Below are 230686 nucleotides of genomic sequence, written 5' to 3'. Positions count from 1 at the left end.
TCAGCCTCAAATATGTCATTGCGACAGCGCTAATCCATGGCAGCGTACGCATGGCGGCATATGAGCCAGTCCGCCTGGACGATCCTGTTGTACGTGCATTCATGCAGCGTATCGACGTGACGGTGGACCCAGAACTTGACGCCCTGTTTCCACGACAGCGCGCGGCACGGGTCGAGATTGAAACCAGTAACGGCAAACGCCTTCATTACTTGCAGCCAAATCGCAAAGGCGATCCGGAATTGCCCTTGAGCGACGAGGATATCAGCGGCAAGTTCATTGAACTGGCTGGTCCTGTGATCGGTGAAGCGCAAGCGAAACCGCTGCTGGCGCGACTGTGGCGGGTTGAACAAGCACCACAGATCGATTGGTGAATGAAAGGCACTACCTGCCAAAAGCCCCTTCTTACTATCTGGAGTAAATGATGATGCACCAAGCCTTTATCTGTGACGCCATTCGTACCCCTTTCGGCCGTTTTGGAGGTGCGCTTTCTTCTGTTCGGGCCGACGACCTTGGCGCGGTGCCGCTGAAGGCGCTGATGGATCGAAATCCAGGTGTTGACTGGGAGGCCATTACTGACATCATTTTCGGCTGTGCCAACCAGGCCGGGGAAGATAATCGGAACGTAGCGCGCATGAGCGCACTGCTGTCCGGCATGCCGGTGAGTATTCCTGGTTCAACGGTGAACCGCCTTTGTGGCTCAGGTCTGGATGCGCTCGGCACAGCGGCCCGCGCCATCAAGAGCGGAGAGGCGGCGCTGATGATCGCGGGGGGTGTTGAGAGCATGAGTCGAGCGCCGTTTGTAATGCCAAAAGCGGCAAGTGCATTTGCACGCGACAACGCACTCTATGACACCACCATCGGCTGGCGCTTTGTCAATAAACTCATGCGGGAACGGTACGGCGTCGATTCAATGCCAGAGACCGCAGAAAATGTCGCCAGGGACTTTGGGATTGACCGGCAATCGCAGGATCGGATGGCCGTTGCGTCTCAGCAGAAGGCATTGGCTGCCCAGAAGAATGGCTTCTTCGACGCAGAGATTACGCCTGTTGCCGTTCCACAGAAAAAAGGGGACCCGACGATGGTCAGCAAGGACGAGCATCCTCGCGAGACAAGCCTGGACGCATTGGCAAAACTGAAGGGGGTGGTCACACCAAATGGTTCGGTCACTGCCGGCAACGCAAGCGGCGTCAACGACGGGGCATGTGCCTTGCTCCTGGCAGACGAAGCAGCTGCAACCCGTCATGGCCTGACACCGCGCGCACGCGTTGTCGCCATGGCGACCGCAGGCGTCGCGCCACGCATAATGGGCTTCGGTCCTGCACCCGCGACGCGCAAGGTACTGCAACTCGCTGGACTGACGCTTGATTCCCTGGATGTCATCGAGCTTAACGAAGCGTTTGCAGCACAAGGCCTGGCAGTGCTTCGCGACCTTGGTCTTTCAGACGATGACCCGCGCGTCAACCCAAACGGTGGCGCGATTGCGTTAGGCCATCCCTTGGGCGCATCGGGAGCCCGGCTTGCCACAACCGCCGTAAATCAATTACATCGCGTCGGCGGTCGCTATGCGCTGTGCACCATGTGCATCGGCGTGGGCCAGGGTATCGCGGTCGTGCTGGAACGCGTATAGCCGAGTTCAGATCGGGAGACAGACTGCGAGGCAGGCCGCATGTGGCACGGGACACAAACGCTTCCATGTTCGTCCGAAGACGCCTGCCCGACTTACGATCCCAACAGGACGGGATCATCTATTTCCATTGGATGGAATTAGCTCACTTTGGATGCGCCGCGTTCCGAATACACTGTTCCAAACAAAAACAGGAAAGCCGCGGATCGCCAATTCGGGCATTCGCTTCGTTTCAGCCCATACATCTACAGAGACATGCCATGAACAAATCCATGAAGTCATTCCTTCGCCAGTTTGGAGCGATCGTGACGCTTGCTGCAGTAAGTGTTGCCGCTTCGCCGTCGTTCGCCGCTTATCCCGACCGGACCGTACGCATCATTGTTCCCTTTGCGCCAGGTGGCGGCACGGACCTGATCGCCAGGTCGATCGGGACCGGCATGTCACAAGCGCTCGGTCAAAGCGTGATCGTTGAAAACAAGCCCGGCGGTGGCACGATTATAGGAACGGACGCGGTGGCAAAAAGCCCCGCCGATGGATACACCTTGCTGATTGCAACGTTTGCCCACGCCGTCAATCCGAGCCTGCAGCCGAAACTGCCGTACGCAACGGACAAAGCGTTTACCCCTGTGATTTTGGTCGGCCGTTCTCCTAACATTCTGGTGGTCAAGCCGGACAGCCCCTATAAATCGGTGAAGGACCTGATAACAGCGGCCAAAGCGGCGCCAGGCAAGCTCAACTTCGCTTCGCAAGGTAACGGCACATCAGCCCACTTGGCTGGCGAGCTCTTTAAAAATCTCGCAAAAGTGGATCTTACCCACGTTCCTTATCGAGGCGCTGGCCCGGCGATAACCGATCTGTTGGGTGGCCAGGTGGATATGATGTTTGCCACGGCCGCTGCAGTAACGCCGTTCCTCCAAAGTGGAAAGCTGCGCGCATTAGGCGTTACAACCGCCCAGCGCTCACCGGCATATCCCAACGTCCCGACGATTGCCGAGAGCGGCGTTTCAGGGTATGCCGCCGAGAGTTGGTATGGCCTGTATGTGCCGGCGGGTACGCCTTCCGATGTGATCAGCAAATTGAATGCTGCCGCCAAGAAGGCTGTAGAGAGCGATACATTTCGCAAGCGGGCACACGATGAGGGTTTGATCGTTTCTGCGGGCGATCCGACTGAACTTGGCAACTATGTTCGCGCGGAAGAGACGCGGTGGACAAAGATTGTCAAGGACAACAATATTACGCCGGAGTAAGACTGGCAGCTGAAATTGGTGAAGCAACGGGCAGTTGGCGTACCTGCTGAATGGCATTTATATGATGCACTGGCAATGCTAATAACAGAACGAATGACTACGCTATTGCCCTGCTTACACCATTCTGTGTCTGCTTCTGGTCTTGAAGCAGACTGGAAGACCAGGCAACTGACAGGCTGGTTTTGGCCGGCTGCCGTCGTAGCCCGAACGGGTGAAATCGACCCATTGCTGACCGTCACTCCAACTTGTCGTAAGGCTGCGATAGCCCCTATACCAGCCTTTGCCAACACTCTAACGCCGTAGCGCTTGCTACTGGCCAGATTGGGCCGGTTTTGAGCACAGGCATGCCGCTGGCGATTGCCTAGAATTGGTTCGGCTTGCCGCCGTCCCAGCTTCAGCGATGCAAGCCCGCATCCGGCCAACCGAAGGAGGATATTCCACCATGAAAGTGCCGCAGACATCGCATACTGAGATCCAGGTCGAAAACACCATTTACCGCTTCGCCAGTCCGTGCGAGGCGGCGTCTTTCCGGGATTGCGTCGCTAGCCGCTCATTGCAGGAGTGCATGGTTTCTCATGCCTCGATTGAGACCCGTCCTGCGCCCCCGGGACCGTCGCCGCAGGAATAGCGCCGGCCGCCTTCCTGGACCGCATGCCATCCGCTTACGAGCAGTCCGGGAAGGCGTGGAAATCAGGAAGCGACGATGCGTGCATACTCCCCGGTGGGCAGGCGGGGCGACTTCGAAACCCTGCTTGGAAACGCGCAATGATCGGCTGCGAGTCGAGCCTTTTCGATCAAAATAACAAATGACCGTCGCTGAAATAGAGATTGGAATGCTCTAGGAAAGCAATTCACTCTATATAAACTTCTTCTTTTTCGAACTAAATCATCGATAAACTTCGGTTTATATATTTTCTTTTTTGGTTATCATTGCCCTTTAAACACAACAGCTCACCAGTATCCAATCACATGAAACGTGTCATTCTTTTCCTTGCCACCAACCTTGCTATTATGGTGGTCCTTGGTATATCGGCAAGTCTGCTGGGTGTAAACAAATACCTCACGTCCAATGGACTGAACCTTGGCACCCTTCTAGCCTTTTCCGGGTTAATGGGATTCGGCGGCGCATTTATCTCCCTGTTTCTGTCCAAGCCGATCGCAAAATGGTCTACCGGCGCACAAGTCATTGAGCAGCCAAGCAACTCTACTGAGCTGTGGCTCATGGATACAATCGCCAAGCAGGCGCAAAAAGCAGGAATCGCCATGCCAGAAGTGGCTGTGTATGAGGGTGAACCGAATGCTTTTGCAACTGGTGCGACAAAGAACAGTTCACTAGTAGCCGTCTCCACTGGGTTGCTAACATCGATGACCCGTGAGGAAGTGGAAGCCGTACTCGCGCATGAAGTTGCCCATATTGCTAACGGTGACATGGTCACACTCACGCTTATCCAGGGCGTGGTCAACACTTTCGTGACATTCCTTGCTCGAGTTGTTGGCTACGCGGTTGATCAGTTCCTGCGCAAAAACGATGAACAATCATCTGGTCCCGGCATCGGCTATACCGTGACAGTGATTATCTGTGACATCTTATTCGGTATCCTTGCAAGCATCATCGTGATGTATTTTTCGCGCCAGCGTGAATACCGGGCCGACCGTGGTGCAGCGCAGCTGCTCGGCACTCCTCGTCCAATGATTGCGGCCCTGCACCGTCTTGGAGGCTTAGCCCAAGGTGACCTGCCGAAGAATATAGCTGCTTCCGGTATTAGCGGTAATGGCGGATTGATGTATCTGTTTAGCAGCCATCCACCAATTGAAAATCAGATTGCTGCCTTACAAAGCTGACTATCTGGCAAAGGTTGCTACTACTTAATAGCGCCGGTTATTCTTTTGATCATGAGAATAACCGGGCATGAAAGGGGCCGGACAACACATCTACCTCTCTTAGCATTTCAGTAAATCCGCCTCTGTATTGCACTCACACATTCGAGAAGTTATAACTCCGTTGCCCTTTCTGTTACCTGCGACTCGGGGTCTGTCGCCTTGGAGACAAGCAGTCGATCAATACGGTGCCGGTCCATGTCCATGACTTCAAACCGGTATCCGCTCCACTCAAAATGATCTGAAACGTTGGGTATGCGGCCCAGCTGGGTGAGCACGAAACCGGCCAGCGTGTGGTAGGCGCCCGTTGCCTCGTCCGGGAAGCGCACGTCCGGGCTGAACAGGTCACGGAAGCGGTCTAGCGACACGCCGCCGTCGATCAGCCACGAGCCGTCTTCACGCTGCACTGCGTCGGCTTCGTGCGCTTCATCATCGATCACCGATACATCGCCGACCAGGGCGCCCATCACGTCGCTGAGCGTGACCATGCCTTCGATGTCGCCGTATTCGTCGACGACCAGCGCGATCTCGGCACGGTTCTTCTTCAGCGTCTCCAGCAGATCCATCGCACTCACGCTCTCGGGCACATAAAGGGCCGGCTTCACCGACGCCTCGATATTGATGGCGCCCAAGCCGTTGTTGCGAATTGCCTGCTCGAACAGGTCGCCTGCATGGACGATGCCGAGGATGTTGGAGCGGTCGCCGCGGCACACCGGGAACCGGCTGTACGGACTGTCGGCGATTTTCGCCAAGTTCTGCTCGACGTCGTCCTCGAGGTCGATCAGCTCGACGTCGGTGCGCGGCGTCATTAGTGCCCCGAGCCGCTGGTCGTCCAGCCGCAGAGCACGGGTGACGATGTCATGCTCGGTCCGCTCGAAGACACCGGCATCAGCCCCCTCCCGCAGCATGCCCGTGATCTCTTCTTGAGTTACCGCATCTTCCTTCGGCTTATGGAGCCCTAGCAAGCGGATGATGGCGTCGGTGGCGACCGACAGCACCTTGACAAAAGGCGACACGATCTTCGACAGCCCCTGCATAGGTGCAGCAATCAGGGTGGCTACCGTCTCAGGATATTGCATGGCAATCCGTTTAGGTACGAGTTCGCCGAGCACAATGGAGGCAAAAGTAATACCCATGACAACGATGCCAAGCGCGATTTCCCTTGCATACTCGGCGAGCATGGAAACACTTGCGATCTGCGGTGTCAGCCGCGCCACTAACGAGGCTTCGCCGAACGCACCGTTAAAAATGCCAATTAGTGTGATACCAACTTGAACGGTGGAAAGAAAACGGCTTGGGTGATCGGCAAGTTGCAAAGCAGCTTTTGCGCCCCGGCTTCCGTTATCAGACAAGTTTTGCAAGCGGATTCGTTTTGAGGACACGACAGCCAGTTCAGACATGGCAAAGACGCCATTGATCAGAATGAGCGCCAGGATGATTAATATATCCACTCTTGCGGAACGACACGGTTTTCCCGCTGCTCCTGTTGTTTAAGGAAGGTCATTGTACTAGCCGTCAATCGCAAGTCAGCCGTCAGCAACTTAACTGATACCGGACGTTGACCTTTGTCACAGGAATGACTGAAAGTGGCCGGTTGCAGACATTGAAGCCAATAGTTTATTTCTACGCACCTTGATCTACGTAATTCTCTGGGAAAAAATGGCGCTCAATTAGTTCGATAAGGATATGAAGTATTTTGATGCGAAATTCTTGTACTCGATCGGCAAACTTGCCACCGGGCGTATTAACATATATGTCGCTCATTTCTGCTAGGGCTGAATTCTGTTTGCCGGACAGTATGATCACATGCATCCCGAGAGACTTTGCAGCAGTTGCGGCTCTAAGAATGTTTTTACTGGTTCCGCTTGTGCTGAGTGCAACCAGGCAGTCTCCAGGGCGACCATGAGCATCAATATAACAGGAGAAAACTTGTTCATATCCCAAGTCATTGCCTACACATGTCAAATGTCCTGTGTCACTGATAGCAGTGGCCGCCAAGCCTCCACGATCAAGCCGGTAGCGTCCGGTTAGTTCTTCAGCAAAGTGCATTGCATCGCACATCGAACCGCCATTTCCGCATGCATAAACACGGCCACGCCTTGAAAAAACGTCGATTAGTAATGTCGCAGCCTCTTCAACCTTCTTCAGTGCATCAGCATTTTTTAGCAGCGAATTCAAGGCAGATTGTGCCTCTGACAAGCTAGCCATTATGTGTTGCTTCAATTGACACTCCGAAAGTTATATTTATGCTAGTTTACAAGATGCTGTGCATTGAGCTGCCTATATCGACCCTATGCAGACATCCGTGGCGAGGAATTCCGAATCAATCAAGAATCAAGCGCTTACCCATGCTGATGACTTCATCGATTTCATAGCCAAGCGTTTGGTAGAAGGCAATAACGGCAGCATTGGTTGAGCGAACCTGCAAATTGATTTTCGGGCACCCGCGAGCGATCAAAAGCCTCTCCGCTTCGTCCATCATGGCCCTTCCATATGCAAGCCCTTGATGCGTAGGTAGAACGCCGAGGTAGTGCACCCATCCTCTATTGCCATCGAAGCCGATCATCGCAGTAGCCACGAGCTTGTCTCCTTCTATCCCTACGAGGAACAGCTCAGGCTGAGTTGTGAGCTTTCGATTGATATCGCTTTTTGGATTATTCCAAGGGCGAGTCAATTCACATTCTTGCCATAGTGCGATGACAAAAGTTTCGTCCGATTCTTGGTACGGTCTGATGTGCATGCTGAAGATGTTTGCTGATCGAAAAGTTGCTCATAGCATAACAGAATGAGCATATAGCAAAGGTCCGCTTTTCGCGAGCGGTCCTAGACTGACGCGTGGTTGTTAAATTCTTCAGCCCATATTGGATCGTGTTGGATGCCGTATATAAATTTCCTATGGATGGCTTGTTCAAGCCTTTATTAGTGAAAACACAGCCAACGGCACAAAGGAGCGCTGGGTTGTTCAATACTTGAACCGCTATCGGTTCGTGATAGATGCTGCATAAGGCTTTGACTTTATATGAATAGCCGTTCAAGCCTTTATTGGCAGGAAACATATCCGCCGTCGCTACGGGCGCGGATGCCGAGGCGTAAGATGATTGCCGCAATCCATTTCTTATAGCACCAACACAACAACAAGGAGACTTGCATGAGAACCACCCACCGCCTCTTCGTAATGACGATACTCGCTTCGGCCGCATTGAGCGCCCGGGCCGAATACCCGGAAAAGCCGATCCGGTTCATCGTGCCCTATGCAACCGGCGGCACGACCGACCTGGTGGCCCGGGTAGTCGGCGAGAAGGTTGCGGCCCGCCTCGGCAAGCCCGTGGTGATCGAGAACAAGCCGGGCGCAGGCGGCAACATCGGCATGGATGCAGTGGCCAAGGCCGCCCCCGACGGCTACACCGTCGGCATGGGCGCGATCTCCACCAACGCGCTCAATCCTCATGTCTACAAGAGCATGGCGTTCGACCCGCGCAAGGACTTCACGCCGATCAGCATGCTCGGCACTTCCACGATCGTGCTGCAGGTGACGCCGTCGTTGCCGGTGAATAACGTGGCGCAGCTAGTCGAGTACCTGAAGAAAAACCCGGGCATGACCTACGGAACGGCAGGGACCGGCACCTCGATGCATCTGGCCGGTGCGCTGTTCTCCCAGCGCACCGGCACCAGCCTTGACCATGTCGCCTACAAGGGTAGCGCCCCGGGCATTAACGACATGCTGGGAGGACATATTTCCATGATGTTCGACAACCTGCCTGCTTCGCTTCCACATATCAAGAGCGGAAAGCTGCGTGCGCTGGCGGTCGCCGGCAAGAGCCGCTCGCCTTCGCTGCCCGACGTGCCCACCATCGCCGAAGCAGGCGTCAGGGATTATGCGGTCGAGCCATGGTTTGCTGTCTATGGCCCGGCTGGGATGCCGCCAGCGGTAGTGCAGGCCTTGAACAAGGCTTATATCGAAGCGCTGGCCATGCCCGAGGTGAAGGAAAAGCTGACCCAGGCCGGATTCACGCCGCGCGGCTCGAGCGCTGCCGAGCTGGCCGCGCTGGGCCAGTCGGAGTACGAACGCCTGGGTAAGGTGGCGCGCACCGCCGGCATGAGCATGGACTGACGGGATGGCGGCATGCGTTGCCGCTCGCCCTGTTGCAGGTGCCCGGCCGCCGGGCATGCTGATAAATCTTCATCACGACCCGGTCGTTGTGGGAATGGGTAAGTGCTTGCCGTCTTCAGCTGGTAGGTAGCGTCGTTGACCGCCGGTTCGGCACTGCGGCCGCCCGGCACGCCGCTTTTTGCAGGACCAGGCATGCGCTGGAATGTTTATTGCTATGCATTCCGGGTTTGCACGCCGCGCAACTTCAATATGTCTTCGTGCCGACCGCCAGCCACATCCATCAAGGGGCTTCACATGGGTTTTGGGCAATCAGCATTGAGCCCGGCAGAAGCCGGGCACCTCGCCAATTTCGATACAGGCAGGGAGGACACACTGTTGCAGGAATGGCGCAGCCGGGCGCTGGCCATGGAGGAATCGGTAGGCCGCGCAGTAATTGGCCAGTCTGAGCCCATCAGGCTGATCAACGTCGCCCTGTTCGCTCGCGGCCATGTGCTGCTGGAAGGCGATGTCGGCGTCGGCAAGACCACCGTGCTGCGCGCTTTCGCCAGGGCTGTCGGCGGCAAGTTCGAGCGCGTGGAGGGGACAGTTGACCTGATGCCGGGCGACCTGGTCTATCACACTTATGTGGATGCGGAGGGGCGGCCGCGCATCGACCCGGGGCCGCTGCTTCGCCACGGCGAGGAACTGGTCACTTTTTTCTTCAATGAAATCAACCGCGCACGGCCACAGGTGCAATCGCTGCTGCTGCGGGCCATGGCAGAGCGCACGGTATCGGCTTTCAACCGCGAATACCGTTTTCCTTCGATGACCGTGTTTGCCGACCGCAATCGTATCGAACGGGAAGAAACGTTCGAACTGGCCTCCGCCGCACGGGACCGGTTCCTGTTCGAAGTCCAGATGAGCACGCCCACCGCGCGCGAGGTGCGGCGCGCGCTTGCGCTCGACCCCGTTTTTCATGATGCCGACGCACTGGTCGACAAAGTCGAGGCTGGCATGCTGCCATGGACCGAGTTGAATGCGGTCGCGGCGCTGGTGCAGCGCCGGGTGTCGGCCAGCGAGGCACTGCAGGATTATGTGCTGGATCTGTGGCAGGCCACCAGCGCGCCGTCCCAATACGGCATACGGCTGGAAAGCGTGGACATGGACAGGCTGATCCTGGCCGGTGTGAGTCCGCGCGGCATCAGCGCACTGATACGTGCTGCCCGTGTGACGGCCTGGCTGAACGGACGGTTGTATGTGACGCCCGAGGACGTGCAGGCAGTGCTGCGGCCGGCATTTTCTCACCGCATCTTCCTCACGCCCGTGTACGCATTGCGCCAGGCGGAAATTGTGGATGCACTCCTCGGCGAGATGATTTCCCGCATCGCCGCGCCTTGAGACCAGGCGGCAGGCATGATGGACGATATCGGTTTTATTTACCGCATCCCTGGACGCAGCGGCGCGCACCGGCCGGGCGCCCACCAGGCCAGCACCAACGGCGCAGGCAATGCCTTCCACAGCCACGCCCGGCTGTTCGACCATCCCGATCCCCGTCGGCTGGACGTGCGCGCCAGCCTGCGCGCGGGCCGTGGCGAATGGCTGGTGCGTGCCTACCGGCAGCGCGCAACCGTTTCGATCCGGCTGGTGGTGGATGTTTCCGCTTCCATGCACGTGGGCGCGCCGCTGCGCAAGCTCGACATTGCCGCCCGATTCGCCGAGTCCGCCGCATACAGCGCGTTTGGCGTCGGAGACACGGTCGGCATGCTGGCGTTCGATGCGGCGCACCGGGAAGACCTGTACTTTCCGGCCATCCACAGCCGCGGCGCCGGACAGGCGATGCGCTCGGCCCTTGCCGCTTGCAGGCCGGGACGCGAGGCCGGTTGCGGCCTGGTGGAAACCGCGCGTCAACTTGCCGGACGACGCGAGCTGGTCTTCCTGGTATCGGACTTCCACTGGCCACTGGCGGCGACGGCCGAAGCGATGAACATGCTAAGCCATGCATGGGTGGTGCCGCTGGTGGTGTGGGATCAGGCCGAGATGGCGCCGCCGCCAGTGGACGGCCTTGTCACCCTGCGCGATGCCGAGACCGGTTCCGCGACGCCGGTCTGGGTCAATGCGCGGCTGCGCCAGCGCTGGACGGCGCAGATTGCAAGCCGTCGTCACGCGCTCGACCAGCTGTTCGGGGCATGCAGCCTGCTGCCGGTTTATCTGCATGGCGGCTATGACGCGCAAGCGCTGTCGCGCTATTTCCTGGAGCTGGCACCATGATGCGCCGACGGCACACCGCCCTGCTGGCTGCGGCATGTGCGGCATGGCTGGCGCTGTCAGCAACGGCCACGGCCGAGGACCTGCCGCCGGCGCCACGCACCTTCGGCTACACGCTGGGCGACATCATCGTTCAGCAGGTGCCATTGGTGCGCGACGGCAAGGATTTCGAGCTTGAGTCCTTGCCGCCGCCAGGCCGGGTCGGACGTTCATTCTGGCGCCGCGCAGCGCGCACCGCGCAGGATCCCGAGGGCCGCCGCTGGCTGCTGGTGGAATACCAGATCATCAATGCGCCGCCAGCGCTGGAAGTGTGGTTCCTGCCGCCGCTGCAGCTCAAGGGCGTCGGTGCCGGGGTGCTCGATGTGGAGCCATGGCGGTTTTCCATCGCTCCGCTGACGCCACCGGAAGCATTCGACGCCCCCGGCCTTGGCGCCATGCGCGACGACCTGTTACCGGCGCCGGTGCCGCTGGCGCCGCTGGTGCGCCGGACCTGGCTGGCTGCCGCTGCGCTCGGGATGACGCTGCTGCTGTGGGGGACAGCGCTCTACTGGCGGCGCCGGTCGCTGCGCGACCGCCTGCCGTTTGCGCGCGCGCTGCGTGATCTGGCGCACATGCCCGACGATGCGCCGCAGGCTTGGCGCCGCCTGCAGCACGCACTCAATGACGCAGCCGGGCAAGTTGTCCGGAGCGGCAATGTCGACCGGTTGCTGGCAAGCGCGCCCTATCTCGCGCGGGAACGTGACGCCATCGAGCAGTTTTGCCGCGAGGCCAGCGCCCTGTTCTTCAGCGGTGCGGCGCCTGCGCCGGCAGGAAGTGTGCGCGCGCTGGCGCGGCGGCTGGGACGCCTGGAAAGGCAGTACGCGGCATGAGCGGCGTCGGCTTCGTCCAGCCATGGTGGCTGCTGCTGTCGCTGCTGGCTTTGCTTCCCTTGCTGCGCCGGCCGCAGGATGAACAGTTGTTTGCCTGGAACGCGCTGTTGCCGCCCGATCCGGCCGGACGCTGGCGGCAGCGCCTGGAAAAGTCGCTTGCCGTCGCGGGCCTGCTGGCGCTCGCGCTGGGCATGGCGGGCATCGGCCTGCCGAAGACCACCGCCACGCGCCAGGGCAGCGGCGCTGAAATCCTGGTATTGCTGGACCGCAGCGCCAGCATGGACGCAGCCCTGGTGCCACGCGGGCAGACCCCACGCGCAGATAAGTATGCTGAGCCGAAAAAACGCAAGATTGCACGCCGCGCGCTGGCGGAATTTGCAGCCGCCAGGCCGCATGACGTGTTTGCGCTGATGATGTTCAGCATCAATCAGTTTCAGGTGCTGCCCTTCAATTCACAACCGGAAATGATACAGGCCGCCATCCATGCCGGCGGCGTCGGCTCCGGACTGAGCGACACGGATATCGGCAGCGCGCTGCTGGCGGCGATTGCCCGCTTCGACGACCGGCCCGTCAATGGCAACCGTATCATCCTCCTTGTATCGGATGGCGGCGCGCCGATCACGCCGCAGGCCCGCGAGGAAATTGCCGCCAACCTGCGGCGCAATAACATCACGCTGTACTGGATCTACCTGCGCTCTTTTAACCAGCCGCCGCTGGCCGAAAGCGCCGACCCCGCCTATGACCGCAGCGTCGAAGTGGCCATGCACCGCTTCTTCAGCAAGCTCGGCACACCGTATCGTGCGTTTGAGGCAGAAAGCCCGACGGCAATGGAACAGGCCGTCGCAGAACTGAGCCGCCAGCAAATGCTGCCCATCAGCTACCAGGTCAAGGTACCGCGCGCCGATGGCGCGTGGCTGGCCTTTTTGTTCGCCGCGCTGGCGTTTGCGCTGCTGCTGGCGCTGCGGATGCGCCACCTGCCGTCGCTCACCCGGCTTCACCCCCCGTCGCCACCGTCATGAAGACCCGAACCATACACTGGATCTTTGCCGTGCTGGCCCTTGCCTGCATTGCAGCACTGGGCCAGGCGCTGCTGGCGCAGCGTACGGCCGCTGCCTTCAACCAAACGTTGGCTGACCCGCAGCCATCTGACGGCGTTTCGCCCGCAGCGATGCTGTCGCGCGGCGTGCGTCTTGCCGCCGCCGGCGATGTGAGTGCTGCGCAACACGCATTTCAACTGGCCTTGCAGCAGGGTGACGCCGCGTCGCGCCGGATGGCGCGTTACAACCTGGGCAACCTGCATTTGCGTCAGGCGCTGGCCATGCGGCGCGGCGATGTGGAAGCGGTCCCGCTGGTCGAACTGGCCAAGCAATACTACCGGCAAGTGCTGGCCGAAGAACCATTGCATCCGGATGCCCGCTACAACCTTGAGCGCGCGCTCTGGCTCCAGCCCGAAAGCGTGACCTGGCGCAGCGTCAAGGACAAGGCGGAAGCCCGCGAACGCCGGGTGACGGCATCCAGGATCGAACCGGGGGAGCTGCCATGAGGGCATGGTCGCGCGACTGGCTGCTGGCGCTGGCCGTGCTGCTGCTTGCGCTGGCTGCGCTGCTGCCGCCGGTATCCATGGAGCGGCGGGTCTTTTCGCATCTGCTTGTCTTCGATATTACCCAGAGCATGAACGTGGCTGACCATGCTGTCGACGGCGTCAGCCTGAGCCGCCTGGCCTGGGGCAAGCGCCTTGCCTCGCAGGCATTGGCGGACCTGCCTTGCGGATCGCGGCTCGGCTTGTCGGTGTTTGCCAGTCGCCGCACGTTGATGCTGCTGGCGCCGGTCGAAGTCTGCGCCAACTACGATGAACTGGAGCAGGCCATCAGCCAGGTCGACAGCCGCATGGCATGGACCCAGGCCAGCGTCATCGCACGCGGACTCTACACCGCCATCGAAGCGGCGGCCGAACTGCCGCAGCCGCCGTCGCTTCTGTTCATCAGCGATGGCCATTCCGCGCCGCCGGTGGACGAGGATAACCTTCCCGAATTCTCTGCGCCGTCGGCATCCATCCGTGGCGTGGTAATGGGCGTGGGAAGCCTGACGCCCCAGCCCATACCGCGCAGCGACAGCAGCGGCCGTTTCATTGGCTGGTGGGAGGCTGCCGACGTGGTGCAGCGCCACCGCAGCGAGGATGCACCGGACAGCCAGGAGCATCTCTCTGCGCTGCATGAAAAGCATCTGCAGGGGCTGGCCCGCGTCACCGGCCTGTCCTATGCGCGCATCGATTCAGCCCAGGCATTCCGGCGCGCCTCCCAAGACCCTGCCCTGGCCCAAACCTTGCGCGTTCCGACCGACGTGCGATGGATTCCGGCTTTGGCCGGCGCGCTGCTGCTGATGGTTTTCTTTATGCCCCAACGGAGCCCTGCCTCTGCCTGGAATGAATAAGGTAGAAATTGTCTTCATTTCCATTAGCCCAAGCGGCCGGGCGAAGCCGGTGGGAAGGATTTACAGGCGGGACGCAATAAAGCGGCCAAGCGCGCCAGCGTGATAAAACGGGTCAGCATCAGGAAATAAAGCACTTTGCGGGCACGACATTCCTGCGGAGGACGCGCGCAACGCGACATCGAACGGCATCTGCAGCGAGTGCTACCTGACATGCGTGAACGGCTTGAAGAATTGTTGGGCGTACCCGGCCGCCTCCTGCAGCAGCGCCCCAGGGACGGGAACAAGGTGGACGGGTGGGGTTAAATGCCTGGCCCGCACCTAGCGGCACTCGGCAGTTCAAGCTTGACTCAAACTCTCGAGAGCAAAGCGACTCATTTTCGCATCCGACCTAGAGATATCCGGTTAAGCGTGGCTCTGTGGAATCCGAGTGCCTTCGCTGGGTTTACCCTTCCCCGGCTGCACAGCGCGCCACGTTCGCGATATCGAGATAAACCTTGCGGCGCCGGCTTACGTCGAATTCAACAGCCCTGCCGGCCTGGCCGATACCCGTAGGCCAAAATATCTGTCCGGAGCACCGTGCCGACTGTCTTCAACGCCTCGTGGCGCGTCAACCGGTGGATAGCTGGTGTGGGAAGTGAATAGACAAAATGAACGCGCACAAGCTTTTCCTTAGGTGTTCGCGCTTGACCAGCGCATAAAGAGTTGCTGCGGCATTCGAGCGTAATCCGGTTTCCATGCGTTTAAATTTGTTTCCTTCTTGCGTCGGGAGGTAAGTCCGGTAGCGCATGGGCTTCCTGTCGTTTTTAACGCCACCGATGGAAGACAAGGCGTCAGGAGAAGCTCCGCGCCGCAGGATGTCGGCAGTCGAACGTTCGATATCCATCATGAAACCATAGTAAAGAACAAGCTGCTTTTACCGGCTCAGGCAAGGCCATGCCTTTGCTCTTTCCGCTTGTTCAACCACCTTGCAATCGCCTCACTAGCTGCATTACAAACTTGGGCAAGGTCATGGTTCCCCATGCATTTGCTGGAGGTCATGGAAAGCGCAGGTTGCACTTGCCTGGACGATCGCTTGGGATACGCTAATGAACTCGTTACCGGGAAAACGCCATGGACCAACATATTCAGTGGAAAACCGAGGAATATCATCAGCATGATATTCATGTCCTGACGCAGCACCGCGCGCTTGAGAACCCAGACCTTCCTGGCCATGGAGCCCAATGGGACTTCACCGTAAAGGTAACGCTACACGGACTTGGACATGAAGCCGCTGGCGCGGAAAGCTTCAGGTCGGATCCGGATATCTTTTATTCCACACAAGCCATTGCAGAAAACATGGGTTTTCTGAAAGGGCGGGAAATCATCGACGGCCGTGTCAAGACTAGTGACAGTGCTGGGCACGGCGGCCAGACACTCTGACCGAATCTTTCCACGAGATTTCTTGCCCATTGTGACTTTATAAACATGCGGCAGCGTCATATTGGCGACGTTGTCCCATGTGTTGGATTGATCACTTTGCTTGAGCTGATTCAACATCATTGCCTTGCCAGAGGCCACGGCCGTCAGTGCAGCAACCTCACTTGATGATGGCGACGATTTCTTCGAGGAGCTTGACTACGTGCGGCTCTCCGACATGCATTCATAACCCAGGGCTCGCAACAGCCCATTGTCTGAAATTCAACCAGCCTGGAATAAGACAGGACCCTGATGTCGCAAAGAGACAGGGCTTAAACGGTTGTTGACGGCATAGCGCGGCAGGCTTGCGTTGTGGGTCAACTGCAAGCGCGGCATTCTTCTCCAACCTTGTCCCTGCCCGCCAATAATTGCTTAATGTGAAACGACGCATTGACTGACAAGACGTTTATTGCGAACGAAGAACCCAATACAATGGGTTCATCGATGAGCACACAGCCAAACCGGTGCGACTCAGCGAGGACCCGACGGGCAGCACTTTCGCCTGAACCGCCGAGCCCGCAGTCCCCTTCTAACTTTGGAGAACATTATGAACGCCAAAAATCTGATCGCCGCTGTTGCCGTGTTTGCCGCTGCCGGCTCCGCTTTTGCCCAACAAACTGAATTCGTCGCTCCTGACGCAGGCTTCCAATCCAGCCTGACCCGCGCAGAAGTGCGCCAGGACCTGGCTCAAGCAGCCGGACAAGGCGCAATCGTACAGCGCCAGCATGACGGTCAAGACACTGTCTATGCAGCGGGCGGACGCAATCGCCAGGACGTACGCGCCGAAGCTATCCGGTCGGCCCGCCTGCACCGCGCAGGCGATGTGAACGACCTGTATTTCGGCGCCTGAGCCGGGTTCTGCTACAGGCAGAGCAGTTGGAATCTTTAGCGCTTGTTAAGTGGGCGCTTGTGAAGTGGGCCCCTGTTATTCACGATTTGCATATGCTATATGCGCAATCGAAATTGGTGCCATACAGCAAGGTCCGATAAAGTAACACCTGTCTCCTCCACCCTCCCAAAGGATGGATTTTAGCCCTCTCCAAACGAGAGGGCTTTTTTTTGTCTGGCATTCAGGCGGAAGAAATCCCGTGATCTTTCGATGCGGATTCACCAGACGCCTGGACATTCGGATGGATACGGATTCTTGTGCTGCGACGACAATATCGACGTAGTGCTCATGCTGACAATGTTGCTTGAAGCAGCCGGGCATAATGTGCTGATGGAGCATGGCGCCTATGGCGTGTTGGAACGCGCCAAATTCGAAAGGCCCGAGGTCTGCCTTATCGATATCGGCTTGCCTGATCAAGATGGCAACCAGCTGGCCCAGCGACTGCGAAGTTCGCCGGAAATGGGCAAACAGGTCTTGATCGCAGTAACAGGATATGAGCAGGAGAGTGATCGAAAAAATGCCTTGGCTTCCGGGTTCAACCACCACCGGGTCAAGCCGGTGGATATCAGGCGGCTGGCTGGAATACTGAACGACATCGCGATCGGGTGAAAATGTTTCATGGACTGGTTTTTTCGTTCAAGCTTCGTAGACGGTCGGCTACGACGGGACAGGGAGACAGTGATATTTCCGAGGCAAGCTGGATTGGTAGCAGGTAATCCCCACGCCAGATGAGCGTAGCGAGGCTGGAAACGGATATCCCATGACCTATGGCCGCGTTCAGACTGTTACCTGGCTTTCACATCAACGTCAGCAGCATCGCTTGAACGCCAATGCGCTCGCCGTCCTATCTGAAAGGCGCATGGTCGCTGCACGATTCGGATTCTGAGCGCCTGCTTGGCCCATTCGTTCTGCACTGTCTATGGCGTGAGGCTTGATTCCGGCCTAGGCGATTTGGCACACCTGGTTGCGTCCCGCTGCTTTGGCCGCGTACAGCGCCTTGTCAGCGGCGGTGACGAGCGCCTCGCGGGATGATCCATCCTGGCCAGGGCGGCATGCGGCGGCACCGATGCTGACTGTCACCACGCTTTCAGGATTGCCGGCGTGGGTAATGGCCCGTGCAAGTACGGCATGGCGAAACCTTTCCCCCATGGCGACCGCCCCTTCCTCGTCCGTGTCAGGCAGGAGGACGGACAGCTCCTCTCCGCCATAGCGCACCGCCACATCGCCGGGCCGGCAGCCGGACTCTGCCAGCGTCTCGCCGAGCTGGCGCAGACACTCGTCCCCGGCTGGATGGCCATAGAGGTCGTTGTACCTCTTGAAGTAGTCCACATCAATCATGAGCAGTGCAAGAGGCGTTCCCGCACGCCTGGCCCGCTGGAATTCGTCAATGAGCGCCGTGTCGAAAAGGCGGCGGTTGCCCAGGCCCGTCAGGCTGTCCTGCAGCGTCAGTTGCTCAAGGGACCGATTCATCTTTTCCAATGAGGTCTTTGTCTTGCGAAGTTCGATTTGCGCGCGCTCCCGCTCCCTGATCAGCCGAACAAGCCTGTAGCCCAATACGCATAGCAGCATCAGCAGCAGCGTTTCGACGGCGACGATCCGGATTGTGTCGCGGCGCCAGTCTGCCAGTACATCGGTCAGGGCCAAGGCGCTTGCCATGATGAGCGGATAGTGCGCCAGCTGCTGGTAGGAGTACATGCGCGTGATGCCATCGATCTTCGCCGTCAACACGGCGCTGCCTTCTTTTCCTTTTGTGAGGTAGGTCCGGAAAACGGGGCCGCCGCTGATGTCCAGGTTGACCTGGGACTCGGTGAATGGCCGGCGCGCGATGTTCCTCCCCGCACCGGACATGAGGATGATCGTTCCATTCCGGCCGATGTCGAAGCTGTTATGAAATTCCTGGAAATACGCCAACTCGATTGTGGCGACGGCGACGCCGCCGAAGGAACCGCTTGCATTGTTGAGGCGCCGCGATACCGGCAGGATCCAGCGCCCGGAAGTCCGGCTGCGCACCGGGGAGCCGATGTGAACTTCACGGGTCGCGTTGCCAGCGTGATACTTGAAATAGTCGCGATCGGCGATATCGAAGGTACCCGTGACCCGCATCCGGGAAGTGATCAGCCCACGGCCCCTGCTGTCATAGACTGACAAGCTGTCCAGGCCGGGTCCCTTGTCGACAGTGAGGCGCAGCACGTGATGTAGACGCGCCAAAGAGTCCGTATCCGTCCCTTGATTTTCGGTGTGGTGCACGACGCTCACCAGAGCGACTTCCGCTGCCCGAATCGTGTCATCGGTATGCTGGGCAAGGGCGCGGGTCATGTTGCCGGTGGCGACTCGGGCTGTCTCGATTTGCTTGTCCCGTGCCTGGTACAGGCTCCAACCCTGCAGGCTCACGAACGAAACAACGACCAGCAGGACAAAGACGACAGTGGCCGCTTGAATGGTGCGCGGACGAAGAAAGCGAAGGCGGCGCAGCAAGGCGAGAGGAAAAACCATAGGTGAAAGGGAAGCCGAGACAGCGCCTGCGTATAGTCAAAAAAGACTATGAATGTACTTTCGGCAAATAATTTCCCAATTTCCACAAAAACATATAAAAAAATTGGAAAACATCTCAACGCTCGTGAAGCAAGCCTTTCATGGTCGTCTTTTCCATGTGTCAGCGAGAGTTGCTCCCTACACTCAAGACTAGAGCGAGCTAATAGAGTACTGGATCACAGACCGATGCCAGCGACACGGGCTTGTCGGGCAAGAGCGCTTCCCACCCAGGCAGTGGCTGAGGGCAGTTGCCCAACAGATCTGAAAGGCCTGAACCCGGGCGACCATGAGGTCAAAAGCTCGATTACGTCTGACAATCGCAGTCAAACGTGGTTTGAGCCACTTCACTTCAAGCGCTAGGCTAGCCGCTTTTGCGTTGATTGACCCACTCCACCAGGGTCTGCGGGGCCATAGGTTTTGCAAAGTAATACCCTTGCGCTTCATCGCACCCGATCGAGCGCAGGAAACCCAGCGCTTCGTTTGTTTCCACCCCTTCCGCGACCACGCGGTAATCGAGATCGTGCGACAAGTCGACCATCGCCTTGACAAGCATCTGCTTGCGCTGGTCGATGAACAGGCTCCGGACGAATGTCTGATCGATCTTCACAACGTCGGCTGGCAGGCTCTGCAGGTAGGCCAGGCTGCTGTATCCGGTACCAAAGTCGTCGATAGCCAACTTGATGCCGGCGGCGGAAATCGCCTTGAGCGTTGTCTGTGCTCTGTCCGGCTGAAGCATGATGGCGCTTTCGGTCACCTCCAGTTCCAGGCGACCGGGAGCAACGGCATATTTGTCCAGCGTCGCCATCAACCTTTGGACGAAATCAGGCTCGGTCAGATTTGATGCCGAGATGTTGATCGAGAGCTGAATGGAGAGCCCTTCCAGTTGCCACCGAGCGAGCTGTGCAATTGCAGCGTCGAGCACCCATGCGGTGGTCTCACGCGCCATTGAGCTTACTTCAACAAGGGGGATAAACTCGGCTGGCGAGACGGACCCCAGTTCAGGATCGGTCCATCGCAGCAAGGCTTCAGCGCCGATGCATGTCCCGGATACGATATCGATACGTGGCTGGTAGACCAGGCTCAGCTGCTGCGGAGCCTGCAGCGCGTCATTGAACTTGCTCAGCAGGGAGAATCGCCTGAAATGCGCCGCATCCTGCTTGGTCGAATAGACACTGACATTGGCATCCGTCTGAAGTGCTTCCTGGGCCGCGCTGTGCGCCATGCGAAGCAGCTTGCCGTAGCTGATTTGTCCGGGCACGAACGGCACGATGCCAACCGACGGCGTAACGACAAGGCGGGCACGGTGACGGTCATGACAGCTCCGCAGATACCAGGCAACCTTCTCGCAATACGCATGCACCTCCGCACCAGACGGCGCAAAAAATGCGAATTGCGTTTCGGCGACGTGGTAAAGAGTGCGCTCCTTGCCTAGAAAGCCGCAAAGCAGTTTGGCAACCTGGCAAATGTACTCCTCGATCACGGTAGCGCCCAGTACACGCACGCTGTCGCCCAATTCCTCGTACTTTGCCAAATTGACCATGACCAGCAGCCGCTGCTCGCCGTTGCCGCCATCCCGGACAAGATCGTCCAGGTCTTCCTTGAACTGCTTGCGATTGGGTAGCCCGCTGATAGGGTCAATGCGGCCCAGCGCGTGCTGAAGCTCAATCTGCGACATGACCATGCTCGCCAAATCACTCAGTGTGGCGACTTCCCTGGCGCTTACCTCCCGCGGCTCGGTGCCAAGGACACACATTGCGCCCAAGCTCAAGCCACTGTCCGTCATCAGTGGAGCCCCCGCATAAAAGCGAATCCCGCTTTTCGCCAGATGACTCTCACAATAGAAATCATCCGCCAGCAAGTCAGGAATGATCAGCACCTTGGCCTGTCCTGCCACCTGTGAGCAGGGAGCCCGCTCGCGCGGGATCGACGTATGCGGCACCCCTACCCGGGATTTGAACCATTGCCTGTCTATATCGGTAAGCGACACCGCTGAAATCGGCAGATCAAAGAACTGCGCAGCAAGGCGCGTGATGCGGTCGAAAGCTTCAGACGGCGCAGTATCGAGCAGATTCAGCTTGTGCAGCGCTTCTATGCGCTCAGCCTCATGCGTTAGGGCGAAATGGTTTGCCTGGTCAGATGCGGACATAATGGTCTTAATGTTAAGGTCTAGCTGAGCAAACCCGCTGCCCGGTAATGGCCCTGGACGAAACGGTGTTGCAACTTGCTCTCGCAACGATAACAGAGCTAAAGGGTGACCGCTCGATGTTGCGTGCTGACCGGCTGATTAACCTTGAGGACGATGGTCCGCAACGCTGGAGTCCTGCAATTATAATGCACAAAGGAAATATCGGCGGCTGGCATTCAGGCGGTAAACGCGGCGAGCCTGACGCAATTGCTTTTGTAGTGCGTAACAATCGGAGGACTCTCAATAGCGCTGGGACCGAATGTGTTGAGTCCCGGTTTCTCCCGAGCCTCCCGCAGAGTTTGGGGCAACGTATTTTTTGCGGCGAGCCTATACGAAGCAAGAAAACGAAGGCGGCGCGGGTGACATGGCTGGCTGCCATCCTCCGGAGAGCGGGCAGGAACGATCTGGAAGGGCCGCCCGGGATGCATTGAAAAAGGTTCTTGGCCTTGCAGTTCTATTTAAAACTATCCGGTCTATTCTTTTTTATCAGCAGAAGGAGTCTGTAACATACGCTCCATCGTCTCGGCGAGCACCGGTGCCAAAAAGAAGAAACCCTGTCCATAGTCGCATCCGGCATCGGCTAATAATCTTGCTTGCGCTTGCGACTCAATGCCTTCCGCAATGACTTTCATCCCCAGCTTGTGGGCCATCACAACGATGGTCTCGACGATCGTGCGGCTGTCCTGGTCCTTGTCAATGTCATGAATGAAAGACCGGTCGATTTTCAAATAGTCAATCTTGAACTTCTTCAGGTAAGCCATGGATGAATAGCCAGTGCCGAAATCGTCGATGGCAATCTGGATGCCGGCACTGCGGAATTCGAGAAGCCTGTCCATTACGCGGGAAGAGGCATGCAGCAGCATGCCCTCCGTGATTTCAATGACCAGGCTATCGCAAGGAATATTCATGTTTGCAAGATAGGTCAGCCAGTCGCTCTCGATATCGCGCTCCATGAATTGCACCGGTGACTTGTTGATACTGACCTGGAAGTTCTCTCCGGTCAGCTTGCTCCATTGCCTGGACTTGAGCGCCGCTTCCTGAAATATCCATGTACCAATCTGGCCGATGAGGCCATTTTCTTCGGCGAGCGGTACGAATGCTGATGGCATGATGTCCCCCAGGCTGGGATGCTGCCAGCGAAGCAGCGCCTCGGCTTTGGCGATGCGGCCATTTCTCAGATTTACAATCGGCTGGTAGTGGATCGACAGCTGGTCCAGAGGGAGCGCGTGGTGCAGCGCGTTCGACATGCGCAAGCGCGTGTGGGCGGTTTCATCCATTGCACGAGTGAAGTAGCAGAACTGGTTTTTTCCTGCTGCCTTGGCGGCATACATGGCGTGATCTGCCTTGCGGCCCAATTCATTGCCTTCCAGGCCGTCGACCGGATATAGCGCAATGCCGATACTGGCGGTGACATGGGCAGAGTTGGCACCGATGTTGAAGGGCTGTGCGAGTACCGTCAGTATTTTTTCGCAGAGGAAGTCGAGGTGGCCCTGGTAGTCCAGGTTGCTTAAAACTACCGTGAACTCGTCGCCCCCCAGACGTGCAACGATGTCGCTTTCGCGTACGCATCCCTTGAGGCGCAATGAAGCTATCGCCAGCAGTTGGTCTCCGGCCTCATGGCCGAACAGGTCGTTGACCTGTTTAAAGCCGTCCATGTCGAGGTAAAGCACTGCCAATTCCTTGCCGCTTCGATGCGCCTTGCGTATCTCGGCATCGAGCTGATCGCGAAACATTCTTCGATTCGGCAATCCCGTAAGCGGGTCGATATTGGCATGTCGCCATATTTGTTCCGCCGACTCTTTCCTTGCAGTGATATCGCAGATCGTGCCCGTCATCGCTGTAGGAGCACCACTACAGTCCCACGCAACCACGACGCCGCGCCCCAATACCCACTTCCATCGATCTTTTGTGTCCTTCAACCTGAATTCGCATTCGTATATGCGCGTTTCTCCCCTGATGCAGGAAAAAAGTGCGGCGTTGACGCGGCGGAAATCATCAGGATGAATCAACTGGCACCAATTGATATGTTCAGTCTCGTGATCCGTGTCCGTCCACCCGAACATGTGCTTGAGACTGTCGGAAACCGAGTATGTATCGGCGACCAGATTCCAGTCCCAGATGCCTTCACCAACGCCTTCTATCGCGAGCTTGAGCCGTTCGCTGGTAATGCGCAGCTGGTCCTGCAGTTGCTTGTGCTCGGTAATGTCGCGCACGGTGATCTGCACGGCGGGCCGCCCCTCCCAAACCACTTTCCCGAACGTCGCCTGAATATAGGCATGCTCTCCATCCGCTCGCTTGGCAGCCAGGGTTGCCAACGGCGCCTCCAGGCCCTGCTCCAGCAGCAGGTGCAGGTTCTCATGCAATGCTCTGGCAGCTTCGGGCTCGAAAAAGTCGGCAGCGGTGCGGCCGATCAGCTCGGACACTCGGCCGACGCGAAAAATGCTGGCCGCCGCATGATTGGCATAGGCACAGCGATCTTCCTGGCATACCAGAATGCCGTCGGGATTCAAGTCAGTGAGCGCGCGGTATCGTTGCTCACTGGCCTGTGCCGCCTCCTCGGCCTTTTTCCGATCGGTAATGTCGACGGAAACACCCGTCACGCGAACAGGATTTCCATGCTGGTTGAGAACGAATGTCCCGCGCACGAGCAGCCACACGATGCGGCCATGACGTGTCCTTACCCGGTACTCCAGGCTGAACGGCTGATCGGAGTCAATGAAAGCGGTGACGGCACTCTCCACGAAAGGGAGATCTTCCGGAAGGATCATCTTCCGCCATTCGTCTGCGTGAAGTGAAGCAGCATGCGGGGGCAGATCAAGCAGTCGCGCCATCATGGGACATATCGTCACCACGTCGGTAGCAAGCACCCGGTCCCACGCTCCCACGCCGGCAGCTTCGATTGCGAGCTGATAGGTAATGGCATCCGGCTTCCAAACCAGATCCTCGCCTGCCTTCGTATAGTCAGCTGAAAAACTGCCCGTTGCGCCGGCCGGCGCATCGTCGGGGCTGGACAGCACGCCACCTCTGATGCGCTTGGAATTAGACTTTTTCATTGGCTTATTGATATTAGCTTCGTAAGCAACCGTACGACTCCGGACAAACAGAAAATTGTTATCACTCAATGCCACGGAGGTTTCACAAAGCGGCTTTGCCAACATGTGTCAAGGAAAGGTTCTACGCCGATCCGGCGGTTCGTGGGGCACGCAGCGCTCGCAATCTTTCTCAGCGAAAGCGGGAAGCTCGATCCATCTCGCTTCAATTCCATGACAGCCATTGGGTTCATCTGATTGAGGGTCGCGAACTACACGGTCCGCTGCATATATCAGTCAGCCGCGCCATCCACAGAGACGCCCTGTTTCTGCTAGCAGGAAATCTCTTGGTGTACCATTCCGACTTCGCGCTGACTGCACCATGCTGTCGGGCTTGACGTATTCCACATCGCTCTGCATTAATACAAAGCTTCGCCCTTTTAAAGTTTCCTGATGAACAAAACGAACAAATTCAACCCTGCGAAGAAAGGTCGCCAGAAACACAAGAAAACCCATCTCAGGACCGGAAAACCCGCCCGGCAACCGAGTCTTGCGCAGCCAGTTGGGACAATAGAAGCAAAGGCATTCGCTGCCACGGCGTCCCGGGCCCCGGTACGACGCACGCAGGGCGACCCATTGAAGGATGAGGGAAAGCGCAAGCTGTGGGACCAGAAACAGGCGCTCCTTGAAGCGCGATGGCTAGAGGCCCAAGAACGCCAGAAAGAGGAACGCATCGCTTATAGGCGCAAGTTACGCATTGCCTACAGCGTCGCTGGTATCGCTTCCATCCTGCTGCTGGGCGCCATCGCCTGGAATTATGCGTAAGCAGCGCCTCAGACCTTGAATGGATCGTCGCCGTCGTCCAGACGGCGTAAGCAGCAGCCGCTGGATAATTTTCTACGCAATTCGGGCTATGCCCTACCGCGATTTCGTTCGGGTGGGGGCCGCACATTCCAGTGCACATTCCCGCGCGCCTCACGTTCCTGTAAGGCGGTGCCGCAGCGCTCACTCGGTTCCCGGCAGCCAGCCACAGCCTTGCAAGGCCAACGCGCCCGACAGACGCAGCACCCGGCATCTGGCGCTGTAAAGCGCGATGGCGGTCCGATGCGTGATATTTTTCCGTATCGGCCTGCCTGAGCTCAGTGCTTCTCTACCTGTTCTGGCGGCATGGAGCAGGCTGACATCGCGGCAGGCGCGGGTTCGACAGGGAACTGGCGGAATCGCCTGGTGTGTCCATCAATGTGCTGCACCTGAATTTTCCCGAGAACGCGCCACACGTGTTTGAACGTACTTTATCCCGCGGATCATTGCAGCAATTTCAGCGCCATGCGGAGACGGTTGGAAGGAGACCTCACGAGAATTTTGAACCAGCGTTCCGTTGTCACAGACGGTATAGGACGCGCCCCAGCGGCGATCGCCAGAGAGAACTGAAAGAGCAGAAATGGTATGCCCATGAAAAGTCACAATCTTCAGCATGCAGGCCTCGGCGATTTGAACGGTTAAAGCGCAACGCATCTATTGACAATGCGGCAATAGTCGAGAGTGTAAGTGCGCGCGATTTCTATATATACGAATACATCAAATGTGTGACAGCTTCAGGAGAAGGATGGAAAGACTTCCGAGCCGCCGCCGTCATGAAGCCTAAACGGAAACCGTTTTCAAGGCGCGCGTGCAAGTATGAAAGATCCGCATCATGAGCGCAGTCGTCGAATGTGCTGACCGGGCAAATGCAGCCATTGATTCCCGTCGCCATGGACTTTTGCGACATCCCCATATTGGCGCAGTCCCCAAAGCGCGATACCAAGGTGGTCGATGCTGTCGACTCGCGGCTTCGCCAGGCACAGCCTAGCCCAATGCGCCGGTTGCGGCCTCGTCGTCATCCCGCTTCCGCGGGATTGCGGAAGATGAGGGAGCACATGCGGGAAAAATCAATGTAAAGCGCGTTTCATGGGAGTCGCTGTGAACGGACACGCTGCCGCCGTGCAGCTGCGCAATGGTGCGGACGATTGCCAAGCCCAGGCCACCGGAATCGCCACGCTGGTTGCGTGACGCGTCGCATCGATAGAAGCGCTCGAACAGGTGCGGCAAATGCTCCGGCGCGATCGCATGGCCCTGATTGCTGACGCTGATTTCCACCTGGCCATTTCGTAATGCACTATCGATGAGGACCGGCGTTTTCTCCGTCCCGTAGCGCAGGGCGTTGGCTAGCAGGTTGGCCAGCGCCCTGCGGAGAAGCTCCGGGTCGGCGCTAATCATGCCTTGGGCGCGGTTCATCAACCGCATCCCGCGCTCCTCGGCAAGGCCTTCGAAGTAGTCGCACAACTGTTCTCCCAGATCATGGAGATCAATGCCGCTGCACCTGGCCACGACGGTAGGCTGCTCGCTGCGCGCCAGGAACAGCATGCTGTCTATCATGCGCGCCAGACGTTCATATTCTTCCTGATTCGACGCCAGCAGGCTCTGGTATTGATCGACGGTGCGTGCGCGCGCCAGGGCCTGCTGGGTCTGTCCCATGAGGTTGCCAAGCGGCGTGCGCATCTCATGCGCCAGGTCCTCGGAAAAACGCGAGAGCTGGCCGAAGCCTGCCTCCAGGCGCGACAGCATCTGGTTGAAGGCGGCCCGCAAGGCGCGCAACTCTGTCGCTTCACTCGCTTCGTCCAGCCGCAAATGGAGATGCTGCGAATCGATGGCGGCCGCCCGTTCAGCCAGTTCGCGCACCGGCCGCATCCCGGTCAGGCTGATAGACAGGCCCAGCCCAAAGGCAAGCAGCGCGCCCGCGCCCAGTGCCAGCCACAATTTCATCCGGTACACGGAAAGCATCTGGTTCCTCTCGCCCAGCAGCTTGCCGGCGATCAGGGTCAGGCTGCCTTCGCGACCTGGCACGCGCATCCAGGCGAGCCTTGCCGGCATGCCCGTGCGCTTGGTTTGCCAGCGTACGTCCGCGTCCCCGCGCGGCAGCGCCGGTACAGGGAGGCCGGCCGGATTGATTTCGATGTGCACCTGGCCGCGATCGTCGACAATCCACAGCATGCTGTCGCGATTGCCGAGCATGTTGCCATAGAGCTGGGGGCGGCTGCGCAGCGCCTCCAGGCTCTCGGTGTCATCGATCAGGGCACGCATGCGGTCGACGTGTCCTGCGAGCGCCTGATCATCGCGCCAGGCGATTTCCTTTTCCAGGGACTGATAAAGATAGAGTCCGATTCCGCCCAGCAGCAGCCCGCTACTCAGCGCGAACAGCAACGCGAGCCGCAGGCTGAGCGCGCCTGGCCAAAGCTTCAAGGCTGCACCTCGAGCGTATAACCCACCCCACGCACGGTGTGGATCAGCTTCACCGGATAAGGATCGTCAATCTTGGCTCGCAGGCGGCGGATGGCGACGTCGACCACGTTTGTGTCGCTGTCGAAATTCATCTGCCAGACTTGCGAGGCGATATAGGTGCGCGACAACACTTCGGCTTCGCGCGATATCAGCAGGTGCAGCAGCGCAAATTCCTTGTTCGTGAGCGCTATACGCTCGCCCTGACGTGTGACGCGCCGCCGCAGCACGTCCAGGTGCAGATCGGCGACCTGGAAAAGCTCGACCGCGCGCGGCGGGCCACGGCGCAACAGGGTGCGCACCCGCGCCAGCAGCTCAGCATACGAAAACGGCTTGATCAGATAGTCGTCCGCTCCGAGTTCAAGTCCCCGTACCCGGTCTTCCACTGCATCACGGGCAGTCAGAAAAAGCACCGGCACGGACGACTTGCGTCGAATGAGCGGCAGCAGCTGCCACCCGTTTAGCCCCGGCAGCATCACGTCCAGGATGATCAGGTCGAATTCCTGCTCCTGCACCAGGTGCTGGCCATCGGGCCCGGTCAGAGCCACTTCCACCAGGTAACCGGATTCGCTGAGGCCCTTTTGCAGATAGTCCGCCGTCTTTTCTTCGTCTTCAACAACCAGAATACGCATGAGTTCTTCCCAATGAAGCAACGCAGCTTACCTTGCCCGCCCTGTTTTTCCCATTACAAATCTGTAATGCAAAGGTAACCGGATTGACGGGACGAAGCCGATAGCATGGCGCCACTACGTCAAGTCATCCGTTCAGCCAGGGGAAACCATCATGTCATTCTTATCAGTACGCCTGTTCACAGCCGGGTTGGCCTTCGGCATGTCATCGGCTTTTGCCGCGTCTTCCCCGCAGCCTGCGCAGCCGCTGCAGCATTCGGAGGTATCGCTGGCACTGGCCATGCAGCTGGTCGACGGTGCGCTGGCGGCCTGCCATGCAAAGGGCCGTACTGCCGTGGCTGCGGTGGTCGACCGCGGCGGCAATCTGGTGGCGCTGCTGCGCGACGACAATGTGGGTCCGCATAACACCGCCGCTGCACAGCGCAAGGCCTATACCGCGCTGTCGACCAGGACCACGACACGACTGCTGGCCGAGCGTGCGCGCAACGATGCCGACAGCGCCAACCTCAATACCATCGATGCATTGCTTCTGCTCGGCGGCGGCGTGCCCCTGGTCGCGGAAAGGCAGGTGATCGGCGCCATAGGCGTGGCGGCGGCGGGCGGCGCCTCGATGGACGAATATTGCGCGATGCAGGCAATAGCACAATTTTTACCTCCCACAAACTAAGCAAGGAAGACCTCCATGAAACCTATCTATTCAGTGATCGCTGCTGTCGCCCTGTCGAGTTCGCCGGCCCTCGGGTTTGCAGCCGCCGCCACCGCAAGCAATCCATTGAGCGTGCACGTCCTCAACCTGCAGGACGGACTGCCGTCGCCCGATGTGGACGTTGTGCTGGAGAAGCAGAACGGCACGCAATGGGGCACATTGAACAGCGGCGTGACCGATGCGCAAGGCAGGGTGCCAGCGCTTTATCCGGAAGGTATGAAGCTGGAAACCGGCACATACCGGGTCACGTTCAAAACCGGGAAATGGTTCGCCAGCCAGAAGGGCGTGACCTTCTTTCCGGAAATTCCCGTGATCTTCAGCGTGGATGGTTCAGTTGCGCACTACCACATTCCTCTCTTGCTGAGCCCTTACGGCTATTCGACATATCGTGGCAATTAGTATGGATTGAAGCCTGTCAAGGCGATGGTTCCCCATCAGGGGGAGGCAACGCCGAGCCGTTCAGGGGTCGCCCGCCTTGCAGCCAAACCTGGTGCATGGCCCGTACCGGCGGCAATGTCGATGGCATGCATGCAGCTTTGGCGTGGCGTCATTGTGCCTATCGGGGCGCCGTTGAAACAGGTTCAGGCCTGGCATCGGTCAGCCGCTCTCCCCCCATCGCGACAAAGAACTGCGCCGTGTCAGCGTAGCGCTGCCCGCTTGCGCGGGCCATCCCGAGACGCGACTCAAGGTAGAGCCGCTGCGCCGTCAGCAGTTGCAGCAGGCTTGCCTGCCCCGCCTCATAGCTCTGTTGCGTCAGGCCGAGCGTGGCGCGCGCGATTTGCAGCGCCCTTGCCTGTGTGGCCAGCAGGCTGCCATCCTGCTCCAGCGCTTCCAGCCGGTCGGCCACCTGGCCGAATGCCTGGAGTATTGCCTGCGCATAGTTTTCCAGCGCCGCTGCATAAGCATGTATCGCAGCGTCGCGCTGCGCCGCAAGGGCTTGGCCATTGAACAAAGGGGCCAGCAGATCCGCGGCCACGCTGGTGAAAGACGCGCCGCCGAACAGCCCGGCCGGGCTGTTGGCGGTCTTTGCCCACGATGCATGGAGCGTGACGTTTGGATACAGCTGCGCAGCGGCGACGCCGATTGCCGCGTTGGCTGCCTGCAGCAGCGCTTCCGCGCCTTGTAGATCAGGCCGGCGCCGGACCAGATCGGAAGGCAGCGACAGTGGCAGCTTGTCTGGCAAATGCAGCATGCTGAAGTTGAACTCCGGCGGCGTCCACTCACCAGAGGTCTTCCCCGCCAGCACCGCCAGCGCATGCCGCGCAATGCTTGCCTGCTGCAACAAGGGCGCCAGCAGCGCCTGATCGGCGGCAAGCTGGCTGCTGGCGGTCAGCACATCAAGCTGCGCCGTTTTCCCGGCGCTGGTGGAAATGCGGACCAGTTCGAGATTTCGTTCGTCGACCGCGACGATGTCCCGCACCGCGGCAATCTGCTCCAGCGCCGAGGCCAGCGCAATTGCCTGCAAAACGAGATTGGCGACCAGGCTGAGCCGTGCGGCTTCCCACTGGGCCTGCTGATAGGCAAGTTGCGCCTGCGCCAACTCGATACGCCGCCGCGTGCCGCAAAACAGATCGGGAAGGAAGCTGATCGCCGGCCCGCTGCTGTAGCGGTTGCCCTCCGTGCCTCTTGCGCTCGCCGTCATATTGCTGTGCTGCCCGCTCAACGTGAACTCCAGCACTGGATACATTGCTCCGCGCGCCGCGTTCAGGAGGCTGCGCGCCTGCTCCACCGTGGCGCGTGCGCTGTTGACAGTGGGACTGGCCGTCAGGGCGGCGGCCACCAGGCTGTCTAGCTCGGCCGATCCGAAGGCTTGCCACCATAAGGAAGGCATCGTGATATCGCTTCGTATCTGCTGCGCCGGCGCGTCGCCGGCCATGATCTGCCGCTGGTCATCGGGCGTGTAGCGCATCTGTACCGGTGGCGCGGGCGCTTCGTAGTCCGGACCGACGGCGCAAGCCGACAGCATCAGCGCCGCGGCCATGACGGCGGCAAGGATGTTAATGCGGGAGGCCCTGCATGCAACGGCTTCATTCATAGCGCAGCGCCTCGATCGGATTCAGGCGCGCCGCCTTGCGCGCCGGGTAGTAGCCGAAGAAGATACCGACCAGCACCGAAAACAGGAAGCCGCCGGCGATCGACGCCGGCGAGATGAGCGTGGGCCATTTCGCCAACGTCGAAATTATTATGGTTGCCGCAATGCCGGCAAGGATGCCAGCCAGGCCGCCGACCACACTCATGAACACGGATTCGGCCAGGAATTGCAATAGCACATGGATGCGGTGCGCGCCGATCGCCATGCGCAGGCCTATCTCGCGGGTGCGTTCCGTGACCGAGACCAGCAAGATATTCATGATGCCGATGCCGCCGACCAACAGCGATATCGACGCCACCATGGCCAGGAGCGCCGCCATGACCCTGCTGCTGCCTTCCGCTGCATCCGCGATCTGGCTCAGGTTGCGCACGTTGAAATCCGGCGTGTCCCCCGGCCTGATGTGGTGCCGGCGTGTCAGCAGCGCATTCACTTCGGCGATGGCGGCCTTGAGCTGCAGAGCGCCCACAGCCTGGACCTGGATCTGATTCACATAGCCGGTCAGCCGCGGCTGCAGGCCGAACGGATTCGCCGCTTGCGGGTACTGCGTATTTGCGGCAGAGGAGGTGCTGGGCGTGGCCACGCCCAATACCCTGCGCTCGGCGGTGCTGAACGGAATCATCACCACATCGTCCTGGTCCTGCCCGAACGCGGTCTGTCCCTTTGCCGCGTAAAGCCCGACCACGCGCAGCGGAATGCCGCGCACCAGGATGGTGGCGCCGACCGGGCTGACCGCCGGTCCGAACAATTGGCGCCGCACGGTCTCGCCGATCACGGCCACCAGCCTGGCTAACTGCTGGTCATCGTTACCCAGCATCCTTCCTTCGGCGGCGTGCCAGTTGGTGATGGGCGGATAGGAAGGGGTCACTCCCTGGATTGCCGTTGTCCAGTTCTGTTCCCGAAACTGCACCTGGCCCGACTGGCGGATCAGATAGCTGACCGCATGCACATTGCGGCTTTCGCGCAATATCGCATCGGCATCGGCGACCGTCAGCGTCGACGCGCTGCCGAAGCCGCCACGCACGCCGCCGCTCAGGGCCGCGCCCGGCACTACCACGAACAGATTGGTGCCCAAGCTTTCGATCTGCTTGCGCACTGCTTCCTTGGCGCCCTGCCCGATCGCAATCATCGTGATCAGTGCGGCCACCCCGATGAAGACGCCGAGCATCGTCAACGCCGAGCGCGTCTTGTTGCGTCCCAGCGCCTGCATCGCCGCCGATAGGATCATCATGGCGAATGCCCGATGGGAGGCAGCGCGTCCCGCCGGGCGCTCCGCTGCCTCTAATGCCTGGCCGGCCGGCGCCTCCTGCCGTTCGTCCGCAGCGCCGCCTTCCGTTCCCACCTTGCGCTGGTCGGATACGATGGCGCCATCGCGCATCGTGACGACGCGCCGGCAATAGCTGGCAATGTCCGGCTCGTGGGTCACCACAACCACGGTGACGCCCTCCTCCCGGTTCAGCCGCAGCAGCGTCTGCATGATCTCGCGCGAGGTCTGCGTGTCGAGGTTGCCGGTCGGTTCATCGGCCAGCAGCACCGCCGGCGCATTGATCAAAGCGCGCGCGATCGCTACCCGCTGCTGCTGGCCGCCAGATAATTGTGCCGGCGTATTCTGTTCCCGTGCTGCCAGGCCCAGCATGGCCAGCATCGTGCGTGCCCTTGCAGTACGCTCGGCGCCATCGGTAACCGAGGACCCGGCATAGAACAGCGGCAAGGCGACATTGTCGATGGCGCTGGTTCGCGCGAGCAGATTGAAGCTCTGGAATACGAAGCCGAGCCGCTCGCTGCGTATCGTGGCCAGCTCCGGCTCCGTCAGGCGCGCCACGTTGATGCCTTCGAACCGGTAGCTGCCGCTGTCCGGACGGTCCAGGCAACCGAGTATTGCCATCAGCGTCGACTTACCCGAACCTGAAGAACCCATGATGGCCACGACTTCCCCGTGCTCTATCGTCAGGCTCACATCGCGCAGCGCATGCACATCGACATCGCCGACATGGTAGGTGCGGCTCACATTCTTGATCTCAATGCAGGCGGTTTGCATCGTTTCACCTTGCGGGCGCAAATATACCGGCTGTCGGCGGCCTGCCGCCAGCAGGCAGCGTCGGCTGCTCGGACAAGATCACCTGCTGGCCCTCCTGCAATGCGCCGCCTAGTACCTGGCTGTACTGGTCGTCATCCAGCCCCAGCTGCACAGGGACGCGCTTTGGATGGCCATCGGCCAGCACCCAGACCGTGCCGGTGCGCGCCCCTCGCGTCCTGCCGCCATCCTCGGCGTCCGCGGCATGCCGCGTGTCGCCATGACCGGCGCCGGCATCTGCGGCCTGGGATGCCTGCGCCGGCCGGAACCGCAGCGCCTGGCTCGGGACCCGCAGCGCGTTGTCCACCCGGTCGGTGACGATGCGCATCGACGCGGTCATCCCGGGTTTCAACGTCAGATCCGGATTGCTCACGGCCACCACCACATCGTAGGTGACGACGTTTTGCACGGTCAGCGGCGCTTGCCGTACCTGCTGCACCCGGCCCCGGAACTGCCGGTCGGGATAGGACTCCACGGTAAAGGCGGCCTCATTGCCGACCGTGATCCTTCCAATATCGGATTCGCTGACGTTGGTGTCGACCTGCATCCTGGTCAAGTCAGCGGCGATGAGGAATAACGTCGGCGTCTGGAAGCTGGCGGCGACGGTCTGGCCCTGGGTCACGTTACGTGATACCACGGTGCCGTCCACCGGCGAGGCAATGTCGGTATAGCCCAGATTGATGCGGGCCGCTTTCAGTTGGGCGTCGCGCTGCATCAGCGTCGCCTTGTCCAGCGCAAGCTGGGCCACGGCTTGCAGGTAAGCATTGACCGACGTATCGACCGTCTCCTGGGATACGATGCCGCGCCTGAGCAACTCGACATTGCGGTCCCGGATCTGTTGCGAGTAAGTCAGGTTCGCGCGGTCCTTGGCAACCTGCGCGCGTGCGGTCGCCAGCGCCGCGTCGGCCTGGTCGACAAGGCTCTGATAAGGGCGCGGGTCGATCTTGGCGCACAACTGGCCTGCCTTGACGCGGGTATTGAAATCGCAGGAAATGGTCTGGATCACGCCCGACACATAGGTGCCGACCTGTACCGTGGTTACCGGATTGACCGTGCCGCTCGAAATCACAACCGGGGCAACCGTGCCGCGCTCGACAGGGACTGTCTCGTAGTGCGGCATGGCCCTGGCCTTGCCACGCAACAGGTAGGCCGCACCGGCCGCGACGACGACTGCGGCAATGATGACTGCGGCAATCCGCATGAACCGCGCTGCAGGTTTCGCCGAGCGGCGCTGCGCGCTTGACTCTGTTGCCTGGGATGATGCCGAGGTGCTGTCCATGGCTTTGTCGTACCGGAAATCACCGATTATTCATGCCGCTTCTGCGAAATGTGATGACCTATGTCTGGAAATCGTCAAAGGGCAAGGCACTCCGGACGGTTTGGCAACCGGCAGGGTCCCATGTGTTTTCCCGGATTCGGCTGACGCATCGCATCTGCGTCTTCAGCCTTGCCTTGCGTGACGAAGGTGTTGCGCGACGGCCATGGATACCGTCAGGCACCGCGTGGCTTCATTGCATCCGGCACTGCTGGCAGGCTCATCCGCCTGGTCACGAATCCCCCGATAAGGCGCGCGTCAAGAAGACGAACGCAGATTGGGCGGATGGGACGGCAGCCTGGATGGCCTATCCGGCCGCTCCCATTCGCCTTGAGGCCCGTAACGAGTATCGGCAGCAGTCACCGATCAATATTACGGCGGCCTTCTGTCCTGAATCGCAGGCAGGGCTGCGATCGCGTGAAATGACGTTACGCGGCCCGTCCCGATGGACCCGAGTTCCATCGGGACGACGTGCTTATTCCGTTCCGCAATGCCTGTTTCGGGTTGAAAGAACATTGATGGCTGTTGCACAAGCCATTCGGCAGTGCAGGTACCTCAGAACTCTTCCCATTCGCCAGCGGCAGATGGCTGCGTCCTGGCACTTGCGAGGGAGGGTGCCTCGGCTGGCAAACCCTTTACCGGCCTGCCTGTGGCGGGGCGAACTGTCGCCGACGCTAGGGCTCTTGTGACTGCAGCAGCAGGAGATGTCAGAACCTGCTCCGCGCCATCGAGACGGAAACTACTGACCGATTTCGCCAGAGCACCTGCTTGCTCCTGCATCGAATCGGCTGCGGCCGCCGCCTGTTCGACCAGTGCCGCATTTTGCTGGGTAACCTGATCCATCTGCGCGATCGCCTGATTAATCTGCTCGATGCCAGCGCTCTGCTCCTGGCTGGCGGACGTGATTTCGCCCATGATGTCGGTAACCCGCTGCACGCTGACCACGACTTCCGCGATCGTATCGCCCGCCTGCCGTACCAGCTGATTGCCGGTATCGACCTTGGCCACCGAGTCGCCGATCAACACCTTGATTTCCCGCGCTGCTGCCGCGCTGCGCTGCGCCAGGCTTCGCACTTCGGTCGCAACGACTGCAAAGCCGCGGCCTTGTTCCCCGGCCCGGGCGGCTTCCACCGCCGCATTCAGCGCCAGGATATTGGTTTGAAAGGCAATGCCATCAATGGTGCCGATGATGTCGGCGATCTTGCGCGAAGCAGTATCGATGTCACCCATTGTGCTCACGACCTGCGACACTACTGCGCCGCCGCGTTCGGCAATTGCGGAAGCGGCCACGGCGAGCTGGTTGGCCTGCCGGGCATTGTCGGCATTCTGCTTCACGGTGGAAGTCAGTTCTTCCATCGACGACGCCGTCTCTTCCAGCGAGCTGGCCTGCTCTTCGGTACGCGAGGACAGGTCCATATTGCCCGAGGCGATCTGGGCCGAAGCGGTTGCAATGGATTGGGTACCGGATCTGACGCCGCCGACGACCTTGCTCAGCGAAGCGGTCATTTCACGCAGGGCGCGCAGCAGATCGCCGGTTTCATCACGCGAGGTCGAGGCGATGTTCGTGGTCAGATCGCCGGCCGCGACCTGTTGGGCTGCTTCGACAGCGACCTTCAGCGGCCGGGAGATCAGGCGCGCCACCCACCAGGACAGAAGCAGGCCCAGGCCAATCGCCACGCCCAGCACGGTCAGCACGATGACGCGCGACTGAGCGACCACCGAAGCGGCATTGGCAGCGGAGGCTTCGCTTCCTTCGGCATTGATCTTGACCAGCTTGGCAAGGCGCGCATTGACCTCGCCCAGCATCTTGGCCGATCCTTCGCTGGCAGTCTGCTTGGCCTCTTCCTTGTCATTCTTTCTCGACAGTTCCATCAGCTTGCCGTGTTCAACCATGAAGCCTTCCCACTGCTTGAGCAGGTCTTTGTGGATTTCCCGCTCTTCATCGCTGGAAATGAGCTTGCCGTAAGTGGTGTCGATGGCCTTCATCGCAACAAGCGTTTCCTCCATACGTTTTTCATACATGTCCATCTTGGGCGCTTCGGGCGTCAGCAGATGCGCCAGTTCCCAGCGCCGGAAATCTCCTACTTTTGTCTGCAGTGTTAGCACCGCCTGCACGCTTGGCAGCCAGTTGTTGGCCATGTTCTCGGTAGAGCGGTTGATGTTGGAAATCGCGGTGATGGATGTCGCACCGAGCACGACAGTAAGCAAGAGCACTGACGCGAAGGAAACGAAGAGCTTGGTAGAAATTTTAAGATGTTGAAACCAGGACATGGTGAACGTTAGCAGTGATTGCGATTAAGAATTGGCGTAGGAACAGGGATTAGGAGCCGGCAATGGTGCTCAGGCAGCCATCCTGTCGACGAGACCCATTTTGCTTGAAGACAGCAGCTGGTGGATAGCAAACCGGCTCGGCATGGGCTTGCCGGCTATGCCCATAGCCCGCAGACAGTCGGTGTCGACGGCGCTTCCCACCTCAGGCGCAACCCATGCCTGAGCTTCTTGCAGGGACGCCCCGTCAGCGACACTGTCGACAGGCGAAGCAGTGTGCATTTACTGGCTTCTATTCAATGGAAAGACGTCGATCAGGAACGGGCTCGGTCTCAATAGCCAGCGAGGTAATCCTCGCAAGGGTAAACGACCTTTCCGGTCAAAACTTTAGGAAGAATAAGCAAACAAGGGGCAATTCCTTAGTGATGGTTATTGTGGCAAGCGCTGACCGGCCGCGACATCGGGATCGAGTGCGCCGTGGTCATGACGGGCATGGTTACCTGTGAAGAAAGGAAGTGTTTATCTGCCTGTCCAGCCCGAAAACGCTGACCGCCTGGGACAATGATTCGGTCTGCTTCCGCAGCGATGCTGTGGCCTGCTCCATCAGCGCCGCATTCTGCTGGGTGACATCGTCCATCTCGCCAATTGCCCTGTTCACCTGCTCGATGACGATGCTCTGCTCCTGGGATGCCATCAGGATTTCGCCCATGATCGTCGTGACCCGCTTGATGCTATCGACGATTCCTTCCATGGTGGCGCCGGCTTCGGTCACCAGCTTGCTGCCGGCGCCGATCCGTTCGACCGAATCATCGATCACGGTTTTGATTTCCTTTACCGCGGCCGCCGACTACTGCGCGAGGCTGCGCACCTCGTTGCGACGACTGCACATCCCCGGCCCTGCTCGCCAGGGTTCGCCGCCTCAACCGCCGCGTTCAACGCCAGACTATTCGTCTGGAAAGCGATTCCATCGATTACGCCGATGATGTCGGCAATCTTTTTCGCGGACGGGTTGATCGATCCCATCATGCCGACAACCTGGCTCATGACTTTACCGCCCCGCATGGCCACCTGCGACGCCGCGATGGCGACTTCGTTGCCTTCGCGGGCATCTCCAGCCTTGTCGCGGTGGAGTGCGCGGTCCTTTTTTTATCCCGGTTACGAAAACCATTGACTGGCCGTCGCGCCCGCACGCAAGCCAAACTCGGCTGCGCTGTTGTTCAATTCCGTGAATGCCAGGTCCGCGTCCCTGCGCTTGACACCATATCAAACGACTCAGATAATGAACAATAACAGAACATGTGTTCTGCCTGCCAGAACGGTCGAAGTAAGAGCTTGGTTCGCTAGGGAGAGTCCTTGAATGGATTCCCCAGCCGCGATGGACCTTCGTGCCGCCATGAAAATTACCTTATGCATTGGAGCAATAGCGTGCCGAACTCGTTGAGTACCTCCGTCAAATCGTTGCTGATCGATGGAAAGAACGTCTGCAATCAGGAAAACACCTTTGACTCAATCAACCCGGCGACAGGTGAAACCAACTACCGGGTCTCGATTGCAGACGAGAGACATGTGGCTGTCGCGGTAGCATCGGCAAAGGATGCGGTGTCAGAGCCGGCATGGCGCACGATGCTCCCTCACATCAGGGCGCGCATTCTTGCTCGCATGTCGGCAATCATGGAATCGCGGTCAGACGAGCTGGCTCGTCTTCAGATGATTGAAAATGGCAAGGTCTGGTCGGAATGCAAGGCGCAAGTGGCAAGCGCGGCTGCGACGTTTCGCTATTACGCGGCAGTATGCGAGACGCTGGGATCCGAGGTAACGCCCTCGCGTGGTGATTACCTGTCGATGACCGCCTATGAACCCTACGGCGTTGTGGCAGCAATCACGCCATGGAATTCGCCCCTGACCATGGAAGCGCAAAAAGTGGCACCTGCGCTCGCGGCGGGTAATGCCGTCATCCTGAAGCCATCGGAAGTGACGCCGTCAGTCGGCTTGATGCTCGGCGAAATTGCGCTTGAGGCAGGATTGCCTCCGGGCTTGCTCAATGTGCTGACGGGCGATGGCGCGGTAACCGGCAACGCGTTGATCAACCATCCCGATGTACGGATGATCTCGTTTACCGGAGGCACTGCGACAGGACGCAACATTGCCGTCACCGCAGCGCAGCGCCTGATTCCCGTTGCCCTGGAACTCGGCGGCAAATCGCCGCACATCATCTTTGCGGACGCCAATATCGACGCTGCTGTCGAAGGCATCGTGGGAGGTATCTTTGAAGGGAGCGGCCAGTCCTGCGTAGCTGGGTCGCGCTTATTTGTTCAACGGTCAGTGTACGGCAAGGTGGTCGATGCGCTCGTAGCCCGGGTATCGAAATTCCGCGTCGACTTGCCAGATGCCGAAGGAGCGGAAATGGGTCCGCTTGCGAGTTTCCCGCATCGCGACCGTGTTGAACGCTTTGTCGCCATCGCCAAAGACGAAGGGGGAAAAGTCCTGGTCGGCGGAGAGCGTCCTCAGGGAAGCCAATTTGACAAAGGCGCCTTCTATCTTCCGACCATCATAGATGGCCTCACCAATCAAGCGACGGCAGTACGCGAGGAAATCTTCGGGCCGGTGCTGTGCGTCCTTCCCTTCGAGGACGAAAGCGATCTGGTTGCACAGGCCAATGACACCAACTTCGGGCTTGCATCAGGCATCTGGACCGCGAACTATCAACGTGCCTGGCGGGTTGCACGCGCCCTGGAAACAGGCCTGGTCTGGATCAATACATACAAACAACTCTCGATCTCGACGCCATTCGGCGGATTCAAGGATAGCGGTATCGGCCGGGAGAAAGGCATCAATGGCGTTCGTCTTTATCAACAAAGCAAAGGGATCTACTGGAGCATGAACCCGTTGAACATGCCGCATTGATGACTTCGAACTCCGCTATCTTAAAGAAGGAAATGTCCTATGCAAAAGAATGATCTGATTGGATTTATTGGCGTCGGCGTCATGGGCGAGCCGATTTGCCGGCACATTGCAGTCAAGAGCGGCGCCCAGGTGTTGGCACACGATCGCGATTCGGCACCGCTTGGCCGTCTTGCTGAATTTGGCGTCCAGAGCGTTGACCTGAGCAAGATCGCGGCGGAAGCAAGCCTGATCTTTTTGTCCCTCCCGTCCGGCGAGGTAGTCGAAAAGGTAGTGCTGGGAGAAGGCGGACTGCGCGAGCAGGGTCGCCATGGTCAGACAGTTATTGATCTGAGCACTTCACCGGTGGATACCACCCGCAAGATAGCAGCGGCACTTGCAGAGCGCGGCATGCAATTCGCTGACGCGCCTGTCATGCGCACACGAGCGGCTGCCGAAGCCGGCACGCTCGCCGTTCCCGTTGGCGCAGACGATGCCCTGTTCTCGTTGATTGAACCCTACATCAAGATGTTTGCATCCGATGTGCTTCATGCCGGAGGCATAGGAGCCGGGCAAGTCGTGAAGATCCTGAACAATATGGTGCTGTATGAAACAGTACTGGCCCTGGCCGAAGCCAGGGCCATTGGCGTACGAGCCGGAGTCGATCCCGAAAAATTGTTCGCGGCATTATCCGTCGGCTCTGCCGACAGTTTTGCACTCCGCAACCACGGAATGAAGGCAATTGCGCCACAGGTGTTCCCTGAGCGAGCTTTTCCTGTCACGTATGCAAAGAAGGACCTGCAATACGCGATTGCGCTTGCCGACCAGGTCGGCGTTGACGCGACGGGCGCGAAGAACCTCGTGTCGTGCTTCGATCAGGCGATTGCAGCGGGACACGGTGAAAAGTACGCACCTGCGATCAGTCTGGTGTTTGAAGGGAAGTGAGGTCCGCGAGTGCCGACGGACAGATGGATTCGATAGACAAGAATAGTTATGGCCGAACAATTACCAAGCAATGACGGCGTAGCCGCCGTCGACCGGGCTCTTGCGATTGCCATGGCCCTTGAAAGAGCGCGAACGCCATTGTCGCTGGCAGAGCTTTCGCGCGTGACAGACCTGTACAAAAGTACGCTGCTGCGGCTCCTGATTTCACTGGAACGTGCCGCGCTCGTTATTCGACGTACTGACGGACGATATGTGCTGGGTCCGATGGCTGCTCGGCTCGGACGCGCTTTCGATGAGACACATCAGCTGCGCGAACACATCGTTCCAGTGCTGGAACAGCTGGTCAATGAGGGCACGGAGAGTTCGTCTTTCCATGTGAAATACGATGATGAACTGCGACTCTGCCTTTTTCGCGTGAATTCTCATCACTCCACGCTGGACAGCGTGCATGAAGGAGATTTGCTGCCGCTGCAAAGCGGCGCGGCGGCAAAGGCACTCCTCCACTACGAGCGTTCAGACAGGGCGCCGCATGAAGAGAAAGATCACCCGCCAATTTTTTCGTCCTTCGGTGAAAGAGATCCATCATGCGCGGCGATTGCATGTCCGGTATGGGGAGTAGGCGGCCAGCTGCTTGGCGCGCTTTCACTGTCCGGTCCCAAGGAGCGCTTTACTGAAGAATCGGTTGAGCGCATGTCCAACCTATTGCAGAAGAAATGCAGGGCACTCACCCTCGCTCTGGGAGGCACATGGCCTGAAGCATAAGTCGGCATCAAGATGGATCACCAAGAGCGCCTCACAAAACGCCCCTGGCGTCGTTGCGCCGGCGCGCCTGGCCAGAGGCTGCCACGCTCATTTTGTTAATCGCTTCAAAGCAAAACAATCAAATAAGGAGATATGAATGAACCTGTCCAAACTGTGCGCCTCTGTGCTTGTCACATTCGGCGTGCTTTCCGGCACCCAGGCATTTGCGCAAGCCTATCCAACAAATCCCGTGACCATCGTTGTACCTTATGCGGCGGGCGGTGCGACCGATGTCATAGCGCGAATGGTAGGACAAAAGCTGAGCGACAAGTGGGGACAGCCTGTCATCGTCAACAACCGGCCAGGTGCCGGCACGGCGATTGGCGCGGAATCGGTTGTACGTGCCCCTGCGGATGGCTATACGCTCTATATGACCACGGCCGCGCATACGATCAGCGCAAGCCTGTACAAGAAGCTCAGCTACGACCCGATCAAGGACTTTGCCCCAATCAGCCTTACGTCCGTTGTGCCGCTGGTGCTGGTCGCATCCCCAAAACTGCCGGCACATACCCTGCAGGAGTTGATCCAGTACGCGAAAGCCAATCCCGGCGTCACCTATGGATCGCCCGGCAACGGATCACCGCAGCATCTGACCGGCGCCTTGTTCAAGTCACAAACCAAGCTTGATTTGATTCATGTGCCTTACAAGGGGGATGCGCCAATGCTGAACGATTTACTTGGCGGGCAAGTGCAAACGGCGTTTGTCACCCTGTCCGCTGCGATTCCGCATATTAAATCCGGGAAGATCAATGCGATCGCTCTGGCTCATCCGAAGCGGATCGATGCCATCGACAAAGTGCCGACATTTACCGAAGCAGGAATGAGCGGCTTCGAAGCAGCCACCTGGTTTGGATTGTTCAGCTCCGCATCTGTCCCTGCGGACCTGCAAAACAAGATTTATCAGGACGTCTCGACCATCGTTGCCACACCCGAAATCCGAGGAAAAATCCAGGACATCGGCGGGGAAATCGTTAACAGCTCTCCCATGAATTTCAGCGCATTTATTCAAAAGGAATCCAAGCGCTGGGCGGAAGCTGTTCAAATCTCCGGCGCTCAAGTCGACTGACAAGTCGAAACCTGGCTGCTGGCTGGCGCATCAACCGGAAGACCGGAAACGATGCGAGCAGGAGGTCGGACATCGTCTCGGCGCGGGCATTGGAGTTGCACTGGCAAACGAAAGACATCCGGTCGTCAGGATGAGCGTGCAATGCGCCCGGAAATGCGTAAAAAAACACCGCAGGCGATTGCTCGCCGCGGTGTTCTTCTGACTGCTACCCGCTGAGCGCGATCAGCGAGGCCGGCATCATGCCATTACTTGTGCTCTTTGTGAACCTTGTTGCCAGCGTCAACCTGGGCTTCAGCCACATCCTTTTTCGCAGCAAGAATTTTCCTGTCAGCCTTGGCCTGTGCATCCGCTTTAGTCTTGGCGGCCTTGGCATCGGCTTTGGTGTCGGTCACGGCCTGATCGGCCACAGCCTTGTTGATCTTTTCGGTTGCCTTGATTTCAGCCTTTTCGACTTTCGCAGCGGCTTTCACATCGCCCTTGGTGGCAGGTTCGGCGACCACAGCAGGCGCCTGGGCAAAGGCAACACCAGCGAACAGGGTAGCGGCGATCAGAGCAGACAGTTTTTTCATGTGGACCTCAGTGGTTATTGAACAATCGAAGTGCAACGGCTTGCTGCGTTCTTCTAGGCAGCACCATAGCTAACTCTGAGCCTGGTGGGTGTAAGCAATTGTATGAACCGACCGGAACATGTAACCAATATCGTGAATGAGAAGAGCCTTCTTCAGGAGTGGCGCCGCGCTGGGTGATGGATGGACGCACGATGCCGCGGTTTAACGCCTTGCCGAAGCGGCGGCCGCAGCATGCGCTGAAACAGCCGCCCTGACTTGTGCGATGCGCCCATCGGTCCGATGCCTGGCAAAGCACGCTTCCAACGCGTTATAAGCCTATGCGCCATGGCATGGCCACAGAATGACAAGTTGCGACTCTGCCTGACTTGCGTCCAGGCGATACAAGGTTGCCTACCTCCCTCTAATACTATTTGCACCGCTAAAAAGCGCGATTTCACGAAAGACACGCCACATGCGCGCTTCCGTAAACATGCCCTGCAATTCATCCTTCATCCGAATGTGCGCTGCCGAACCGACATCGCAGCGAAACTATGATCAATGTAAATTAGTTCTGTCGAGATACTTTACATTCAGGAAATCATTGCATATCCAACAACTTCTAAGCCCTTGATTTTGTTCATTTGACAACTATTGGCACGGTTCCTGCTGTTATGGCTATCGAGGGCACTACCTCATCACATAACTAAATGGAATCGGAAAAATGAAAAACGCAGTTCGCAAGACCCTGATCGCATGCGCAGTCACCGCCTCTTTCGCCGCCAGCTCGGGCGCAATGGCCCAGACCTTCCCGGACTTCACCGTTAATGAAGGCGCCATTGCCGGCGCCCTTGGCCAGACCTTCACCGCCGACAAGATCACCGGCAACTACGTGGAAGTCATTACCTTCGCCGGCTCGGAAACCAGCGGCACCTTCAACGTATCGCTGAAATGGAATGCCGGCCAGTTCGTTGCAGACAATGGCGCCACGCCGGTGGCCAGCCAGCTGGGTTCGGTTACCTCGAACCAGTACGGGCTGTATGCGCTGTATCAAGGCACTGGCACGTACAGCACGTCCCAATCCGGCACGGTCTTCAACTTTGCGCCTGGCGGCAGCCTGAGCCTGTTTGCCGACGCCAATTCCAATACCCAGTTCGTTCAGCCTGAGAATGGCAATACCGCCTTCGGCACCACCGGCAACAGCGACGACGTCCTGATCGCCAACGGCGTTCCGACTTCTGGCCAGGGTGTGCTGGATCCGTCTCTGAGCACTTGCGGCAACGGCGGCATCAACTGCGGCAGCTTCGGTGCATCTTCGACATTCAACCTTACCGCTGCCGGCAGCGAATACTTCGTTGCGCCTAACCCCTTCTACAACATCTCGTTCCAATCGGGCCAGCTGAACAACTTCACCCCGACTGGCACGCAGGTGATCAACGGTTCGCTGGACGTCATTTTTGGCGGCACCAGCGAAGTGCCCGAGCCGGCAAGCGTCGCCCTGCTGGGCCTGGGCTTCGCCGGCCTGGCGCTGAGCCGCCGCCGTCGCGCAAAACAGGCCTAATCGCCAGCGCCCTCAAGGCGTTGTAGGAAAAGCCCACCTCGCAAGAGGTGGGCTTGATGAAACAAGTTAAAACACGATTCAGCAAACATAGCGCCGGCTTGCTCTCCACGGGCTCGCGGCCGGCGCGCATCATTCGGTTGAAAACCCGCCCTGCAATCATCGTAAAGCGAGGGTCGAAACATGCTGCCGGCGAGCCAGAAAACATCGGTCAGCGAATTCACCTGCATTATCATTGCATGCATCCTATTTCCAATTCTTGTTCCGGGAATGCATGACTTTCGATTCCATTAATTATCAGCAGTCGATTCGCGCGCTGTCGCTGCCGGTCCCTGACTCCCATACCCTGTTCGATATCTTCGAAATCGAAGGCGACTCCATCGTCCAGGCCATTGATGCGTTCAAGTCCGGCAACGAAAGAGCCCAGAATTATCTGAAGGGGATTTTGTATGCCGTCACGCCGGCGACAAAAGAGAGGCTTGAGCGCCGCGGCCTAGTCGTGCCCCGCGTGGCGGTGCTGATTTCCATCGGACGTCACGAAGGGCCGAATTTTGCCCTTAAGCTCAAAGCGTGGGATGAGAGTGGCCTGGACAACTGCGACGAAGCTCGCTACGTGCGCCTGGCGTTGGCGCGGCACCTGGAAAGAACATCGGCAGCTGGCGCGGCGCCTGCAGCAGCAAATCCGGTAAGCAATCGTCCATCTTCTGCCGTGGCCGAGGCCGCGCCATCGCAATCGCGGCCATCCGTGTCGGCGGCGAAGCAAGGCGCCGCTGCCATTGACAGACAGGCAGGCCGGCCTCCCGCCCAACAGCGCGCAGAACCGCTGCAAACAGCCGAGCCGGCTTCGTCAGACACCGCCTGGCCTGACTCCGATAGCGATGCAGGTGCGGGCACGGATGGCGACTACTACAAGTCGTTTCATGTGTACGGAGGCAGGTTCGCTGCATGCTTTTCCGAGGACACAACGCAGCGCGGGATTCATACGATTCGTGTTGAAGCCACCGAGGCCAGTGGCCAGCGTACGTACAACTGGAAAAACAAGGTGGCCATCCAGCTCTCACAGAGGGAGTTGCCGCTCATGCTTGCAACGCTGATGCTTTGGACCAGCAAATTCGAAGCCAAAGGTCACGGCCAGAATAATGAAAAGTGGATGACGCTGGAAGCGCAGCCCGGCAAGCTCTACCTTTCGGTCCAGAGCAAGGGAACCGGCGCCCGCGGCGTGGCGATCATGGCTGGCGACGCGTATCCGATCACGACGATGATTGTGAAACAGATGCTGGCAAATGACCCATTCCTGACCGCCGACCTGGTATTCAAGCTGGCGAGAAAACAGATCGAGATCATGCAGCAAGGCATATAGCAGGTTGCGATGGACGCCCGATTGCTTACGTCTGGTTGCAGTATCTTTGTTTGTGGGAGACATCAGCGAAAAGCGCCAAGAATAAACCTGAAGGCATCGGAGCGATCGCTGAACAAGCCAGCGTGACCAGAGCGCTGGCCAGTCAAGCAATGAAACGGCTGATTTGATTCATTCAAACTGCGGGCGCAAGGAAAGCCGATGCAGGGTGCCGGGCCGGGCCACTTTCTCAATTGCCGATAGCGAACCAGCCTCCACGAGGTAACGCAGTTGGTGCCGCACGAGTGCGTGGCGCGCATGGACTTCAGCATCGACCGCCTGGCACGCTCGACCAAGGGCGGCAAGTTCTGCGCGTTTCCGCTCCGCATTGGCCGCAGCAGCTTGTGTCCCTGCGCTGCTTCTTCCTGCGCCCTGCCCGCGCATCCGCAGCTGCCAGGCGTTCCTGCCCTGACAGCACTGAGGCTTGACCATGTGGGGGCAGAGCCTCCGGAATCGGCGTAATGGCTTCCCTGCAAGTCCCTTGAGCATGCTCAAGCAGGGCATCTCCTACCCGGTTAGCTTGTCGATTCAGGGGCGGGAACAAGGGCGATTCCTGCCAGCTCGCCAGCCGGCTGAAAGGGCTTGCGGCACGCCGTGCCGCGGAAACGAACGCCGCTCTGGTAACGCAGGCACCTCGCCTGCTTGGCTCACGCCATTGCTGCCATGACGTACTACGATGTGTTCAACGGCGATGCCGACGGCCTGTGCGCGCTGCACCAGTTGCGCCTGGCCGAGCCGGCGCAATCGGTTCTGGTAACCGGCGTCAAAAGCGATATTGCCCTGCTGCCGCGCGTGCCGGCGGGTGCCGGCGACAAAGTGACGGTTCTCGACATTTCGATCGACGCCAACCGTACGGCGCTGCTGGCCATGCTGGCCAGGGGCGCCGCCGTTCTGTATGTCGACCATCACAGCCATGCGGGCGTGCCCTTGAACCCGCTGCTGCACGCCCACATTGATCACAGTGCCGACACTTGCACCGGCATAATCGTCGACCGTTACCTCGCCGGCCGCTTTCGCATCTGGGCTGTCGTCGCCGCATTCGGCGACAACCTCGACGCGCAGGCCGAAGGGCTGGCTCGCTCGCTGGCGCTTGATGCGCAGCAAACGGCAGCGCTGCAGGAACTCGGCAGGTGCCTGAACTATAACGCCTACGGGAACGCCGTTTCGGACCTGAACATCGACCCGGCCGCGCTGTATCAATGCCTGCACCAGTATGCAGATCCATTCGAGTTCATCCGCTCCCAGCCGCTGTTTCAACGCCTGCGCGGCGCACTCGCCAGGGATCTCGACCGCGCCGCCCGCCTGGCCCGGCGCCTGCCATCGTCGGCGGGCAGGATCATCGTGCTGCCGGATGCGCGTTGGAGCCGCCGCGTGCGCGGCGTCTATGCCAACCAGCTTGCCCGCGCTGCGCCCGCCCAGGCGCATGCGCTGCTGGTGATGCATCCGGACGGAACCTATACCGTGAGCGTGCGGGCGCCATTGGAAGGCATCGGTGCGCTGCAGGGCGCGGACCGCCTGTGCCGGCAATTCGAGCATGGCGGCGGCCGCACGGCAGCCGCCAGCGTTCCCCGCTTGCCCAAGTGTAGGCTTGCCAGTTTCATCCAGGCTTTCGAGGCTGTGTTCGGCATGCACCAGGCACCGTGACCGCCGCGGCCCGTTTGCATCGGCAGACGGTCCTTTGCTCCTTAGACATGGCCTGCGACAGGCTTGCACTGTTAGGGAATTGAATGGCGACATACGCGGGCGCCGCACGGCGGGCCAAGCCATGGCCCGCCGCGCCTTTCCATGCGGGCTCGATTGGGGTAGTGTCGAACAGCGCTATGAATTGCCTGGCAAGGGCTTGCATTTTTCCCGGACGCCGATGCGTCCGCTTGCTGACGCCGCCCATCTTGCAGGAGGAAACCCGCAGTGTCTTCCGCGTTACCACGCTTGCCCGAGATTGCCCTTGAATCCAAGGTGGCCTTCCTGCGCCAGCCCATGAGTTTCCCCGACCGGCCCTATCGCATCGAGGCGATCGAAACGCACATGTCATGGGTATTTCTTACGGAAAAATACGCCTACAAGCTGAAGAAACCGGTTTGCCAGGAAGCACTCGACTTCCGTTCCATCGACGCGAGGCGCCATTATTGCGACGAAGAGATACGCCTCAATCGCCGCCTTGCAGCGGATGTCTATCTCGGCATCGTTGCGATGTCGATCAATTCCTCCGGCCATCTGCGCCTCTGTGAGGACGGCACCAGCGTCGAGGGCGAGGCCATCGTTGACTGGCTGGTGCAGATGCGGCGCCTTCCGGCAGAGCATATGCTCGACTATGCCCTCAAGACCAGGAGGGTGAGCGACGAGGACATCGGCCGCGTCGCTGCCCGGCTCGCCCTTTTTTACCGTGGCTGTGGACCGGCTTGCAGCAGCGCGTCGGCTTATCGGGCAGTTATCCGGCATGGCATCGACCGCAGCCAGCAAGTCCTGGCCAGGCCCGGATACGGACTCCCTGGCGGCTTGATCCGTCAACTCTGCTCAACCCAGCGCAGGGTGTTGAATCAACACCGGGACGTGCTCGATGCACGGGTGCGGGCGGGAAGAATTGTGGAAGGCCATGGCGACCTGCGGCCTGAGCACGTCTGTCTGCAGCCAGAGATCGCGGTAATCGACTGCCTCGAATTTTCAAGCGCATTGCGCATCGTCGACCCGATCGATGAACTGGGCTACCTTGCCCTGGAGTGCGAACGGCTGGGCTCGGCGCATGCCGGCGCCCTGCTCCTGAAAGCCTATGGCGCGTTCTCGGGCGATCAGCCGGACGCGCTGCTGGTGCATTTCTACCAGGCCTACCGCGCACTGCTTCGCGCCCGCCTGGCGATTGCCCATCTGGATGAGGAAAAATTCCGTCATTCCGAGGAATGGCACCGGCGCGCCATGAGCTACCTGCGGCTGGCTGAACAGGCTCAGAATGCGCTCAACGCGGAAACCGAGCCGCCGGTATGAAACCGATGGATCGCCTGGGCAAGCAGTTCCGCGCAGCTGACGACAGTGACTTTCGATCTCGCTGCGCTGCCTTCGAGCCGAAAAGCCGGAACAGTATCCGTCACGACAATTTGCTGCAGCGGGCTGCCTGCCAGGACGGCAGGCGCGCTGCCCACGAACAGGCCGTGCGTCGCTGCTGCAAACACCCGCGCTGCACCATGTTTCAGGCATGACTCCGCCGTGCGGACCAATGTCGTGCCGCTGCCGATCAGGTCATCGACGATGATCGCGTCCTTACCGCCGACATCGCCAACCAGCGCATTGCCGCTGACCACGCCTTCGCTGCGGTACTTCTCTGCGAAGGCCGCGCCGATGCCCTTGCCGCTGATCTTGCCCAGGCACTGCCTGAATTGCTCGGCGCGCTTGACGCCGCCGGCGTCCGGCGCGACCACGACGATTTCCCTGTCCGTCAGCAAGGGCAGGAAATGCGCGGCAAACAACCTTGTTGCCTCCAGGTGCTCGGTGCGGCAGCGAAAGGCGTTCTGAAAGGCTGCCAGGTTATGCACATCGATGGTCACCACTGCGTCCACGCCGGCCGCCTCGAACATGGCGGCGACATAACGCGTGATGACGGGATCGCGCGGCTTGCTCTTCCTGTCCTTGCGGGCATAGGCCAGGTAAGGCGCCACGGCCGTCACGCGCGCTGCCGAAGCGTCTTTCAGCGCGCCGACAAAGAACAGCAGGCGAATCAGCTTGTCGTTACCGCTCTCGCGCACATCGCCATAAAGGGAATGCAGGACAAAAACATCCCGGTCACGGACGTTCACCAGCGGCCGCGCCTTGTGTTCGCCATCCTCGAAGTTCCTCTCTTCATGCATGCTCAGCGGAATGCCCAGCCTGTGAGCGACGTCCCGGGCGAAGTCCTGGCTCCCAGCCAGCGCAAACAGCAAGGGATCGCCATGGTGCATGGAAGCGGGAACAGGCGCGGTCTCGTTCATCGGTTTTCCTCCGGCAGCGCATCGGGCAACCGTTGCATGATTCCCTCAGTGCTGCCTTGTCCGGCATCAGATGAGTGATCAACCCGAGCGCGATTCATCCTGCCCAGCGTGTCTGCAACGCTTTGCAGGATCGGGGAAGCTGCGCCATCCCGCACGCTTGCCGAGGTTGGCGCGCCTGCACGACATGCGGTCAAGAACGATATGGTCCCGGTTCTGCTTGACCTGCATCAGGCTGCTGACCAGTGCTCTTTTTAAGATGGCAAGGGTGACGGCGGATACGGGAAGCGCCCGTCCCTACCATGCAAGGAAACAGTCATGTTCTGTGGGCACCGATGAAGACCAGCCACCAGCCGCCTGCCAGCCAAACCGCGCTGGTTGCAGCCCTGATGAAGCACCTGGCCGCAGGCGCTCAGCACGTGGAACGGTTCGACACCCATATCTCCTGGGTGCTGGTTGCCGGCGACCATGCGTACAAGATCAAGAAGGCCGTTGCACTGGACTTCCTGGATTGTTCAACACTGGCATCGCGGCGCCGGTTTTGCGAAGAAGAACTGCGGCTCAACCGTCGGCTGGCGCCGGGCCTGTATATCGATGTTGTCAAGGTGACCGGCGATGCAGCCGATCCGCACCTGGACGGCGCTGGCGAAGCCATCGAGTATGCAGTGCACATGCATGCCTTTCACCAGGACGCGCTGTGGAACCGGCGCGTGGCAGGCGGCCAGTTGTCTGCGCAGGAAATGGATGCATTTGCCGACCTGCTCGGACGCTTTCACCAGCACGCGGCAATGGCGCCGCCCGCAAGCGCCTGGGGCTCCATGGCGGGCTTCGCAGCGGATGTCTCGCTCACCTTTAACGCGCTGGAAAGGCTGGCGCTATCGCCCGAAAGCCAGTCGACGATAGCGCGGCTGCGCCTCTGGGTTTCCGGGCAGAGCCAGAAGCTGGCGCGCGTCATGGGCATGCGCCAGCGCGCAGGCAGGGTGCGCGAATGCCACGGCGACCTCCATCTCGGCAACATCCTCACTACGGAACGCGGCATCGAAGCCTTTGACTGCATCGAATTCAGCGACACGCTGCGCTGGATCGACGTCATCGACGACCTGGCCTTCTGCTGGATGGACCTGGCCCGGCATGGCCGCCGCGACCTGGCGACCCGTTTTCTCAATCGCTATCTGTCGCTGACAGGCGACTATGGCGGACTTCCCCTGCTCCGCTTCTACAGCGTCCACCGTGCGCTGGTACGGTGCCTGGTGCTCCTGCTGCGCGCCGCGCAAGCCACGCTGCCGTGCGCCGCTGATGCGGCCAGCCGTGAAGCGCTGGCCTACCTGGCCTTTGCCGGCCGGCTTGCTGCGCCAGGCAGGCCAGCCATCCTGATCACCCACGGCTACTCCGGCAGCGGCAAGACCCACTTTTCCCGGCAGGCCGCGGATCTGCTCGGCGCGGTGCACCTGCGCTCCGATGTCGAGCGCAAGCGCCTCCATGGCCTGCGTCCAGGCGACCGCAGCGGCACCGGGGCCGATGCGACGCTGTACGGTCCGGCAGCCAGCCGTCGCACCTATAACCGCCTGCTGGCATTGGCGCGCATTGTGGTGCAGTCCGGCATGACCGCGCTGGTCGATGCTGCCTTCCTGTCATACGCCCAGCGGCAGCGCTTTGCCCGGCATGCCGAACGGCTGGGCGTGCCGTTCCGGATTTTCGAAGTGCGGGCAAGCCATTCCGTGATGACGCAGCGCATCGCCCTGCGCACAAAGGCCGGCGCCGATGCGTCCGATGCCGATCTCGCCGTGCTGGCGCAGCAGTTGCAAGCCGCACAGCCGCTGTCGGAACGGGAGAGGGAGCAGGCCATCGTCGTGGACACGGACGATGGCCTGCCGCCAAGCGAGGTGGCCCGATTGTGCAGGCCTCTCGAGGCAATGCTGGACCCTGCTTGCGGCGCCGCGCCGGCCAGCTTGCCTCCGGCGCCCCGGCAAGGCTAGAGGCCGGAAGATCAGTGCGGAGATTCTCGGCAACACCACTTCTTCCGCATGCGCCGCCCTTGATGGCGACACGGGGTCAGAATGCGTGGCTGTACTGTAGCCCCAGAATGTTCACATCATTGCTGTACGTGCCGATGAGCCTTCCGTTCAGCGGCAGATCGGCCCGGTTGATCGATGCATCCTTGATGAAGACATGCGCAAAACCAAGATCCCACGCGCTTTGCGGTGTCGGCTTGTACTGCAGCCCGAATGCCAGGATGGTGCGGCCGGCATCGGGAATACTGGGCGTGCGAAACGCGTCCTTCACCGGCGAACGCTCATAGGACAGGCCGGTGCGCAGCGTCCAGGCATCGTTATAGCGGTAGTTCAGGCCTGCGCCGATGCGGGTCGTGTTGCGCCATGCTTCCCTTACCACGCTGTCGGGCGAGCCATTGGCGAACTTCACGCGCAACTCATCGAAGCGGCTCCACCTTGTCCAGTTGATATCTCCCAACAGTGCCCATTTCGGGTCGAGTTCCATATAAGCGCTGAAGTTGAGCGTTTCCGGCAGGTCCAGCGCCGCGGTGACGCCGTTGTTGGCAAATGCCGGATTGGAAGCAAGCAGCGCTGGCAGTCCTGCGGGCTTTTCGTACCGCGCCTCGCCGCCCGACAGCGTGTGATGAATGCTGGAACGGTAGGCAAGCCCGAAGCGCGTGGTTGGGGTCGGCATGTACAGCATGCCCAGGTTAAAGCCGAAGGCCCAGTCATCGCCATCGAGCTTTACCTTGCCGTCCCTCGATTGCGGCAGCAAACCTGCAGGCGCACAGCGCGCCACCCCCAGCGCGCCGGCGCAGATCGTCCCGAAGTCAATCGCGCGCGACAATGACACTTTCGCGTACTGGGCGCTGATGCCTGCGCCGACCGACAAGCGCTCGTTGACCGCGTAGGCCAGCGTGGGATTGAGATTGACCGTCTGCAGCTCCGACTTCAAGGCCTGGTAACGGCCGACCCAGCCGTTGTCGTATTCGGTCTTCAGTCCGAATGCGGACTGCAGTCCGATGCCGAAACGCAAGGCGGGCATCACGTCGGTCGCGTAATAAAGTGCAGGGACGGCGCTCCAACTGCCGGCGTCGCCCCCGTTGCCGCCGCTCAGCCGCGCGCCCGTGGCCGTGACCGACCCGCCATTCCTGAAGTCGATGGAGGGTCGGATCGCCGCGCCGCCGACGGTGAACTGCTGCCCCGACATGCGCGACAACCCGGCCGGGTTGTAATAGATCGTGCTGGCATTGTCTGCCGTCGCGCCCACGCCGGCGAAAGCATTGCCGATGGCCGCCGCACTCATTTCATTGAGCGCGAACCCGGCCGGATATGCCGCGCCGCATGGCAGCAGCCCGGCCGTTACCATGCACACGGCTGCGCCGGCTGGAAAATGTAAGCGTCGCATAGTGACCTCCTGATGACCAGGTCTGCAAGACGGTGATCTCGCGAAGACGGGTGGCCGGCGCAATCGCAGCTGGGTTGCCCTGCCATTGCGCCGCATCGATTGAAACGGTGCTTGCAGATGGAGTGTGCTGGCTGGTACGTCGCTGTGGTTTGATAATGATCACGGACGGCATGGCTGTAATACCGCTACAACGGCGTTCTGGCAGAAAGGCCATGCCGCACAACAGGCTGGCGTTCGCAGCGTTTCTATTCTTCGTTGAAAGGAGTCCCCCATGACCCAAACCGTCCCGCACGACGCCGCTCTGTCAGCCATGTTCGAGACGCTGCGCGCCCAGTCCCGCAAGGACGGCATGGTGTCGTGGCAGACACGGGCGGACCGGCTCAGTCGCCTGCGCTCCTTGGTGCGCGATCACCGCGGCACGATCGGCGCCGCCATCAGCGCCGATTTTGGCCAGCGCTCAAGGCACGAAACCGAGCTTCTGGAAATCAACCATGTCCTTGATGGCATACATCATTCGCTGCAGCATGGCCAACGCTGGATGCGGACGCAGGACAGAAAGCGCAGCTACAAGTACTGGCCCGGCCGGGCATCCATATTGCCGCAACCGCTGGGCGCGGTGGGCGTGATCGTGCCGTGGAACTACCCGCTCGACCTGTCGCTAGGGCCGGCCAATTCAGCGCTGACCGCCGGCAACCGGGTGATGATCAAGCTGTCGGAACTGACGCCGCACTTCGGCGCGCTGCTGGCCGAACTGGCTGCGCGTTATTTTGCGCAGGACGAACTTTGCATCGTCAATGGCGGCGTTGACACCGGGCGTGCTTTCTGTGCGTTGCCCTTCGACCATCTGCTGTTTACCGGTTCGACCGCCGTCGGGCATCAGGTGATGCATGCAGCCAGCGACAACCTGACGCCGGTCACGCTGGAACTCGGCGGCAAGTCGCCCGCCATCATCGGACCCCGCGCCGGACCGGCCGGCGATTTCGACAAGGCCGTGATGCGGCTCGTGATGGGCAAGACCTTGAATGCCGGCCAGACCTGCATCGCGCCGGACTACGCCTTCGTGCCACGCGGGCAGGCGGCCCGCTTCATTGCTTCGGCCAGGCGCGCCGTCGCCGCGTTTTACCCCTCGCTTGCGACGACGTCCGACTACACGAGCATCATTTCAGACCGCCATTTCCAGCGCCTCCAGGCCATGGTGGACGATGCCGTGGGCCGCGGTGCGCAGGCATCTCCGCTGTCGGATGCCGCCAGTGATCCGGCGCGGCGTCGGTTCGCGCCGCTCGTGCTCTCCAATGTGGCGCCTGGCAGCAGGGTGCTGGAGGAAGAAATCTTCGGGCCGGTGCTGCCTCTGCTCGAATACGACGACCTGGAACAGGTGATCGACTACATCAACCAGCGTCCGCGCCCGCTCGCGCTCTACCTGTTCGAAAGCGACAGGAAGAAGGTGGAGCGGGTACTGACTGCCACGGTGTCAGGCGGCGTCACGGTCAACGACGTCTTTTTCCACGTGGGACCGGACACGCTGCCGTTCGGCGGTGTCGGCGCGTCCGGCATGGGCGCCTATCACGGCGAGACCGGCTTCAGGACATTCAGCCATGACAAGCCGGTGTTCCGACAGCCGGCCTTCAGCCTGCTGTCATGGGTCTACCCGCCCTATGGCCGGCGCGCCGAGCGGCTGCTGCGCATGCCCGACTGAGCCAGCCAGCGCCTGATGCGCGCATACACCTCGCGACTGCTGAGCAGGTCCAGATGGTGCACGCCGTAGGCAATCCAGGTGCGCGACCTGGGAAAACCCAGGGCGCGTCGCCCATGCACGTGCCTGCCCAGCGCCGTGTCGAGCGGAATCAGGCCGTCGCCGAGCAGCTTGCCGCGCAGGTCGCCGCGGCGCTTCCCGACGGTGCCGGCAATGGCGAAGCAGCGCACGCCATGAGGCAGAGGCACGGGCTTGCGCAGGTCGCCGGCATGCGCGAATCGATCCATGCCCTCCCAGTCTTCATCGAGCAGGTTGCCGTAGCGCAGGTCCGTGATGCCGGCGCTGCGGATGCGTCCCAGCCGCGCGAAAGGCGCCGTGTACCCGCTGCGTCCAAGGATGGCGGTAAGCCAGGCGCCGCCGCGTTCCAGCGGCGCTCCATGGTGCGGCGTACCCAGAAAGATCATGTTCTTCAGCTGCGCCAGCCAGCGGTGCCCGGCCATGCCGCCGTAATGGCATGCGCTGCGAGCGACCAGGCCGCCCATGCTGTAGCCGATCAGGCTGATTTCCTCCACCGGGACCGGCCATTCCCGCGCCAGGGTTTCCAGCAGCGCGGCGAACTGGCGGCCATTGCTGGAAACATGCAGGCCGCTGTTATAGCTCAGGTAGAGCGCGGTATAGCCCAGATCGCGGGCCAGCAGCGCGCCATGGTCATGGTGATTGCGGCGCCATTGCAGATCAGAGCAGCACAAGCCATGGACCAGCACCAGCAGCTTGCCGCGCGCATCCGGAAATGCGGCGGCGAGCGCCTGCCGCTCCAGCGCCAGCGGCCTGCCTCCGGTGCGCAGCCGCATCGTTATCTGCAGCGGGTTGTCCGACGCAGCAAGGTGGTCGCCCACCAGCCCGTTCAACGCCGCCAGCACCGCTTCGCGCTCTGCGGTGGAGCGCCGCTCGGCTTGCTGCTGGTCATGCGCTGGCAGCAGCGCTGCCAGGCAGCGATGCAGGCCTTGGGTGGAGCTTCTCGCCCTGCGGTACACGAAGGCAGTGATGGCGCCGACCGGCTGAATGCGCAGCAGCGCACCGGCCACGGCACCATGAAATTCCTCGACCAGGTGCAGCGCCTGTTCCACCGCGGTAGCGGCCAGACGGCCGAGGCCGTGCAGGTCGGACGGGTGCAGGTGGCATCCCCTGAGCAGGATGGGGCGGCGGTCCCTGCCCTGCCTGCGGTGCGTGGTCCCGCCCGCCGCAGACCGTTTGCCGGCTGCCATCGGCCTGGTTTTGGATCTGCTGTTTTGCGAGTTCAATAGCCAGCCTTTCCATTGCGTCTTGCGGCTGCATCAGCGACGCCTCCCGGCACAGCTGCCTTGCCCGCTCCAGACCCTCTTTGCCATCGGGCAGCGCTCATGCCTTCGCAAATTCGACGCGGGCGATCGCGCAGGCTTGCACCAGGCTGCCGGCCTTTGCATAGCGCTCCGCGTCGCTGGCAGTTAGCGCTTTCCTGCTTTCCTCGGGGAAGCCGGCGTGTATTCATAGGCCTTGTCCGGATGGGAAAATCTGCTCCATGCCATGGTCTGCCTGGCCCCTTTCGGTCGTGATGCGCCGCAGTGGGGCCGCGACGCCGACTCCCTCAAGCCTGGTCTGCAACCGGCTGCGCCTTTTCCCGCGATGGCCGCCGGGTTGGCGCCGCCGCCTGCTTGGCCGCCGCCTTTGCGCGGGTTGCTGCGGGGCTTTGCTTGACCGTGCGCTTCGCCGCCTGGCGCGGGGCCGGGGCGGAAGACGCCGCCAATTGTGCGATGGTGCGGTTCAGTTCCTCAATCTGCCGGCCCAGCGCTTTGAAGTCCTTCTGGGTTGGCACGCCCAGGCTGTGCAACGCGCGGCCGACCCTGTCCTCGAACACCTTTTCCAGCTTTTCCCACGATCCGCCTTCTTGCGCGTGCGCGGAGTCGCCCGCACCGCGCGCCGCGATGCCCGGAAGCCGTTCGCCAGCGGCGTGTTCGATCTGCTTCTGCAGCCTGGCCCCGTCAGCCGCCAGTTTTGAAAACAGGGTATCCCCCTGTTCCTGCGCGGCCGCGAACGCGCCCAGCCCTGCCTGCCAGATCTGGTGCGCGGACTGGCATACCGCGTCCATCAGCGAAGCGTCCTGCTTCGTCGCGGCGATTTCCTTGCGCTTTCGTGCCATGAAACACCTCCCGATCAGAGTGAGAAGACAACGGCCCCAAAGGCGGCACGGCCAAGCCAGTTGCGCCTGGCGTGTCCTAGGCCGACATCGAGGACAGCGGGCCGTGCGTGCCGCCATGGGACGCGTGCGCCCGGTCCTCCTCCTCCCGGACCACCCGCCGCAACACCTTGCCGATGGCGGACTTGGGCAAGGCGCCATCACGGAACACGACGTAGCGCGGCACCTTGTACCCGGTCAGATGCCCGCGCATATGCGCAATCAGCGCCTCGGCGCTAAGCGCCTGGTTCCGCCGCACGACGACCAGCTTCACAACTTCCTCCGAATGGTCGTCCGCGGCGGGAATGGCGGCGGCCTCGTACACGTCGGGATGAAGCATCGCGGCATCCTCGACCTCGTTGGGAAAGACCTTGAAGCCGGATACGACGATCACATCCTTCTTGCGGTCAACAAGGCGAAGGTAGCCCTGGCCATCGACGGTGCCGATATCGCCGGTGCGCAGCCATCCGTCGGCGCCCAGCACTTTCGCGGTTTCATCCGGCCGATGCCAGTAGCCCTGCATCACCTGCGGCCCGCGCACGCAGATCTCGCCTGCTTCGCCGCCGCCGAGTTCATTGCCGGCTTCGTCCATGAGGGCGATGTCGGTCGATGGCAGCGGCAAGCCTATGGTTCCGGTATATGCCGCGATGGTCAGCGGGTTGGCACTGACGATGGGCGACGCTTCGGTCAGCCCATAGCCTTCGATCAGCGGCACGCCAAACAGGCGATGCCAGCGCTCCGCCACTGCCCGCTGCACCGCCATGCCGCCTGCCACCACGATCTTGACCGTACCCTGATTGACCTGCTCGATGTGTGGCGCATCGAGCAGGGCGTTGAACAGGGTATTGACGCCGATCATTGCGGTGAAACGGGTATGCCGCAGCTCGCTGACCAGGGCATCGACGTCGCGCGGATTGGTGATCAGCACGTTGCGCGCAGCCAGCCGGAAGAAAGCCAGCGTGACGGTCAGCGCGAAGACGTGATACAGCGGCAGCGGAATCACGGCCGTTTCCTCGCCTTCCACCAGCACGCCGCTGACCCAGGCCACCGTCTGTTCCAGGTTGGCCAGCATGTTGCCGTGACTGAGCACGGCCCCCTTGGGCACGCCCGTGGTGCCGCCGGTATATTGCAGAAACGCAGTATCGTCCGCGCACAGCGGCACCGGAGCAAGGGCCAGCTGCCGCCCTTCATGCAAAGCGTCCATGAACTGGTCGGCGCCATCGATGTGCCATTCCGGCACCATGTGCTTCACATGCTTCACCACCAGGTTGACGATTTGGGCCTTGGGGAAGTGCAGCATGTCGCCGACTGCGGTGACGATGACCTGCCGTACCCGGGTGCGGGGCAGCACGTGCTCCAGGGTGCGGGCAAAGTTGTCCAGCACCACGATGGCGCTGGCGCCCGAGTCCGCCAGCTGGCGCTCCAGTTCCGGCGCGGTGTAAAGCGGGTTGGTATTGACCACCACGCAACCGGCCCGCAGTGCGCCGAACAGCGCGACCGGATACTGAAGCAGGTTGGGCAGCATGATGGCCACCCGGTCGCCCTTCCGGAGGCCGGCCACCTTCTGCAGGTAGGCGGCAAAGGCCAGGGACAGGTGATCCAGGTCGCCATAGCTGATTGTGGCGCCCTGATTGCTGAACGCGGGCCGTCCGGGATAGCGGCCGCATACCCTTGCCAGCAAGGCGGGAAGCGAATCGGACGCGTCGGTGTCGATGTCGGCCGGCACGCCGGGCGGATAGCTCTTGAGCCAGGTTCTTTCCATGATCTCTCTCGCAATAAACAGGAGCCGTCTGCAGCTGCGCCAGCAGTGCGCGCCGCGGCCGGAGCCCGCGGCGGCGCATGCGCAAGACGGCATCAGGTCCATGGCCCATGGTTGGCGCAGCAGACTGCCCGCGCCATGACCTGCATCAAATCCGCTGGACTGTGCGAGGAACACAGTACGCCCATCCTCACCGCTTCAGCTTCATCCCCCATTGTCTGTTCCTGTCTCGCAAGGCCGGGGATGAGGAGAGGCCACGCCGCGGAGCGGGCAGGCAACCGTTCATTCAACGTGCGCAAGCAAAAGGAGACATGATGGCTACCAGACAAGGCAAGACCGAACCCTCACATCCGACCCATCCGGTCCAGCGAAAGGCCGACGCGGCTGCCGCTGGCACGCCGGCATCGCTCGAGCATGCGGCCGATGCGATCAGGAAGGGCATCGTCACCAGCCTTTCCAGCCTCGACACCATCGAGTCCGACATAGTCGACCTGGTGCGCAAGACGGTATCGGACACGCTGCGCACCGGCGCCGCCGCCGGCACCGACAGCGTGCATGTCGTCAGCCACGTGGTGATGGCGGCCATCGAAGCCGCCGAACAGGTGGGCACCGGCCTGACGCTGAGCATCAAGAGCGTTACCAAGGGCGCCATCATGGGCGTGCATGACGTCGGCGGCGATGCGGTCGCCGCGTCGTTCGAGATCATGCGCTCGGTCATCCGCCATGGCGCCACGGTGGGCGCCGATATCGGCGGCGTGACCCGGCGCGCGGTGGACGGCCTGGTCGAGGCCGCTGCCGAGACCGGCGGAGACGTGGCCGGCATAGGCAGAAAGGCGGTCCAGGGCGCGATCGAGGAAGCCGGCAACATCAGCAACCTGACCGTCAAGACGGTGAAGGAAGTGCTGATCGGCCTGGCCGGCAGCGTTGGCGAAACCCTGCAGGCAGCCACGCCGCAGGCAGCGCTGCATCCCGGCAGCCTGTTGCACAGGCCCGATACCGGAGGCAAGCGGCCGCACCATAGCTGACAGGGCCGAGGCTGGCGCGGCCGGCTCAGCGCGTGCGGCGGGGCGCCGGCCACGGCATCATCAGCAGGGTCAGCAGCAGCGTCTCGAAATCGGCGTTGAAGTGGCGGGCGATGCTGGCCGGGTCCGGTATCCGCCGGGCGTCCGCCATCACGCCGAAGGCCACTTCGCCGGCATAGCTCAACAGGCTGATGCCCAGGGCGACGCCGCCTGACTGCGGCACCCAGAAAAGCTGCCGCGCGATGCGCTGTCCGGCGAAGTAGCGCGGCTGCTCCACGCCGTGCACGTTGCTGATCACCATGCTGGCATTGGCGGCCAGCGCGTCCACCAGGCGGTCATTGAGATAGCCGGGCGCCATGCCCATGGCGTTCAGGATGGCAAGCGAGACCGCCGGCTGCTTCGAGCCGCGCAGCGCCGCCATGCGCCTGTGTACCTCGTCGACCCGGCCGAGCGGCGTCGCAATCCCAAGCGGCAGGCCCAGAAATACCAGCCCGAAATGATTTCCCAGGTCCGTGAGCGGTCCGGCCGGCCGCATGTTGACCGGCACCAGCGCCCGCACCTCCGCCTGCTCCAGCGCATCGCCCCGTTCCAGCAGATAGCGCCGCAGGGCGCCGGCAACGCAGGCCACCAGCACATCGTTGACCGTGCAGGCCAGCGCGGCCGCCACCGCCTTGACTTCGGGCAGCGGCAGGGGCGCCGCCCAGGCCACCCGCTTCATTGCGCCCAGCGGGCCCTTGAAGCGGGTCGGACTGTCGGGCGGCATGCCTGCAATCGTCGCCACAGCCTGGGCGTAATCGGCGCCGGCAGCCGCATACCCCAGCGCATGCAGCGGATGGGCAAGCAGGTCGCGGCCCAGGCCGGCCGCAGACACGGCGGTGCGCACGGCCGCGCCGGCAAGCTGCGTGACGGGACCGAACACCCGCTCCAGCGTCGTGCCGGACGGCGCCGGACCGGCGAGATCGCACGGCGCGGGATGAGGCCGGCGCGGGCCTTCGTCCGTCATCGATGCAATCACATGCGTCAGCGCAAAGCCGTCGCCGTAACAGTGATGGATGCGCAGCAGCACCGCGCTTCCGCCCTGCCTGTCGTCGATCAGGTGGTATTGCCACATCGGCCTGGACCGGTCCAGCGGCGTGCTGACGAGGCCGCTCACCATGTCTTCCAGCGTGCCGCCCCGGCCGTCCTCCGGCAGGGCGATGTGCCGCACATGCCAGTCGAGGTCGAATGCCTCGTCATATTCCCAGCGCGCCCCCGGGCCGGAACCGGCCACGCGCTGGCGAAAGCGGTGGAAGCACAGCATGCGCTGCTGCACCGCCTGCTTGACCGCCTCCAGCGGTAGCCTGTGCTTGAACAGCATCATGCCGCAGATGACCATCAGGTTGGTCGGCCGGTCCATGCGCAGCCAGGCGCTGTCCACTGCCGACAGCGGCTCAGGCGTGCTCATGCGAGGGCATCAGATGTGGATGCCATGCAGCAGCTGCTGCATGGCCAGCAGTTCGGCGGACGGCGCGTGGGCTGGCTGCTGTCCTTCCTGTGCTTCTGCGGCGCCGGAATCGGGCGAGAGCCGGTAAGCCGTGTTGAGCGCCGTCTGCGCCAGGCGCGGGGTGAGCGCATGCAAGGTCTGGCCGGCAATGCCAACCCTGGTGGCTATGCGCACCGGCCGCCTGACGATCGCCTGCACCACCAGGTCGGCCGCGTCCGCCGGCGTCAGCGCCTGCACCTCGTCGTATACCCGGCTGGGCGCAATCATCGGCGTACGCACCAGCGGCATGTTGATGATGGTGAAATCCACGCCGACATCGGCGAACTCGGCCGCGGCGCACAAGGTCCAGGCGTCGAGCGCCGCCTTCGAGGCAACATAGGCCGAAAAGCGCGGGGCATTGGTCAGCACGCCGATCGACGAGATATTGATGACCTGGCCGGATTGCCTGGCCACCATTGCAGGCAGCAGGCCCATGGTCATGCGCAGCGCGCCGAAGTAATTGAGCTGCATGGTGCGCTCGTAGTCGTGGAAGCGGCCGAAGGTGGCTTCCACCGAGCGCCGTATCGAGCGGCCTGCGTTATTGACCAGGATGTCGACATGGCCATGGTCAGCCAGTACCCGGGCGATGAATCGGTCGCAGTCCGCCATGTCGGCCAGGTTGGCCTGATAGCAGTGGACTATGCCGCCGCCGGCCTCGATCAGCGCGCCGGCGGCGGCGAGCCGGGACGGGTCGCGGCCGCAGATCAGGGTGACGGCTCCCGCCTCGGCCAGCTTTTGCGCGGTGGCCAGGCCGATGCCCGACGAGCCGCCGGTCACCAGCGCGACCTTGCCGTCCACATGCGCGCGCAGGCTGCGGTTGATGAAGAGCTCGGGATCAAGGTGGCGTTCCCAGTAATCCCAGATCGCGGCGGCATAGCTGTCCAGCGGCGGACAGACGATGCCGCTGCCCTTCAGCACGGCCGCCGCCTGGCGGTCGTCGAACCGGGTCGGATAATTAATGAACTGCATGATGCTGTCCGGAAGTCCAAGATCGTTCATCACCGCGTCCACCAGCCGCCTGACCGGCCCGAGCGCCGCCAGGCCGCGCCGCACGGCGTGCGGCACCAGGTCGAGCAGCGCGGCATTGATGCGCAGGCTCATGGCTGGCGCATGGGCCGCATGGGCAAACAGGTTCAGCACATCGCCTACCCGCTTCGGCGCCGGATCGGTGAGATGGAAACAGCGGCCATCCTGGCCGGGCGCAGCGGCAATCCAGGCCATGGCGTCAACGACGTAGTCCACCGGAACGATATTGAGGCGCCCGCCCTCGATGCCGATCGCCGGCATCCAGGGCGGCAGCACCGCGCGCAGACGCTGTATCAGCTTGAAGAAGTAGTAGGGGCCATCGATCTTGTCGGTCTCGCCGGTCCTGGAATCACCGACCACCAGGCCGGGCCGGTAGATGCGCCACGGCACCGCGCAGTCTGTGCGGACCAGCTTTTCGCTGTCGTGCTTGCTCCTGAAATACGGATGGCCATAATTCTCGGCCTCTTCGAACATGTCCTCGCGAAACACGCCGTCATACAGGCCCGCGGCGGCAATCGAGCTGACATGGTGGAAACACCCGGCCCGCAGCGCGCCAGCCAGGTCCAGCGCGTGGCGGGTGCCTTCTATGTTGGTTGCCAGTTCCTGCGCCGGGTCTGCGCGCAGGTCGTAGATGGCGGCCAGGTGAAAGAAATGGTCAACCTTCCCCTCCAGCATCCGGCGATCGGCATCGGATACAGCGCAGTTCCCGGCGCAGATGTCCCCGAACACCGGCATGGCGCGCGCCTGCGCCGCGCCCCAGAAGTCGCGCAGCGCGGGCAACTTCGTCTGGCTCGATTCGCGGATCAGAAACCATACCGTGTTGTCCTGCGATGCCAACAGCTTTCTGATCAGCCGCCGGCCAATGAAGCCGGTGCCGCCGGTCACAAAATAGCGCATGCTCCTATCCTCCATCCCCGCAATCAGCGGCCATGCCAACCCGGGCCACGCAGCCTAGCCAGAAGCTGGCAGGGACCTCGGAAAGGACCTGGAAGCCGCCATTGCCAGGCTCCGCGGGTGTTCGCAGCTTCTTACTCCAAGCCTGCTCCAGCCCCTTCGCAGCACCTTGCATTCGGCCGGTTACGGCAACGGCCAGAACCGGCCGAATAGCCGTCATGGCCTCTAGCGGAACTGGGCCGCCGCATTCGCTGCAAGATGCGTCCCGCCTGAACAGCCATTCGCCCGCCCCATGATCAGGTCAGCCGCCTTCTCTGCAATCATCACGGTCGGGGCGTTGGTATTGCCGCCCACCAGCGCCGGCATGACGGAGGCGTCGACCACCCGCAAGGCCTCCAGTCCATGCACCCGCAGCATCTCGTCCACCACTGCCATGTCATCCTGTCCCATCCTGCAGGTGCCGACCGGATGGTAGATGGATTCTCCGCGGGCGCGGACGAAACGTTGGATCTCCCGGTCGCTGCGCGCCTGCGCACCCGGCTGCCGTTCCGGCCCGCGGTAGGGATCGAATGCATGCGCGGCCAGCACCCGGCGCGCCGCCTTCACGCCATCCACCATCGTCGCCATGTCTTCCGGGTCGGACAGGTAGTTCGGGTCGATCAGGGGATCGGCCGCCGGGTCGGCGCTCCTCAGGCCCACATGACCGCGGCTGAGCGGCCTGAGCTTGCACACATGCAGCGAGTAGCCATGCCCGAACAGCGTTGCCGCCGCGCTGCGCAGGTTGCGCGCATGGTCGACCAGATGGGCCGGCGTGAAATGAAATTGCAGATCGGGAAGCGCGGCGTCGGGCGTGCCCCTGATGAATCCGCCCGCCTCGGCGCCATTGGTGGTCAGCCCGCCCGTACGGTTGCGCAGGTAGTCGATCACATGCCTGAGCTGCAGGGGCAGCGTCGCCAGCGAAATGCCGCTCGACACGGGCAGCAGGCAGTGGTGGATGATCAGCACGTCGAGATGATCCTGGAGATTCCTGCCGACGCCGGGCAGGCAGTGCCGCACCGTGATGCCATGCCGTCCAAGTTCCTCCTTCGGCCCGATGCCCGACAGCATCAGCAATTGCGGCGAATTGACTGCGCCCGCTGCGAGGATGACTTCGCGCCGCGCGGCAACCGCGGTTGCATTGCCGCGCCGCGTGCAGGCAACCGAGACCGCGCGCTTGCCGTCGAGCAGGACCGCGCTGGCGCGCGCCCCGGTCAGCACGGTCAGGTTGGAGCGTGCCAGGACCGGATGCAGGTAGGCCCGCGCCACGCTCCAGCGCTCCCCGTTCTTCTGCGTCACTTCATACAGCCCGACCCCCTCCTGCCTGGCGCCGTTGAAGTCATCGTTGCGCGCATAGCCGGCCTCGACGGCGGCCTCGACGAAGAGGCGCGAAAGCAGGTTGGGCGAGCGCTGCGCCGATACATTGAGCGGCCCGCCGACGCCATGAAAGGCGGAAGCGCCAGCTTCATGATGCTCCGAGCGCAGGAACAGCGGCAACACATCGGCATACGACCAGCCGCGGTTGCCCAGCGCCGCCCATGCGTCGTAGTCAGTGGCGTGCCCGCGGGTGTACACCATCGCGTTGCTGGCGCTGGATCCGCCGAGGGTCTTGCCGCGCGGCCAGAACAGGCGCCTGCCGTCAAGCCAGCGCTGCGCTTCGGTGACATAGCGCCAGTTGTGCCTGCGGCTCATCATCATGTAGATGATGCCGATGGGCAGGCGGATGAATGGACTGCGGTCCGGCGGGCCTGCCTCGATCAGGCAGACCGTGGTCGCCGGATCGGCGGACAGCCGGTTTGCAAGCACGCAGCCGGCCGATCCGGCTCCCACAATCACATAATCCGCCGTAAGCTGGTCCATTGCTCGTCATCCTGCTTCGCGATATCTGCTGCCGCTGCTGGTCCGATGCCCCTTTGCAGGGCCGGGCGCGGCCGCTTCGACCTGGCAAAAATAGCAGGGCCTGAAAGGGTTTGCAGGCCGGGACTGATATACATCCAGCTTGCCACGTGAACCGGCCAGAATGGCAAGGTGCGCTTTGACGTGGGTCAAGAATGCCGGGCCATGGCATGCCTCTTAATCGTCCGCGAGACCGCTGCCGGCCCGAGGACCGCCACTGCTCAGCGCAGCATGTTCTCCACCTGCTGCCGTGTCACGGCACCTTCCGTCACCGACACTTGCCTGCCGGTCTTGTCGAACAGGATGCTGGTGGGGTAGCCGCGCGCCTTGAATTGCCTGGCCATCGCCTCGTTGCCGGCGATGACGGGATAGCGGACGTGCAGCTTTTCCGCGAACTGCGCGACCCTTGCGGGACTCTGCGCGTCCACCGCAAGGCCCAGCACCACCAGGTCGCTGCGCGACTGCTGCAAGGCTTCCAGCTCCGGCATTTCATTCAGGCAGGGTGCGCACCAAGTTGCCCATAGATTGAGCAGCACCCATTTGCCTTGATGGGCTTCGAGCGTATGGTTCCTTCCCTGGGTGTCGGTCAGAGAGAAAGCAGATGGCGAAGCGGCGCACAGCAGCGGCGCCGCCACCAGCGTGATGCCCATCAGTCGTTTCATCATCGCCATCATCATCTCCCGCGTATGGTCGCCTGCACGCCGTGCGGCGCGCTCAGAAGCGCCCGGCCAGGCCCACCATGAACGCGCGCCGTGCAACCAGCTGTACGCCGTTGACGTTCTGATAGATCGGCTGCTGGTAAAAGCCGTAGATCTGCATGGTCTCCGCCAGCGCATAGCTCAGCCCTGGGCTGAGGAAGGCTTGGCGACTGCCGCTGTCTTCCGGTTCGGCCTCGTTGCCGCTGTCGCGCCGCTTTACCACCATGTTCAGCTGCAGCAGCGCGCCAAGCTTCTCGCCGATCGCCTTGCGGATGCCGACATCGACACCGAGCTGCGCGCCGGGCCGGAATTCATCATGCTGGTTCATCGCATGCTGGTACTGGCCCTGCGCGAACCACGACAGATCCTGTGCCGGAAGCTGCTGGTAGTAATAAGCGCCGACGATCATGTCGGTGGTGCCGGTCCCCGGCTGCAAGCTGCGCTCAGCCACGGCGCCGGCGCCGTTGGCGACATCGGTCTTCCCGGTGGGAAGCTTCAGGCCGAACAGCAGGCCGCCGCTGGCTGGCCGCATCGGATCGCCCAGCACCGGCAGCTGGTAGCGCCCCACAACGCGGACATCACCCAACCGGGTGAAATTCCATTCCTCCGGCAGCTGGCCGCCGTGATGGTTATGCAGGTGCAGATGATCGCGGTCGACCACTGGCGCCGTTACAGACAGGCCCCATCCGGATGCGAAGTTGTGGCTGAAGGTGGCCACCAGGTTCTGGTTGGTGGTCCTCACCTCGTCGTGATGGCGAGGAATCTGGCCGCGCCGGATGTCGTCGGTGCCAGCGCGAAGCTGGTCCAGGCGGATCGATTCATGGCGAAGGTCAAAGGTGGTGCCGGCGTCGACCATGGCACTTTCAGACGTCCAGTTGGTGTTGACAGTACAAAAGGCAGAACCACAGCTGGCCCATGCGGCAGCGGAGAGCCAGGGCAGGCATGCTGCGCATGTCAGCAGCATCGGGAGCGTTCTTCTCATCATTGTTCTCATTGTCGATACGTCAGGGTCAGGCGTGATGCGGCATGCCACCCACCCGATTCCGGCTGCAGCTTGTCCGCAGGCCTGCAAAGTCACAGGCGTTGCCTGTGGTCCGGTGAAATCATACATTTCGAAAGAATCTTTGCCGGTTGACCTACCTCAAGTTTTCAGACGTGCCGTTGTTCCGGGCAGGTAATCAAGCACCCGAACGGGATGCAAGACGCGACCGTCACCAGCCATCGGCTGGCACTGCGGCGCCTCATGAGGTCCATTGGGGCCAGAGCGGCTCGCCGCATTCTCCGTTTGCAACCCAAAGTATTTTTTTGACCTAGATCATTTTTTAAACATATATTTAAAATGTATGATTTGTTGCAACTGAGCCGGCACATCCCGGTCGCCGGCCAGATTCATAAGTGATCAAGAACATGAACCCCAGACCGCTCTCCTACGCCATCGCCTGCCTGATGTTCAGCGCCGCTGGCCTTTCCTCTGTCCATGCCGCTGCGAATAAGGAAGGCGCCGCTGCGGCGCCGGCGCCCATGGCGACCCACGAACATGGCAGCAGCGCCGTCAAGTACCGCCCTGACGTGACCTATACCCTGCGCACCGACATCGCCGATGGCAAGCTGGTCTTTGTCGGAGAGGCCGGCGTCATCAAGGGCAAAGTGAATCCGCAGTTATCGGTGCCAGAAGGGGCAGTCGTGCAGATCAATCTGGTCAATGGCGATGGCGCCACGCATGACATTTCCGTGCCCGACTTCCAGGCAAGGTCCAACGAGCTGAAGGAAAAAGGCGCGAGCACGGCGATTGTGTTCAAGGCAAACAAGAAAGGCGAGTTCACATATATCTGCTCCCTGCCAGGCCATGTGCAGGCCGGCATGATCGGCAAGATCGTGGTCGGCGATACCGTCGCCAAGGCGGCGCCAAAAGGCGCGGAAATCTCGCGCAGCCCGTTCGAGGTGGGCGAGCCAGTGGGCAAGCGCGGGCCGCAGAAGCTGACCGTCAATCTTGAAACGACCGAGGTGCTGGGCCAGCTCGCCGATGGCACCACCTACAAGTACTGGACCTTCAACAGCAAGGTGCCCGGCCCCTTCGTCCGCGTCCGCGTCGGCGATACGGTGACGGTGAACATGGCCAATGCCAAGGACAGCCACATGATCCATTCGGTCGACTTCCACGCAGTCACCGGGCCCGGCGGCGGCGCGGCGGTCACCCAGGCCGCTCCCGGCAGCACCAAGAGCTTCACGTTCAAGGCGCAGAACCCCGGCCTGTTCGTGTACCACTGCGCCACGCCGATGGTGGCGCAGCATATCTCCAACGGCATGTACGGCATGATCCTGGTGGAGCCCGAAGGCGGCCTGCCCAAGGTCGACCGCGAGTTCTATGTGATGCAGGGCGAGCTGTACACTGCGCAGCGCCACGGCACACCGGGCGAGAATGAATTCTCGCTGGAGAAACTCCTGGACGAAAAGCCGGAACACCTGGTTTTCAATGGCACGCACGACGCATTGACCAAGACCCACAGACTGGAAGCCAAGGTCGGTGAAACCGTGAGAATCTTCTTCGGTGTCGGCGGCCCCAATGCCACGTCCAGCTTCCATGTCATCGGCGAAGTCTTTGACCGCGTGTTTAACCAGGGCGACCTGACCTCGCCGCCGCTGAAGAACATCCAGACCACCTCGGTGGCTCCCGGCGGCGCAACCATGGTCGAGTTCAAGGTGGATGTTCCCGGCCGGCTGATCCTGGTCGACCATGCGCTGTCACGCATGGAAAAGGGCCTGGTGGGCGTGATGAATGTCGTCGGGCCGGACAATGCCGACACCTTCCGCTCGAACAGCTCCCCGGATGCCGCATCCGGCCATTGAGCTTCCTCCCACCGCGCGCAGGCCGGAACGCCCGTCCCGGCCTGCGCGGCGCTACCGCCCCTGCCTCCTTGCCAGCCATGCCTGCCTAGAAAGTCGCGCCACGGGAATTGCTGAACCGCCTGGCGCCGTTGGCCGATGTCACCCATGCTGAACTTGACCGGATCGCCGCCGTCACCACCGAAGTCCATGTGCCGCGTGGAACAGTGATCTTTCGATGCGGCGATCCGTGCCGGGGCTTCCATGCGGTCGTTTCAGGCCAGGTCAAGCTGGGCTTCGCATCGACCGACGGCGCTGAGAAGGTGGTGGAGATTATCAGCGCAGGACAAAGCTTTGCCGAGGCGATGATGTTCATGGAGCGTCCTTGCATCGTCGATGCGCAGGCTCTGACCGATTCCCTGCTGCTGCATATCGGTAGCCATGCCGTGTTCGATGAACTGGACCACAATCCCGGCTTCGCGCGCAGCATGCTGTCTGGCCTCAGCCGTCGCCTGCACGGCCTGGTAACGGACCTGGAAGCCTATTCCCTGCGTTCCGGAAGCCGGCAGGTGATCAGTTACCTGCTCAGGGCAGGAGCCTGCGAAAACGGCGATCGCGTCACGCTACCGGTCAGCAGGAAGCTGATTATCCGGCAAGTCTGGCACCGCATCTGCTGACTTGCATGCACGCCGCTCGGGTGCCGGCGTCATGCGAACAAGCGCGGGTTCTTGGTTACCGCCACGCCGACGATATAGCCGAAGGCCACCAGCGCGGCGACGTAGGCTGCTGCGCGCACCGGCTTGCTGCGGCCGCGCTTGAGCGCGATCGAGCCAAGCACGATATACAGCAGCAGCGCGCCGACCTTGACGCTCAGCCACGTTTGCAACAGCGGATACTGGGCGCTCCAGACTGCAAGCGACACAGCGCTCAGCAAAAGCGCGGTGTCGACGAGGTGCGGCAGGACGCGCACCCAGCGCCGCTGCAAGGCCGGCGAATCGGCAAGCATCCACAGCCCGCGCAGCAAAAACAGCAAGCCGCTTATCGCGGCAAAGCTCATATGGAAGTGTTTCAGCAATAGGTAGTTCATCGGTAGCTGTCTCGTTCTTGGCGAAAGCCCGGGCCGGGCATGCCTGCGACACGGCTTTGCGCCGTCGCCGGCCCCTCCCCGGCAACGATGTCGTCCAGCGTCAGCTGGTCGAGCTGCTGCAGGTAAGCCGCGGTGGCGGCAGCCAGCACATGTTTGAGCACGCACACCGGGGAAAGCCGGCACTGGTTGCTTGCGTCATTGAAGCACTCAACCACCGCAAAATCCGACTCCGCCAGGCGCGCCACATCGCCCAGCCGGATTGCATCGGGCGCCACGCCAAGGCGCATGCCGCCTCCCCGGCCGCGGCTGGTGTCCAGCAGGCCTGCCCGCCCCAGCCTGTGGACGACCTTGGCGATCTGACTGCGGGGGATCTGATGGGCGGAAGCGATTTCCTGCACCGTTACCAGCCTGTTGCGGTGGATGGCAAGGTACATCAGCACCTTGAATGCGTAGTCGGTGTAATCGGTCAGACGCACGATCGTATGTCCTGCTGAACGGTGACTGGCCGGCCGCGCCTGCAGGCGCGGCCGGCTCCATGCTCAGGCCTCGGTAACGCCGGCAACCGGCGCGGTGGCGGGCGCGGGCACCTTGCCGCGGCCCATCAGGCGCAGCGCGAACACTGCGAGGAACACCGTGCCGATCGCAAAGACGATGTCACCCGGCACGCGCAGCCACACCATGGTTTCCATGAAGCCCGAGTGAATCACCTCGGGCGAGCGGGCAAACCACATGCCCTTCGTAACGCTGGCCCATGCCTGGAAGATCCCGGCCGGCACCAGCGACATGAACACCATCATCGCCAGACCGATATTGAGCGTCCAGAACGCAGGGCGCAGCAGTTTGTCGGACCATGCCAGCCTGCTTGAAAGGCCGCGCAGGCAGAACAGCATCAGGCCAATACCCAGCATGCCATACACCCCGAACAGCGCGGCATGGCCATGGGCAGCAGTCATGTTCAGGCCCTGCATGTAGTACAGCGCGATCGGCGTATTGATGGAAAAACCGAGCAGGCCCGCGCCGACGGTATTCCAGAAGCCGACCGCGATGAAGCACAGGATCGCCCACTTGTAATTTGCTACCCACGGCGCAGCCTTGGAGCGCTGGTAGTTGCGATACGCTTCGATGCCGAGCATGGACAGCGGCACCACTTCCAGCGCCGAGAACATGGCGCCGATGGCGATCACGGCGGTGGGCGTGCCGGTGAAGTACAGGTGATGCAGGGTGCCAAGGATGCCGCCGAAAAGAAAGACAATGGTTTCCAGGATGATCGCGGTATTCGCCGAAGCGGCGCGGACCAGCCCGAGGCGCGTGAACAGCAAGGCAATCACGGCGGTGGCAAACACTTCGAAGAAGCCTTCGACCCACAGGTGCACCAGCCACCAGCGCCAGTACTCGACCATCGAATAATGGGTGCGCGGGCCCCAGGTGAGCGAGGTGGCGTAGAAACCGCCGATGCAGACAGCAGCAAGGAAGACCATCGCGATCAGACCACGGCTTTCGGAAGGCTTGCGCAGCGCGGGCCACAGTCCGCGTCCGAGCAGCGTGGCCCAGAACAGCAGCCCGACAAACAGCAGGATCTGCCAGACGCGGCCCATGCTGGTGAATTCCAGTCCCTGGTTGCCGATCCAGAAGCTGAAGTCGACGCCGCGATGCTGCAGCGTACCCAGCCAGCCGAACACGGTTGAGCCGACCACGATGAACAGCAGCGCATAAAACAGGATATCGACGCCCAGCTTCTGGTATTTCGGTTCATGGCCGGAAATCGCCGGCGCGATATACAGGCCCGTTGCCAGCCAGGCGGTGGCAATCCACAGCACCGCAAACTGGGTATGGATGGTGCGGCTGACGGTGAACGGCAGGATATCGGCCAGCGGGAAGCCAAAGAAGCTATGTCCTTCGACCGAGTAATGGGCAGTGATGACGCCCATGCCGACCTGGGCCAGGATCAGTCCAACCACGACCATGAAATACTTCTTGGTGGCCTTCATCGAAGGCGTGGCTTTGAGGCTGAACAGCGGGTCGCTCACGGGAGGCGTCGGATCGGCCGCTTCCTCATGGGTGGAATGGAACAGCAGCATGCCGGCGATGGCGGCGATCATCAGGATGACGCTGGCAATCGACCACATGCCGGCGGCCGCGGTCGGCGTATTGCCCACCAGCGGCTCATGCGGCCAGTTGCTGGTATAGCTGAGGCCCGCCTCTCCCGGGCGGTCAGTCGCGGCGGCCCATGCGGACCAGAAGAAGAATGCGGCCAGCGCCTGCTGGTCTTGTGCGCTGGACAGCGATCCGGCATTCATCGCGTACTGTTCGCGCAGCTTGTCGAGTGATGCGTCATCGCCGAAAAGACCGGTGTAATGGCGGGCCACGCCGCGGATGACTTCGGCGCGCGCGTCCGACAGCGACAGCACGCCGGTTTGCGCGTCATAGCTGTTGCGGCGCATTTCATCCTTTACCTCTCCATCGACCTGTCCTTTCTGGCCGGGAGTAAGCTGCTCATAAGCCTGCCCAAAATCGCGTTTGGCCCACAGCGCCTGCAGCGCCGATGCTTCGCGGTGCAGCCAGTCCGCGGACCAATCGGGCGCCACGTAACTGCCGTGGCCCCAGACGGTACCGAGTTGCTGGCCACCGGCCGACAGCCATGCCTGCTGGCCCCGTTGTATCTGTTCACCGGTGAATAGCAGCTCACCCCTGGTGCTGTTGATTTCCTTCGGTATCGGCGGCGCCTTCAGATAGATCTCCTTGCCGACCCATCCCAGGGCGGCGAAGGAAAGTACGCAGATGATGGCGAGCCAAGTCCAGAGTTTGCGCGATGAATGCATGGCAATTCCTTTTTTGGTCATGAGTGGTAGGTATCCGATCGCAGGCTCCGCGCCTTTGATAAGATGCATTTTATTAGCATCTTTAAATACATGTAAATAAAAAGCATGTTTAATTTTTCTTTTTTTTGGAGGTGCGGATTGACCTATGACAAAGATGTAAAATGAATGCTGCTTTAAGCACAGGCTGTATGCTCACGAATGGAAACCTCATGAAACTGACGTCATATACGGATTATTCCTTGCGCACCCTGATGTACCTGGCGCTAAACCGGGATGAGCTGGTGACCATCCAGGACATTGCCGACGCCCACCAGATTGCGAAGAACCACTTGACCAAGGTGGTGCACCACCTGGGCCTGCTGGGGCTGATCGAAACGGTGCGCGGGCGCCACGGCGGGCTGCGGCTGGGCATGGAGCCGGAAGACATCAATATCGGCGAGGTGGTGCGGAACACGGAAAACGACTTCCACATCGCCGAATGTTTTGGCAATGAAAACGGTGGTTGCATCTACTCCAGTTCATGTGCCCTGAAAGGCGTGCTGAGCCGTGCCAGCAATGCGTTTCTCGCGGTGCTGGACGATGTGACGCTGGATACGCTGATTACGCCGGCAAGCAGTCCGACACGCAAGCGCGCCGCGCAGAAAGCCGTGCCGGTGCAATTCAGGACACTGGCGCGAAAGGCAGAAGCCTAGCCGCCTGCGCGGCAGGAGCAACGGGCGCGCGCTTCTGCTGCTTCATTGCTTGGCCCGGATGCGCATCGATGACAGGAAAGCTCAAATGCGCACACCCGGACCCGGGTGCGCAAGCTGTTCCGGCGTCGTGAAGTAGTCGAGGCTGGCGCCGCGATTCTCCCTGGCCCTAGCGATTTCATTCTTCGCAATCACGCGCAAGTGCACTTCATCCGGGCCATCGAGGAAGCGCATGGCGCGCCCCCACGTCCACAGATACGCAAGCGGCGTGTCCGGGCTCAGGCCCATTGCGCCAAATACTTGCATGGCACGGTCCAGCACCCTGGTCTGCATGCGCGCGGCCACCACCTTGATGGCCGAAACATCCACCCTCGCCGCCTGGTTTCCGGCCTGGTCCAGGTTTGCGGCGGCGCGCAGCACCAGCAGGCGGGCCTGGTCTATGTCCAGGCGCGACTCGGCGATCCAGTCCTGGATGTTGGCGTAGTCGGCGAGATAGCGGCCGAAGGACTTGCGTTCAAGCGCACGGTCGCACATCAATTCAAGCGCCAGTTCGCATTGCCCGATGGTGCGCATGCAATGATGAATGCGTCCCGGACCAAGTCGCGCCTGCGCAAGCTGGAAGCCCTGGCCTTCCTCGCCGAGCAAACAGGATGCCGGCACGGTGACATTCCTGAACAGCAGTTCGCAGTGGCCTTCCGGGGCGACGTGCTGCATCACTGCGATATTGCGCACCACTTCGAGGCCGGGGGTATCGATGGGCACTGCCAGCAGCGTGTGCCGGGCATGAACGGGCGCATCGCTCAACCGCTCGGAAAGGCCCATTACCAGCACCAGCCTGCAGCGTGGATGGGCGACGCCGGTCGTAAACCATTTACGGCCATTGATGATGAAGTCATTGCCTTGCCGCCGTATCCGGGTCTGGATGTTGGTCGCGTCGGATGACGCGACATCGGGCTCGGACATTGCGAAGGCGGAGCGGATCTCGCCTTCCAGCAGTGGCCGCAGCCAGCGCTCGTATTGCTCCGGCGTCGCGCAAGCCTTTAACAGTTCCATGTTGCCGGTGTCGGGCGCGCTGCAATTGAAGATTTCCGAAGCCCACGGAATCCGGCCCATGATTTCCGCCAGCGGCGCGTAGGCCGAATGCGTCAGCCGGGTGCCCGGTTCATCGTCCGCCAGTCCTGGCAGAAACAGGTTCCACAGCCCTTCTTCCTTCGCCAGCGCCTTTCGTTCGTCCAGCAGCCGCAAGGGATAACGGCCATTTCTGGTTTCGGCATGCCATTCCGGGTTGGCTGGCACCACATAGCTGTCCATGAAGTCCTGCACGCGCCGGCGCAGCGCCTCCACTCTTTCCCCATACTGGAAATCCACAGTGCTCCTCCCTGTTTTTCAGCGGCCACAAATCGGCGCAGCGCCCGCCGACGCCGCGGCTGTCTTTTCTGGATTGGCGAGGGCGCCGGCATGCGCCAACGACAACCATTCCCCGGCCCCTTTCATGCACCGTGCCCAACGCCGCAAGCGCTGGCGCAGTGGCGATCAGATGGTTCGGGAATAGCGCAGGCGTTCCAGCTTGACTGCTTGACCTATTCCTAGATACTTGTCGAATGCCATGCAGATGTTGCGCACCAGGAGCCGTCCCCTGGCTGTCACGGTTATCCAGTCGTCGCTGAGCGAAACAAGCCCATCGTCTTCCAGCTCGCGCAACTTGCCCAGCTCCGTGGCAAAGTAGCTTGCGAACGTCACCGGATAGTCGGTTTCGATTGCCTTCACCGATACCTCGAAGGCGCACATGAGCCGCTGGATGATGGCACGCCGCAGCATGTCATCCATCGTCAGCTTGAAGCCGCGGACAATGGGCAGATGCCCGCGCTCGATCGGTTCGTAATACTGGTCCAGCGACTTGGCATTCTGGCTGTAGGTGCCGCCCACGGAACTGATCGCGGAGACGCCACAAGAAACCATCTCCGCCTCCGCATGCGTGGAATAGCCCTGGAAATTGCGCTGCAGGGTGCCCAGGCGCTGGGCCACCGCCAGTTCGTCGTCCGGCTTAGCGAAGTGGTCCATGCCGATGTAGACGTAGCCGGCCTGGGTCAGCCTTTGGATGCACAGGGACAGCATGTCCAGCTTTGCCTCGGGTGTCGGCAGTTCGTCGTCGGCAATCAGGCGCTGCGACTTGAACATCTGCGGCATGTGCGCATAGTTGTAAACGGAGATCCGGTCCGGGTCCGCCGCAATCAGCCTGGTCAGGGTGCGCGCCATCGACATGACGTTCTGCCTGGGCAGGCCATAGATCAGATCGACGCTGATTGAGCGGAAACCCGCTTCGCGCGCGGCGACAATCGCATCGAGCGTGAGCGCTTCCGGCTGTATCCGGTTCACTGCCTTCTGCACTTCCTCATCGAAGTCCTGGACGCCCAGGCTGAGGCGATTGAAGCCCTGATTCCGGAGGGACCGGATACGATCGGCGTCTACCGTCCGCGGATCGATTTCAATCGAGTACTCGCCATCGATGTCCGCGGCAAAGTGAAAGGCGCGTCGCAGGTGCGCCATCAGCGCGCCCATCTGCGCGTCCGACAGGAAGGTCGGCGTCCCACCGCCGAAATGCAGTTGTTCCACCTGATTCATCCCTGAAAACAGGGCGGCCTGCATATCGATTTCCCGCTTCAGGTAAGTGAGATAGACCTCTGCCTTGGCGTGATTTCTGGTAATGATCTTGTTGCATGCACAGTAATAGCAAAGCGATTCGCAAAAGGGAATGTGGAGGTACAGCGATATCGGCTTGCGCGCTCCGGCATGGCGGAGATCGGAGACAGCCTGTAGATAATCGCCGGAACGGAAGCCGTCGGTGAAACGGTCCGCCGTCGGATAAGAGGTATAACGCGGCCCCTGCTGGCTTAGTTTTCGAATCAGGTTTGCGTCGAATTGCACCGGTGGATGCTCTCCCGGATTTTTTATCATTGCACTCATGTTGCCAGCTTTCCTCATTCAGGCTGGCGCCGCATGGGCGCCAGGTACCCGTGCAGCTTACGTTGCCCCCTGATGCAATGTGTTTGACCTGGGTCAAATTAAGGGACAAGCCTGCGCCGGGCCGCCGCCTGTCGCGCCAGACTGTGGCGACGGCGCCGGATTTGAGCGCGGGTGCTTGCATGGCGCGCCGGGTTCGTGAACCCGGACGGTATCGGCCAGGCACGTGCATGCCGGCTGTGCCGGCGCGGCGCAGGCGCTTTTGTCAGGCGGCCAAGAACTCCGGATCCGTGCGGAACTCCAACAGGGCATCGAGCCATAACCGTGCCATTCATGACAGGGATGGGAAACCGTGAGAACGGCAAGACGAGACCGTGCAGTAATTGGTACGCGATGAAAAACCAGGAACGCATCGACATCATTTCCGCCGAATTGGAAAAGTCTTGTGCGCTGGAGCAAATCCACCTGCTGGGGACGATCCAGCCGCATGGCTTTCTGATGGTAGTGGATCTCGACTCCGGGCGGATCGTGCAGGTGTCCAGCGGCATCGTCCGCTACTGGCCCGGCCTGCGGGACATGACTGCGCCGGTCGGCCAGCCGGTCGCCGAATGGGTCGAGGGAATCGATGACAGCGGGTCCGGCGGCCTGGGGTCGCTGCAGGAAGCCTACCTGCAGTCCATGCCATGGCGCCCTCGCTTCGAGCGCAGCGGCGATGCGTCCGCCATCTCCGCAGCCGCCCAATGGGAATGCGCCGCACACCGGGTGCATCGCTGGGCGCTGCTGGAATGGCTGCCTTCCGTCACCGAGCCGGGGCAGAACCATCTGCCAGGCCATACCGTTACCGAGATCACCCGCGCGATGAGCCGCCTGCGTCATGCCGAGCAGCTGGACTCTTTCTTTACGGACTGCGTGAAGGTAGTGCAGGAATTCAGCGGATTCGACCGCGTGATGATCTACCGCTTCCTGCCTGACGGGTGCGGCGAAGTGGTGGCCGAGCATACCGCTCCCGCTTACCAGCCGCGCTTCCTCGGCCTGCGCTTTCCGGCGTCGGATATTCCCAGCCAGGCACGTCTTCTGTACATGAAAAATCGGCTGAGGGTTCTGGCCGATGTCGAGGCGACGCCCGACGTTCTGGTGCCGCCGACGCTGCCGGATGGCACGCTCCTGGATCAGGGCCAGTGCCTGCTGCGCGGCCTGTCGCCGGTCCACCTGAGCTACCTGCGCAACATGGGCGTGCGAGCAACGCTGACCTTGTCCCTGGTCTGCGACGGAAAGCTGTGGGGCCTGATTGCCTGCCATCATCATCAGCCCAGGGTGCCGCCGCACCAGATCCGCGAAGGGCTGCGCCAGCTCTGCGAGCTGGTGGCGGAGGTGAGCATCATGCGCATCGAATCACTGACCAAGATCGAATCGGTGCGCACCCAGCTGTCGATCGACCATCTGCTCAACCGGTTACGCCAGGCGCTCGCCGACGCGCGCGACATGCCGTCCGGGCTCGAAGCGTGGATGCCGGAACTGCTGCGGATGTTTCGTGCGTCCAGTCTGGGACTGCGCATCGGCGGCGTCGATTACGTCGGCGGACCCGGCCGCCGTACCAAATCCATGCGCGCGGTGCTGGACGAAGTCTGGCAGCGCGTCGACATGCGGGAACCAGGGTCCGGCGTCGACATGTGGGACGACCTTTTAGCCCCAGGCAAGCGTTCCCTGGACTCCTTGCCGGATGCGGCTGGACTGCTGGTCGCCCGGCACGACGGCGACGATGTCAGTTGCTGCTTCGCCACCCGGCCGGAGGTGGTGCAGCAGGTGCGCTGGGGTGGCAAGCCCCACAAGCATGCGGTGCGGGTACCGACGGGCATGGTGCGGCTTGAACCCCGCCGTTCCTTTGCGGAATGGAAGCAGGCGCTGCGTGGCCACTCCGAAGCATGGAGCGCTGCCGAGGCAGAGGGGCTGGGCAAGCTGCTGCAGGTCGTCGTCGAAGTCAACAAGCTGCAACTCAACCGGCAGCTGCAGGAGAAACTGCACTGGCGCGCCCACCATGACCAGCTGACCGGGCTGCCCAACCGCCATGCGATGGAGGAAGAAGTGTCGCGGCGCCTGGACCTGGAGCAGTGCAGTTGCGCGCTGCTGCTGCTGGACCTGGACAATTTCAAGAAGATCAACGACACCCATGGTCATGCCAGCGGCGATCTCCTGCTGCAGCAGCTTGGCGATCGCCTCAGGAGCGTCGTCGGCAGGTCTGACCTGCTGGCCCGGTTTGGCGGCGATGAATTCATGGTGCTGTTACAGCTTCATGGCCCCAATGCGACATTGGCACTGAGCAAGGCGGAACGCTTCCATCAGCTATTGTGCGTGCCTTTCGAGATCAACGGCCAGCAGCTGCACCTGGGCATGTCGATCGGCATTGCCATCCCGCCGGGGCATGGACAAACCACGACGGAACTGATGCGGCGCGCAGACCTCGCGCTGTACCACGCAAAGTCACTTGGCCGCTCGCGCAGCGTCGTGTTCGAGACGATGATGGAATCCAACCAGCTCGAGTTCTACCGGCTTGAACATGACCTGGCCACCGCGGTCGAGCGCAACGAGCTGGTGCTGGCGTTCCAGCCCAAGGTCGATCTGCGATCCGGACGCGTGATCGGGCTGGAGGCGCTGGTGCGCTGGAATCATCCGAATCGTGGTTACTGCTATCCCACGATTTTCATTTCGGTCGCGGAGCGGTCCGACCAGATCATCGATATCGACCGCTGGGTCATGCGCGCCGCGGTCGAAGCGCAGGCCGGCTGGCTCTCGGCCGGCCGCTCGCTGCTGCCTGTCGCGATCAACCTGTCCATGGCGGACATCCTCTCGACGAATATGCTCAACCGCCTCGACAGCCTGCTGGCGGAATGCGCCGTGCCGGCCGCGGCCCTGGAGATCGAGGTTACCGAATCGTCGATGATGGATGAGCCGGAAAAGACCAGGAGCGTGATGCAGGCGTTGAATCAACGCGGCATCGTGACCACGCTCGACGATTTCGGCACCGGCTTCTCATCGCTCAGCCATCTGCGTCAACTGCCCCTGCAAAGCCTGAAGATCGATCAGTCGTTCATTCAGAACATGCTTGACGACAGCAGTGCGGAAAAGCTGACGCAGACCATCATCGCGATGGGACACGCGCTCGGGATGCGCGTGGTCGCCGAGGGCGTGGAAACGGCGGAGCAAATGCGCTGGCTGGTCGACCATGGCTGCGAGATCGGCCAGGGCTACTTCTTCAGTCCGCCAGTCAGCGGCGAGGCGATCTACGCCGTCATCGACCGGATCGAAAGGGAAAACCGCAGGCTGCGAACGGACCTGTAGCCGGATGCAGCGCATGCACTCGCCGGCAGGCAACATCACTGCCTGCGCCGGGGTCAATGGCGCCGCGCTTGCCCATTGCCGGCATGGTCCCGTGCCGAACCGGGGGCAATTCTCGCAACCAGTCGCAGCAGTGCCCTGCATGCGATGGCAATGGTTTCCTTAAGCCAAAGCGCACCGTCATGATTGCTGCTTGTTTCCTCCATGAGCCGGTCTCCTGCCGATGTTTCAGGCAGTAAGCAGGCAACGCAGTACGGGCCACGACCCCGGACAAACCCCACCCATGAAGGGAAGCATCAATCCTGCGGCAGCAGTTCCGGATTCCACACGACTTCCCACAGATGTCCGTCCGGATCCTGGAAATACCCGGCATAGCCGCCCCAGAAGGTGTCGCCGGCCGGTTTCACGATGGATGCGCCGGCGCGACTGGCCTGCTCCATCACGGCATCCACCTCGGCTCTCGAAGCGACGTTATGCCCAAGCGATGCCGACGCCGAACCTGGCCGCGACTGCGGCAGGCCAGTGTCATGCGCCAGACTCCGGTGCGGCCATAGCGCCAGCTTCAATCCCGCCTGCAGGTCGAAGAAGGCCACTGCGCCATTCTCGAACTCCTTGCCTGCGATGCCCTCGCTCGGCAACCCGAGGCCGTCACGATAGAAGGCAAGCGCCCGCTCGAGGTCGTCCACGCCCAGCGTGATCATGGTCAGTCTTGGTTTCATCCTGCAGTCCTTTCGAAGAATGGCGTCGCACAAGTCATTGCAACGTTGCCGGCATCGACTTGAGAAGTGGCTGTTGCCGCATCCTGCGCCGCTGCACGGGCAGGGGCTTGCTAGCGCCCGCTGCCGAAGAACTCCTGCTTCAGGAAATCCATCAGGCCGGCATTGTCCGCCGGCCGCGCGGACAGCACCACCACCCGTCCGAGCCGGTAGGAATTCCAGCTGAAATCGCCGGACTGGCGCTCCCGGATGATCTGGATCATCCGGCGCACGATCGCATCCTCGACATCGCCGTTCGGACCGGCGTCGACCCTGATCAGCTGCCGCGCCGCTGCCCGGCTGTCGTTCTCCCAACCGCGGAACAGGAATTCGGCCTCGCGCACGCCCTTGTGGGTGATCTGGAATACGCCCCCGCTGGTGCGCGGGCCGCGTGCCTGCGCAATGCTGCGGGCAATGTTGGCGCGCGCGACTTCATCGCCCTGCGGCTTGCCGGCGTCGTCGGCCGGCGGATCTTCCGGCACCGGGATGCCGGCGGCGCGGCGCCGTGCCCTTGCGGCGGCGACCATGTCCGACATGTCGGCCGGCGGCGCGGCGTTATCGGGCGCCGGCGACGACGGAGGCACGGGACGCGTGCTCTCAGGTGCCCGGGGCAGCGTAGCGGATCGGGAAGGCGCTGCGGGTCGCGGCGCCGGCTTTTTTTCAGCCGGCTTTTTTTCAACCGGCTTTCTGGCGGCCGGCCTGGGAGGACGGGCCGGCGCGGCGGCCGGCGGTGTGACCGCCTCCACTGGCGGCGCAGGCTTTTGCAGCGGCGGCTGCGGCCGCAACTCGACAACGAGCGGCCCTTTGTCCGAATTGCCGCTGGCGTCCGGCGGCCTGGGCGCATGGGTTCTGAAGAACAGGAACAGCGCGGCATGCAGCAATAGCGAGATCGTCAGGCCAACTGCGGTACGACGAAGATCTCGGTTGCGATAGGAAGTCATCATGGAAAGCGGGAGCACGGGCGTCGCCTTGCGGAGATGCCGGCAGACAAGCGCTCTATTGTGGCAGCAATCGGGGAAATGAGCAGCCATGCATGACGCGGTCCACCTCGCCGGGACGGGCGCCATCCTTCTGGCCGCAGTCGCCGCGCAACTGGCCACGGGCCGCAACAGCGACCTCAGCCAGGTGGCGGCCGGTGGCGCCGAATTCATGCATGGAGTGCGACGCCGCCAGCGCATAAGCCGACAGCGGCAGCACCGGTTCATACGGCATCCCATACGGCTGCGGATCGAGGAAGCGGCGGCTGCGGCTGGCCACCACTTCCCTGCGCCCGAACGTGTCGCTGCGCTGGGCGCTGTCGGAGCACACCAGCAACGCCTGGCACTGGCCGCAGTGCAGCGCCTGCATGGCTGGCAGCAGGTGGGCGACGAAGCAGCACGATGCCGCGGCCGTCATTGACCTGCACGCGGGCGCGTACCCGGTCGCCGATGGCCACCGCGCCGCTGCCTTCCACCCGGCGCATTATCCGCACGCCTTCGTCGAGGCGGACCAGCGACACGCTGTAGTCGCCGCCGGCTTCCGGCTTGCGCCGCACCGTCGTGACGGCATGGACACTGCCGTTGCCCGATGACTCGACCCAGTCCAGCGTGGACATGCTGCAACGCGGACACAGTTCGCGCGGGCCTGACTTGCGCGTGCGTGCATCGATGATCTACCTGCATTCTCAGCTGGCGCTGCCCTGGTTTTCCCGCATGCACATGGCTGTGTGCAAGCATGCAGAATCGTGAAACATGTCGCAGGCACAGGCCTTTCCCCGGTTTTGAACAGCTTCCTGTGGGAGCATGAAAGGCGCATGCATCGCCCCAGTTCCCGCCCATACCGCCTGCGCCAAAGCAGCACAGCGAATGCATCGCGCTCTCTTGCACCCCTCTCCCGACCTTCGTGACCCAATTCCTGACGCATCTCAACATCGATCGGCAGCCGCATCATTAAGGTAAATGTAATTGTTTTTGTAACAATTGTAGAGCTAGACCATGGAGACAAAGATGACCGCCCTACTGATCAGTCGCCGCAATTTCATCAAGGTATCCGCATCCGCCGCTGCACTGCTCTCCATCCCCAGGCTGGGCTTTGGGCAAACAACCCGGATACGGATGGAATGGCAGCAGTTCAAGACCACGCCGCAATACACGTCGTTCCTCAATGCGGTGCGCACGATGAAGGCCAATACCAATTCGAGCAGCCCTTCATCCTGGGCCTACTGGACCAATGTGCATGTGAACTATTGTCCTCATGGCGTTGCCTATTTTCTGGCATGGCATCGCGGCTACCTGTATTACTTCGAGCAGCAGTTGCGCACGGTCTCCGGAGATAGCTCGCTTACCCTGCCGTATTGGAACTATTACAAATACCCCACCATACCGGCCGAGTTCACCGACCCGGCCAACAAGCCGCTTTATGTGCAGCGCGCCGGGACCAATGTCTACAATGCCCTGACGCTGGCGCCGTTCGCATCGAGCGTCTGGAATTTCCAGCGCGGCACCACGAATGCATACGAGCCGCAGTTCGAGTCGGCGCCGCATAATCCGGTGCATAACCTGATCGGCAATGTGATGGCAACCATGCAGTCGCCGAACGACCCGATCTTCTATCTGCATCACGCCAACGTCGACCGGCTCTGGCATGCCTGGGCGCTGCCGGACGGCAAAGGCATACCGTACACCAGCAACCCCTACAACTCCGCCAACAGCAGCTCTTACTGGGCGGGCTCGTTCAAGTATTCCTCCACGCTCAGCATCGCTCGCTACAAGAATTATTATCCTGGCTGGCTGGGTTACGACTACGCGGACGATAACAAGCCGACTTCCCTGCCGCCGTCGGCGCAGGCCAATCCCGACAGCCCAATCAAGCTGGTGCAGGCCCAGGTGGCGCCCGTGCTGACACGCCCAGCAAGCGGCAACTTCCCGGCGACGGCCGCACGAGCCATATCGGCGACCAGCCAATCCCTGGGCGGCGTATCCGGCGTGACCCTTGCTGAAGCCTCGGTCAGCGCTCATCTGCCGCTGACAGGCTCCGCGCTGCAATTGCTGCAGACCGCCGTATCGGTCGCGGTCAGCCCCCCGGCGCAACTGGCTGCGGGCACCGTGCAGTCGGTGAGACTGGTGCTGGACAATCTGCAATTGCTGGGCGCCGGCGCCAATGGCGGATTCTTCTACAACATCTATCTCAATCTTCCGCCCACCGGGGACGCCGGAAACGCGCAGCGCTACTTCCTCGGCACAGTCGGCCCATTCGAGATAGCAGGCGCGTCCCATCACGGAACAGCCACGCTGACGGTGCCGGCCACTGAAGTGCTGTCAAGGCTTTCCGCCTCCGAACTGCAGGACATCACCGTGTCGTTCGTGCGGGTCGGCGGCGACAACCCGGTACGCGGCGCGGTGATCAGGATGGGAGAAGTCCGCATCGAGGTGTCGACCGAGCAGCCCTGGGACAGCAGCCCACCGCCTCCGCGCCTGCCAGGGCAATGCTATTGCTGATGCACCGGCGCCGCAGGTACGCAACGCTGCATGCCTGATCAGCCATGGAGTAGGGTGTCCTGCTGATCCGGCGCGCGCTTGCAGCGCCGGGCCTTGGAAGCTGGTAGGGAGGCCGATGCATGTTCATCCTATTGCGGCGATCCTGCAAAGTGAGGAATTGCCGGATCAAGGCATACCCATTGCTGCGCGCTAGCGGTATGGATGTCGAGCATGGGCTTTAACCCCGCGGCATCGTCCAGCGAGGGGAAGCGGATCGATGTGAATTGTGGATTCGCTTCGCTGCTTGTAAACAGCGGCGTGCCGCAGTCGGCACAAAAGCTGCGGGTGGCGAGCCCGCCGCTGCTTGCACGCACTGCATGGGTCCTTGGCGTGCCGCTGACCTGGAGGTCCGCCGTCATCACGACGATACCCGACGCAAACGGCGCACCGCTCGAGAGCTGACAATCCCTGCAATGGCAATTGATCGTGGCAATCGGCGCCTGCTCGCCGACGTAGCGTATTGACCCGCAGGCGCAGCCGCCTGAAAAAGGAATTTGCATCTTGTTCTTTCTTGACGATGGATTAAATGTGAAGGCTTACCGAGCAGCAGTCCGCGCATGGCCTGTCGTTGCCGTATGCGCAGATGACCTTGACTTTAAGGAGGGCGATTGTAGCGTAGCCACGGGACCCGGTATCTGTGTAGCCACGCGACTTCAAGCACTCTGCCGGGGCGCGGACCTGCTGGCTACGGCCAGCCAGGGCCGAAAGCACAACGGATAAGCCCGACCCGGTTCCTGGCGCCAGTAAAATTTACAACGCGCACTCTATTTTCCGCTGACCCGCCGCAGTGACTCGCGCCGCCATGACACTGCCGATCCTGGCCGTGCCGGCGCCGTGCGGCGTCCGGCATCGATGGCAGCAGCCGAAAGCTGGTAGTCTACGACGACACCAAACAAGGATATGCCCCGGAAGCGGCATGACGTCATGGAGCCCCAATGAGCAACGACAACACATACATCCCGCCCAAGGTCTGGTCATGGGACCAGGAAAGCGGCGGCAAGTTTGCCAGCATTAACCGCCCGGTTGCAGGCGCCACCCACGACAAGGAACTCCCGGTGGGAAACCACCCGCTGCAACTGTATTCCCTTGCCACACCCAACGGCGTCAAAGTGACGGTGATGCTGGAAGAGTTGCTGGCGTTGGGCCACGCCGGCGCTGAATACGACGCCTGGCTGATCCGCATCAACGACGGTGACCAGTTCGGAAGCGGGTTTGTCGGCGTCAATCCCAATTCCAAGATCCCGGCCCTGGTGGATCGCAGCGGTGAAGCACCGGTCAGGGTTTTCGAGTCGGGAGCGATCCTGCAGTATCTGGCCGAGAAGTTCGGGGCTTTCCTGCCGACCGGTGGCGCCGCGCGCGCCGAATGCCTTTCCTGGCTTTTCTGGCAAATGGGCAGCGCGCCTTTTCTGGGAGGAGGCTTTGGCCACTTCTATGCCTACGCGCCTGCCAAGATGGCGTACCCGATCAACCGCTACGCCATGGAGGTCAAGCGCCAGCTCGACGTGCTGGACCGCCAGCTCGCAGCGCATCCATTCCTGGCGGGCGACGACTATACGATTGCCGACATGGCGGCATGGCCCTGGTATGGCGCGCTGGCCAGGGGCGACCTGTATGAGGCGGCCGAGTTCCTCGGCGTGCATGAGTACAAGCATGTGCAGCGCTGGGCCTCCGAGATTGCCGGGCGTCCCGCCGTCCAGCGGGGTCGCAAGGTCAACCGTACATGGGGCGAGCCCTCCAGCCAGTTGCCCGAGCGCCATGACGCCAGCGACTTCGACACGCTGACCAAAGGCAAGCTGGACTGATCCGCCGCGGGCATGCCGCGATCAGGCGGCTGCAACGCGGTCATATGGGGCCGCGCACGGCGCAGGATGCATGGCAATGGCCGATGAAGCGCGTTGTATTTGCGCGAAGCCCGCATTCGATCAACATGCCTAATGCTGGGTTGCTCTACCCTGCCACACTGGACTTTTCTATCAACTTACCCAGTTTGATTACATTGCCCGGTGCCGATGCTACTCCTGAGCCTTCTCCTTTTGCCTTTTATCGGCAGCATCCTCATCGCCTTTGCGCCTTCCAACGCCCGCAACCGCGCAGCCGGCCTGGCTGGCGGCGTGGCCCTGTTGGATCTGCTGCTGGCAGCCTATTTGTATCTCCGGGTCGGCGGCGGAGAGGTATTGCGCTACGAGGCACCATGGCTGCCGGCTTACGGCCTTAACGTCATCCTTCGCCTGGATGGCCTGGCATGGCTGTTCACCATGCTGGTGCTGGGCATCGGCGTGCTGGTCATTCTGTACGCGCGCTACTACATGTCGCCCGCAGACCCGGTTCCCCGGTTCTTTTCCTTCCTCCTGGCTTTCATGGGTTCCATGCTGGGCGTTGTCCTATCGGGAAACCTGATCCAGCTGGTCGTATTCTGGGAGCTGACCAGCCTCACTTCCTTCCTGCTCATCGGCTACTGGCACCATCGCATTGACGTGCGGCGCGGCGCGCGGATGGCCTTCACAGTGACGGCCACGGGCGGCCTCTGCCTGCTGTGCGGCATCCTGCTGCTCGGTCATATCGTGGGCAGCTACGACCTCGACGTGGTCCTCAATGCCGGCGACATGGTGCGCAAGCATCCCTGGTACCAGGCAGTGCTGGTGCTCATTGCACTGGGCGCGCTGACCAAAAGCGCGCAGTTTCCCTTTCACTTCTGGCTGCCGCACGCGATGGCGGCGCCGACCCCGGTATCGGCCTACCTGCACTCGGCCACCATGGTCAAGGCCGGGGTGTTTCTGCTGATGCGGCTGTGGCCGGTGCTGTCGGGCACGCCGGAATGGACATGGCTGATTGGCGGGGCGGGCGTCGCCACCATGTTGCTGGGCTCCTTTTTCGCCATCTTCCAGCACGACCTGAAGGGCCTGCTCGCCTATTCCACCATCAGCCATCTCGGGCTGATCACGGTCCTGCTGGGCATCGGCACGCCTCTGTCCGTGGTCGCAGCCATTTTTCATACGATGAATCATGCCATTTTCAAGGCGTCGCTGTTCATGGCGGCCGGCATCATCGATCATGAGACCGGCACGCGCGACATGCGCGTGCTGCGCGGCCTTTACAAGGCGATTCCCTACACCGCCCTGCTGGCCATGGTCGCCAGCGCGTCGATGGCGGGCGTGCCCCTGCTGAATGGTTTCCTGTCCAAGGAGATGTTCTTTGCCGAGACGGTGCATGTCGGCGGCACCGAGGAATGGTGGATGTCGTACGCCGCCGTGGCGATGGGCATTTTCAGCGTCGCCTATTCGCTGCGCTTCATCAGTGTGTTCTTCGGGCCGCTTGCCGCTGACTTGCCGAAGGCGCCCCACGAGCCGCCGCGCTGGATGCGGTTCCCGGTGGAATGCCTGGTGCTGCTGTGCGTGGTCGTGGGCATGCTGCCGCACCTCACCGTGGGACACTTCCTCGCCTCTGCCGCGGTGTCCGTGCTCGGCGCGAACATACCCATGTACGACCTTGGCCTGTGGCACGGTTTCAACCTGGCGCTGGCAATGAGCATGGCCGCGCTGTCGGGCGGCATTCTCTTTTATATCGTGCTGCGCCGGTACTACGCGCTCGCGTCGCGTAACCGTGTCCCGATACTGCACAGGCTGAAGGGATCGCAGGCATACGAAACCACCATGCTGACGCTGTTCGTGTCAGCGACCTGGCTGGTCACACGGCTGAGCACGCGGCGCCTGCAGCCGCAGCTGCTGCTCATCATGGTCATGTTCGTGACGCTCCCCCTGCTCCTGGCCGGCACGCTGCCTAGCCTTCCTGCGCCCACCTTCAGCGGGACGGACCTGCTCTTTGCGCTGATGTGGACGATAGGCAGCGTGTGCGCCGTCGCTGCGGCATGGAAAGCGAAATACCACCGCCTTGCGGCATTGCTGCTGGTAGGGGGCACCGGCATCGTTACCAGCATGACCTTCCTCTGGCTGTCCGCGCCGGACCTGGCCTTGACCCAGCTGATGGTGGAGACCGTCACGACGGTGCTGATCCTGCTGGGCCTGCGCTGGCTGCCGCCGCGCTTCATGCCGGAAAAATTCAGCGGGCAGACGCCGCGTCCGGTAGTGCTGCGCCGCAGCCGCGACCTGCTGATCGCCGTCTGCGGCGGGCTCGCCCTTGCCGCGACCAGCTATGCGGTGCTGACTCACCCGGCGTCGGCGAGCATCGGCGACTACTTCATCCTGCGGGCCTTGCCCGAAGGCGGTGGCACGAACGTCGTCAACGTGCTGCTGGTGGACTTCCGTGCCTTTGACACGATGGGCGAGGTCACGGTGCTGTCCATTGTTGCCCTGACGGTCTATGCGCTGCTGCGCCGCTTCCGCCCGGCGCCGGAAAGCATTGCCATTCCGGCGCAGCAAGCCAGCGATGTCGACCCGGCGGCCCGCGAAACGCCGCTGCAGCAGGCGAGCAATGGTTTTCTGATGATCCCGGCCGTGTATCTGCGGTTTCTGCTGCCCTTCATGGGCATCGTGGCAGCGTATTTTTTCCTGCGCGGGCACAATCTGCCGGGCGGCGGCTTCGTGGCAGGCCTGATCTTCGCCACCGCCATCATCGTGCAATACATGGTGGCAGGCACCGCCTGGGTCGAAGCGCATATCCGGCTGCGTCCGCACCGATGGATTGCCTACGGCCTGCTGCTGGCCTGCGTGACCGGGCTGGGAGCATGGATCGCCGGCTACCCGTTCCTGACCAGCCACACCGCGCATCTGCACCTCCCCCTGCTGGGCGAACTGCACCTGCCCAGCGCGTTTGCATTCGACCTTGGCGTGTTCTCGGTGGTAGTGGGTTCTTCGATGCTGATCCTGGTGGCGCTGGCGCATCAATCGGTGCGCAGCCATCGCCTTCCGGGGGGCGACGTCGCCCCCCGGGCCGCCATTGCCGCAGAGGAGATCCCGTAATGGAAATCGTGATTGCAATTGCCATCGGCACGCTGTTCGGGTCCGGCATCTGGCTGATACTGCGTCCGCGCAGCTTCCAGGTCCTCACCGGGCTGATGTTGATGTCATATGCCGTGAACCTGTTCATTTTCGTCATGGGCCGCTTGTGGGTGAACCGGCCGCCGCTGACCCTGGGCAATGGCGTGCCTGATCCGGCGACCATTGCCGAACCCGTGCCCCAGGCGCTTGTTCTGACCGCGATCGTGATCGGCTTCGCCACCACGGCGCTGTATCTCGTCGTCATGATCGGCTCGCGCGGGCTTACCGGCACCGACCATGTTGACGGCAAGGAGCCCGATCAATGAGTTCGGCATGGCACCAGCACCTGATCATCGCGCCTATCCTCATCCCGTTGCTGTGCGGTGCGCTGCAGGTGCCGATCAACCACAGCCGCCATCGCCTCAAATTCCTGCTCAGCGCCCTCTCCGTGCTGGGACTGCTCGTGACGGGCGTCCTGCTGACGGCACTCACCGACGGCGCCTATTGGAACAACGGAATCGGCGTCTACCTTGCCGGCAACTGGGCGGCGCCCTTTGGCATCGCGCTGCTGGCCGACCGGCTGGCGGCGGCCATGCTGCTGCTGACTGCGGTGCTTGCCGCATGCACGCTGCTTTACTCCTTGCCGCGCTGGGGCCGGGTCGGGGTCCATTTTCATCCGCTGTTCCAATTTCTCATCATGGGCATCAACGGCGCGTTCCTCACCCATGACCTGTTCAATCTCTTCGTGTTCTTCGAAGTGATGCTGGCCGCGTCCTATGGCCTGCTCCTGCACGGCTACAATGCCGCCCGGCTGCAGGCGGCCATGCAATACATCGCCATCAACCTGGTGGCTTCGCTGCTGTTCCTGATCGGCGTCGCTCTGATCTATGCCAGCACCGGCACGCTCAACATGGCTGACCTTGCCGCCCGCATTTCCGCCACCGGCGAGACCGACATGGTGCTTCTGAAAATGGGCGTCGCGGTGCTGGCCATCGCCTTCCTGATCAAGAGCGCGATGTGGCCGATTGGTTTCTGGCTGCCGACAACCTATGCGGCGGCGTCCCCGCCCGTGGCGGCGATGCTGGTGCTGATGACCAAGGTCGGCGCCTACGTCATCCTGCGCCTGTGGCTGCTGGTGTTTTCGGACCATGCCGGCGCGGCGGCCGGCTACGGCTTTGATGCCCTTTTGTGGGGAGGAATGGCCACCATCGTGTTCGGCGCGGCCGGCATGCTCGCCAGCGAAACCTCGGGCCGCCTGGCCGGCTACGGCGCCGTGGTGTCTTCCGGCACGCTGCTGGCCGTCATTGGCTATGGCCAGCCATCGCTCGTGACTGCCGGCATCTACTACCTGCTGGGGTCGACGCTGGCGATGGCCGCCTTCATCCTGCTCATCGAGCTGATCGAACGCATCCGCTCGCCCGGCGCTGCACTGCTGGCCGTGACGATGGAAGCATTTGCAATCGAAGATGCCCCGGACCCGCCGGTCGGGGTCGGCATTCCTGCGGCGCTGGCTTTCCTGGGACTCTCCTTTACCGCATGTGCGCTGATCATTGCCGGATTGCCGCCGCTCTCGGGGTTTGTCGCCAAGTTCAGCCTGTTTCACGCGCTGCTCAACCCGGAAGCGCCGGGCGCTTCCATCCCGGCCAGCGGATGGACCCTGATGATACTGATCGTGCTGTCCGGCCTGGCCGCCATCATCGCCATGATGCGCTTTGGCGTGCGCACGTTCTGGGCGGCCGGCAAGGTGCTGCCGCCGCCGCTGCGGCTGACGGAAGTCGCGCCGGTGAGCCTGCTGCTGGCGGCTTGCGTGGTGATGACGGTGCAGGCCGGCCCCATCCTTGACTACCTGGGCCGCGCTTCGGGCGACCTTCACCAGCCCGGCCTCTACATACGCAGCGTCCTGTCGGCGCCGGTGGTGCCGGGCCCGATGCGCGAGGGGGGGCGTTGATGCGACGATGGCTGCTTTCCGCTTGGCTGTCAGCGGCGCTATTCGCGCTCTGGCTGTTGCTGAACCAGACCCTGGATGCCGGGCATCTCCTGCTGGGTGCGGTCCTGGCCATTGCGGCGCCGCTGGCCACCCGCAGCCTGCAGCCGCTTGCCTATCCGCGGCTGAGGAAGCCCGTCGTGCTGGTGCGCCTGCTGTCGATGGCGCTAGTGGAGATCGTGCGGTCCGGCTTCAACGTCAGCCGCATCATTCTGTTCTCGCGGCCGGACAGCTTGAAATCGCAGTTCATCCGGATTCCGCTCGACTTGCGCAACCCGTATGGGCTGGCGATGCTTTCCTGCCTGATCAATTCCACGCCCGGGACGGTGTGGGTCGAAATCCTGCCGGACAGTCCCATGCTGGCGCTGCACGTCTTTGACCTGCACGACGAGCAGTGGTGGATAGACACTATCAAATCCCGCTACGAGAAACCGCTGATTGAAATCTTCGAATAGGAGCACAGGATGATCGCCGCGCTGTTGCAGTTTTCCCTACATTACGTTTTTTTCTGCGTTCTGGTCGCCATGCTGTTCTGCACGGTGAGGCTGGTTCTCGGGCCGTCGGCGCACGACCGCGTCCTCACGCTGGATACGCTCTGGATGTGCGCGATGCAATTGGCGCTGGTGCTGGGCATACGCTTCGCGAGCGACCTGTATTTTGAAGCGGCAATGCTGATTGCGCTGCTCGGATTCGTATCGACGGTTGCGATGGCCAAGTTTCTGATGCGCGGCGAGGTGATCGAATGAACGCGTTCGACGCCATGCCCGCATGGGCGGCAATCCCGATTGCATTGCTGCTTATTGCCGGTGGCAGCATCATCCTGATCGGCGCTTTCGGCCTGATGCGGCTGCCCACGTTTTACCAGCGCATTCATGGTCCAGCCATTACCGTGACCCTGGGCACCGGCCTCATCCTGCTTGCCTCCATGCTCTGCTTTTCCGTCCTGCGTTCCCGCTTGGTCATACACGAACTGATCATTGCCGCCTTCGTCCTGATGACGGCGCCCGTGGTGGCCATGATGATCATGCGCGCGGCCGTCTACCGGGACCTGCGTGCAGGGAAGCGGGAAACCGGCGCCGCTGCCGGCGACGTCTACGAAGTCATCAAAAAGCCCTGAGCAGGCCGTATCGGGCGACTAACGCAGGCCGTGCCGTTACGGCGCGTTATGCGCTGCACAACGCCCTGCTCAGATTGGCCTCACGCCACCGCCGGAGGTGTGCAAAGCGGCTGCAGCAAATACCTGTCCCATGCAATCGGCGCTGTGTTTCACGCCGCTAACACGGGACGACAACGACATGCGCCTGAATTTTTCCCTCTACCTCGCCTGCGCCAAAACGCTGGCGAATGGCGTTTGCCGACGCCTCGGTCGCTTCCGCAAGCGTGGGCGTTTTGTGCGCCTCGATTTCGCTACGCAAGGGCGTGCCCTGGCAGTAGGCGATTGCAGGAATCTCTGCAGAGGTCGCGCGACTGCGCGCGGCTACCGTATCGATGCCCGGCGCGGAAGCGAATCCGGCACCATGCAGTGCATGCCGGATGGCGGCAAGCGAGTAATGGCCGTGAGGCGTGCGTGCCAGAAAGCGTGGCGGATCCTGCGGAAAGAGCAATCCAAGCGCGGATGTGATGGTGGCGGCAAATTCATTTTCCTCGATGCGATCCCAGACATTGAATGCGAATACACCGCCAGGAGCGAGCACGCGCCGCACTTCGGAAAACGCGCGCACCTTATCCGGAAAAAACATCACGCCAAACTGGCACGCAACGGCATCGAAGCTGGCGTTTTCGAAAGGAAGCGCCAGCGCATCTGCCCGCTCCCAGGACACTGGCCGCACGGTCTGAATGCTTGACGCCATGTCCAGCATTGCCTGGTTTAAATCCGTGGCCGTAATGGACGTGTTCGCTGGCAACAGGGCCGCGAGCTTTCGGGTAACGATGCCCGTTCCCGCCGCTATTTCGAGCAGTCGACCGACTGGCCGGGCAGCAAGCCGATGCGCCAGGTCGACCGCATAGGGTTCGAATATCAGGGGCACCAGATAACGCTCATACAACTCGGGAATGGAGCCGGTAAAACCCTTGTCTCTAGCGGGGACATCCATGTCTGTCTCATGGGGTGGCAACAGCAATGAGAGCGGCTTGTTCGACAACGACCAGTCGTCAGAGGAACGGCGACAACGTAGCGGCTATTCCAGGTTTTTCCATCCTAGTCCAGGCTTGAAGCGTTAACAAGTTTGCTTAGGAATGCTTGCCTATGGTCAACCGCCCCCGCCCCGCCCCAGTCCAGGCCTGTCAGAACGATCTTCCCTTTTCTTCACAACGGTCACCGTCTTAAAAACTGACGCATGCCGAAACCCGGGAGCGTCGGGTTTTACAACATGCGTCTCGGCTTTTGGACCGGCACCTCGAAACGATTTCAGGCCTGTGCGCCCTCATGGCATGGCCGTCCTTTAATAAAAACCCAGCGAGCGTTGCGTCAAGCCTGGCCTGAAAAATTTATCCGGCTTATTAAAACCAGGGTGATTTCCTCCCTGTTGCGCTGCCCCGCCACAACTTCGTCGTTATGGAAGAATTACTTTATGCATATCGACCTTCAGGACCTGGCATGCCAAGCCCTGTTTAATGGAAGCCAGAAATTCTGTTATCGCGGCACAAAATAAGGACTCTCTATTTGCAATCGGTGTTGAAGTTATCAACGTAGGCAGTAACCGTTCCGTTTGCATTCACCGTCATGTGCGTGTTTTCATGCACGATATAATTATTCCCCGTACCTTGACCAATAATACGGAAGTTGTTCACATAGGTATATACAATCGGATACTCTGGTATGCCACTAAATTTGATCTGGTCAATCGATTGGCTAACGCCGGTACCCTGGTATTTATATCCGGTATTCCTTCCTATCCCACTTATTCCTTGCGGCTGCGTGTGATTTTTTACAGTAACATTTCCGGAATCACTGATATTAACAATGAATAATTCGTGCAGTTCTCCAGTCAAATCCACTATCTCACCCGACCCGTTATTTGCGCATGGAATGAATACCGGGAGAGAAATAGTGAAACTGACATTGCTTCTGGCCACTACTTCGGCTGAAGCGAGGCCGGAAAAAAAAAGGCCGCAAATACTGAATACCGATGGAAGAATACGGCGCATGACATTCATTTTTTGCTCCTCATTTACTCAGGCTGAAAGTAGATACGTTGGAACGGCGAAAATTTTTTTCGAATAAAACAGATTAATCGCTGCGCCAACCGTGGTTTGCAGATAATTAAACTCACGATATTTCCATATGCGCATTAATGTGTTACGGGACTCATGCGCATGAAATTATAATAATCAGCAGTTGCGAGCATTGTCTGTGGTAGATCAAGCAAAGCGGCTCCGGCGAAATGACATTGCCGTTGCCTCCGGCCTGCGATTATATTTTTAAAAAGATTTCTTTTTCCGGAATGCAATAATTATTGGCTTGGAGTACGACTTGAAAATGAGGAAATAATAAATGACGCGTCGAATCCGCGTGATTCACAATGCAAATGCATTTCATAACTATTTGTCACTTGATTATTGCGGCGGAAAAACCCGTGCGACACCACACCAGATGTTCGGCCAGGCAGGCGGATTCAATGCCGGGTTACAGGCGTTTTGTACCGGCAGAACTGCCGTGATGGATTTTTCCACATGGCCGCGTGGTCAATGACAGCCTCGTCTTCATTCGGGGTTGTGCACGAAGCGCAGCGCGTCGGCTGAGGGCGTGCCCAATGATCAACTCATTGTTTCGCCCTGCTCCCGCCCTTCACTGCGCTGGCCAGCATGCTGGCTGCCATTTTCATCTGCAGCCGCAAGCTGGGCTTGTGACCCCAACTGCTGGTAACGGTGGTGTGCAGCGGCTGCCATCCCCGTGGCTCGATCTCCTTGCAGCCTGCGCCAATCTCGAAGTCGAAGCCGGACGGCGTCACGCCATAGAACGAGATGGTGCCGTCAGGGTGCGGATGCTGGCCCATGTTCAGGCTGATGGGCACCTTGGCGAGTTTGGCGCGCTCGAAGGCCATGCCGACGTCGCACACGTCCTCTGCCTGAAGCATGAAATGCTGCATCCGCTTCTGGAGCGGCATGTCGAAGATGGCCACGGAATGATGGCGCTCGTTGCAGTGCAGGAAAATGCCCCTGATGTCCATCGGGCCGACTTTGGTCGCCAGCCGCTCTGACACGCCGAACCCGAGTACGCCTGTATAGAACGCTTCCATCGCTTCGAGCCTGTGCGACACGAGCACTGCATGCCCCATCCCGAGGCGGCCGGTGTGGAAACCGCTGCTGAACGCCCCGGAGACAAACGGCACGGGCGCCGCTTCCATTCCAACAGCCAGTTCCACCGCATTGCCGTCGGGATCGCGTATCGCCATTAACCGCTGGACGCGGCGCGAGGCGCGCAATGGCGGGCTGCCTTCCTCCACCGGTATATGCATGCCGCGCAGCCGCGCGGCGAGCGCATCGAAAACGGTATCGTCCTCACAGACCAGGCCCAGCGCGGCCAGGTCATCTTCCGCGCCTTCGGCCACGATCAGCCGCTGCATTGCGCCATCCATCCGATAACCGTGGCTGCCGTCAGGGTTGGACACAGGCTCGGGAAGGCCCAGCATGTCATGGCAGAACCGCTCCCAGCGCGAGGGCTTGCGCACCGCGAACACCAGGTACCCCAAGGCAAGGCCGCACCCGGCGCCGTTGCCAGCGATGCCAGGGGCAGACGCGGGTGAACCCGGGAAGGAAGCATTGACCGGATCGACAGGCATGGTCTTCTCCTTGCAAGAAGAAATCGATAGTCCCTTTTTAATCACGGCGACCGTGCGCCTTTGTGATCTTGGTCAAATTCCGGTGACGTGATTCCCGGCACGGCAAGGGGAAAGGCATGCGTGGCGATGCCGGATGAGGCAGGCCACGCATGCCTTTCTTCCCTTGAGCCAGGGTGGCTAACAAGCCGGTAAAAACCCGCAGGCTGCGGGAGAACCGGGAGCTGGCTGCTCTTCACCTCCCCGCATCACGTCGCTGGGCTCGCAACAAACGCCTATGGCGGCCAAACGAAAGGCAGTGCCTCCTTATTCAGGAAGGCAGCGGCCGCATTGCGATGGCATTCGGAGGCGCGCGCCGCGCCCTGGCCGGTCGCCTCCATCTCCAGCAGGCGCCGGTAAAGCTGATCGCCATCCTCCTGGCCCGCTCGGCAATGACTTCCTGGTCATGGATTGCGTGCACGATGCAAAGCCGGCTGGCTTCGTCCGCACCGATCCCGCGGGCGGAAAATGCCAGCGCCTTGGCACGCCTCAAGCCGGCGATGCGCAGGTGGTGCACAAGCAGACAGTCGCGCGCTATGTGACACGCGATGTCGGCACCGTGCAATTGCGACGGGCCGCTGCGCTGGCCGGCGTTACGCCCGACCCGATGCATCTGCAGGCGCCGCATGCGGGCGAGCATGGCGCGAACTGCTGCGGCAGCTTGGCGGAAACGATGCGGAGATCGATGCACTGTTTGCCAAACGGGCCGCGCGTTGAAGCCCCTGCCGCTCTGTCTACCGTAGCGGTGACATGCCCGAAGGCGCTTGTACGGCGCCCTTGCCCAGGCGGGACTGCCGGTATTCCCCGGAGCGACGCCGGTCCATGTCTCGAACGCGCGATGGAAGGTGCTGGCCTCGGAAAAGCCGGGCAGGTTGGCGATCTCGATCAGGGACAGGTTGGCCTGGTCACGGTATTTGACCACCAGGCTGGCCGGCGCCTGGCGCAGGAATTCCTTGATGCTCTGCACGTTTTGCGCCACCGGCAGATCAAGCCAGCACGTCTCGAAGCGCAGGCCGACCTGCCCATCCTGGCAGCGCAGCGGGTGCTTGGAACAGCCGGAACGCATCGGATGGCAAGTCTTTGTCCAGCATGGCGAAGCCGACCTGGTACAGGGGAAAGCGACCTCCGACCAGCCAGCAGGCCAGGCCGAAGGTAAAGAACAGGAAAATGCGCTCGACATAGCGCAGCTTGGCATTGCGCCCGGTGCGCGCCTGCAGCACCACATGCGCCACGTCGCCGTCGATGCGCAGCTGCGGCACCAGGTCGTCCAGCGCCAGGTGATAGGGGTGGAAACCCTGCAGCAGTACGTCGCGCAGCAGCCTGCGGCAGGCTTGCACAAAAGCGCCTACCTTCATGGGACGCGAGCACGGGCCCCGCGGTTCATCCGGTGTCACACGGATCAGCGCGGTGTATCGCGCCTGCAATACCCGCGACAGCGGCGACGGCAGCGCCGGCGAAACGCCCGAGCGTTGCAGAATGGCGGCAAGCTCCCTGCCCTCCCCGCCCATGCCCTGCCAGGCGCGACATCACATGTTCTGGATGCAGTTGCGTCCGGCCGACTTTGCCTGATACAGGCGCCGGTCGGCCTGTGCCATCAGTCCGGCGGGACTGTCCTGCGAACCCGGCACGATTGTGGCCACGCCGATGCTGACCGTCAGCACGTCGGCAATCGCCGATCCCGGGTGGGGAATGGCTTCGCGCGACAGCAGCGCGCGGCAGCGGCTCGCGATCCGGAACGCAGTCGCCTCGTCGGTCTCGGGCAGCAGCAGGGCAAACTCTTCGCCGCCCAGGCGGGCGCAAAGGTCGCGTGCCCGCTGCGCCACCGTGTCGAGCACGCGCGCTACCCGCTTGAGGCATTCGTCGCCTTGCGGATGGCCGTAATGATCGTTGTACTGCTTGAAGAAATCGATGTCGATCAACACAAGGGAAAGCGGATGGCGGGTGGCGCGCGCCTTGGCCCACTCCACTTCGAACAGCATGTCGAACATGCGGCGGTTCGCGAGGCCGGTCAGGCTGTCCTGGTAGGACAAGGCACGGAGTTCTTCCTGCAGTTGCAGGATCTTGTCCTCGGCCTTCTTGCGCTCGGTAATATCGAACATAAAGCCCACCAGGGAGTCCACGCTGCCGTCCGGCCGGCGCACGACATGCACCACGTCGCGGATCCATACATAGTCGCCGTCCTGCGTCAGCGCCCGGTAATCCGCCTCATGGTCGACGCCCTGCTGCGACTGCGCCACGCAGAAGTCGACGGTCTTCTGCCGGTCTTCCTCATGGATGCGATCTGCCCAGTCGTTCACGGAAACCCAGCTCGCCTGGCTCCAGCCCAGCACCTTCTCGATTTGCGGTCCGATATAGCTGAACTGCATGGTGCTCCAGTCAATCCGCCAGGGGATGGCTCGCGTGGATTCAAGCAGGGTGCGGTACACATTGGGATCGTCCGACGGGAAAGGCGACATGCTGGAAGCGGAAGTCATGGGCAGGCTGATGGCGAGAGTATGGTTGCATGGTTCGGGCCGACACCGGTCGAAACGTCTTAACCCGATACGGCTATGCTGCCGGTTCAGCGGGGCCGGGCCGGAACCCGTCCCCGGCCGCCCGGAGCCCAGGCATTTTACTATTCGATTCCTTGTCGCCCAAGCGCGTATCAAGACCAGGCCGATGTCCGGTTCCAGGTTGAACGCAAGCTCATCGCGTCGCTGCGCCATGCCGCTGCCGCCCGCTGCGGCAGGCTGCTTCGATCCCTTCGATCTCCTTGCACCCTTGGTCCCGGGGATCGCAGCTGGCCATCATTCCACCGCCAGCACTGCCTCCATGCCGGGATGCAGCGTGCATGAATAGGGAAACCGGCCTTTCCGGTTTGCCCTGAAGCGCCACGACTGGCCCGGCCCGATATCGCCGGACCGGAAGCTGCCGTCGCGCGCGGTGACATTATGGGGAAAGGGATCGGCATTCTTCCATTCAATGGTGTCGCCGACTCGCACCTCCAGCACCGGGGGAGAAAACCGCACAGCCTCCATCGACACGGCATGGCCACCTGGGCTGGCCTGCGCGGATGCGGCGCCGAGCGGCGCGCAGATAAGCATGGCCAGCAGCGCCCGGCCGGCAAGCCGCCGTTTCAGGGCAGCCGGCATGGATGAAAACTCCACGGCCGGCCTCATTGCATCGATGCCTGGAGCTGCTTCGCATGCTCCAGATGAGCCACGAATGCAGGACGCACCTTGACCAGCAGGTCCTTGAGTTCGCTGTTTTTGGCATTGGGTATCAGCGTGCCATCCAGCGCGTCGATCACGGTCTGGTGGTAGCTGGCCTCGTTGGCGATGTAGGCCTTGTCGAAGTCCCGTCCCTTCAGCGCCTTCAGCTTGCTCATGTTGGCGGCGCCTGCGTCCTTCAGGCTCTTGCTGGTGGCGCTCTCCTCGGGCTTGACCTTCAGTTTGTCCACCAGGGCGCTGGCCTGCTTGTTGACCCCGGTATGATCGGTCACCATCTGCCGGGCGAACTGCTTGACCTTGTCATTGCCGGATCGCTGTTGCGCGAGTTTGCCGGCATCGATATCGACCGTATTTGCAGTCACCACGATGCCGGCGATCTGTGCGTCGTCCGGCGCCGCCTGGGCAAGTGCCGCGCCGGAAGCAAGGCCGAGAACAATGGTGAGCGCGCTCAATGCGATATGTTTCATGATGAAATCTCCTTGCGTTAACAATCCTGTGATTAATGAATGCCATCCCGGCGCGCCCGGCACCGGACCCTGCTGCCTGTGGCTTAGCGTCGGCAGCAATAAAAACAGGGCCGCAGGCGGTCAGGCTCCTGCCTGCAGCACCAGGCTCAGCCAGGTTTCGGCCTTACCTCGTCCAGCCTGGCCAGGACGCCGGCCACAATGCGGTCGCAGCGTGCGCCGTCGAAGGAAAACGCGCCTTCCAGCGCGTAGTCGAGCTCGCGTGCGAGCGATTCGCGCAGCAGGCCCTTCGCGCGGAAGTAGCGCGTGCGCACGGTGGCTTCGGGAATACCCAGGCTGGCAGCCACGTCCTCGACGGACATCTCCTCGACGGCGCGCAGCATGAAGACGGTGCGGAAGGCTTCCGGCAGATCGTCTATCTTCTTCTCGATGATGCGCCGCAGCTCGGCGCGTTCCGCCGATTGCTCGGGCTGCTCGCTTGCCTGGCAATCCATGGGCGCCTCGGCGGTGTCCTTGTGGTGGTCAGGGTCGGCGCCGATCTCGATGACTTCCGCGCGACGGCTTATCTTGCGCGATCGTGCGATTGCACTGTTGACGACAATGCGGGTGAGCCAGGTAGACAGGCTGGATTCCCCGCGAAATTTCCCGATGTTGCGGAAAGCCAGCAAGTAGGCCTCCTGCAATGCATCCTGGGCCTCGGTGTCGTCCCTGAGGATGCTGCGCGCCGTGCGGTACAGCGGCCTGTTATGGCGCCGCATCAGCAGCGCGAATGCCTGCCTGTCTCCCGCCGCAATCCCGCGCACGATATCGCCGTCCGATAGCGGCTCGCTGTCCTTCTTCAGTGCGCTGCCTGGCATGGACGTTCTCCGCAAAAAGGGCAGATTTCGGTGTGGTCATGACATTGGATGATGCATGCTCGTCCGCCGTTCCCGTTCACCGTGACGCGGTAGTCAACATCCAGCGCACGGTCCTGGTGATCAACGGCGACGATGTGCTGACGCGGGTCGGCATTACCTGCGCCTTATGTCACTCCACCGTGGACAATTCCTCCGCGCCCGGCATCGGCAGGCGGCTCGATGGCTGGCCGAACCGCGACCTCGATGCCGGCGCCGTCATTGCACTGTCGCCGGCGTTGAGCGCGACGATGAAGGCGGTGTACAAGTCCTGGGGCAAGGGCAGGTACGCCCCCCGCTTCAATCTCGATGCCAAGAACGGCCCACAGGTCGTCCCCCCTGCCTAAGGCCTGCACGACATCCATCGCATCACCGGCACCGGCGACGGCGACGATGTTTCATACTGGAACCGCCATGTCGGCGTAGCCCGGATGGGCGGGCATGGCAGCTTCAGCGATCCCCGCATTGGCGTGGACGTCACCAATGGCAGCGATGACCAGATCACGGCGAGGCTGCCTGCATTGCGGGCCTATCAGCTGAGCCTGAACCCGCCGCCTCCGCCCGGAAGCTTCGACGCCAATGCCGCGGCGCGAGGCAAGCTGCTGTTCGAAGGCGCCGGCAGGTGCGTCACCTGCGTCACCTGCCACGCCGACCCGCAAATGACGGATGCCAGTTCAACCCTGCATCTTCCGTCTGCAGTCGCAAGCGAACCGGAACCAAATGGCGCGCCGAGCTATGCTTCCCGCAGCGCAACCGGCAATGTCGCACGGCGCCGCTGCATGGCCTGTGGCAGCATCCGCCCTATTTCCATAATGGCAGCGCGGCAAGCGCCGAGCAGGCGGTTCGGGCCTATAACGAGAAGCAGTTTTTGGAACTGAATGAGGCGGCGGTGGCCGACCTGGCACAGTATCTGGAATCCCTGTAATGCCGCTTCTGCTCTGCCACGCATGCAGGCGTTCCGGCAGCGCCATACGCTTTTCAGCGTCGGGTATGCGAGACCTTGCCTTTTCCCTTAGGCACATCGACGCCGCCGCAGCCGCGTAAAGCCGGTTAAACGCCGATGTCGACAAATGCGTGGGAACAAACCTTGTCGCTTCAGCCCGAACTAGCCCATCGCACATGAATCTATCCAGGGCAAGCAATCACGGCACCTCGCCCATCCTTAATTTCCCGCTGCCTTAAAGGTGGCGCGGACCGGGGCAGGCTGCCCGTTTGAAGCCTTAATTCTGCTTTCCTGAAGGAATATTGGAGCCATCCAAGGATGGTCATCGTCTGTCGATAACCGGGGATATCCGTCATGCACAATTCCACCAGCCACACTTGGCATCAGGCATTTGCAAGCGTTGATCTTTCTGTCCAGAAGCAGGTGCTTTCCAGCAGTACTTTCGGATGCGCGGGTTTGTGTGCGCTGGCATTGTCGGTTTCCCATTTCCTGTCCCAGCCATCCGAGGCGAGTAGGCAGGCGGACGCCCATGCCGCGCATCAGCTTGACGCCGGCGCGGGGCAGCAGGCGAACGCTGTCGCCACGGAGCATCCCCAGGCCGCCTGCGCCAGCGACCCATCGGCGAGTGCCGAAAGCGATCTCGCAAACCATCCTGACACGAGGAAGCAGCTGGTCGCGCATGTGGAAGGCACCTACAGGGTTCCTGCCTCTCTGGCGCAGAAAATCGTCAACACGACGATTACGGTCAGCCGCGAAAACGACATGGACCCCTTTCTTGCGCTGGGCATCATCGCCAATGAATCGAGCTTCAATCACAAGGCGGAAAGCAGTTATGGTGCGGCAGGACTGATGCAGATCCATGCGCCCAGCCATCAGGCATTGCTGCAGGAAATCGGGGTGCGCGAACGCAATCCCAGGATCGTGCAGCGGCTGCTGACGGCCGGGGTCAAGCTCAACGTCACCGCTGGCATCAGGATCTACAAGGCGTACGAGAAACAATATGGCTCGCCGGTCAAGGCGCTGCAGGCATACAACGGCGCCCGGAGCGACACCTCGCATCGCTATGCACGCAAGGTGCTGTCGATGCGGGAAGACTTCCGCAGGGTGGCCATGCCTTACGGATCCTGTGTCTGAGGCGGCTTACTCGTTGGTGATCTTTCGTTCGTCGATGATCTTCTTCCATTTGGCGCGATCGGCCTCGACCATGCTGGCGAACTGCTGCGGCGTGCCTCCAGCCGGCTCGATGCCCAGGCGGGCAAAGGCATCCATCACTTCCTTGTCCTTCAGCACCTGATTGACGGCGGCATTGATTTTCGTGACCACTGGTCCGGGCAGGTTTTTGGGACCATACAGGCCAAACCAGGTGATGGCTTCATAACCCGGTATGGTGTCGGCTACCGGCGGCAGTTCCGGCACCAGCGGCGAGCGCTGCAGCGAGGTGATGGCCAGGCCGCGCAGGCGGCCGCTGCGCACATGCGGCAGGCCGCTGGTCAGCGAGTCCACCAGCAGGTCGAGCTTGCCGCTGGCGAGGTCGGGAATCGACAGTCCCGTGCCGCGATAGGGTATGTGCACCAGGCTCAGGCCGGCCATGGACAGCAGATATTCGGTGCTGATGTGCACGATGGTGCCATTGCCGCTGCTGCCATAGTTGAGCTTGCCGGGATTCTTGCGCGCATAGTCCACCCATTCCTTCATCGTCTTTGCCGGCGAGCTGTTGGGCACCAGCACGATATTGGGTGAATTGCCGAGATGGACAATCGGCGTGAAGTCCTTTGCGGCGTCATAGGGCAGCCTGGCATTGGCGAAGCTGGGGCCGATGGAATGCGTGCTCGACGTCGCCAGCAACAGCGTGTCGCCGTCGGGCGCGGCCTTGGCGGCCGCATCCGAGCCGATCGAGCCACCCGCGCCGGGCTTGTTGTCGACGATCACCGCCGTGCCCAGGCGCTCGCCAAGCTTCTGAGAGATGGCGCGCGCAAACGCGTCAGTCGCGCCGCCTGCGGGAAAAGGCACGACCAGCCGGATCGGCTTGCCGGATCCGGGCGCTTGTGCCCAGGCGCTTGCCGCAGAAGTTGCCGCAAGGGCAGCCAGGAATTGGCGCCGTGTGGTCATGGTTGCTCCGTGGATGAAATGTTGGCGGGATAGGCTGCATGCATCGGTTGTCTCCTTTTTTGTCGGCACATCCTATCATTGCAGGGGCCTACCGCGCATCCGTCTTCCATCCTCCGGCATGGTTTGCAGCAAGCCATTTGCGCCGGCCGCAATCCGTCACCGGGCAACCCCGGCTGCCTGTCATGGATTACGCTGCCTTGTGTTCCGGTCCGTCACCAGCTGCTCACATGGCCCTGCATATGGCTTTGAATGGTTTCAACGGTGATCACCGTTGCATCCGAATCCACCACCTTGCCATCCACGGTATGGAAGCGGGCATAACGGCCATAGGGGCCGTTATCGAAGACCTCGTAATGAACGACGTAGCGCAGATTGAGGTGCACGTCTTTGGCGACTTCAACAAACATGGCCGTACCCCGGTTGCTGACCTTGTCCAAGCTTAGTACAAAATGGGGGGCATGCAACTGGTGGCCGGGACGGGGCATCAAGGCGCAGGGAACCAACGCATGGCTTCCTTGTCGGCCATGTAAATGGCACATTCGCTCGACGACTGCCCGCAACGAAAGGATGGAGCAATGGAAACCGCCAGCGTGATCCTGTTGAGCCTGTCATGCGTCGCCTGCTCGGGCATGCGCACGGACGGCGCCGCCGCCCAAGAGCAGTCCTCGCGCAATCTTTGCGAAGCCATGCGCTCCTATCAGCCATACCGACCGGGAGACTGTCCCGGCTACGGCATGCGGTCCGACGGCCGCTCCTGGTGGCGCTGACAGGCAGGCGCTGTCCGGTCCGTTCTGCACGTCAGCTAGCATCCTCGGAAGAGGCCGGGCCGGCGCGCCGTTGCAGGTGGTCCTGGTACCAGGCGGCAAACTCGTCGCCGGACAGCGGATTGCATACGTGGAAGCCTTGCGCCTGATGGCAACCCTGCTTGCGCAGGTAAGTCAGCACCGCTTCCGACTCGATGCCTTCGGCCACGATTTCCAGGCCCAGCGTTCTTCCCAGCGCAATAATGGCGTCGGTGATGGCGCGGCCGGCGGTATCGGTCTCGATGCGCTGCACGAAGGCCTGGTCTATCTTGATCTTGTCCAGCGGCAGCCGGCTCAGATAGCTGAGGCTGGAATACCCGGTGCCGAAATCATCGAGTGAAATCCTGATGCCCAGTTCCTTGAGTGCGCCCAGCACCCTGACCGCATGCTCGATGTCGTCCATCAGCGCGGTCTCGGTCAGCTCCACCTGGATCGCGGCGCTCGTCAGGCCATGGGCGGCAAGCATTCTGACCAGGTAATCCACGAGCCCCTTGCGCTTGAATTGCACCGACGACACATTGACCGCGATCGGCACCACGGGGAGGCCGTTACGCTTCCAGCGCAGGTATTGCCGGCATGCCTCCGAGAACACCCATTCACCCACCGGGCCTATCAGTCCGCTCGCTTCCGCGATCGGCACGAAGCGGCTGGGCCCTGCGCTCTTTCCCGGCCAGCGGATGAGCGCCTCCACGCTCATCACGTCTCCCGAGAGCACATCCACCACCGGCTGGTAGAACAGTCGGAACTCGTTATGCGCGATGGCCTGCCTGAGTTGCTGCTCAATCACCGACTGCCCCTCGGTCTGCTCCGACATCTCCGGGGAATAGAACTGGTAGCCGTTGCGGCCGAGTTGCTTGGCGTGGTACATGGCGGCATCGGCATGATTGATCAGGGCGTCGATCTCCCTGCCGTCACTGGGATAAAGGCTGATGCCCAGGGAACCGGACAGCGTCAGTTCGAGATGACCTACTTGGTAAGGCCGGTGCAGCATCTCAAGGATATGCAGCGCCAGCTCGCTGGCCACGCTGACGTCCTTGATGCGCGGCAGCAGGATCAGGAATTCATCGCCGCCCAGCCGGAACACCATGTCTTCCTCGCGCACGTTGTCGGCAAAGCGCTGCGCCACCTGGCGCAGCACCTCGTCGCCCGTCTCATGCCCGTGGATGTCATTGATGGGCTTGAAGCGGTCGAGGTCGACGAACATGAACGCCACGCTTTCATGCATGCGTCGCGCGCCGCCCAGCACATGCGGCGCGTACTCGAACAGCAGGGCGCGGTTGGGCAGGTTGGTCAACGGGTCGTGCAGCGCGGCCTGGCGCGCCTTGTCCTCCGCCAGCTTGCGCTCGGTGAAGTCATGGAAGATGCACATCACTTCCTCCACCGCGCCGGACGCATTGAGCAGCGGCACGCTGGTGGCGATCACATAGCGGGTGCCCTTGGCGGAAGGGTATTCAAGGTCGCTGGTCTGAACCGACGAGGTGGTGCGCGCCATATGCAGCAGCGGTCGCCACAAGGCCACCAGGCCAGGCGCGGCGATGTCGCTGTCGCGCCGCCCGATGTAGGAGGAAGCGGGCCGCTGGGTCAGCCTGGTCAGTGCGTGGTTGACGTAGCGGATGCGAAATTCGCTATCGTAGATCGCGACCACATCGGGGATGTTGTCGAAGGCGGTGCGAAAGCGCTGCTCGCTCACGCGCAGCGCCGTCTCGGCAAAATGGCGCTTGGTGACGTTGCGCACGGTGAGCACGCACAGCTGCGCCGCCTCATGCAGGACGGCCGTGTGGCTGCCGCTGAAGCTGGCGAACCATCTGCGCCCATTGTCGCGCCGCCGCAGCTCCAGCTCGACATTGGTGATGGTTTCGCCGCGCAGTACGCGAAACACCGGCCATTCATCCGGGGGGAGCGCCCGGCCATCCAGCGTGTAGGCATCGAACACGCTGGTGATCCTGCCCAGGCTGGCAATGACTTCCTTCAGGTCGCGGTAGCCAAACATCTTGAGACCGGTCGGCGTCGCGTCGACCAGGCGGCCGTTGGCTTCGAAGACAAACACGGCTTCGTTCAGGCTGTCGAAAATGGCCTTCATCCGGGCCCGGCTCTGTTCGAGTTCGGCTGCGGCCTTTTTTTGCGCATTCAGATCGCTGACCACGGAAATGAAGTATTTGGGGTGGCCCGCCTGGTCCCGCAGCAGCGATACCGCCAGATGCGCCCAGGTCAGGCTGCCGTCCTTTCGCACATAACGCTTTTCCACCGTATAGGCACTGCGCTTGCCGTCCAGCGCTTCCTGCAACAAGGCGTCGTCCTTGTCCAGGTCTTCCCCATAGCTGACCGCGCGGAAGGTGCTTGCCAGCAGTTCCTCGCGGGTATAGCCCAGCATGTCGCACATCTGCCGGTTCACCCGCAGCCATTGGCCATCCAGCCCGACATGGGCAATGCCCACCGCCGCCAGGTTGAAGGTCGTCTGGAACTCCTGTGCGCTGATGCCGCCGGGATCGTGGCCTGGCTTTTCCCATGACGCGCCGCCAGCGTCGCGCACGCCGGCCAAGGGCGCGGCATTGTCCCTGGCGGCGATGTCGAGCATGGTGACCACCAGCGTGGCCGGATTGCCACATGGATCGTAGGCGGCGATGAATTCGAGGCAGCAGCGGACGTCGCCTTCCGCCAGGCGCAACATGCCCTGCGCCCGCAGCAGGCTGCCGTCCAGCGCGTTCCGGCACAACGACTCGATGGTCTGCTCGTCGCCGGCTAAATTCGTCGCATGGAACGGAAGGACCGAGACCGGTTCGTGGAGAAGTGGCGCCCTGCCGCAGAGATTGCCGAAGGTCCGGTGGAAAGCAGCGTTGAAGCCGCAGAATTCAAGGCGGGCATTGAGGATGAAGACGGCTGGAGCATGACGTGCTTCATCGGCCGATGGTTCCGGGTTGGCACGTGCCGGGCGAGAAGGATGCACTGCTTCGGAGTCGTCCTGGAAAATCTTGTCCATTCCTGATTTGCCCCATCCTGTCGTGCGTTCGGGTCACTTGCAACAAAGAAGACCGTTGCAATTACTGGATCGAAACTTGGTTAGCGTGAAACAGTGATAGTCCGGTTAAAGGCAAATCTATCCTACTATGGACGCCGGTTCCTGTGTTGCAACAAAGAACATGCGCTTCACCGGATGACGTATGCGTGCTCGACCTGGGGTATGTGAAATTGACATCACGCCGCGGGCGGAAGGCCATCAAAGCCGCGGCCGACCGTTTCCGGCTGGCGTCGTGCTCCCCGCGATCTCATGGAAATCGCTTTAAGGCGGGAATTTCAGCGCAGAAACCGTTTGCATCAGTGGCAGTTCGCATGCCGGCGCCGACCGGCGCGGCATGCGGCCGCATGGAACGTGGAAGGTTTTACCCCCTTGGGACGCATTGTCCGGGTGGGTGATCCATCCATGCGGCACATCTATTCAGGCCAGCCAGGCTGGACGCAGGCTGCGCGGCCCTGTCTCGTGCGGGCAATCAGTCCTTGCGACCAGCCTGTTCATGCTTCCTTCGTATGGCTGACGCAGCGCGCTCCCGGTCCGCACTGACCTGTTTCCTGCACGCCTGCTGGCTGTCGCCAGGCTGGCTGGCGCAGGCCGCCGCCGCGGCATCCGCCTGCGCGCTGATGGTGGCCAGGTCCTGTTCAAGGCTGTTCTGGGCCGGTGCGCTTTGCGGCCGCAGCCCTTTTTTTTCCGCGTTGTTGCGTGGCTTGCCTGGCTTGGCTTCCTGTTCGGCATGCTCTTGCGCGGCTGGCGGTTTTTCGGCCGCGGCACCGGCGGCCACGGCGATCTGGGACAGTGCTGCGATTCCCATGCAGAAGACGATCGAATGAAGCTTGATAGGCATGTCGCTTTCTTTCGGTAAAGTGGTTGCCGGCAACTGCGCCGCGCTGGCGGCGACTCTATCAGCAAAGACCTGCCCAGTCATTGATCCCGTCGGGCCAGCAGGCATGGGCTTGCGGCGGGCGCCTCCGGCCGCGCAATGCGCGCCTTCCTGCGCATCGCAGGACTGGCGTCGGACAGCCGGCCTGCCCTCAGTGGAGACTGGCGGTTTTCAACGCCGCAAAGCGCGCGACCGGCTGACTCGGCAGAAAGGGCGAGCGCGAGATGGTCGAATCGACCAGCGCCTGCAGCCCGGTGGGCGCGATCGGCTTGCCCGTGCACGAGGCATATCTGGGGCCGTCGCTGCCGAGTGGCTGCGAATAGCCGACCCGTATCATATTGTCCGTACCCTGTGGCGTCCTGGACTGCATCAGCCCGATGCTGAAGCCGCGCCGCTCGAACTGCAGGTTGACCTGGTTGGCGCCTGCGCCGGTGCTGAAGCGGCCGTTGATCCGGCTGCAGTCGTCGAACTGGCGGGAATAATCGATGCTGCGCACCGCTTGCTTTTCGCGCAGCACATCAATCATCGGATGATCGTAGGCGATGCTTTGCGACCTGTAGCCGAGCTCGATTTTGGAATGGTAGGCCGGCCTTGCCGCGACATTGAGCATGTAGCCGGCAAGGGTGCCCGTTTCCAGTTGCTGCGTGCCCGTGTCGCGTTTGCCCGGGTCGGCCGCCCGGGCGGTAAAAACAGACATGCCGGTTTCCGGCAGCACCCGGCTCTTGTCCCACAGCTTCCTGATGCTGGCCACGTAGCTGGTCTGCAGGACGGTAATCAGGTCGCGGCTCTGCGGCACGGCAAACCCCTCGCCGCTGCGCAGCTGGGAGACCGACAACTGTATGCGCACGTCCCTTCTCGGCGCATAGACGCCATTGAACAGCAGGTCGGCATAGTCGTTGCGAAACTTGTAGGCGCCGCCCACGCCGAGATCGCTTCTCAACAGCCAGCCATTCTCGACGGCGACCGACGGCCTGATCGCGGTATAGCCATCCAGGCGCACCCCGAGGGTGTTGTGAGGCGCATGGTCGCGTATGGTGATGTTGCCGGCATCCACGGCGACCGCACCCCTGGGATTGGCGCGCTCCTCGCCAGGGAGCGACGGCGGTTCCCTGCCCATCTCGTAGGCCGGCTCGGGACTGACAGCCGCGCCGGCTGAGAAGGAAAGGCTCGCCAGCGTTACAGGAACGACAAGCCGCAGCACACTGCCGGGCCAGCGACGCATGGCAAATTCGACAGCATGGAACGATGCATCAATTGCCGGAGATCTGAGACTTGCCATCATTGCTTGATCCGCTGGCCTGCACAGGCCTGTTTCGGGTGGTTGAGCCAGGTCTGATTATTTCCTCATAGAAAGGTTCCTTGAGGTAAGGAAATTTTTTTCAAGTGGCAACTTTGTGTCAAGACCGGAGCGCAAGCCCGGTCCGGATGCACGCCGCTACCAGCGCGTGCCCATCCGCATCAACCGACGCAAAAGCAAGCCGGCGACCTTTACCGCCTTGCTGCCTGAAACGAAACGTACTGACGGCGATCCGCGTTTCACGCGCCCAGGACAGCAATGGAAGCCAGCGCGACCGAATCGCCAATACCGCATTTGCTGCCGTCGTCGGCGCCGGGAAATGTTGGTGTTAGCAGCCTGCCGACGATGCCGTAAGCTGACCGGGGCGATATCATGCTGCCGGCGGCCCCGGGCGGGCCGTATTTCCCCAGATCCGGTCCATTAAGCGCATCCATTGCCAGGGATGCCGCGGCCGGCTGGCAAGCCAACATGCCTGCATTGCGAAAGAAAAATCCATGACCATGCTCCGCCTCATCCTCGGCGATCAGCTCAATCCGGAACACAGCTGGTTCTCCGGATGCGACAGCAATGTGGTGTACGTGCTGATGGAGGTGCGCCAGGAAACCGACTACGTGCTGCATCACGCCCAGAAGATCCTTGCCATCTTCGCCGCCATGCGCGACTTCGCCCGGCACCTGACCGCCTCGGGCCACCGCGTGCATTATCTGGCGATCGACGACCCGGCCAATCGTCAGTCGCTGCCAGTCAACCTTGACAAGCTGATCGCCGGCTATCACGCCACCGTTTTCGAGTACCAGGCACCGGATGAGTGGCGGCTTGACAGTCAGCTTGCCAACTATCTCGGCCAGCTCGGCATTCCCGGCCGAATGGTCGACAGCGAGCATTTCTACACCCGCCGGGACGAGGCGGCATCGTTTTTCGACGATCGCGGGCAATGGCTGATGGAGCACTTCTATCGCCAGATGCGCAGCCGTCACGGCGTGCTGATGACGGCTTCCGGCAAGCCGCTCGGCGGACAGTGGAACTTCGACCAGGACAATCGCAAGCCTTGGCCCGGCCTGCCGCGGGAGCCTGCCGACATTCGCTGCGAGCATGACCACTCGGCGCTCTGGGAGTGCATTCAGCAGGCCGGCATCGCCAGTTTTGGCGAGCCGAGCGCAGCACGCTTTCGCTGGCCGCTGAACCGGGCCGAGGCCTTGCAGCAGCTTGACCATTTTATCGATGAAGGCCTGCCCCACTTCGGCGACTTCCAGGATGCGCTGACCTACCGCGCCTGGCGCCTCTTTCACTCGCTGCTGTCATTCGCGCTCAATACCAAGATGCTCAATCCGCGCGAGGTGGTCGGCAGGGCCGAGGAAGCCTGCCGGGCCGGCGCGGCGCCGCTGCCTGCGGCGGAAGGCTTCATACGCCAGATCATCGGCTGGCGCGAATATGTCCGCGGCGTGTACTGGGCCAGGATGCCGGCCTTTGCCACGCAGAACTGGTTCGGCCACCAGCGGCCGCTGCCATCCTGGTTCTGGACCGGCGAGACCAGGATGCGCTGCGTTGCGCATGCCATCGGCCAGTCGCTGGAGCACGCTTACGCGCATCACATCCAGCGCCTGATGATCATCGGTAATTTCGCGCTGCTGGCCGGCCTTGATCCGAAGGCGGTGCATCTCTGGTACCTGGGCGTCTACATCGACGCCTTCGAATGGGTGGAATTGCCCAACACGCTGGGCATGAGCCAGTTCGCCGACGGCGGCCGGCTGGCAACCAAGCCCTATGTGTCAAGCGCGGCCTACATCGACCGCATGAGCGACTACTGCAAGGGCTGCGAATACGACCGGAAGGCCCGCGTGGGAGAGCAGGCTTGTCCATTCAATGCCTTGTACTGGGATTTTTTCTCGCGCCATGGCGAGAGGCTGTCGGCCAATCCGCGACTGGGCATGGTCTACCGCCAGTTGGCCGGGATGAGCCCGGCCGACTTGCTGGCCGTGCGCGAGAGGGCTGACGCTGTTCGCGCCGGACTTGACGCGCTATAGGCGGCGTTCGGTAACCGTTCAGCCCAAGCCATGGAATGGCACGCGCCTTCCGGCAAAAACGCTCTCGATACGCGCGGCTGCGGAAAACGCGGTGCTTACACGCTATGCGTCGTCGGCTGCCTCGCCGGTAATGCCGAACTCAGCCGGCGTCTTGATGTAGAAGATCTGGATCTTCAGCGCTTCCAGATGGGCAAAAAGGCGCGCTGCCTCCTCATCGGTCACAGCCATCACCACTTCCTGCGGTTGATCAGCCAGTTCGAAGAAATGGGCGGAATGGATTTGTTGATGCCGGCCAAAGCCCTCGCTTGCCGGCACAATCGTGGCGCCACGCAAACCCAGGCTTTTCGCCGTATACAAGAGCCACTCGGACAATGGCTTGTAGTCGAAGCGGCGGTTCTGCTGCGTAAAAAACGTGATCTGATACCCTTTCATGAGCTTGCTCCTGAAGCCTGTTTCATTGACGCCCTCCGCGCCCTCGGCGCTGAAGGTTTGCAGCTTGCTTGGGCGTTCACGATTGACCCGCTCGAATGCAGCCTGGTTCCTTTTCCAATCATCCATGCAACCTGTGGCACAAGCGAATCCGGAACCGTCGGGTTGCGCCTTCATGTCCCGGCAAGGACAGACTTCCACAAAGATGCGCCTCGCCGGTGAATTTTCCTTGCGCCGTCCACTCCAACGAACCGGGCAAGCGTGCCCGATCCACTGTTGAGCGCTAAAAGGACATGCCATGCAAGCAAGCCCACAATCCACCAGCAATGACGAGATCGAGAAGAAGGCGGGAAAACCGGCTCCGGCCCAGGAGAATGACAAGGAAGCCCCTGCGGGCAATGAAAATTCCAACCCGGGCGGCGATGCCAACGATGTCGGCTCCGCCGGCGACTACAGTCGCTAGGCAACGGAAGCGCAATGAGAGCGGGAGCGGCTCAGCCGGCGTGATCGTACATCAGCCAGGGCCGTCGCCATCGTCTCAAGTGAAACGATGGCCGCCCGCTAGGCGCCATCGACGGCAACGAGAACCGTCACCAACGGGTCCGCCCTGAATGGCGCAAGCTGCTCGGCGCTGGCGCCGGCGTCGGTGATCAGGGTCCATGGCCGCTCCAGCGGCGTCCAGGCCTGCTGGCCGGTATAGCCGAGCTTGCTGGCGTCTGCCAGCACGTAAATCTCGCTCGCCTGCGCCAGCATCCTGGACTTCAGCGATGCCTGTTCCTGCGTCGCTTCGCACAGCCCGCGACCTGCTGCCAAGCCATCGGCGCCCAGGAAGACTTTGTTGACCGAAATGCGGCCCAGCATCAGCTCCGCCAACGGGCCGATGGTGCCCATGCTCAGCCGGCGCACGCTGCCGCCCAGCACGGTCAACTCGATGCCCTCCTCCCGCAGCAGCGTGGGCAAGGCGCTGATGTTATTGGTCACGACATGGAGCTGGCCACGTCCTGCGAGCCTGCGTGCAAGGGCGGCGGTAGTGGTGCCGGCATCGAGGATCAGGCTGTCGCCGGCCTGCACCTGGCGCGCGGCCAGGCGCGCGATGGCATCCTTCTGACCGCTGCGCAGGTGCATGCGCTCGTCCAGCGATGGCTCGTGGCCCTGTCCATGCAGCAGCGCCGCTCCGCCATAGGTGCGCACGATCCGGCCGTCCAGCGCAAGTTCGGCCAGGTCGCGCCGTATCGTCGATTCCGACACGCCGAAATGCCGGCTCAGGGCTTCCACGTTGGCGTCGCCGCCGGACACGATGCCCAGGATGGTCTGACGCCGCTTTTCGGTCTTGCTCATGGTGATCGCCGACGGAAAGGAAAGGAATGGGAACGCATGCTGGTCGACGCAAGCATCGTCGGGAAAGGAAACCGGCACGCGGCGTGGTACACGCTCATCTCTGCCGATCAGGCCCGCCGCGTCGCCAGCCCGATGGCCTGGCGCAGTGCTTCCAGCATGCTGCCCTCGTCCGCGATGCCCTTGCCGGCAATATCGAATGCGGTGCCGTGGTCGACCGATGTGCGTATCACCGGCAGGCCAACCGTGATGTTGACGCCGGCTTCCAGGCCCATCACCTTGACCGGACCGTGGCCTTGATCATGGTACATCGCGACCACGAGATCGAAGTCGCCGCGGGCGGCCCGGTAGAACAGGGTATCCGCCGGCAGCGGTCCCTCGACCGAGCGGCCCAGCGCCTGCTGCGCCTTGACCGCGGGGATGATCTTCTCTTCCTCCTCGCCGCAGCCGAACAGGCCGTTCTCGCCGGCATGCGGATTGATGCCGCATACGCCTATGCGCGGATTGCCGATGCCTGAGCGCACCAGCGTCTGGTAGCCACGGTCTATCGTACGGCCGACCAGGCCAGGCTCGATCTTGCGGATCGCGTCCAGCAGGCCGATGTGGGTCGTTACATGGATGACCCGCAGCTTGGGCGCAACCAGCATCATCGACACTTCGGGCGTGCCGGTCAGCTGGGCCAGCATCTCGGTATGGCCGGGAAAGAGATGGCCGCCGGCATGCAGCGCTTCCTTGTTCAGCGGTGCGGTGCAGATGGCGTCTATCCTCTGCGCCATGGCAAGTTGCACGGCGCGCTCGATATAGCAGTAGGCGGCATGGCCGCACAGCGCCGACAGCTGGCCGAATGGATGCCCTGCCGGAATCAGGCCAAGGTCGATGCAGTCCACGGTGCCCGCCTCGAACTTCGCCTGATCGACGTCGGTAATCACATGGACAGTCAGGCGGCTGCCCACCAGCGCTCCCGCTTCGCGCAGGCGGCCGGCGTCGCCGATCACGACGGGCCGGCAACGCTGGTACAGATCGGCCGTGCCCAGGCTTTTCATCACGACTTCCGGACCGACGCCGGCTGCGTCGCCCATGGTGATGGCAATGATAGGGAGATACATCAGGAACCTTTCGTGTGGAATGTCGGGATGGAAGCGCCACTGCGCGCCTGCAGCAGCGTGGCGTGGCAATGGAGCAGCGTATCGCGATTGCCAAACGCCCCGGCCTTGGTAATGACGGGCAATGGACGCGGGCCAACTGCAATCGATAGCGGAACGCCGGGCTCTATTTCTCCGGCTAGCCGCAAGCCACGGTAATGCATCGCGCACAGCAAGGCGCGGGCGGTTTCGCCACCGGTCGATATCAGCGCGCCCAGCAGGCCGGCCAACGGTGCAAGCAGCCGGGCCAGGCCCTGGCACAGGTGCAGGCCTTCATCCATGTCGACAGTGCCGTCCACGCCTATGGTGAGCAGCAGGTCATCGCCTTGTCCGAGGGTTGCCGAAAGCGCTTGCTGCAAGCCGGACCAATGCGGATCCGAAGCACCCTGCCGAAGCACGCCAGCCGGGATATCGATGCGGCGCATGCCCGTTGCCTGCTGCAGACGCTCTGCCTGCGCTTTGGACACGCCCGACAGGCTGCCAACCACTGTCAGGATTGAACCATTCACGGCCACCTTCACCGGCTGGGCAGCATTGGCGCCGTCGACCTGTGCGAGGTGGACCGCAAGGCCGGCAGAACCGACCCAGAAGCAGGGTGCGTGGAGATGCCGGGACGCCTGCGCAATGGCCCGCAGGTCGTCCTCGGTCTCAACATCGCATACGACGGCTTGCAGGCCATTGCGTGCGACGGCTTCCAGCCGCCCGGCCAGCTTCCCGGCGCCGCAGCGGATGTCGGCACGGCCCAGCAAGGCGCTTGTCATGCCATGACGCTCGAGCATTGTCGGAAGATGGGCCACCCCGGACAAGCCTTCCGAGCGCCATATTTCGGTGTCTTCAAGCGCCACGCCGTTGAGATACTGCCGGCCATCGCGAGTGGTGCGCCCGGCCGTCGGAAAGGCTGGTGCAACGATGGCCAGGCCGGCGGCGCTGCCGACGGCTGCGACCTCGGCGGCGAAGTTTCCGCGCAGCGTGGAGTCGATCTTCCTGTAGAAACCCTGTCCCGGAATCGCGTAGCGTGCGTGCAGTTCGAGGTGCAGTTGTGCCGCCGTCGTTGCCGGCATGCGGCGGCTGTCCGCATCGAGCGCGACCACGTCTGCCGTGCCCACGTCGCCGGGTGCGTCGGGGTCTATCATCACCAGCGTTTCCCTGCCGGCCCTGGCGTAAGCGCTTGCGCAATCCGCCGCGCCCGAGAGATCGTCGGCAATGATGAGCAGGCGGCTCATGGCCGGCGCCTCACGCCCGGTCCGGCATTGCCGTGCCTGGGAGCTCGCGCGCCGGCAGGCGAAGCGCCGGAAAAGGAAACGGGCAATGCTGACGTCGTCGGGAAAGACATATCGTTGACTGCCCCTGTTGGCAAAGGCGCCGGGGTCATGCCGTCAGGCAGTCGATCAGGCATACGTTCAATGGGACCTTGCATATGGGCTCCGTGCCAGCGGTCGCGCTGGTTTCGCGAGCAAGGTCACACAATAACGACCAGTTCGCGCATAAGAAGAGCGCATTTTACGGTTTTTTAGCTCACATCGCGCAATCATTTGAAGATGCAAATGATTTTATGATTGAATCGCGCATTCAATGCGCATGGCGGCCATTGCACGTGATTCATTCCCGCCTGCAGGAACCTGCATGCTGTCAGGGCGCCTCAACCGAGCAGGTACCGAGTTCGTATTTTTCCCAACGGGCGCCTCCGACCAGGACCGGGAATCTATACGAAAACGTATTGAAGCTCTCGGACAGGCTGAATATCTTGCCCGGATCCGTCTCTATCGAATAGACAAGTCTCGTGCCGTCGGCATCTGGTGTAAAACCCGCTTTCCAGCTTGCCACTCGCTTGCCACCCACCTTTTTTGCGATCCTGGCGGTGCTCTGGTCGTGGCGAAGCTCGATGAAATATTCGGTGGCCGGCAGGACATCAGAACTGGAGGTGCAGGCCTGCGACGGATCGCATACCCTGCTCAGTTCCGTCGCGCAACGCACTGTTTCCGCATAAACAGCGATTGGCAGAATCAGGAGCAGGGGCAGGACCACCCAAAGAAAAATGTCCGGAAATTTGTCCATGAAACGTTCTTGGCAATGGAGTGAACAACTCAGACCATGCAAACAGGCCGCAGTTTCCGTTTCAGCTTCGAGAGGGGGCGCTTACGCGTCGATCCATGGAACGGCCGGTTCATCGATGCAGCGGCTCGTGGACACGGGCAATGCGCGGACTAGTCGCCGGCGCGCTCAGTCAACGATACAAATTTCCATGTGGGCAACGCCAATGTTGAAGTCATCAATGGCGTGGTTGATCTGGACTGAAAACTCCCGGCGACTGTCGGCCCTGCGCGCCCTGCGCACCCGGGCTGCGGCGGCGTCGAGCTTTGCAGCGGACTGTTCGCATTCACAGTCGCTTGCTTCGACAGCGGCGTCACCGATTGCCCGCTCCAAGCGTCGGGCCAGGCGTTTGCCATCGTCGAGACTTGTTTGCCGGCCGACCTCTTTCAGCAATTCCGCTGCATCGTTGATCGCGTCGGCTGCGACATCGCAATCGCGTGCCATGCAAGCGACAGGCGCAATGGCCAGCACCGAGAAAACAAGTGCGCCAGACCGGGACAACCAGGTTTTTCGCATGCCGTCCTTTACCAGGAATATGAGGATCAAAGCGGAATGTGTTCAGCAGAGTGCCGGCTTGCACGGCACGCTGCCGTTACCGCGTCCTGACAAACATCGAATGTCCGTGAACCATAGCGACAAGTTGCGATGGAGGCAAGCCTGGGCAGCAAGCCATCGCAACGCCCGATTGAAGGATTTCCCTGCTACAAGCTGCCCTTTGCCATCCACGCATGCAGCAGTGCATTTTCACTATTCCTGGCATATCCTGATCTTCCCTGCTGGCCCGTCGGCGCGAGACAAGCATCACAATACGCCGCCCAGGCTAATTCAACCCGGAGCGAACGGAGCCTCTGATGAAACGACATCGTGACCAGGTCGACATGCTCAGGCGTCACATCTTGTTGGGTGCGCTGGCCTCCGCGGCGCAACCGGTGCTGGCGCAGAGCCTGCCGCCAACGCCTGCGCAAACGGAAGGGCCGTTCTACCCCGACCGGTTGCCGCTTGACCAGGATAACGACTTGACCATCGTTGCCGGCCACCGCGCACCGGCGGCGGGCGCCATCACCGATTTGACCGGGCGCATCCTGGATGCGCGTGGCACGCCCTTGCGCGGCGTGGTCATCGAGATCTGGCAGGTCGACAACAATGGGCATTACATCCACACCGGGGATGCCGGCGCTGGCAACGATGCAAACTTCCAGGGTTTCGGCCGCTTCGAGACTGGCCAGGATGGCGCTTATCGCTTCCGCACCATCCGGCCTGTCCCCTATCCCGGGCGCACGCCGCATATCCATGTGAAGCTGCGCAAGGGTGGCCGCGAATTGCTGACTACCCAGTTGTACGTGCAGGGCCACGCACTGAATGAACGCGACGGCATCCTGCGCAGCATCCGCGACCCGGGGCAGCGCGCTGCCTTGCTGGTGCCGTTTCTGCCAAGCCGTGAACGGCCGGGCGAACTGGCTGCCCGCTTCGATATCGTGCTCGGAATGACGCCTGCAAGCTGAGTCGCCCTGCGGTTGGAAGCCTGCGCTCAGAACGGATATTGGCGAGGCGTGGTCTGTATCGTGATCCAGCGCAGATCCGTAAATTCCGCGACGCCGGCCTTGCCGCCAAAGCGGCCCATGCCACTGCCCTTGACGCCGCCGAACGGCATCTGCGCCTCGTCGTGCACCGTTGGGCCATTGATGTGGCAAATGCCTGACTCGATGCGCCCGGCAACCTGCATGGCACGCGCAATATCGGCGCCGAACACTGCCGATGACAAGCCGAATTCATTGTCGTTGGCGCAGGCTATCGCTTCTTCCACGCCTTCGACGCGCACGATGCCTTTCACCGGGCCGAACGACTCCTCGTGGTAGATCCGCATGTCGGACGTGACATTGTCGAGCAGCGTGGCAGGCATCAGCGTGGAATCGGCGCGACCGCCGCACAGCAGCCTGGCGCCTCTGGCCAGCGCATCGTCGATCAGCGCATTGCAGCGCTCGACGGTGCTCATGTCCACTACCGAACCCAGTACCACGGGGCCCTTGCGCGGATCGCCCAGGGGCAGCTGGCTGGCCTTGGCCGCCAGCCGCTGCGTGAACAGGTCGGCGACGCTGCTGTCGACGATGATCCGCTCGGTGGACATGCAGATCTGGCCGGAGTTGGCAAAGGCGCCGAAGGCTGCGGCATTGACCGCGGCATCGATATCGGCATCGTCCAGGACGATCAGCGGCGCCTTGCCGCCAAGCTCCAGCACCGCCGGCTTCAGGTACCTGGCGCAGACGGCGGCAATGATCTTGCCCACGCGCGTCGAGCCGGTGAAGTTGACGCGCCGCACGGCCGGATGCGCCACCATGGCTTCCACCACCGCGCCTGCATCCTGCGGCGCATTGGTAACGAAGTTGACCACGCCCGGGGGCAGACCGGCTTCCTGCATGGCTTCGACGATCAGGCCATGCGTGGCCGGGCACAGCTCGGAGCCCTTCAGCACGACGGTATTGCCGCAGGCAAGCGGCATGGCGATCGCGCGCACGCCCAGGATCACCGGCGCATTCCAGGGCGCCATGCCCAGCACCACGCCGACGGGCTGACGCACGCCCATGGCGAGGCTGCCGGGAACATCGGAGGGAATGATTTCACCGCTGATCTGGGTGGTCATGGCGGCGGCTTCCAGAAGCATGTTTGCGCCCAGATGCACGTTGAAGCCGGACCACAGTGCCGAGCCGCCCGTCTCGGCTGCGACCGCGGCGGCCAGGGCCTCGCCCTTGGCTTCAAGCGCATGGGCAGCCTTCATCAGCAGCGCGCGCCGCTCGCCTGGCCCCATCGCGGTCCAGGCCGGAAAGGCCCGCTGCGCCGCGTCGACCGCCGCGATGGCATCGTCGACGCCGGCGGCCGGCGCCGTCGTCGCGATGCTGCCGTCCAGCGGATTGCGCCGCTCGAACTGCGCGCCGCTGCCTGCCTGTACCCGCTCGCCATTGATCAGCATGGAAATCGTGTTCATCGTCGGTTCTCCTGATGTTGGTTTTAATTTGATGTTGAGCGGCAGGCTCGTGCGCCGGACGCGTTGGAAAAAAGCCGTCGCCGGCAAACAACTTCACCGCTCCAGGCAGGCCTTGCATTTGCGCTCGCCTTGCGGGAACAACACAAGGACTCGGGTCTCCTACCTTGCAATTCCCGCCGTCGATGGCAACGGCTCAGCTTACCATTCATGGCGATTCCGCCGTGCGCCGCCGCAGGCTTCCATCCTGACGTCATGGGCCGGCCGTTCCCGGATCAAGAAGGACGGCGCCTGGATTTTTTTCGATGTCACCAAATTCTCCTTGCCGGAAAAATACTTTAGGTCTAAAGTATTTTCAAAACCTGCGCTTGAGCCCGGCGCAACGATCCTGCCAGGATCGGGATCAATAATGGAGACATGAATGGCCGCTACAGCCTACGCGGATACCTTTGCCGCTCAGCATCTTCCGCCACCCGGCGCCTGGCCCGAGATGCGCTTTGATTTGCCGGAGCTGCAATATCCGGAGCGCGTGAACTGCGCCGTGGAGCTGCTCGACAAAATGGTTGCATCCGGCTGCGCGGACCGACCGGCGATCCATGGTGCGCATGGAAGCTGGACCTATGCACAGCTGCTGGAATCGGTGAATCGCATAGCGCATGTGCTGCGCGAAGACATGCAACTCGTCTCCGGCAACCGCGTTCTGGTGCGCGGCCCGAACAACGCCATGATGGCTGCAAGCGTGCTGGCAATCTGGAAAGCCGGCTGCATTGCCGTGCCTACCATGCCCTTGCTGCGCGCCTCCGAGCTGGTGGCGGTGCTCGACAAGGCGCAGGTTAATGGCGCACTGTGCTCCCTCCCGCTCAGGGAGGAGATGGAGCTGGCGCGCAGCCAGTCGGTTTCGCTTGGGCCGGTGCTCTATTTCAACGACGACACGCCGGGGTCGCTGGAACAATTGATGGCGGCCAAACCCACCTCGTTCGACGCCGTCGACACCGCCGCCGAAGACGTATGCCTGCTTGGTTTCACGTCCGGCACCACTGGCAGGCCGAAAGGCACCATGCACTTCCATCGCGACGTGCTGGCCGTCTGCGACTGCTTTCCGCGCTCGACGCTGAAAGTGCAGCCGGACGACGTATTCATCGGCACGCCGCCGCTGGCCTTCACGTTCGGCCTGGGCGGCCTGCTCCTGTTCCCGCTGCGCGCGGGCGCTTCCACCGTGCTGCTGGAGCGGCCGACGCCTGACCTGCTGCTGCAAGCCATTCAGGACCGCCGGGCCACCATCTGCTTCACCGCGCCCACCTATTACCGCCAGATGGCGGCGCTGGCAGGCAAGTATGACTTGTCCAGCCTGCGCAAGACCGTGTCCGCCGGCGAGGCCTTGTCCCTGGCGACGCGGGAAAGCTGGTACCAGGCGACGGGAATCGGCATGATCGACGGCATCGGTTCGACCGAGATGCTGCATATCTTCATCTCCGCGGCGGATGGCGACATCCGTCCGGGCGCAACCGGCAAGCCGGTTCCGGGATACCAGGCGTGCGTGCTGAGCGACCAGGGAGAGCCGCTGCCGCCGGGCACGGTCGGGCGGCTGGCGGTGAAGGGGCCGACAGGTTGCCGCTACCTTGCCGACGAGCGCCAGAACGATTATGTATGCAAGGGCTGGAATGTGACCGGCGACGCCTACGAGATGGATGCGGACGGTTATTTCTTCTACCACGCCCGCACCGACGACATGATCATTTCCGCCGGCTATAACATTGCCGCGCCCGAAGTCGAAGACGCGCTGCAGAGGCACCCCTGCGTTGCGGAATGCGCCGTCATCGGCGAGCCCGACGACGCCCGCGGCCAGATCGTCAAGGCCTTCGTCGTGCTCAGGCCCGATGCCGAGCCAGGGGACGCCCTCGTCAAGTCGCTGCAGGAATTCGTCAAGCAGCGGATCGCGCCCTATAAATATCCGCGGGCAATTGCATTCGTCCCATCGCTGCCGCGCACGCAAACCGGCAAGGTGCAGCGTTTCAAGCTACGCCTTGGGACCTGGTGACCGTGGCAGCCACTGCCCGCCAGGGCGCCCTGAAACCAGGCCCCAACAGGCAGGTCGACTTTAAGGAATCGCAATGAAGATTATCTGTATCGGCGGCGGTCCCGCCGGATTGTATTTCGCCCTGTTGATGAAGAAGCAGGATCCGGCCAATGAGATCACCGTGATTGAACGCAACCGGCCGTATGACACCTTCGGCTGGGGCGTCGTCTTTTCCGACCAGACGCTGGGCAACCTGGTCAATGCCGATGAGCCGACTGCGACCACCATCCTGCAATCGTTCAACCACTGGGACGACATCGACGTCCATTTCAAGGGGCAGACGGTCACTTCCGGCGGACACGGCTTTTGCGGCATCGGGCGCAAGCGCCTGCTCAACATCCTGCAGCAGCGCTGCGAGGCGCTTGGCGTCAGGCTGGTGTTCGAGACCGACGTCACGGACGACCAGGAGATGGCAAAGGCCTACGGCGCCGACCTCGTGATCGCCTGCGACGGCTTGAACAGCCGCATACGCACCCGTTACGAGGCGACTTACCGGCCCGATATCGAGACCCGCAAATGCCGCTTCGTGTGGCTGGGCACAAAGAAGCTTTTCTCCGCCTTCACCTTTGCCTTCAAGGAAACCGAGCATGGCTGGTTCCAGGCCCATGCCTACCAGTACGACGGCGACACTTCCACCTTCATCGTCGAAACGCCGGAAGAGGTCTGGCAGAAAGCCGGCCTCGACAAGATGAGCCAGGAAGAAGCGATCGCGTTCTGCGAGAGGCTTTTTGCCGACCAGCTCGATGGCAACCGCCTGATCAGCAATGCGTCGCACCTGCGCGGCTCCGCGATCTGGATTCGTTTCCCGCGCATCATCTGCGACCGCTGGGTGCACTGGAACCAGATCGACGGCAGGCGCGTGCCCGTCGTGCTGATGGGCGACGCTGCGCATTCCGCGCATTTCTCGATCGGCTCCGGCACCAAGCTTGCGCTGGAGGACGCCATCGAACTGGCCCGCTGCTTTGCTGCGGAAGGGCCGAATGGCATCGAGCAGGTCATCGCCGCCTACGAGAAGGTGCGGGCGGTGGAAGTACTGAAAATTCAGAGCGCGGCGCGCAACTCGATGGAGTGGTTTGAAAACGTCGACCGCTACACGGCGATGGAAGCGGAACAATTCGCCTACTCGATGCTGACCCGCAGCCAGCGCCTCTCGCATGAGAACCTGCGCCTGCGCGATGCCGGCTATGTGGAGCGCTACGAGCACTGGATCGCACAGCATGCGTTCGAAGCGGCAGGGCTGCCGCAAGGCGCCGCGCGGTCCAGCATCCCGCCGATGCTGACGCCCTACCGCCTGCGCGGCACCGTGCTGAAGAACCGGATCGTCGTGTCGCCCATGGCGCAGTATTCGGCCGTCGACGGCGTGGCCGGCGATTACCACCTGGTGCACCTCGGCAGCCGCGCAATGGGCGGCGCCGGCCTGGTGTTTGCCGAGATGACCTGCGTCTCCGCCGATGCCCGCATCACGCCTGGCTGCCCCGGCATGTACACGCCGCAGCACACGGCGGCATGGAAGCGCATCGTCGACTTCGTGCATGCGAACTCGACCGCAAGGATGGCAATCCAGCTCGGCCATGCCGGCCCGAAAGGCTCTACTCGATGCGCATGGGACGGCATCGACATGCCGCTCGACGACGGCAACTGGCCGCTGCTGGCGGCGTCGCCGCAGCAATATATTGCCGGCGTGTCGCAGCAGGCACGGGAGGCGACAACGGACGACATGGACCGGATCGAACAGGATTTCGTGCGCGCCACGCGAGAGGCTGCAACGGCCGGCTTCGACTGGCTGGAACTGCACTGCGCGCATGGCTATCTGTTGTCGAGCTTCATTTCGCCGCTGACCAACAGCCGCACCGACGACTACGGCGGCTCGCTCGAAAACCGCTGCCGTTATCCCCTGCGTGTATTCAGGGCGATGCGCGCGGTATGGCCGCAGGACAAGCCCATGAGCGTGCGGATCTCGGCGCATGACTGGGTGGAAGGCGGCATCACGCCCGATGACGCGGTGGAGATCGCGCGCCTGTTCAAGGCTGCGGGCGCCGACATGATCGACTGTTCCTCCGGCCAGGTCAGCAAGCAGGAGAAGCCTGTCTACGGCCGCATGTTCCAGACGCCCTTTGCCGACCGCATCCGCAACGAAGCGCGTATTCCCACCATGGCCGTTGGCGCGATCTTCGAGGCGGACCATGCAAACAGCATCATTGCCGCCGGCCGCGCGGATCTGTGCGCCATCGCCCGGCCGCATCTTGCCAATCCAGCGTGGACCCTGAACGAGGCGGCAAAGATCGGCTTCCACGATATTGACTGGCCCAGGCAGTACGCGGCGGGCAAGGCGCAACTGGAGCGCAACCTGGAACGCGAAAGGCAGAATGCCGCCGCCAGCGCCATGGCAACGCCGGCGCAGCTTGCGGCCAGGCTGCTGGAAGGATGATGATGCTTCACAGTCAAAACCTGGCGGGAAGACATGCATTCGTGACCGGCGGCGGCCGTGGCATCGGCGCGGCGGTTGCGCGAGGCTTGCTGATGCAGGGCGCCCGCGTGACAGTCTCGGCGCGCAATGCCGATGCACTCGCAAACACGGTGAGCGACCTGTGCCGGTTCGGCCAGATCGATTACGTGGTTGCCGATATCGCCTCGTCCGAATCGGTCGGCCATGCCTTCAGCGCGGCGCGCTCGCGCTTTGGCCCCGTGGATATCCTGGTCAACAACGCCGGGCAGGCGCAGTCGGCGCCGTTCCTGAAGACGGACGAAGCGCTGTGGCAGGACATGCTTGCGGTGAACCTCACCGGCGCCTTCCACTGCACCCATGCCGCGCTGCCGGACATGCTGGCGTCGGGATGGGGCCGCATCGTGAACGTGGCGAGCACGGCCGGCCTGACCGGCTACAAGTATGTTTCAGCATATTGCGCCGCCAAGCATGGCGTCATCGGACTGACCCGTTCGCTGGCCATGGAATTGGCGACGAAGGGGATTACGGTCAATGCGGTTTGCCCGGGCTACACCGAGACCGAGATCGTCCGGGAAAGCATCGCCAATATTGTCGCCAAGACCGGGCGCAGCGAAGCGGCGGCGTTGGCCGAGCTAACCGCCGGCAATCCGCAGAAGAGGCTGGTGCAGCCGGATGAAGTCGCGAACGCCGTCACCTGGCTGTGCCTGCCGGGATCGGATGCAATGAACGGGCAGGCCCTTGCCGTAGCAGGCGGAGAAATACTGTGAGCAACCTAAAGAAACCACGCAAGACCGCTGCAGGCGACGCGGACGCCACGCGCATCAAGGCCGCAGAGGTCGTCGACATGGAGAGCCGCCTGACCCATGACCATCACCAGCCATTGAAGCTCTGGCTGCGGATGTTGTCGTGCACGGTGCGCATCGAAACCGAGATCCGCAGCCGGCTGCGCAACGAATTCGGCATTACCCTGCCCCGCTTCGACCTGATGGCCCAGCTGGAACGGCACCCCGAGGGATTGCGCATGGGCGAGCTTTCCAAGCGCATGATGGTCACTGGCGGCAACATCACCGGCATTGCGGAGCAGCTGGTGCAGGAAAAGCTCGTCGTGCGCGTGCCGGACGAACACGACAGGCGCGCCTACAGCGTGAAGCTGACTGCGTCGGGCCGACGCGCATTTTCACGCATGGCGGCTGCGCACGAGGAATGGATCACCGAGCTGCTAGGCGGCGTGTCGTCCAGGGACAAGGGCAAGCTGATCGAACTGCTCTCGCAGATCAAGCAGCATCTGAACGAGCCTCCCATGAACGACCGCGATCAGGCGGATCGCGCCTGACGTCGGCCACGCTTGCCTGCGCCTTTATTAATCAACACGAGGATGCCCAACATGCGTTATCTACCCGGCGAGCCGCAGCAAGGCTTCAACCACCAACATCGGATCGCCGATTACGAAGCCCGGAATTTCCTGTTTAATGTCAAGGAGGGCGTCGCCACCGTGACGCTGAACCGCCCTGACCGCAAGAACCCGCTGACCTTCGACTCCTACGCCGAACTGCGGGAGTTGTTCCGCGCCATGGCTACCGCGGAGGACGCCCATGCGATCGTCATTACCGGCGCCGGCGACAATTTCTGCTCGGGCGGCGACGTGCACGACATCATTGGTCCGCTGACGAAGCTGGACATGCCGGGACTCCTCGCATTCACGCGCATGACCGGCGACGTGGTGAAGGCGATGCGCGCCTGTCCGCAGCCGATCATCGCGGCGGTTGACGGCGTGTGCGCAGGCGCCGGCGCGATCCTGGCGATGGCGGCGGATATCCGCATGGGAACGGCGCGCAGCAAGACCGCGTTTCTATTCACCCGGGTGGGACTGGCAGGCTGCGACATGGGTGCATGCGCTCTGCTGCCGCGCCTGATCGGACAGGGGCGCGCTTCCGAGCTGCTCTACACCGGCCGCTCGCTTGGCGGCGAAGAGGCCGAGCGCTGGGGGTTTTTCAATCGTCTATGCGCGCCAGCAGACTTGCTGACGGAAGCGCTTGCTTTCGCGTCCGATCTGGCCCGCGGGCCGACTTTCGCGCATGGCATGACGAAGAAGATGCTGCAGCAGGAATGGAACATGGGCGTTGACGAAGCCATTGAAGCGGAAGCGCAGTCACAGGCGATCTGCATGATGACCAATGATTTTCACCGCGCTTATCACGCATTCGTCGGCAAACAGAAACCCACATTCGAAGGTAATTAAGGAAAAGCATGGCTGATCAACGTTATCTGGACTGGCCCTTTTTCGCGCCACGCCACCGCGAACTGGCGCAGACTCTCGACGCATGGTCGCAGCAGCACGTCGCCGACAGGCACGGCCCGGACGTCGATGCATTATGCCGTGACCTCGTGCGTGACCTCGGAACGGCTGGCTGGCTGCGCCACGCGGTGGGCGGAACGGCCCATGGCGGTAACAGCGATGACATCGACACGCGCGCCATCTGCCTGATACGCGAGACCCTGGCGCGCCACAATCCCCTTGCCGACTTCGCTTTCGCCATGCAGGGGCTGGGTTCCGGCGCAATTACCCTGTTCGGCAGCGAGGAGCACAAGCAGCAATACCTGCCCCGCGTGGCGGCCGGCACGGCGATCTCGGCCTTCGCCCTGTCGGAACCGGAGGCGGGGTCCGACGTCGCTGCGATGGAATGCACCGCGACCCGCGACGGCGACCATTATGTTCTGGACGGCGAGAAGACCTGGATTTCGAATGGCGGCATTGCCGATATCTACGTGCTGTTTGCACGCACCGGCGAGGCGCCCGGCGCGCGCGGCATTTCAGCCTTTATTGTCGAGGCCGGCACGCCGGGATTCGACATCGTCGAGCGCATAGCCGTGATAGCGCCGCATCCGCTGGCGCGGCTGAAATTTTCTGCTTGCCGTATTCCGGCTGCAAACCGCCTGGGCGATGCCGGACAAGGCTTCAAGGTGGCAATGGCCACGCTGGACATCTTCCGTACGTCGGTTGCGGCTGCGGCATTGGGCATGGCGCGGCGCGCGCTGGACGAAGCATTGCAGCGCGCCACCACCCGCAGGATGTTCGGTAAGACCCTGGCCGACTTCCAGCTGACACAGGCCAAGCTGGCGCAGATGGCCACGGGAGTGGACGCCGCGGCGCTGCTGACCTACCGCGCCGCATGGGCGCGCGACCAGGGGCAGCGCGTGACCAAGGAAGCCGCCATGGCAAAGCTGACGGCAACCGAGACTGCCCAGCAGGTGATCGATGCCGCCGTGCAGATGTTTGGCGGCCTCGGCGTGGTCAGCGGGCAGCCGGTGGAACGCCTGTACCGCGAGATCCGCTCGCTACGCATCTATGAAGGCGCGACCGAGGTGCAGCAGATGATCATCGGCCGCGAACTGCTGCGTGACGCATCGGCATGACATGAACGACGCCATCGATGCCATGCAGGAAGGCGAGAGCCCTGTCTTTGCTAAGAACGTGACAGTGCGCTTCGGCGACTGCGACCCGGCCGGGATCGTGTTCTATCCGCGTTATTTCGAGATGTTCAATAACCTGGTGGAGGACTGGTGCGCCCAGGCGCTGGGCACGAGCTTCCGCGAACTGCACCTGGAACGCGGCCTGGGCTTGCCGACCGTGCATGTCGAGACCTCCTTTGTCGCACCAAGCGAACTGGGCGAGGTGCTGCGTGCGGAATTGCGCGTGCTGAAGATCGGGGGCGCATCCGTCACGCTGCAGGTCAGGCTGGCAGGGCCGGCGGGAGAAGACCGGGTGCGCGCCGGCCTGGTGCTGGCGCTGATGAACCTGAAGGAGCGCCGCGCGGTGCCGATACCGGATCCGCTGCGCGCACGCATCGCGGCGTTTCATGTGAACACAACGAACTGAACAGGGAAAGGCAAGCTCATGGATTTTCTACAACCGCCTGGCTGGCTGCGCGCCAAAGGGTACTCGAACGGCATCTCGGCCCGCGGCCGTACGGTCGTCGTAAGCGGAATGGTAGGCTGGGACGCCGAATGCCGGTTTCAGACCGATGATTTCGCTGGCCAGGTAAGGCAGGCTCTGCAGAACATCGTGGCGGTGCTGGCACAGGGCGATGCAAAGCCTGAGCATATCGTGCGCATGACGTGGTACGTGGTGGACAAGCGGGAATACGTCAATGCCTACAAGGAGATTGGCGACGCGTATCGCGACATCATCGGGCGACACTACCCCACGATGACCGCGGTGCAGGTGGTGGCGCTGATCGAGGATCGTGCCCGGGTGGAAATCGAGGTGACGGCAATCGTTCCGGATTAAGGCTGTGCCGGGCGAGCCATCGGATCAAGTCCTAAAACGCTTTCGCAGGAAGACGCAACAGTGGACCAGGTCCTGAGCTGAGCAACGGCATGGAAAGCCTTGGCGGCCCTGGTCTGCGGCTTGGAATGAAGCCGGCACGCCGGCTGCCGCTTCAGCAACTCCGCCGACAAAGTGGAAAAGCCCCAACCCGAAAGGCGTTGAGGCTTTTGCGGTGGCCGGCGCTAACCCGGCCCTGACGTCATCGGTGAACAGTGGCGTCCGTTCATCTGGTCCGACACATTGAGCGCCTTAGCTAGCGCACCACGACGCAAATATAGTCAACGCAGGCCTGCCTTCGTCAAAATGTGCTGCCTCGTTACAGCTGTTACATAAAGAAATGGGCTTGTGGAAAAACTTGCTGTATAGGCATCTTCAAGGGTCTGCCGCCATCACTGCCAAGGCAACTGCAGACGGCAGGTTGCACGCGGCGGCATCCAAGACCCGCTCCGGCTAGCCATCGGCGCCATCAGCCACCGCTAAAACTGGTCTAGGCGCATCGCGCGAATTTAATTGGCGCTTGCATCAAAAAATATTGTTGTTAGCGTTAAGTGTTGATGTGTCACAGGCTTGTCTCCATATCCTCCGACCACCGTCCGGACGGCGAAGTCTGCCTAATATTTCACCAACATCCAACGCTAACGCCACCAGATTTACCCCCTCTGAAACCGTTTTTGGAAATTGACCGCGGTCAATTACCTAGGGCATTCCAACTTCTATCTTGCTGCTCATGCAGCGAATATCCCGACCTCACTCCATACCTCGCTGGGTAGTGTTTATCTACATCGCGAGCCTGATCGAAGCGATGGGATTGGCCATCTACTTCAAGGCGAGGATCGAAGATCTGGAGATCATAAGCATGCAGCCATCGTGGATGGAAATACAGGCGACTTCGGCCGGTAGTCCATCGCAACCTGGCTGTCTGCGCTGCTCTCCGGAGCCGAGGATGACGCAGCACGCTTCGAACAGGCACGTCCATGCGGAGCACGACCAATCCGATCGGTATCGCGGATACAGGTAAGCCCGATCTCCGTGAATTCCCATCCGGGTTGGCTGCCTGACGAGACCAAACATAAACCATAATTACGGAGACTCAAATGACGCAGGAAAAAGCTGTCGCGCCGGCCGGCGTGCGCTATCCCAATCGGTGGATGCAACTGATCATCGGCATTATATGCATGGGCCTCGTGGCGAACCTGCAATATGCCTGGACCTTGTTCGTTAGCCCAATGGAAGCCAAGAACCACTGGGGACTGCCGGGGATACAGCTCGCTTTCTCGATCTTCATCGTTGTTGAAACCTGGCTGGTGCCGATTGAAGGCTGGGCAGTAGACAAATTCGGTCCGCGCCCGGTCGTCGCCTTCGGCGCAATCATGGCTGGCCTGGGCTGGGTGATCAATTCTTTTGCCAGCAATCTCGTCATGCTGTATGCGGGAGCTGTTATCGCCGGCATCGGCGCGGGCTGTGTCTATGGCACTTGCGTCGGCAACGCGCTCAAGTGGTTTCCGGACAAGCGCGGCCTGGCGGCAGGACTGACCGCTGCCGGATTCGGCGCCGGCGCCGCAGCCACCGTTATCCCGATCGGGAATATGATCCAGGCATCCGGCTACGAACATGCCTTCCTGTTCTTCGGCATTGCGCAGGGAGCGATCATTTTCCTCCTCTCGCTGCTCCTGGTGCGACCGGTAGTGCGGCCCGGCGTCATGCCGGTGCCGAAGATCGTCGCGACCAAGGCCAACTATACTGCCGGCCAAATGATCAAGACCCCGGTCTTCTGGTTGATGTACCTGCTGTTCGTGGCAGTTGCTGCCGGCGGCCTGATGGCTACTGCGCAGATCGGGCCGATCGCCAAGGACTACGGCATCGCCAATCTGCCTGTCAGCCTGTTTGGCGTAACGCTGCCGCTGCTGACCATGACGCTGTCGATCGACAATCTGTGCAACGGCTTCACACGGCCGCTGTGCGGTTTTATTTCTGACCGGATTGGGCGTGAAAACGTGATGATGATCGTGTTCATCGGCGAGGGCTTGTCCATGCTGGGCCTGATGAAATTCGGTCATCATCCGGTCGCGTTCATGACGTTCGCAGCCCTTACCTTCCTTTTCTGGGGCGAGATCTTTTCGATCTTTCCGGCGATCTGCGCCGACACCTTTGGCGTCAAAAACGCCGCCGCCAATGCAGGCACCTTGTATACTGCGAAAGGCACCGCGGCTCTCCTGGTGCCGCTGGCCTCGCTGCTGGTTGTGAATCGCGATTGGGATCGGGTATTCATCGTTAGCGCGGTCATTACCATCAGCGCGGGCATCCTTGCACGCACCGTCCTGGCGCCGATGCGCAAGCGTGTCATCGAGGCGTCGAATGGTAAAGCCGAGAGGGAAGAGGCAAAGAGTGAAAGGAAAGAGCTGGAAGGCACAAAGGAGTATGCATGACGTTTCCGGTCATGTAGAGCCGTGGTGCGTCCGAACCAGCCAACAGCACGATGAGTAGTGATTCGACATCGGGCAGCGGAGGAAATCAGCAACATCGACGTTCCTCCGCTGAAGCAGCACAGAGCGCTCCAAGCCGGACGTGCCCTCACTGCGCCAGTGTGAATGTGCAGCGATGGGGGGCGGCAGGCGGCCTCCCGCGCTATCGCTGCACTGATTGCAAGCGCACCTTTAATCCCCTTACCGGAACCAGCCTGGCGCGCTTGCGCAGCAAGGACAAGTGGTTTCTCTTTCTCCATACGGTCACGCAGCAGAAAAGCATACGGAAAAGCGCGGAAATCTGCGGCGTCGATAACACGACCGTGCTGCGCTGGCGGGAGCGCTTCAAAGCCTGCACCGAAAGCGAGCGACGTTCCATTCTGCTGGCGCTGACTGAAACCTGCTCCACTTCCCTGCAGTCCCTGCAAACAGCGGCTTCCGAGCATGCGCCAGAGCAGGCGGTTGAACTGTTACTGACCATACTGGGCTGGCTGAGCTAGCCAGGCCGTTGCATTACTTCGGCCACTGGCTCGCCCTTGGTCCGGACCGCTAACGTGGCCCGCTTCCTCCAAGCATCAGCCTGCCATTGCCTTTTCAAGCGGCGTGGCTGGATACGACGTCGCGCAAGCGCGGCAATCTACTGGATTATCTGGATCGCGACTCCATTCGCACCAGCCTCCGTCGTAAACACTGATCCGCTTCCAGTTCATGAGCCACGCATAGAAGAAGGCCAGCGAGGCACGCCAGCCGGTGCCGCAATAAAACACCGTTTGCTTATCTGGACATATTCCTTTGGCCCGCCACATCTGGCTGATTTCGGCAGCGGCCCGCATCCTTCCATGGACATCATGGAATTCGCTCATGCTGTTGACATCGTGATCCTTCCCTGAGCGACCCCATATGGCGCCGGCAATCTCCCCCTTGGCCGGGATATAGCTATAGCCGGACGTCTCGCCGATAAATTCATTCCAGGTTCGAACACTTACCAGGCAAGCGTCAGCAGGCGCCTCCAGCAACCTCCTGGTCTGCGGCATATCAAGGAGATATTCCGGATTAGCCGGGTAATGGGCACCGAAGTTCGGTACAGCATGAAACGGGGCGGGCAACCCGTGTTCCAATGGAAGAGCCAGCCTGGTCCAGGCAGCATAGCCGCCATCGATCAAGCGCACATCATCGACGCCCATATACAGCATCAGATGTGCGGCGCGGGCAGCGGCTAATGGATTTCGTCCGTAAAGTATGACCGTGGTGTCATGACGGATTCCGCAGCCGAGCAGCAAGTCCACCAGCACCGCGTCGGCAACCTTGTTCCACAGCGGGCCATTCTCGAACTCGCTGGTGTCGATGTAGGCGGCGCCCGGAATATGCGCTTGCAAATAGGCGTCCATCGCGCCAAAGCCGATTTCCAGCAGCAGCCAGCGCTTGGCCGGAGCGGCCACGACAGATCGGCCAGCGATCAGGGCCGAAACCCATCTTGGGGAGACAAGTTGCTGCCATCGATGAAGATCCAGGCGAAAGGGGAAAGGAGTCGGTGCGTCTTGTCTATGCATGAGTAGTCATTCTTCGCCGTCTCGTCTATGCGGACGCGTGGTGATGCAGGCCGGCCAGCCTTTCCTGCAGTCATCCTGTTTCATTGAATTTACGTAATCGTTTTTCAGCCGGCATTTTACAGACTGCTGGCCAGCGTTCTGGCAATGCCTTCTGCGCAGCGAAGCGGCGGGCTGGCGTCTGTCCGATACATGGCAGGGAATGTAACGGGGAAAGTGACCGGTTCTCTATACCGAAACCTGGCTCGTGCCGTCTCGCCAGGCAACTGCAGTGAGGTTGGTTTTACCAGTTGACCAAAACGTAATCAATGAAGTATGGTTATTTCAGTGGCCCAGAGCAGAGAATTCGGCCACCTCTATAAAAAAGAACCTTAAGGAGTGAGACATATGACCGCGTCTGTACGGGCCGGGATTTTCCGCCCTGATTCTTTCCCCCAGCAAGATTCCTGCATCAGAGCCTGCGTTCGGGGCCTTGGCGTGCTGCTGGCTTTCTCCACCTTCATCGTGGCCTCCGCCCCGGCCTCTGCTCAAGAAAAGACCATCAAGATAGGTGTGCCTACTGCAATGCAGCTGCAAGTGGGACGAGACACCCAGGACGCAATCAAGATAGCGATGGACGAGGTCAACGCCAAGGGCGGTGTGCTCGGGCGCAAGCTTGAAATGACGGTTGCTGACGAAACGGAGAACCCGGAGACCGGCATCAGCGCCATCAAGAAACTCACAGCCGATGAAAAGGCCGATGTATTAATCGGCGGCTATACCAGTGGCGTGACGCTGGCTCAACTGCCGCACATATCTACCGCGAAAACCATTTATCTCGGCGTCGGGGCGGCGTCGCCCGCCATCACTGCAAAGGTGAAGCAGGACTACGACAAGTACAAGTACATCTTCCGCGTGGGGCCGATCAATGCTGCCCATCAGGCGCGGCAACTGGTTGGTTTCATCTCGGGGATGCTGATCGGCGAGCTTCAGTACAAGAAGCTTGCCATCATCGGCGAGAATGCGAAGTGGGTGCAGGACCTGGTGCCGATTCTGAAGAAGGGCGCCAGCGAAGTCGGCGCGGATATCCGCATGACTGAATTCTTCGACGCCAGCACATCCGACTTTTCGCCCCTGCTGTCCAAGGTGCGCGCCAGCGAAGCCCAGTTCCTGCTGGTCATACTATCCCATGCGTCCAGCGATACCTTCGCCAAGCAATGGTACGACGCGCGCGTGCCCATTCCTTATGGAGGAATCGACGTCAAGAGCATGGACGGCGATTTCTTCGACAGGGTCGGCGGCAAGGCCATCAGCGAAGTGGCGGCGAACTTTGCAGTGCGGGCGCCATTGACCCCGAAGACAGTGCCGTTCTTCGACGAGTTCAAGAAACGCACCGGCAGGGTGCCGGTCTACACCGCGTTCGGTGCCTATGATGCGGTCCATGCCTATGCGCAGGCGGCCGAAAGTGCCAAGAGCCTGGATGCGGATGCTGTCATCAAGGCGCTCGAGAAAACCTCGATCGCCGGGGTTGCCGGCACCATGGAATTCGATGAGAACCATGATGTAAAGGCCGGCGGCAAGAACATGAACCTGTTGTTTGTCCAATGGCAGGACAAGGGTAATCGCGTGGTGCTGTGGCCCAAGGAATTACGCACCGGACAGTTCACGCTGCCTCCCTGGATGAGCAAGTAAGCGGCGTCAGCCACTGCCCGTGCGCCAACAATGGCACGGTCGGTGGCGGCATCGTAACAAACCATTCCACATAGCCGAGTTGGACCCGCCGTCGAGACGCCGGGCGCCGGCGTACGCCTTTTGCAAGCCTTGATCATGGCTTGACTGGCGCGCCAATCGAATTGCCGCCACACCGGCCGTACGCGGACGATGCCGCTTCAATGCGCCGCAGCCGGTTCAGCCTTATTCAGGAGATGACCTTGCTGGAAATTCTGATTTTCGGCGCCGTGACCGGCGCCATCTACGCCATGCTTGCCGTCGGCTTCACGCTGATTTTTGGTGTTGCCAGGGTGCTTAATCTGGCGCATGGATCGTTTTATGCGCTTGGGGCCTACGGCGCCTATGCGCTGACGTCGTCGGCCAAGCTGCCGCTCTGGCTGGCCGCCATCGTGACCGTGGCCGCAGTGGCGCTGTTTGGCGTCGTCGTGGAACGGGTCTTCATCCGTCCGATGCGCACTTCACAACTGGCGGTGCTGATGATTTCACTGGCTGTTGCGCTGGTGGTGGAGCAAATGCTGTTCCTCGTGTTCGGCTCGGAATACCGCAACGTCCCGTCCTTCGTCGATACCAAGGTCAGCATCGGCGGCGTGGATGTCGCCGGACAGCGCCTGCTGGCGCTGGTGGTCAGCGCCCTGGCGATCGGCGCCCTGTACCTGTTCATCCAGATGTCGCGCCTGGGCAGCGCGATACTGGCCATCTCGCAGGACCCGGAAGCGGCGCAGTACATGGGCATTCCGAGCGACCGCATCTTTTCCCTGGTGATGGCATTGTCGGCGGCGCTGGCAGCCCTGGCGGGCATCATGGCCGGCCCCTTCCTGTCGGTGAATCCGTCCATGCACCTGCTGCCTATCGTCAAGGCGTTTGCCATCGTGGTGGTGGGTGGCCTCGGATCGATACCGGGCAGCATACTGGCTGCATTCATGCTGGGCTATGCGGAGACCCTGGTGGCCTATCTGGGCTCAAGCTCTTGGACCGAGATCGTTTCCGTGCTTGCCACGCTCCTGATGCTCGTCCTGCGTCCGGCGGGCTTCTTCGGCCGGCGCGCCGCATTTTAACTTCGGGATGGCGACCATGAACAATCCGCGATACAGGAATATCGACCGCGTCGGCGCCATCGTGGCACTCGGCGTGCTGGCCGTATTGCCGCTCATCTTCGGCGGGCGCTATCTGGTCGGCGTGCTGACCGTGGCGGCGATTTACGGCATCTGGGCGGTCAGCTGGGACTTCATGTCCGGTCTCACCGGGCGGGAAAATTTCGGCCATTCGCTCTTCATCGGCGTCGGCGCCTACACGGCCGGCTTCATGAACACGGTATTCGGCTTCGGTCCATGGTGGAGCCTGCCGGCATCCATGCTGGTGGCCGTGGTTTTCTCGCTCGTCATGGGCCTTCCCACGCTGAGGCTGAAGGGCCCCTACTTTGCGCTGGCCATGCTCTCGGGCGCCGTAATCATGCAGCGCCTGATGCTTATCTTCTGGGAATATACCGGCGGCGAGGAAGGGATACAGGGCATCGAGCCCCTGCTGTCGTCCCCGCTGCATTTCTACTGGTTCGTGCTCGCCGTGCTGGCGCTGGTCACCGCGCTTCTGGTCGCCCTGGCCCGCTCGAACTGGGGGCTGATTCTGAAGGCCATTCGCGGCGACGAGGCGACCTGTCTCGCCGCCGGCTTGAACATCACCTTCTACAAGATCGCCTCGCTAGCCATCAGCGCGGCCTTCGCTGGACTCGGCGGCGCCTTGTATGCCCATTATCAGTTGCAGGTGAGCCCGCAGCTGTTTGCAGTGGTGACCTCGATCACGATCATCACCATGGTCTATGTGGGCGGCATGGCGTCCATCTACGGCGCGGTCGGCGGCGCCCTGCTGCTGACCCTGATGACCGAGCTCCTGCGTGATTTCGGCGAATGGCGGCTGATGATATACAGCCTGGTCCTGATCGCTATCCTGTTCTTCCTGCCTACCGGGCTGGTCGCGCCCATCTGGCAGAAAGTCCGGCAGCGCCTGTCGGGCAGATCGCAGGATGCGCAGCCGCAGGCGCCGGCGAAGCCGGCGGCTCCGGCCGGAAAGACAGGCAGATCGGCCCTGGATGGCGAGATGGTCGGCAAGGGAGAAACGATATGACACTGCTTTCCGTCAGGGACCTCGACAAGCGCTTCGGCGGCCTGCATGCCGTCAAGCACGTGAGCATGGACGTGGAGCGCGGCGAAATCGTTGGCATCCTTGGGCCGAACGGCGCCGGCAAGACCACCCTGTACAACCTTCTCACCGGCTTCATACCGGCCGACAGCGGCACGGTGACGCTGAATGGCCGCTCGCTGCGCGGCATTGCGCCTCACCGCATCGTGGGCCTCGGCATTGCACGCACGTTCCAGTTATGCCGGCCCTTCGTCGGCATGACGCTTCTGGAAAACGTGCGGGTCGGCAGCCTGGGGCCGCGGGTTCCCGCCTGCGACCTCGATGCGAGAGCGCGCGCGCTGCTGGCCGACGTCGGCCTGTCCGGCAAGGAAGAAGTGTTCGCGGAGCGGCTTTCCTATGGGGACCAGCGGCGCCTGGAAATAGCGCGCGCCCTGGCGACGGAACCCGAACTGCTGCTGCTGGACGAGCCCTTTGCCGGATTGGGTTCCAGCGAGATCGAGGAATTGTCCGTCCTGATACGCCGGCTGCATCAGGAAAAGGGACTCACCATCCTGCTCATTGAACACAAGCTGCGCGAGTTCATGAAGCTGGTGTCGCGGGTGGTCGCCATTGACTTCGGCGAAGTCATCGCCACCGGAACGCCGGCCGAGATCGTCGCGAATCCACGCGTCATCGAAGCCTATATAGGCCGCCAGGAGACCGAGAATGTTGCTTGAGATAGAACACCTTAGCGCAACCTATGGCAAGGCGACCGCGCTGGAAGACATCAGCATGCACGTCGAGCGCGGCGAACTGGTTGCTGTCCTTGGCCCCAACGGCGCCGGCAAGACCACGCTGCTCAAGGCCATTTCACGTTCGGTTGCATCGCAGGGCAGGCTCGACTTCGACGGCGCCTCTCTGAACGGCCTGCCGGCGCATGCGGTAGTGGGGCGCGGCATCTGCCATTGCCCGGAAGGCCGGCGGCTGTTCACGGAACTGACCGTGAAAAAGAACCTGCTGCTCGGCGCCTATCTGCGCAAAGACCGCGTCGCCATAGAGCGCGACTACCAGCGCGTGGTTGAACTTTTTCCCATCCTCAAGGAGCGCGCTTCACAGGTGGTCAGCACCCTGTCCGGCGGGCAGCAGCAGATGGTGGCCATCGGCCGCGCCTTGATGGGCGCGCCCAAGCTGCTCCTTCTTGACGAGCCATCGGTCGGCATCGCTCATCGGCTGAAGATGGAAATCTTCGATGCCATCCACACGATACGGGAAAGCGGCGTAGCCATCCTGATGGCCGAGCAGGATGCGCAGTCGGCGCTGCGCATTGCCGACCGCGTCTATGTGCTCGAACACGGACAGGTGGCCCAGAGCGGCAGCGCCGCCGATATGGCCGCCGACAACCGGATCCGGCAGATTTATCTGGGCGTCGCCTGAATGAGCACGGACGATTGGCCCCTGTGACTGGCCGCTTGCCTTATGCGGACTGATACCTCCCTTTCCAAAGGCTTTCCATGAGCATTAAAGATGTGTCGCTGGAAGATAAGTACACGCTGGAGAACGGCCGTGTTTTCCTGACCGGCGTGCAGGCGCTGGTTCGCCTGCCCCTTACCCAGAAGCTGCGGGACAGCCGCAACGGCCTCAACACGGCCGGCTACATCTCGGGCTATCGCGGGTCTCCGCTGGGCACCTACGATGGCGAACTCGGCAAGGCCGCCAGGCATCTCCAGGCAGCCGATATACGCTTCGTGCCTGGCGTGAATGAAGACCTTGCCGCTACCGCGGTATGGGGCACGCAACAGGCGGAGATCGGCGGCGAGGGCAAGTTCGACGGCGTATTTTCCATCTGGTATGGCAAGGGCCCCGGGGTGGACCGCTCTGGCGATGCCTTCAGGCATGGCAACCTCGCGGGCACTGCCAGGCATGGCGGCGTGCTGGTCCTGATGGGGGACGATCATACTTGCGAATCGTCCACCACCTGCCATCAATCGGAGTTTGCGCTGGTGGACGCCAGCATCCCGGTTCTCAGCCCTTCTGGCGTCAGGGAACTGCTTGAATACGGCCTGTATGGATGGGCGCTGTCGCGCTACGCCGGTTGCTGGGTCGGCATGAAATGCGTAAAGGAAAACGCCGATGCCTCCGGTTCGGTGGAGTTGAACCCGGTGCTGGAAATCCATGAGCCGAAGGATATGGCGCTGCCGGCCGACGGCCTCAATATCCGGCTGCCGGATACGCCGCATGCGCAGGAATTCAGGCTGCACAACTACAAGATGGATGCGGTGCGCGCATTCGTGCGGGCCAACCGGCTCGATCGCATCACGCACGACAGCGCGGACGCGAAGATCGGGATCATCACCCATGGCAAGAGCTACCTCGATGTGCTGCAGGCATTCGAGGACCTGGGCCTTTCCGAGTCGCAGCTGGCGCTGGCCGGCGTGCGTCTCTACAAGGTGGCATGCACCTGGCCGCTGGAACCGGAGGGCGTCAGGGCGTTTGCCGCGGGGCTGGACATGGTCATCGTGGTGGAGGAAAAGCGCAGCCTGCTGGAAGCGCAGCTCAAGGAAATCCTGTATGGCTCCCCTGCCGCCCCGCGCATCGTCGGCAAGAAGGATGAAACGGGCCGCACCCTGTTTCAGCCCGAGATGGCGCTCGATTCCGTGCAGGTCGCCGTCGCCATCGGCGAACGGCTGGCGGCGCGCCATCAGATAACCGGGCTTCAGGAGCGGGTCGACATGCTGCGCAGTCTGCGCGAAGCAGTACCGCATGCCGAGCCGCTTCTGCGTACGCCCTATTTCTGTAGCGGCTGCCCGCACAACTCATCGACCGTTGTGCCGGAAGGCAGCAAGGCGTACGCCGGCATCGGCTGCAGCTGGATGGCGCAGCTGATGGACCGCCAGACCATGGGCTATACCCAAATGGGTGGCGAAGGCATGGCATGGGTGGGCGAGGCGCCTTTTTCAAAACGCACGCACATGTTCCAGAATATCGGCGACGGCACTTATTTCCATTCCGGGCTGCTGGCCATCCGGGCGGCGGTTGCTGCAGGCACCAACATTACCTACAAGGTGCTGTTCAATGATGCCGTTGCGATGACGGGCGGCCAGAAGCATGACGGCCCGCTCACCCCGGCAATCATTACGCGCCAGGTGCATGCGGAAGGCGTGACCAGGGTGGCCGTGGTGACCGACGATCCGGGTAAATACACGTCCTCTGAGCAATGGGCGCCGGGCGTCTCGATACATCATCGCGATGAGCTCGATGCCGTGCAGCGCGAACTGCGCGACGTCAGCGGCGTGAGCGTGCTGGTGTATGACCAGACATGCGCGGCGGAGAAGCGGCGTCGTCGCAAGAAGCAGCTTCTTGCCGACCCGCCAAAGAGAATGGTCATCAACGAGCTGGTATGCGAAGGCTGCGGCGACTGTGGCGTGAAGTCCAACTGCGTGTCGGTGGTGCCGGTCGAAACCGAATTCGGGCGCAAGCGCCGCATCGACCAGTCTGCCTGCAACAAGGACTTCTCATGCAACAAGGGTTTTTGCCCCAGCTTCGTGACGGTCCACGGCGGCCAGTTGCGCAAGCAGCTCGCGCTGGAACAGAAGACGGACATCTTCTCCGCATTGCCCGAGCCGGTGCTGCCGTCGCTCGAGAAAGGCCTGTACTCGATGCTCATTACCGGCGTGGGCGGCACGGGCGTGATCACGATAGGCGCGGTGCTCGGCATGGCCGCCCATATGGAAGGCAAGGGCTGCGGCATTCTCGACATGGCAGGCATGGCGCAAAAAGGCGGCTCAGTCTGGTCGCACCTGCGCTTCGGCGCGTCACCTGACGATATCAAGGCGATCCGGGTTGCCAGCGGCGGGGCGGATCTGGTGCTGGGTTGCGATATGGTGGTTTCCGCCAGCAACAAGACGCTGGCGGTTGTCAGGCATGGCGCCACGCGCATGGTGATCAATACCCACGAGATGATGACCGGCGACTTCACCCGTCGCCCGGACCTGCGGTTTCCGGCAGAATCGCTGCGGCAGAACATCCAAGCGGCCGCGGGCGGGCAACTGGCAGAGTTCGTCGATGCAACCAGACTGGCGACGGCGATTCATGGCGACGCGATTGCCGCCAACATGTTCATGCTGGGTTACGCTTACCAGCGCGGCCTGATACCGGTTTCCGCAGAAGCAATCAGCCAGGCTATCGCATTGAACGGCGCGGCAGTGAGGATGAATCAGGAGGCGTTCCTGTGGGGACGCCGCGCCGCACATGATTTGAAGACCGTGGACGCACTCACGGCGCGCAATCAGCGCGGCACTGCTGCTTCGCAGCACAAGCTTTCGGCCAGTGTCGAGGAACTGATGGCAACGCGTGAACAGTTCCTTACCGAGTATCAGAATGCCGGGTATGCCGCTCGCTATGTCGCCCTCGTCAACAGCGTGCGCGACTGGGAATCGAAGCGGTTTTCAGGAAAGTCGCAGATTGCCGAGGCGGTAGCCCGTCATTACTTCAAGTTGATGGCCTACAAGGATGAGTACGAGGTGGCGCGGCTGCAGTCGGACCCGAAGTTCATAGATGAGTTGAAACAGCAGTTCGAAGGCGATTTCCGGATTTCCTTCAACCTTGCGCCGCCCGGTATTGCGCAGAAAGATCCGCGTTCCGGCGAATCGAGGAAAAAGGAATTCGGATCCTGGATGCTGCCTGTGTTGCGGGTGCTGGCCGGGCTGCGGTTCCTGCGTGGCACGCCGCTGGACCCGTTTGGCCATACCGCCGAGCGCCGTACCGAACGCGACCTGATACAAAAGTACGAGCAGACCGTGGCCCTCATTCTGGAGAAGACCACGCCGGCACATTACGAGACTGCGGTAAGACTGGCCTCTGTTCCTGAACTCATCCGGGGGTACGGGCATGTCAAGCACGCCAGCCTTCAGCAGGCAGAGGCCGCATGGTCGGAGGCTGCGCAGCAGCTGCAACAGCCGGCCGTGATCGAACTGCATCGTGCGGCATGAGGCCTGGCAGGCAGCCGTGCCGTCCTGCGGTCATGTAAAGAAGGCAGACGCTTTCACTCCGTAGAGAAGGCATGGCATGGGGCCTGGCGTCGGCGCGGCGAGGCCGGCACATCGATTCGGCAGGGCGGCGTTTTTCCAAGGCGCAGCCGTCTGGCGATCATCAATGACGGCGCAAAGTGCTTGCCAACGCTGGCAAAAGCCCGGCCGGCGGCGTCAAACAACACGCGCAGCGACATCGCGCGCGGTGGCATGCAAGTGTTCGTAGGGCACCGCGCCCTGCAGCGGCGCCGCGGTCTCCAGCGGCGCACCGGCACGCCGCACCAGCATCAGCGGTACGCCGGTCATGCCCAGCGCCTGCGCCTGGCGTTCGTCCTGCAACACCTGCTGCGTATAGCGGCCTTCGTCAAGCGCCGCTTGCAGCGCCGCGCCATCCAGGCCGCTTTCCTGCGCCAGCCTCAGCAGTTCGGCGCTGTCGCCGATATCCCTGCCCTGCTCGAAAAATCCGCGGAACAGCGCCAGGTGCATCGCGTCGAACCTGCCGGCATCCCGGGCAAACGCGACTGCTTCAAAGGCCTTGCGGCTGCGCGGCTGCACCGGCGGCAGTTGGATGCGCATGCCCAGCCGCTGGGCCATCGGATAGACCGAGCGGTTCCAGACGGTGTGCAGATACTCTCCGTCCGGGTCGAGGGTCGGCACCGGGTCGGGGCGCAGTTCGAATGCATGCCAGCGCACCTCCAGTTGCGGTCCAAACGCCTGCTGCAGCCGGTTCACGGCGGGCAGTTCGAGGTAACAGAAGGGGCAGACATAGTCGCTCCAGATATCGAGCGCGATACGGTTGTCCTGGGACATGGCGGTTTCCAATCATTCAGTTGCCTGGTCGATCGAAAGACAGCGGGAATAGCCGCTTGTTCCGCCGCGCCGATGCGGCACCCGAGACGCGCAAAGCCAGCACAGCAAAAATCCAATCCCATCCTCCTGCTTACAGGGAATTGCCAACCACGTCATCACGCTGGTGCCAAGCGGGTCCCGTACGAAGAAATAGGCGGACGTTGACGGCTTCCATGCCCGGCGCGGGCGATCCATGCAGCCGGCCGTCAGCGAACCGGCGGAATACAAACCGCCTGCGTCAGCGTACAAGCAAAGTCCCTTGCCGGGAAAAGAGAATAATGAAACACCTGCTCAACATAGCTGTCATTTACTGAAGAGAGAACCGATGGACATCATCCCACTGAGCATTCAAGCCGGGTTCTGGGGGTTTGTCGCCGGCGGCGCGCTGCTGGTCGGCGCCGTGATCGCCTACTTCATCCACGTGCCGCAACGGCTGATCGCCGCGGTGATGGCATTCGGCAGCGGCGTGCTGATTTCGGCGCTGTCGTTCGAACTGATGGATGAAGCCTACGAAACCGGCGGCTTTGCGGCAACCGCATTCGGCTTCCTGCTGGGCGCTACCGTCTTCACTGCCGCAAACTGGCTCATCAACAGGCATGGCGCCCAGCACCGGAAGAGGTCGGGAGGCCAGCAGCCATCGGAAAAGGAAACCGCTGGCAGCGGCATGGCAATCGCCATTGGCGCCCTGCTGGACGGCATTCCGGAATCCATCGTGATTGGTCTGAGCATGCTCAAGGGCGGCACGGTCAGCATGGTCGCCGTCGTAGCGATCTTCCTGTCCAACATTCCTGAAGGCCTGTCGAGCGCGGCCGGCATGAAGAAGGCCGGCCGTAGCGCCACTTATATCTTCGGCATATGGGGCGGCATCGCCCTTGCTTCGGGTGCGGCGGCGCTGGTCGGCTACCATGTTTTTCAGGGATTTTCTCCGGAAGTCGTCGCCGCCACCACTGCCATCGCGGCAGGCGCCATCCTGGCCATGCTGGTCGACACCATGATCCCGGAAGCGTTTGAAGTGGCCCATACTCTTGCCGGACTGATCACCGTGGCCGGCTTCCTGACCGCCTTCATGCTTAGCAAGATGGGAAGCTGAGAGCGTGGTACCGCCCGCCACTGTTCTGCAGCGTGTGGGATGGGTCTGGCCCGTTTTCCAGGACAAATTGCCTGAGGGTGATTTTGGACGGCGAGCTGCGTTGAGTCAGGAACACTGGCTTGCTGCCTAGTGAAGGCGAGTCGCCATCGGGCACGAGGCGTAGTCCGATTGTCCATGCCTCGATAACCTTTTGCATCGTCAAGCGATGCGCTTCCGTCGGCACGGTGAAATGGGTCGGCAGCCGCACTGCGCGCATCAACTGCCAGCTTCCAGTTTCCCACCCTTTCCCTCTTTCAATTCCCCCCACTTCCTGAACGATTGCCAGCAGGATTTGCCGTCGTCATTTTTTCGCAAACACAAGAAATATGGGCCGCCAGAAGCCATCCGGCACTGGGCTTTTTGAAGTTATCAAGGTATGTAAAAAGCACGGTAAAATCTGCCCTTCCTGATAATCTTTGTTACGAAGTTCCGTAAATCAAGGACTTACCGTGCTTCAATCAACCTCGATGCCAGCCCGCCTCCCGTGCCGAAAGGTGCGTTTCAACAGGGCCGCGTCGCAGCCCCGCGCCGCTCGATGACGGCGGGCAGCACATTCCCCGACCGGGGCAGCCACACTGCGGTGGGAACGCAGGCGGATATGCCCGCGACGCCGGTGCGCCAACGCAAGCTGCACCTCGGGCATTTCGCCTTCATGCGCGCGCTTATCCAGGGCATGGACACGCGTGCCAGCTGGAACCGGTATCTGCGGGTGGAAGGAGAACACAGCGACACGGCGACGGTGCGCAAGACGGTTGCCTGGCTGCGCGACGAATTCGCCGCCGCCGCCCGTCGCTGGCAACGCCATGGCGCAGCACGGCTGGTTCTCGTCGATATCGCAGGCGCGGCAAAAGAAGTTCCGGCATTGCCATCCCTGGCCGATTTCATTGCCGAACGAGGTCTGGAGGATTTTTCCGAAGCGGAGCAGTTGGCTGCCTACCATGCAGAGCATGGCAACGCGGCAGGCCGTGGATCGCGCCGTGCGCGCCTCATTGGCAGGCAGCTGGAGACGTTGCGCTGGCTTGAGGGCCTGGTAGCAGAGCCGCCGCGGGCCGGCGATGCGGTATCCGCCTGGCTGCATCCTGACCTGGCAGCCCGCCTGGAAAGGGCGGACGTGACCACGCTGGCACTGCTGGTTGACCGCATCAATGGCCTTGGGTCGGGCTGGTACCGGGCTTTACCCGCCATTGGCATGAGCAAGGCGACGCGGGTAGTCGACTGGCTGCGTGCGCATGAAGCGACGATAGGCAAAACCGTCGGTGCGCATGCGATGGCGCCCCGGGCCAGCGTGTCGCCTGCCCGGTTGCAGTCCATCGTTCCACCGGCCATGGCGATCGTTCCGCTTGAAAAGCTGATCGTGCCGGACAGCCTGTCGGGCGTCGACGGCTTGTACCGCCTGCCGCAGCAGCGCTGCCTGGTTACGGCAAACAACGATAGGGAAGCCATTCTGGCGTGGGTTGATGCGAAGCAGGGAAGCAGTGTGAAGGCAACGCTGGCGCCACATCGGGGAGACGATCCTGCGCCAGCCGCACCCGAAGCATTTTCGACGGGATCGGCCGTGCTGTCGCACACGCAGCGGGCTTATCTGAAGGAAGCGGAACGTTTTTTCTTGTGGGCCATCGTGCAACGCCAAAAGCCGCTGTCGTCGATGACGCCGGAGGACTGCGTCGCCTACCGCGATTTTCTCGCCGATCCGCAGCCGGCTGCGTTATGGTGCGGTCCGCGCGCCCGGCCGCGCTGGAGTCCACTATGGCGACCGTTCGAGGGTCCGCTGTCGGCAAGCGCCCAGCGTCGCGCCATTGCGATCCTTAAAAGTCTTTACGGCTTTCTGACAAGCCATGGTTACCTGCAGGGAAATCCGCTCGCCGGTTTGGCGCTGCCACGGAAGAGTGAGGCTGCGGAAAGCACGCGTACCCTTACCGCGGCTCAATGGGCCTTCGTTCAAGCTGAAGTCAATGCCTTGGCACAAACGTCGGCAAACCGGCGGCTGAAGTTCGCCTTGCTGCTGCTGCATGAGACAGGGCTTCGGATCTCGGAAGCGGTGTCGGCGCGCATGGCTGACTTGACCTGTGCGCCTTATGGCGATGCTTCCGGTGACACGACCGAAGCATGGAATCTGGTTGTCAGGAAACAGGACGGCAAGGAACGCTCTGTGCCGTTCTCGCCGACCGTCTTGGCAGAGTTGCGCTCTTACCTGGCTTCACGCGGACTGACGGCTGTGCTGCCCGCTGTTCCGGGAAAAGTCAGCTTGCTCGGCAGAGCGGTCGATGTGACGCAGCGGGCGTCGTGGTCGCCTGCTGCGCGTGCGCCAGTCGACCGTCTGGCCGGTATCGGCGCGGCGACCTTGCATGACCAATTCAAGAGCTTCTTTAACGCGTGTGCGCAGAAGCTCCGGTCAACGGATCCAGCGGGTGCGCAAACGCTGCTGAAAGCAAGCGCGCACTGGATCCGGCATGCGCATGGCTTTCGCGCAGTGGCAAGCGGCGTCGGCCTCAGGGTCGTGCAGCAAAACCTGGGACACGCGTCACCCGCGTCGACGGCCCGCTATGCAGCCATCGACGCGCTGCAACGGACAGGACGCAATGTGGGCGTGCGACGCGTCCCGGAATCAACTAGGATCGATGCGCCGACGGAATAACGCCGTTGACCTGCATGCCACTTTGGGCAAGGCCTTCCTGGCAAGGGCCCCCCTGTTTCCGACGTTTCCTTGCTTGGATAGCCAATGGTCCTGTCCCCCGCTTGCCTCTGTGCCTTCGATGGTTGCCGTTCAGGTTTTTATAGCTGATCAAGGACTTTCGGTCTGTATTTTCAGGCGTAAGTAGACAATTCATGAAAAGCAGCAGCATGGCAAGGACCGGTTAGCCAGACTCCCCAGCTTTACCGCTGCTGCTTTCAATAGCTTTTAATTCGTTTACTTGTTTACTGTTTACAAGCCGGAATTCCCTTTATAGACAGAGGGCTACGACGTTTACAGTGGAAGAATTTCCCCTTTTGGATGGAAGATTTTCCCTGTTACGGCGGAAGAAACTCCCCTCCTATCGTGGAAGGATCTCCCCCTCTATCGTGGAAGGAATTTTGGGATCGTGGAAGGATTTCCCCCGCTAACGTGGAAGAAATTCCCCGGTATCGTGGAAAGATTTCCCCTGCCAGCAGCCCATGAAGTCGCGCCACCGGTAGAAAAATCATGCAAAATGAGGCGTGTTTTATCCAATTGTTAATCTTTTAGTTGCCACGTAGACATGATTCTGGTCACCGTTAACCATGGTGGAAGGATTTACCCCCTTCGTCCAAGTTCATGACGTTCACTATGGTGGAAGGATCTACCCCCTCATCTGGCGTTTATTAGCGTAGGGATGGCTATGACAAGGCGATTCGGGTGCTTTAAGCGCTGATAAATACGGCTCATGCGGATTCAGTTGCGTTGGTAATGCCAGATAAAGCGCATTGTGGAAGAATTTCCCCCTCTCTTCTCCCAGCCTCGGTGACGCCATGAAACGATGGTGGAGGAATTTACCCCCTCAAAAGCCTCCAGCGTGCGTCATGGTGGAAGGATTTCCCCTCACGATCTACTTTTTGGTTGGGTCTCGGTGCAATGGTGGAAGAATTTCCCCCCATCGGATGGCGGTACACAGCGTTTCAGGATCACCTGAGGCAATTTCGAAGGGTATTCGGCGTCCATGGTGGAAGGATTTCCCCCGTAGCGCGGAAAGTAATCGGTATCGTGGAAGGAAATACCCCCTGCGGTCGGTATGGTTAATGTGGAAGAATCTCCCCTGCCCTATGCCCGCTGCCTCCTTGCTCTAGCGCTCCCCTAGAAAGCTCGGAAACGACGGACGAATGGAGTTGGCCGTCGGGTGTTCACCGTATTCAGGCAAAAGCCAGGTCACCAGACCGTGCTGTCTAGCGCTATCTACACCTGGTCCGACTGTTTTTGAGTGGTCCACAGCTCGGCTATTTGTTTGATGTCAGTGTGCGTCGGCGGTTAGGTGGCAAAAGCACGAACCGAGGGCCGGAGCGAAAAGAGTACTGGCAGACGGATGCACAAATAAACATCGACGAAGCGAAGGCCGATTTTTCTATCGTGGAAGGATTTCCCCTCTCTCGGCGGCTCACTTCGCTCGTCTATGCATCAGACCCGTGCAGAAGCATACGGCACTCCCGTGTCACGACTGCGTACTGCGCGCCTATCGTGGAGGAAAATTGAATTGCCTTCTTCCACTATTGTGCTTAATATGACGGGCACGTCGAATCGGGTTTGAGCGCCCTTGCCGCAGTCATGCGGTCTACAGCAGGGGAAATCCTTCCACAATGGCAGTTGCATGACAGGCAAGCGTCGTATGGTCAAACCAAAACAAACAAAAAACGAGCTGGTCAAAAGCGACCTCATCAAAACCCCGCAGTCCCTGATTCATATCAGGCACAAGATCACCCTGTCGCAATACAAGTACTGGATCCTGATGTTGCGAGAGTTGCGGCGACAATTCGATTCGGGGATACCGACCGATGAGAAAGGCTTTCGGTCAATGCCGCTGAAACTGTTCGAAAAAGCATTCGGCTATGAAATCAATCGGACAATGCTCTGGAACGACATGCTGGCGCTGAAGAACGAAACGCTTTCCTATAACTTTTTGAGCAAGGATGGTGGTGCTGTCCAGTATGGCGCGGGTTTTATTTCGGAGTGGAAAGTTTTCGCAACCCGGCTGGAGTTCAAGTTCCCGTCGGTCATTGAAGATGTGGTTCGTGGTCTGGACGAGCCGAAGGCAATCTTTCAATTGCTGAACTGGGAAATCTTCAATCATTTTTCCGGTAAGTACGAGGCAATCATTTATAAGCTCTGTCGCGATTATCGGGGCGTCAAGAAAACTCCCTATTTCGACCTGGCCAAGTTTCGCGACTACATGGGCTTGAGCGACGGTGAATACAAGGAATTTCGCGACCTGAACAAGTTCGTGATTTCAAATCCCGTCAAGGCCATTAATCGCAGCGAGGCGTCGGACATTCGCGTCGATGTGGAATTCGAGCGCCAGGGACGCAAGGTAATCGGATTGCGTTTCATGATCGAGCAGAAGGCGCAAACCGTAATTCCGTTCCCGGAAACCGACCTCACCGACGCTTTCCGCTTTGCCAAGGTCAATATCGAGCCGGCGATGCAGAAAAAGTACCTAGAAATGCGCAAGGAAGATGAGATCGAGGTCTGCATCGAACGTGCCAATGAATATGGCGAACAGCAGGCGAGAAAAGGCAAGGATCCCAACTACGGCGCCTTGTACCGCGCCGCCATCACGGAAGGTTGGCACAGTCAGAAGCTGGAGCAGAAAGCCAAGGAAGAAACGGCGGAGAGGCGGCGTAAGGCGACGCAAGCTGTGGCTGAGTCCCAGGCAATGGCACAGGCCGCGCGGGACCGGGAGGAGACTGAGCGCGTCTCCAGGATTCTGTCCGATTTCCACGAATTGGACGAAGACACGCAGGATGAAATCAGGGAACAATTCCGGGCGACGCTTGCCATCCCCTTGAGAAAAAGTTTTGACAAGCAGGGAGAAGCTGCACCAATGGTAAAGAGTATATTTGCCGAGTTCTTTTCATCGAGATATGGCAAAGCTTCTTCCCGGCAAGAAAAAGCATCGGAAGATACGACTGAGTGACTACTCGGCGTAGACAACATGGACTCGGTGCGAGCCCGGTTGTCAGTCCTTCGTCGCAGCTACGATCCGCTCCTAAAGACTGTGTGCAGCCCGAGCCTCCTTTAACATAGGAGGACGGGGCGCAAATCTATCCGTTTCCGGGTTGATGGACGAGCGGCCTGAGACTTCCGGGAACACATCAGTATTTCGGCAAAGACGGATCAGGCTGCTCGGGCTAGGTCGCATGCATGCCAGGCACAAAATTTGTGCTAGCTGGCACTCTGGGGCATCTGCCTGGAAAAGGCTTGGAACTGTCGTGCAAAACAGCACGGTCCGGCCCCTTACAGGCAGAAATGTGCGGATGATGCTTACCAGGCGAAAAATAAAAACAGCGATGCCGGTTTTTAGATATTAAGCCGCATCACCAATCTGAAACCGGCGCTTAAGTTCGTCCACCAGCGCCTGTCTTTCCTTAGGGTCGACCAGGTTGATATCCAGTGCAACCCTTCCGGAATCCCATTCCTTTATGAAGCCGATTTGTGTCTTACCGGCTTTGATCCGGTACTGGCGACTCACTTCCTTTTTCTTGCGCGGCTTTGCATTTTCAAGCTTGGCACGGAGGGCCTCAAGCGCGCGTGAACTGAGATTTTCATCCACGGTACGCTGCATCAGATCAAGAAGCTCCTGTTCGGTTAACAGTTTTGAAAGTTGGTAGATTTCGTAACCCACCGCCACCCCAAATTTTGCAGGTGCCTCGCGCAGCTTGGACAGTGCCGCCTCGGGAAGCTTCAAAAAAGCCATAGTTTTGGCCACAGCCGCCGTCGACAGGCCCGTCAATTCCGCAATACCTGCGCCGTCGGGTACCTTTTGCTCTACCATCAGCTTTTGCCATGCAAGAGCATTGTCGAGCGGTGACTGCGCGTTGCGTTCTTCATTAATCAGGTATGACATCCGATACATGTCGAGTTCGCTCGAAACGTCCTGCAAAAGACATTCGATGTCGGTCTTTCCGGCAGCAAACAAAGCCCGCTTCCGATAGTGGCCGTCGATCAACACGACATGGCCGTCGAGATCAGGATGCCGTGCGGCCGGTGCAGGAACCAGTTGACCCCTGGTGGCAATCGATGCCGCCAGCGCCTTCACTGCCTCCGGATCGTAGATATGTCGAGCATTCAGGGGGTTATCGTGCACCATCGACAGTGGCACTCGCACAATGGTTTTGCCATTAACCCCATCCTTCGAGGCGATTTCCGCGCTGAAATCGACGGCAGAACGGGCGCTTGCTACCGTTGGCCCTACCAAGCCGAGCGGGCGCCCGACCAAGGCGCTGTCTGCGGCGTCGTATCGTTTATCGACATTGGCTGGTTCATATCGCTTTTCGACCGCCTGGGTTTCGCTACGAATCGAGCTGCGTAATAACGATTTCCGGTCCGGTTTGCCACTCATTTTTTCGTCCTTTTCGCCAAGTTCACGCCAAGAATCTGTAAAACTTCATCCGCCAATTTGTCGACTTCTTTGGTTGCAGGGCTGGTTTTCCCCATCTTGTGCACGGTCGATCCTGTGAGCTGGCATTCACGGAATGCCGATCTTGATCCGATCCAGTTTTTCATTAGGGGGATTTCTTCGTCTTCACCAAGCACTTCCAACGTGTCTTTGGCCAGATTAGTGTTTTTCTGCACCATGTTCGGAAGCATACGAATTTGTAGTTGCTCATTTGTAACTTGCGCAGTCAATGCCAGTTTTTTCGCGGCGACCGAGGCCCACATGTCCGCCGGGGCAGGGACGATGGGAATGATCGCCAGATCCGAAATCAGCATAGCGCTGGATGGCGCGGGCGATAGTGCCGCTGGCGGGCAGTCGATAAAAATGAAATCATAGTTATTGAGATGATTACGGATCTCCCGGTGCACCTTCCCGCCCATTGCCGCAAGATTCATTGCGGCGGCAGGAAATGGATCATCATCCGCTGCCTGGCTTGCCCAGCGCGTGGCAGTGCTCTGCTCATCCATATCTACGATGAGAGTCTGGTATCCACGCATGGCGATCGTGCCAGCAAGCTGGATGGTGACGGTGGTCTTTCCGCACCCGCCTTTTTGGTTGAAAACCGTGACTACTTTTGCGGTCATCTGTCTATTCCCTAAATTTTTCTTCCGATTTCTGCGCAGAAATCGGACCTGCTAATCAAACATCCTGCAGCCTTCGGCCAGACAGCATTATATAGAAGCTTATAATTGAAATTGAAGAATTGCCCGTTGTTTTCAATTTTTCTAAACCGGATCCGATAGAGCTGTGATTTCAGCGCGGAAATCGCGGTTTGGAGACGCTAACGGGACACCGGCGGGAGTATGGGACATTTTTGCTGATGCGGCGAGTTCTGCGTCATTTAGGCCGCCCAGTTGCCCGGTTCCACATCAAATACTGCAATCCCTGTTTTGTAACCTCGGAGCAGGCAATTTCCAACGCACCATGTCGCGCTTTAACGGCGAATGGGGGATTAAACGTCGCGCTCGTACACCCTGTGGTTCCAGAATCTTCGCGAATGATGTGAGTCTCATTTCAATCAAAATCGTATAGAGCGATGCCGAGACAAGCACGTTGACTTCCGAGCGATGCATGCCAGGGTATGGCGATTGCAGTTTGCCGATGCGTCGCCTGATAAAGGTCCAGAACGAAGAGCGCGTTAACAGGATGTGCTAATGCTGGCATCGCCGCCAAACGGATGTGCGATTTTATTTTCCTAGTCTTGTCCTTGGAAGAAACCTGCGCAACGAGAAATGCTTCACGTTTTTAGTACGAAGATAGCGATACTGGTCGACGCCGTGGCTCCACCAGCTTGTAGCAGTTAAAACAATACAAATCGTCGTAGGGTTCCTTAAATTTTTTGGACTTTTTAGACGATGATAATTTATATTTTCAATATAATCATCATGGAAGCAACAACACGCCGGTGCCTATGCGATCGGATCACCACCAACGATGCGCCACCAACATCAGGAGACGGTAATAATGCAACACCGACTGCGCGGCTTTCATCACACCTACCTGGTCGGCCTGTTTCACAGCATAACCATGACATGCACCCCAAACAGAAATTGCTCGATACCTTTCGATAATCAACGGCGTAGCGGCAACACATTTGATAGCACGGACCACGATGGCAAGATATTTGTAGCCTGGAATTCTTTCTGACTGACAAGGCCCGGCGCCAATTTTTTATCAATCTACCCATAAGAAAACGTTATTTCATTCCCGAAATCCGGCCATAACAGAATGACAGCTGACTCTCTCTCCTTTTGCCTGGCCGCCGATCAGGACCGTGAACCCTGCAGCAAGCAACCAGCATGTTGATCGCCATGGTGGCAATCACCATATTGCAATCAGGCCAGCGCCTTTCAATCATTCTGAAGTAGCGAGCTTGAAATGGCCCACGAGCCGCGTGGCTAGGACAGGATGCGACGCGGTTGCTTATAGTCGAAATGAGAGAGGGGTAGACGGTAGGTGGAGTTGTGCCAGAACTTCGTCGACAGCGTACTCCGCAGGCCCTATGGCACCGTCTCATGCCCTTACCGCAACAATTGAAAACGAAATAAAACGACCTATACTCGGATTAGCATTCCGGCCGCAAAGTGAAGTTCCTGCGGCGCACTTTCCGGCCGACTCCATTCATCTTAGAGGGAGAACGCTGTGGAACTTCATCTTGGGAAGCATCATAGGGAAGCGCATACGCTCGACTGGACTGCGGCACTGATCGCCGGCTTTCTGGCCGGTGCGCTGTTGATGGTATTGGAATTCCTCTGGGCCGTTACAGGCGGCCATGACCCGTGGGTAATCGCGCATAAGGTCGCCGGTATCACGCTAGGACACAGTGTCGCCACGACATCCGATTTTTCCGCAAGCGTTATCGCAATTGCTTTGGTGACGCACTATATTCTGGGGATGCTGTTTGCCTGCATTCTGGCAGCCGTCCTTTCCACATTCCGGCTGGACGAAAGCCCTGGTATGGCGTTCGGTATGGGTGCCGCCTTTGGTATCGTGCTCTATCTATTCAATTTCTACGTCATGGCTAAGGCCTTCCCCTGGTTTGTCGACCTGCGCACTCTGGAAACATTCATTGGCCATGTGATTTTCGGCATGCTTGCAGGCTTCGCCTACTGGAGAATGCAACGCCATCATGGATAAGCGCGTCGTCCTTCCAAGCCGTACCAGTCGCTAGTGATCTAACTTGTCCGAGGAGGGACGCAACATTTGCTCCACCGGCATCCGATACCGGCGGAGCCGTGCGACGCGACGCGACGGGCTAAGGCCTTGATCACGCCGAGGTGCCGCAGCATCTCGTTGCGTCGTTGGGGGGCAGAACCTGAGTGTTGATCATTTTCCTGGCACATTCTCCCAGCGCAACTGAATTCTTTCACGAGGTTCAGCAGGTCGCGGAAAAGGGCCAGTGGGCCAATGCTTGATTCTCTGCCGCCAGGGACGCACGCAGTATGGTAGCGATATCGCAGGAATAGAGATCGAGCAGTGGCCCTGTTGTCAATGAATGGTAAGCACCCGGCGCAGGATCCATTTACCCAACGTCTCTGCACGTAGCGGCAACTCGTCGCCTTGCTAGCGAAGACAGGCAACAATCGTAATGCGTCCCAAACCAGAAACCAGCAGTGAATGATCAGCGTATCGAACAACACTGGCCAGATCTGCTTCAAGAATCCGATTCAAAACGGCAATTGCTTTTTCTGGATCGCTGTCCGCCATTTTCCTTTTCTAAATTCAAAAAAATGGATAACCATTCTGGTCCCAAAGTCGCGACATTTCTGATGCCGGGCGAACGCGATGAAGTTGCATGCGGGCTTTACGCTGCGCATTGAGAGTAGTCGGGAAAGAACTAGCTCCTACAAATTCCGGTCGAGCGGCGCAGCAGGACGGTGTCCTTAACCTCGTCATGGTTGACGGATGATTCAGCGTTACCGATGCACGAGCCGACTATTTAGGAGAGCAGGCCCTCCATCGTCGGCACGCCTTTTTCATTGGGGGCCCAATTCCGACGAAGTGCAAGCGGATGTCGGTGTGGTGTGGGAGACCCAAAATGTCGGCCTAAGAGACATATTTCAAGTCCATCAGCGCAAGCTCAGTGGACAAATGGTTGCCAAATGTCCCAACCCGCTTGCAATGGCTCTCGGGATCGTTAGACGTGCCAATGTGGCTCACTCCCAAAGGCGATCTGCAGCGCCTCGCGTATGCATTGGGTAATTCCGAAGGCCTCGCGCATCGCGGCTCCGGAATCATCGCCGGTTACTTCCCGCCGAGTATGTCAAGGACAGCCTATTCGACAATTTGCCTTCACGTTTTGAATGAAAAAGGCGCTTCCCCAACCCAATACCAAAGGGTTTGTCGGGTAGGGAAGCAGCTATACGGGGATGCCGGTGAGCTCGGTGCCTAATCAGGGTTGCGGACAAACGCCAGGCTTTCCTGAACCGGCGTGCCTGTTTGCATGGCCCGCTCTATCAGGCCATGCTGGGTGGCCTGGACAATGGCGATGGAAAGCAGTTCTTCCTTGTCGACAAGCCTGTCGAGTGCGCGTTCAAGCCCATTGCTTTCAGTCAGCACGACGCAGGGCACGCTGGCGCCTTCCTCATAGATGCCAACATCGTGTGCAGTTCCGGTACGGGCGGAGAAACGGCAATCTTTCCCATTAATGTTAAATTCAAAGTCCTTGCGCATAACGAATTCCTCCTTATCCAGGTCGGCTGCAGAAAAGACCTGACTAGACTGGCACTGCCGTCACCTGGTGTCAACAGGACCAGGTGACGGCAGTGCGGCCGAGCAATGACTGCTTTGCCATGCCTTGCGACCTTGCACTGCTACGTGTCGTGGTGACATCTCGCCGTGTCGCTGGGATGCGATGACTGGCCTGTACAGCCGCAGTGAAGCAGATCACATCTGCTGCGGCTTTCGATCCACTTCTTCTTGCGAACGCTGCAGGCATCAGGTGAAAGTACAAGGCATCCTCCGCCTGCTGCAAGCCTATGCGCGGGGTAATTACCTGGGCACTTCCATATTTTTTTCCGTATCCGAGCGCTGGTTCGTCGCCTTCAGCTTCGCCACGGATTCCTTTTTCGCGTGCTTGTATTCGGCACGGTCTTTGGTCTTGTCATGCTTGTACGCCTGTTTCGCCTGGGCCTTCTCATCACGACTCTTTGCGAAGGGATCGTTTGTCGGTGCGCCGTCGTTGGCGGCCTTTGCACCGCGGCGCTTGGCAGTGTCGGAATACTCGGTCTGCTTGGTGCCCATGGAGCCTGTCGCGCGTTCTTCTGCCTTCACCTCTGCGCGTGAAACACTGCTTCCCTTGGTAGACGGCGGATTCGAAAATTCACTTTGCCTGTTTGTTTGCTGCGCATGAACGGCCGGTATGCTCAGTGCGAAGATTAAAGCTAGTAGCGTCTTGGACATAACGATTTCTCCCTCAGTTGAAATAGCACTGCTAACGGCTAATTAACTTTCTTTCGCAAGCAGGATATTTTTTCTCACTGAATTGAAACATGACCTGGATCAAAATTTTCTATTAGCGCAATCCCGACCTGTGCTGAGCGACGGTCATCTGAAATTGCCACGCTGCGATCATTCACGGGTCGACTCAACCCGGTTTTATCCTTTTGAGCTATTGCCAGACGCAGCGAGCAAATATAAGATACAAATGTAATGTATCTTTTGGAGTACGACATGGCATTGCTGACCATCGAGGAAAACGCAGGGAAAAATCCCGACACGTCGGGTCTTGCTCATCATCCGCTGCTGGGTCTTGGTTTCCGGCCGTTTTACCTGCTTGCCGCGGCATTTTCCATCGTCGCCATCCCGGTCTGGCTACTGCGGTATTACGGGTTTCTTCAGAGTCTTGTTCATGTCGATCTGGCTTGGCATGCGCATGAAATGATTTTTGGCTTTGCCGTCGCAGTCATCGTCGGGTTCCTCTATACGGCAGGGCGCAACTGGACCGGCCTCTGGACGCCGCGCCGCGGGCCATTGGCGGCGATCGCGTTGCTTTGGCTGGCCGGCAGACTTGCGATGCTGCTGACCCAGCCGCTGCTTGCTGCAGCAGTCGACCTACTGTTTCTGCCTGTTGCCGCCGTGCCTCTCTACCGTGTCCTTCAAAGCGCCAAAAGCAAGCGCAATATTTTTTTGGTTGCTCTCCTGATGTTGCTTGCCCTATGCAACCTTGGTTTCCACGCAGCGCGCCTGGGTTGGTTGCCGATCTCTCCATTACAGCCGGTGCATGCTGCAATCCTGGTTATCGCGGTCATTGAAACTGCGATCGGCGGTCGGGTTATCCCGCATTTCACGGCCAATGCGATCAGCCATGCACGGCCAATCATCGACGAGCGTCGTGATCGCATCACCTTGATATTGACTGCTGGCGTGGCATTCGCCTGGGCGCTGTCCTTGCCAGGGCCGTTCATTGCTGGTATCGCGGCGGCAGCGGCGATGGCGCAAACGACCCGGCTGGCGGGCTGGAAACCGCTTTGCACGTTGCGCAATCCGCTGCTGTGGATATTGCATGCGTCCTATGCGTGGCTGGTTCTGGGCCTCCTCCTCCTTGCCATGTCTGCGCTTGGGCTGACCAGCACGAGTGCCGCGTTCCATGTGCTGGCTATCGGCGCGATGGCTGGGCTCATCATGGGCATGATCACGCGTACGGCGCTTGGCCATACCGGTCGTTCTCTCCGGGCAGGCCGCGGCGAGACAGTGATGTATTTGCTGATTCAGATAGGCGTAGCATCCCGATTGTTGGCAGCGGCTGGCCCCGCTCACCTGCGCGACGTCGGCTTGATGCTTTCTGCGGCTTGCTGGAGCGCGGCTTTCCTGCTTTATGCCCTTATTTATGGGCCTTACCTGTTTCATGCGCGTGTCGACGCCAGGGAAGGTTAGCAATGGCTCTGCGTTACATGGAGAGGCAGCATGATTGATCGTGCTACCCGTACCTTGGCGCCTGCCGCCATTAATGAAACCGCGCGCGAGGTGGCGTGTGCTGAAAAGCGTGCCGGACTCAGGGTTTTCCGACCTGGATCAAGGTGGCCGATCGCAGCGCAATGCCAACATTGCGGCTACCTGCATGGAGAAAAACAATGTCTGACATCATTACTTTCCTGAAGACGGACCGCATCGCCTGCGACCGGCTATTCCGGCGTGTCGAGCAGGCAGTAACGCGCCGTTCCTGGCTGGCGGCCTTTGGTGCCAATACGCGTTTTGAAGCCGCGCTCAACCAGCATCTGCTGATGGAGGAGTTGGTGCTTTTCAAGGCACTCGAGCAATACACCAGCGATGCAAGGAGACCAATTGCTGAGATGCTTGCGGAGCATCAGCAACTGCGTCAAGTCGCAGCGGGGTTACGCGCAGCCATCCGGCGATGCAATGCGCGGTCCTTCTTTGGTATTGCCGGCGCGTTCCGCCAGATGATGGCAGAGCACTGCATGAAGGAAGAAAGCATTGTGTTATTAATGGCGGATCATTGCCTTCGCCCAGCGGCACGCTTCCTGGTCGATTCAATGCGCGCAGTGGAAGCACGGGCTGGTATTGACCAGGCTCAAGCCCAGCGTGCCGGCTTTGCATGACGTACTTTCAATAACGAGGGCTCTGTCAGCGCCTGGCACCAATCAACATCGGCCCGCACGCAGCCCATCGTGAAAACGGCTTTCGCCTTGTCGGTGCTACGGCAGGGAAATCATCACTACTTTTGTGAGTGGGCCGGCGCGCTCAAAAAAGGGATCACGGATAGGCCGACCGGGAGTACGGCAGACGGAGTCCATGGACATTGCCCGCCAAAGACGGACGCCATCGGGCTTTTCGCGCAAATGGCGACTAAAAAGCAGCGCTACGCTCCTCTGCAATCGATCGCAGAGTTCCCATGAACCAGCATCGCGCCTTTTTGACGCGTAGGAAAATTCTGACAATTTCTTGTCATGAAAATTCTACAGAACGATGGCTGATCCTCGATATACAAGCCATCTCAATTTCAGCAAAATCCACGACACAACAAGATTGCGCGGATATCTGATTTGACATGTACCGCGACTAATCGAGATTAACGGGAGCATGGTTCAGTGATTAACAAAAGGCCGCGGCATATCCTTGGTATTGTCAAAAATTTAACAGAGCCGCGGGTGCCGAGCATGGACGGTGTGTCGGTCAAGCGCGCAACGGCTCGCCTGTCCACCACGGTGATCCTGGACCGGCACGGCTGCATACGGGCCTGCGGCCAGCAGATTGCCGCGCTGGCAGGCATGCCGGTGCAGACGCTGAGCGGCCAGCCCATTAAGTCCATTTTGCCGGCGCTGCCTTTCCAGCCTGACACGCCGGGGTATAACGTTGCCTTTGCCGTTTTCCTCGCCAATACCCGGCAACGCAAGGTATGCGAAATGAGAAAAGGGGCTCACGCGCCTGTCATGGTGGACGTTTTCCTGACCATGCTCGAAACCGAGCCGGACTACCTGTTCAGACTGGACATCCGAAAACACGCTGATCTGTCTGTCTCCTCACCGGATGCCGTGGCGCCGGCCCAGCAGCAGCATATATTTCAGCGCTGCGCATGATGCGGTGCTGGCGCCAACAGTTGAGGCCAGTGCGCTTGCATATTGAGTAAAGCCATTGCAGCAATGGCGCTCTTTCATTACATCCAGGAGACAGCATGTCAGGCAAAGAAGGCATAAGCAACCCGTTCAGCTTCGAAGCACAGTTCAACATGTATGCGCTGCTGGCAAGTGCGACGCTGCAAAGGGCTTCCGAACTGATGCAATTAAACCTCACATTGAGCAGGGAGACGATCAGGGAGTCGTCCGATGTGCAAGTGAGGCTACTCGCAGCAGCAGACGGCAGCCAGTACCGCGCTTTGAGCGCGCTGCTCGCGAAGGGAAATCTCGAACGAGGCATGGGCTATGTCCGCGACGTAGTCGTCATCATGACCAGAACCTATCCTTCCAGTCCGTCGGCCGCCACGACATCGAGCGTCAACGCAGCCAGCAAGGCGGCCTGAGCCGAACACACGCTGATCTATCCCGGCGTACCCGGTCCTGCAGCCGGTACGCCATCCATCATCTCAGACAAAAGGAAAGTTATGAAACGTATTGCATTGATTACGGGCGGCATGGGCGGCCTCGGCGAAGCGGTGTGCGTGAAGATGGCGGCGCTTGGCTACCAGGTGGTGACGACCTACTCGCCGGGCAACACCAATTCCGCCGAATGGTTGTCGAGCATGGAACAGCAGGGCCACAAGTTCTATGCCCATCGATGCGACGTGGCGGACTACGATTCGGCGCAGCGATGCATCGCCCAGATCACCAAGGACCTGGGCCCGGTGGACGTGCTGGTCAACAATGCCGGCATCACCCGTGACATGACCTTCAAGAAGATGGACAAGACGGCATGGGATGCGGTCATCCGCACCAACCTTGATTCGGTGTTCAACATGACCAAGCCGGTGTGCGATGGCATGACCGAGCGCGGCTGGGGCCGCATCATCAACATCTCGTCCGTCAACGGCCAGAAAGGCGCGTTCGGCCAGACCAACTATTCCGCCGCCAAGGCCGGCATGCACGGCTTTACCAAGGCGCTGGCGCTGGAAGTGGCGCGCCGCGGGGTGACGGTCAACACGATCTCGCCGGGTTACATCGGCACCAAGATGGTCATGGCGATTCCGCAGGAAGTGCTCGACACCAAGATCATTCCGCAGATCCCGATGGCGCGCCTGGGCAAGCCGGAAGAAGTGGCGGGCCTGGTGGCCTACCTGGCTTCGGACGAGGCGGCTTTCCTGACCGGCGCCAACATCGCCATCAACGGCGGCCAGCACATGTACTGACGCAGCGATGCGTCGCGGCTGCAATTACAAGTAGAGCTTCCTGTGATTGCAGCCACGTCGCCCGCCAATAAAGACTTACAACAGCAAGCCGTTAACCAGCGCGTAGCGGGTCAGATCCGCATTGTTCTTCAGCTTGAGCTTGTCGCAGATGCGGGTGCGGTAAGTCGCTACCGTGCTCGAGCTCAGCGACAGCGCATCCGCAATCCCCGTTGTGCTTTCTCCGCCGGCCAGCAGTTTCAGCACTTCCAGTTCGCGATCAGACAGCGCGTCATGTTCTGCGACGGCGTCGCCAGCCAGCATGCGCGCGAGCTGATCGGCGATGCCGGCGCTGATGTACTTGCCGCCGGCAGCAGCCTTGCGGACTGCGTTGATCAGCGTCGGACCTGGACTGTTCTTGGGAAGATAGCCCGCCGCGCCGAGTTTCAACGCGCGCAGCGCGTACATTTCTTCGGAATACATGCTGAGGATCAGCACTGCCAGCCGAGGCTTTTCGATACGTAATGTCTTCAGCAATTCAAGGCCATTCTTGTCAGGCATGGCGATGTCCAGCAGCACCACGTCAAAGCGTTCCGAACGCACAAGCTGCAAGGCCTGATCGGCCGATTCGGCCTCATTGGCCACATTGATATCTTTGGCAGAGGCCAGCATGACCCGCAGTCCGTTACGTACAACCGCATGATCGTCTACCAACAACACTTTTATTTCACTATTCGGCATCAATCAGTCCCAATGGTAATGACATTGCAACCAGAGTACCCTGCACAGGCCCTCCGGTGATCTTCAGGTCGGCGCCAAAATAGGCTGCTCTTTCATGCATGCCGAGCACGCCCCAGGATTCCCTGTTGATGAGGCGCTCAGGTGCGATTCCCTTTCCGTTATCTTCGATTTCCACCGCAAGCACATCGTCCAGCCGGCGCACCCTGACCTCGACGCTGGATGCTTCGGCATGGCGCACGACGTTAGTCAGCGCTTCCTGCACCACACGAAACAGCATGGTGCTGCGCTCGGGATCAATTTCCACCGCAAGCGCATTCGCATCGATCATGCATGCGCACTGCAATTCTGTCCGTGCGTCGAGTTGCTTCGCATACCATTGCAGCGCGGGCCAGATGCCAAGGTCGTCAAGAATGCTGGGACGCAGTTCGGTGATGACCCTACGCACGCTTTCGATTGCCGTGTCGGCGAGGTCGACGGCATCGACCAGCAGGCTGTCGGCAGCGACGCCTTCCCGCGCAGCATTCTCGATTGCCACGGATACGTAGGCCTTGATGCAGGCCAACAACCCACCCAGTTCATCGTGGACTTCGCGCGCGATGCGCTTGCGTTCCTCCTCCTTGATTTGCTGCTGGTGCGCGGCAAGGCCACGCAGGGTTTCCCGCGATTCCCGCAGGGCCTGCTCGGCACGCTTGCGACGCGTGATGTCGCGCGCAACCGCCACGATGATCCAGGCATTGTCCCATCGCAGCCGTCGCCGTTCGAGTTCCACCTGTACGCTGGAGCCATCCCGGCGCTGCAGCCAGGTTTCCACGATCCTGGGCTGCTGCAGCGCATCGTCGTCCTGATAAAGCCAGTCGAGCTCCTCAGTGGTGCGACTGCCCATTGCTTCCGGCGTCAGGGCGAGCAGCTCGGACCGGGTGTAGCCCAGCATGCTGCACGCGGTCTGGTTGACGTCAAAGAATGGCCGTCCGCGACGGTCGAACAGGAACACGGCGTCGATCGTGGCGTCCATCGCGCTGCGAAACAGATACAGTTCCTTTTCCCTGCGTACCCGCTGTGTCACATCCTTGCCGATGCCGCGATAGCCGACGAAGCTGCCGGCCGGGTTATACACCGGTTCGCCGCTGATCTGCAGCGATATGGTCTCATCATTGCGACCTCGGTAGGCATATTCGATATCGTGAAAAGGCTGCCGGCTTGCTTGGGCAACGACCAGCCGCTCCTTGTCTGCCTCTTTCCAGGAGGCGCCCTGCGCCTCCCATAGCGTATGGCCCAGCATGGGCGAGAGTGTCGCGCCTGCTTGTGCATCGTCATGGTGGAGCAGGCTGGTAAAGCGCATCTCTTCATCCTGCTCCCAGTACCAGTCGGAGGACAGATTGACCAAGCTGCGGAATCGTCCTTCGCTTTCCGCCAGCGCCTGCTGGGCCAGGTGCTGCTCCGTCACATCGAGGAACGAGCCGATCACCTTGCTCAAGCGCTGCTGCTCAAGCACGGGTTCGCCGCGACCGACGACATAGCGGATTTCCCCGTTGGGTCTCACGATGCGCTTGTTGATGCGGTAAGGCTTGCCCTGATGGAGGGTTTGCTCGACTGCCTGCAGCGCCAGGGCATGATCCTCCGGATGCACGAAGGACATCACCAGTTCCAATGTCATCTGTACCGACTGCGGTATCAGGCCGCAAATGCGGTAGAACTCGTCGGAGCACTGCAATTGGCGAGTGTGGGCGTCGTACTCCCAGCTGCCCAGATGCGAGATGCGTTCTGCGCTGGTCAGGATATGCTGCGCCCTGACCAATGCGGCTTCGGTCTCCCTGCGTTTGTCGACTTCGAACATCATGCGCTCATTCCTGCTCAGCAATTCCGCTGTGCGTTCAAGCAGCATGTTCTCGCGCTCGTTCAGCGTATGCTTGATGTTCTTGCGAAGCTTAACCTCGAGTTCAAGCGCGTGCGCCTTCTGTTCCAGCATTGCAATCCTGCGATGCAGGATATCCTCGTCGACGCAAGGCAGGCAGACATTCTCCAGCGGCCGTACATGGGAATGCAAGGCGCAAATCTCGGTAAACACCCGGCTATCCTCCTGGCTTGGAAAGCCACGCATCGGATAAGCGCATAGCAAAGAAAATTCATGGATTTGCGCGGCCTCATTCCATAATGCTTCCAGTTCCAGCGCGGCATCGCTTAAGCCCTGGCTGCACAACAGCGCCACCATTTCCCCATAAGCCCGCACCCGCCGCATGCCCTGATCGGAGGCGCGCGCCATGATCTCTGCCAGAACGGGCAGGAAAAGCTGCCGGTCCGGCCGTTGGTTTCGCATGAAACGGGCAAGCGTGGTTTCAGCATCCAGGCCGATGTACGCGCCCGCCGGGCGTATGCCAGGTAAGGGGAGCAGCGACGCCAGGCTGTCGGCCAATTGCTGCAAATGCGCGGCGGTCGCAATAACAATGACGCCTTCTCCAGCCTTGATTCCCGAACCGGCAAAGTCCGTAATCTGCTCAAGCAGAAATTGTTCATCGTGATAGAACTGCACGGAGTGGTCGCCACGTGACGCGTGCGCACAGGAATACATCATGAGTCTTCGAATCGCCCCGGAAAGTTGCTGTATAGCCTTATACCTGGCAGGCAGCGGCTTTTGGTTTTACGGAATTGTAGAGCACGCTCCAGACATCGGACGGTTTTTTGCAGTCCTGCTCGTGAATTTATTGCAGCGCTGAACGTTCGAAAGGCATGTACTGCAGGTGGGCTAACGCTGCAATAGGACAAACGGCGTTATGACAGTAACGGCATAAATTAAAGCGTCCCGGCATTGACGCCTTCGATCTTTAAGCCAGGCATGCGATGCACTTGAGATTGCCGAACGGTGAGGCATACAGCTTTGCAATACGCATGCCACCGGCATCGAGCAATGCCCTCATATCGTGTTCCTCGTACAGGCATACGCGGTCATGGATGCCGTGCTTGTTGGCCATGGGCGGCCACAATGCCGCGAAGCGTTCTGCTATGTGCGCAGCGCCGTCATATTGCTGCCCAAGCTCGCTGCGCAGGCCGGATGCGGAAAGATACAGCGTTCCCCCCGGAAGCAAGGCCTGACGAAAAAGTCTGATCACGTCGACCGCATCCGGAAAAGGCAGGTAGTGGATGAAGCGTTGCGCAATGATCAAATCGAACTGGCCAAGGCGCCGATACAACTCGCGATCGCGCAGATCCGCCTGGACGAAATCAATCTGCGTCAGGCCCTCGTCTGCAGCCGCGCGCAGCAGCGCGGCACCGTCGGAATGCAGGTCCACCGCCGTTACCGCAGCACCGGCCCTTGCCATGCGGCGCGCTTGCCCGCCAGCGGCGCAAGCCGCGTCCAGCGCACGCGCCGTGCCGCGCCAGGCTATCAGGCTTCTGATCTGCCTGATGGCGCTGCCATCGAGATAATCCTCGCGCTGGACGGCGACGTCGATACCATGGCCCGACCTGGTCTTCAATGGCTTGTCACCCTGGGCATCGTCCTGGCGCATCTTGTGCCTTGCTCGGAGTTGTAGGAGGCATCATGGCTGGTACCTGCCTGCCATTGCGCGCCGCGATTCTAACAGGCATGATCCCGGTCCCGTTACTGCGCGCAGCGCGAGCCTGCTGCATCAGGCCGATACACAAGACCATGCGCCTGACCCAGCAGGTTGCCGCGGGGCTCGACATATCCGTCGACCGTGGCTTTAAGATTGCGGCAGAGCGCTTCCCGCCCGAAAGGCGGTTTAATGTCGAGGATTAACTTCGACGCAAGGGATGCACACGCGCCACGGTGTCCCAGGCGTCGACCCAACGTTGCGCCTTCTGTTTTTCGGCATCGGTCGTCGCGTGGCTTAGCCGCTCGGCCGCCAGCTTGACTCTCTCTTTGGCGGAAATGTAGCGTTCATGCACGTCGCGGTATCTCATATTCCCTCCTGATGCCAAGTTGGATAGGGTAGATTTAATCGCAAACATCGCTGCCGCGCAATGCCGAAAGCGGGTAGCGCCGGCGGCTTCGGCTGCCGCATGCCTGCCGCTTTGCGGGAAACTTCAGCAGCCGGGCAGAAGAAACCTGGACTCCGCATTCACTGGCCGCCCATGGCGCCGCCGACTGCCCGTTAAAGGAGCAAAAACGGCACGGTGCCCGATACGGAACACAGTTCATCAGTGTCGCTCCAGAAATTGATCATGCATTGCCAGGGGCTGTCCGACGGTGCGGTTGCAATGATAGGCATTGGCTGTTGCGGGGAAGGCCTGGCACAGGAAAGGATTGCTCTCATATCGATTCCGTGCCAGGACAATTCTGCGTAGAAAAATCACCATCACGCCCAACCGCAATGCCAATTGCAATTTTGCATTTCCGCCATCCGAGCGACATCTGCTTTTCGCCGGCATCAGACCGGATCATTCACGCCGCCAGGCCGCAACGTGCTGCCGTTTCATTCAAGCTGAACCTGCAGCATGCATGAATTGAATTTGCCCCCTACTGAGTTTTAATCGTTTGAATTGGTCTGGCGGATAGACGACGATCTCCTCTGTCGTTCATACAACATAGCGAGGAGCACAAATCATGTTATTAAAAGACCGCATTGCCATCATTACCGGCGGCGCCGGCCTGAATGGCCTGGGCTTCGCCACGGCGCGCATGCTGGCGGCGCATGGCGCGACGGTGGCGATCCTGGACCTGGAATCGGCCAATCCCGCCGGGGCGGCAGCCGAGCTTGGCCCTGGCCATATCGGCCTGGTTGCCAATGTAACGAGCAAGGCGCAATGCGACGCGGCTGCCGAAGCCGTGCTGAAGCGCTATGGCCGCATCGATATCCTGTTCAACAATGCCGGCATCACCCAGCCGCGCAAGACGCTGGACATTTCCGCTGCGGACTACGATATGGTGCTGGATGTCAGCCTGCGCGGCACGCTGCTGATGTCCCAGGCGGTACTGCCGTCCATGCAGCGACAGCAGAGCGGCAGCATCGTCTGCACTTCCTCGGTTTCCGCCCAGCGCGGCGGAGGCATACTGGGTGGCCCGCATTATTCGGCGGCCAAGGCAGGCGTGCTGGGTCTTGCACGTGCAATGGCACGCGAGTTTGGCAGCGACGGCATCCGCGTCAACTGCATCACGCCAGGCCTGATCGCCACGGACATCATCCGCGGCAAGCTGACCGAAGAGCGCAAAGGCGAGATCGCGGAGCAGATACCGCTGGCACGCCTGGGCAGGGCGGACGATATCGCCGGCGCGGTCGTGTTTCTGGCCAGCGATCTGTCCAGCTACTGCACCGGCGTCACCCTTGATGTGAATGGCGGCATGCTGATCCATTAATCTCTTGCCGATCGGGCTTGCACTGCGAGTGTGCGGCACTGGCAGTGCAAGCCCGCGTTTCAGGATATGGCCAGTCCACACAATCAGCCGCGTGTGGCGACGCCCGACATGCCAACCTTCCCTGACGCCTCGATGCGGCTCCCTGACAGCGTTCCGGTGGCCTTGTCCTCGCTCATCCACGAATTGATCCACTGAAGCACTGTCTGCACGGTCTGCAGATTCTCCTTGTTCTTCGGCACCGCCAGGTAGTGCGCCTTGAACGGCAGGCCCCGGTCGCCGAAAGGAAGCACCAGCCGGCCCTGTTGCAGATAATCCCGAACAAGCACGGTACTTTCCACGCACATTCCCAAGCCATTCTCGGCAGCGCTGAGCGTCATGAAGGCGCGATCCAGCCGCAGGCCACGAACAACATTCGTACAGCCCGGCGCATAGTGATTGATCCACTCGTCCCAAGAGGTAAGGGACACATCATTCTGGATCAGATAAAAGTCTTCGATCTGACGCGGATCCAGCGGCAGTTTGTGTCCTTCCACCAGGCCCGGGCTGCATACCGGCACGTAACGTTCGTCGGCAGCGATCGGCGCCGCCCTGATCCCGGCCGACGCCTGCGGCCGACCATAGGTGATGGCGATATCTGCGCCGCTGCCTGCAAAGTCGGGTGGCGCATGCACCGCCCAGAGCCGCAGGTCGATGCCGGGATGGGAAAGCAGAAATTCGGGCAACCGGGGCATGATCCAGATGGCGGCGAAGCTGGGCGCACACTGGATAGTGACGACCTGCGGCTTGTCGCTGCGATCAAGGATCGCGCGCATTTCCTCATCGATATCGCTGAAGGAGCGGCGGATGACGGCATACAGGCGCGCACCTGCTTCGGTAGGCATCACGCCGCGCTTGACCCGCTCAAACAGAAGCGTGCCCAGTACTTCCTCCAGCGCCTGAATCGAGTGACTGACCGCGGAAGCCGTGATCGACAGCTCCTTTGCCGCTTCGGCAAAGGACTTGTGCATATAGGCTGCCTCGAATGCCTGCAGGCTCTTGATCGACGCCTTGCGCAGGGCAATGTATCGCTGAACTGATTTCATCTATCGGTAAGAATTCATCGCTATACGGCTATGGCCGGGGTTTATACACTCGATTCCGAAGAGTGCATGTTGCCGATTGCTTGCTCTTCCTCATAAACCCTATCGGAGACAAATCAAGTGATGCAAGAGAACCCTATCACATCCCTGCGAAGTGCCGCTTACCGCATTCGCCGCTATGCCCTGCAGATGGGAGCGGTGCAAGGGCAGGGCTATATCGGGCAGGCGCTCGGCATGGCCGACATTCTGGCGGTTGCCTATCGCCATGCACTGAGCTATCGCGCCGATGATCCGCAATGGGAAGGGCGCGACCGCTTCCTGCTGTCCCATGGTCACTATGCGATTGCCCTTTATGCCGCCCTGCTGGAAGCAGGCATTCTGCCGGAAACGGAACTGGAGACCTACGGCAGCGACGACAGCAGGCTGCCGATGTCAGGCATGGCGACCTACACGCCGGGCATGGAAATGTCGGGTGGCTCGCTGGGCCAGGGCCTGATCATCGCAGTCGGCATGGCTCTGGGCCTGCGGCAGAAGAATAATCCGGCCTTTGTCTACAACTCGATGTCGGATGGCGAGCTGGACGAAGGTTCCACTTGGGAAGCGGCACTGTCGGCCAGCCATTTCGGCCTCGGCAACATCATCAACCTGGTCGACATCAATAACCAGCAGGCCGATGGACCCTCGGGAAAGATGCTGGGCTTCGAGCCGCTGGCGGAAAAATGGACATCGTTCGGCTGGTTCGTTCAACGCGTCGACGGCAATGACCTGGCGGCCGTGCGCAAGGCGTTCGACACCGCGCGCAATCATTCCAAAGCCCAGCCGCGCGTGATCCTGTTCGACACCCTGATGGGCAAGGGCGTGCCTTTTCTCGAGCAGCGCGACAAGAACCACTTCATCCGCGTGGATGCCGAGGAATGGCAGCAAGCCATCGATTTTCTTGATAACGACTACCAGCGAGACAATAAATGAACACCGTGAATGCAGCCAAGCCGAAGCTGAAGACTTCGGCAATGATCGCCTCGATTGCGTCGGAAGGACAACGCACCAGGAATGCGCCGTTCGGCAACGCGCTGGTGGAACTGGCCAGGCAACGGGCCGACATCGTCGGCATGACCGCCGACCTCGGCAAATATACTGATCTGCATATCTTCGCGCAGGCCTACCCCGAGCGCTTCTTTCAGATGGGGATGGCCGAACAGCTGTTGATGGGAGCGGCCGGCGGCCTGGCCAAGGAAGGCTTTGTGCCGTTCGCCACGACTTATGCGGTGTTCGCATCGCGCCGGGCTTACGATTTCATTCATCAGGTCATTGCCGAAGAAAACCTGAATGTCAAGATCGCCTGTGCATTGCCCGGTTTGACCACCGGCTACGGCCCCAGCCATACCGCGACCGAAGACATCGCCATCTTCCGTGGCGTACCGAATCTGACGATCGTCGACCCCTGCGACGCCCTGGACATCGAGCAAGCGGTGCCTGCCATCGCCGCGCATCAGGGGCCGGTGTACATGCGACTGCTGCGCGGCCGCGTGCCGCTGGTGCTGGATGAATACGACTACCGCTTTACCCTGGGCAAGGCGAAAGTGCTGCGCGACGGCCGCGACGTACTGATCATTTCAAGCGGCATCATGACCATGCGCGCGCTGGAAACGGCGGATGCCCTGCGCAAGGACGGCGTCGACGTGGCGGTGCTGCATAGCCCCACCATCAAGCCGCTGGATGAGGAAACAATCATCCGCGAAGCATCGCGCAGCGGACGGCTGGTGGTCGTCGCCGAAAACCATTCCGTGATCGGCGGTTTGGGAGAGGCCGTGGCCGGTGCGCTGCTTCGCGCCGGCGTGGCGCCTGCCTTCCGTCAGATCGCACTGCCTGACGCCTTCCTGGATGCGGGCGCGTTGCCGACACTCCATGACCGGTATGGCATCTCCACCGATGCGATGGCGGCCAGTATCAAGGGCTGGCTCTAAGCATAGACAAGACAATAGCGTGGACATATGCCGGCAGCGCTCGTGCCCGGCATGTCGACCCCGCAACCATAACCAGATCAGCCCGGTGTCAGGCCGACGCGGCTAGTAGAGCGCGTATCGGCCGCCGCATGACCGGCCTGCCCGTGCCGCGTCCCCAAGACGCTGCCTGCGCATCGCTTTGCCTGAAGCCGCCTCATTTGCCTGCGGCCCGGGCATGCGGGACCAATGACGTCCGGACCGTGCAATCGAAACGAAGGAGACTGTAATGAAACCCGACACCACCGCAAGCCTTGTAGCCGATGGCGCTATGCCCGCTGCCGCAGGCAGCGACTTCGAAACCCGCACCTATGCCAAGGTGGCGCGCCGCCTGATCCCGTTCCTGATGCTGTGCTATCTGGGCGCCTACCTGGACCGGGTCAATGTCGGCTTTGCCAAGCTGCAGATGCTCAACGACCTGAAATGGAGCGACACCATTTATGGACTTGGCGCCGGCATCTTCTTTCTCGGCTATTTCCTGTTCGAGGTGCCGAGCAACCTGATTCTGCACAAGTACGGCGCGCGCCGCTGGCTGGCGCGCATCATGCTGACATGGGCGGTGATATCCGCCTGTTTTGCCTTCGTATCGACGCCAACCACCTTCTACATCATGCGCTTTCTGCTCGGAGCGGCGGAAGCGGGGTTTGCGCCGGGCGTCATCCTGTACATCACCTACTGGTTCCCCAGCAAGCGGCGCGCGAAGATGCTGTCGATCTTCTTCATGGCGATTCCGCTGGCAAACATCGTCGGCGGGCCGCTGTCAGGCTGGATACTGCAGGCCTTTGCCGACGTGCAGGGATTTCGCGGCTGGCAGTGGCTGTTCATGCTGGAAGCGATTCCGTCGCTGCTGCTCGGGATTGCCATCCTGTTCTATCTGGACGACAGCATCGCTGCGGCCAAATGGCTGACGCCCGAGGAAAAGAAGCTGTTGCAGGAAAATATTGCCGAGGACGACACCGGCAAGGTGGCGCACCATTCGGTCGCCTCGTTTCTCAGCGACCGGCGCGTGTGGCTGCTGTCGGCCATCTATTTCTGCGTGGTGATGGGCCAATACGGCATCACCTTCTGGCTGCCGACCATCGTCAAGAATTCCGGCGTCAGCAGCGTCGTGCTGGTGGGCCTGCTGTCGGCGATTCCCTATCTTTGCGCGCTGATTGCCTTGCCCTTCATTGGCATGAGCTCGGACCGGACCAAGGCAAGGCGGCTGCATTGCGCCCTCCCGATGGTGGTGGCCGCCGCGGCGCTGTTCGCCTTGCCGCTCACCAGCGGCGTAGGCACCGCGCTGGCGCTGCTGAGCTTCGCGGCGGTGGGCAGCATCGCCTCCAGCTCACAGTTCTGGGCCTTGCCGACCGCATTCCTCGGCGGCATGACTGCGGCTGCCGGCATCGCCACCATTAATTGCATCGCCAACCTGGCCGGCTTCGTGTCGCCATCGGTGGTCGGCTGGCTCAATGACTTCACCGGCAAGCAGGGCGCCGGGCTGATGTTCACCTCCTCGGCGCTATTGATCGGCGCCGTGCTGGTGCTGTTGTTGCCGGCCAGGACCGTCAATCGCTGATGCGCAGCGCAAGCGCCTTGCTGTCCTGACGCTGGCCGGCTTTTCATCCCTGCGGGGGCGGAAGGCCGGTCCGCTGCTTCATGCCGGGAACCATTGGGTGGCGAACGCGCCGGCGGACGACATCCAACCCGGCGGAAAAGGCGCTGCTAGGACGAGTGCGCAATAGTCCCGTATGCTGATGGGCCACCTTGAAGGAAACCGATATGGCCAGCACAATCGAAGACTATGCATTGCTGGGCGACTGCAGAAGCGCAGCGCTGGTATCACGGGAAGGATCGATCGACTGGCTCTGCCTGCCGCGCTTCGACTCGGCAAGCCCGTTCGCGACATTGCTGGGCAAGCAGGAGAATGGCCACTGGCAGATTGCGCCTGACGAAGCGGTTGAGGTCAGCCGCGCCTACCGGGAGGGCACCATGGTGCTCGAGACCCGCTTCCGCACCCGGCATGGCGCTGCCACCCTGATCGATTTCATGCCGATGGACACGCCCCGTCCCGGGGTGGTGCGGATTGTCGAAGGCATTGAAGGCGAGGTCAGTTTCCTGATGCGCCTGATCATGCGCTTCGACTATGGCCATGTCGTGCCGTGGGTTGAACGCAAGGACGCGACGACGCTGACCGCCGTGGCGGGACCGGACATGCTGGTGCTGCGCACCCATGCGCCATTGACGGGCGTGGATCAGCGTACGGAAAGCCGCTTCATGGTCAAGGCCGGGCAGCGCGTTGCCTTTGGCCTGTTCCATCAGGCTTCCCATCTGCCGGTAGTGGGGCCGGTCGATCCCGAGAAAGCGCTGCGTTTCACAGAATCGTGGTGGCGGGAATTTTCGAAACGCTGTCCGGGACAGGGCCCTTACAGCGAGCAGGTCAGGCGTTCGCTGCTGACGATGAAGGCGCTCACGTATCGGCCGACCGGCGGCATTGTGGCCGCAGTGACGACCTCGCTTCCCGAATGGCCGGGTGGAGAGCGCAACTGGGACTACCGCTTTTGCTGGCTGCGCGACGCCACGATGACGCTGATGGCTTTCATGAAACTGGGCTATTACGAGGAAGCGCTGGCATGGCGCAACTGGCTGATGCGCTCCATCGCCGGGAATCCCGAGCAGATGCAGATCATGTACGGCGTCAGCGGCGAGCGCCGGCTTCCCGAGCTGACGTTGCCATGGCTGGCTGGTTATGCCGGCTCCCGCCCGGTACGCATCGGCAATGCGGCCGCCGCTCAGCGCCAGCTCGATATTTACGGCGAAGTCGCCGATGCAATGACGCAGGCGCTACGTGGCGGCATTCCCACCCACCCTCGCGGGCTCGCGCTGTCACGGCACATCATCCGCTTTCTGGAATCCGGTTGGCGCGAACCGGATCATGGCATATGGGAAGTGCGGGGCGAACCGCGGCATTATGTGCATTCGAAGGTCATGGCCTGGGCTGCGTTCAGCCGTTTTGCTTCCTGGTTTTCCGAAAGCCACAAGGATGCGGCAGGCCGCGCGCTGGCGCAACACTGCCGCCTGCTGGCCGGCGAGATCCACGCGCAGGTATGCCAGGCGGGCTTCAACGACAGCCTGGGCTGCTTCGTGCAGCATTACGGCGCCGATCAGGTCGACGCCAGCCTGCTGCATATCGTGCTGACCGGCTTCCTGCCGCCCGACGACAGCCGGGTGCGCGCCACGGTGGCCCGTATCGAGAAGGACTTGATGCGCAACGGCTTGCTGCAGCGCTATATCAGTGGCTGTGGGACTGACCAGCTGCCGCCGGGGGAGGGAAGCTTCCTGATCTGCTCGTTCTGGCTGGTCGATGCCTGGCTGCTGATGGGGCGGCGAAAGGAGGCGCGGGCATTGTATGAGCGCTTGCTGGGCTTATGTAACGATGTGGGCCTGCTGGCCGAGCAGTATGATCCGGTCGCAGGCCGCATGCTCGGCAATTTTCCGCAGGCGTTCAGCCACATCGGTATCGTCAACTCCGCGATGAACCTGGAACAGGCCGGCGACAGCGCGCCCGGGCCGGCACGGGCCAATACCGGCAAGTCATGAAGCGAAAGCCTGATTCCTGAGGCAGAGTCAGCCCGGCCATCGGCGTTTGCTTCACGTTCCTGTTTCATGCATGCCGGCAGGCGGTCGGCTCTCATTGAGGCGCTCTGTCCGACAAGGGAAGATCGAAGTCAATGCTTCTCGATCTCGGTCGCCCCCATGTCTGCCAGCGCCGCATGGGCCAGCTGCGACTTCCTGCCGGAACTGACGCTGACCACGATCACCGCGCCGCCAGGCGGCACCGGCTCTGCATAGTCGCGCTCCTCGCTTTTGCCCGATGCATTGAACAGGCGGTCGAAGAAATGTCCGATGCCATGCAGAAGGCTGCCGGGGGCGGTGTCATCATGGAAACGCCTTGTGCGCAGGCCATAGCCCTTCAACGCAATACTGTCTTGCGGAATGCCATCCGCCACGAGCAGGCGCATCGCCACTTCGGCATCTTTCGGATCGCGAAACCGGCCCACCAGAATTTGTTGCATCGTCGTCTCCAGGCTTGGATGGAACAGCAATAGGGTAGGTGCATGGTAAGAGCCACTGCTGCGGCAGGCCATCAGACAACTGGACAAGGCATGTAGGAATTTCGGGTCGGCCTGTGTCGGCTATTGCCGGCATCGGGAAAGAGAGCCGCCGGGCAACGCTGGCATGTTGCATTGCCGAGCTATCCTGGCCCCGATTGCTGCAGCATCTCTTTGCAGATTGCGCAGAGGGGATGGCAGGACAGGCGCGTTGCCCGGCCATGAAGACCGCTCAGGCATTGGAAGAAAGAAACTTCCGCCTGGCATCAGGTCGATTACGTCACACCGGATGGCTTACTTCTGACAATCCGCCTGCGACACCAGTTCACGCTCCGGATCGCCAGCGAGCGAACGCTTCGGCGCCACGGAGCCGGTCGCTCCTACCAGCGATCCCGGGTTTTGTGAGCGTGCCCGAACTCACTGTTCTCGATGCTTCTGACCATGCGCATCTGCGGGTAGTAGGGCGTGTTCTCCGGCACCCTCCGTTTCAGGTGCCGCGGGCTGGTCAGCGTGCCTGGCGACCAACGCCGCAAGCAGGTCGCGGCGGAGCGGCTTTTCCATTACGCCCAGCAGCCGAATGCCACAGGCTTCCGCCATGGTGGCAAAGGACGCCAGCAGCGAGCGGTCATGCGAGCTCGACAGGATGAACGAAGGATGACGATGCCTGCCGAGATGGCGGACCAGTTCCATGCCATCGATGTCGGGCATGTCGAGGTCGCTGATGACGATGTCGAAGCGGCTTTCAGGCTCGCCTATCAGCTTCAGCGCCGCCTGCCCATCGACGGCTTCCGCAATGCGGCTTGCGCCGAGTTGTGACAGCAGCATGCGCAAGGTATGACGCTGGAAGGCATGGTCGTCGACAATCAGGAACGACAGGCTTGCCGCCTCCGGCAGGGCAGCCGCAGCCTGCGGCAGCGCCGTTTGCAAGGCGGCTCCAGCCTGTTCAAGGCAGGCGTTTAGCCGCGCCTGTTCCGCATCGAACAGGGGCAGCGCAGCGGCAACCGCCGCAGCATTCTCGTTGCGGCCGGCGTGTGCGATTGTGCGACATGCACCGGCAAAAGCAGAGGCGCCAATCATCATGTTCGCGCCCGCCATGCGGTGCGCGCTGCGCGCCACCAGTGCCATGTCCTGCGCCGCCATCGCCTTGCGCAAGGCCGTGGCATCGTCGTCATTGGTGATGCGCAGTTGTTCCAGAAGCTGGCACTCGACTGCAATGTCGCCGTCGCTCAGTTGGCGCAATTTGTCGATGTCGATCGGTGACCCGGGGTGCGCCCCGGCCAGCTTATGGTCCGGGAACCAGAGTTCAAGGACCTCTTTCAATCGCTCCAGGCTGACCGGCTTGGCCAGGTAATCATCCATGCCGCAGGCCAGGCAGGCATCGGCGGCCTCATCGTATGCGTTAGCGGTGCAGGCGATCAGTGGCGTACGCGCGCGGCCACTGGCTTCTTCTTCAGCCCGTATGGCGCGTGTCAAGGCATAGCCGTCCATGCCAGGCATATTGCAGTCGGTCAGAATCAGTGCGACGCCGCCTGTGCGCCATATCTCCAGGGCCGGCTCGCCGCCGGCTACCGACGCCACGGCGTAGCCAAGCTGTTTGACCTGTTTTTCCAGCACGACCCGGTTGATCGGATGGTCGTCGACGATCAGGACTGGCACAACCGTTGCGCCTTTTTCCCGAGCAGTGGCAATCGGCGCCGGCACGGGGCCTGGCCGACTGTCCTTGAACGCATGACTGGCCGGCAAATCTTCGGCGGTCCCGATGGACAGGGCGAGCAAGACACTGACGGTAGTGCCGATGCCGGGAGCGCTTTCCAGTTCAATGCTGCCGCCCATGATTTCCGCCAGACGCCGGCAGATCGATAGGCCCAGCCCGGTTCCGCCCGCAGATCGTGCCGCCGGGTCCCTCGCCTGGACGAAGGGGTCGAACAGATGCGCCTGGTCTTGCGGCGTAATGCCGACGCCGGTGTCCTGCACCGACAGGCGCACGGTCTCGATGCCCGCACTGCGACCGATGAATTCGGCGGCCAGCGTAACGCTGCCCTGCCTGGTGAATTTGATGGCGTTGCTCAGGAGATTGGACAGAATCTGCCGCAGCAGCAGCGGATCGGCCAGCACCACCGGCGAGATATCCGGGTCGATGCGACAGCGCAGGCTGATGCCCTTGCCGGCCGCATAGCCGACATTGAGCTGGCAAAGGTCTTCCAGCTTGCGCCGCAGGGAAACCGGTCCGGGAATGACTTCCACCTTGCCAGCCTCGATCTTGGAGAAGTCGAGGATGTCATTCAACAGGCGCAGCAGGGATTCGCTGGACCGGCGGGCAATGGCCAGGTTTTGCCGCTGCTCGGGGTCGAGGCCGCTGTGCTGAAGCAATTCCAGCGTGCCGATCACGCCATTCATTGGCGTGCGGATTTCATGGCTCATCGTGGCAAGGAACACGCTTTTTGCCGTATTGGCATTTTCGGCTGCTTCCTTGGCCTCCTGCAGTGCGCGCTTGAGCGCTACCTGGTCGGTGATGTCATATACATAACCATGCGACAGCAGCGAGCAGTCCGCCTGTTCCTGTATGGTCGCCTGGTGCAACACCCAGGTGACATCACCCTGGCTATTCCTGACCCGGTATTCGTGGCGGAATTCGCCGCGCGCGGCGCGCGCCTTTTCCAGCGCGGCGAGATAGCCGGGGCGGTCTTCCGGGACAAGGGCGTCGATCCAGGCCGAAGGCTGGAACGCACTGGCATGCTGCTGTCCCGTTATGCGGTACACGCCTGCACTCAGGAACAGCAGGGTCTCCTTTCCGTCGGCTTCGATTTTCGCCTGGTACAGCACGCCCGGCAGGCTGTCGGCCAGCACCTGCAGTTGTTGCTCGGCCTGTTGCCTGGCATGCGCCTGGCGGCGGGAATAGGCATAGCCGATCAGGATGATCAGGGAGCTGACGACGCTGATTGCCAGCAGCGTGTTCAGTTCATTGCGATAGGTCCGTGCCGCCTGCGTGGTGCGTGCCTCGAGCAGGCGCTGCTCATTGGCTTTCATTTCGCCCGCCAGCGCCTGTATGGCTTCGGTTTCCCGCTTGCCGCCCGAAAGGAAGGTGGGATAGAGGGCTCCGGTCAGACCTTCCCGACGGCGCAATTGCTCGGTTGCCTGCATGTAGGCGTAACGCTTCTGCAAGCGGTCACGTATTTCGCGAATGCGGCGCAGCTGCAGCGGGTTGTCGGCAGTCAGGCCTTCGATCGCTGCGATGTCGGCTTGAATCAACGTCAAGGTGCTATCGCGCTGCCGGATAAAGTTGTCATCGCCGGAAAGAAGATAGAGCAACTGCGCAACGCCCAGTCGGCTGATGCCTTCGTTCATCTCGTGCAGCTTTTCCAGCACTGCCTGGGTATGCGCAACCCATCGGGCCGATGTCGTCCGGCTGGTGTCGGCTTGGTGCACCATGAAGACCATGAGCGTAATCGCCAGCGCTGCGAGGGCCATGCCCAGGCGCGGAAAGACTCGGAAAACAGACATGATTTATGGAGCTTGCATCAAACGGGAAATTTTGCTGCCGGGGCGCTTCAGAACATCCACCGGAAGATGTCGATGCACAGGAATCCAACAGAAGCCGTATTGTTCCATGTCTTGATGAGCGCTGCGGAAAGTTATGCAGCGCCTGATGGAAAAGCGTATTTTTCACGGCGCAGCGTCTCATTCCATCTACATCCATTAGACTTAAGGTTTTATATAAATGATGACTATTGGTTTAATAGCTTCGGTCACGGGATCATGGCGCTGCGCCTGCTTTCCGTAATGGCGTTCCCCTCGGGGCGACGTGCGACTTTGCCAGGTGTGTCACGGCATGCGAGACGATAACTCCCTGGCTATCTTGATAAGCTGCTCGATATAGCGCTCGCTGTAGCGATGTGCAGGCATTGTCAGTGTGAGCGCTCCGGCCATTTGCCCGTCCTGCCGGAACACTGGGGCAGAGATGCCGGCCACCTCCGCCAGCCGGTCGCCTCTGGTTGCGCAAAAGCCCTGCTCGACAATTTGGCGATAGATTCCCGCCTCTTCAACGGGCGCTTGTTCCAGCAGTTCCCGGTCGAACGCGACCAGTACACGGCCCCCGGCGCCGCGATAAAGCGGAAGCACGTCGCCGGCACGCACATGGTCACGGACCGGATGGGGCGAGTCGACCCGATACAGGCAAAGGCGCGCATTGCCCTGGCGGACATGATATGCAGCACTTTCGCCAGTCTGCCTGACGAGTTCCTGCAGCGCCGGCAGCACGATGTTCTCAAGAGAAAACGAGGCGGCATAGATCCCATACAGGCGGGCGACCTCGCTGCCCAATGCATATCTGCCATCAGGCAGCTTCTGGATCAGGCGCGCATGCTCGAGCGAAGCGATCGCGCGTAGCACAGTGCTTTTGTAGAGCTGGGTGCGCTCGGCCAGATCGCCCAGTCCCAGCGCGCGGTCGCCTGGACGAAATGCCGCAAGAAGGGAAATGGCCTTGTCCACGGCGGCTGCGCCGCCGGGTGCTGCATTGACATCTGCAATCGATTCGGTCTGGGCTTTACGAGGCATTGGATGTTCGCTCCATGGAAAAACTTGACACTTGAAGCAAGCGCCTGCAAACTATTTCTAAAGTTAGAACAGCATTCTAACAGACAGAACTACCGCTGCAACTTACTTATCTTCGCTGCTCGGCGCCGCTGACTCAAGAGTCGTATGGCAAGCAGCTTCCACTAGGCATGAAGCGCTTGTCCCGACAAGCCACCGGAGGAGTTCAACAATGCATTCATCGTTAAATACGGCGCCTGACGTTCTGATCAGCGAAGTCGGGCCGCGTGACGGGCTGCAGTCCGTCAAGGCCACCATGCCAACCGCGGACAAGAAGCGCTGGATCAGCGCCTTGCACGAAGCGGGGCTGCGTGAAATCGAAGTCGCGTCGTTCGTGCCGGCGAAACTGCTGCCGCAAATGGCGGATGCCGACGACATCGTTGCTCATGCGCTGACCTTGCCTGGCCTGACCGTGATGGCCCTGGTGCCCAATCTGCGCGGCGCCGAGGCGGCGCTGGCGGCAGGCGTGCACAAGATGACCATTCCTGTGTCGGCCAGCGAGGCGCATTCGCTGGCAAATGTGCGCAAGACGCGGGAACAAATGATCGGCACCGTGCGGGAGATCGTCGCGCTGCGTGACCGTGTTGCCCCCACCGTAAAGATCGAGGCCGGTATTTCCACCGCCTTCGGCTGCACGATACAGGGCCTGGTGGCGGAGGACGATGTGATCCGCATGGCGGCGCAGTGCGCCGCGGCCGGCGTGGACGACTGCGGCCTGTCGGACACGACCGGCTACGCCAATCCTGCGCAGGTGCGTCGCCTGTTCCGTCGTTTGCGCGCAGAGATCGGCGCCAGGGCCGGTGCGGCGCATATGCACAATACCCGCGGCCTCGGACTGGCGAACTGCCTTGCGGCCTATGACGAAGGCGTGCGCGTCTTCGATGCATCGCAGGGCGGCCTGGGCGGCTGTCCCTATGCGCCCGGCGCGTCAGGCAACGTGGTGACCGAGGACCTGGTGTTCATGTTCGAAGCCATGGGGGTTTCCACCGGCATCGATATCGACCGCCTGGTTGCGGCACGCGAAGCGCTGAAGGCCGGCCTGCCGGGCGAGCCCCTCTATGGCATGACGCCGGAAGCCGGTCTGCCCAAAGGTTTTCAACAAGGAGTGCCGCATGGCAGCTGAACATCTTCCCTACAAGGGCATCCGCGTCGTTGAATTCACCCACATGGTGATGGGGCCGACTTGCGGCATGGTGCTTGCGGATCTGGGCGCGGAAGTCATCAAGGTCGAGCCCACTGGCGGCGACAACACCCGCAAGCTGCTCGGCTCCGGCGCGGGTTTCTTCCCCATGTTCAACCGCAACAAGAAAAGCATCGCCGTCGATTTGCAAACGCCTGAGGGACGGGAACTGGTGCTGAAGCTGATCGCCACTGCCGATGTCGTCAGCGAGAACTTCAAGCCCGGGACGATGAAGAAGCTGGGGCTGGACTATGCCAGCCTTTCCGCCCGCAACGAAAGGCTGATTTATGTCAGCCACAAGGGTTTCCTGCCTGGCCCTTATGACCATCGCACTGCGCTGGATGAGGTGGTGCAGATGATGGGCGGCCTGGCGTACATGACGGGACGGCCGGGCGATCCGCTGCGTGCCGGCACCAGCGTCAATGACATCATGGGCGGCGTATTCGGCGCTCTCGGCGTGATGGCTGCCCTGGCGGAACGCGGCCAGACCGGCCGGGGCCAGGAAGTGCAGAGCGCCCTGTACGAGAACAATGTGTTTCTGGTCGCGCAGCACATGATGCAGTACGCGGTGACGGGCAAGCCGGCCGCACCCATGCCCAGCCGCATTTCCGCCTGGGCCGTCTATGACGTGTTCAATGTGAAAAACAACGAACAGATCTTTCTGGCGGTGGTCAGCGATACGCAGTGGGCCATCTTTTGCGATGCATTCGGCCTGTCCGACCTGAAGTCCGACCAGCGCCTGATGAGCAATAACGACAGGGTGCTCGCGCGCGACTGGATGATGCCCCTGCTGCGCGCCGAGATGGCGCGCTATAGCGCAGCTGAACTGTCGGCAGCATTCGAAAGGCATGGCTTGCCGTTTGCGCCGATTACCAGGCCGCACGATCTGCTCGACGATCCGCATCTGAAGCAGACCGGCGGACTGGCGCCGATCACGCTGCCGGATGGCCGTGAAACCCTCACTGCCTTGCTGCCTTTCACGCTGGGAGGGGAACGGCCCGGCATCCGGCTCAACCCACCCAGGCTTGGCGAACATAGCGCCGAATTATTGCGTGAACTCGGTTACGACGAGCCCGCGATCCACGCCATGCAGGCGCAACAGATCATCCGATAAAAAACCAAGGAGACACCCAATGCATTCCCGCCGCATTTTCATTCTGACCGCCCTCGCCAGCACCATGGGCTTCGCTGCCAGCGCGAGTTTCGCGCAGAACGGCGACTGGCCCAACCAGCCGATCCGTTTCCTCGTGCCTTATACCCCCGGCGGCGGCACGGACACGGTCACGCGCCATATCGCGGAAAAAATGACAGGCAATACCAAATGGACCTTCCTCGTCGATAACAAGCCGGGCGCCAATGGCAACATCGGCATGGACGCTGTGGCGAAATCCAGACCTGACGGTTACACGATCGGCATGGGGCAGACCGCCAACCTCGCCATCAACCCCGCGCTGATTCCCAAGATGCCGTTCAACGTGAGCAAGGATTTCGTGCCGGTTGCCCTGGTTGCAGAACTGCCGACGGTGATGGTAGTGCGGTCCGACTCCCCGTGGAAATCGCTGGCCGATGCCGTCAAGGCGGCCAAGGCCAAGCCCGGCGAGGTCAAGCAGGCGCTTGCCGGAAATGGCACGGTGGGCCACCTGGCCGGAGAAATGCTGAGCCGCCGTGCCGGCATGCAGGTGCTGAACATTCCATATAAAGGCGCTGCGCCGGCCATCACCGATCTGATCGGCGGCCAGACCGACTACATGTTCGCCACGCCCCAGTCGGTTGCCGGCATGATCAAGGGCGGCAAGTTGCGCGCTCTCGCGGTCACCTCGCAAAAGCGCCTGTCGTTCCTGCCCGATGTGCCGACGGTTGCCGAATCCGGCTACAAGGACTTCGTCGCCATGGACTGGAAGGCCATCGTGGCGCCGGCCGGAACGCCCGCCGACATCGTGCAGCGCCTGAACGCGGAAGTCACCAAGGCGCTTGCGCAGCCGGCGTTGATGGCGACGCTGGAGGCCGAAGGCAGCGTTCCAATGACCGGCACCCCGGAGCAGGCGGCCAGGTTCATCAAAGCCGAACAGGACAAATGGGGCAGCCTGATCCGCGAAGCCGGCATCAAGCCGGATTGAAACGGACTAGGAAAAGACAGGCAAAGTGGAGGCGGAATGATGCCGCGGCGCCTTGGCATGCGCCGGCAGCCGGCGCCGGGCGATTGCCCTGCCGAGAAAAAACGGCCCGGCAAAACCGGGCCGTTGCACGCATCGGTAACGAGACAGCAGCGTGTCAGCGCGCCGGGCTCAGCAGGATGCGTTGCTGCGCCGACGCTTCCACCTTGTCGCGTGAATAGAGCAGGGGGAAATAGTCTCCCTTGAGCCACATGTCGGCCAGGTCGCGATAGTGCGGGTTGTCCGGGTTGCCCGACTGCCCTGGCGAGTTGATGGCGCGCGAGTTGTCCCAGTTGCCCACGTCCACCACCACCCGGAACGAAGCGCCATTGGTCTGCCGGAAGTCGCTGACGCGGTAGGTCGACTGGTTTGGCGTATAGGCGCCGCCATGCTTGGGCATGGGGCCCACATTGATGCGCGCCCGCGTGGCATCGTCCACCGCCGCCGCCAGCGGATGCTCCATCAGGTTATGGTGCAATTTGCCCCATTGCCACTGCCTGGGGTCCGGTCCCTGCAGCTTGGTCAGTTCGTCGTACGCGGCTGCAAGGCTGGACAGGAGCACCTGGTTGCGGCGGGCGATCGCGTTGTCGCCAAACAGGGCTTCCGGCTTCTCGAGTGCATCGAGCATCACAGCGACATCGGGCGCCGTCATGGCCGCCGCGGCTTCCGGCTTCAGCACCGCCTTCTTGAATGCATTGCCCAGATGCCGCGACAGCCAGACTTCATACAGCGCCGCCGGCGCCGAGTCGGTGCGCTCGATATAGTCCCATCCGGTAAACACTTCCTGCGCCGCGTGAGCTTTCGGATCGGCGGCCGGGACAGGCTGCACCAGGGTCACCAGGCGGCGAGCGGGAATGGCCAGATCATCGTTCTGCAGACGCATTGAATCCTCGATCGACACCTTCGGCAATGCCGCAAGCACTTCCTCGATACGCGTGTGGCGGGATCCATTGGTCCACTCGAATCCCAGCTTGCGCTCCTTGTACGGATAGTCCGCCGGCAGGTTCATCTGGTTGGATGACGAAAACCATCCATTGGCCGGGTTATAGGCGAACGGAAGGTCGTCGCCGGACCAGAATCCGTTCCACTCGTAGCGGCCGTCGCCGGGCACCGGCAGTAGGCCGTCCCAGTTCGGGCGCCTGGGCGCCAGGCCACCCGGCACCCAGCCGATGTTGCCCTGCACGTCGGCATAGACCTGGTTCTCGGTCGGTGCGCCCCAGTTCAGCATCGCTTTCTTGAAGTCCCGGAAATTGGTCGCCTTCATGTAGTCGACGCTGCCGAAGTAAGGCGCCATGCCCGGTTCCAGCCAGCCGGAACGCACTGCGAACGCACGGTTCTTTTCCTTGTCGACAAAGATGACCGGGCCATGGCGGGTGAAGGTCAGGGCCGCCGGCACCGGCTGCGCGCCCTTGACGGCGATCTGTTCCTGCACCGTGCGGAACGGCTCCCATTTGCCCTGATAACGATACTGGTCAGGATGCTCGGGATTGAGTTCATAGACATACAGGTCTTCCTGGTCGATGTTGAAGATAGTGAGTCCAAAGGCGATGGTGCCGTTATGGCCGATCGAGATTCCCGGCAAGGCCGGTTCGCCGGCGCCGATGACATTCATGCCGGGCGCATTCAGATGCGCGATGTAGCGCAGCGAGGGCGCGGAGTAGGCCCGGTGCGGATCGTTGGCCATGATGGCGCGCCCGGTGCTCGACTTCGACGGCGAGATTACCCAGTTATTGCTGCCTTCCGTGATTTCATCAATGCGCTCGGCAGCGGCAATGCGTATCGACGCTTCCCCGGCCGCGCTCTGGATCGCTTCCTTGGTGATGCGCACGTTTTGCGTGGCCAGCTGGAATACTTTCAGCAAGTCCTTCGGCAGGCAGGGATCGAGGCCCTGCGGCATTTGCGCCTCCCATGACGGCGTCAGGCCGAAACGAATCTCATCGGACTTCAGATCGGCCTTGCAGGCCACCGCGGCGCGCGCGACTTCACTGTTGAGGTTGCGGGTAAGGCCGTGGCTGCGGATGCGCACCACGTCTTCCGGCTGCCACTTTGCCGGGGCATAACCGAGCTTCCTGAATTCAAAGGGCATCCGTTCAGGGTGCGCGGCGAGGAAATCGACATAGGCGTTGATGCCGGCGACAAACGAGGTGGCAATGGATTGGGCTTCGCTGCCGTAGGCCTTCCACTCGCGCTGCATGTCGCCGCGGTAGAGGAACAGACGGGTGGCTTGGTCCTGGGGCACATAGGATGCACCCAGTACTTCGGCCAGCTGGCCCAGGCCGCGGCGGCGCCAAAGGTCAATCTGAAACAGGCGGTCCCGCGCGGCATTGAAGCCTTGCATGAAGAAGGCGTCTGCCTGGGTGGCGGCATAGATGTGGGGCACACCCCAGCGGTCGACAAGGATCTCCGCGGGTTTGGACAGCCCGCCGACCTGATAGCTTTCGACGGGGATCGCTTCCTTGGCTTGCGCGACCGATGCGGCCTGCAGCGATACGGCGAGCACAGCAGCCCACAGGGGGCGAATGTTGACGTCCATCCAGATCTCTCCATTATTTTTATCAAAGAGCAGGGATCTTAAGCGACGTCGGACAGGTTTGCCGTGAACCGGTAGGGGATGGATTGACCGGCACGAGATATCCCGCCCTGGCATGCGCATTTCCCGAGCCACGAGGTGTCGGAGTCGTCTGCTGCGATGGCGGCAGGACGGCATCGTGGGAGTTGACCTTGACCTCGGCCCCGGCAGTCAATTCCGGTATGACGCGCGGGCGGTAATGCGCCGCTCTCTCCAAGGGAAGCCCGCTATCGAAGGCGAGGCCAGCGGTGAGGGGAAAACGAAGCAATGGCCTGCGGTCTTCAACCCCGCATGGCCGGCTACCTTCCCACGGACGAAAACCTTGGGAAGGACGACGATTGCCGAAAGCTTTGCCTGACCAGGTCTTCCAGCGCATCGATTTCCAATGGAAGGGAGTACAGGAAGCCCTGGCTGTAGTCGCAGCCTGCGGCCCGCAGCCATTCGTGCTGCGCCCAGGACTCCACGCCCTCGGCGACCACTTTCAGCCCGAGCTTGTGGGCCAGCAGAATCATGGCTTCGACAATGGCGCTGCTGGCCTTATTTTCGCCACACCGGGTCACGAAGGATTTGTCGATTTTCAGGTAGTCGACGTTGTAATTTGCCAGGTAGGACATGGAGGAATAACCGGTGCCGAAGTCATCGAGGGCGAACTGGATTCCTGCCTCCCGGAATGAAGCGATCAACTCCATCGTTTCGCTGGTGGCCTGCAACAGCAGGCCTTCGGTAATTTCAATGATGCAGCTTGCCGGGTCCAGGCCAATTTCCTTCAGATGCAAGACCCAGTCCAGTTTCGGGAGATTTTTTTTCGAAGAAAATTCGAGCGGCGACTTGTTGATACTGATCTTGAACTGTCCGGAACATACATTTCCCAGACGCAGCGCCGCGGTTGCCGCTTCGGTGAATACCCAATCCCCAATGCGGTTGATCAGGCCGGCTTCTTCCGCCAGGTGAATGAAATGATCCGGTTGAAGCAAGCCGCGTGTCGGATGCTTCCATCTGAGCAAGGCTTCCGCCTTCGCAATGTTTCCCGTACCCATGTCGACGATGGGGTGAAAAACCAGTTGCAGTTGTCCATCGCTCGCATCATGCAGGTCGTTGGTGATTTTGATGCGTGTAATAACCTCGTCCTGCATTTTTTGAGAAAAAAAGCGGCAGCAGTTTCGGCCCGCGTTCTTTGCCACATACATTGCCTGGTCCGCATTACGGATCAGGTCATTGGCCGAGCTGGCATCTTTGGGGAAAAATGTGATGCCGATGCTGGCTGATATGTGGAAGGCGTTGCCCGCTAAGGTCGTCGGTTCGGATAGCCTCCGCAATATGTCCTCGGCAATCAATTCAACCTGGGTGGAATCTGCGATGTCCGTCAGCAGGACGGTAAATTCATCGCCGCCGAGCCGGGCAGTGGTGTCGGATTCGCGAACCGACGCCTTCAGCGCGTCGGAGACGATGCGCAGGAGTTGGTCGCCAGCGCCATGCCCGTGAAGATCATTGACTTCCTTGAACCGGTCGAGATCGATAAACATCAGGGCAAAGGGTTGTCCTGAGCGCTTTCCGTGCATGACTTCATAATTGAGCCGGTCGAGGAAAAAGCTGCGGTTCGGCAGACCAGTCAGCGAGTCATAATTGGCGCGATACCAGATCTCGTGCTCGGCATTTTTTTTATGGGAGATATCGCTGAGTGTGCCGATAAGCCGCTTTCCCTTGCCATCTTGCCCGCGTTCGACCACTGCGCCGCGGCTGAGCACCCATTTCGAGTGGCGATCCTTGCATCGGATGCGATATTCATGTGAAAACCATCCTGGGTCGCCATTTCCGCATGCCTCAATGACTTGGGCGACATCGGCGCGGTCTTCGGGATGAACCAGCGCCAGCCATTCATGCAGTTTTCCGGTAGCGATGTCATCTGGACCATAACCGAGAATTTTTCGCCATGCCGGGGATAAGGTGCACTTGTCAGACGCGATATCCCATTCCCAAATGCCGTCGCCGGTGGCTTCCAGTGCCGCCCGCCAGCGCTGTTCGCCGGAGCGGAGATTTTCCTCGGCCTCCTTGCGCAGCGAGATGTCCAGCAGGATGATAATGGCGCCTACGATCTCGGCAGCCTCATTTGTATAGGGAATAACGCGAAGGCAGAACCAGGTCCCGTCCGTGCTTCGCACTTCCTTTTCGACTTTTTCACGCGTGTGGAGAACGCTTTTAATGTCGGCTTCCAGGTTCTTGTATTGCAGGCAATGGGAAATATCCAGCAGCGGTCTTCCGGCATCACCGGCCCTGAGTCTGAACACGGTTCCTGCAGGCGCCGTGAAGCGGATAATCCGCATGTCGAAGTCGACAAAAATCAAAGCCAGTTCTGTCGCCTCGACAAAATTTTCAAGATCGTCATTCGCTTTGGCTATGCTGGAAACCATTTCGTTCAGAAGCGCATTGCCTGCTTCCAGCGTATCCCTGTTCAGCTGGAGTTCATTGGACGTGGTGCGCAATTCTTCGTTGATCCAATACAGTTCCTCGTTAAGAGCAGCCAGGCTGTTGACCGTTTCTTCGTTGTCGAGGGTCAGCCGATGAAATTCATCGCGGGAACGCATCAGTTCAGCGTACAGGTCAGAAACCAGGTTCTGGTTGGCCGCTGTGACTGAAAATTTTTCTTTTTCCCCCTGTTCGGCAACGTCGAACAGGATCATCCGTATCCGGTTTTCCATGTCAACGTGAAGCGGCCTGATTGTGACCAGAAGATCAGTACGGTTGCCGTCTGCCCCCAGTCTGGTATGGGAAAACGCGACAGCGCCTTTAGCATGGCGAGCCTGTGCCAACGCGACGGTTAATGAAGGTCGCAGCGATGCTTCAACGGCCGTGAGAATGCTTGTCGGAATAACAGGCTGAGCAACGATGTAATCAGTACCGCGCTGGGAACAAAAAACGATTTCATCGCGATCATTGACTAGGACAAATGACAGACTTGATGTCACGTCTTGGAGATAGTTTCCTCCATGCAATATATTCATTCCTCGTTTTCTCCTCACTCCCAACGCTATTTATTTGCACATTCTTTCTGTTTAATTTGTCAAAAGCCAGTTTCCATTAATTAAACTTGTGATTACAAGTAGAAAATGTTCTGCTACTTTAAACCGGCAACGGCGCTTGCGCCATCTCTTATTGAGATCGAAATGGCTTTCCGCACCCGGTTTCCTTCATCGGAGTTGGCAAAAGGAATGCCTCAAAACCGATGTAATTAACGGAGCGGCATAGCAAGGAAATTCGGACCACGCACGATGTACCCAATAACGCCTGCGATATCTGTTCCAGCACCTGAAACGGGTTAGGATGACCGGCAAAAGGGTTTCAAGTGTCGGCTTCCACGCTTCCGCCACAAAGACATTGCGCAGGCGCTGGTCTGTCGCTCGGTACAATGGTCAGCGCGCGCGGAGCATGGCCGGGTCAGCTGTATCGAAGCGCATGGCCTGGCGGAGCGGGCGTTTATCAGGCATTCCGCCCCTCCCTCATTCTTGCATTGCAAATTTATCGATTTGCTCACATGATGGGCGTTTGCCCGCAACCAGCTTCTTGGCGTTCAGTTCGTACATTGCGCCATGGGGCACAGGTTTTCTCACTATGAATGACGACAACGACAGCAGTATTGAGCAAGTTCTTCCAGCCGTTCCAGATTACCTACCCAGCAAGCTCTCTTTCTTTGTCGTCGGCATTGGAGCTTCAGCGGGCGGCATTGAAGCATTGAAGCGCTTCTTTGACGCCATGCCAGCCCAGAATGGCATGGCATTCGTCATCGTGCTGCATCTCTCCCCGGAACATGAAAGCAATCTCGCCGCGATATTGCAGAGCCACACCCGCATGCCCGTGACTGCCGTCACCGAAACCGTGACGATCGAGCCCAACCATGTGTACGTCATTTCGCCGAATCACAACCTGGCCTTCGACGGTGGCCAGTTGCATACCGCGACAGTCGTCCGTCCTTATGGTCGCCATGTTGCCGTCGACGAGTTCCTGCGCAGCCTGGCCGAAGTACACCAGGAACATGCGGTCGCCATCATCCTGTCAGGAGCGGATTCGGACGGCGCCGTCGGCGTCAAGCGCATCAAGGCAACTGGCGGCGTGGCCATCGCCCAGCTTCCCGAGGATGCAGAGCACGATTCCATGCCGCTCTGCGCCATTGACAGTGGCGTCATCGACTGGGTGCTTCCGGTGTCCGAAATGCCGCAAAAACTGCTGGAGCTGGTCAATAATGCCGCAGTCATCCAGCTTCCGCCTGCCACTCTGGAGAAGGCGGAACTCGGCGTGCCGTCGTCGGCGCTGTTGACTCGCCCCGAGGAGCAGGCGCTGCAGCACATCTTCGCCATCCTCCAGCAGCATACCGGCCACAGTTTCTACCATTACAAGCGTGCGACAGTGCTCAGGCGTCTCGAACGCCGGCTGCAGGTCAACCGCCTGCCCGATCTGCTGGCATACCAGGACTTCCTGATCGAGCATCCCGAGGAGGTGCCCAAGCTGCTGCAGGACATGCTGATCGGGGTGACCAATTTCTTTCGTGATCGCAGGGCGTTCGATACCCTGGAGCGCGAGATCATTCCGCGTATTTTCCAGCAGGCCGTGACAGCCGAACCGCTTCGCGCCTGGTCCGTGGGCTGTGCTACCGGCGAAGAAGCCTATTCCGTCGCGATGCTGCTGGCCGAACGGAACGCATCGAGTCCCGTGCCGCGGGCAATCCAGGTCTTTGCATCGGACATCGACCAGCAGGCGATCGAAGTCGCCCGCCATGGCGTCTATCCGCAGTCCATTGAAGTCGATGTGATACCGAGCCGCCTGCATCAGCATTTCAGCAAGGAAGAGAAGCGCTATCGCATCAAGCGGGAAATACGCGAGATGGTGACCTTCGCCGCGCATAACATCCTGCATGATCCGCCATTCCTGAAAATCAGCCTGGTCATCTGCCGCAACCTGCTGATTTACCTGAACCGGGATATCCAGAAAAAGGTATTCGAGATACTGCATTACGCATTGGCGCCCAATGGATATCTGTTTCTTGGCAACGCGGAAACCGCCGATGTAGCATCCGACCTCTTCACGCTGGTCAACTTGAAGGACAAGATCTACCGGGCTCTGCCTGCCAAGTCATCGTTCGTCAACGTCGTGCCGGAGCCGACCCTGCGCAGCACCCTGCAGGGCACCGTGCCATTGCCGAGGGAGGTGCTCATCCAGCACAGCGTCATTAACGAGCCGCTGCAATGGCGGTTGCTCGAGCAGTTTGGCCTTGCCGGCGTGGTCATCGATGACAAGGACGCCATCCTGTATGCGACAACAGGGGGCGGCGCCTTTCTTCGCTATCCAAGTGGCGAACCAACCCGCAATATTCTGGCGGTGGTGGATCCGGCGCTGCGGCTGGAACTGCAGACAGGACTGTTCCATGCCAGGCAAGCGCGTCAGAACGTCATCACGCGCTCTGTTCCGTCGTCCGGCAACAGCACGGACAGCATCATTCGCATCCGGATTCAGCCAGGAAAGCCTGAACAGAACGGGTCGTTTCCGATATTGCTTCTGTTCGAACAGGAACAGGATGCGAAGCATCTGGCCGTGGTACCCAATGCAGCAGGCAACGACGAGGTGGTGGTGCGGCTGCAGCAGGAGTTGCAACAGACCAGGGAAGAATTGCAGTCGGCGGTTTCGCAATACGCCACTGCGCTGGAGAATGCCAAGTCCGCCAATGAGGAGATGCAATCCATCAATGAGGAATTGCGTTCCGCCACGGAGGAACTGGAAACGAGCAAGGAGGAACTGCAATCGATCAATGAAGAGCTGACCACGGTCAATGTGGAACTGAAGCTCAAGGTCGACGAGACCGCCAAGGCGCATGACGATTTGCAGAATTTCGTTGCCGCCACCGGCATTGCCACGATCTTCATCGACCGTGCCCGGCATATCCGCAGCTATACCAAGCCGTCCCTCAAGCTCTTCAATCTGATCGCCAACGATATCGGGCGGCCGCTGGCGGACATCACCTCCCAGCTCGACTATCCCGACATCGACAAAGACATTGCCAGTGTATTCGAGCACTTGCAGCCGGTGGAGCGGGAAGTGCCAGGCAAGCAGGGCGAATGGTATATCGCCAGGCTGCTGCCGTACCGGACTGCCGAAGACCGCATTGCCGGCCTGGTGCTGTGCTTTATCGATATCTCCACGCGCAAGGCCGCCGAGGAAAGGCTGCTGTACAGCGAACAGCGCATGCGCCTGGTGGCCGCCAGCACGCAGGACTATGCAATTGCAACGCTGGACAGCGAAGGACTTGTGACAAGCTGGAATGGCGGTGCCGAACGCCTGTTTGGCTACTCCGAGAAGGAAATGCTCGGGCGCTCGGCCGCGATCCTGTTTCAGCCGGAAGACCAAACCAATGGGGAATACCAGAAAGAGCTGCATCAGGCGCAGGAGGCGGGCCGCGCCGAGGACGAGCGCTGGCATATGCGCAAGGATGGTTCCCTGGTCTACTGCAGCGGCATTACCTCGGTTTTGACGGAAGACGCGATGCAGGGCTATGTCAAGATTTGTCGGGATATGACCGGCTCGAAGTGGGTCCAGGACCAGCAGGCAGCCAGGCTCGAATGGGAAAAGCGGGAGCGGGTCCGCGCGGAAGAGGCTTCCCGCCTGCGCGACGAATTCTTTGCCGTGCTTTCCCACGAGCTGAAGCAGCCCCTGAACCTGATCCAGCTGTCGGCGGAAATGCTGAGCCGGGTGCCGGAAGCGACGACCCAGCCCATCATTGCAAGGAGTGCGAAGACCATCAAGCAGATGGTCGAGAGCCAGGCGAGAATCATTGACGACCTGATGGACTTGTCGCGGCTGCATACCGGCAAGCTGGCGCTGAACCGGAGCACCATCAATTTCAGTCAGGTGGTTAGCCGCGTGGCAGACATGATGCAGGAGCAGGCGCGGCAGTGCCAGATTGCACTGGTGCTTGAACCAATGCCGGAAAGCCTGCCGGTGTATGGCGATGGATTGCGTCTCGAACAGGTGGTATGGAACCTGCTGAGCAATGCGCTGAAGTTCACGCCTGCCCATGGCACAGTGTGGATACGCCTTGCGCTGGAAGGCACCACCATTTGCCTGGAAGTCGCGGATACCGGCAAGGGCATCGGACCGGAGTTCCTTCCCAATATTTTCGACATGTTCCGGCAAGGCGATACCGGCACAACGCGCCAGTATGGCGGCATGGGCATTGGCCTGGCCTTGGTCAAGCAACTAGTCCAAAGTCATGACGGACGTGTCGAGGTGCATTCCGATGGGATAGGGCAGGGCTCTCAGTTCCGGGTATTCCTGCCTCTCGTTGCGCAACGGGGCGAGAGCGCGCCGCCCGCGACGCCGAGCAGCACGGACCTTGCAGGCAAACGTATCCTGCTGGTGGACGATACGGTGCAGACGCTGGCATCGCTCGGCGATTTGATGTCCCTGGAAAAGGCGCACGTCACTACAGCATCCAGCGGCGAGGAAGCGATCCGGCGCGCGCAGGAAGCCGTCGAGGCATTTGACCTGATCATCTCCGACATCGGCATGCCAGGCATGGACGGATATATGCTGCTGGAAGCATTGCGCAAGATACAGACGACGGCAACGACGCCAGCCATCGCGCTGAGCGGCTTCACGCGACCGAAGGATGTCGAGCGGGCGCTGCAGGCAGGATTCCGGGCGCATGTGCGCAAGCCAGTCGTGTTCGATCAATTTCTGGCGCTGGCCGCCAAGACCTGCAAGTAGACGGAGGTGCGCGACATCGTCACGACTTCCGTTTTCATGTTTGGCATCCATGACTTCGGCATTTTTCTTCTAACCAGCCTCCTGCTGAACCTGACCCCTGGCACGGACACCTTCTACATCCTCGGACGGACGCTGTCACAGGGCCGAAGCGCCGGCATGGCTTCGGTGCTTGGCATCGCCAGCGGCGCGCTGGTGCATACGCTGGCGGCGGCTCTTGGCTTGTCAGCGCTGCTGGCAGCGTCAGCGACCGCTTTTTTCGTGATCAAGATGGCAGGTGCCGGTTATCTCATTTATCTGGGGGCAAGGATGCTGTTGGCGCGTCAACCGCCGGCATCCATTTCCTCGGGTTTTTCTTCGTCGGCGCTGTTCGCGGTGTATCGCCAGGGATTGCTGACCAATGTGCTCAATGCCAAGGTGGCGCTGTTCTTTCTGGCCTTCCTGCCGCAATTCGTTTCGGTTGATAGCGACAGCGCTCATCTCGGTTTCGCGGCGCTGGGCCTGTGTTTCGTCCTCAGCAGCACGCTGTGGTGTTTCTGCCTGGTCTGGTTCGCGTCGGCCCTGCGTCGCTACCTGATGAACGATGAAACGGTCGTGACCGTCCTTCACCGCGTGGCAGGCGGGCTGTTCATCTGCCTGGGGCTGCGCCTGGCCGCCAGCCGATAACAGTCTGTCTTCCTAATCCAGCCGGATGCCGCGCTCGCTGATCAGCTTGCTCCAGCGCGCTGATTCGCGCGCCAGATGTGCGCCAAGCTCGTCCGGCGTCGAGCCGATCGGTTCGGCGCCGATATTCTGAAAGCGCGCCTGCACGTCCGGCTGCTTCATCGCGCCGGTCAATGCGGCATGCATCTTGTCGACGATGGGCCGCGGAGTGCCAGCCGGCATGAACACGCCGAACCACGGCGCGACCTCGTAGCCCGGCAGGCCTGCTTCGGCAATCGTGGGAACGTCGGGCAGGGCGGACGACCGCCTGGCCGTGGTCACGCCCAGCGCCCGCAGCTTGCCCGAGACGATATGCGGCTTGGCCGAGGTAACGCTGTCGAACATGATGTTGACCTGTCCGCCCAGCAGGTCGGACACGGCCGGGCCGCTGCCCTTGTATGGCACGTGGAGAAGGTCGACCCCGGCAAGCGAGGTGAACTTTTCCCCGGCCAGGTGGATGGAGGTGCCATTGCCCGCGGAGGCATAGCTGAGCTTGCCAGGCGACTTCTTCGCCGCGGCGACCAGGTCGGACACTGTCCTGATATCGGGCAGGGTGGAATTGGTCACCAGCACGTTGGGCACCACTGCAAGCAGGCTGACCGGTGCAAAGTCTTTGAGCGGGTCGTAGCCCAGCTTGCCATACAGCGGCTTGTTGGTTGCCATGCCGATCGAGGTGATCATCAGGGTATAGCCGTCGGCAGGCTGCTTGGCGACGAATTCGGCGCCGATGTTGCCGCCCGCGCCGGGCTTGTTCTCGATCACGATTGCCTGGCCCAGCGTCTTCGACGCCTTGTCGCCCAGCGTGCGGGCAATTGCGTCCATCGCGCCGCCAGGCGGGAAGGGCACGATCCAGCGCAGCGGCTTGCTCGGCCAGTTGGGTTCGGCTTGCTGTGCATGCGCGCCCGCGGATGCTGCAATGGCGCTCACCGCAGCGAGCAGGGTCAGGACGGCGTTCTTCACTGTTCATTCCTTTGATTGGCGTGATTGACTGCTTCAGCAGTGCAGGCATCGATGCGCCGACCATGGACCATGGACCATGGTCTGGCCTGCTGCCGAAAGGCTAACCTCGACCGGCCTGCCGGATGCGGCTTGATGGATGCTTGCAGCGACATCGCGTCGGCTGGCGCCGGCCAGCGCATTACCGCTGTCCTGCACGCTGATGCGCTATTTACAGAATAGTGAGCCGCCAACGCCCCGTCCAACACTGATCCAGTATATTTTCGATACCCGAAAGGTATATTCCTTGCCGACGTTGAAAGGCATAGGAGCCCTGCTGCCAGGCTTGAGCCTTGGTCAGGCTGCGGCGGTTGTCAGCGGCAATGAGCATGAAGCAAGGTGATGAAAGAAAGTGATTTCCCTTTCATCGCCTGGCGCTTCGCGTTGGCGGATCGACGCAGCTTTTTCATTCGCTGTAGCCGACGCCGTTTCTGCCAGGGATTCAACCGGGCCACTATGAGCAGTATTTGGCACGGGCTGCGGGAATGCCCGCCTGATGGCGGCCAAAGCTCACTATCCTTCCGGAAGGCCCGTCCTCGTCATTCCTGCTGCCTTGTCGCACCCAACGCCGCAAGAAACTGCTGGCTGACTGCGCCGATGATCTCCGCGCGCGGCGCCGTGCGGAGCTGCACCAGCGCGATCGAGCGGCTCTCCGTGGCCTGCTGCACGGGCAGCACCCGCAGCAGCGGATCGTCGTCCCAGGTGCGTTGGACCAGCCTGGGCAGCATGGCAACGCCCAACCCTTCGCGCACCAGCTCCACGATGGCTTCGATGGAGTTCAGCTCTAGGAATTCCTGCGGCTTGGCGCGCAGGCGGCGCAGCGTGCGCTCGACCAGCTCCCCGGTATGCTCGTTGCGATTGAAGCGGATGAATGGATAGCGCTCCACCATGGCCCGGGGTGCGGCGGCGCGTGAGCTTGACGGCGTGAGCAGCACCATGGGCTCCTCATACAGCGGCGTCCATGCCAGCGTGGGACGGTGGAGCGCCGGGTTGTGCACCACCACGGCGGCATCTAGCTCGCGGTTTTCCACCTGCGCGACAAGCTGGCTGGATTTGCCCGACACCACATGCAGATCGACCGCCGGATGGCGACGCTTCAGTTCCAGCGTGGCGCGCACCAGTTGGCTGAGCCCGGACACGATCGCGCCGAACTGCACAGTGCCCGCCAGCGGCGCATCCGCCTGCGTGCCCTGCCTTGCCTGTTCATACAGGGCCACGATCTGCGTGGCCACCGGCACCAGAGCCCGGCCCTGTTCGTTGAGGCTGACAAGCTTCCCGCTTCGGGTGAACAGCTTGCGCTTCAGATCGTCTTCCAGGGTGCGCATCTGCAGGCCAACCGCGGCCTGGGTCAGCGCCACCCGGTGGGATGCCGCGCTGAAGGAGCCTTCCGCGGCGACGGCAAGGAAGGTGCGAAGTACCCGGAGACTGGCCATGATGCTAAAGAATTCCTTTCAACAAGCAGAAGAGATTATCGCTTTCGCAAAAGATAAACCATTATCATAATCGCTGTTATCGGCTTTCATCCGTGTTGTCTTCCAGCTGCCCTCACCGCTCTGCAAGCGACCTCATTTCTGGAGATTTCCATGTCCCACCCTGTTTCCCGCCGACTCTTTGCCTGTACCGCCGCCATGCTGGCATGTGGCTCTGTGAGCCTGGCATCGCCGGCGATGGCCGCCGAAGCCTGGCCCAACCAACCGCTGAAGCTGCTGGTGGGCTTTGCGCCCGGCGGCGCCAACGACATCGTGGCGCGCATCATTGCCAAGGAACTGCAGCAAAGCCTGGGCGAGACCGTGGTGGTCGACAACAAGCCCGGCGCGGGCGGCCTGATCGCCAGCGAGGCGGTGGCCAAGGCGCAGAAGAACGGCTACACCCTGCTGCTCGGCTCCATCGGCAATAACACCATTGCGCCGGTGCTGGCAAAGAAGCTCAATTTCGATCCGCGCAAGGACCTTGAACCGATCACGATCGTGGCCGAGGCCGGCAATGCGCTGCTGGTCAATTCCAAGCTGCCGTACAAGAGCGTGAAAGACTTCATCGAAGCCGCACGCAAGGAACCCGGCACCATCAACTATGCCTCTTCCGGCACCGGGTCGACCCTGCACCTGGCCGGCGCGCTGTTTGGCCAGCAGGCGAACGTGAACATCGTGCATATTCCCTACAAGGGCAACAGCCAGGCCATCAATGACGTCATCGCCGGCCAGGTGCAGGCGATCTTCTCGGGCATTCCCTCGGCGATCTCTTCCTCGAAAGCCGGCCAGACCCGCATCCTCGCAGTGACCACCCCGCAACGGTTGAAGTCCCTGCCGGACGTGCCCACCGTGGCCGAGTCCGGCGTGCCAGGCTATGCCTTCACTTCCTGGTACGGCCTGTTCACCACGGGCGGCACCGATCCCGCCATCGTGCAGAAGCTGGCGCAGGAAGTGCGCAAGATCATCGCCAAGCCGGAGGTGCAGGCGCAGTTCGAGGCGCAGGGCCTGGAGCCGGTGAGCAGCGATCCGGCAAGCTTCAAGGCCCAGGTCAATCGGGAGCTTGACCGCTGGAGCCGCGACATCAAGGCAATGAACATCAGCCTCAATTGATACAGGGCGCAACCTTGCCCAAGGTTGTGCCATTCACGGATGCCCCGCCAGCACGGGGCCGGTTCACCTTCATACAGGATTACAAGTCAGCCATGTCCAATGCATCGTTCGTTCCAGGTAACCCCTACTCCTCCACACGGATTCCGGTCTTTGCACGCAACGCGGTGTCCACTTCGCATCCGCTGGCCGCACAGGCGGGCCTGCGCATGCTGTGGCGCGGCGGCAATGCGGTCGATGCCGCCATCGCGGCAGCGGCCGCGATGGCCATTGTTGAACCGGTCAGCAATGGCCTGGGCTCGGACGCCTTCTGCATCCTCTGGGACGGCAAGGAACTGCACGGCCTGAATGCTTCAGGCCGCGCACCGCAGGAATGGACGCCAGGGTATTTCGAAAAGCGCTATGGCCGCCAGGCCAAGCCGCCGCGGCGCGGCGTGGACTCGATCACCGTGCCCGGCGCCGTCAGCGCCTGGGTCGCGCTGCATGAGCGCTTCGGCTCGCTTCCCTTTGCCGAGCTGATGGAGCCGGCCGCTGAAATCGCCGAGCGCGGTTATCTGGTGCCGCCGGTGGTGCAGCAGAAGTGGGCTGCCGGCGCGCCCGAACTGGAGAAGCAGCCCGGCTTCCGGGAAAGTTTCCTGCCATGGGGCCGGCCGCCGCAGGTGGGCGAGTTGTTCCGGTTTCCGGCGGCGGCGCGCGCGTTGCGCGCCATCGGCGAAACCCGCGGCAAGGCCTTTTATGAAGGCGAGATCGCCCAGGCAGTGACCTCCTTCGTGCAGCAGCACGGCGGCGCCCTGAGCATGGCCGACATGGCGGCGAACCAGCCGGAATGGGTCAAGCCGCTTGCCAAGAATTACCGCGGCTATACCCTGCACGAAATACCGCCGGGCGGGCAAGGCATTGCTGCCCAGATCGCGCTGGGCATCCTGTCGAACTTCGACTTGGCCAGCCTGGGCGCGGACTCGGTGGCTTCCCAGCATCTGCAGATCGAAGCGATGAAGCTGGCCTTCGCCGATGTCTACCGCTATGTGGCCGACGCCGGCATGGAAGTGACGAGCGAGCAGATGCTGGATGATGCCTATCTGGCTAGCCGCGCGAAGCTGATCGACCCGAACCGCGCGCAGGACTTCCAGGCGGGCAATCCGGTCCAGGGCGGCACCATCTACCTGACCGCGGCCGACGAAAGCGGCATGATGGTCAGCTTCATCCAGAGCAATTTCGCCGGCTTCGGTTCCGGAGTGGTGGAACCGACCTTCGGCATCAGCCTGCAAAACCGCGGCTTCGGCTTCAGCACCGACCCGGAAGGCCCCAACCGCGCCAACCTGGTGGGACCGGGCAAGCGCCCCTTCCACACCATCATTCCCGCTTTCCTGACGCAGAATGGCCAGCCCGTGATGAGCTTCGGCGTCATGGGCGGCAACATGCAACCGCAGGGGCACATGCAGACAGTGGTTCGCATGATCGACTACCATCAGCCACCGCAAACCGCATGCGATGCGCCTCGCTGGCGTTTCAACGAAGGCCTGGAAATCAATGTGGAGTCCAGCATGGACCCGGCAACGGTTGCAGGCTTGCAGGCGCTGGGGCACAAGGTAGAGGTCATCGACGACCCCTACCAGGACTTTGGCGCGGGGCAGTTCATCTGGCGCATGGGGGATCCGGCGGTAGAGGGGTATCAGATCGCCAGCGATCCGCGGCGGGACGGGTTGGCGGCGGGGTTCTGATGGAGGTTCAGGGGCCTTTGGCCTTTGGCTTTTGGATGAAGGTGCCGATTGGAAGTGCGGGGCGTATGCGGGTGTGTTTTTGAAGTGGCCGGTGCCGTTGTCTTTGAAGTGGCCGGTGCCGTTGCAGTGAAGTCCCGTTGATCGCGCCGTGACGGCGATGCCTGAAGCGGATAAGGTGCGGCGTCTGTTTGAGCGCAGCGGAGCGTAGCGAGTTTAGCCGCGCCCCGCTTCAGGCGTCGACGGCACGGGGACCCCGCGCAGCGGGGCGCGATCACCGGGTCGCCTTTTCTTGCCTACTTCTTTTGGCGAAGCAAAAGAAGTAGGTCGCCCGCCGGGGCGAACACCCGGCCTGGTCATGACGATAGTGCAGTCGGGTTGTTTCACCAGGGGTAAGGCGTGACTGCGAAGCAGCTTTGCTTTTGACGTTAAGCCATGTTCCAACGAACACGTCAAAGACAACACCGACGGTGCTGCCCGTGCCTTGCCGGGTGACGCAAGGCGGTTGCACTGCCGTGGAGACAAGCCGGGAGTCCGTCCCGGCGGCCGGGTCACTTTTTTGCTTCGCCAAAAAAGTAACCAAAAAAGGCGACCCGGTGATCGCGCCCCGCTGCGCGGGGTGCCCGTGCCAGCGGTACCCGGAGCGGGGCGCGGCTAAACTCGCCAAGCTGCGCTTGACTCAGACAGACGCCGCACCTTTTCCCGCTCCGGGCACCGCTGACACGGCGCGCTCAACGCGACTTCACGGCAACGGCAACGGCAACGGCAACGGCAACGGCAACGGCAACGGCAACGGCAACGGCAACGGCAACGGCAACGGCAACCGCAACGGCAACCGCAACGGCAACCGCAACCGCAACCGCAACCGCAACCGCAACCGCAACCGCAACCGCAACTGTCGCTGCGCGCGCTTCAAAAACAACGGCAGTGGCAGCCGCTGGCATCTACCCCTTGAGTACCTAGACTGATCCCAAGATCAAACCCGTGTCACACCTACCGCGATTCGCAGACGCATCCCGCCAGTGCCTCTAAAACCTCCGAAGGCTTAACCAGCCACCTACTCGGTCCAGCTCATCTGCTCCCGTCCCAACAGCGCCGCCGACGCATCCGGCCCCCAGCTCCCTGCGGTGTAGGGCAGCGGCTTTTCCCGCAGTTCGCGCCAGCCGTTCAGGATAGGGTCGGCCCAGGACCAGGCAGCTTCAAGTTCGTCGCGGCGCATGAAGTGGGTCAGCCTGCCTCGCACCACATCGATCAGCAGGCGCTCGTAGGCTTCGGCCCGGCGCTGTGAAAATGCCGACTGCAAATCGAGGTTGAGATTCACCGGCAGCATCGTCATGCCGCTGCCGGGCTGCTTGGCCATGATCTGCAACTGGATGGACTCTTCGGGCTGCAGGCGGATCACCAGCCGGTTGGCGCGGGTGCGCGGGGCATCGGGAAAGATCGAGAACGGCGGGTTCGCGAAATCGATCACGATTTGCGACAGCCGCTTCTGCATGCGCTTGCCGCTGCGCAGGAAGAAGGGTACGTTGGCCCAGCGCCAGGTATCGACATACGTGCGCAAGGCGACAAAGGTCTCGGTATTGCTGCCAGGCGGGACCCCCGGCTCTTCGAGATAAGGTTTCACGGCCTCGCCATCGACCGCGCCCATCGTGTACTGGCCGCGCACCGTGTCGCGGGCGATGTCGCCCAGGCCCATGCGGCGCAATGAACGCAGGACCTTCAGTTTCTCATCCCGCACTGCATCGGGGTCCAGCGATACGGGCGGCTCCATCGCGATGATGCACAGCAGTTGCAGCAAATGATTCTGCACCATGTCCCGCAGCGCGCCGGTGCCGTCGTAAAAGCCGGCGCGGCTGCCGACGCCCACCGTCTCGGCCACAGTGATCTGCACGCTTTGTATCGTCGGCGCGCGCCAGAGCGGCTCCAGGATGCCATTGCCGAAACGCAGCACCATCAGGTTCTGCACGGTTTCCTTGCCCAGGTAGTGGTCGATCCGGTAGATCTGCGATTCGGCAAAGTGCCTGCCCACGGCAAGGTTGATTTCCCGCGCCGAAGCGAGATCGTGACCCAGCGGCTTCTCCAGCACCACCCGGCTGTTGGCATCCACCATGCCGCAGGCCGCCAGGTTGTCGCAGATCGTCATGAACAGCGCAGGTGACGTGGCGAGATAGAAAGCCCGCTCGACGCCGGCACGCGACTGCCCGGCCAGCCGGCGATAGCCGTCGGCATCGGTGGCATCCATCTCGACGTAGTCCAGCATCTGCAGAAAGCGCGTCCAGGCCTCCGGCTCGAAGTTGGTGGCCTGAATGAACGGTCGCGAATGCTGCGTCAGGAAATCAACGTAGGCATCGCGGCTGTATGCGTGCCTGCCGACGCCGATGATGCGCGTGGCCGGCGGCAGATTGCCGTGCAGATGGGCCATGTAGAGCGCTGGCAGCAGCTTGCGCACGGCGAGATCGCCGGCGCCGCCAAAGATGATCATGTCAAGCGGCATGGCCGCTTCCGGCATCTGGGTTTTCGTGTACATGAGCGTGGCTGTCGAGTTGGGTGGAAATTCCGGTTGGCGTGGCAATGTGGTCAACGTCGGGCAATGCATGCAGAGGGCGGAAACCGGACCCGGAAAATCACCGCGCCGTATCTGATGCTTGCGCGATCATCCCGGTTGCCATAAGAGATTCATAGTTCAGGAGCAAGGGCGAATTATAAGGCGACACCTGGCGCACCCGTTTGTCGGCAGCCATGTGGTCAGTGCCGGTCCTTCGACGAACTGGCCGGAAGTGGCTTGTGCTCGGGCCGGATGGGAGGCAGTGTTCAGACGCAAATGCACGATCAGTACCAGGCAGGAAAGCCGCAAGCGAAGTAAATGGTCAGACGAAAAAAGCAGCCCCGACTTCGTAGGGAGCACTACCGAAGGGCATTGCACCCCGCGATCGCTACGATGGCTAACCTCCAATAAAAAAACCGGCGCCGCAGCGCCGGTTTTCTTTTGCCCCGCATGCCGCCTTGCGACGGCATGGCAATGGTTCAGGGCTCTTCCTGGAACGCTTCCTCGCGCTTGGACTTGATCGACGGCAGCGCCACGATCACCACCAGCGCGGCCGCCGCCAGCAGCAGGCCCAGCGAGATCGGCCGCGTGAAGAACACGCTGAAGTCGCCCCGCGACAGCAGCAGCGAACGGCGGAAGTTCTCTTCCATCATCGGCCCCAGCACGAAGCCCAAGAGCAGCGGCGCACCTTCGCAGCCCAGCTTGATGAACACATAGCCCAGCACGCCGAAGCCCGCCGTCATGAACACGTCGAACACGCTGTTGTTGACCGTGTAGACGCCAATGCAGCAGAACACCAGGATCGCCGGGTACAGGTAGCGGTACGGCACGGTCAGCAGCTTGATCCAGATGCCGATCAGCGGCAGGTTCAAGATCACCAGCATCGCATTGCCCAGCCACATCGACACGATCAGGCCCCAGAACAGGGTCGGGTTGCTGGTCATGACCTGCGGGCCCGGCTGGATGTTGTGGATCGTCATTGCGCCCACCATCAGCGCCATCACCGCATTGGGCGGAATGCCCAGCGTCAAGAGCGGAATGAACGAAGTCTGTGCCGCGGCGTTGTTGGCCGACTCGGGACCGGCCAGGCCTTCGATAGCGCCCTTGCCGAACTCGGCGCTGTTCTTGCTGACCTTCTTTTCCATCGTGTAGGCGCCAAACGAGGCCAGCGCCGCGCCGCCGCCCGGCAGAATGCCCAGCATCGAGCCCAGCGCGGTGCCGCGCAGGATAGGGGCGGCCATGCGCTTGAAGTCGTCCTTGGACGGGAACAGCGTGGTGATCTTGTTGGTGAAGACTTCGCGGTGTTCCTTCTGCTCGAGGTTGGTCATCACCTCGGCAAAGCCGAACACGCCCATGGCCACCGCGGCAAAGCTCACGCCGTCGGACAGTTCGGGAATGTCAAAGGCATAGCGCGACACGCCGGTATTGACGTCGGTGCCGATCACGCCGCCCAAGAGGCCCAGCACGATCATGGCGATGGCCTTGATCAGCGAGCCCGAAGCCAGGACGACGGCGCCGATCATGCCCAGCACCATCAGCGAGAAGTACTCGGCCGGGCCGAACTTGAAGGCCACTTCGGCCAGCGGCACCGCGAAGGCGGCCAGCAGCAGCGTACCGACGCAGCCGGCAAAGAACGAGCCGATGGCGGCGGTCGACAGCGCCACGCCGGCGCGGCCGCGACGGGCCATCTGGTAGCCGTCGATACAGGTCACAACAGACGAGGTTTCACCCGGCAGGTTGACGAGAATGGCGGTGGTGGAGCCGCCGTACTGGGCGCCATAGTAAATGCCGGCCAGCATGATCAGGCCGCCCAGCGGGGGCAGCGCATAGGTTGCCGGCAGCAGCATGGCGATGGTGGCGATCGGGCCCAGGCCCGGCAGCACGCCGATCAGGGTGCCGATGAGGGCGCCGATGAAGCAGTAGGCCAGGTTCATCGGCAGGCTCATGGTCAGGCCGAAGACCGAGAACGGCTCCAGGGCCAGCACCGCGCCGAAGCCGGTGGAGAGGTTGGCAATCAGGGTTTCCATGTGTGCTCCTTAGGCGCCGAGGAAAGTGGGCCAGAGCGGAAACTGCAGACTCAGGGCATAGACGAAGACGAACAGGCACAGCAGGACCAGCACGACGGTGTTGATCAGTGCGGCGCGCCAGCCGAACTCATGGCTGGCATAGCTCGATACCAGCACCACGGTGACGAGGGAAATGATCAGTCCCAGGCGCGGCAGGAACAGGCCGAAGAGCACGACCGAGCCGAGGATGAGGACGATGGTGGACCAGGAAAAGCGGTCGACCTTTTGCGTTTCAGCCTTGGAGGAAAGCGCCATCAGGGCGATGACGGCGCCCATGATGACGAGGATGACGCCGAGTACGGTGGGGAAGTAGCCGGGGCCCATACGGGCGGCCGAGCCGAAGGTGTAACGGGTACCAAACCCGGCGAAGAAAAGGCCGAAGGCGGCAAACATCACCCCCGACCAGAAGTCTTTCTGGTTCTTGATATGCATGTTGTGTTTCCTCTACTTTTCGGCGGCGTCTAGCAGAATGGCATTTCAGGCGTCGCGGCACTGCATCGACCATGGCCGTAGCAGTGCGATATGCCACCCAGGCCCTCAATGATCGAGCGGGGAACCTGGCCCAGGCAGGAACGTCAGCCGGGCTGGGTCGCAAGACCATTCCGTTAGATGCGCCGAGCAAGGTCTCTCGCCTGGAGGGCGAGGAGACCCTTGGATCTAAAAAGAATTGTGTTGGAAGTCGACGATGTTTATTCCGGTTGGACGCCGGCCGCTTCGATTACCTTCTTCCACTTCGCAACTTCCGAGGCCAGAAACTGCTTGTGAACTTCCGGGGTAGCCCTGCTTTCAGCGACCGGCTCAGTGCCCAGGCCAGCAAAGCGTTCGATGACCATCGGATCCTTCAGCGCTACCTTCAATGCACCGTTCACCTTCGTCACAACCTCGCGTGGCGTGCCCTTGGGTGCATAGAGACCATGCCAGACGGCGACGTCCAGTGCCGGCAGATCAGCTTCACGGGTGGTCGGCAGGTCCGGCAGAACCGCCAGCCTCTTTGGGGTGGTGACGGCGTAGGCCTTGATCTTGCCCGACTTGATGTAGCTGGTGGTGTTGGTCGTCTGGTCGCACATGATATCCACCTGACCGCCCAGCAAATCATTCATTGCCGGAGCCGTGCCCTTGTACGGAATCGTTGCAACCGTCACGCCGATCGCTTCCTGAAACAGAAGGCCGCACAGATGGGATGCCGAGCCGGTACCTGCATTCGCCAGGTTGACCTTGTCCTTGTTGGCCTTGACGTACTGAACCAGTTCACCGAGGTTCTTGGCTGGGAAATTCCCTTTGGCCACCACGGTCATCGGGACGTCAGTCACCAGGCCCATGGTCTCGAATCCGGTCAGTGCATCATATGGCAGCTTGCGATACAGGCTGGGGGCGGTCGACTGGCCGATATGGTGCAGCAGCATGGTGTAGCCATCGGGCGCGGCGCGGGCGACCCGGGTTGCAGCAATCGTGCCGCCGGCGCCGACGGTGTTTTCGACGATGACTTGCTGGCCCAGGGTTTTGCTCATCGACTGCGCAATCAGGCGTCCCACCACGTCGGTCGGACCGCCGGCGGCAAAGGGTATGACCATGGTCATTGGTTTGCTAGGATAGGTTTGCGCACTCGCTGCACCAGCCACCAGGGCGGCGGCGGTAAAGGCATAGCGTAATACTGATTTCATGACATCTCCGTTCTTATATGATTATCCATTCATGACGACCGAAGGTAGACATCACCTCCCATGCCCTCATTTTTTACAGGCGGCATTCCCTGTGGGCGCGAATGATAATTAAAAATTCAAAACCGTGCCATTGTGGAAAATACGGACCGGCGATTGCCGCCGAGTTGATCGCGAATCGCTCAGCCAGGCGCGTTGATCACGGTCTGCCTCCCTGTTGCAGGGCGACTGCTCGGCTGGCGCATGTTGCCCCGCGAGTTGTCCGCACGGGTGGGAGTTCCCCGGCTCGCTGCTGCGCAGCAGCATCGGCAAGGCGCCGGAACGCTAATTGCAACCAGTACCAGGCAGGAAAGCTACACGCTAAGTAAATGGCCAGAAGAAAAAAGGAGCACTCCCCGGGATGCAGTACCCGAAAGGTATTGCACCGTGGGAGGTTGAATGACAGGCGCGCATGACCCATCGCGGCGACCGCCGGTCCGGTGCAATGCCCCTGCGGGTAGTGCGTCCCGCGATCGCTACGATGGCTAACCTCCAATAAAAAAACCGGCGCCGCAGCGCCGGTTTTCTTTTGCCCCGCATGCCGCCTTGCGACGGCATGGCAATGGTTCAGGGCTCTTCCTGGAACGCTTCCTCGCGCTTGGACTTGATCGACGGCAGCGCCACGATCACCACCAGCGCAGCAGCCGCCAGCAGCAAGCCCAGCGAGATCGGCCGCGTGAAGAACACGCTGAAGTCGCCCCGCGACAGCAGTAGCGAACGGCGGAAGTTCTCTTCCATCATCGGCCCCAGCACGAAGCCCAAGAGCAGCGGCGCACCTTCGCAGCCCAGCTTGATGAACACATAGCCCAGCACGCCGAAGCCCGCCGTCATGAACACGTCGAACACGCTGTTGTTGACCGTGTAGACGCCAATGCAGCAGAACACCAGGATCGCCGGGTACAGGTAGCGGTACGGCACGGTCAGCAGCTTGATCCAGATGCCGATCAGCGGCAGGTTCAAGATCACCAGCATCGCATTGCCCAGCCACATCGACACGATCAGGCCCCAGAACAGGGTCGGGTTGCTGGTCATGACCTGCGGGCCCGGCTGGATGTTGTGGATCGTCATCGCGCCCACCATCAGCGCCATCACCGCATTGGGCGGAATGCCCAGGGTCAAGAGCGGAATGAACGAGGTCTGCGCCGCGGCGTTGTTGGCCGACTCGGGACCGGCCAGGCCTTCGATGGCGCCCTTGCCGAATTCGGCACTGTTCTTGCTGACCTTCTTTTCCATCGTGTAGGCGCCAAACGAGGCCAGCGCCGCGCCGCCGCCCGGCAGAATGCCCAGCATCGAGCCCAGTGCGGTGCCGCGCAGGATAGGGGCCGCCATGCGCTTGAAGTCGTCTTTCGACGGGAACAGGGTGGTGATCTTGTTGGTGAAGACTTCGCGGTGTTCCTTCTGCTCGAGGTTGGTCATCACCTCGGCAAAGCCGAACACGCCCATGGCCACCGCGGCAAAGCTCACGCCGTCGGACAGTTCCGGAATGTCGAAGGCATAGCGCGACACGCCGGTGTTCACATCCGTGCCGATCACGCCGCCCAAGAGGCCCAGCACGATCATGGCGATGGCCTTGATCAGCGAGCCCGAAGCCAGGACGACGGCGCCGATCATGCCCAGCACCATCAGCGAGAAGTACTCGGCCGGGCCGAACTTGAAGGCCACTTCGGCCAGCGGCACCGCGAAGGCGGCCAGCAGCAGCGTGCCGACGCAGCCGGCAAAGAACGAGCCGATGGCGGCGGTCGACAGCGCCACGCCGGCGCGGCCGCGACGGGCCATCTGGTAGCCGTCGATACAGGTCACAACAGACGAGGTTTCACCCGGCAGGTTGACGAGAATGGCGGTGGTGGAGCCGCCGTACTGGGCGCCGTAGTAGATGCCGGCCAGCATGATCAGGCCGCCCAGCGGGGGCAGCGCATAGGTGGCCGGCAGCAGCATGGCGATGGTGGCGATCGGGCCCAGGCCCGGCAGCACGCCGATCAGGGTGCCGATGAGGGCGCCGATGAAGCAGTAGGCCAGGTTCATCGGCAGGCTCATGGTCAGGCCGAAGACCGAGAACGGCTCCAGGGCCAGCACCGCGCCGAAGCCGGTAGAGAGGTTGGCAATCAGGGTTTCCATGTGTGCTCCTTAGGCGCCGAGGAAAGTGGGCCAGAGCGGAAACTGCAGACTCAGGGCATAGACGAAGACGAACAGGCACAGCAGGACCAGCACGACGGTGTTGATCAGTGCGGCGCGCCAGCCGAACTCATGGCTGGCATAGCTCGATACCAGCACCACGGTGACGAGGGAAATGATCAGTCCCAGGCGCGGCAGGAACAGGCCGAAGAGCACGACCGAGCCGAGGATGAGGACGATGGTGGACCAGGAAAAGCGGTCGACCTTTTGCGTTTCAGCCTTGGAGGAAAGCGCCATCAGGGCGATGACGGCGCCCATGATGACGAGGATGACGCCGAGTACGGTGGGGAAGTAGCCGGGGCCCATACGGGCGGCCGAGCCGAAGGTGTAACGGGTACCAAACCCGGCGAAGAAAAGGCCGAAGGCGGCAAACATCACCCCCGACCAGAAGTCCTTCTGGTTCCTGATTAACATGCTGCAAAGTCTCCTGTGTTCTTCTTTGCCCTCGATCCCGCAAGGGACAGCGCCGATGCATTGCCCGCTCCGCGGGACCATCCGACAGCATTGGCCATCAGCGCGGTAAGGGCAAGGGAAAGATTGTCAATTCGTGGAAGGTGACAATCTTTCCCTTTCAACGCTGCTTATTCCACTTCGATCTTGCCGGTCTCGATCACAGTGCGCCACCGTCCCAGTTCCTGCGCCTGGAACTTGACGAATTCCTCGCTGGAATTGGCGACCACTTCGAAGCCCTGCTCGGTCAGCTTGGCTTTCAGTTCCGGATCGTTCAGCGCGCCGACGATGGCGTCATGCAGCTTCGTCTTTACATTGACGGGCAAGCCCTTCGGCGCGGCAACCGCCTGCCAGGAGTACACGTCCACGTTTTTCACGCCGGCTTCGGCCAGCGTAGGCACTTGCGGCAGGGCTGCGGCGCGTTTGTCGCCGGTTACAGCCAGGGCCTTCAGCTTGCCTGCCTTGATATGGTTCAGCACCACGTTGATGTTCTGGAAGGACACATCGGCATGGCCGCCGAGCAGGTCGGTAATGGCCGGGGCGCCACCCTTGTAGGGCACATGGATGCCGTTGGTCTTGGTCTGCTGCCAGAACAGCGCCGCGGTCAGGTGGTCGGAGCTACCGGCGCCGGACGATGCAAAGGTGACTTTCTCCGGATTCTTCTTCAGGTAGGCGATCAGTTCCGCGACATTGTTCGGCGCAAAGCTCGGCGGCGCGACCAGGACGTTTGGCGCGCGCACCGCCACTGTCAGCAGATCGAAATCCTTGGACGGATCGTAAGGCAGCGACTTCTGCAGCACCGGATTGACTGCATACACGCCGATCGACGCCACCATGATGGTGTAGCCATCAGGCGCGGCACGCTTCAACATGCCGGCGCCGATCGCACCGGTCGCACCCGGGCGGTTCTCCACCACGAATGGCTGACCCAGTTTCTGGGTGATCTTCGGGCCAATCGCGCGGGCTATGGCGTCGGTCGATCCACCGGGTGGAAACGGCACGATGGCCGTGATCGGCTTTTCCGGGTACTCGGCGTAAGCGGCGCCGGACAGGGCCATGCCCATCAGCAGCGTGGATAAAAACTTCTTCATTGCTTAGTCTCCTCGTGGATTGCATTGCAGGCGTCGACACCGCAATCGACCAGCTCTTGCGGCGCGAAGGCCCGATTAAACTCCTAATATATTAGTGTGTCAATATTTCATTGGCCTGGGTGAGGTGGCGAGATGCATTGCATTTCTTCAATCTGGGCAAGGGAAATCCGGCTTCGTTAAAGACAGGCTTCAAGGTCTTGCGTTACGTTTGGCCTGACGTCCTGGGCAGCGCAAGGCCGGGCGGGGCCTTGCTTTCCAGTCAGGCTTATCCCACCGCTCTTTCACGTCGCTGTCATAACGCGCCGCTGGCATGGCTGCTCTTTCAGCACAGGAGCAAACATGGACTCGTTATTGTCGCGACGTCGTTTCTCGACTGCGGCCGGCACGCTGGCCGGCGCCTCGGCCCTGAACACCTCGCTTCCCGCGATGGCGCACGCAGCGCGCATGACAGGCTTTCCCAGGATCGGACCGAGCGATGCCGAACGGTTCCAGTTGCCATCGGGGATGCAGCTCGGCGATGTCATGGAGGGCAGGGCGATCATATGGGCGCGCAGCGACCGCAATGCCTGTATGACCGTAAAGGTCGATACCACCGAACGGTTCCGGCATGGGCGCCGCAGCGTCGGTCCGTGGGCAACGGCCGAGACCGATTACACCACCCGTATCGACCTCGCCGGCGTGCTCCCTGGCCGAAACGGTCTTTGTCCGCGTTGCGTATGTCGACCCGCATAACAAGCGGATAAGGATTCGTGGCCGGCCCCATCCATGCCGGCTCCTCCGGCCCCAACAAGCTGGACCAGACCTTCGGGCCGACCGCGGTGTTCCAGAAAGGCCCGCATGCGCAGGGAGCTTCGCCCTTCGCCGGCCGGTCCGGCGGCGTTCTGCCGTCCTCATTCAGGCAGGCGCTCGAAGGTTTCCTTGAGCAGCTTGCGCAGCCAGATGTTGGCGGCATCGTGATGGTAGCGGGGATGCCAGTGCTGCTTGATGGCGAAGTTCGGCAGCTTGATCGGCGTCTCCACCATGCGCACTGCCTTGTAGCTTTCGAAGGTTCTCCCCAGCTCGCGCGGCACGGTGGAGACCAGGTCGGGATTGCGCTCGATGATCAATGGCACCGTCAGGAAGTGAGGCGTGCTGAGGTAGATCTTCCGCCGCGGGCCGTAATTGTCGATCACGCTGTCGTAGCTCTCCTCGGTCTTGCCCGAGAGCGTCACCACCACGTGCTCCAGCTCGAAAAACTGTTTCACCGTCAGGGTCGCACCGATGCTCCTGTTCTTGCGGTTGGCGATGGTGACGAATGAGCGGGTGAACAGCTGCTGCTGAAACAGGCCCTCTGGCATCGAGTGCAGCGAGCCGACCGCGAGATCAATGTCGCCGGATTCGAGCGCGGAAAAAATCTGCCTGGGAGGGATCTGTATGGTTCGCAGCGTGCAGTGCGGCGCAATCTTGCGCATGCGCTCGATCAGCATCGGCAGAAAAACCAGCTCACCCATATCCGTCATGCACAGGCTGAAGCGCCGGTTCGACTCCGCCGCGTCGAAGCCGGCCTGGGTCAGCAGGTCGGTGCGGATCGTGCCCATCACAGCCAGCACGGTCTGCGTCAGTTCCAGCGCACGCGGCGTGGGCTGCATGCCATCGCCGGTCTTGATGAACAGCGGATCGGCAAAGAAGGTGCGCAGGCGGCGCAGCGCATGGCTGATCGCGCTCTGCGATATGCCCAGCTGCTCGGCGGCGCGGGTGGCATTGCGCTCCCGCAGCAAGGCATCGAACACGGCGATGAGGTTCAGGTCGAAGCGGGCGTCATGAATGTTCTTCATAAAGGTAATGAGCGTACCGTCATTTACAGGATTCAGGCGCGACCCTACCATGCCCTTCCGTTACACCGCAAAAGATTTAAACCGGCAAGCGCTTCTTACACCGTGCAGACCGCCGGCATGCGCATCGGGGCGCGCACAAGGACCGGCCGCCGCATGCCGCCTGATCCATAACATTGATAACTGGAGACACCCATGAAACAACCCTCAGCTTTCCGGCGCACCCTGGTCAAGGCGGCGCTTTCCCTGGCGGTCGCTGCGCCCGCCATCGCTCTCGCGCAGGGCAGGCCGATCGAATGGGTGGTCGGCTACGCTGCCGGCGGCGGCTCGGACGTCGTGGCCCGTGCAGTGGCAGCCCAGATGACGCAGTCGCTGGGCCGGACCATCGTCATCAACAACAAGCCTGGCGCCGCAACCAACATCGCGGCCGGCTATGTCGCCCAGTCGAAGGACATCGGCAACGTGATGCTGACGGCCGACTTTGCCACGCTGGCGGCCAACCATGCAATGTTCAGCAAGCTGCCCTACGACCCGCAGAAGGACTTCAAGGCGGTTGGACTGCTGGCGCGCTTCCCGCTGTTCCTGGTGGTTGGCCCGAATGTGCCTGCGAAGAATTTCAAGGAATTCCAGGAGTGGCTCAAGGCCAATCCGGGCAATGCCAGCTATGCATCGGCCGGTGTCGGCAGCCCACATCACCTGGCAGCCGAACTGCTGCGCGAGCGCACCGGGCTGAAGATGCAGCATGTGGCCTATCGCGGCGCAGCGCCTGCGGTGCAGGACCTGATCGGCGGCCAGGTGCCGTTCGGCATGTTGGACAGCGCCAGCGTGCAGCAATACCTGACCAGCGGCAAGCTGCGCGCCATCGGCGTGGCCAGCGCGAAACGCCTTGCCGCCTTCCCCGATGTGCCGACCTTCGAAGAGCAGGGCGTGCCGGGCTATGAAGCCTATGCCTGGCAGGGCCTGGTGGTGCCGGCGGCCACGCCGGCCACTACGGTGGCCGAGCTGGCCAAGGCATTGCAGGCGGCGCTGGTATCGGCGCCGGTGAAGGAGCGCTTCCAGGCGCTGTCGCTGGAAGCGTTGCCCGGCACGCCGGAACAGATGGAAGCCTATGTCGGCAGCGAGCGCGAGCGCTGGGGCAAGGTGATCCGGGCAAACAACATCCGCGCCGACTGACAGGCCCTTCGCATTGCCTAAGCGGGTCGCCCATCGAGGCCTGCGGCAAGCAGCCAGACGCCATGCGGAGCGAGCAGCTCCTTCAATCCAGTTGAAAACCGAGGACTTACCATGACCGAAAAGAAATTCGCTTCCCAGGCTGACCTGGAAGAAAAGAAGACCAGCTTCATCAAGCTTTCCGACAATGCCTATGCCTACACCGCGGAAGGCGACCCGAACTCGGGCGTCATCATCGGCGACGATGGCGTGATGGTGATCGACACCACCGCCACGCCGATCATGGCGCAGTCGCTGATTAGGCATATCCGCGAAGTGACCGACCTGCCGATCAAGTATGTGGTGCTGTCGCACTACCATGCAGTACGGGTGCTGGGCGCATCCGCCTACTTTGCCGAAGGCGCGCAGCAGATCATCGCTTCCCGTGGCACCTACGAGATGATCGCCGAGCGCGGCGAGCAGGACATGAAGTCCGAGATCGAGCGCTTCCCGCGCCTGTTCGCCGGCGTGGAGTCGGTGCCCGGCCTGTCCTGGCCGACCATGGTCTTCGACAAGGAAATGACGATCTTCATGGGCAAGCTGGAAGTCAGGCTGATGCACATCGGCATGGGCCACACCAAGGGCGACACCATCGCCTGGCTGCCCTCCCAAAAGATCTGCTTCTCCGGCGACCTGGTCGAATACGATGCGGCCGCCTACACCGGCGACGCCCAGCTGGAAGAATGGCCGGCCACGCTGGAAGCCCTGCGTGCGCTTGGCGCGGAGAAGCTGGTTCCCGGCCGCGGTCCGGCGCTGATGAATCCGCAGGAAGTCAGTGCAGGCATCGACTATACGAAGGACTTCGTGACCACGCTGCTGCAATGCGCGAAGGAAGCCGTCGCCGGCGGCAAGTCGCTGAAGGATGCGATGGCCCATACCCGCAGCAGGATGGATCCCAAGTTTGGCCACGTGTTCATCTACGAGCACTGCCTGCCGTTCGACGTGACCCGAGCGGTGGACGAGGCAAGCGGCATCAAGCATCCGCGCATCTGGACCGCCGAGCGCGACAAGGAAATGTGGTTTTCACTGCAGAACTGAAGCACAAGCTTCTTGCCGGGCACAGGCGCAGCAAGCGCTGCGCTGCCCGCAGGCCGCTGGACTTCGGGCCCGAAAGCGGATTACCTCCTTCATGATGGAGCAGCAAGATGGACAAGGATTATCAAAAGATAGCGTATGAGTACAGGCGTTCCACCGACCAGGACGCCGCCACGCCGGTGCGCCGGCCCGTGGTCGTGGTCGGCGCGGGGCCGGTAGGTCTTGCCACCGCCATCGATCTCGCGCAGCAGGACATTCCCGTGGTCATTCTCGATGACGACTGCACGCTGTCGGTGGGATCGCGCGCGATCTGCTTTGCCAAGCGCACCCTGGAGATCCTGGACCGTCTTGGTTGCGGCGAGCGCGCAGTGGAAAAGGGCGTGTCGTGGAACCTCGGGAAGATCTTCTTCCATGAAAAGATGGTGTATGAATTTAACCTGCTCCCGGAGACGGGGCATCGCCGGCCCGCCTTCATCAATCTGCAGCAGTACTACCTGGAAGGCTATCTGTTCGAACGCGCCGGCGAACTGCCGCTGATTGACGTGCGCTGGAAGAACAAGGTCACCGCCGTTACCCAGAACAAGGATTGCGTCGAACTCACGGTTGAGACGCCGGACGGCCAGTACACGCTGGAATGCGACTACCTGGTTGCCGCCGATGGCTCGCGCAGCCCGGTGCGCGGTTTCTGCGGCCTGGAAAGCAAGGGCCAGACCTTCCGCGACCGCTTCCTGATTGCGGACGTGAAGATGAAGGCCGACTTCCCGTCGGAACGCTGGTTCTGGTTCGACCCGCCATTCCATCCCAACCAGTCGGTGCTGCTGCACCGGCAGCCGGACAATGTGTGGCGCATCGACTTCCAGCTTGGCTGGGACGCCGATCCGATCGCCGAGAAGCAGCCCGAGAAGGTCATCCCGCGCATCAAGGCCCTGCTGGGCGAGGACGCGGACTTCGAACTCGAATGGGTCAGCATCTACACCTTCTCCTGCCTGCGCATGGACAAGTTCCGGCACGGACGGATCTTCTTCGCCGGCGACTCGGCGCATGGCGTGTCTCCCTTCGGCGCCCGCGGCGCCAACAGCGGCGTGCAGGATGCGGAAAACCTGGCCTGGAAACTCAAGCTGGTGATCGATGGCAAGGCGCCGGATGCATTGCTCGACACTTATGGCCAGGAACGCGAATACGCGGCGGACGAGAACCTGCTCAACTCCACCCGTGCGACCGACTTCATCACGCCCAAGAGCGAGGTCAGCCGCTGCTTCAGGGATGCGACGCTGCGGCTCGCCAGGGAATACGACTTTGCCCGGCGGCTGGTTAACAGCGGCCGCCTGTCCCGGCCTTCCACGCTGGCAGGCAGCGCGCTCAATACGCCTGACCAGGACGCGTTCAGCGGCAACATGGTCCCCGGCGCGCCGCTGGAAGATGCGCCCGTGACACTGAATGGCCAGGCAAGCTGGCTGACCGCGCTCACCGGCAACGCCTTCACCGGCATCTATTTCCATGACGGCGCCCTGAACGCGGAAGCCATCCTGAGCCGGCTTCAGTCGCTGGCGAGCGGCCCGGTGGCAGTCAAGCCGCTGGTCGTCATACCGCACGGCGCGACAGCGCCCGACATACCCGGCATCACGGTGCTGCAGGACAGCGAAGGCCTGCTGGCGCAGCGCTACGACATGCAGCCAGGCAGCTTCTACCTGGTGCGGCCCGACCAGCATGTCTGCGCGCGCTGGCGCGCCCTGGATACGGCAGCAGTCCAGGAGGCGCTGCTGAGGGCGACACAGAACCGTCTCGACATACCTTCGACAACAGCGAGGACAGCATGCGCAGCCTAGAACTCAATACCACCGCCAACATCGCGGCGCCGGACGACTTTTACGAGCGGCTGATCGGCATGCACCGCGACCTGTCGCCGGCACAGAGCAATGCGGCGAACGCCGCGCTGATCCTGCTGCTGGCCAACCATATCGGCAACGTCGGCGTGCTGGAGCAGGCGATGGCGATTGCCAGGCAGGATGCCCTGCAGGCTGCGTGAGACGTGCCGGATGGCGTGCGCACTCAAAAGCCTGTTTCCGGATCGGCTTCACGGGCCGGACACACGCTAATGGGTGCGCCCCCTGCCGCTGCCGCCCGTTGTCCTGGCGGTATTCTCCACGGCATTGTTGACGATATGCTCGGCATTTTCCTCTAGCGTATGCGCCGCCTGCTCGGCGGTTTTCACGACCTGCTCATAGCCGGAATTGGCCGTGGTCATCACCGCTTTGGTCAGCGCGGCGACGTTTGCCGACCCGGCCGGCAGATTTCTGGATGCCTGGTCGATCAGGCTGCAGAGGCGATTGGTCATGTCAGACACTTCGGATTGCGTGGAACGGGCAATCTCGGTGCAGGCGTCGGCCGCAATGCTGGTCAGATGATGGCCATAGGCGACTGCCTTGGTCGATGTTGCCTGAGGCAGCGCGGCAAGGATCAGCTGCAGGTCGCTGGTCGACTGCGAGGCGAGGACTTGGTTGGCAAGGGTGGCGTTTTCCTCCACAGAGGTGCGTGCCGCATTCATGTTGAGCTCGATCACCTTTTCGGTGCTGGCCAGGCCGCATGCGGTCATGGCGGTAAAGAGCTTGATCTGGCTTTCCAGATTCTGGCGGACCAGCTCCTGCATGCTGACAGTGCCCGCCGCTGGCGTCTGTACGAACCGCACGTTTGGGGCCGAAGCCGCTGCAGCCGCAGCGGTGGCAGCGGCGTCATTTCCGAATCCGCTCAGGAACGGATTGGATGGAAAGCCGAACGGACGGAACATGCCTGAAAAGAAATCATTGGTGGGTGACATCGCTATTCCTTCACGCTAACTAAGAGGGACTTCATGCGGTCCAGGAGCGGCGAAGTATAGTCACCACCATCCTGAATTCATTGAGCCGGATCAGATGGCTTCACATGCGGCGGATGATGTCGACAGCGTTGTCATGCGTATCGTACATGACCGTCACCGTCTCGGAAGCTTAAAAAAAAGCCCGCCGGAATCGTCGCGGCGGGCTTGAATCCAATCCTTGAGGAATGGAGGAGACAGTTCGCATGGTAAGCCTAAGGGGCGTAAGAGAAAAGTCGGTGAAACGCTTCAAGCGCTGTAGGATTTTCCTGTCATTTGCAGTCTCTTCCGATTTGCAGAAAAGCATCGTCCCTTGAACGTGGAAGTATTTGCTGCCAGGCAAAGCATGGGGAAGGGACGCTTGTCGTCATCAACGCACATGGGCGGACGCTGGCTCACGAGCCTACGGCGCTTGCGGCAATATTGACTGACAGCCCGAGAATGGCTGCATTGAAGAAGAAGGACAGCACAGACTGCGCCAGCACCGCCTTGCGTGCCGGCCGCGACATCACGGCTACGTCGGACGTCTGCGCCGCCGCGGCGATGGTGAAGGAGAAGTACAGAAAGTCCCAGTAGTTCGGCTCCGTCTCGCGGTCGGGAAAGGCGAGTGCCCGCGCTTCGCCTGGCGATGTATAGAACAGCACCGCGTAGTGGAACGTGAACATGGTTCCCACCAGCCCCCAGGAGCTGATCACCGTGGAAGCGGTGAGCAGGTAATGGAAAACCCGCTGGCTCAGCGACAGGTGCCGCGCCGTGCTGAGCTCGAACACAATGGCCACGATGCTGATCACCGCTGCGGCCGACATGATGGCCAGCACCGCGAAGGCGGTCTGGTCTTCCCGCACGGCGATGGCCCGCACCTCGTGGTGGCTGGCGCGGATCATCAGCCATCCCACCAGCAGCATGTAAGACCATGTCACGACATTCCAGCCGATCAGAATGCGGGCCACGTAGCCAGCCTGCAACGGCAGCAGATAGGCTGCAGCGATGCCAAGCGAAAATGCGATGGATAGGCGCGGGCGGGAACGGATCAGGCGGCGCAGGAGTTGCATCGTTGAGGGCGGTCGAAGGGCTGGTTGGCTGTTACTGTGGCAGTGGAAAGATTTGTTGACGGTATGGTAGCGCACTGTGACGCACGGGACGCCGTCATACTGTGGTGCTTATTGCCGGTCACTCCGAACCAATGCCTTCCGTACAGCGCATCCAGAATGCCGTCTTCACACTGGTCATCGTCGCATTGACCGCATGGATTGCGCGGCCATTCTTCGTGTCGCTGCTGTGGGCCGCGATTCTGGCCATCGCTTCCTGGCCGCTGCATCGGCGCATCCGCGCCCATACCGGGAACCGGCGCACGGCGGCGGCACTGCTGAGCACCTTGCTGGTCACCGCGGTGTTCCTGCTGCCTGCACTGTGGGCGCTGGCCGAGGCTGCGCAGCAGGCGCCGGCGCTGGCCCGCCTGCTCACCGACGCCAGCGCGCACGGCATCGAGGCGCCGCCTGTGCTGGCGCGCATTCCCTTTGCCGGACCCTACCTGCACAGCTGGTGGGTGGCCACCCTGGCGCAGCCGCATGGACTGGCGCACCTGCTCTCCGGCGGCCAGCCGGGCAGGCTGCTGCTCGCCGGCGAGACGGCAAAGCAGTTGGGCGGCCAGCTGATCCACCGCCTGGTCGAATTCGGCTTTGCGCTGCTGTCGCTGTTTTTCCTCTACAGGGACGGACCTGGGCTGTACCAGCAATTCAATGTGATCGCCCAGCGCTGGCTGGGCGCGGCGCGCTGGCATCGGTATGCGGGCAGCATTCCACATTCCATACGGGCCACGGTGAACGGCCTGGTGCTGGTAGGCATCGGGGAGGGCGTGCTGATCGGCATCGCTTACCTGATTGCCGGCCTGCCATCGGCTGCCACCTGGGGCGCATTGACCGCGGTGCTGGCCGTGATCCCGTTCGGCGCGCCGCTGGCCTTCCTGTCCGCTGCTGCGCTGCTGTTCGTGAGCGGCCATGTGGCCGGTGCAGTCGGGGTCGCCGCCTGGGGCATGGTCGTGGTATTCGTGGCCGACCATTTCATCCGTCCCCGGCTGATCGGCGATGCCACGCGCATGCCTTTCCTGGCGGTGCTGTTCGGCATTCTGGGCGGCCTCGAAGCCATGGGGCTGATCGGCCTGTTCATTGGCCCGGTGATCATGATGCTGTTCGTCACCCTCTGGCGAGAGCCGCAGCGCACGCTGGACAGCGGACAGCTGGCCGACGCGCAAGAAAAGGCGCGCAGCGACCTTGCCTGATTCCATCGGATAGCAGGCAGCACCGCGTCCTACCGGCTTTCAACCGTTTTCTCATTCACGGAACAGCGCGTGCGCGAACTCCCGGAAGAGCGCCGCCGCAGGCAATTCGCTGCGCCCACTCAGGGTGACCAGAGCGTACCGTCCAACGCGTTCCGCATGCGGCTGGACATGCATCTCGGTAATGCGGCCTTCCTCGATGCGGGACCTGGCGCAGCGGAAGATGCCAAAGAACACCGCCTCGGTGGCTTCGACGATGTCCAGCAGGCCATGGATGTCTTCGCTATTGATGGTCATCAGCTGCTCGGGGTCGGCTTCCGGCCCCAGCTGGAGCACCAGGTCCCGGCCGATTTCCCGGCTCAGGGGCGTGGACATCACCGGGAACTGGCGCAGCATCGAGAGCGTGATGTCTGGCTGGTCGAGCAGGGGATGGCCGGATCGGCAAAGGAAGCCGCCGCGCAATGGCGCAAGCGGGTCGATCCGCAGATCCGCCGCTACCGCAAGTGCGCGCAGGTCGACCGCAATGATGTCCACCGCTTCGCTGCGCAGCGCCTGTGTGAGCAACTCAACCGAGCCGCGCGCGACATTGACCTGCACTTTCGGATGCCGGGCCGCCATCTGGCTCAGGAAGGGCGTCATCAGGATGGCCGCGGCGGTCGGACCGAAGCCGATCCGTATCGTCCCCAGGTCGCCCTGCCTCATCAGCGTGACGCCACGCCGCAATTCGGCCGTCTCCGACAGGATGCGCCGTGCGCTCTGCACCACCTGGCTGCCGTAGGCCGTCAATGTGCTGCGCTTTCCAATCCGGTCGACCAGCCTGACGCCCAGATCCTCCTCAAGCGCCTGCAGGCTGCGGCTCAGCGCCGGCTGTGTCAGGTGCAGAGCATCGGCCGCCTTGCGGAACGACTGGTGTTCCGCCAGCGCGACCAGGTAGCGCAGGTGATGCAGATCCATCGATTACCTCTTGTAATCATTTTCGGTAAAATAATGCATTGGACGCATAGTAACGCATCTCGTATCGTTGTCGCATCAAGGCTCGGCTCGCTGCTGGCAGCCATTAACGACAACGACAATCACGGAGACACACGAGATGCGCATCAAACCCCTGCTACTTATCCTGGCATGCTCCTTTCCTGGAGCCGTCACGCCCGTCCATGCCGTCGAAAGCGGGTTGCTGAAGGAAATCCAGTCCCGCGCGGCGGCCATGGAAGCCAGGACGATTGCCTGGCGGCGCGACATACATCAGCATCCCGAACTGTCGAATCAGGAGCACCGCACCGCCGCGCTGGTCGCCGAGCACCTGCAGAAGCTGGGCCTGGACGTGCGTACCGGTGTCGGCGGCACGGGCGTCGTTGGGGTGCTGAAAGGAAGCAAGCCCGGCAAGGTGCTGGCGCTGCGCGCCGACATGGATGCGCTGCCGGTCAGGGAAACCGTGGACCTGCCGTTCGCATCCAGGGCCAAGGGCCGCCACATGGGCAAGGAAGTGGACGTGATGCATGCCTGCGGCCACGACGGACACACCGCCATCCTGATGGCCACCGCGGAAGTACTGGCGGGCATGCGGGATCAGCTGCCAGGCACGGTCAAGTTCATTTTCCAGCCGGCCGAGGAGGGCGCGTCCGAGGCGCCGAAGCATGAGGGCGAGCACATCGGCGCGCGCGCCATGGTCGATGCGGGCGTGCTGGAAAATCCCAAGGTCGACGCCGTGTTCGGCCTGCACCTGATGCCGGGCTTCCATGTGGGCACCGTGGCTTACCGGCCCGGCGCCATCCTTGCGTCGGGCGACACCTTCGAGATGACGGTCACCGGCAAGCAGACCCATGGCGGCTTCCCGTGGAATGGGGTCGACCCGATCGTCACGGCCTCGCAGATAGTGCTGGGAATGCAGACCATCGTGAGCCGCCAGCTCGACCTGTCGAAGGAGCCTGCGGTGGTGTCGATCGGCATGATCCAGGGCGGTAACCGGGAAAACATCATTCCGGAGAAGGTCGAGCTGCGCGGGACGGTCAGGGCCTTCGACAACGCGATGCGTGCCGACATCCAGAAGCGCATGCGCACCACCGCGCAAGCCATTGCCCAGGCCAGCGGCGCAAAGGCGGAACTGCGGTTCCAGGATCCCGGCTATGCGGCAACGATCAATGATGAAAGGCTGACGGCGAGAATGCTGCCCACGCTGGCGCAGGCCACGCAGGGACGCGCGGTGCTGGCGTCCAAGCTGAGCGCATCGGAAGACTTTTCCGAGTACCAGAGCAAGGTGCCCGGCATGTTCTTCTTCCTGGGCGCCACCGATCCGAAGAAGGACACGGCCAGCGCCGCGCCCAATCATTCGCCGTCCTTTGCGATCGATGAGGCAGCGCTGACGGTGGGCGTGCGCACGATGGCGGCGCTGACGCTGGACTATCTGAACGGCGACTGAACACCCCGGCCCCTGCGAGGCTAGGCTTCGAGAGACTCCTGGGTATGCGGCACGCCTTCCGATCGGTATAGCTCGTAGATCAGCGCCAGCATCGATTTGAGGTCCTCGGACTTGTCGAGGGCGCGCAGGCTCATGATGATGGGCGAGCTCAGGCGAGGCTCGTCCATTTCCTTGTAGCAGACATCATTGCGGCGCAGTCCGAGCACGCTTTTCGGTACCACCGTGACGCCCATGCCGGCTGCCACCAGTCCCAGCGCAACCTGCAGCTCCCGAACCTCCAGGGTATCGGCCGGCTCCAGCCCGCGGTCATGGAAAGCGGCCAGGATCTGGTCGGCAAAGCTCGGCCGCGGCGCCTTGGGAAACACGATCATCTTGTCATTGACGAGTTCACGCAGGTACAGGCCGCGGTCCAGGTAGCTCAGCGGATGGCCCATCGGCAGCGCCGCCACCAGCGCTTCCTCGCGCAGCAGGATGCGCCGGATGTTCGGGTCTTCATGCCGGATGCGGCCGATGCCGACGTCGATCTGGCCCTGCTTCAGGGCGGCGATCTGCTCCATCGTCGTCATTTCCTGGAGCGTCACTTCCGTGGTCGGGTGCGCCGCCTTGAATCGGCGCACGACCTCTGGCAGAAAGCCAAAAAGCGTGGAGCCGACGAAACCGATGGAAAATTTCCGCTCGATATTGCCGATGCGGCGCGTCATTGAAATGACTTCCGCGCCCTGCGCCAGCAGCTGCACCGCATGGCCATAGAAAAAGCGGCCGGCTTCGGTCAGCTCAAGCGGCCGGGCGCCACGCACCAGCAATGCCACGCCGATGATTTCCTCGAGCTGCTGGATCTGGCGGCTCAATGGCGGCTGGGCGATGTGCAGTCTTTCGGCGGCGCGCGTGAAGTTGCGTTCTTCCGCGACGGCCACGAAATAGCGCAGGTGGCGTAATTCCATGGGAATACCTTTCAGGTATGGAAAGGATACTAAATCAGTGTTGGACGCGCTTATAACGCCTATCTATTCTGCGTATATCAGCAATTCACCGGGTTATACCTGACTACCATGATCCAAGCAATTGAAACCATACTCGCCGACATTCCCACCGTACGCGCCCACAAGCTGTCGGTCGCAACGATGCAGTCGCAAACCCTCGTGCTGGTGCGCATCCGCTGCCAGGATGGCGTGGAGGGATGGGGCGAAGCCACCACGATCGGCGGTCTGAACTACGGCGAGGAAAGCCCGGAAAGCATCAAGGCCAATATCGACACCCATATCGCGCCGCTGCTGGTCGGCATGGACGGCCGCAATGTCGCCGCCTGCATGGCCAGGGTGCGCAAGACCATACAGGGCAACCGCTTTGCCAAGTGCGCGATCGAGACCGCGCTGATGGATGCGCAGGGCAAGCGCCTGGGCGTGCCCGTCAGCGAGCTGCTCGGCGGCCGCCTGCGCGATGCGCTGCCGGTCGCATGGACCCTGGCATCCGGCGACACCAGGAAGGATATTGCGGAAGCGGAGGCGATGCTGGAACAGCGCCGCCACTGCATCTTCAAGCTCAAGATCGGCGCCAAAGGCGTGGCCGAGGATGTGCGCCACGTGCTGGCGATCAAGAAGGCGCTGGGCGACGCGGCCAGCGTGCGGGTGGACGTCAACATGGCCTGGTCCGAACTGGATGCGGTCAACGGCATCGCAGCCCTGGAAGCCGGCGGCATCGATTTGATCGAACAGCCGGTGCAGGCCGAACCGGCCGGCGCGCTCACGAGGCTGTCACGCCGCTTCCGTGTGCCGATGATGGCCGACGAGGCTTTAAAGGGACCGCACAGCGCGCTGGCGCTGGCCAATGATCAGGCCGCGGGCGTGTTTGCGATCAAGATCGCACAGTCCGGCGGCCTGGTGCCGGCCCGGCTGGTGGCCGACATCGCGCAGCTGGCCGGCATCGGCCTGTATGGCGGCACCATGCTCGAAGGCGCGGTCGGCACGGCGGCCTCGGCCCATCTTTTCGCCACCTTCAATGACCTGTCTTTTGGCACCGAGCTGTTCGGCCCCTTGCTGCTGACGCAGGAGATTCTGGCCGAACCGCTGGTCTACCGCGACTTCATGCTGCAGGTGCCATCCGGCCCCGGCCTGGGCATACAGGTCGACATGGACAGGCTTGGCGCATTGCGCCGCCGCTGATCAACCCCACTGGAGAATCCCATCATGCTGTTCCACGTTCGTATGGATGTCCGCCTGCCTCATGACATGCCCGAGGAAAAGGCGGCTGAATTGAAGCGCGTCGAAAAGGCGCGCGCTGAAGAACTGCAACGGGCCGGCACCTGGCGCCACCTGTGGCGCATCGCCGGGCAGTACTCGAACATCAGCATCTTCGATGTCCGGGACAACGATGAATTGCACGCCGTGCTGTCATCCCTGCCGCTGTTTCCCTTCATGCAGATCGATGTCATGGCGCTGTTGCGCCATCCGTCCTCGGTCCGCGCCGACGACCGCTGATTTCCGCTCTTTACCCGGCAGCACACATCTTTATCCATTCCAAGAGGAGAACCACCATGCAACATTCCGACATCGACAAGCTGGTCCAGAACTTCATCGTCGACACCGCCAAGGGCCCGGTCGACACCCGCGTGCAGCAGGTCGTGGTGCGCCTGATCGGCGACCTGTTCAAGGCCATCGAAGACCTCGACCTGCAGCCCAGCGAGGTCTGGAAAGGCATCGAATTCCTTTCCGAAGCCGGCGCCCGCCATGAGCTGGGCCTGCTTGCCCCCGGCCTCGGCCTGGAGCGTTTCCTTGACATCCGCGCCGACGAAGCCGAAGCCCGCGCCGGCCTGACCGGCGGCACGCCGCGCACCATCGAAGGCCCGCTCTACGTGGCCGGGGCGCCGGTGTCGCACGGCTTTGCGCGCCTCGACGACGGCACCGAGGAAAAGGATGCCGAGCCGCTGTTCATGCAGGGCACGGTCTATGGCGCCGATGGCAAGCCGGTGCCGAATGCCATGGTGGAAGTCTGGCATGCGAACCTGATGGGTAACTACTCCTTCTTCGACAAGAGCCAGTCGCCGTTCAACCTGCGCCGCACCATCGTCACCGATGACAATGGCCGCTACCAGTTCCGCAGCATCGTGCCGATGGGCTATGGCTGCCCGCCGGACGGCTCCACCCAGCAGCTGCTCGACAAGCTGGGCCGCCATGGCCGCCGCCCTGCGCACATCCACTTCTTCGTGACCGCATCCGGCCACCGCAAGCTGACCACCCAGATCAATATCGATGGCGACCAGTACCTGTGGGACGACTTCGCCTTCGCCAGCCGCGAAGGCCTGGTGCCGGCCGTGACGCATGTCACCGATCAGAAGGAAATCAATCGCCGCGAAGTGGACAAGCCGTTTGCCAGCATCGACTTCGATTTCCGCCTGCTGGCCGACAAGCCCAATGCGCCGGCCGCCGAAGTGGAACGCAGCCGCGCCGCTGCCTGAGACGCCCTGAGAGACTGAGGAGAACAGGATGATTCCGATCTATCCCGACCGTACCGAGACCGTCAGGAGCATGGACGACTTTCTGGTCGAAGATCACCAGACAGGCGACCATCGCCTGCATCGCAGCGCCTTCACCGATGAAGCGCTGTTCGAGCTGGAGATGAAGCACATCTTCGAAGGCAACTGGATCTACCTGGCGCATGAAAGCCAGATTCCCAACAACAATGACTATTACACGACCCATATCGGCCGCCAGCCGGTAGTGATCGCCCGTAATCGCCAGGGCCAGCTGAATGCCTTCATCAATGCCTGCAGCCATCGCGGCGCCACCCTGTGCCGCCACAAGCGCGGCAACAAGGCGACCTACACCTGCCCGTTCCACGGCTGGACCTTCAACAACAGCGGCAAGCTGCTGAAGGTGAAGGACCCGGAAGGCGCCGGCTATCCGGACTGCTTCAACAAGGAGGGCTCGCATGACCTGAAGAAGGTGGCGCGCTTCGAGTCCTACCGCGGCTTCCTGTTCGGCAGCCTGAACGATGACGTGCTGCCGCTGACCGAGTTTCTCGGCGAGGCGGCCAGGATCATCGACATGATCGTCGACCAGTCCACCGACGGCCTGGAAGTGCTGCGCGGCTCGTCCACCTATACCTTCGAGGGCAACTGGAAGCTGCAGGCGGAGAATGGCGCCGATGGCTATCACGTCTCGGCGGTGCACTGGAACTATGCGGCCACTACCAACCAGCGCAAGGCGGCCAACGCGGGAGACAAGATCCGCGCGATGGACGCCGGCAAGTGGGGCCAGCAGGGCGGCGGTTTCTATGCCTTCAAGCATGGCCACCTTCTGCTGTGGACCAAGTGGGCCAACCCGGAAGACCGGCCCAATTTCTCACGCCGCGACGAATACGCAGCACGGTCGGGCGAAGCCACCGCCGACTGGATGATCCAGCATTCGCGCAACCTCTGCCTCTACCCGAACGTGTACCTGATGGACCAGTTCGGCTCGCAGATCCGGCTGCTGCGGCCGATCTCGGTGAACAAGACCGAGGTCACCATCTACTGCATCGCGCCCAAGGGCGAGTCGGACGAGGCCCGTGCCCGCCGCATCCGTCAGTACGAAGACTTCTTCAACGTCAGCGGCATGGCGACGCCCGACGACCTGGAAGAATTCCGCGCCTGCCAGGAAGGCTATGCCGGACGCGCGCTGGAATGGAATGACATGTCGCGCGGCGCCAAGCACTGGATCGAAGGCGCCGACGATGCGGCCCGGGCGATCGGCCTGAAGCCGGTAATGAGCGGCGTGAAAACCGAGGACGAAGGCCTGTACACGGTGCAGCACCGTTACTGGCTGGATGAAATGAAGAAGGCGCTGCGCGCCGAAGGAGGAGAGCAATGAGCGCCAGCGTGGACAAGTCCCGGATCTGCGACTTCCTGTACCGCGAGTCGCGCCTGCTGGACGACGAGCAGTGGGATGAATGGCTGACCTGCTACCACCCGGAAGCGGTGTTCTGGATGCCTTCCTGGGATGACGACGATACCCTGATCGACGATCCGCAGCACGAGATCTCGCTGATCTACTATCCGAGCCGGCAGGGCCTGGAGGACCGGGTGTTCCGCATCAAGACGGAGCGCTCCAGCGCCACCATGCCCAGCACCCGCACCAGCCACAACATCAGCAACGTGGAAGTCGAAAGCGAGGACAAGGGCGTGTGCACGGTGCGCTTCAACTGGCACACCCTGAGCCATCGCTACAAGGCCAACTACAGCCACTTTGGCATGTCGCGCTACGTGATCGACTTCAATGGCGAAGCGCCGAAGATCCTGAACAAGTATGTGGTCCTGAAGAATGACTACATCAATCAGGTGATCGACATCTACCACATCTAGTTCATCGCATTCCTGTTGAACGAACAGACTTTGCCCTCCGGAAGCAGGGCAGGAGACCGTCATGACTTTTAAGATAGCCCTGCAGTTCGAGGACGGCGTGACCCGCTTCATCGACTGCGCAGCCAATGAAACCGTGTCCGACGCCGCCTACCGGCAGAAGATCAACATCCCGCTCGACTGCCGCGACGGCGCCTGCGGCACCTGCCGCTGCGCCTGCGAGGCCGGCGACTATGACCTGCCCGAGTCGAGCTATATCGAGGATGCGCTGACCGCCGAGGAAGCGGCGCAGCGCGTGATTCTGGCCTGCCAGACCCGGCCGCGCTCGGACTGCGTGATCCAGGTGCCGGCCTCGTCGGCTGCCTGCAAGACCGGCGTGGCGCGGCATGAAGGCGAGATCACCTCGGTGGAGAGGCTGTCCGATTCCACCATTGCCTTTTCCATCAGGCTGGACCAGGCGGACGGCATCGGCTTCCTGCCCGGCCAGTATGTGAATGTCGAGATACCTGGCACCGCGCTGACCCGTTCCTACTCCTTCAGCTCGCCGCCCGGCGCCAACGACGCCGCCTTCGTGGTGCGCAACGTGCCTGGCGGACGCATGAGCAATTTCCTGGTCGAGGAAGCCAAAGTCGGGCAGCGCATCGGCTTTACCGGCCCCTTCGGCAGCTTTTACCTGCGTGAAGTCACGCGTCCAGCGCTGCTGCTGGCTGGCGGCACTGGCATCGCGCCTTTCCTGTCGATGCTGGAAACCCTGGCGGCCGAAGGCTGCAGTCAGCCGGTGCGCATGGTCTTCGGCGTGACCTTCGATGCCGACCTGGTGGCACTGGAACAGCTCGATGCGATCAGGGCGAAGCTGCCCGGCTTTGAGTACCGCACCTGCGTGGTGGACAAGGACAGCCGTCATCCGCGCAAGGGCTATGTGACCGAGCATGTCGATGCCGACTGGCTCAACGGCGGCGACGTCGACATCTACCTGTGCGGCCCGGTCGCGATGGTGGAGGCGGTCAGGCACTGGCTGGATGCATCGGGCCAGAAGCCGGCCAGCTTCCATTACGAAAAATTCTCGGCCAGCAATCCCTGAACGCTGTCCAGGGGACATGGCATTTGCCCTTGTCCTTCACCCTGTTATCCGGAGACCCAAGCATGCAAACCAAGCGTTTTGAGAACAAGGTAATGATCGTCACAGGCGCGGCGCAGGGCATAGGCCGCGGCGTGGCCCTGCGGGCGGCGGAAGAGGGCGCGCTGCTGGTGCTGGCCGATCGCTCGGAACTGGTGCATGAAGTCGCGGCCGAAGCGGGGCGCGAAAATGCCGCGCCAGTCACCGTGCTGGCCGACCTCGAGACCTATGCCGGCGCGCAGTCGGTGGTGCAGGCCGCACTCGATGCGCATGGCCATGTCGACATGCTGATCAACAATGTCGGCGGCACCATCTGGGCCAAGCCCTATCAGGAATACCAGGAAGACCAGATCGAGGCGGAAATCCGGCGCTCGCTGTTTCCCACGCTGTGGTGCTGCCGCGCGGTGCTGCCGTCGATGATAGCGAAAAAGCGTGGCGCCATCGTCAATGTGTCCTCGATTGCCACCCGCAGCATCTACCGCATTCCGTATGCGGCCGCCAAGGGCGGGGTCAATGCGATGACGGCCAGCCTGGCATTCGAACATGCTGCGGACGGCATCCGCGTCAATGCGGTCGCTACCGGCGGCACCGAGGCGCCGCCGCGCAAGGTGCCGCGCAACACGTCGAAGATGACGCCTCAGGAAGAGGTCTGGTACCAGGGCATCATCGACCAGACGATCGCCAGCAGCCTGATGCACCGCTACGGCAGCATCGACGAGCAGGTCGGCGCCATCCTTTTTCTCGCATCCGACGAGGCGTCCTACATTACCGGCACGGTGTTGCCGGTGGGCGGCGGCGACCAGGGCTGATCAGGCCATCGAGCGACCTGACAAGATAAGGGAGACAAGCTGATGCGCGCATCCGACTGGTCCATATCCGCCGTCGCGGCCGGCTTCCTGGCGGTGCTGGTGTCCTATTCCGGGCCGCTGGTGATCTTCTACCAGGCAGCGCAGGCGGCGCAGATGTCCAATGAAGTGTTTGCCTCGTGGGTATGGGGCATTTCAATCGGCGCCGCGGCGTCGGGCATCTTCCTGAGCTGGAAGCTGCGGGTCCCGGTGATCACGGCATGGTCCGCGCCGGGCACCGCGCTGCTGATCACGCTGTTTCCGGGTCTGTCGGTCAATGAAGCGGTCGGCGCCTACATCACGGCGGCGGCGATCCTGCTGCTGATCGGCCTGTCCGGCTATTTCGACCGGCTGATGGCGCGCATACCCAGGGGCATCGCCTCGGGCATGATGGCCGGCATCCTGTTCCAGTTCGGCGTCAACGCGTTCAAGGCGGTCGGCTCGCTGCCGCTGCTGAGCTGCGGCATGATTGCGATCTATCTGCTGCTGAAGCGCTACTTTCCGCGCTACTGCATCGTGCTGCTGCTGGTGGCGGGGCTGGCGCTGGCCATCCTGACCGGCAATACCCATCTCTCGACGGTGCGCCTTTCGCTGGTAACCCCGCAAATCATTTCGCCGGCATGGTCCTGGAGCAGCACGTTCAGCCTGGCATTGCCGCTGGTGCTGACCACGCTGGCGGGGCAATATCTGCCGGGCATGGCGGTGTTGAAGGGCGCTGGCTATCAGAGCCCGGTGCGGCCGATCCTGGTGGCCAACAGCCTGGCATCGCTGCTGGTTGCATTCTCAGGCGGCATCACGATTGCCATCGCGTCGATCACGGCGGCCATCTGCACCGGCCGCGATGCCCATGAAGACCCTGCGCGGCGCTACGTGGCGGGCATTGCCAATGGCCTGTTCTACCTGCTCGGCGGCATGTTCGGCGGCACCATCGTGCTGCTGTTCGCTTCGCTGCCCAGGGAACTCGTGGCCACCCTTGCCGGCCTGGCGCTTTTGGGCGCCATTGGCAGCAACCTGGCCGGCGTGGTGGCAGCGGACGACCACCGCGAGGCGTCGCTGATTACCTTCCTTGCCACGGCCTCCGGCATGACGCTGCTGGGCCTGGGTTCCGCATTCTGGGGCATCGTCATTGGCCTGCTGGCGTATGCGGTGCTGCATCGCCGGCCTTCCGTGGTGCAGGAGCCGGAGGAACGGAAAGGCGGCAGGCGCGTGGCCGCCGCGCTACCGCAGGCGCAACAGAAAGAGTGACCGCAACAGCGAGGTAACGGCGCTGCATGGCCTGCGGCCGTGCACGACCTTGACCCATTTCATTTCATTCCATGAACAGAAGGAGATTTCCCATGAGACCCGTCGTCATCGCCGTTGCCATCACCGGCTCGGTGCCCCGCAAGAAAGACAACCCGGCCGTGCCCGTCACGGTCGCCGAGCAGATCGAGTCGACGCATGAAGCCTTCGAAGCCGGGGCCACGCTGGTGCATCTGCATGTGAGGAATCCGGACGAGAGTTCATCGTCGGACCCGGCGCTGTTTGCCCGTGTGCTGGAAGGCATACGCAAGCATTGCCCCGGGATGATCGTGCAATTTTCCACCGGCGGCCGCGGCCGCGACCAGGCGGCGCGCGGCGCGGCCCTGCACCACGGCCCCGAGATGGCATCGCTGGCCACCGGCACGGTGAACTTCCCCACCATCATCTACGAGAATGCGCCGGCGCTGGTTGACCAGCTGGCTGCCAGCATGCAGCAGCACCGCATCCTGCCCGAGATCGAGATCTTCGACCTGTCGCACCTGTACGGCATGCGGCGCCTGATGGATGCAGGCCTGATCAACGACCGGCCTCATGTGCAGTTCGTGATGGGCATCAAAAACGCGCTGCCGGTGGACGAATATCTGCTGGACCTGCTGCTGTCGGTGCTGAAACGGGTCGCGCCGAATGCGACCTGGACCGCTGCCGGCATAGGCCGTCATCAGAGCGAAGTGATCGAGTGGGTACTGAAGCGCCAGGGCGACGCCGTACGCACCGGGCTGGAAGACAACGTGCGCATCGACCGCGACCGGCTGGCGTCGAGCAATGCCGAGCTGGTCAGGATTGCTGCCAGCCTCTGCGAAAAACATGATGCCCGGCCTGCCACGCCCGAAGAAGCCAGGCGACTGCTGGGCTTGCCTTCTTGCAGCGTAGTCGGCGCGGCTGCTGCCTGAAGCCGAACAACCGATTTCCAACAACGATACAAAGAGTGAGACGACACCATGCGACAAATCGACGTGCACAAGCTGTCCGACGAGGCGAGCTTCAACCGCTTCCATGCCACCATCCTGCTGTGGTGCGCCCTGATCATCATCTGCGACGGCTATGACCTTGCCGTTGCGGGCATAGCGCTGCCATCCATCATGAAGGAAATGGGCGTCACTGCCCAGAATGCCGGCTTCATGGTCAGTTCTGCGCTGTTCGGCATGATGTTCGGCGCCATCTTCCTCGGCACCATCGCCGACCGGATCGGCCGGCGCAAGGCCATTGCCATCTGCATTGCGCTGTTCAGCGTGTTCACCGCGGCGGCCGGGCTGACGAACGACCCGTATGTGTTCAGCGCGCTGCGTTTCATGGCCGGCCTGGGCATCGGCGGAGTGATGCCCAATGTGGTGGCGCAGATGACGGAATACTCGCCCAGGAAGATCCGCGCGACCATGGTCACGCTGATGTTCAGCGGCTATGCCGTCGGCGGCATGCTGGCCGCGCTGATCGGCAAGGGGCTGATCGAAGCCTATGGCTGGTCGTCGGTCTTTCTGGCCGCCGGCCTGCCGGTGGTGATGATTCCCTTCATGCTGAAGTCCATGCCGGAATCCATGCCCTTTCTGATCAAGACCAATCGGCTGGGGGAACTGAAGGACATCGTTTCCCGCCTGTCGCCAGGCTACGGGGCGCACGCGGACGACCGCTTCGCGCTGCCTGCCGAGGACAAGGCCGAAGGCGTGCCGATCGGTAAATTGTTCCAGGACGGCCGCGGCTTCAGCACGGTGATGTTCTGGGTGGCCTTCTTCATGTGCCTGTTCATGGTGTACGCGCTCAGCTCATGGCTGGCCAAGCTGATGGCCAGCGCCGGCTACAGCCTGGGCTCGGCGCTGACCTTCGTGCTGGTGCTGAACTTTGGCGCCGTGATCGGCGCGGTCGGCGGCGGCTGGCTGGCCGACCGCTTTCACATCAAGTATGTGCTGGTCGGCATGTATGCGCTGGCTGCGGTGTCCATCACCCTGCTGGGCTACAAGGTGCCGCCCGGCATGCTGTTCCTGCTGGTTGGCCTGGCTGGCGCGTCGACCATCGGCACCCAGATCGTGACCTATGCCTATGCCGGCCAGTTCTATCCGATGGCGGTGCGTTCCACCGGCATCGGCTGGGCGTCCGGCGTTGGCCGCAGCGGCGCGATCCTGGCGCCTATCGTGATCGGCACGCTGGTCGGCATGGCGCTGCCGCTGGAACAGAACTTCATGGCCATTGCGATTCCGGCGGTGATTGCCACGGTGGCAGTCCTGCTGATCGACCATAAGCGCTCGGCATCGGCGCAGCAGGCAGCGGCCGAAGAGGCAGCGGGCGGCCCATCGTTCGGATCGTTGGACCAGGTCGCGACGTCGAAGTAGGAGGCTCTAGGCAAGAGGGCGACGGCAGCACATGTGGCTGCCGTCGCCTTTTTGATGCTGCCAAAAGGGGCTGACGTGTCGTGAGTCGTTCGAAGCGCCGTCTGCCCGGGCGCCTGCACGAGCCTGCAGTCGGCAAATGACTCCGGGCGGGTTACTCTAAGCTTAAGTTCTTGCGGCTGATCAGCTCGGAATAGATCTTGGCCTTGGCATCGGCATTGCGGCGGATCTCTTCAGGCGACCAGTTCAGGGTCTCGAATGCAAAATTGTCGAAGCGGGCCTTGATCTCGGGGTCGTTCAGCACCTTCTGCACGTCCGCATTGATCTTTGCTTTCACGTCGGCTGGCAAGCCCTTGGGCGCCACGAGCACGACGAAGGAGTTCACATCCAGCCCGGCCGGGCCGCCTGCCTCGCCCACCGTCGGCACGTCGGGCATCTGCGCGATGCGCTTGGGCGCGGCTACGGCGAGATAACGGATCTTGCCGGCCTTGTACACGCCCTGGCTGGAAGGGATGGAGGCGAATGCCCATTGCACATCGCCAGACGCGACCGAACCATACAGCTGCGACACTTCGCGGTAGGGCACATGCGACATCTGCGTGTTGGTCATCAGTTCCAGCGCTTCGCCGCCGAGGTGGCCGGGACTGCCTATGCCCCACGAGCCGTAATTGACCTTGCCCGGCGCAGTCTTGGCGGCATCGACCAGGTCCTTCATGTTCTTCCATGGCGACGTGGTGGAGACGCTGACCAGGAAGGGCGTGCGGAACAGGGTGGCGACCGGATCGTAGACTTCCAGCGTCTTGAAGTTGCGCGACTTGTAGAGATAGGGCACCGCCGCCAGGTGTTCGCTGTCGACCTGCAACAGCGTGTAGCCATCGGGCTTGGCCCGCTGCGTCGCCTCGAACGCGAGAAAGCCGCCGGCGCCGGGCTTGTTGTTGACGACGATGGGCTGGTTCCACAGCTTGGCCAGCTTGTCCGTCACCTGGCGCAGGACGGCGTCCGGCCCGCTGCCCACCGCGAAAGGCGTGACGACATTCACCGGCTTGTTGGGAAAGGCTGCGTCGGCGGC

The 230686-nt window shown here is 61.3% G+C and carries 196 protein-coding genes and 2 pseudogenes (2 of these 198 running past the window's edge); 108 read left to right on the top strand and 90 right to left on the bottom strand.

Annotated features, from left to right (window positions below; genetic code table 11):
- From ABC383_RS25330 to htpX, 4 genes are all read left to right on the top strand, one after another.
- A protein-coding gene (locus ABC383_RS25330) for an MmgE/PrpD family protein (RefSeq protein WP_413018378.1) crosses the window boundary here: on the top strand, positions 1–371 show its final stretch. 958 nt of this gene lie to the left of the window's left edge; 371 of the gene's 1329 nt are visible here — the last part of the coding sequence; its start codon lies beyond the left edge, outside the window; the stop codon is at positions 369–371.
- A gap of 50 nt (positions 372–421) precedes the next feature.
- Positions 422–1627: a 3-oxoadipyl-CoA thiolase gene (gene pcaF, locus ABC383_RS25325; RefSeq protein ID WP_413018501.1), complete on the top strand. Its 1206-nt coding sequence runs from the start codon at positions 422–424 to the stop codon at positions 1625–1627.
- Positions 1628–1884: 257 nt separating this feature from the next.
- On the top strand, positions 1885–2871 hold the full coding sequence (locus ABC383_RS25320) for a tripartite tricarboxylate transporter substrate binding protein (RefSeq protein ID WP_413018377.1): 987 nt from the start codon (positions 1885–1887) through the stop codon (positions 2869–2871).
- A 969-nt stretch (positions 2872–3840) separates the two neighbouring features.
- Positions 3841–4713, top strand: a complete 873-nt coding sequence (gene htpX / locus ABC383_RS25315) for a protease HtpX (RefSeq protein WP_413018375.1) — start codon at positions 3841–3843, stop codon at positions 4711–4713.
- A gap of 149 nt (positions 4714–4862) precedes the next feature.
- On the opposite strand, the gene ABC383_RS25310 is transcribed toward htpX, so the two are convergent.
- From ABC383_RS25310 to ABC383_RS25300, 3 genes are all read right to left on the bottom strand, one after another.
- Positions 4863–6200: a hemolysin family protein gene (locus ABC383_RS25310; RefSeq protein WP_413018373.1), complete on the bottom strand. Its 1338-nt coding sequence runs from the start codon at positions 6198–6200 to the stop codon at positions 4863–4865.
- A 172-nt stretch (positions 6201–6372) separates the two neighbouring features.
- Positions 6373–6972: an SIS domain-containing protein gene (locus ABC383_RS25305; protein ID WP_413018371.1), complete on the bottom strand. Its 600-nt coding sequence runs from the start codon at positions 6970–6972 to the stop codon at positions 6373–6375.
- Between the two features lie 100 nt (positions 6973–7072).
- Positions 7073–7489: a GNAT family acetyltransferase gene (locus tag ABC383_RS25300; protein WP_413018369.1), complete on the bottom strand. Its 417-nt coding sequence runs from the start codon at positions 7487–7489 to the stop codon at positions 7073–7075.
- A 435-nt stretch (positions 7490–7924) separates the two neighbouring features.
- Between ABC383_RS25300 and ABC383_RS25295 the strand changes: the two genes are divergently transcribed.
- The 7 genes from ABC383_RS25295 to ABC383_RS25265 all read left to right on the top strand — a co-directional run bounded on the left by ABC383_RS25295 (position 7925) and on the right by ABC383_RS25265 (position 14403).
- A complete protein-coding gene (locus tag ABC383_RS25295) occupies positions 7925–8860 on the top strand; it encodes a Bug family tripartite tricarboxylate transporter substrate binding protein (RefSeq protein ID WP_413018499.1) in 936 nt (311 codons plus the stop codon).
- A 405-nt stretch (positions 8861–9265) separates the two neighbouring features.
- Positions 9266–10237: an AAA family ATPase gene (locus ABC383_RS25290; RefSeq protein ID WP_413018497.1), complete on the top strand. Its 972-nt coding sequence runs from the start codon at positions 9266–9268 to the stop codon at positions 10235–10237.
- 15 nt (positions 10238–10252) lie between these two features.
- A complete protein-coding gene (locus ABC383_RS25285) occupies positions 10253–11107 on the top strand; it encodes a DUF58 domain-containing protein (protein WP_413018367.1) in 855 nt (284 codons plus the stop codon).
- On the top strand, positions 11104–11973 hold the full coding sequence (locus ABC383_RS25280; protein WP_413018365.1) for a calcium incorporation protein MxaA: 870 nt from the start codon (positions 11104–11106) through the stop codon (positions 11971–11973). Before ABC383_RS25285 ends, ABC383_RS25280 begins: the two co-directional genes overlap by 4 nt.
- On the top strand, positions 11970–12992 hold the full coding sequence (locus ABC383_RS25275; RefSeq protein ID WP_413018364.1) for a vWA domain-containing protein: 1023 nt from the start codon (positions 11970–11972) through the stop codon (positions 12990–12992). Before ABC383_RS25280 ends, ABC383_RS25275 begins: the two co-directional genes overlap by 4 nt.
- On the top strand, positions 12989–13516 hold the full coding sequence (locus ABC383_RS25270; protein ID WP_413018362.1) for a tetratricopeptide repeat protein: 528 nt from the start codon (positions 12989–12991) through the stop codon (positions 13514–13516). The genes ABC383_RS25275 and ABC383_RS25270 overlap by 4 nt, the downstream gene beginning before the upstream one ends.
- Positions 13513–14403: a vWA domain-containing protein gene (locus ABC383_RS25265; RefSeq protein ID WP_413018360.1), complete on the top strand. Its 891-nt coding sequence runs from the start codon at positions 13513–13515 to the stop codon at positions 14401–14403. The genes ABC383_RS25270 and ABC383_RS25265 overlap by 4 nt, the downstream gene beginning before the upstream one ends.
- Positions 14404–15010: 607 nt before the next feature.
- Here ABC383_RS25265 and ABC383_RS25260 read toward each other — a convergent pair.
- Positions 15011–15289 carry a hypothetical protein gene (locus ABC383_RS25260; RefSeq protein ID WP_413018358.1) on the bottom strand — a complete coding sequence of 93 codons (279 nt, stop codon included), beginning with the start codon at positions 15287–15289 and terminating at the stop codon, positions 15011–15013.
- A gap of 224 nt (positions 15290–15513) precedes the next feature.
- On the opposite strand from ABC383_RS25260, the gene ABC383_RS25255 reads away from it, so the two are divergent.
- The 3 genes from ABC383_RS25255 to ABC383_RS25245 all read left to right on the top strand — a co-directional run bounded on the left by ABC383_RS25255 (position 15514) and on the right by ABC383_RS25245 (position 17356).
- On the top strand, positions 15514–15822 hold the full coding sequence (locus ABC383_RS25255; RefSeq protein ID WP_413018356.1) for a hypothetical protein: 309 nt from the start codon (positions 15514–15516) through the stop codon (positions 15820–15822).
- A 583-nt stretch (positions 15823–16405) separates the two neighbouring features.
- Positions 16406–16708, top strand: coding sequence for a DUF4148 domain-containing protein (locus tag ABC383_RS25250; RefSeq protein ID WP_413018355.1), 303 nt, complete (start codon positions 16406–16408; stop codon positions 16706–16708).
- A gap of 294 nt (positions 16709–17002) precedes the next feature.
- Positions 17003–17356 carry a response regulator gene (locus ABC383_RS25245; protein WP_413018353.1) on the top strand — a complete coding sequence of 118 codons (354 nt, stop codon included), beginning with the start codon at positions 17003–17005 and terminating at the stop codon, positions 17354–17356.
- Positions 17357–17689: 333 nt separating this feature from the next.
- Here the strand turns inward: ABC383_RS25245 and ABC383_RS25240 are convergent, their stop codons facing one another.
- From ABC383_RS25240 to ABC383_RS25230, 3 genes are all read right to left on the bottom strand, one after another.
- Positions 17690–19240 (bottom strand): sensor domain-containing diguanylate cyclase, encoded by a 1551-nt coding sequence (locus tag ABC383_RS25240; protein ID WP_413018351.1) that lies wholly within the window; start codon positions 19238–19240, stop codon positions 17690–17692.
- Positions 19241–19640: 400 nt separating this feature from the next.
- On the bottom strand, positions 19641–21425 hold the full coding sequence (locus ABC383_RS25235) for a sensor domain-containing phosphodiesterase (RefSeq protein WP_413018349.1): 1785 nt from the start codon (positions 21423–21425) through the stop codon (positions 19641–19643).
- A 512-nt stretch (positions 21426–21937) separates the two neighbouring features.
- Positions 21938–24517, bottom strand: coding sequence for a sensor domain-containing protein (locus ABC383_RS25230; protein WP_413018347.1), 2580 nt, complete (start codon positions 24515–24517; stop codon positions 21938–21940).
- A gap of 429 nt (positions 24518–24946) precedes the next feature.
- Between ABC383_RS25230 and ABC383_RS25225 the strand changes: the two genes are divergently transcribed.
- A complete protein-coding gene (locus tag ABC383_RS25225; RefSeq protein ID WP_413018345.1) occupies positions 24947–25318 on the top strand; it encodes a hypothetical protein in 372 nt (123 codons plus the stop codon).
- Between the two features lie 411 nt (positions 25319–25729).
- Here ABC383_RS25225 and ABC383_RS25220 read toward each other — a convergent pair whose 3' ends face one another.
- The 3 genes from ABC383_RS25220 to ABC383_RS25210 form a co-directional block, all read right to left on the bottom strand.
- The gene (locus ABC383_RS25220) at positions 25730–25969 is read right to left on the bottom strand and encodes a hypothetical protein (RefSeq protein ID WP_413018343.1); all 240 of its coding nucleotides are present in this window, start codon (positions 25967–25969) and stop codon (positions 25730–25732) included.
- 369 nt (positions 25970–26338) lie between these two features.
- Positions 26339–27772 (bottom strand): heavy metal sensor histidine kinase, encoded by a 1434-nt coding sequence (locus tag ABC383_RS25215; protein ID WP_413018341.1) that lies wholly within the window; start codon positions 27770–27772, stop codon positions 26339–26341.
- The gene (locus ABC383_RS25210; RefSeq protein ID WP_413018339.1) at positions 27769–28440 is read right to left on the bottom strand and encodes a heavy metal response regulator transcription factor; all 672 of its coding nucleotides are present in this window, start codon (positions 28438–28440) and stop codon (positions 27769–27771) included. The genes ABC383_RS25215 and ABC383_RS25210 overlap by 4 nt, the downstream gene beginning before the upstream one ends.
- A 151-nt stretch (positions 28441–28591) precedes the next feature.
- Here ABC383_RS25210 and ABC383_RS25205 point away from each other — a divergent pair, with 151 nt between their 5' ends.
- Both ABC383_RS25205 and uraH read left to right on the top strand, forming a co-directional pair.
- Complete coding sequence (locus ABC383_RS25205) at positions 28592–29104, top strand: GlcG/HbpS family heme-binding protein (RefSeq protein WP_413018337.1); 513 nt, start codon at positions 28592–28594, stop codon at positions 29102–29104.
- A 15-nt stretch (positions 29105–29119) separates the two neighbouring features.
- Complete coding sequence (gene uraH, locus ABC383_RS25200; RefSeq protein WP_413018335.1) at positions 29120–29542, top strand: hydroxyisourate hydrolase; 423 nt, start codon at positions 29120–29122, stop codon at positions 29540–29542.
- A 157-nt stretch (positions 29543–29699) separates the two neighbouring features.
- On the opposite strand, the gene ABC383_RS25195 is transcribed toward uraH, so the two are convergent.
- Genes ABC383_RS25195 through ABC383_RS25185 form a run of 3 tightly spaced genes read right to left on the bottom strand, consistent with a single transcriptional unit; the run spans position 29700 to position 34507 of the window.
- Entirely contained in the window at positions 29700–31178 is a 1479-nt protein-coding gene (locus ABC383_RS25195; RefSeq protein WP_413018333.1) for an efflux transporter outer membrane subunit, read from the bottom strand.
- Positions 31171–33270: an ABC transporter permease gene (locus ABC383_RS25190; protein WP_413018331.1), complete on the bottom strand. Its 2100-nt coding sequence runs from the start codon at positions 33268–33270 to the stop codon at positions 31171–31173. Before ABC383_RS25190 ends, ABC383_RS25195 begins: the two co-directional genes overlap by 8 nt.
- 4 nt (positions 33271–33274) lie before the next feature.
- Positions 33275–34507: an efflux RND transporter periplasmic adaptor subunit gene (locus ABC383_RS25185; protein WP_413018329.1), complete on the bottom strand. Its 1233-nt coding sequence runs from the start codon at positions 34505–34507 to the stop codon at positions 33275–33277.
- Between ABC383_RS25185 and ABC383_RS25180 the strand changes: the two genes are divergently transcribed.
- Complete coding sequence (locus ABC383_RS25180) at positions 34506–34766, top strand: hypothetical protein (RefSeq protein ID WP_413018328.1); 261 nt, start codon at positions 34506–34508, stop codon at positions 34764–34766. The two genes, ABC383_RS25185 and ABC383_RS25180, sit on opposite strands and share 2 nt — an antisense overlap.
- Positions 34767–35176: 410 nt before the next feature.
- On the opposite strand, the gene ABC383_RS25175 is transcribed toward ABC383_RS25180, so the two are convergent.
- Positions 35177–36892, bottom strand: coding sequence for a methyl-accepting chemotaxis protein (locus ABC383_RS25175; protein ID WP_413018326.1), 1716 nt, complete (start codon positions 36890–36892; stop codon positions 35177–35179).
- Positions 36893–37385: 493 nt separating this feature from the next.
- Positions 37386–38005: pseudogene (locus tag ABC383_RS25170) on the bottom strand (methyl-accepting chemotaxis protein); the annotation flags it as partial.
- A 291-nt stretch (positions 38006–38296) separates the two neighbouring features.
- On the opposite strand from ABC383_RS25170, the gene ABC383_RS25165 reads away from it, so the two are divergent.
- From ABC383_RS25165 to ABC383_RS25150, 4 genes are all read left to right on the top strand, one after another.
- Positions 38297–39793, top strand: a complete 1497-nt coding sequence (locus ABC383_RS25165; RefSeq protein WP_413018495.1) for an aldehyde dehydrogenase — start codon at positions 38297–38299, stop codon at positions 39791–39793.
- A 39-nt stretch (positions 39794–39832) separates the two neighbouring features.
- Positions 39833–40714, top strand: a complete 882-nt coding sequence (locus ABC383_RS25160) for an NAD(P)-dependent oxidoreductase (protein ID WP_413018324.1) — start codon at positions 39833–39835, stop codon at positions 40712–40714.
- A 48-nt stretch (positions 40715–40762) separates the two neighbouring features.
- Complete coding sequence (locus ABC383_RS25155; protein WP_413018322.1) at positions 40763–41476, top strand: IclR family transcriptional regulator; 714 nt, start codon at positions 40763–40765, stop codon at positions 41474–41476.
- A 136-nt stretch (positions 41477–41612) separates the two neighbouring features.
- On the top strand, positions 41613–42581 hold the full coding sequence (locus tag ABC383_RS25150) for a tripartite tricarboxylate transporter substrate binding protein (RefSeq protein WP_413018320.1): 969 nt from the start codon (positions 41613–41615) through the stop codon (positions 42579–42581).
- Between the two features lie 245 nt (positions 42582–42826).
- On the opposite strand, the gene ABC383_RS25145 is transcribed toward ABC383_RS25150, so the two are convergent.
- Entirely contained in the window at positions 42827–43150 is a 324-nt protein-coding gene (locus tag ABC383_RS25145) for a hypothetical protein (RefSeq protein ID WP_413018319.1), read from the bottom strand.
- 700 nt (positions 43151–43850) lie between these two features.
- Between ABC383_RS25145 and pepA the strand changes: the two genes are divergently transcribed.
- The 4 genes from pepA to ABC383_RS25125 all read left to right on the top strand — a co-directional run bounded on the left by pepA (position 43851) and on the right by ABC383_RS25125 (position 49059).
- Positions 43851–44687 carry a flocculation-associated PEP-CTERM protein PepA gene (pepA, locus tag ABC383_RS25140; protein ID WP_413018317.1) on the top strand — a complete coding sequence of 279 codons (837 nt, stop codon included), beginning with the start codon at positions 43851–43853 and terminating at the stop codon, positions 44685–44687.
- 271 nt (positions 44688–44958) lie between these two features.
- Complete coding sequence (locus ABC383_RS25135) at positions 44959–46044, top strand: hypothetical protein (RefSeq protein WP_413018315.1); 1086 nt, start codon at positions 44959–44961, stop codon at positions 46042–46044.
- 699 nt (positions 46045–46743) lie between these two features.
- Entirely contained in the window at positions 46744–47724 is a 981-nt protein-coding gene (locus ABC383_RS25130; RefSeq protein ID WP_413018313.1) for an acetyltransferase, read from the top strand.
- A gap of 264 nt (positions 47725–47988) precedes the next feature.
- A complete protein-coding gene (locus tag ABC383_RS25125) occupies positions 47989–49059 on the top strand; it encodes a hypothetical protein (protein WP_413018312.1) in 1071 nt (356 codons plus the stop codon).
- On the opposite strand, the gene ABC383_RS25120 is transcribed toward ABC383_RS25125, so the two are convergent.
- A complete protein-coding gene (locus ABC383_RS25120; RefSeq protein ID WP_413018311.1) occupies positions 49020–50036 on the bottom strand; it encodes a ribose-phosphate diphosphokinase in 1017 nt (338 codons plus the stop codon). The genes ABC383_RS25125 and ABC383_RS25120 overlap by 40 nt on opposite strands.
- Positions 50037–50368: 332 nt before the next feature.
- Between ABC383_RS25120 and ABC383_RS25115 the strand changes: the two genes are divergently transcribed.
- Positions 50369–52009 carry a bifunctional aminoglycoside phosphotransferase/ATP-binding protein gene (locus ABC383_RS25115; protein WP_413018309.1) on the top strand — a complete coding sequence of 547 codons (1641 nt, stop codon included), beginning with the start codon at positions 50369–50371 and terminating at the stop codon, positions 52007–52009.
- A gap of 76 nt (positions 52010–52085) precedes the next feature.
- Here the strand turns inward: ABC383_RS25115 and ABC383_RS25110 are convergent, their stop codons facing one another.
- On the bottom strand, positions 52086–53432 hold the full coding sequence (locus tag ABC383_RS25110) for an OmpP1/FadL family transporter (protein ID WP_413018307.1): 1347 nt from the start codon (positions 53430–53432) through the stop codon (positions 52086–52088).
- Between the two features lie 271 nt (positions 53433–53703).
- Here ABC383_RS25110 and ABC383_RS25105 point away from each other — a divergent pair, with 271 nt between their 5' ends.
- A complete protein-coding gene (locus ABC383_RS25105; protein ID WP_413018305.1) occupies positions 53704–55128 on the top strand; it encodes a coniferyl aldehyde dehydrogenase in 1425 nt (474 codons plus the stop codon).
- Here ABC383_RS25105 and ABC383_RS25100 read toward each other — a convergent pair.
- The 3 genes from ABC383_RS25100 to ABC383_RS25090 form a co-directional block, all read right to left on the bottom strand.
- Positions 55086–56390 carry an esterase/lipase family protein gene (locus tag ABC383_RS25100; RefSeq protein WP_413018303.1) on the bottom strand — a complete coding sequence of 435 codons (1305 nt, stop codon included), beginning with the start codon at positions 56388–56390 and terminating at the stop codon, positions 55086–55088. The two genes, ABC383_RS25105 and ABC383_RS25100, sit on opposite strands and share 43 nt — an antisense overlap.
- A 359-nt stretch (positions 56391–56749) precedes the next feature.
- The gene (locus ABC383_RS25095; RefSeq protein WP_413018301.1) at positions 56750–57301 is read right to left on the bottom strand and encodes a phasin family protein; all 552 of its coding nucleotides are present in this window, start codon (positions 57299–57301) and stop codon (positions 56750–56752) included.
- Positions 57302–57377: 76 nt separating this feature from the next.
- A complete protein-coding gene (locus tag ABC383_RS25090) occupies positions 57378–59099 on the bottom strand; it encodes an AMP-binding protein (RefSeq protein WP_413018300.1) in 1722 nt (573 codons plus the stop codon).
- A 311-nt stretch (positions 59100–59410) separates the two neighbouring features.
- Here ABC383_RS25090 and ABC383_RS25085 point away from each other — a divergent pair, with 311 nt between their 5' ends.
- Entirely contained in the window at positions 59411–60121 is a 711-nt protein-coding gene (locus ABC383_RS25085) for a hypothetical protein (protein ID WP_413018298.1), read from the top strand.
- 25 nt (positions 60122–60146) lie between these two features.
- On the opposite strand, the gene ABC383_RS25080 is transcribed toward ABC383_RS25085, so the two are convergent.
- The 5 genes from ABC383_RS25080 to ABC383_RS25060 all read right to left on the bottom strand — a co-directional run bounded on the left by ABC383_RS25080 (position 60147) and on the right by ABC383_RS25060 (position 67046).
- Positions 60147–61562 (bottom strand): wax ester/triacylglycerol synthase family O-acyltransferase, encoded by a 1416-nt coding sequence (locus ABC383_RS25080; RefSeq protein WP_413018296.1) that lies wholly within the window; start codon positions 61560–61562, stop codon positions 60147–60149.
- Positions 61563–61571: 9 nt separating this feature from the next.
- Positions 61572–63563: an SDR family oxidoreductase gene (locus tag ABC383_RS25075; protein ID WP_413018294.1), complete on the bottom strand. Its 1992-nt coding sequence runs from the start codon at positions 63561–63563 to the stop codon at positions 61572–61574.
- A 222-nt stretch (positions 63564–63785) separates the two neighbouring features.
- A complete protein-coding gene (locus tag ABC383_RS25070) occupies positions 63786–65456 on the bottom strand; it encodes a GMC family oxidoreductase (protein ID WP_413018292.1) in 1671 nt (556 codons plus the stop codon).
- A 257-nt stretch (positions 65457–65713) separates the two neighbouring features.
- Positions 65714–66157 (bottom strand): TlpA family protein disulfide reductase, encoded by a 444-nt coding sequence (locus ABC383_RS25065; RefSeq protein ID WP_413018290.1) that lies wholly within the window; start codon positions 66155–66157, stop codon positions 65714–65716.
- Between the two features lie 49 nt (positions 66158–66206).
- Positions 66207–67046 (bottom strand): transporter, encoded by an 840-nt coding sequence (locus ABC383_RS25060; protein WP_413018288.1) that lies wholly within the window; start codon positions 67044–67046, stop codon positions 66207–66209.
- On the opposite strand from ABC383_RS25060, the gene ABC383_RS25055 reads away from it, so the two are divergent.
- The 3 genes from ABC383_RS25055 (at position 67045) to ABC383_RS25045 (ending at position 69690) form a co-directional block, all read left to right on the top strand.
- Positions 67045–67368 carry a hypothetical protein gene (locus tag ABC383_RS25055; RefSeq protein WP_413018286.1) on the top strand — a complete coding sequence of 108 codons (324 nt, stop codon included), beginning with the start codon at positions 67045–67047 and terminating at the stop codon, positions 67366–67368. The two genes, ABC383_RS25060 and ABC383_RS25055, sit on opposite strands and share 2 nt — an antisense overlap.
- Positions 67369–67597: 229 nt before the next feature.
- A complete protein-coding gene (gene nirK, locus ABC383_RS25050; RefSeq protein WP_413018284.1) occupies positions 67598–69037 on the top strand; it encodes a copper-containing nitrite reductase in 1440 nt (479 codons plus the stop codon).
- A 107-nt stretch (positions 69038–69144) separates the two neighbouring features.
- Positions 69145–69690 (top strand): Crp/Fnr family transcriptional regulator, encoded by a 546-nt coding sequence (locus tag ABC383_RS25045; RefSeq protein WP_413018282.1) that lies wholly within the window; start codon positions 69145–69147, stop codon positions 69688–69690.
- A gap of 29 nt (positions 69691–69719) precedes the next feature.
- Here the strand turns inward: ABC383_RS25045 and ABC383_RS25040 are convergent, their stop codons facing one another.
- The 3 genes from ABC383_RS25040 to ABC383_RS25030 form a co-directional block, all read right to left on the bottom strand.
- On the bottom strand, positions 69720–70100 hold the full coding sequence (locus tag ABC383_RS25040; protein ID WP_413018280.1) for a SirB2 family protein: 381 nt from the start codon (positions 70098–70100) through the stop codon (positions 69720–69722).
- Complete coding sequence (locus ABC383_RS25035; RefSeq protein ID WP_413018279.1) at positions 70097–70576, bottom strand: RrF2 family transcriptional regulator; 480 nt, start codon at positions 70574–70576, stop codon at positions 70097–70099. Before ABC383_RS25035 ends, ABC383_RS25040 begins: the two co-directional genes overlap by 4 nt.
- A 63-nt stretch (positions 70577–70639) precedes the next feature.
- Positions 70640–72919 (bottom strand): nitric-oxide reductase large subunit, encoded by a 2280-nt coding sequence (locus ABC383_RS25030; RefSeq protein ID WP_413018277.1) that lies wholly within the window; start codon positions 72917–72919, stop codon positions 70640–70642.
- A gap of 209 nt (positions 72920–73128) precedes the next feature.
- Between ABC383_RS25030 and ABC383_RS25025 the strand changes: the two genes are divergently transcribed.
- The gene (locus ABC383_RS25025; RefSeq protein ID WP_413018275.1) at positions 73129–73611 is read left to right on the top strand and encodes an RrF2 family transcriptional regulator; all 483 of its coding nucleotides are present in this window, start codon (positions 73129–73131) and stop codon (positions 73609–73611) included.
- A gap of 81 nt (positions 73612–73692) precedes the next feature.
- Here the strand turns inward: ABC383_RS25025 and ABC383_RS25020 are convergent, their stop codons facing one another.
- Positions 73693–74976: an acyl-CoA dehydrogenase family protein gene (locus ABC383_RS25020; protein ID WP_413018273.1), complete on the bottom strand. Its 1284-nt coding sequence runs from the start codon at positions 74974–74976 to the stop codon at positions 73693–73695.
- 165 nt (positions 74977–75141) lie between these two features.
- Positions 75142–76572 carry an oxygen-independent coproporphyrinogen III oxidase gene (gene hemN, locus ABC383_RS25015; RefSeq protein ID WP_413018271.1) on the bottom strand — a complete coding sequence of 477 codons (1431 nt, stop codon included), beginning with the start codon at positions 76570–76572 and terminating at the stop codon, positions 75142–75144.
- 390 nt (positions 76573–76962) lie between these two features.
- Between hemN and ABC383_RS25010 the strand changes: the two genes are divergently transcribed.
- Entirely contained in the window at positions 76963–79905 is a 2943-nt protein-coding gene (locus tag ABC383_RS25010) for a bifunctional diguanylate cyclase/phosphodiesterase (RefSeq protein ID WP_413018269.1), read from the top strand.
- A gap of 293 nt (positions 79906–80198) precedes the next feature.
- Here ABC383_RS25010 and ABC383_RS25005 read toward each other — a convergent pair whose 3' ends face one another.
- From ABC383_RS25005 to ABC383_RS24990, 4 genes and pseudogenes are all read right to left on the bottom strand, one after another.
- A complete protein-coding gene (locus ABC383_RS25005; protein WP_413018267.1) occupies positions 80199–80621 on the bottom strand; it encodes a VOC family protein in 423 nt (140 codons plus the stop codon).
- A 110-nt stretch (positions 80622–80731) separates the two neighbouring features.
- Positions 80732–81616, bottom strand: a complete 885-nt coding sequence (locus ABC383_RS25000; RefSeq protein WP_413018265.1) for a hypothetical protein — start codon at positions 81614–81616, stop codon at positions 80732–80734.
- 37 nt (positions 81617–81653) lie between these two features.
- Positions 81654–82052, bottom strand: coding sequence for a hypothetical protein (locus ABC383_RS24995; RefSeq protein WP_413018512.1), 399 nt, complete (start codon positions 82050–82052; stop codon positions 81654–81656).
- 67 nt (positions 82053–82119) lie between these two features.
- A pseudogene (locus ABC383_RS24990) lies at positions 82120–82251 on the bottom strand (OB-fold domain-containing protein); the annotation flags it as partial.
- 391 nt (positions 82252–82642) lie between these two features.
- Between ABC383_RS24990 and ABC383_RS24985 the strand changes: the two are divergent.
- Positions 82643–84133, top strand: a complete 1491-nt coding sequence (locus ABC383_RS24985; RefSeq protein ID WP_413018263.1) for a tyrosinase family protein — start codon at positions 82643–82645, stop codon at positions 84131–84133.
- A 128-nt stretch (positions 84134–84261) separates the two neighbouring features.
- On the opposite strand, the gene ABC383_RS24980 is transcribed toward ABC383_RS24985, so the two are convergent.
- Positions 84262–84672 carry a GFA family protein gene (locus ABC383_RS24980; protein WP_413018261.1) on the bottom strand — a complete coding sequence of 137 codons (411 nt, stop codon included), beginning with the start codon at positions 84670–84672 and terminating at the stop codon, positions 84262–84264.
- 435 nt (positions 84673–85107) lie between these two features.
- Between ABC383_RS24980 and yghU the strand changes: the two genes are divergently transcribed.
- The 7 genes from yghU to mnhG all read left to right on the top strand — a co-directional run bounded on the left by yghU (position 85108) and on the right by mnhG (position 92207).
- On the top strand, positions 85108–85974 hold the full coding sequence (gene yghU, locus ABC383_RS24975; protein WP_413018259.1) for a glutathione-dependent disulfide-bond oxidoreductase: 867 nt from the start codon (positions 85108–85110) through the stop codon (positions 85972–85974).
- A 207-nt stretch (positions 85975–86181) separates the two neighbouring features.
- The gene (locus ABC383_RS24970) at positions 86182–89088 is read left to right on the top strand and encodes a monovalent cation/H+ antiporter subunit A (protein ID WP_413018494.1); all 2907 of its coding nucleotides are present in this window, start codon (positions 86182–86184) and stop codon (positions 89086–89088) included.
- A complete protein-coding gene (locus ABC383_RS24965; RefSeq protein ID WP_413018257.1) occupies positions 89088–89432 on the top strand; it encodes a Na+/H+ antiporter subunit C in 345 nt (114 codons plus the stop codon). Before ABC383_RS24970 ends, ABC383_RS24965 begins: the two co-directional genes overlap by 1 nt.
- Entirely contained in the window at positions 89429–91054 is a 1626-nt protein-coding gene (locus ABC383_RS24960) for a monovalent cation/H+ antiporter subunit D (protein ID WP_413018256.1), read from the top strand. The genes ABC383_RS24965 and ABC383_RS24960 overlap by 4 nt, the downstream gene beginning before the upstream one ends.
- Positions 91054–91545, top strand: coding sequence for a Na+/H+ antiporter subunit E (locus ABC383_RS24955; RefSeq protein ID WP_413018254.1), 492 nt, complete (start codon positions 91054–91056; stop codon positions 91543–91545). The genes ABC383_RS24960 and ABC383_RS24955 overlap by 1 nt, the downstream gene beginning before the upstream one ends.
- 12 nt (positions 91546–91557) lie before the next feature.
- Positions 91558–91836, top strand: coding sequence for a K+/H+ antiporter subunit F (locus ABC383_RS24950; RefSeq protein WP_413018493.1), 279 nt, complete (start codon positions 91558–91560; stop codon positions 91834–91836).
- Complete coding sequence (gene mnhG / locus ABC383_RS24945; RefSeq protein ID WP_413018252.1) at positions 91833–92207, top strand: monovalent cation/H(+) antiporter subunit G; 375 nt, start codon at positions 91833–91835, stop codon at positions 92205–92207. The genes ABC383_RS24950 and mnhG overlap by 4 nt, the downstream gene beginning before the upstream one ends.
- 157 nt (positions 92208–92364) lie before the next feature.
- Here the strand turns inward: mnhG and ABC383_RS24940 are convergent, their stop codons facing one another.
- Complete coding sequence (locus ABC383_RS24940) at positions 92365–93183, bottom strand: class I SAM-dependent methyltransferase (protein WP_413018250.1); 819 nt, start codon at positions 93181–93183, stop codon at positions 92365–92367.
- A 565-nt stretch (positions 93184–93748) separates the two neighbouring features.
- Entirely contained in the window at positions 93749–94246 is a 498-nt protein-coding gene (locus ABC383_RS24935) for a hypothetical protein (RefSeq protein ID WP_413018248.1), read from the bottom strand.
- A gap of 337 nt (positions 94247–94583) precedes the next feature.
- Here ABC383_RS24935 and ABC383_RS24930 point away from each other — a divergent pair, with 337 nt between their 5' ends.
- On the top strand, positions 94584–94781 hold the full coding sequence (locus tag ABC383_RS24930) for a hypothetical protein (RefSeq protein ID WP_413018246.1): 198 nt from the start codon (positions 94584–94586) through the stop codon (positions 94779–94781).
- Positions 94782–94851: 70 nt separating this feature from the next.
- On the opposite strand, the gene ABC383_RS24925 is transcribed toward ABC383_RS24930, so the two are convergent.
- From ABC383_RS24925 to ABC383_RS24895, 7 genes are all read right to left on the bottom strand, one after another.
- Entirely contained in the window at positions 94852–95871 is a 1020-nt protein-coding gene (locus tag ABC383_RS24925) for a VOC family protein (RefSeq protein WP_413018244.1), read from the bottom strand.
- A gap of 307 nt (positions 95872–96178) precedes the next feature.
- Positions 96179–96874 (bottom strand): hypothetical protein, encoded by a 696-nt coding sequence (locus ABC383_RS24920; protein ID WP_413018242.1) that lies wholly within the window; start codon positions 96872–96874, stop codon positions 96179–96181.
- A 19-nt stretch (positions 96875–96893) separates the two neighbouring features.
- Positions 96894–97415, bottom strand: a complete 522-nt coding sequence (locus ABC383_RS24915; protein WP_413018240.1) for an AraC family transcriptional regulator ligand-binding domain-containing protein — start codon at positions 97413–97415, stop codon at positions 96894–96896.
- An 18-nt stretch (positions 97416–97433) separates the two neighbouring features.
- The gene (locus ABC383_RS24910) at positions 97434–98381 is read right to left on the bottom strand and encodes a GGDEF domain-containing protein (RefSeq protein WP_413018238.1); all 948 of its coding nucleotides are present in this window, start codon (positions 98379–98381) and stop codon (positions 97434–97436) included.
- A 312-nt stretch (positions 98382–98693) separates the two neighbouring features.
- Complete coding sequence (locus ABC383_RS24905; RefSeq protein ID WP_413018236.1) at positions 98694–99053, bottom strand: cupredoxin domain-containing protein; 360 nt, start codon at positions 99051–99053, stop codon at positions 98694–98696.
- 8 nt (positions 99054–99061) lie between these two features.
- Positions 99062–99583: a DUF4142 domain-containing protein gene (locus ABC383_RS24900; protein ID WP_413018234.1), complete on the bottom strand. Its 522-nt coding sequence runs from the start codon at positions 99581–99583 to the stop codon at positions 99062–99064.
- A gap of 146 nt (positions 99584–99729) precedes the next feature.
- Positions 99730–100437: an RNA polymerase sigma factor gene (locus ABC383_RS24895; protein ID WP_413018232.1), complete on the bottom strand. Its 708-nt coding sequence runs from the start codon at positions 100435–100437 to the stop codon at positions 99730–99732.
- A gap of 38 nt (positions 100438–100475) precedes the next feature.
- Here ABC383_RS24895 and ABC383_RS24890 point away from each other — a divergent pair, with 38 nt between their 5' ends.
- From ABC383_RS24890 to ABC383_RS24880, 3 genes are all read left to right on the top strand, one after another.
- Positions 100476–100820 (top strand): hypothetical protein, encoded by a 345-nt coding sequence (locus ABC383_RS24890; protein WP_413018231.1) that lies wholly within the window; start codon positions 100476–100478, stop codon positions 100818–100820.
- A 275-nt stretch (positions 100821–101095) separates the two neighbouring features.
- On the top strand, positions 101096–101398 hold the full coding sequence (locus ABC383_RS24885; RefSeq protein ID WP_413018229.1) for a hypothetical protein: 303 nt from the start codon (positions 101096–101098) through the stop codon (positions 101396–101398).
- 489 nt (positions 101399–101887) lie between these two features.
- Positions 101888–102550, top strand: coding sequence for a transglycosylase SLT domain-containing protein (locus tag ABC383_RS24880; RefSeq protein WP_413018228.1), 663 nt, complete (start codon positions 101888–101890; stop codon positions 102548–102550).
- Between the two features lie 6 nt (positions 102551–102556).
- On the opposite strand, the gene ABC383_RS24875 is transcribed toward ABC383_RS24880, so the two are convergent.
- Entirely contained in the window at positions 102557–103525 is a 969-nt protein-coding gene (locus ABC383_RS24875; protein WP_413018226.1) for a Bug family tripartite tricarboxylate transporter substrate binding protein, read from the bottom strand.
- A 212-nt stretch (positions 103526–103737) separates the two neighbouring features.
- On the bottom strand, positions 103738–103962 hold the full coding sequence (locus tag ABC383_RS24870; RefSeq protein WP_413018224.1) for a hypothetical protein: 225 nt from the start codon (positions 103960–103962) through the stop codon (positions 103738–103740).
- A 138-nt stretch (positions 103963–104100) separates the two neighbouring features.
- Here ABC383_RS24870 and ABC383_RS24865 point away from each other — a divergent pair, with 138 nt between their 5' ends.
- Positions 104101–104292, top strand: a complete 192-nt coding sequence (locus tag ABC383_RS24865; protein ID WP_413018223.1) for a hypothetical protein — start codon at positions 104101–104103, stop codon at positions 104290–104292.
- Positions 104293–104323: 31 nt separating this feature from the next.
- Here ABC383_RS24865 and ABC383_RS24860 read toward each other — a convergent pair whose 3' ends face one another.
- The 4 genes from ABC383_RS24860 to ABC383_RS24845 all read right to left on the bottom strand — a co-directional run bounded on the left by ABC383_RS24860 (position 104324) and on the right by ABC383_RS24845 (position 110057).
- Complete coding sequence (locus ABC383_RS24860; RefSeq protein WP_413018221.1) at positions 104324–107305, bottom strand: sensor domain-containing protein; 2982 nt, start codon at positions 107303–107305, stop codon at positions 104324–104326.
- Between the two features lie 508 nt (positions 107306–107813).
- The gene (locus ABC383_RS24855; protein ID WP_413018219.1) at positions 107814–108182 is read right to left on the bottom strand and encodes a hypothetical protein; all 369 of its coding nucleotides are present in this window, start codon (positions 108180–108182) and stop codon (positions 107814–107816) included.
- Between the two features lie 187 nt (positions 108183–108369).
- Positions 108370–109440, bottom strand: coding sequence for a hypothetical protein (locus ABC383_RS24850; RefSeq protein ID WP_413018217.1), 1071 nt, complete (start codon positions 109438–109440; stop codon positions 108370–108372).
- Between the two features lie 314 nt (positions 109441–109754).
- Positions 109755–110057 (bottom strand): hypothetical protein, encoded by a 303-nt coding sequence (locus ABC383_RS24845; protein WP_413018216.1) that lies wholly within the window; start codon positions 110055–110057, stop codon positions 109755–109757.
- Between ABC383_RS24845 and ABC383_RS24840 the strand changes: the two genes are divergently transcribed.
- Positions 110010–111539 carry a cryptochrome/photolyase family protein gene (locus ABC383_RS24840; protein WP_413018214.1) on the top strand — a complete coding sequence of 510 codons (1530 nt, stop codon included), beginning with the start codon at positions 110010–110012 and terminating at the stop codon, positions 111537–111539. The two genes, ABC383_RS24845 and ABC383_RS24840, sit on opposite strands and share 48 nt — an antisense overlap.
- 102 nt (positions 111540–111641) lie before the next feature.
- Here ABC383_RS24840 and ABC383_RS24835 read toward each other — a convergent pair whose 3' ends face one another.
- Positions 111642–111971 (bottom strand): DUF190 domain-containing protein, encoded by a 330-nt coding sequence (locus tag ABC383_RS24835; RefSeq protein ID WP_413018491.1) that lies wholly within the window; start codon positions 111969–111971, stop codon positions 111642–111644.
- Positions 111972–112266: 295 nt separating this feature from the next.
- On the opposite strand from ABC383_RS24835, the gene ABC383_RS24830 reads away from it, so the two are divergent.
- Entirely contained in the window at positions 112267–112431 is a 165-nt protein-coding gene (locus tag ABC383_RS24830) for a hypothetical protein (RefSeq protein ID WP_413018212.1), read from the top strand.
- Positions 112432–112529: 98 nt separating this feature from the next.
- Here the strand turns inward: ABC383_RS24830 and ABC383_RS24825 are convergent, their stop codons facing one another.
- From ABC383_RS24825 to ABC383_RS24805, 5 genes are all read right to left on the bottom strand, one after another.
- Positions 112530–113306, bottom strand: a complete 777-nt coding sequence (locus ABC383_RS24825) for a DeoR/GlpR family DNA-binding transcription regulator (protein ID WP_413018210.1) — start codon at positions 113304–113306, stop codon at positions 112530–112532.
- Positions 113307–113413: 107 nt separating this feature from the next.
- Positions 113414–114409, bottom strand: a complete 996-nt coding sequence (gene pdxA / locus ABC383_RS24820) for a 4-hydroxythreonine-4-phosphate dehydrogenase PdxA (RefSeq protein WP_413018209.1) — start codon at positions 114407–114409, stop codon at positions 113414–113416.
- Positions 114409–115668: a four-carbon acid sugar kinase family protein gene (locus ABC383_RS24815; RefSeq protein ID WP_413018207.1), complete on the bottom strand. Its 1260-nt coding sequence runs from the start codon at positions 115666–115668 to the stop codon at positions 114409–114411. The genes pdxA and ABC383_RS24815 overlap by 1 nt, the downstream gene beginning before the upstream one ends.
- A 406-nt stretch (positions 115669–116074) precedes the next feature.
- Positions 116075–116500 carry a hypothetical protein gene (locus ABC383_RS24810; RefSeq protein WP_413018205.1) on the bottom strand — a complete coding sequence of 142 codons (426 nt, stop codon included), beginning with the start codon at positions 116498–116500 and terminating at the stop codon, positions 116075–116077.
- 165 nt (positions 116501–116665) lie between these two features.
- Positions 116666–117052 (bottom strand): hypothetical protein, encoded by a 387-nt coding sequence (locus tag ABC383_RS24805; protein ID WP_413018204.1) that lies wholly within the window; start codon positions 117050–117052, stop codon positions 116666–116668.
- Positions 117053–117387: 335 nt separating this feature from the next.
- Between ABC383_RS24805 and ABC383_RS24800 the strand changes: the two genes are divergently transcribed.
- Positions 117388–118038, top strand: a complete 651-nt coding sequence (locus ABC383_RS24800) for a dioxygenase family protein (protein ID WP_413018203.1) — start codon at positions 117388–117390, stop codon at positions 118036–118038.
- A gap of 26 nt (positions 118039–118064) precedes the next feature.
- On the opposite strand, the gene ABC383_RS24795 is transcribed toward ABC383_RS24800, so the two are convergent.
- A complete protein-coding gene (locus ABC383_RS24795) occupies positions 118065–119516 on the bottom strand; it encodes an aldehyde dehydrogenase (RefSeq protein WP_413018201.1) in 1452 nt (483 codons plus the stop codon).
- On the opposite strand from ABC383_RS24795, the gene ABC383_RS24790 reads away from it, so the two are divergent.
- The 11 genes from ABC383_RS24790 (at position 119500) to ABC383_RS24740 (ending at position 131325) form a co-directional block, all read left to right on the top strand.
- Entirely contained in the window at positions 119500–119934 is a 435-nt protein-coding gene (locus ABC383_RS24790; RefSeq protein WP_413018199.1) for a hypothetical protein, read from the top strand. The genes ABC383_RS24795 and ABC383_RS24790 overlap by 17 nt on opposite strands.
- Entirely contained in the window at positions 119935–121551 is a 1617-nt protein-coding gene (locus tag ABC383_RS24785; RefSeq protein WP_413018197.1) for an AMP-binding protein, read from the top strand. It begins immediately after the preceding gene.
- A gap of 73 nt (positions 121552–121624) precedes the next feature.
- Entirely contained in the window at positions 121625–124018 is a 2394-nt protein-coding gene (locus ABC383_RS24780) for a bifunctional salicylyl-CoA 5-hydroxylase/oxidoreductase (RefSeq protein ID WP_413018195.1), read from the top strand.
- On the top strand, positions 124018–124803 hold the full coding sequence (locus tag ABC383_RS24775) for an SDR family NAD(P)-dependent oxidoreductase (protein ID WP_413018193.1): 786 nt from the start codon (positions 124018–124020) through the stop codon (positions 124801–124803). The genes ABC383_RS24780 and ABC383_RS24775 overlap by 1 nt, the downstream gene beginning before the upstream one ends.
- Positions 124800–125369, top strand: coding sequence for a MarR family winged helix-turn-helix transcriptional regulator (locus ABC383_RS24770; RefSeq protein ID WP_413018191.1), 570 nt, complete (start codon positions 124800–124802; stop codon positions 125367–125369). The genes ABC383_RS24775 and ABC383_RS24770 overlap by 4 nt, the downstream gene beginning before the upstream one ends.
- Positions 125370–125420: 51 nt before the next feature.
- Positions 125421–126275 (top strand): enoyl-CoA hydratase family protein, encoded by an 855-nt coding sequence (locus tag ABC383_RS24765; protein WP_413018490.1) that lies wholly within the window; start codon positions 125421–125423, stop codon positions 126273–126275.
- Positions 126276–126283: 8 nt separating this feature from the next.
- A complete protein-coding gene (locus ABC383_RS24760; protein WP_413018189.1) occupies positions 126284–127450 on the top strand; it encodes an acyl-CoA dehydrogenase family protein in 1167 nt (388 codons plus the stop codon).
- Between the two features lies 1 nt (position 127451).
- Positions 127452–127913, top strand: a complete 462-nt coding sequence (locus ABC383_RS24755) for an acyl-CoA thioesterase (RefSeq protein ID WP_413018187.1) — start codon at positions 127452–127454, stop codon at positions 127911–127913.
- A gap of 18 nt (positions 127914–127931) precedes the next feature.
- Positions 127932–128324 (top strand): RidA family protein, encoded by a 393-nt coding sequence (locus ABC383_RS24750; protein ID WP_413018186.1) that lies wholly within the window; start codon positions 127932–127934, stop codon positions 128322–128324.
- Positions 128325–129457: 1133 nt separating this feature from the next.
- Positions 129458–130789, top strand: a complete 1332-nt coding sequence (oxlT, locus tag ABC383_RS24745) for an oxalate/formate MFS antiporter (RefSeq protein WP_413018184.1) — start codon at positions 129458–129460, stop codon at positions 130787–130789.
- 50 nt (positions 130790–130839) lie between these two features.
- A complete protein-coding gene (locus ABC383_RS24740) occupies positions 130840–131325 on the top strand; it encodes a transposase (RefSeq protein ID WP_459564719.1) in 486 nt (161 codons plus the stop codon).
- A gap of 75 nt (positions 131326–131400) precedes the next feature.
- On the opposite strand, the gene ABC383_RS24735 is transcribed toward ABC383_RS24740, so the two are convergent.
- Positions 131401–132375, bottom strand: a complete 975-nt coding sequence (locus ABC383_RS24735; RefSeq protein ID WP_413018180.1) for a sulfurtransferase — start codon at positions 132373–132375, stop codon at positions 131401–131403.
- 384 nt (positions 132376–132759) lie between these two features.
- Here ABC383_RS24735 and ABC383_RS24730 point away from each other — a divergent pair, with 384 nt between their 5' ends.
- From ABC383_RS24730 to ABC383_RS24705, 6 genes are all read left to right on the top strand, one after another.
- A complete protein-coding gene (locus ABC383_RS24730; RefSeq protein WP_413018178.1) occupies positions 132760–134043 on the top strand; it encodes an ABC transporter substrate-binding protein in 1284 nt (427 codons plus the stop codon).
- Positions 134044–134282: 239 nt separating this feature from the next.
- Entirely contained in the window at positions 134283–135137 is an 855-nt protein-coding gene (locus ABC383_RS24725; protein ID WP_413018176.1) for a branched-chain amino acid ABC transporter permease, read from the top strand.
- Positions 135138–135153: 16 nt separating this feature from the next.
- A complete protein-coding gene (locus tag ABC383_RS24720; RefSeq protein WP_413018174.1) occupies positions 135154–136200 on the top strand; it encodes a branched-chain amino acid ABC transporter permease in 1047 nt (348 codons plus the stop codon).
- Entirely contained in the window at positions 136197–136931 is a 735-nt protein-coding gene (locus ABC383_RS24715; RefSeq protein ID WP_413018172.1) for an ABC transporter ATP-binding protein, read from the top strand. The genes ABC383_RS24720 and ABC383_RS24715 overlap by 4 nt, the downstream gene beginning before the upstream one ends.
- Positions 136921–137628: an ABC transporter ATP-binding protein gene (locus ABC383_RS24710; RefSeq protein WP_413018170.1), complete on the top strand. Its 708-nt coding sequence runs from the start codon at positions 136921–136923 to the stop codon at positions 137626–137628. The genes ABC383_RS24715 and ABC383_RS24710 overlap by 11 nt, the downstream gene beginning before the upstream one ends.
- Positions 137629–137705: 77 nt before the next feature.
- Positions 137706–141182 carry an indolepyruvate ferredoxin oxidoreductase family protein gene (locus tag ABC383_RS24705; RefSeq protein WP_413018168.1) on the top strand — a complete coding sequence of 1159 codons (3477 nt, stop codon included), beginning with the start codon at positions 137706–137708 and terminating at the stop codon, positions 141180–141182.
- 213 nt (positions 141183–141395) lie between these two features.
- Here the strand turns inward: ABC383_RS24705 and ABC383_RS24700 are convergent, their stop codons facing one another.
- Positions 141396–142031, bottom strand: a complete 636-nt coding sequence (locus tag ABC383_RS24700) for a DsbA family oxidoreductase (RefSeq protein ID WP_413018166.1) — start codon at positions 142029–142031, stop codon at positions 141396–141398.
- 364 nt (positions 142032–142395) lie between these two features.
- Between ABC383_RS24700 and ABC383_RS24695 the strand changes: the two genes are divergently transcribed.
- The 3 genes from ABC383_RS24695 (at position 142396) to ABC383_RS24685 (ending at position 148838) form a co-directional block, all read left to right on the top strand.
- Positions 142396–143160, top strand: coding sequence for a ZIP family metal transporter (locus ABC383_RS24695; RefSeq protein WP_413018164.1), 765 nt, complete (start codon positions 142396–142398; stop codon positions 143158–143160).
- Between the two features lie 637 nt (positions 143161–143797).
- A complete protein-coding gene (locus ABC383_RS24690) occupies positions 143798–145834 on the top strand; it encodes a site-specific integrase (RefSeq protein WP_413018162.1) in 2037 nt (678 codons plus the stop codon).
- Between the two features lie 1681 nt (positions 145835–147515).
- A complete protein-coding gene (locus ABC383_RS24685; protein ID WP_413018161.1) occupies positions 147516–148838 on the top strand; it encodes a hypothetical protein in 1323 nt (440 codons plus the stop codon).
- 390 nt (positions 148839–149228) lie between these two features.
- Here ABC383_RS24685 and ABC383_RS24680 read toward each other — a convergent pair whose 3' ends face one another.
- Both ABC383_RS24680 and ABC383_RS24675 read right to left on the bottom strand, forming a co-directional pair.
- Positions 149229–150263, bottom strand: coding sequence for a ParB/RepB/Spo0J family partition protein (locus tag ABC383_RS24680; protein ID WP_413018159.1), 1035 nt, complete (start codon positions 150261–150263; stop codon positions 149229–149231).
- Positions 150260–150943, bottom strand: a complete 684-nt coding sequence (locus tag ABC383_RS24675; protein ID WP_413018157.1) for an AAA family ATPase — start codon at positions 150941–150943, stop codon at positions 150260–150262. The genes ABC383_RS24680 and ABC383_RS24675 overlap by 4 nt, the downstream gene beginning before the upstream one ends.
- A 1558-nt stretch (positions 150944–152501) precedes the next feature.
- On the opposite strand from ABC383_RS24675, the gene ABC383_RS24670 reads away from it, so the two are divergent.
- The gene (locus ABC383_RS24670; protein ID WP_413018155.1) at positions 152502–152996 is read left to right on the top strand and encodes a hypothetical protein; all 495 of its coding nucleotides are present in this window, start codon (positions 152502–152504) and stop codon (positions 152994–152996) included.
- A gap of 426 nt (positions 152997–153422) precedes the next feature.
- Here the strand turns inward: ABC383_RS24670 and ABC383_RS24665 are convergent, their stop codons facing one another.
- The 3 genes from ABC383_RS24665 to ABC383_RS24655 all read right to left on the bottom strand — a co-directional run bounded on the left by ABC383_RS24665 (position 153423) and on the right by ABC383_RS24655 (position 155261).
- Complete coding sequence (locus tag ABC383_RS24665; RefSeq protein WP_413018153.1) at positions 153423–153566, bottom strand: hypothetical protein; 144 nt, start codon at positions 153564–153566, stop codon at positions 153423–153425.
- A 681-nt stretch (positions 153567–154247) separates the two neighbouring features.
- A complete protein-coding gene (locus ABC383_RS24660; RefSeq protein ID WP_413018151.1) occupies positions 154248–154532 on the bottom strand; it encodes a hypothetical protein in 285 nt (94 codons plus the stop codon).
- A 318-nt stretch (positions 154533–154850) separates the two neighbouring features.
- Positions 154851–155261 carry a hypothetical protein gene (locus tag ABC383_RS24655; RefSeq protein WP_413018149.1) on the bottom strand — a complete coding sequence of 137 codons (411 nt, stop codon included), beginning with the start codon at positions 155259–155261 and terminating at the stop codon, positions 154851–154853.
- Between the two features lie 270 nt (positions 155262–155531).
- Between ABC383_RS24655 and ABC383_RS24650 the strand changes: the two genes are divergently transcribed.
- The 5 genes from ABC383_RS24650 to phbB all read left to right on the top strand — a co-directional run bounded on the left by ABC383_RS24650 (position 155532) and on the right by phbB (position 159657).
- Positions 155532–156734, top strand: a complete 1203-nt coding sequence (locus tag ABC383_RS24650) for an NnrS family protein (protein WP_413018147.1) — start codon at positions 155532–155534, stop codon at positions 156732–156734.
- Positions 156735–156931: 197 nt separating this feature from the next.
- Positions 156932–157417 carry a hemerythrin domain-containing protein gene (locus tag ABC383_RS24645; protein WP_413018145.1) on the top strand — a complete coding sequence of 162 codons (486 nt, stop codon included), beginning with the start codon at positions 156932–156934 and terminating at the stop codon, positions 157415–157417.
- A 558-nt stretch (positions 157418–157975) separates the two neighbouring features.
- Positions 157976–158395 (top strand): hypothetical protein, encoded by a 420-nt coding sequence (locus ABC383_RS24640; RefSeq protein ID WP_413018143.1) that lies wholly within the window; start codon positions 157976–157978, stop codon positions 158393–158395.
- A gap of 95 nt (positions 158396–158490) precedes the next feature.
- Positions 158491–158835: a phasin family protein gene (locus tag ABC383_RS24635; RefSeq protein ID WP_413018141.1), complete on the top strand. Its 345-nt coding sequence runs from the start codon at positions 158491–158493 to the stop codon at positions 158833–158835.
- An 81-nt stretch (positions 158836–158916) separates the two neighbouring features.
- Positions 158917–159657: an acetoacetyl-CoA reductase gene (phbB, locus tag ABC383_RS24630; protein WP_413018139.1), complete on the top strand. Its 741-nt coding sequence runs from the start codon at positions 158917–158919 to the stop codon at positions 159655–159657.
- A 75-nt stretch (positions 159658–159732) separates the two neighbouring features.
- Here the strand turns inward: phbB and ABC383_RS24625 are convergent, their stop codons facing one another.
- The 3 genes from ABC383_RS24625 to ABC383_RS24615 all read right to left on the bottom strand — a co-directional run bounded on the left by ABC383_RS24625 (position 159733) and on the right by ABC383_RS24615 (position 163877).
- Positions 159733–160374 (bottom strand): response regulator, encoded by a 642-nt coding sequence (locus ABC383_RS24625; protein ID WP_413018138.1) that lies wholly within the window; start codon positions 160372–160374, stop codon positions 159733–159735.
- Positions 160364–162943: a PAS domain S-box protein gene (locus ABC383_RS24620; RefSeq protein ID WP_413018136.1), complete on the bottom strand. Its 2580-nt coding sequence runs from the start codon at positions 162941–162943 to the stop codon at positions 160364–160366. The genes ABC383_RS24625 and ABC383_RS24620 overlap by 11 nt, the downstream gene beginning before the upstream one ends.
- Positions 162944–163193: 250 nt before the next feature.
- Complete coding sequence (locus tag ABC383_RS24615; RefSeq protein ID WP_413018134.1) at positions 163194–163877, bottom strand: class I SAM-dependent methyltransferase; 684 nt, start codon at positions 163875–163877, stop codon at positions 163194–163196.
- 32 nt (positions 163878–163909) lie between these two features.
- Between ABC383_RS24615 and ABC383_RS24610 the strand changes: the two genes are divergently transcribed.
- Positions 163910–164128 (top strand): hypothetical protein, encoded by a 219-nt coding sequence (locus ABC383_RS24610; RefSeq protein WP_413018132.1) that lies wholly within the window; start codon positions 163910–163912, stop codon positions 164126–164128.
- Here ABC383_RS24610 and ABC383_RS24605 read toward each other — a convergent pair.
- A complete protein-coding gene (locus ABC383_RS24605; protein ID WP_413018130.1) occupies positions 164125–164292 on the bottom strand; it encodes a hypothetical protein in 168 nt (55 codons plus the stop codon). The genes ABC383_RS24610 and ABC383_RS24605 overlap by 4 nt on opposite strands.
- Positions 164293–164935: 643 nt before the next feature.
- Here ABC383_RS24605 and ABC383_RS24600 point away from each other — a divergent pair.
- Positions 164936–165685: an SDR family NAD(P)-dependent oxidoreductase gene (locus tag ABC383_RS24600; RefSeq protein ID WP_413018128.1), complete on the top strand. Its 750-nt coding sequence runs from the start codon at positions 164936–164938 to the stop codon at positions 165683–165685.
- 83 nt (positions 165686–165768) lie between these two features.
- Here ABC383_RS24600 and ABC383_RS24595 read toward each other — a convergent pair whose 3' ends face one another.
- Positions 165769–166767 (bottom strand): LysR substrate-binding domain-containing protein, encoded by a 999-nt coding sequence (locus ABC383_RS24595; protein WP_413018126.1) that lies wholly within the window; start codon positions 166765–166767, stop codon positions 165769–165771.
- Positions 166768–166887: 120 nt separating this feature from the next.
- Between ABC383_RS24595 and ABC383_RS24590 the strand changes: the two genes are divergently transcribed.
- The 4 genes from ABC383_RS24590 (at position 166888) to ABC383_RS24575 (ending at position 172343) form a co-directional block, all read left to right on the top strand.
- Positions 166888–167733, top strand: a complete 846-nt coding sequence (locus tag ABC383_RS24590) for a transketolase (RefSeq protein WP_413018125.1) — start codon at positions 166888–166890, stop codon at positions 167731–167733.
- Positions 167730–168728, top strand: a complete 999-nt coding sequence (locus tag ABC383_RS24585; RefSeq protein WP_413018123.1) for a transketolase family protein — start codon at positions 167730–167732, stop codon at positions 168726–168728. Before ABC383_RS24590 ends, ABC383_RS24585 begins: the two co-directional genes overlap by 4 nt.
- 265 nt (positions 168729–168993) lie before the next feature.
- Positions 168994–170322 carry an MFS transporter gene (locus ABC383_RS24580; RefSeq protein WP_413018121.1) on the top strand — a complete coding sequence of 443 codons (1329 nt, stop codon included), beginning with the start codon at positions 168994–168996 and terminating at the stop codon, positions 170320–170322.
- Positions 170323–170525: 203 nt separating this feature from the next.
- On the top strand, positions 170526–172343 hold the full coding sequence (locus ABC383_RS24575) for a glycoside hydrolase family 15 protein (RefSeq protein ID WP_413018119.1): 1818 nt from the start codon (positions 170526–170528) through the stop codon (positions 172341–172343).
- Between the two features lie 128 nt (positions 172344–172471).
- On the opposite strand, the gene ABC383_RS24570 is transcribed toward ABC383_RS24575, so the two are convergent.
- Both ABC383_RS24570 and ABC383_RS24565 read right to left on the bottom strand, forming a co-directional pair.
- Positions 172472–172819: a hypothetical protein gene (locus ABC383_RS24570; protein WP_413018117.1), complete on the bottom strand. Its 348-nt coding sequence runs from the start codon at positions 172817–172819 to the stop codon at positions 172472–172474.
- 453 nt (positions 172820–173272) lie between these two features.
- Positions 173273–176200 (bottom strand): response regulator, encoded by a 2928-nt coding sequence (locus ABC383_RS24565; protein ID WP_413018488.1) that lies wholly within the window; start codon positions 176198–176200, stop codon positions 173273–173275.
- On the opposite strand from ABC383_RS24565, the gene ABC383_RS24560 reads away from it, so the two are divergent.
- Positions 176096–176698, top strand: a complete 603-nt coding sequence (locus ABC383_RS24560; RefSeq protein ID WP_413018511.1) for a hypothetical protein — start codon at positions 176096–176098, stop codon at positions 176696–176698. The two genes, ABC383_RS24565 and ABC383_RS24560, sit on opposite strands and share 105 nt — an antisense overlap.
- Here the strand turns inward: ABC383_RS24560 and ABC383_RS24555 are convergent.
- Positions 176678–177409 (bottom strand): IclR family transcriptional regulator, encoded by a 732-nt coding sequence (locus tag ABC383_RS24555; RefSeq protein WP_413018115.1) that lies wholly within the window; start codon positions 177407–177409, stop codon positions 176678–176680. The genes ABC383_RS24560 and ABC383_RS24555 overlap by 21 nt on opposite strands.
- A gap of 208 nt (positions 177410–177617) precedes the next feature.
- Here ABC383_RS24555 and ABC383_RS24550 point away from each other — a divergent pair, with 208 nt between their 5' ends.
- Genes ABC383_RS24550 through ABC383_RS24540 form a run of 3 tightly spaced genes read left to right on the top strand, consistent with a single transcriptional unit; the run spans position 177618 to position 180742 of the window.
- Positions 177618–178568 carry a hydroxymethylglutaryl-CoA lyase gene (locus ABC383_RS24550; RefSeq protein ID WP_413018113.1) on the top strand — a complete coding sequence of 317 codons (951 nt, stop codon included), beginning with the start codon at positions 177618–177620 and terminating at the stop codon, positions 178566–178568.
- Positions 178558–179739, top strand: coding sequence for a CaiB/BaiF CoA transferase family protein (locus tag ABC383_RS24545; RefSeq protein WP_413018111.1), 1182 nt, complete (start codon positions 178558–178560; stop codon positions 179737–179739). The genes ABC383_RS24550 and ABC383_RS24545 overlap by 11 nt, the downstream gene beginning before the upstream one ends.
- A gap of 19 nt (positions 179740–179758) precedes the next feature.
- Complete coding sequence (locus ABC383_RS24540; protein ID WP_413018109.1) at positions 179759–180742, top strand: Bug family tripartite tricarboxylate transporter substrate binding protein; 984 nt, start codon at positions 179759–179761, stop codon at positions 180740–180742.
- A gap of 154 nt (positions 180743–180896) precedes the next feature.
- Here ABC383_RS24540 and ABC383_RS24535 read toward each other — a convergent pair whose 3' ends face one another.
- Together ABC383_RS24535 and ABC383_RS24530 are read right to left on the bottom strand one after the other, a co-directional pair.
- A complete protein-coding gene (locus tag ABC383_RS24535; RefSeq protein ID WP_413018108.1) occupies positions 180897–183311 on the bottom strand; it encodes a penicillin acylase family protein in 2415 nt (804 codons plus the stop codon).
- Between the two features lie 335 nt (positions 183312–183646).
- Positions 183647–186346: a putative bifunctional diguanylate cyclase/phosphodiesterase gene (locus ABC383_RS24530; RefSeq protein ID WP_413018106.1), complete on the bottom strand. Its 2700-nt coding sequence runs from the start codon at positions 186344–186346 to the stop codon at positions 183647–183649.
- A 319-nt stretch (positions 186347–186665) separates the two neighbouring features.
- Here ABC383_RS24530 and ABC383_RS24525 point away from each other — a divergent pair, with 319 nt between their 5' ends.
- Positions 186666–191096 carry a CheR family methyltransferase gene (locus ABC383_RS24525; RefSeq protein WP_413018104.1) on the top strand — a complete coding sequence of 1477 codons (4431 nt, stop codon included), beginning with the start codon at positions 186666–186668 and terminating at the stop codon, positions 191094–191096.
- A 36-nt stretch (positions 191097–191132) separates the two neighbouring features.
- Positions 191133–191759 (top strand): LysE family translocator, encoded by a 627-nt coding sequence (locus ABC383_RS24520; RefSeq protein ID WP_413018102.1) that lies wholly within the window; start codon positions 191133–191135, stop codon positions 191757–191759.
- A gap of 12 nt (positions 191760–191771) precedes the next feature.
- On the opposite strand, the gene ABC383_RS24515 is transcribed toward ABC383_RS24520, so the two are convergent.
- Both ABC383_RS24515 and ABC383_RS24510 read right to left on the bottom strand, forming a co-directional pair.
- The gene (locus ABC383_RS24515; RefSeq protein WP_413018100.1) at positions 191772–192755 is read right to left on the bottom strand and encodes a tripartite tricarboxylate transporter substrate binding protein; all 984 of its coding nucleotides are present in this window, start codon (positions 192753–192755) and stop codon (positions 191772–191774) included.
- Between the two features lie 575 nt (positions 192756–193330).
- Positions 193331–194224 carry a LysR family transcriptional regulator gene (locus ABC383_RS24510; protein WP_413018098.1) on the bottom strand — a complete coding sequence of 298 codons (894 nt, stop codon included), beginning with the start codon at positions 194222–194224 and terminating at the stop codon, positions 193331–193333.
- A gap of 150 nt (positions 194225–194374) precedes the next feature.
- Here ABC383_RS24510 and ABC383_RS24505 point away from each other — a divergent pair, with 150 nt between their 5' ends.
- The 3 genes from ABC383_RS24505 to ABC383_RS24495 all read left to right on the top strand — a co-directional run bounded on the left by ABC383_RS24505 (position 194375) and on the right by ABC383_RS24495 (position 198053).
- On the top strand, positions 194375–195370 hold the full coding sequence (locus tag ABC383_RS24505; RefSeq protein WP_413018096.1) for a Bug family tripartite tricarboxylate transporter substrate binding protein: 996 nt from the start codon (positions 194375–194377) through the stop codon (positions 195368–195370).
- Between the two features lie 92 nt (positions 195371–195462).
- Entirely contained in the window at positions 195463–197088 is a 1626-nt protein-coding gene (locus ABC383_RS24500) for a gamma-glutamyltransferase family protein (protein WP_413018094.1), read from the top strand.
- Positions 197089–197507: 419 nt separating this feature from the next.
- Complete coding sequence (locus ABC383_RS24495; protein WP_413018092.1) at positions 197508–198053, top strand: hypothetical protein; 546 nt, start codon at positions 197508–197510, stop codon at positions 198051–198053.
- A gap of 89 nt (positions 198054–198142) precedes the next feature.
- Here the strand turns inward: ABC383_RS24495 and zwf are convergent, their stop codons facing one another.
- The 7 genes from zwf to ABC383_RS24460 form a co-directional block, all read right to left on the bottom strand.
- Positions 198143–199612 carry a glucose-6-phosphate dehydrogenase gene (zwf, locus tag ABC383_RS24490; protein WP_413018090.1) on the bottom strand — a complete coding sequence of 490 codons (1470 nt, stop codon included), beginning with the start codon at positions 199610–199612 and terminating at the stop codon, positions 198143–198145.
- Between the two features lie 497 nt (positions 199613–200109).
- On the bottom strand, positions 200110–201657 hold the full coding sequence (locus ABC383_RS24485; protein ID WP_413014696.1) for a tripartite tricarboxylate transporter permease: 1548 nt from the start codon (positions 201655–201657) through the stop codon (positions 200110–200112).
- Positions 201658–201666: 9 nt separating this feature from the next.
- Positions 201667–202128 (bottom strand): tripartite tricarboxylate transporter TctB family protein, encoded by a 462-nt coding sequence (locus ABC383_RS24480; protein ID WP_413018088.1) that lies wholly within the window; start codon positions 202126–202128, stop codon positions 201667–201669.
- A gap of 257 nt (positions 202129–202385) precedes the next feature.
- Complete coding sequence (locus tag ABC383_RS24475) at positions 202386–203357, bottom strand: tripartite tricarboxylate transporter substrate binding protein BugD (protein WP_413018086.1); 972 nt, start codon at positions 203355–203357, stop codon at positions 202386–202388.
- 603 nt (positions 203358–203960) lie between these two features.
- Positions 203961–205508, bottom strand: coding sequence for a tripartite tricarboxylate transporter permease (locus tag ABC383_RS24470; protein ID WP_413014696.1), 1548 nt, complete (start codon positions 205506–205508; stop codon positions 203961–203963).
- Between the two features lie 9 nt (positions 205509–205517).
- Positions 205518–205979 carry a tripartite tricarboxylate transporter TctB family protein gene (locus tag ABC383_RS24465; RefSeq protein WP_413014697.1) on the bottom strand — a complete coding sequence of 154 codons (462 nt, stop codon included), beginning with the start codon at positions 205977–205979 and terminating at the stop codon, positions 205518–205520.
- Between the two features lie 167 nt (positions 205980–206146).
- The gene (locus ABC383_RS24460) at positions 206147–207106 is read right to left on the bottom strand and encodes a Bug family tripartite tricarboxylate transporter substrate binding protein (protein ID WP_413018084.1); all 960 of its coding nucleotides are present in this window, start codon (positions 207104–207106) and stop codon (positions 206147–206149) included.
- Positions 207107–207445: 339 nt separating this feature from the next.
- Between ABC383_RS24460 and ABC383_RS24455 the strand changes: the two genes are divergently transcribed.
- On the top strand, positions 207446–207838 hold the full coding sequence (locus ABC383_RS24455) for a PhoD-like phosphatase N-terminal domain-containing protein (protein WP_413018082.1): 393 nt from the start codon (positions 207446–207448) through the stop codon (positions 207836–207838).
- Positions 207839–207996: 158 nt separating this feature from the next.
- Here ABC383_RS24455 and ABC383_RS24450 read toward each other — a convergent pair whose 3' ends face one another.
- Positions 207997–208920: a LysR family transcriptional regulator gene (locus tag ABC383_RS24450; RefSeq protein WP_413018080.1), complete on the bottom strand. Its 924-nt coding sequence runs from the start codon at positions 208918–208920 to the stop codon at positions 207997–207999.
- Positions 208921–209112: 192 nt separating this feature from the next.
- On the opposite strand from ABC383_RS24450, the gene ABC383_RS24445 reads away from it, so the two are divergent.
- From ABC383_RS24445 to ABC383_RS24430, 4 genes are all read left to right on the top strand, one after another.
- Positions 209113–210090: a Bug family tripartite tricarboxylate transporter substrate binding protein gene (locus ABC383_RS24445; protein ID WP_413018078.1), complete on the top strand. Its 978-nt coding sequence runs from the start codon at positions 209113–209115 to the stop codon at positions 210088–210090.
- A gap of 111 nt (positions 210091–210201) precedes the next feature.
- Positions 210202–211164: an MBL fold metallo-hydrolase gene (locus ABC383_RS24440; protein ID WP_413018076.1), complete on the top strand. Its 963-nt coding sequence runs from the start codon at positions 210202–210204 to the stop codon at positions 211162–211164.
- Positions 211165–211271: 107 nt separating this feature from the next.
- Positions 211272–212987 (top strand): FAD-dependent oxidoreductase, encoded by a 1716-nt coding sequence (locus ABC383_RS24435; protein WP_413018074.1) that lies wholly within the window; start codon positions 211272–211274, stop codon positions 212985–212987.
- The gene (locus ABC383_RS24430; RefSeq protein ID WP_413018072.1) at positions 212975–213187 is read left to right on the top strand and encodes a DUF2783 domain-containing protein; all 213 of its coding nucleotides are present in this window, start codon (positions 212975–212977) and stop codon (positions 213185–213187) included. The genes ABC383_RS24435 and ABC383_RS24430 overlap by 13 nt, the downstream gene beginning before the upstream one ends.
- Positions 213188–213253: 66 nt before the next feature.
- Here the strand turns inward: ABC383_RS24430 and ABC383_RS24425 are convergent, their stop codons facing one another.
- Together ABC383_RS24425 and ABC383_RS24420 are read right to left on the bottom strand one after the other, a co-directional pair.
- On the bottom strand, positions 213254–213976 hold the full coding sequence (locus ABC383_RS24425; protein WP_413018070.1) for a phasin family protein: 723 nt from the start codon (positions 213974–213976) through the stop codon (positions 213254–213256).
- A 431-nt stretch (positions 213977–214407) separates the two neighbouring features.
- Complete coding sequence (locus ABC383_RS24420) at positions 214408–215064, bottom strand: DUF1345 domain-containing protein (RefSeq protein WP_413018068.1); 657 nt, start codon at positions 215062–215064, stop codon at positions 214408–214410.
- 131 nt (positions 215065–215195) lie between these two features.
- Here ABC383_RS24420 and ABC383_RS24415 point away from each other — a divergent pair, with 131 nt between their 5' ends.
- Positions 215196–216290 carry an AI-2E family transporter gene (locus tag ABC383_RS24415; protein WP_413018067.1) on the top strand — a complete coding sequence of 365 codons (1095 nt, stop codon included), beginning with the start codon at positions 215196–215198 and terminating at the stop codon, positions 216288–216290.
- Positions 216291–216341: 51 nt separating this feature from the next.
- On the opposite strand, the gene ABC383_RS24410 is transcribed toward ABC383_RS24415, so the two are convergent.
- Positions 216342–217241, bottom strand: a complete 900-nt coding sequence (locus ABC383_RS24410; protein WP_413018066.1) for a LysR family transcriptional regulator — start codon at positions 217239–217241, stop codon at positions 216342–216344.
- Between the two features lie 136 nt (positions 217242–217377).
- Here ABC383_RS24410 and ABC383_RS24405 point away from each other — a divergent pair, with 136 nt between their 5' ends.
- The gene (locus tag ABC383_RS24405) at positions 217378–218703 is read left to right on the top strand and encodes an amidohydrolase (RefSeq protein WP_413018064.1); all 1326 of its coding nucleotides are present in this window, start codon (positions 217378–217380) and stop codon (positions 218701–218703) included.
- A 20-nt stretch (positions 218704–218723) separates the two neighbouring features.
- Here ABC383_RS24405 and ABC383_RS24400 read toward each other — a convergent pair whose 3' ends face one another.
- Positions 218724–219644 carry a LysR family transcriptional regulator gene (locus ABC383_RS24400; RefSeq protein ID WP_413018062.1) on the bottom strand — a complete coding sequence of 307 codons (921 nt, stop codon included), beginning with the start codon at positions 219642–219644 and terminating at the stop codon, positions 218724–218726.
- A 108-nt stretch (positions 219645–219752) separates the two neighbouring features.
- On the opposite strand from ABC383_RS24400, the gene ABC383_RS24395 reads away from it, so the two are divergent.
- From ABC383_RS24395 to ABC383_RS24350, 10 genes are all read left to right on the top strand, one after another.
- Entirely contained in the window at positions 219753–220862 is a 1110-nt protein-coding gene (locus ABC383_RS24395; protein ID WP_413018060.1) for a muconate/chloromuconate family cycloisomerase, read from the top strand.
- 24 nt (positions 220863–220886) lie between these two features.
- Positions 220887–221177, top strand: a complete 291-nt coding sequence (gene catC / locus ABC383_RS24390) for a muconolactone Delta-isomerase (RefSeq protein ID WP_413018058.1) — start codon at positions 220887–220889, stop codon at positions 221175–221177.
- 56 nt (positions 221178–221233) lie between these two features.
- The gene (gene catA, locus ABC383_RS24385) at positions 221234–222154 is read left to right on the top strand and encodes a catechol 1,2-dioxygenase (RefSeq protein ID WP_413018056.1); all 921 of its coding nucleotides are present in this window, start codon (positions 221234–221236) and stop codon (positions 222152–222154) included.
- Positions 222155–222182: 28 nt separating this feature from the next.
- Entirely contained in the window at positions 222183–223547 is a 1365-nt protein-coding gene (gene benA, locus ABC383_RS24380) for a benzoate 1,2-dioxygenase large subunit (protein ID WP_413018054.1), read from the top strand.
- Positions 223544–224038, top strand: coding sequence for a benzoate 1,2-dioxygenase small subunit (gene benB / locus ABC383_RS24375; protein ID WP_413018052.1), 495 nt, complete (start codon positions 223544–223546; stop codon positions 224036–224038). The genes benA and benB overlap by 4 nt, the downstream gene beginning before the upstream one ends.
- Before the next feature lie 61 nt (positions 224039–224099).
- The gene (gene benC / locus ABC383_RS24370; protein ID WP_413018050.1) at positions 224100–225116 is read left to right on the top strand and encodes a benzoate 1,2-dioxygenase electron transfer component BenC; all 1017 of its coding nucleotides are present in this window, start codon (positions 224100–224102) and stop codon (positions 225114–225116) included.
- Positions 225117–225178: 62 nt separating this feature from the next.
- A complete protein-coding gene (locus ABC383_RS24365; protein WP_413018048.1) occupies positions 225179–225961 on the top strand; it encodes a 1,6-dihydroxycyclohexa-2,4-diene-1-carboxylate dehydrogenase in 783 nt (260 codons plus the stop codon).
- A gap of 42 nt (positions 225962–226003) precedes the next feature.
- Positions 226004–227242, top strand: a complete 1239-nt coding sequence (locus tag ABC383_RS24360) for a benzoate/H(+) symporter BenE family transporter (protein ID WP_413018046.1) — start codon at positions 226004–226006, stop codon at positions 227240–227242.
- A 92-nt stretch (positions 227243–227334) separates the two neighbouring features.
- Positions 227335–228189 (top strand): 3-oxoadipate:acetyl-CoA acetyltransferase, encoded by an 855-nt coding sequence (locus tag ABC383_RS24355; protein WP_413018044.1) that lies wholly within the window; start codon positions 227335–227337, stop codon positions 228187–228189.
- A gap of 48 nt (positions 228190–228237) precedes the next feature.
- Positions 228238–229620 carry an MFS transporter gene (locus tag ABC383_RS24350; protein WP_413018042.1) on the top strand — a complete coding sequence of 461 codons (1383 nt, stop codon included), beginning with the start codon at positions 228238–228240 and terminating at the stop codon, positions 229618–229620.
- A 151-nt stretch (positions 229621–229771) separates the two neighbouring features.
- Here the strand turns inward: ABC383_RS24350 and ABC383_RS24345 are convergent, their stop codons facing one another.
- Positions 229772–230686, bottom strand: the 3' portion of a protein-coding gene (locus tag ABC383_RS24345; protein WP_413018040.1) for a Bug family tripartite tricarboxylate transporter substrate binding protein. It continues 96 nt past the right edge of the window; 915 of the gene's 1011 nt are visible here — the last part of the coding sequence; its start codon lies beyond the right edge, outside the window; the stop codon is at positions 229772–229774.

It is taken from the genome of Noviherbaspirillum phoenicis, assembly GCF_047237965.1.
Classification (GTDB): Bacteria; Pseudomonadota; Gammaproteobacteria; order Burkholderiales; family Burkholderiaceae_D; genus Noviherbaspirillum_A.
The sequence above is the reverse complement of the archived record's forward strand: the minus strand, read 5'-3'. Positions and strand labels throughout refer to the sequence as shown.

Bases quoted from the DNA above. Each gene is read 5' to 3' on its own strand.
- pcaF (WP_413018501.1), top strand. From the start codon at position 422: ATGATGCACCAAGCCTTTATCTGTGACGCCATTCGTACCCCTTTCGGC.
- ABC383_RS25320 (WP_413018377.1), top strand. From the start codon at position 1,885: ATGAACAAATCCATGAAGTCATTCCTTCGCCAGTTTGGAGCGATCGTG.
- htpX (WP_413018375.1), top strand. From the start codon at position 3,841: ATGAAACGTGTCATTCTTTTCCTTGCCACCAACCTTGCTATTATGGTG.
- ABC383_RS25300 (WP_413018369.1), bottom strand. From the start codon at position 7,489: ATGCACATCAGACCGTACCAAGAATCGGACGAAACTTTTGTCATCGCA.
- ABC383_RS25295 (WP_413018499.1), top strand. From the start codon at position 7,925: ATGACGATACTCGCTTCGGCCGCATTGAGCGCCCGGGCCGAATACCCG.
- ABC383_RS25290 (WP_413018497.1), top strand. From the start codon at position 9,266: ATGGAGGAATCGGTAGGCCGCGCAGTAATTGGCCAGTCTGAGCCCATC.
- ABC383_RS25285 (WP_413018367.1), top strand. From the start codon at position 10,253: ATGATGGACGATATCGGTTTTATTTACCGCATCCCTGGACGCAGCGGC.
- ABC383_RS25280 (WP_413018365.1), top strand. From the start codon at position 11,104: ATGATGCGCCGACGGCACACCGCCCTGCTGGCTGCGGCATGTGCGGCA.
- ABC383_RS25275 (WP_413018364.1), top strand. From the start codon at position 11,970: ATGAGCGGCGTCGGCTTCGTCCAGCCATGGTGGCTGCTGCTGTCGCTG.
- ABC383_RS25270 (WP_413018362.1), top strand. From the start codon at position 12,989: ATGAAGACCCGAACCATACACTGGATCTTTGCCGTGCTGGCCCTTGCC.
- ABC383_RS25265 (WP_413018360.1), top strand. From the start codon at position 13,513: ATGAGGGCATGGTCGCGCGACTGGCTGCTGGCGCTGGCCGTGCTGCTG.
- ABC383_RS25260 (WP_413018358.1), bottom strand. From the start codon at position 15,289: ATGATGGATATCGAACGTTCGACTGCCGACATCCTGCGGCGCGGAGCT.
- ABC383_RS25255 (WP_413018356.1), top strand. From the start codon at position 15,514: ATGGACCAACATATTCAGTGGAAAACCGAGGAATATCATCAGCATGAT.
- ABC383_RS25250 (WP_413018355.1), top strand. From the start codon at position 16,406: ATGAACGCCAAAAATCTGATCGCCGCTGTTGCCGTGTTTGCCGCTGCC.
- ABC383_RS25240 (WP_413018351.1), bottom strand. From the start codon at position 19,240: ATGGTTTTTCCTCTCGCCTTGCTGCGCCGCCTTCGCTTTCTTCGTCCG.
- ABC383_RS25235 (WP_413018349.1), bottom strand. From the start codon at position 21,425: ATGTCCGCATCTGACCAGGCAAACCATTTCGCCCTAACGCATGAGGCT.
- ABC383_RS25230 (WP_413018347.1), bottom strand. From the start codon at position 24,517: ATGAAAAAGTCTAATTCCAAGCGCATCAGAGGTGGCGTGCTGTCCAGC.
- ABC383_RS25225 (WP_413018345.1), top strand. From the start codon at position 24,947: ATGAACAAAACGAACAAATTCAACCCTGCGAAGAAAGGTCGCCAGAAA.
- ABC383_RS25220 (WP_413018343.1), bottom strand. From the start codon at position 25,969: ATGCTGAAGATTGTGACTTTTCATGGGCATACCATTTCTGCTCTTTCA.
- ABC383_RS25210 (WP_413018339.1), bottom strand. From the start codon at position 28,440: ATGCGTATTCTGGTTGTTGAAGACGAAGAAAAGACGGCGGACTATCTG.
- ABC383_RS25205 (WP_413018337.1), top strand. From the start codon at position 28,592: ATGTCATTCTTATCAGTACGCCTGTTCACAGCCGGGTTGGCCTTCGGC.
- uraH (WP_413018335.1), top strand. From the start codon at position 29,120: ATGAAACCTATCTATTCAGTGATCGCTGCTGTCGCCCTGTCGAGTTCG.
- ABC383_RS25195 (WP_413018333.1), bottom strand. From the start codon at position 31,178: ATGAATGAAGCCGTTGCATGCAGGGCCTCCCGCATTAACATCCTTGCC.
- ABC383_RS25190 (WP_413018331.1), bottom strand. From the start codon at position 33,270: ATGCAAACCGCCTGCATTGAGATCAAGAATGTGAGCCGCACCTACCAT.
- ABC383_RS25180 (WP_413018328.1), top strand. From the start codon at position 34,506: ATGAACCGCGCTGCAGGTTTCGCCGAGCGGCGCTGCGCGCTTGACTCT.
- ABC383_RS25185 (WP_413018329.1), bottom strand. From the start codon at position 34,507: ATGCGGATTGCCGCAGTCATCATTGCCGCAGTCGTCGTCGCGGCCGGT.
- ABC383_RS25175 (WP_413018326.1), bottom strand. From the start codon at position 36,892: ATGTCCTGGTTTCAACATCTTAAAATTTCTACCAAGCTCTTCGTTTCC.
- ABC383_RS25165 (WP_413018495.1), top strand. From the start codon at position 38,297: ATGCATTGGAGCAATAGCGTGCCGAACTCGTTGAGTACCTCCGTCAAA.
- ABC383_RS25160 (WP_413018324.1), top strand. From the start codon at position 39,833: ATGCAAAAGAATGATCTGATTGGATTTATTGGCGTCGGCGTCATGGGC.
- ABC383_RS25155 (WP_413018322.1), top strand. From the start codon at position 40,763: ATGGCCGAACAATTACCAAGCAATGACGGCGTAGCCGCCGTCGACCGG.
- ABC383_RS25150 (WP_413018320.1), top strand. From the start codon at position 41,613: ATGAACCTGTCCAAACTGTGCGCCTCTGTGCTTGTCACATTCGGCGTG.
- ABC383_RS25145 (WP_413018319.1), bottom strand. From the start codon at position 43,150: ATGAAAAAACTGTCTGCTCTGATCGCCGCTACCCTGTTCGCTGGTGTT.
- pepA (WP_413018317.1), top strand. From the start codon at position 43,851: ATGAAAAACGCAGTTCGCAAGACCCTGATCGCATGCGCAGTCACCGCC.
- ABC383_RS25135 (WP_413018315.1), top strand. From the start codon at position 44,959: ATGACTTTCGATTCCATTAATTATCAGCAGTCGATTCGCGCGCTGTCG.
- ABC383_RS25130 (WP_413018313.1), top strand. From the start codon at position 46,744: ATGACGTACTACGATGTGTTCAACGGCGATGCCGACGGCCTGTGCGCG.
- ABC383_RS25120 (WP_413018311.1), bottom strand. From the start codon at position 50,036: ATGAACGAGACCGCGCCTGTTCCCGCTTCCATGCACCATGGCGATCCC.
- ABC383_RS25115 (WP_413018309.1), top strand. From the start codon at position 50,369: ATGAAGACCAGCCACCAGCCGCCTGCCAGCCAAACCGCGCTGGTTGCA.
- ABC383_RS25110 (WP_413018307.1), bottom strand. From the start codon at position 53,432: ATGCGACGCTTACATTTTCCAGCCGGCGCAGCCGTGTGCATGGTAACG.
- ABC383_RS25105 (WP_413018305.1), top strand. From the start codon at position 53,704: ATGACCCAAACCGTCCCGCACGACGCCGCTCTGTCAGCCATGTTCGAG.
- ABC383_RS25100 (WP_413018303.1), bottom strand. From the start codon at position 56,390: ATGGCAGCCGGCAAACGGTCTGCGGCGGGCGGGACCACGCACCGCAGG.
- ABC383_RS25095 (WP_413018301.1), bottom strand. From the start codon at position 57,301: ATGGCACGAAAGCGCAAGGAAATCGCCGCGACGAAGCAGGACGCTTCG.
- ABC383_RS25090 (WP_413018300.1), bottom strand. From the start codon at position 59,099: ATGGAAAGAACCTGGCTCAAGAGCTATCCGCCCGGCGTGCCGGCCGAC.
- ABC383_RS25085 (WP_413018298.1), top strand. From the start codon at position 59,411: ATGGCTACCAGACAAGGCAAGACCGAACCCTCACATCCGACCCATCCG.
- ABC383_RS25080 (WP_413018296.1), bottom strand. From the start codon at position 61,562: ATGAGCACGCCTGAGCCGCTGTCGGCAGTGGACAGCGCCTGGCTGCGC.
- ABC383_RS25075 (WP_413018294.1), bottom strand. From the start codon at position 63,563: ATGCGCTATTTTGTGACCGGCGGCACCGGCTTCATTGGCCGGCGGCTG.
- ABC383_RS25070 (WP_413018292.1), bottom strand. From the start codon at position 65,456: ATGGACCAGCTTACGGCGGATTATGTGATTGTGGGAGCCGGATCGGCC.
- ABC383_RS25065 (WP_413018290.1), bottom strand. From the start codon at position 66,157: ATGATGAAACGACTGATGGGCATCACGCTGGTGGCGGCGCCGCTGCTG.
- ABC383_RS25055 (WP_413018286.1), top strand. From the start codon at position 67,045: ATGGCACTTTCAGACGTCCAGTTGGTGTTGACAGTACAAAAGGCAGAA.
- ABC383_RS25060 (WP_413018288.1), bottom strand. From the start codon at position 67,046: ATGGTCGACGCCGGCACCACCTTTGACCTTCGCCATGAATCGATCCGC.
- nirK (WP_413018284.1), top strand. From the start codon at position 67,598: ATGAACCCCAGACCGCTCTCCTACGCCATCGCCTGCCTGATGTTCAGC.
- ABC383_RS25040 (WP_413018280.1), bottom strand. From the start codon at position 70,100: ATGAACTACCTATTGCTGAAACACTTCCATATGAGCTTTGCCGCGATA.
- ABC383_RS25030 (WP_413018277.1), bottom strand. From the start codon at position 72,919: ATGCATTCATCGCGCAAACTCTGGACTTGGCTCGCCATCATCTGCGTA.
- ABC383_RS25025 (WP_413018275.1), top strand. From the start codon at position 73,129: ATGAAACTGACGTCATATACGGATTATTCCTTGCGCACCCTGATGTAC.
- hemN (WP_413018271.1), bottom strand. From the start codon at position 76,572: ATGAGTGCAATGATAAAAAATCCGGGAGAGCATCCACCGGTGCAATTC.
- ABC383_RS25010 (WP_413018269.1), top strand. From the start codon at position 76,963: ATGAAAAACCAGGAACGCATCGACATCATTTCCGCCGAATTGGAAAAG.
- ABC383_RS25005 (WP_413018267.1), bottom strand. From the start codon at position 80,621: ATGAAACCAAGACTGACCATGATCACGCTGGGCGTGGACGACCTCGAG.
- ABC383_RS24995 (WP_413018512.1), bottom strand. From the start codon at position 82,052: ATGACGGCCGCGGCATCGTGCTGCTTCGTCGCCCACCTGCTGCCAGCC.
- ABC383_RS24985 (WP_413018263.1), top strand. From the start codon at position 82,643: ATGACCGCCCTACTGATCAGTCGCCGCAATTTCATCAAGGTATCCGCA.
- ABC383_RS24980 (WP_413018261.1), bottom strand. From the start codon at position 84,672: ATGCAAATTCCTTTTTCAGGCGGCTGCGCCTGCGGGTCAATACGCTAC.
- yghU (WP_413018259.1), top strand. From the start codon at position 85,108: ATGAGCAACGACAACACATACATCCCGCCCAAGGTCTGGTCATGGGAC.
- ABC383_RS24970 (WP_413018494.1), top strand. From the start codon at position 86,182: ATGCTACTCCTGAGCCTTCTCCTTTTGCCTTTTATCGGCAGCATCCTC.
- ABC383_RS24965 (WP_413018257.1), top strand. From the start codon at position 89,088: ATGGAAATCGTGATTGCAATTGCCATCGGCACGCTGTTCGGGTCCGGC.
- ABC383_RS24960 (WP_413018256.1), top strand. From the start codon at position 89,429: ATGAGTTCGGCATGGCACCAGCACCTGATCATCGCGCCTATCCTCATC.
- ABC383_RS24955 (WP_413018254.1), top strand. From the start codon at position 91,054: ATGCGACGATGGCTGCTTTCCGCTTGGCTGTCAGCGGCGCTATTCGCG.
- mnhG (WP_413018252.1), top strand. From the start codon at position 91,833: ATGAACGCGTTCGACGCCATGCCCGCATGGGCGGCAATCCCGATTGCA.
- ABC383_RS24940 (WP_413018250.1), bottom strand. From the start codon at position 93,183: ATGGATGTCCCCGCTAGAGACAAGGGTTTTACCGGCTCCATTCCCGAG.
- ABC383_RS24935 (WP_413018248.1), bottom strand. From the start codon at position 94,246: ATGAATGTCATGCGCCGTATTCTTCCATCGGTATTCAGTATTTGCGGC.
- ABC383_RS24930 (WP_413018246.1), top strand. From the start codon at position 94,584: ATGACGCGTCGAATCCGCGTGATTCACAATGCAAATGCATTTCATAAC.
- ABC383_RS24925 (WP_413018244.1), bottom strand. From the start codon at position 95,871: ATGCCTGTCGATCCGGTCAATGCTTCCTTCCCGGGTTCACCCGCGTCT.
- ABC383_RS24915 (WP_413018240.1), bottom strand. From the start codon at position 97,415: ATGGGCGGGGAGGGCAGGGAGCTTGCCGCCATTCTGCAACGCTCGGGC.
- ABC383_RS24910 (WP_413018238.1), bottom strand. From the start codon at position 98,381: ATGACTTCCGCTTCCAGCATGTCGCCTTTCCCGTCGGACGATCCCAAT.
- ABC383_RS24900 (WP_413018234.1), bottom strand. From the start codon at position 99,583: ATGAAACATATCGCATTGAGCGCGCTCACCATTGTTCTCGGCCTTGCT.
- ABC383_RS24895 (WP_413018232.1), bottom strand. From the start codon at position 100,437: ATGCCAGGCAGCGCACTGAAGAAGGACAGCGAGCCGCTATCGGACGGC.
- ABC383_RS24890 (WP_413018231.1), top strand. From the start codon at position 100,476: ATGACATTGGATGATGCATGCTCGTCCGCCGTTCCCGTTCACCGTGAC.
- ABC383_RS24875 (WP_413018226.1), bottom strand. From the start codon at position 103,525: ATGACCACACGGCGCCAATTCCTGGCTGCCCTTGCGGCAACTTCTGCG.
- ABC383_RS24865 (WP_413018223.1), top strand. From the start codon at position 104,101: ATGGAAACCGCCAGCGTGATCCTGTTGAGCCTGTCATGCGTCGCCTGC.
- ABC383_RS24860 (WP_413018221.1), bottom strand. From the start codon at position 107,305: ATGGACAAGATTTTCCAGGACGACTCCGAAGCAGTGCATCCTTCTCGC.
- ABC383_RS24855 (WP_413018219.1), bottom strand. From the start codon at position 108,182: ATGCCTATCAAGCTTCATTCGATCGTCTTCTGCATGGGAATCGCAGCA.
- ABC383_RS24850 (WP_413018217.1), bottom strand. From the start codon at position 109,440: ATGCGTCGCTGGCCCGGCAGTGTGCTGCGGCTTGTCGTTCCTGTAACG.
- ABC383_RS24840 (WP_413018214.1), top strand. From the start codon at position 110,010: ATGACCATGCTCCGCCTCATCCTCGGCGATCAGCTCAATCCGGAACAC.
- ABC383_RS24835 (WP_413018491.1), bottom strand. From the start codon at position 111,971: ATGAAAGGGTATCAGATCACGTTTTTTACGCAGCAGAACCGCCGCTTC.
- ABC383_RS24830 (WP_413018212.1), top strand. From the start codon at position 112,267: ATGCAAGCAAGCCCACAATCCACCAGCAATGACGAGATCGAGAAGAAG.
- ABC383_RS24825 (WP_413018210.1), bottom strand. From the start codon at position 113,306: ATGAGCAAGACCGAAAAGCGGCGTCAGACCATCCTGGGCATCGTGTCC.
- pdxA (WP_413018209.1), bottom strand. From the start codon at position 114,409: ATGTATCTCCCTATCATTGCCATCACCATGGGCGACGCAGCCGGCGTC.
- ABC383_RS24815 (WP_413018207.1), bottom strand. From the start codon at position 115,668: ATGAGCCGCCTGCTCATCATTGCCGACGATCTCTCGGGCGCGGCGGAT.
- ABC383_RS24810 (WP_413018205.1), bottom strand. From the start codon at position 116,500: ATGGACAAATTTCCGGACATTTTTCTTTGGGTGGTCCTGCCCCTGCTC.
- ABC383_RS24805 (WP_413018204.1), bottom strand. From the start codon at position 117,052: ATGCGAAAAACCTGGTTGTCCCGGTCTGGCGCACTTGTTTTCTCGGTG.
- ABC383_RS24800 (WP_413018203.1), top strand. From the start codon at position 117,388: ATGAAACGACATCGTGACCAGGTCGACATGCTCAGGCGTCACATCTTG.
- ABC383_RS24790 (WP_413018199.1), top strand. From the start codon at position 119,500: ATGGAAATCGTGTTCATCGTCGGTTCTCCTGATGTTGGTTTTAATTTG.
- ABC383_RS24795 (WP_413018201.1), bottom strand. From the start codon at position 119,516: ATGAACACGATTTCCATGCTGATCAATGGCGAGCGGGTACAGGCAGGC.
- ABC383_RS24785 (WP_413018197.1), top strand. From the start codon at position 119,935: ATGGCCGCTACAGCCTACGCGGATACCTTTGCCGCTCAGCATCTTCCG.
- ABC383_RS24780 (WP_413018195.1), top strand. From the start codon at position 121,625: ATGAAGATTATCTGTATCGGCGGCGGTCCCGCCGGATTGTATTTCGCC.
- ABC383_RS24775 (WP_413018193.1), top strand. From the start codon at position 124,018: ATGATGCTTCACAGTCAAAACCTGGCGGGAAGACATGCATTCGTGACC.
- ABC383_RS24765 (WP_413018490.1), top strand. From the start codon at position 125,421: ATGCGTTATCTACCCGGCGAGCCGCAGCAAGGCTTCAACCACCAACAT.
- ABC383_RS24760 (WP_413018189.1), top strand. From the start codon at position 126,284: ATGGCTGATCAACGTTATCTGGACTGGCCCTTTTTCGCGCCACGCCAC.
- ABC383_RS24755 (WP_413018187.1), top strand. From the start codon at position 127,452: ATGAACGACGCCATCGATGCCATGCAGGAAGGCGAGAGCCCTGTCTTT.
- ABC383_RS24750 (WP_413018186.1), top strand. From the start codon at position 127,932: ATGGATTTTCTACAACCGCCTGGCTGGCTGCGCGCCAAAGGGTACTCG.
- oxlT (WP_413018184.1), top strand. From the start codon at position 129,458: ATGACGCAGGAAAAAGCTGTCGCGCCGGCCGGCGTGCGCTATCCCAAT.
- ABC383_RS24740 (WP_459564719.1), top strand. From the start codon at position 130,840: ATGAGTAGTGATTCGACATCGGGCAGCGGAGGAAATCAGCAACATCGA.
- ABC383_RS24735 (WP_413018180.1), bottom strand. From the start codon at position 132,375: ATGCATAGACAAGACGCACCGACTCCTTTCCCCTTTCGCCTGGATCTT.
- ABC383_RS24730 (WP_413018178.1), top strand. From the start codon at position 132,760: ATGACCGCGTCTGTACGGGCCGGGATTTTCCGCCCTGATTCTTTCCCC.
- ABC383_RS24720 (WP_413018174.1), top strand. From the start codon at position 135,154: ATGAACAATCCGCGATACAGGAATATCGACCGCGTCGGCGCCATCGTG.
- ABC383_RS24715 (WP_413018172.1), top strand. From the start codon at position 136,197: ATGACACTGCTTTCCGTCAGGGACCTCGACAAGCGCTTCGGCGGCCTG.
- ABC383_RS24710 (WP_413018170.1), top strand. From the start codon at position 136,921: ATGTTGCTTGAGATAGAACACCTTAGCGCAACCTATGGCAAGGCGACC.
- ABC383_RS24705 (WP_413018168.1), top strand. From the start codon at position 137,706: ATGAGCATTAAAGATGTGTCGCTGGAAGATAAGTACACGCTGGAGAAC.
- ABC383_RS24700 (WP_413018166.1), bottom strand. From the start codon at position 142,031: ATGTCCCAGGACAACCGTATCGCGCTCGATATCTGGAGCGACTATGTC.
- ABC383_RS24695 (WP_413018164.1), top strand. From the start codon at position 142,396: ATGGACATCATCCCACTGAGCATTCAAGCCGGGTTCTGGGGGTTTGTC.
- ABC383_RS24690 (WP_413018162.1), top strand. From the start codon at position 143,798: ATGCCCGCGACGCCGGTGCGCCAACGCAAGCTGCACCTCGGGCATTTC.
- ABC383_RS24685 (WP_413018161.1), top strand. From the start codon at position 147,516: ATGACAGGCAAGCGTCGTATGGTCAAACCAAAACAAACAAAAAACGAG.
- ABC383_RS24680 (WP_413018159.1), bottom strand. From the start codon at position 150,263: ATGAGTGGCAAACCGGACCGGAAATCGTTATTACGCAGCTCGATTCGT.
- ABC383_RS24675 (WP_413018157.1), bottom strand. From the start codon at position 150,943: ATGACCGCAAAAGTAGTCACGGTTTTCAACCAAAAAGGCGGGTGCGGA.
- ABC383_RS24665 (WP_413018153.1), bottom strand. From the start codon at position 153,566: ATGGCGGACAGCGATCCAGAAAAAGCAATTGCCGTTTTGAATCGGATT.
- ABC383_RS24660 (WP_413018151.1), bottom strand. From the start codon at position 154,532: ATGCGCAAGGACTTTGAATTTAACATTAATGGGAAAGATTGCCGTTTC.
- ABC383_RS24655 (WP_413018149.1), bottom strand. From the start codon at position 155,261: ATGTCCAAGACGCTACTAGCTTTAATCTTCGCACTGAGCATACCGGCC.
- ABC383_RS24650 (WP_413018147.1), top strand. From the start codon at position 155,532: ATGGCATTGCTGACCATCGAGGAAAACGCAGGGAAAAATCCCGACACG.
- ABC383_RS24645 (WP_413018145.1), top strand. From the start codon at position 156,932: ATGTCTGACATCATTACTTTCCTGAAGACGGACCGCATCGCCTGCGAC.
- ABC383_RS24640 (WP_413018143.1), top strand. From the start codon at position 157,976: ATGGACGGTGTGTCGGTCAAGCGCGCAACGGCTCGCCTGTCCACCACG.
- ABC383_RS24635 (WP_413018141.1), top strand. From the start codon at position 158,491: ATGTCAGGCAAAGAAGGCATAAGCAACCCGTTCAGCTTCGAAGCACAG.
- phbB (WP_413018139.1), top strand. From the start codon at position 158,917: ATGAAACGTATTGCATTGATTACGGGCGGCATGGGCGGCCTCGGCGAA.
- ABC383_RS24625 (WP_413018138.1), bottom strand. From the start codon at position 160,374: ATGCCGAATAGTGAAATAAAAGTGTTGTTGGTAGACGATCATGCGGTT.
- ABC383_RS24620 (WP_413018136.1), bottom strand. From the start codon at position 162,943: ATGATGTATTCCTGTGCGCACGCGTCACGTGGCGACCACTCCGTGCAG.
- ABC383_RS24615 (WP_413018134.1), bottom strand. From the start codon at position 163,877: ATGCGCCAGGACGATGCCCAGGGTGACAAGCCATTGAAGACCAGGTCG.
- ABC383_RS24610 (WP_413018132.1), top strand. From the start codon at position 163,910: ATGGCTGGTACCTGCCTGCCATTGCGCGCCGCGATTCTAACAGGCATG.
- ABC383_RS24605 (WP_413018130.1), bottom strand. From the start codon at position 164,292: ATGAGATACCGCGACGTGCATGAACGCTACATTTCCGCCAAAGAGAGA.
- ABC383_RS24600 (WP_413018128.1), top strand. From the start codon at position 164,936: ATGTTATTAAAAGACCGCATTGCCATCATTACCGGCGGCGCCGGCCTG.
- ABC383_RS24595 (WP_413018126.1), bottom strand. From the start codon at position 166,767: ATGAAATCAGTTCAGCGATACATTGCCCTGCGCAAGGCGTCGATCAAG.
- ABC383_RS24590 (WP_413018125.1), top strand. From the start codon at position 166,888: ATGCAAGAGAACCCTATCACATCCCTGCGAAGTGCCGCTTACCGCATT.
- ABC383_RS24585 (WP_413018123.1), top strand. From the start codon at position 167,730: ATGAACACCGTGAATGCAGCCAAGCCGAAGCTGAAGACTTCGGCAATG.
- ABC383_RS24580 (WP_413018121.1), top strand. From the start codon at position 168,994: ATGAAACCCGACACCACCGCAAGCCTTGTAGCCGATGGCGCTATGCCC.
- ABC383_RS24575 (WP_413018119.1), top strand. From the start codon at position 170,526: ATGGCCAGCACAATCGAAGACTATGCATTGCTGGGCGACTGCAGAAGC.
- ABC383_RS24570 (WP_413018117.1), bottom strand. From the start codon at position 172,819: ATGCAACAAATTCTGGTGGGCCGGTTTCGCGATCCGAAAGATGCCGAA.
- ABC383_RS24565 (WP_413018488.1), bottom strand. From the start codon at position 176,200: ATGAACGAAGGCATCAGCCGACTGGGCGTTGCGCAGTTGCTCTATCTT.
- ABC383_RS24555 (WP_413018115.1), bottom strand. From the start codon at position 177,409: ATGCCTCGTAAAGCCCAGACCGAATCGATTGCAGATGTCAATGCAGCA.
- ABC383_RS24550 (WP_413018113.1), top strand. From the start codon at position 177,618: ATGCATTCATCGTTAAATACGGCGCCTGACGTTCTGATCAGCGAAGTC.
- ABC383_RS24545 (WP_413018111.1), top strand. From the start codon at position 178,558: ATGGCAGCTGAACATCTTCCCTACAAGGGCATCCGCGTCGTTGAATTC.
- ABC383_RS24540 (WP_413018109.1), top strand. From the start codon at position 179,759: ATGCATTCCCGCCGCATTTTCATTCTGACCGCCCTCGCCAGCACCATG.
- ABC383_RS24535 (WP_413018108.1), bottom strand. From the start codon at position 183,311: ATGGACGTCAACATTCGCCCCCTGTGGGCTGCTGTGCTCGCCGTATCG.
- ABC383_RS24530 (WP_413018106.1), bottom strand. From the start codon at position 186,346: ATGAATATATTGCATGGAGGAAACTATCTCCAAGACGTGACATCAAGT.
- ABC383_RS24525 (WP_413018104.1), top strand. From the start codon at position 186,666: ATGACCGGCAAAAGGGTTTCAAGTGTCGGCTTCCACGCTTCCGCCACA.
- ABC383_RS24520 (WP_413018102.1), top strand. From the start codon at position 191,133: ATGTTTGGCATCCATGACTTCGGCATTTTTCTTCTAACCAGCCTCCTG.
- ABC383_RS24510 (WP_413018098.1), bottom strand. From the start codon at position 194,224: ATGGCCAGTCTCCGGGTACTTCGCACCTTCCTTGCCGTCGCCGCGGAA.
- ABC383_RS24505 (WP_413018096.1), top strand. From the start codon at position 194,375: ATGTCCCACCCTGTTTCCCGCCGACTCTTTGCCTGTACCGCCGCCATG.
- ABC383_RS24500 (WP_413018094.1), top strand. From the start codon at position 195,463: ATGTCCAATGCATCGTTCGTTCCAGGTAACCCCTACTCCTCCACACGG.
- zwf (WP_413018090.1), bottom strand. From the start codon at position 199,612: ATGTACACGAAAACCCAGATGCCGGAAGCGGCCATGCCGCTTGACATG.
- ABC383_RS24485 (WP_413014696.1), bottom strand. From the start codon at position 201,657: ATGGAAACCCTGATTGCCAACCTCTCCACCGGCTTCGGCGCGGTGCTG.
- ABC383_RS24480 (WP_413018088.1), bottom strand. From the start codon at position 202,128: ATGCATATCAAGAACCAGAAAGACTTCTGGTCGGGGGTGATGTTTGCC.
- ABC383_RS24475 (WP_413018086.1), bottom strand. From the start codon at position 203,357: ATGAAATCAGTATTACGCTATGCCTTTACCGCCGCCGCCCTGGTGGCT.
- ABC383_RS24470 (WP_413014696.1), bottom strand. From the start codon at position 205,508: ATGGAAACCCTGATTGCCAACCTCTCTACCGGCTTCGGCGCGGTGCTG.
- ABC383_RS24465 (WP_413014697.1), bottom strand. From the start codon at position 205,979: ATGTTAATCAGGAACCAGAAGGACTTCTGGTCGGGGGTGATGTTTGCC.
- ABC383_RS24460 (WP_413018084.1), bottom strand. From the start codon at position 207,106: ATGAAGAAGTTTTTATCCACGCTGCTGATGGGCATGGCCCTGTCCGGC.
- ABC383_RS24455 (WP_413018082.1), top strand. From the start codon at position 207,446: ATGGACTCGTTATTGTCGCGACGTCGTTTCTCGACTGCGGCCGGCACG.
- ABC383_RS24450 (WP_413018080.1), bottom strand. From the start codon at position 208,920: ATGAAGAACATTCATGACGCCCGCTTCGACCTGAACCTCATCGCCGTG.
- ABC383_RS24445 (WP_413018078.1), top strand. From the start codon at position 209,113: ATGAAACAACCCTCAGCTTTCCGGCGCACCCTGGTCAAGGCGGCGCTT.
- ABC383_RS24440 (WP_413018076.1), top strand. From the start codon at position 210,202: ATGACCGAAAAGAAATTCGCTTCCCAGGCTGACCTGGAAGAAAAGAAG.
- ABC383_RS24435 (WP_413018074.1), top strand. From the start codon at position 211,272: ATGGACAAGGATTATCAAAAGATAGCGTATGAGTACAGGCGTTCCACC.
- ABC383_RS24430 (WP_413018072.1), top strand. From the start codon at position 212,975: ATGCGCAGCCTAGAACTCAATACCACCGCCAACATCGCGGCGCCGGAC.
- ABC383_RS24425 (WP_413018070.1), bottom strand. From the start codon at position 213,976: ATGTCACCCACCAATGATTTCTTTTCAGGCATGTTCCGTCCGTTCGGC.
- ABC383_RS24420 (WP_413018068.1), bottom strand. From the start codon at position 215,064: ATGCAACTCCTGCGCCGCCTGATCCGTTCCCGCCCGCGCCTATCCATC.
- ABC383_RS24415 (WP_413018067.1), top strand. From the start codon at position 215,196: ATGCCTTCCGTACAGCGCATCCAGAATGCCGTCTTCACACTGGTCATC.
- ABC383_RS24410 (WP_413018066.1), bottom strand. From the start codon at position 217,241: ATGGATCTGCATCACCTGCGCTACCTGGTCGCGCTGGCGGAACACCAG.
- ABC383_RS24405 (WP_413018064.1), top strand. From the start codon at position 217,378: ATGCGCATCAAACCCCTGCTACTTATCCTGGCATGCTCCTTTCCTGGA.
- ABC383_RS24400 (WP_413018062.1), bottom strand. From the start codon at position 219,644: ATGGAATTACGCCACCTGCGCTATTTCGTGGCCGTCGCGGAAGAACGC.
- ABC383_RS24395 (WP_413018060.1), top strand. From the start codon at position 219,753: ATGATCCAAGCAATTGAAACCATACTCGCCGACATTCCCACCGTACGC.
- catC (WP_413018058.1), top strand. From the start codon at position 220,887: ATGCTGTTCCACGTTCGTATGGATGTCCGCCTGCCTCATGACATGCCC.
- catA (WP_413018056.1), top strand. From the start codon at position 221,234: ATGCAACATTCCGACATCGACAAGCTGGTCCAGAACTTCATCGTCGAC.
- benA (WP_413018054.1), top strand. From the start codon at position 222,183: ATGATTCCGATCTATCCCGACCGTACCGAGACCGTCAGGAGCATGGAC.
- benB (WP_413018052.1), top strand. From the start codon at position 223,544: ATGAGCGCCAGCGTGGACAAGTCCCGGATCTGCGACTTCCTGTACCGC.
- benC (WP_413018050.1), top strand. From the start codon at position 224,100: ATGACTTTTAAGATAGCCCTGCAGTTCGAGGACGGCGTGACCCGCTTC.
- ABC383_RS24365 (WP_413018048.1), top strand. From the start codon at position 225,179: ATGCAAACCAAGCGTTTTGAGAACAAGGTAATGATCGTCACAGGCGCG.
- ABC383_RS24360 (WP_413018046.1), top strand. From the start codon at position 226,004: ATGCGCGCATCCGACTGGTCCATATCCGCCGTCGCGGCCGGCTTCCTG.
- ABC383_RS24355 (WP_413018044.1), top strand. From the start codon at position 227,335: ATGAGACCCGTCGTCATCGCCGTTGCCATCACCGGCTCGGTGCCCCGC.
- ABC383_RS24350 (WP_413018042.1), top strand. From the start codon at position 228,238: ATGCGACAAATCGACGTGCACAAGCTGTCCGACGAGGCGAGCTTCAAC.